Source organism: Actinoplanes cyaneus (assembly GCF_016862095.1).
In the GTDB taxonomy this organism is placed as follows: Bacteria; Actinomycetota; Actinomycetes; order Mycobacteriales; family Micromonosporaceae; genus Actinoplanes; species Actinoplanes cyaneus.
This window is the reverse complement of sequence record NZ_BOMH01000007.1, coordinates 57,672-288,357: the sequence shown is the minus strand read 5'-3', so window position 1 is coordinate 288,357 and position 230,686 is coordinate 57,672. Positions and strand designations below refer to the sequence as shown.

The following is a 230,686-nucleotide window of genomic DNA, read 5'->3' as shown; positions in this document are numbered from 1 at the left end:
GCGTCGAGCAGCACGTAGCTGAGGCCCCGGATCAGCAGAACCGGGTAGATCCACAGCGCGGACGGCGCGGCGAGCAGGGCCAGGATCGCGGCGCTGATCACCAGGTCGACGGTGATCACCAGCGGTCGCCGCGGGAGCCGGTCCACCACGGCGCCGAGCCACGGCGCGGCCAGCACCGGCAGGTAGGTGCCGAGCCCGGCGACGGCGGCCAGGCCCGCGGAACCGGTCAGGTCGAGGATCCAGAGACCGGCGGCGATCCCCATCGCGAAACTGCCGAACCCGGAGCACAGGGAGATCAGCACGAACAGGACGGCGTTCCGGCGCATGCGTCACCCCAGGATCGAGTATGGCGGGCTCACATCCTGTGCACTTGAGCGGACACGTGTCAACCCTGGCTTGCCGCCTCGAAACCGGCGCGCAGGCGGTCGACGGCGGCTCGCAACGTCGCCGGGAGGGGCACGCCGAGATCGGTGAGCGCCTGACCGACCAGGTCGTAAAGGGCGCCCGGCGGAGCGTCGGGCGTGGCGGCGAGAGTCTCCCGGACCAGGGCCGCGCGCGGGAACCGGCCGTCCCACCGGCGGTCGGCGCCGATCCGGCGGTGCAGCGCCAGGGCGGCTTCGCGCAGCAGGGGCGGCTTGTCGCCGTACGCCGCATCGATGCTGGAACGCCGCGGCCGCGCCTCGCTCTCGGCACCTCGGGCGAGGCGATGGCGGCGTTGTTCCGCCGCCTGGCGGCTGGCGAGGCCGAGAGCGGCGGCGATCGCCGGCCACGTCGCGCCGTCGCGCCGGGCCCGGTCGATCAGCGCCAGCTCCTCGGCGTCCAACCGGGCACGCCGGGCATGGATCTCGCGCAGCTCGCTCAGGTCCACCACGAGCAGACCCTATCGTTGTCAACGACTCGTTGACAACGATCGCTCAGGCCGGCTGCGGCCCGGGCTGATCCTCTCGGGCCGTGATGAGCAGCTCGATGCCGTCGAGCAGGCGAGCCAGGCCGATCTCGAAGCTGTTGTCCGGTTCGCCGCCCCCGAACTCACCGGCGGCGATCGCCTCGGCCAGCGCCGGGAAGCGGTCCGCGGTGACGAAACGCGCGAGCAGGGTGCCGTAGTCCTCGGTCACATCGGGAGGGCCGCTCAGCAGCACCGCGTTGATGTGCGCCTCGCCGCGGGCCAGGTACAGGGCGGCGAGCACGAGGTCACCGCGCTCACGGTGGCTGAGCGGGGTGTCCCGGAACGCCGACAGCCCCCGGTCGAGCCAGGCGAGCTGGCCCGGCTCCAGGGGCGGCCGGCCCGCCGTGGCCTGCAGGATCCACGGATGTGCGTAGAGCACGCCGCGCAACGCCCGCACCCACGTCACCAGGCCGTCACGCCACCCCGGCGGCAGCACGGGCGGCTCGCCCGGAGCGGTGTTCTGCATGAAGACGAGCAGCTCGTCCTTGTTCGCCACGTGCCGGTAGAGCGACATGGGGGCGCAACCGAGCCGCTCCGCGAGGCGGGCCATGGAGAGCGCCGCGAGGCCGTCCCGGTCCGCGATCTCGATCGCGGTGGCGACGATCCGGTCCAGGCTCAGCGTCGGCTGCGGGCCGCGGGCGGGTCGCTCCGCGACACCCCAGAGCACTTTCAACGTACGGGGCAGATCGCTGGCCATTGGCACATCGTAGGGGCTTGGCGGATTACTGCGTACGTCATACGCTCAGCTGCGTAGGACATACGCAGATGGGGGAACTGACATGGCCCGGTTCTGGCAACGCCCGTGGATCGTCCCGCTCGCCGCCGTCGTGGTGATCTTCGTGGCGTTCTCGATCCCGCCGTATCTCAGCTTCGACCCGGCACAGTCGCGCGTCCCGCAGCCCGCGTCGCTCGGCGTCGCGCACTTCTGGCTGCTCGTGCCGCACGTGCTGTTCGGCAGCGTCGCGCTGGTCACCGCCGTGCTGCAGATCTGGCCGTGGTTCCGGCAGCAGCACCCCGTCGCCCACCGGCGGATCGGCCGCGTCTACGTGTTCGGCGGGGTGCTGCCGGCCGGGTTGTGCGCGCTGACGATCGGGGCGTTCACGCCGTACGGTCCGGTGACCCGCACCAGCGACGTCATCCTCGCCGTCCTCTGGCTGGGCGTGACAGTGACCGGCTGGCGGGCCGCGCGCCACCGCCGCTTCGGCGAGCACCGCCGCTGGATGATCCGCAGCTTCGCCCTCACCGCGTCGATCATCACCAACCGCATCTGGGGCGCGGTGTTCGTGATCGGCCTGTCCCCGCAACTGGAGACCACGTTCCACGGGGACGAGGGGCTGCTCAGCTGGGTGGCCTCGGGCGCCTCGTCGTGGCTGGGCTGGACGGTGCCGTTCCTGATCGCCGAGTGGTGGCTGGAGCGGGGCCGCACCAAGGGCCGGCCCGCCATCCGCCCGGCGCCGCAGCCGGCGCGCGAGCCCGCGGTCCCCGCCCCCTGACAACCACTCGCCTCCGGCAGCCCGGCCGGCACTCACGGCTGCCACAGGCCGACCGGACAGCCATGAGCACCAGCTCCGACAGTCCAGCTGGCCGCCACGGCTGCAGCAAGGCGGGCCAAGAGCCGTGAGCACCAGCCTCGACAGCGCGGCTGGCATTCACGGTTGATGCGGCACGCCGGGCCGAGGTGTCACCGCTCCGCGGAGCAAGCGGCCACCGCAGGACGACCAGGTTCGGCCGGCGTCTCGACGAAAGGACTGCGCTGCTCGCCGTCGACCGCGGGCAGGGGCCGCTCGACGTCGACGGGAGGCAGTTCCTCGGCGGGGAGAGGGACTTCCGGGGCCGGTGGACGACGCAGGGCCGTGAGGACGATCAGCAGGGCGCCGACGATGAAGGCGCCCGCCGTGAGGAAGGCCAGGCTGTACCCGTCACGCAGCGCCACCGTCTCGGGGACGCCGGCGGCGAGCCGGGTGGACGTCCGGCCCGCGGACACGGCCGCCAGGACGGCCAGCCCGAGGGCGGCGCCGGCCTGCTGGGCGGTGTTGGTCAGGCCGGAGACCAGACCGGCGTCCTCGTCGGACGCGCCGGCCATGGCCAGCATCATGATCGCCGGGACGGTGAGGCCGACACCCAGCCCCATCACGATGATGGCGGGCAGCACGTCGACCGCGTAGGACGGGTTCGCCGGGATCCGCACCAGCAACAACAGGCCGCCCGCGAAGAGCGCGAGCCCGGCGAGCAGGACCCGCCGCGGTCCGAACCTCGACGTCAGCCGCGCGGTCACGAAGAGGGAGACCACGCCGATGACGATCGGGGTGGGGAGGAAGCCGAGTCCGGTACGGAGCGTGTCGAAGCCCATCACGCGCTGGAGGAACAGCGTGTTCACGAACTGGAAGCCCATCCCGGCGGCCAGGATCAGGATCATCGCGGCGTTCGCGGCGAGCAGCCACGGGCGGCGCAGCAGGCGCAGCGGGACGAGCGGCACGGGCGCGCGCCCCTGCCGTACGAGAAAAGCGATGACCAGTAGCAACGCGCCCACACCGAGCAGCCAGGCGGGCGCTGCCGCAGCCGGTTCGCCGGCCGCGACGATGGCGTAGACCCCGAGTGACAGGCCCGAGGTGACCAGCAGCGCCCCGAGAAGGTCGAGCCGGCGGCCGGCGGTGGCGGCCTCGACGCCGGCAACGGGGCCGGTCGCCGCGGCCGGGCCGGTGGCCGCAGCTGCGCCGGTCGCCGAGGCGGGGCCGGTCGCCGGGGCTGTGGCTGTGGTCGTGGGCGCGGCCGTGAGAGCGTGCGGGAGGAGACGGCGGCCGAGGAACCACGCCACCACGCCGACCGGGACGTTGATCAGGAAGATCGCCGGCCAGCCGGCCAGATCGGTGAGCACGCCGCCCACGACGAAGCCGATGGCGGCGCCCCCGGCCTGGGTGAAGCTGAAGATGCCCATGGCGCGGGCTTGCGGACCCGGCTCCGGGTAGAGGCGGACGATCATGCCGAGCACGACGGCGGAGGCCAGCGCGCCGCCCACACCCTGGACGAAACGGCCGGTGACCAGCAGACCCGCGCTCGGTGCGAGGCCGCAGAGCAGGCTGGCCGAGGTGAACACGAGCAGCCCGGCCAGGAAGATCCGGCGGGCGCCGAGGAGGTCACCTAGCCGGCCGGCGAGCAGCAGCAGGCCGGCGAAGGCGACGAGGTAGCCGTTGACGACCCAGGCCACCCCGGCCGGCGTGAAGCCGAGATCCCGCTGGATGGCCGGGATCGCCACGGCCACGATGGTGCTGTCCAGGACGATCATCAGCGCGACGGTGCAGAGCACGGTCAGTGTTGCCCCACGAGAAGGACTCATGGAGCGACCGTAACAGATAATCCGCTTCGAAACTATCTTGGAGCGGACGAGGCTCGGGCGCGGCGAACCGGCTGCGGGCCGGTGATCACGTCGTTGCCCAGTGCTTCCAGGATGCTCAGGAACGCCGCCCGGGAGTCCGGCGGGAAGGCGGCCAGCGCCTCGTCGTGCACCCGGTCGACGATCCGCTGCGCCTCGCCGGCGGCCAGCCGGCCCTTCTCGGTGACCGCGATGATCCGCGCCCGGCGGTCCGTGGCCGACGGGCGGCGCTCGGCCAGCCCCCGCCGCTCCAACTCGTCGACGGTGCTGACCATCGTCGTCTTGTCCAGGCGGGAGAGGGCGGCGATCTGGATCTGGGTGCGCTCCTCCTCCAGCGCGTGGAGCAGCACGCACTGCATGCGGGGAGTCAGGCCGACCTCGGCGAGCGCGGTGGCGAGCCGGTTGGTCAGCGCGTGCCCGGCCTCGTTGAGCAGGCCACTGACGTCGAGCACGGTGCGTTCAGGCGCGGACATGGAACAAGGCTAGCTCCGGATCCTCCGCAACCAGATGATCCGGAGCCGGCAGCAAAACAAGTCAGCCCCGAGCCGCCCGGGAAGAAACAGGGCGGGTAGAGGCGGCCGGCGAGTCCCCGTGTGCACCCGCCGGCCGCCGGTCATCAGGCGAAGGTCACCCAGGCCGGCGCGTACGGCGTCACGCGCAACGGCATCCGCGCCTCCGCGGGCGTCCGGTCACCCTTCCGGTTGTTGCAGCGACCGCAGGCCGCCACGGTGTTCAGCCATTCGTTCCCGCCGCCACGCGAGCGGGGCAGGATGTGGTCGATGGTGGTGGCCACGTCGCCGCAGTAACCGCAGACCTTCTTGTCCCGGGCGAGCACACCGGCTCGCGTCCAGCCCGGCCCGCGGCCCCGCCGCCAGCGCGTCACCACATAGCTGACCAGCCGCACCACGGTCGGCACCTGGTAGACGCCGATGGTCGCGTCCGGCTGCGCCTCGTGCACCACCGCCACCTGACGGAACAGCATCCGGATCGCGTGCCGGAGGCTGACCCGGTGCAGCGGCCCGCAGTCGGCGTTCAGAACCAGAACCGCGCTCATTCCGTTTCACCTCCGTCAAACCTATTCTCACCAAGAATCAGCAGCTCAGGGGCGTAACTGCTGAGGAAGAAAATAGGCGCGGCATCGACGCCGGACAACCGATTAAAGGTCAGCGCAGAGCACGGTGGACGACCACCGACAATTGCGTGAGCCCGGCGATCTGCAAAGCCGCCCAGAAGGCCGGTGGCAGCCAGGGCAGATCGACCACGGCGAGCGCGGCGAGGCCCAGGCCGGCGATGAGGGCGCGGGTGGGCCGCTCGGCCACGGTGACGACCCCGATCTCGGACATGCCGGCCGCGACGGCGCGGGCACGGACGTACTCGTGCAGCCAGCTCGCCGCCCCGGCCACGGCCACCAGCCAGCCGGGGGCGCCGGCCAACCAGAACGCGACGAGCCAGGCGGCCTCGCCGATCCGGTCGGCGACCGAGTCGTACACGAATCCGGTCCTGGTGACCCGCCCGGAGACCACCGCGACCGCGCCGTCCAGCCCGTCGGCCAGCGCCGCCACCAGCACCAGGGCGGCGGCGAGCAGCAGACTGAGCGGCACCGCGGCCGGCACGCCGAGACAGATCAGCAGGCCGCAGGTGGTCACCGTCATCGGCGACACCCGCTTACCGCTCAACCAGGATCCGATTCTGTACGCCGTGCGCACCCACCCACGAACGACCCGGGACCCTTTCCGCGGGTCGAATCCGCCGTGCAGCCCGGACCAGGCGACCGCGTACTCGTCCCAGGTCACCGCGAGTCCCGTACCAGCGAGACCAGCCGCCCGGAAAGCAGCCGCGCGGAAAGCAGCCGGGCAGGGAACAGCCGGGCAGGCCGCCGGGACGGCAGCGCAGACGCCCGGGCAGCGGGCGGCGGGGACGGGTGCACGGCGCGGGTCAGACGGCCGCGGCGACGTCCGACGGGGCGAGCCGCTGCCAGACCTCACGTGTGGCCGTCGACCGGTTCATGGTGATGAAGTGCACGCCCGGCACGCCCTCGTCGAGCAGCCGCGCGCACATCTCCGCGCATTTCTCGATGCCGAGCTCGCGCACCGCCGCGTCGTCGCCGGCGACCCGCTCGAACTCGCGCAGCAGTGCGGGCGGGAACGGCGCCCCGGAGAGCTGCGTGGACCGTTCGATCGTCGCCATCCGGGTGACCGGCATGACCCCGGCCACGATCGGCGTGTCGCAGCCACTCGCCGCGACCCGGTCACGCAGCCGCAGATAGTCGTCGGCGTCGAAGAACATCTGGGTGATCGCATAGTCGGCGCCGGCGCGGCACTTGCGGATGAAGTTGCGCGTGTCGCTCGCCACGTCGGCCGAGCGCGGATGTTTGTACGGGAAAGCGGCCACCCCGACACTGAAGTCGCCTGACTCGCGGATCAGCCGGACCAGGTCCTCCGCGTAGTCGATGCCCTCGGGGTGCTTCACCCACGTGCCCATCGGGTCGCCGGGCGGGTCGCCGCGCAGGGCGAGCACGTTACGGATCCCGGCGCCGGCCAGCCGCCCGATGACGTTGCGCAGCTCGGCGATCGAGTGGTCGACCGCGGTCAGGTGCGCGAGCGCCAGCAGGGTGGTCTCGGTGGCGACCCGCTCGGTGACGGCGACGGTCGTCTCCCGGGTGGTGCCGCCCGCGCCGTACGTGATCGAGACGAAGCTCGGCCGCAGCGACTCCAGCTCCCGGATCGCCTGCCAGAGCAGCCGCTCCCCGTCGGTGGTCTTCGGCGGGAAGAACTCGAACGAGAACGTCGGCGCCGCCCCGCGGATCAGCTCGCCGATCGACGGGGTGCCGGGCAGCTTGGAGGGAAGACCGAGAGACACACCGGGAACTGTACCGGGCCGGTTCGCCGGGCCGGATTCGTGAACCAGTAGCGTCGGGCCGTGACGACTTCCCCGCTCGAGTCGGCCGGTCTGCGGCCGCGTGTCGACAAGGCGCTGACCGCATTCCTGGCCGGGCAGCGTGACCGGCTGCTGTCGATCGACGCGGCGCTGGCCGAGGTGTCCGCCACGGTGACCGAGTTCGTGCTGGGTGGCGGCAAGCGGCTGCGGCCGGCGTTCGCCTACTGGGGCTTCCGCGGGGCGGGCGGCGCCGATTCGGACGCGGTGGTCGCGGCCGTCGCGTCGCTGGAGCTGGTGCAGGCCAGCGCGCTGATCCACGACGACCTGATGGACCGGTCGGACACCCGGCGCGGGGTGCCGGCCGTGCATCGCCGGTTCGAGAAGCTGCACGCCGGCGAGGGCTGGCGGGGCTCCCCGGCCGGGTTCGGTGACTGCGCCGCGGTGCTGCTCGGCGACCTGGCCCTGGTCTGGTCGGACGAGCTGCTGCACGGCTCCGGGCTGCCGCTCGCCGACCTGGCGCGGGCCCGGCCGGTCTTCGACGCGATGCGCACCGAGGTGACCGTCGGGCAGTACCTGGACGTGCTGACCCAGGCGACCGGTGACACCTCGCTGGAGCGGGCCGGCAAGGTCGCCCGGTACAAGTCCGCGAAGTACACGGTGGAGCGTCCGCTGCTGCTCGGCGCGGCGCTGGCCGGGGCCGGTCCGGAGGTGCACGCGGCGTACTCGGCGTTCGGCCTGCCGCTGGGCGAGGCGTTCCAGCTGCGCGACGACGTGCTGGGCGTCTTCGGTGACCCGGCGCAGACCGGCAAGCCGGCCGGCGACGACCTGCGCGAGGGCAAGCGGACCTATCTGGTGGCGTCTGCGTTCGGGGTGCTCGACGCGGCCGGGCGGGCCGAGCTCGACGCCGCGCTCGGCGACCAGGAGCTCGACGACGCCGGGGTGGAGCGGTTGCGCTCGGTGATCCGGGACAGCGGGGCTCTCGCCGCGACCGAGGCACGCATCGAGGAGCTGATGACCGCCTCGCTGACGGCGCTGGCCGCGGCGCCGATCGAGGAGGAGGGCCGCGACGTGCTGCGACAGCTCGCCGAGGCCGCTACCCGTCGTTCCGTCTGATCCACTTCCAGAGACTGCGACCCTCGCCCGCCGCAGGGTGGCGCTGGATGCCGCGACGGCCCAGCGTCACCCACAGTGACAGCGTGCTCAGCACCAGCGCGAACCCGAACAGCAGGTCCTCCACCGGCGCGTGGACGAGGCGCCAGCCGATGATCGCGTCCGGGTCGTACCTGACGATGTTCCGGCCGGTCAGGATGCCGTTCGAGATCAGCTGGAAACCGAAGATGATCGGATACGTCGCCCAGAAGACGACCCGGCGCACCAGCCTCGTGCGCAGGACCCAGAGATCAAGAGCCAGAGCTGCCAGTACGCCGAGGAACGCGGCCGTGGTGTAGGTCACTCGTCCCCCGCCGGGCGGCGCAGGACGGCCCGCACCGCCTCGAACCCGAGAATCGCGCAGACCGGCACGACCAGGAAGAACAACACCTCGTCGAGCGGCAGCCCACCGCCGAGGAAGACGCCGGTGATCTGCTCGGGGTCGAAGTGCCAGTGGCCGGCGGCGATCGCGCCCAGGTCCCACAGGACGAAGACGGCCGCCACCGGCACCACGGTCAGGAGCAGCCGGCGCCACCTGCGCAGGACGTTGACCCGCAGGAACGGCTCCAGCCAGAGCGCGCCGGCCAGGCAGCCGGCGAGCACCGCGACGTACGCGAAATGTCGCATTTGATGGTTGAAGGTCAGAAGCCGAGCGCCTGAGCACGGCGCTTGATCTCCCGGGCCAGGTCGCCGCCGAGTGCGATCGCGGCGTTGCCGCCGACCTCGGGATCCGGCGCGTAGAGCCACCGGAGGGCCTCTTCGTCGTTGTACCCGGCGTCGCGGAGCAAGTTCAGCACGCCGGGCAGGTGCTTCAGGACGGTGGCGTTGGCGATCAGCTCGGCCGGGACCAGACGCACGCCGTCGCGCCGGACGACGAGCAGGTCACCGTCCTTGACCATCTGGTTGACCTTGCTGATCGAGACGCCGAGCTTCTCGGAGACATCCGGCAGGTTGACCCAGCCGGACGGTTCGGTGGTGACGGGTTCGCTCACGCGTACAGCGTGCCAGACCAGATCGGAGAACAGTTGATGAGCCTGTGGCGAAGGATGCGCGGCGAGCTTGCCGGGGCCTGGCGCTCGGTGCGGTACGACCTGCGCGGGCGCCCGGACTCCGCGGATGTCACCTCGACCGGGCTGAGCACGTTCCCCGGCTCGCTGATGGAGTGGCGGACCGCGCCGCCGGAGACCGACGCCCGGCCGCCGCGGCGATTTGTCGCGGTGACGGCGTTGTGCCTGCTGGCGCTGGCCGGCGCGATCGGGTCGTATCTGCTGGTCACCCGTGGTCTCGCGGCCGCCGGCGACCAGCCGCTCGCGGCGCCCGCCGCCGAGATGCCCGCGAGCGCGCCGCGGACCGGCGCGCCCGGCGAGCCGGAGACCGGCGCGCCCGAGGAGCCGGACGACGCGATCGGGCCGCCGAGCCCCACCAGGACGACACCTCCGGTTCCGGGCACCACGCATGCGACGGGCGCCGCGGTGCCCGTCGCGACCGGAGCCGGCACCTCGGGGATCGGAACCCGGCGTCCCCCCGCGCGTCACCGTCCGGCGGCCACCCCGGAGTGTCACTGCGTCACTCCCCCGGTCCCCACACCCACCGCGCCGTCACCGAGCTCCGGCCGCACCCCCGGCCCGGCCGGATCCCCGTCCGGCAGCCCGGCGGCCACCCCCGGCGGATCGGCGGAACCGAGCGCGAGCCCGAGCGATCCTGGCGCCGACGCCGGCCACCGACGTGACCGGCGCCACTGGAAGAAACACGGCTAGGCGGTGTCTCGTAGTGCGGTCGCCGCGAATCGGCGCTGGTCACCGTGGTTCAGGTACCCGTTTGGACTCAGCTGTGACATCCTGGGTCACCCTCACCGGAAAGACACATACACTTCACGCCGATGGACACCACAGTCGCCGATACGTTGATCGGCACAACGATTGACGGGCGCTACCGGATCACCGGTCGCGTCGCCCGTGGTGGCATGGCGACCGTGTACCGGGCCACCGACGAGCGGCTCGGGCGCACCGTCGCGTTGAAGATCATCCACCCGTCGCAGGCCACGAACGTGCACTTCGTCGACCGGTTCACCGACGAGGCGAAGACGATCGCCCGGCTCACCCACCCGAACGTCGTGGCCGTCTACGACCAGGGCCGCCACCAGGGTCTGCCGTACCTGGTGATGGAGTTCGTGCAGGGCAAGACCCTGCGTGACCTGCTGGCCCAGCGGCGCAAGCTGACCGCGGTCGAGGCGCTGGCGATCCTCGAGCAGATGCTCGCCGCGATCGCCGCCGCGCACCGCGCCGGCCTGGTGCACCGCGACGTCAAGCCGGAGAACGTGCTGGTCGCCGAGGCGCCCAGCGGTGGCTCGGCCGATCTGGTGGACGCGGTGGTCAAGGTCGCCGACTTCGGTCTGGCGCGGGCCATCGAGGCGAGCACTGTCGACGAGTCCGGCCAGCTGATGGCGACCGTGGCATATGTGGCGCCCGAACTGGTCCAGGCCGGTCAGGCCGACGCGCGCACCGACGTCTACTCGGCCGGCATCGTGCTCTACGAGATGCTGACCGGCCAGGTGCCCTACGACGGCGCCGACCCGGTCGAGGTCGCCTGGCAGCACGTCGACAACGACGTCCCGCCCCCCTCCCGGACAGTTCCGGGCCTGCCGCGCGCGCTCGACGAGCTGGTCGCCCGGGCCACCAAGCGGAACCCGTCCGAGCGGCCGACCGACGCCGGCCGGCTGCTCACCGAGGTCCAGGCGGTCCGTGACGGCCTGGGCGGGATCAACCTGCAGACCGCGATGATGCCGCAGGTCCCGGGCCGGCCCGCGGACGCGACGACGATCGTCCCGGCCGTGCCGGCCATTGACGCGACCGCGCTGGTCCCGCCGGTGCCGGGCGGCTTCCACCAGCCGGGCGCCCAGCGCCCGCCCTGGGCCCGGCTGCCCGAGCAGGGCGGCGCCGCCCCGCGCCCGACGGCGTATGGGCGGGGCGCCGCCGACCCGCGCGGCCGCGAGGGCTTCTTCTCCGACCGTCGCCGGGTCACCCTGGTCTCGCTGCTCGCGGTGATCGTCCTGGTCGTGATCGGCAGCACCTGGTGGGTCACCTCCGGGCGGTACACGGACGCGCCCACCCTGGTCGGCCTGCCCAAGGCGAACGCCGAGGCGGCCGCGAAACAGGCCGGCTTCGGCGTCTTCTACGCCGACCCCGGGCAGTACAGCCCCACCGTCCCGAAGGACTCGGTGGTCAGCCAGAACCCGGGCCCCGGCGAGAAGGTGGTGAAGGGCGACACGCTCACCCTGATCCTGTCGCTCGGCCCCGAGGTGCACCCGGTGCCCGACGTGAGCGGGCAGGAGGCGGCCGCGGCGAAGGCCTCGATCGAGGAGCTCGGCCTGAAATACAAAGAGGTCAAGGGCGCCTACAGCGACACCGTCCCGGAGGGCGTGGTGATCTCCACGAACCCGAAGGTCGGCACCGAGCTGAAGCCCGGCGACACGGTCACCGTGACGCTGAGCAAGGGCCGCGCCCCGATCACCGTGCCGAACCTGGTCGGGCTGAACGTCAACGACGCCCGTGCCCAGCTGCAGAGGGCCGGCCTGACCGCGCTGGAGCGCACGAAGGACAGCAACGAGCCGGCCGACCAGGTTCTCGCGCAGACGCCGAAGGCGGGCACCGGCGTGGAGAAGAACGCCGAGATCACCCTCGACGTCAGCAAGGGCCCGCCGCTGGTGACCGTCCCGGACGTGAACAACCAGCCGTGCGGCCAGGCGGAGCAGACGCTGAAGGGCCTCGGGCTCCAGGTCCAGGTGAACAACCTGAACCCGCTGAACCCGAACGCCGGTGTCCACCAGCAGAACCCGGGACCGAACGCGCAGGTCCCGCCGGGCAGTGGAGCGCAGATCACGTGCTTCTAGACCGCCGGATCGGGTCACACACGAAGACGTCGGGCGGGCTGGCCAAGGCCGCCCTCCCGTACGCCGACGCCGCCGGGTCGGAGACGCTGCAGGTGTACGTCTCCAACTCGCGCGGCTGGGCGCTGCCGGCCGGCGACCCGAAGCAGGACACGCTGTTCCGCGACGGCATCGGCGAGCGGGAGCTGCCCGCGTACATCCACGCCTCCCTGCTGGTGAACCTCGGTTCGCCGACCGGGCTCACGGTGGAACGCTCGATCGCCACGCTGGAGCACGCCCTGCGGCGCGGCAAGGCGATCGGCGCGACCGCTGTCGTCTACCACGCCGGCAGCTCGGTCGACGAGGCGCACGCCGAGAAGGCCATGCATCAGCTCCACGAGCAGCTGCTGCCGCTGCTGGAGACGGCCGCGGCCGAGGGCCTGCCGAGACTGCTGGTCGAGCCGAGCGCCGGCGGAGGCCGCAGCCTCGCCTCGAAGGTGCAGGACCTGGAGGCCTACCTGGCGGCCGTCGAGGGGCACCCGTGGCTGGGCGTCTGCTTCGACACCTGCCACGCCTGGGCCGCCGGGCACGACCTGGCCACCCCGGGCGGCATGACCGAGACGCTGGACGCGCTGGTCGCCGCGGCCGGCGCGGGCCGGTTGCAGCTGATCCACGCGAACGACTCGAAGGACGCCTGCGGCTCGACCCGCGACCGGCACGAGACGATCGGCAAGGGCACGATCGGGACGGCGCCGTTCGCGGAGCTGTTCCGTCACCCGGCGACGGCCGGGGTGCCGGTCATCGTGGAGACGCCGACGGTCGAGCACGAGGGTCACGCTGCCGACATCGCACTGCTCAAGGGCCTGCGGGACGGGTGACCTCCGCGCGCAGGGGTGTACCGGCAGTACGTCGCCGGGGCGCGGCTGACGTCGTACCGTCGCAGGGGTGAACAACCGAGCCGAAGTGCACGACTTCCTCACCTCCCGCCGCGCCAGGATCACCCCGGAGCGGGCCGGGATTCCCGCCGCCGGGCAGCGCCGCGTGCCGGGATTGCGCCGCAGCGAGGTCGCGTCGCTGGCCGGGGTGAGCGTCGAGTACTACGCCAAGCTGGAGCGTGGCGCGCTGGCCGGGGTCTCCGCCGGGGTCCTCGAGGCGATCGCCCGCGCCCTGCAACTCGACGACGCCGAACGTGCCCACCTGATGCGCCTCGCGCAGGAGGCCAACGGCACCAGCGTGCTCATCCGGCCCAGCCGCCGGCCCCGGCAGTGGACCCTGCGGCCGAGCCTGCAGTGGGCGCTGGACGCGATCACCGCACCCGCTGCCCTGGTGAACAACCGGCAGGACCTGCTCGGGGTGAACCTGCTCGGCCGGGCCATGTACAGCGACCTCTACGCCACCGCGGGCGGCAGGGTGCCGAACTTCGGCCGGTTCACGTTCCTGGACGCGGCCGCGCACCGCTTCTACCCCGACTGGAACCTCGCGGCCGACATGCTCGTGGCGAACCTGCGCACCGCGGCCGGCAAGGACCCGCACGACAAGGGCCTGCACGACCTGGTCGGCGAGCTATCCACCCGCAGCGACGAGTTCCGGCGGCGGTGGGGCGCGCACAACGTGCGCCTGCACAGCACCGGCATCAAGACGTTCCACCATCACGTCGTGGGCGATCTCGAGCTCATCTACGAGACCATGGACCTGCGCGCCGAGGACGGGATCAACCTCACCATCTACACCGCCGAGCCCGGCTCGGCGACCGCCCAGGCCTTGGCGTTGCTCGCGTCCTGGGCGGCGACCAGCGAGAACACTCCCGCCTCGGCGGACCACTGACCCGTCCCGCCGACCGCCGGCCGCCTCCCGCCGACCGCCCGCCGGCCGCCGGCCGCCCGCGGAAGGTGTCAGGGCTTGCGGGCGACCGCGCCGAACTCGTCGACCTCGCGGAGGTCGTCGCCGGTGGCGTCCGGCGACGGGCGCCACCGCGAGCACGGGACCAGGCCCGGCTCGACGACCTCGAGGCCGTCGAGGAAACGGGCGATCTCCTCCGGGTGGCGCAGGTGGTAACCGAGCGGCGCGTTCGCGTTCCACACCGCGATCGCCTCCGTGAAGGCCGGCCCGTCGATCACGTCGGTGCCGTCGGCGGTGACCAGGTAGCTGCCCGGCGGCAGGGCCGCGAGCAGCTCGCTGACGATCGCGGCGGCCCGGTCGAGACCCGGCACGTGACCGAGGATGTTCATCAGGATCAGGCCGACGGGCTCGGTCAGATCCAGCGTCGCGCCGGCAGCCTCGATGATCGCGGCCGGCTGGTGCAGGTCGGCGTCGACATAGTCGGCCCGGCCCTCCGGCGTGCTGGTCAGCAGGGTCCGTGCGTGCGCGAGGACGAGCGGGTCGTTGTCGACGTAGACGACCCTCGCGTCGGCGGCCGCGGCCTGCGCCACCTGATGGGTGTGCTCCGCCGTCGGCATGCCGGTGCCCACGTCCAGGAACTGGCGGATGCCGGCCTCGGTGACCAGGAAGGTGACGGCCCGCCTCAGGAACGCCCGGGAATGCCGCGCGACGAGAGTGATGTCCGGGTAGAGCTTCGCGAAGTCGTCGCCGACCGCCCGGTCCACCGCGAAGTTGTCGGTGCCGCCCAGCCAGTAGTTCCACACCCGCGCCGAGTGCGGCACGCCGTTGTCCAGATCGTCGGTCATGCCCACGCCCCTTCACGGTCCGGGCCGAGCATATGTCCACATCAGACGCGCTTCAAGGCGCCAGCAGCGCGGCGAGGAGGCTCGCCGGCCCGGCCGGGTCCACGACGCCCGGGGCGCGCAGCAGCTCCACGCGGTGCACCAGGCGGGGCACGCCGAGCGGGATTGCGGCCAGATCGGCCCGGCCGGTGAGCAGCCACTCCGGCAGCACGGCCAGGCCGTGTCCGGCGGCGATCAGGCCGGTCAGGACCGTCGACTCGGCGCCGTCGTAGTGCAGGCCGGCCCTCAGCCCGTCGACCGGGAGCCGCCGGAAAGGAGTCACGCCGGGGGCGTCGATCCAGTAGGCGTCGGCGAGGTCGGCCAGGTCCACCGACGTACGCCGGGCCAGCGGATGCCCGGACGGGACGGCCACCACGGCAGGGCACTCGGCGACGCGTAGCGACCGCGGGTCACCCGGCTCGGGCAGGCGCAGCGGATCGCTCGGGGCGGTGAAGCCGTCGACGAGGCCGAGGTCCAGCGCGCCGGTGGCGGTCGCGGTGACGATCCGGTCCAGCGGCGCGACCAGCAGGCGGGTCGCGAGGCGGGCGGACTCGGCGCGGATCCGGGTCAGGGCCGCGGCGACCGGTGCCGACCAGGCGAGCGGGGTCAGGCCCAGGGTGAGCCGGCCGGGCGGGGCGGACGTGCGGGTGACGTCGGCGCGGGCGGCTTCGAGACGTACCAGCAAGATCTTGGCATGGCGCCGGAGGCGCTCACCCGCCTCGGTCAGGCGGACCGGGCGCCGCGTGAGCAGGGAGGTGCCGAGGTCGCTCTCCAGCGCGGCGATCTGCTGCGAGACGGCCGACTGGGTGAAGTTGAGGCGCTCGGCGGCAGCGGAGAACGAGCCGGTCTCGGCCACCTCGACGAAAGTGCGCAACAGGTGCGGGTCCACATCACGAACGCTAATGCCAGCTGTACGAACGATCGTTGGACCTGATGTCCCGACCAGGCCGACGATGGTCGCATGATGTCGATCGCTCTGGTCGGTGACCGGTCACCGACAGTTCGTGCGCACGCGCGCATTCCCCTGATCATGGACGCCCTGCGCGACAGCGAAGGGCTCGGCCTGGACGTCTACTGGGTGCCGACGCCTGCGGCGGAAGATCCGGCGGCCCTGCGGGGCTTCGACGGGATCTGGATGGTGCCGGGCAGCCCCTATCGCAGCGAGGCCGGCGCGATCAGTGCCGCGCGGACCGCCCGTACCGAAGGAATCCCGTTTCTCGGCACGTGCGGCGGGTTCCAGCACGCGATGCTGGAGTTCGCCCGGGATGTCTGCGGGCTGGACTCGGCACGGCACGCCGAGAACGACGCCGCAGGCGCCTCCACGGACGATCTCATCGTGGCGCTGTCCTGCTCGCTCGCCGGACACGAGGCCGCTGTGGATTTGACCGCCGGCTCGCTCGCGGAGCGGCTGCTCGGGGCGTCCCGGACGGTGGAGCGGTACCACTGCTCGTACGGGCTCTCGCCGGTCTTCCTCGATCTTCTGCGGGCCCACGGCATGCGCTTCACCGGCCACGACGAGTCCGGCGAGGTGCGGGTCGCCGAACTCGGCGATCACCCGTTCTTCCTGGCGACGCTCTTCCAGCCCGAACTGGCGAACGAAGCCCCGCATCCACTGATCCGGGGCTTCGCCCAAGCGGTCGCCGACTCAACCCGGATGCACGCCACAGGGCCTGTCCGTGCTGCCGGAGAAGCTGTTTGAACCGGAACCTACGCATTTCGCCCGCCGATGACGAGGGTGCCGGAAGCAACCAGCGCTCTCGTCATCGACTGCCCGAGAGGGTGAGAAGCTACTCGAGCGAAGCGAGGCAATCAGACTCAGTTGTCGGTGTAGCTGAACATCGCGGCCGCGGTGAAGCGGCTCGTCTTGCCGGTGCCCGAGGTGAAGCTGACCGCGACCGGCCCGCCCTGCGTCGCCGCCGGCACCGTGCACTGGAAGACCAGCGAGCTCCCGGAGCCCTGCTTGACGCAGACCGCCGCGTTGTCGCCGAACTTGAAGCCGGTGGACTCGGCGGCGTTCGCCCCGGCCACCCGGACGGCGACCCGGGCGCCCCCGGCGATCGTGTCGCTCTTCGCCGACAGGCTGGTGACGACCGGCGCGATGCTGACGTCGGCCGGCTCGCCGGCGATGGTGTCGTGGGTGACGGTGAGGGTGGCCGTGTCGGTGGTCATGGCGGGCATGACGACCTTCACGTGCTTCTCGTCGACCCAGCTGGTGCTGAGCGCCTTCTTGCCGGCGGACACCCCGATCCGCTCGGCGGTGAACTCCCTGGCGGTGCCGCCGACGGTGCCGCCGGTGATGGTGAGCAGCAGCGGCCCGCCGCTGGCCTTGGCGGTCGGCGTGCCGGTGGTGTCGATGCCGAGCGCGGCGCGGTAGTTCACCTTGCTGGACCCGTTGGCCTCGCTGACGCCGCCGGTGGACTTGACCTTGACGACGGCGGTGCCGTTCGTGCCGGCCGGGGCGACCACGGTGAGCTTGGTGGCCGACACGACGGTGACCGCTGTCGCGGCCGCGTCGCCGAACATGACCGCCTGCGGGTCGTCGGGGTCGACGCCGAGGAAGCCGGTGCCGTTGACGGTCACCAGGGTGCCGCCGACCGAGCTGAGCTTGGCCGGGGTCACCGAGACGATGCCGGGGTAGTACCCGATGGACGATGCCGACTCCGGCCCGGCCGTTCCGCGGCTGAACAGCTGCATGGTGACCGCGGTCGCCGCGGTGGTGGCCGGCGCGACCACCTTGAGGTGCGTCTCGTCGACGTAGGCGACCTGGGCGGACTTCCCGCCGACCCGGGCGGTGATCCGCATCGCGCTGAACGCCTGCGGCGTCGCGCCGACGGTGCCGCCGGTGACGGTCACCGGGATGACGGTGCCGCCGGTCGAGCGGGCCGGGATCCGGTCGGTGAACTCGGCTCCGAGTTCGACCGGGCCGGCCTGGGTGGAGGCGAACGCGGTGCTGGAGACGCCGGCCACCAGGAGGGTGGCCACGGTCGCGACGCCGGCCGCGGCACGGGATTTCTTCGAGTACGTCATTGCTGCCCTCCTGATCAGTCGAGGTCGGTGTAGCTGAACGCGGCGGCCGGGGTGAACTTGCTGGTCGCCCCGGTGCCGGAGGTGAAGGTGACCCAGGTCGGCCCGGCCTGGCCCGCGGCCGGGACGGTGCAGGTGTAGACCAGGCCGGAGCCGGTGCCGCTGACCGGGCAGACCGCGGGGTTGTCGCCGACCTTGAAGTCCGTGGCGGTCGCCGCCCCGGCGCCGGCCACCTTGACCTTGATGGTGGCGCCACCGGTGAGCGTGCTGGTGTTCATGGACAGGCTGGTCACGACGGGCGCGACGGGCACCGTGACCGGCGGGCCGGCGACGACGTCCTGCCGCACGACCAGGTCGAGGTTCTCGCTGTTCGACGGCGGGACGGTGACCTTCAGGTGGGTCGCGTCGACGTAGGTGGCGGCGAGCTTGGTCTTGCCCGTCCACACGGTGATGGCCGAGGCCGCGTACTCAGCGGCGTTCGCACCGAGTGTGCCGCCGCTGACGGTGAGCAGGTGCACACCGCCGCCGGCCCGCAGGTACTGTCCGCCGTCGATGACCAGCGGGCTGCGGTAGGCGACCTTCGGCCCGTCCGCGCTGCTGCCGCCGGCCGTGGTGACCTTCACCGCGGCGTTGCCGGCGGCGCCCTCCGGCACCACGGCGTCGATCTGGACGGCCGAGATGACCTGGAAGTACTTCGCGTTGAAGCCGCCGACCGTGACCGCGCCAGGGTCGGCCGGGTCCACCCCGCCGAACCCGGTTCCCATGATCTTGATGGTGTCGCCGCCGGTCACCGCGACCGAGCCGGGCGAGACCGTGGCGATCACCGGGTAGTAGTTGACCACCGAGGTGGACTCAGGCCCGCTGAAGCCTTCCTGCACCAGCTGGATCTTGGAGGGCGCCGCCTTGGTGACCGCGGGCAGTCCGATCTTGACGTGGTTCTCGTCCAGCCAGGTGACCTTGCTGGTGGCGATGCCGCCCACCTTCGCGGTGATCTTCAGGGCCGTGAACTGGGACGACGTGGCGCCGACGGTGCCGCCGGTGACCGTGGCGATCACCTCGCCGCCACCGGTGGCCTTCGCCGCCAGCGAGTCGAACTCGGCGCCCAGCTTCAACCGGTACCCGAAGATCGACGTGGTGTTCTTGCTGGTCCCGGCGGCGGTGACGACCTTGATCAGGGCGTTGCCGGCTCCGGCCGGGGACACCGCGACGAGCTTGGTGTCGGACGCGACCCGGACCTCGGTGGCCGGCTGGTCCCCGAAGAGCACCTGCGGCGGGTTGTCCGGGTCGGCGTTGAAGCCCGAGCCCCAGACGGTGACCGGCGTGCCGCCCGCGAGAACACCCATGAGCGGCGTGATGCTGGCGATGACCGGGCCCACGGTGGCGGCCCGGACCAGGCCCGGCGCGGAGTACGCGGCGGACGGTTCGGCGATGGCGACCGCGACGGTGCCGGCGACGGCAACCACGGCGGCGGTGAATGCGGTGGCCCTCCGGGCCCGGAATGTCTTCGTCATGGCGAAGACTTGTATCGGGCCCGGAGGGCCGGACCTGCGGAAAGCCCCGGTTGCCTGTCCGCAACCGAGCGGGTTACGCCAGCAACCCGCCGAGAACCGAGATCGCCTCGTCGATGCCGTCGTCGTCGACGTCCAGGTGGACCACGAGCCGGGCCAGCCTCGGCAGCATCGCCGCGATCAGGACACCGCGGCGTGCCGCCTCCGCGGCCAGCTCCGGCGCGTCCAGCGGTGCCTTGGTCAGATCCAGCGGGACCAGGTTCGTCCGCACCTTCTCCGGGTCCACCACACCGTGCGGGGCCAGGCCCTCGGCCAGCCGGCGGGCCCGCGCGTGGTCCCGGGCGAGGCGCTCGACGTGGTTGTCCAGCGCGTACTGCCCGGCCGCGGCGAGGATGCCGGCCTGCCGCATGCCGCCGCCCATCCGCTTGCGGATGACGCGCGCCCGGGCGATCCGCTCCCGGCTGCCCACGACGAGCGAGCCGACCGGGGCGCCGAGGCCCTTGGACAGGCACACCGAGAGCGTGTCGAAGAGCGCGCCGTAGGTGGCCAGCGGCACCCCGTCGGCGACGTGCGCGTGCCAGATCCGGGCGCCGTCGCAGTGCAGGGCGACCCCGGCGGCGTCGGCCACCGCGCGCAGGTCCTGCAGCGTGGCGAGCGGGGTCACGCCGCCGCCACCGAGGTTGTGGGTCTGCTCGACGGCGATCGCCGCGGTCGGCACCGACGGGAAGCCGGGCGGGCGGATCATCGTGGCGATCCGGTCGACGTTCAGGGCGGCGCCGGTCGCCGCCCAGGTGCGGGTCGAGATGCCGCCCAACAGGGCGGCGGCGCCCAGCTCGTACGTCACGACGTGCGCGTCCGCCCCGGCGAGAAGCTCCCCGCCGGGCGGGGTGACCAGCTGCAGCGCGATCTGGTTGGCCATCGTGCCGGACGGGGCGAACAGCGCCGCCTCGTGCCCGAACAGCTGCGCGACGTGCTGCTCCAGCGCGTTGACGGTCGGGTCGTCCCCGAACACGTCGTCGCCGACCACGGCGGTCGCCATGGCCTCCCGCATCCCGTCGGTGGGACGGGTCACGGTGTCCGACCGCAGGTCAACCACGGAGCATCTCCGCCACGAGGAAGGCCAGTTCCAAGCTCTGCTGGGTGTTCAGCCGCGGGTCGCACGCCGTCTCGTACCGATCGGGCAGGTCCAGGTCCTCGATGCCCTGTGCCCCGCCGAGGCACTCGGTGACGTCCTCACCGGTCAGCTCGATGTGGATGCCGCCGGGGTGGGTGCCCAGGCCGCGGTGCACCTCGAAGTAGCCCAGCACCTCGTCGACGATCCGGTCGAAGTGGCGGGTCTTGTAACCGTTCGACGACTCGTGGGTGTTGCCGTGCATCGGGTCGCACTGCCAGACCACCTTGGCGCCGGTGGCGTGCACCTTCTCCACGATCGGCGGGAGGGCGTCACGCACCTTGCCGTTGCCCATCCGGCTGATCAGGGTGAGCCGGCCCGGGATGTTCTCCGGGTTCAGCTTCTCGCACAGCTCGATCGCGGTCTCCGGGCTGGTGCCGGGGCCGATCTTGACGCCGATCGGGTTGGAGATCCGGCTGATGAAGTCGATGTGCGCGTGGTCGAGCTGCCGGGTGCGCTCGCCGATCCAGAGGAAGTGCCCGGAGAGCCCGTACGCCTTCCCGCCGGAGACCCGGGTCAGGGCGCGGTCGTACTCCAGGGCGAGGGCCTCGTGCGAGCAGTAGAGGCTGACCGTCCGCAGCGCCTCGTTGTCGGTCATGCCGCAGGCGCGGATGAAGTCGAGCGCGCGGTCGATCTCGCGGGCGATCGCCTCGTACCGCTCGCCGGCCGGGGAGGCGCGGACGAAGTCCTTGTTCCAGTCGTGCAGCCCGTGCAGGTCGGCCAGGCCACCGGCCAGGTACGCACGGAGCATGTTCATGGCGGCGGCCGAGTTCGCGTACGCCCGGATCATCCGCTGCGGGTCGGCGATCCGCGCCTTCTCGTCCGGGTCCAGTGCGTTGATCATGTCGCCCCGGTACGCCGGGAGGCCCAGCGAGTCGGTCAGCGACGACCGCGGCTTGGTGTACTGCCCGGCGACCCGTGCCACCTTCACGACCGGCATCGAGGCGCCGTACGTCAGGACGACCGCCATCTGCAGCAGCGTCCGCGCGTTGGCGAGCAGGTGGCTCTCGGTGTTGTCGGCGAACGTCTCCGCGCAGTCGCCGCCCTGGAGCAGGAACGCCTTGCCCTCGCACACCTCGGCGAGCCGCACCCGGAGCTGGTCGACCTCGTAGGGCGCGACGATCGACGGCACGTTCTCCAGGGTGTTGCAGACCGCGGCGACCTCGTCCATGTCCGGCCAGGGCGGCATCTGCACCCGGGGAAGGGACCGCCATCGGTCGAGGCCCAAGGCTTCGTCCTCGGCGGAGTCGGTGGACGGACGGGAGGTCGCGACTCCCGGGTGACTCAGTTGATGCCACTCACGGCGCATGAGGTAGAGCCTACGAAAACGGGGCACCGGGTCTGGACCCGGTGCCCCGCATTTCAACTAGTTGATCAGAGGTTGCCCTTGATCGAGGAGATCAGCTCACCGTTGCTGGTGTCGCCGGAGAACTCCCAGAAGAAGGCGCCGCCGAGACCCTGGTTCTTCACGTAGGTCATCTTGCCGGCGATCGTCGACGGGGTGTCGTAGCTCCACCAGTTGCTGCCGCACTTGGCGTACGCGGTGCCGGCCACCGTGCCGGTCACCGGGCAGCTGCCCTTGAGGACCTTGTAGTCCTCGATGCCGGCCTCGTAGGTGCCCGGGGCGGCGCCGGTCGCGCTGCCACCCGGAGCGGCCTGGGTGACCCCGGTCCAGCCGCGGCCGTAGAAGCCGATGCCGAGCAGGATCTTGCTGGCCGGAACGCCCTTGCTCTTCAGCTTCTGGATCGCGGCGTCCGAGTAGAAGCCCGCGGTCGGGATGCCGGTGTACGACGTCAGCGGCGAGTGCGGGGCGGTCGGGCCCTGCGCGGCGAACGCGCCGAAGTAGTCGTACGTCATCGGGAAGACCAGGTTCAGCTTCGAGATGCCGGAGGCGTAGTCGGCGACGTCGAGCTTGCCGCCGTTCGAGCCGTCCGCGGAGATCGCCGAGGTGATCAGGAAGCTCGAGCCGAACTTGTTCCGCAGCGCGGAGATCACCTTGTTGTACGAGTCCGGGCCGGACGCGTCGCAGCTCAGGCCACAGGCGTTCGGGTACTCCCAGTCCACGTCGATGCCGTCGAAGACGTCCGACCAGCGGGAGTCCTTGACGAGGTTGTAGCAGGAGTCGGCGAACGCGGCCGGGTTCGCGGCGGCCTGGGTGAAGCCGCCGGACCAGGTCCAGCCGCCGAACGACCAGATCACCTTGATGTTCGGGTACTGCTTCTTCAGCTTGCGCAGCTGGTTGAACGAGCCGCGCAGCGCGCCGGTGTCCCAGGTGTCGGCCACGCCGTCGACGCTCTCGGCCGCGGAGTAGGCGCGGTCGTAGTCGGCGTACGAGTCACCGATCGAGCACTGCCCGCCGGTGGTGTTGCCGAACGCGTACAGGATGTGGGTCAGCTTGGCGGCCGAGCCCGAGGTCACCAGGTTCTTCACGTGGTAGTTGCGGCCGTAGACGCCCCACTCGGCGAAGTAGCCGACGACGTTCTTGCCACTCGGGCCGCTCGTCGGCGGCGTCGTGCTCGGGCTGCTCGACGGCGAGGACGTCGCGCTCGGCGAAACTGTCGCGCTCGGCGAGGTGGTCGGGGACGAGGACGGAGGGGTCGTGCCGCCGCCGCAGGCGCCGTTGTCGACCCAGACGTCCCACTGGCCGCTGTGCGTGGCCGGCGACTCGTTCTGCGTCCACCACTTGGCGGTGTAGTTGTGGCCGCTCTGCGAGGCGACGTTGTCCTTGACGTAGGCGGCGGTGGCAGACCAGGCGGTGGCACACGCGGTCGCGGCGTTCGCCTGCACGAGCGGGACCGACGCCGAGGCGCCGATCACCACCGCACTGACGAGCAGCGCCCGGCGGAGGGTTTTGCCCACGGGGTCTCCTTTAATATTTAGGAAACTTTCCAGAGAGAGGATGAAGAGACCGTAGTCACATTGATTAACACGAGTCAAGCCTGGTGAAGACCTTTAAGGTCTGTTTAACGGAGACCGCAGGGCGAACACGGCGTGCGTTCAAGCCACTACACCGCGTAGGCTTTCGCCATGACCATCTTCGACGTCGACATCGACGCCCTCACCGGCGGTACGACCGATTTGGACCGCTACCGCGGATCGGTCCTGCTGGTGGTCAATGTGGCCTCGCGCTGCGGCCTGACCCCGCAGTACGACAAGTTGCAGCCGCTCTACGACGCCTACCGCGACCGGGGCCTGGTCGTGCTCGGCGTGCCCTGCGACCAGTTCGGCAACCAGGAGCCCGGCACCGCGTCGGAGATCGACGAGTTCTGCCGGACCACCTACGGCGTCACCTTCCCGATGACCGAGAAGGTCGAGGTGAACGGCGCCGGCCGGCACCCGCTCTACACCGGGCTGATCGGCGGCGGGCCGGACATCCGGTGGAACTTCGAGAAGTTCGTGGTCGGCCCCGACGGCACGGTCACCGCCCGGTTCGGCCCGCAGGTCGAGCCCGACGACCCCGAGGTCGTCGCCACCATCGAGAAGCTCCTGCCCCGCTGAGCGAGCTGGCGAGCGAATCCATGGGCACAGTCCGATGAGCATTCACGTGATGGGGGTCGACGCGTACGCGCTCGGCTGGGTCGGGGTCGAACTTCGCGACGGCGCCTTCGGGCGGGCCGTCCTCGCCTCGACGCTCTACGAGATCGTCGCGGGCAGCTCCGGCGCCGCGGTGATCGGCGTCGACATCCCGCTGGGCATGATGCCGGACCGCTGGCGCGCCGCCGACACCCTCGCCGCCGACCAGCTCGGCCCGCGCCGCAGCAGCGTCTTCCGCGTGCCGCCCCGCGCGGTCTGGGCAGAATCGGACTTCGCCGCCGCCAACCGCCGCTGCCGCGAGCTGACCGGCGCCGGCCTGAGCCGCCAGTCCTGGGCGTTGCGCCCCAAGCTGCTCGAGGCCAACGCGCTCTGGGAACGCCACCCCGGCCTGCTCTTCGAGGCCCACCCGGAGGTCAGCTTCCGGACCATGGCCGGTGAGCCGCTGCCCTGGGCCAAGAAGACCTGGACCGGACAGTCCCGCCGTCGCGACCTCCTCGCCCGCAACGGCATCACCCTCCCCGACCAGCTCGGCCCGGCCGGTCAGGCCCCGCCCGACGACATCCTCGACGCGGCGGCCGTCGCCTGGACCGCCCACCGGGTCGCCACCGGCGCCGCGTTGTCGTTCCCGTCCCCGCCCGAGGAGGACAACGGCTCCCGCATAGCCATCTGGTACTGAAAAGGCCCATCCCCGCGTACGACATTCTCGGCGCCCGCTCTCAGGCGACACGACCCAGCCCCGCCCGTGCCCTCGCGAGCACCCCCGTGGCCGGGCCACTGCCGCGACTCACCCCTCGGCTGGTCCTCACGGTCGTCATTCGTTCCTCATGACAACCGTGAGAACCAGCCCACGCGAGGCACCGGCCCACTCGCGGAAGCGGCGCGGGGTCACGGGCTTCGGCTGGTGCTCATGGGCGTTATGAGGCACGAATAACGCCCATGAGGACCAGCCGGGAGCGGGAGCCGCGGCGCCGGCCCAGCCACCCGGCCGCTCGCGCGGACACGGGCGGGACCGGGTCGTGTCGCCTGAGAGCGGGCGCCGAGAATGTCGTACGCGGGAGTGTTCTTACATGGCCTGAGCGGCGATCTCCCGGGCCCGGTCGCGCGCCGCCTCCAGGGCCGACAGCATGGCCGCGCGAACCCCGTGCTTCTCCAGCTCCCGGATCGCCGAGATGGTCGTGCCGGCCGGGGACGTCACGGCCTCGCGGAGCTTGACCGGGTGCTCGCCGGAGTCGCGGAGCATCGTGGCCGAGCCGAGGGCGGTCTGCACGATCAGCTCGTGGGCGACCTGGCGGGGCAGCCCGAGCAGGACGCCGGCGTCGATCATGGCCTCGACCAGCAGGTAGAAGTAGGCCGGGCCGGAACCGGAGAGCGCCGTGACCGCGTCCTGCTGCGACTCGGGGACCCGGACGGTGGAGCCGAGCGGCGTGAACATCGCCTCGGCGACGGCCAGGTGCTCCTCCGTGGCGTGCGCGCCCGCGGAGATCGCCGTCATCGCCTGGTCGACCAGGGCCGGGGTGTTGGTCATGACCCGGATCACCGGGGTGCCCTCGGGCAGCCGGGCGGCGAAGAAGCCGGTCGGCAAGCCGGCGCAGAGCGACACGACCAGCTTGCCGGACGGCAGTGACGGGCCGACCTGGTCGAGCAGGGTGCCCGCGTCCTGCGGTTTGGTGGCGATCGTGAGGATGCCGGCGCGTTCGACGGCTTCGGCGTTGGTGACGACGGCAACCCCGTACTTCTCGGTCAGCTCGGCGCCCCGGGCCGGACGCCGCGCGGTGACCAGGACCCGGTCGGCCGGCCAGCCGGACCGGAGCAGGCCGGCCAGGACGACCTCGCCCATCTTGCCGGTGCCGAGCATCGCGACGGTGTGCTTGGTCAACGTAGTGCTCCCGGGTGCGGAATGAATGAAGGCCGGCGTCAGGGACGCCGGCCTTCATCACAACACGATCAGTTACCGAAGAAGACCTCGGCCTCTTCGTACCGCGACAGCGGAACGGTCTTCAGCTCGCCGGTGCCCTCGATCAGCGGGACGCGGACGATGTCGGTGCCGCGCAGCGCCATCATCTTGCCGAAGTCGCCCTCGTGCACGGCGTCGATCGCCTGCAGGCCGAAGCGGGTGGAGAGCACCCGGTCGAACGCGGTCGGGGTGCCGCCGCGCTGGATGTGACCGAGGACGACCGTGCGGGCCTCCTTGCCGGTCTTCTCCTCCAGCTGCTGCGCCAGCCACTGGCCGATGCCGCCGAGGCGGACGTGGCCGAAGCTGTCCAGCTCCTGGCTGGCCAGCGCCATCTGGCCGTCGAGCGGCTGCGCGCCCTCGGCGACGACGACGATCGGCGCGTACTCCACCTGGAAGCGCTTGGTCACATACGTCGCGACCTGCTCGACGTCGAACTTGCGCTCCGGCAGCAGGATGACGTTGGCGCCACCGGCGAGACCGGCGTGCAGCGCGATCCAGCCCGCGTGGCGGCCCATGACCTCGACGACCAGGGTGCGGTGGTGCGACTCGGCGGTGGTGTGCAGCCGGTCGATGGCCTCCATCGCGATGTTCACCGCGGTGTCGAAACCGAAGGTGAAGTCGGTCGCGTTGAGGTCGTTGTCGATCGTCTTCGGCACGCCGACGACGTTGACGCCCAGGTCGTTGAGCTTGGTCGCGACGCCGAGGGTGTCCTCGCCGCCGATCGCGACGAGCGCGTCGACGCCCTGCTCGGCCAGGTTGGCCTTGATCTTCTCGACGCCACCCTCGATCTTGAAGGGGTTGGTGCGCGAGGAGCCCAGGATCGTGCCACCGCGCGGCAGGATGCCACGCACCTCCGCGATGCCGAGCGGCTTCGTCAGACCCTCCAGCGGGCCCTTCCAGCCGTCGCGGAAGCCGACGAACTCGTGACCGTAAGCGGTGACGCCCTTGCGCACCACGGCACGGATGACCGCGTTGAGACCGGGGCAGTCGCCGCCACCGGTGAGCACGCCGATACGCATGTTTCTCCTCGTCCTTCCCCTTGCGGGTAGCGAGATGCAGATAGCCCGTGAGAGCCCCCGGGAGCGTCTTGCACGGCAGCGTTGCCGGGCCCGGGGCGGGCCGCACGCCGAACTCTAGTCTCTGTCCCGGCAGCTGCTGAAAGCGGCCCTTTCACAGCAACGACTCGACCGCCCCGAGCGCTTCGGCCTCCACGCCGAGCCGGGCCCGGACCACTGTCAGGCCGGCCGCGGCGCTCGGCGCGCAGTGCCGCCGCAACGACTCGCGGATGCCCTCGATCACCTGGTCGCCGGGTTCGGTGAACCGCCCGCCGACCACGACGACGGCCGGGTTGAGCAGGTCGCAGACGACAGCGACGGTTCGCCCGATCAGGCGACCGGCGTCCAGCAGCGCCCGCCGGGCCGGCCCGTGGCCCTCCGCGGCCAGCGCGATCAGCCGCTCCTCGGTCGGTCTCTCCAGCAGCGCCCCGAAGTAGGACGGCATCAGGAACGCCCCGAGGCAGCCGCGCCGGCCGCAGACGCAGAGCGGTCCCATGTCCCGGACGGTGAGATGGCCGATCTCGCCGGCGTAGCCGATGCTGCCGCCGTACGAGCGGCCGCCGGCCACGATGCCGGCGCCGACGTACTGCGCGGCCTTGAGGTAAAGCACGTCACGTGCGCCGCGGGCCGCGCCCCGGCGGGTCTCGGCGAGGGCCGCGAGCTGGGCGTTGTTGCCGACGACGACCGGGCAGCCGAGCATCCCGGAGATCAGCTCGCCGGGTGAGAAGCCGGAGAACATCGGGAGAACACTGCGGGCGCCGAACTCGCCGGTGACCGGGTGGACCGGGGACGGGACGCTGAGCGCCACGGCTGGGTTGTCGTGACCGGCCAGCAGCTCGGCCGCGTACTCGGCGGCGGCCCGGATCACCACCCGCCCGTCGAGGCCGGGCGCGAGCGGGCGGAAGCCGTCGGCCAGGCGGTTCCCACCGCGGTCGGTGAGGATCGCGCGCAGGCCGTCCAGGTCCATGGACATGCCGAGGACGACTCCGGGCGGGGCGGCCATCCGGAACGACGGCGACGGCCGGCCGGACCGGGCCGGTGGCGGGCAGGACTCGATCACCCCGTCGCGGGTCAGCTCGGTGAGCGTCTCGGTGACCGCGGCCCGGGGCAGTCTGGTGATCCGGGCCAGGTCGCTGCGGGTGGTCGCGCCGCGGGCCCGCAGCAGATCGACGATCACCTCACGCCGGACGGCCCGCTCGTGCTGGCCGACCTTGACGTGGATCTCGCGCAACGTCCGGTCGCCGCGGGCCACCGGCGTCGCGCGCATCGCGAGCGTCACGGCGCCCAGCAGGCCGGCCCGCCCGGTCAGCCCCGTCATCCGGATCTCGGTCGTCGCCGCCACCTCGGGCTGGGCGTAGCGGCGCATCGCCTCCCGCACCCCGGCCAGGACCGGCCCGTCCTCCTCGATGAGCGGCCCGTCCAGCACCACCAGCTCCGGGTTCACCGTGTTGGCCAGGTCGGCGAGCACCCGCCCGAGCATCCGGCCGGCGTCGGCCAGCACCCGTTCGACGGCCGCGTCGGTGTGGGACAGCGCGACGGCCCGCGCTGCGGTCAGCGGCTCGCCATACGCCACCTCGAGCGACGACAGGATCTGCCGGGTCGACGCGATCGTCTCCAAACAGCCCCGGTTCCCGCAGCGGCAGAGCGCCCCGGTCTCGTCCACCTGCACGTGCCCGAGCTCGCCGGCCACCCCGGTGGCGCCCGGGTGCACGTGCCCGCCGAGCATCAGCCCGCACCCGATGCCGGTGGTGACCCGCAGGTAGCAGACGTCGCGCCGGCCGGCCGCCACGCCGTGCGCGGCTTCACCGATGACGCACAGGTCGGCGCCGTTGCGGACGGTGACCCGATGGCCGAGCCGTTCGGACAGCTCGCGGGCCGGGGCGCGACCGGCCCAGCCGGGCAGCACGGTGCCGGGCTGCACGACCCCGTCGAGGATCGCCGCGGAGAGCCCGACGACGGTGGCCCAGACCCGGTCACCGGCGTACGCGCTCAGCAGCTCGGCGAGCTCCGCCGGATCGTTGCCAGGGTGGTGCCGCTCGTCGAGGATCCGGCCGGCCAGGTCGGCGACCGCGATCCGGATGCCGTCGCCGCCGACGATCGCGCCGACCACCACACCGGCCTGCTCGCCGAGCGTGAGCAGGCGGGCGGGGCGTCCCGGGCGGCTGCCGTCCGGGGTGGCGTCGGTCTCGGCGAGCAGGCCGGCCTCGAGCAGCTCGGCGACCAGGCCGGTGACGGTCATCCGGGCCATGCCGGTGCGCTTGGCGAGGTCGGCGCGGCTGATCCGGCCGGCCTCGCGGACCGCCGCGAAGATCAGATCCCGGCGGACCAGGTGAACGCGACGACCGGCCACCACCCGAGACTACGCCGGGGTTTTGCCGAACTTGAGCGTAATAGGGCCGTCGCGGTGACCGCGATCACCTCGGGAAAGGCTCAAAAGCGACAGAGATAGTGCCGACAAAGGCAATTCACCGGCGTAAGCGAGCCTCGTGACCTCTAGTTCGGTGTTGTTCGCAGCGATACCTTTCGACAACAAGGCGTTAACAAACCGGAAGCCGGCCCGGTCCCCGCCTCCCCCGATAACTCGTGTCCCGAGGTGTGCGATGACCACTGTCGAATCCCGGCCGACGACGCCGTCAGTGCTGTCCGACCGGCCCAACGCCCCCACCAGGCTGATCGTCGCCATGGCGCTCGCCATGCTCGGCGCCTACCTGACGATCCTCACCCCGGTCATCGTCAGCATGTCGATCCGGGTCGCGCAGATCGCCCCGGACGACAAGTCCGCGGCCCTCGGCACGGTGCTCTCGGTCGGCGCGGTCCTCGCGCTGCTCGGCAACCCGTTCTTCGGCGCGATGTCCGACCGGACCACGTCGCGGCTCGGCCGCCGCCGCCCCTGGCTGCTCGGCGGCATGCTGGTCGGCACGGCCGGGCTGCTGATCGTCTCGCTCGGCGGCAACATCCCGACGCTGACCGCCGGCTGGGCGCTCGCGCAGCTCGGCATCAACGCGACCCTGGCCACGCTGACCGCGCTGCTGCCCGACCAGATCCCGCCCCAGCAGCGCGGCAAGGTGAGCGGCATCCTCGGCCTGATGACCTCGGTCGCGATCCTGCTCGGCAGCGCGCTCGCCGCGGCGCTCTCCGGCAACGCGCTGCTGATGTTCATGGTCCCGGCGCTGATCGGGATCGCCACGGTCGTGCTGCTCGTGACGATCCTCAAGGACCGCCCGGCGGAGAAGGGACACTTCGCGCCGTACGGCGTCAAGGAGTTCGCGCGGACCTTCTACATCAGCCCGCGGCGCCACCCGGACTTCGCCTGGAACATCCTCAGCCGGTTCCTGATCTGGATGGGGCTGGCCGCTGTCACCACGTACGAGAGTTACCTGCTGATCGACCGGTTCGGGTACACCACCGACAACGTCGCGACCGGGGTGCTGGTGGCCACCTTGATCACCACGGTCGGCCTGGTCGCCGGGTCGTCGTTCGGCGGGACGCTCTCCGACCGTACCGGCCGGCGCAGGCCCTTCGTGCTCGGCGCGGGCCTGGTCGTCGCCGCGTCGCTGGTGATCATCGCGTTCGCGCACAGCTTCCCGCTCTTCCTGGTCGCGGTCGGCCTCTTCGGCGTCGGCGAGGGCGTCTACCTCGCTGTCGACCTGGCGCTCGCCACCGACGTGCTGCCGAACCCGGACGACGCCGCCAAGGACATGGGCGTGCTGAACATCGCGAACGCGCTGCCGCAGTCGCTGGTGCCGATCCTGGCCGCGCCGATCCTCGCGGTCGGGTCCGGCGGCTCGAACTACACCCTGCTCTTCCTGCTCGGCGCGGTCGTCGCGGTGGCCGGCTCCCTGCTGGTCCAGATGGTCCGCGGCGCTCGCTGAAATCGTCAAGGAGCAAGACATGCACGACTACCAGAACCCTGAACTCCCCATCGAGGAGCGGGTCACCGATCTGCTCGGCCGGATGACCCTGGCCGAGAAGGCCGGACTGATGTTCCACACGATGGCCGCGATCAACCCGGACGGCACCCCCGCGGCCGGCGACGCGATGATCCCGGCCACCGAGGACCTGATCCGGAACGGCGGGCTGAACCACTTCAACATCCTGACCTTCGGCCCGGTCACGCCCCGGAAGATCGCCGAGTGGCACAACCGGATCCAGGAGATCGCCGCGGACACCCGGCTCGGCATCCCGGTCACGGTCGCCACGGACCCGCGCCACGGCGTGATCGACAACCCCGCCGCCTCGGCGTCCGCCGGCGGGTTCTCGGCCTGGCCCGAGCCGATCGGTCTGGGAGCGACCAAAGACCCCGAGTTGGTACGCCGTTTCGCCGACATCGCGCGGCAGGAGTACCTGGCGGCCGGCATCCGCGTCGCCCTGCACCCGATGGCCGACCTGGCCACCGAGCCGCGGTGGGCGCGCACCAGCGGCACGCTCGGCTCCGACGCCGACGTGGTGTCGGCGCTGATCACGGCGTACGTGCAAGGGTTCCAAGGTTCGTCGCTCGGCCCGGACAGCGTGGTCGCGATGGTCAAGCACTTCCCCGGCGCCGGCCCGCAGAAGGGCGGTGAGGACGCGCACTTCGCCTACGGGCGGGAGCAGGTCTACCCGGGCGGGATGTGGGACTACCACCTGAAGCCGTTCGAGGCGGCGTTCGCGGCCGGGGCGGCGCAGATCATGCCGTACTACGGGATGCCGGTCGACACCACCTATGAAGAGGTCGGCTTCGGCTTCAACCGGCAGGTGATCGAGGGGTTGCTGCGGCAGCGGTACGGCTTCGACGGCGTGGTCTGCACCGACTGGGGCCTGGTCACCGACGCGGAGATCATGGGCACGCCGATGCCGGCCCGCGCCTGGGGCGTCGAGCACCTCGACCGCCACGCCCGCGTCCTGAAGATCATCGAGGCGGGGGCGGACCAGCTCGGCGGCGAGCAGTGCCCGGAACTGATCATCGACCTGGTCGCCTCCGGCCGCCTGAGCGAGTCCCGCGTCGACGTCTCGGTCCGGCGGATCCTGCGCGACAAGTTCCGTCTGGGGCTGTTCGACGACCGTCGCTTCGTCGACCCGGCCGCCGCCGAGACGATCGCCGGCCGGCCTTCGTTCCGCGCCGAGGGACTGGAGGGGCAGCGCCGCTCGATCGTCGTCCTCACCGACCGCCCCTCCCCCGCAGACTCGCCCTCCGCCGCAGGCTCGGCTTCCGACGCAGGCTCGGCTTCCGCCGCGGGGCCGGTGCTGCCGCTGGGCGAAGGGATCACCGTCTACCTGGACGGGGTCGAGCCGGCGGTGGCGGCCGACTACGCCAAGGTCACCGACGACCCGGCCCTCGCCGACGTCGCGATCGTCCGGCGGGCCGCGCCCTACGAACCCCGCGGCGGCGGCTTCGAGGCGTTCTTCCACGCCGGCCGGCTCGCCTGGACGGACGAGGAACTCGCCCCGGTCCTCCAGCTCGCCGGCACCCTGCCGACCGTCGTCGACGTCTGGCTGGACCGCCCGGCCGTCCTCACCCCGCTCGCCGGGAAGGCCGCCGCGCTGGTGGGCACGTTCGGGGTGAGCGACGTGGCCCTGCTGGACGTGCTGTTCGGGCGGGCGCCCGCCACCGGCACGCTGCCGTTCGAGCTGCCGTCGTCGATGGCCGCGGTCGAGGCCTCCCGCGAGGACGTGCCGAACGACACGAAGGACCCGCTCTTCCCGTACGGCCATGGGCTCGTGATCTGACGGCACGTGAAGCACCGAACGCCCGGTCGCGCCTCGCGCGCGGCCGGGCGTCGTCCTTTCCCACCTGGACGATCAGGGCGAACAGCAGCGCCGCCACCGTCACCGCCGTCCGCGGCCGGATGCCAGAGGTGCACCCGCGAGTGGAAACACCCTTGCCGACCAGCCCCGGGCCGCCGGCTGGACCCCACGGGTCAAACCGCACGCGGAAGCACGCCTGGCGTCCAGCCGCAACCGCCGGCTGGACGCCAGGTGTCAATCAACACGCGGACACGCCCCTGAGGTCCAGCCGGGGACAGCGGGCTGGGCCTCAGGGGCGTGTCGATCAGTGCGGGGTCAGTGCGCCATCGCGGGCGGCGCGTCCGGGTCCACGTCGAGCGGCCCGGTGCGGAACAGCACCGCCGCCACCACCGCGGCCAGGACGAAGAAGCCGGCCGACCACCAGAACACCGTGTGGTAGCTCTCCAGCGCCGCCTGCGCCTGCACCATCGGCGTCGGCTGCTTGCCGGCGATGTAGTCGGTGGCCGCGCTGGCCGCGAACGAGCTGAGCAGCGCCGTGCCGATGGAGCCACCGATCTGCTGCACCGTGTTGATCATCGCGGAGGCCACGCCCGCGTCCCGGTGCTCGACGCCCGCGGTCGCGGCGTTCTGCGTCGGCGCGAAGACCAGGCCGAGTCCCAGACCGATGATGATCAGACCCGGGAGAACCCCACTCGCGTACGTCGAGTCCAGCTCGAGCCGGGTCAGGAAGACCATGCCGCCGGCCGCGACGAGCGCGCCGAGCGGGACCAGCGGGCGCGGCCCGATCTTCGGCGTGAGGATCGAGCCCGCGGTGGTCGCGGTCAGCATGATCGCGCCGAGCATCGGCAGGAACGCGAGGCCGGTCTTCACCGGGGTGAAGTGCAGGATCGACGACAGGTAGTAGGTGAGGAAGAGGAAGATGCCGAACATGCCGGCGCCGGCGATCGCGATCGACGCGTACGACCCGCCGCGGTTGCGGTCCAGGACGACGCGCAGCGGCAGCAGCGGGTGCTGCACCCGGAGCTCGATCAGCACGAAGACGATCAGGGCGACCACGCCGATCGCGATCGGGCCGAGCGTCCAGCCCGCGGTCCAGCCGTCGGTCTCCGCCTTGCCGAGACCGTAGACCAGGCCGACCAGGCCGACGACGGCGGCGATCGTGCCGGGGACGTCGATCCGGCCGTGCGCGGCGACCGGCTCGTCCTTCAGCTTGAGCAGCGCGCCGGCCACGGCGATCGCGGCGATCACCAGGTTGACGTAGAGGCACCAGCGCCACGACACGTACTCGGTGAGCACGCCGCCGAGCAGCAGGCCGATGCCGCCGCCGGCGCCGGAGATCGCGCCGAAGATGCCGAACGCCTTGCCGCGCTCGGCGGGCTCGGTGAACGTGGTGGAGAGCAGCGAGAGCGCGGCCGGGGCCAGCGCCGCGCCGAACGCGCCCTGCAGCGCGCGGGCCACGATCAGCATCTCGAGGCCGTTGGCCGCGCCACCGAGCGCCGAGGCCAGGGCGAAGCCGATCAGGCCGATCAGGAACATCTTCTTGCGGCCGACGAAGTCCGACAGGCGGCCGCCGAGCAGCAGCAGGCTGCCGAAGGCGAGCGCGTAACCGGTGACGACCCACTGGCGGTCGGCGTCGGAGAAGGCGAGGTCGGCCTGGGCGGTCGGCAACGCAATGTTCACGATCGTGGCATCAAGAACCACCATCAGCTGCGCTAAAGCTAGAACGACGAGCGCCCACCAGCGCCCGTTATCGGACGCGGCGCCGACCGGCGCCTCACGTCCGGCTCCCCGGGGTCGATCAGTAAGCGTGCTCATCGTTGCCTTTCCAGAAGTTGAGGTACGCCCTCCACTTCGGCAGGCTAGCAGCAGAAGTTGAGGAATCACCTCCACTTAGTTGTAGGCTTCGACACATGACCGAGACCGCCCGCCCGCTCCGCCGTGACGCGCAGCGCAACCGGGAGCGGATCCTTCTCGCCGCCCACGACGTGTTCGCCACCCGCGGGTTCGCCGCGACGCTGGACGATGTCGCGCACCACGCCGGCGTCGGCGTCGGCACCGTCTACCGGCGGTTCCCGACCAAGGAGGCGCTGATCGAGGCCCTCTTCGCCGACCGGCTGGAGGACCTGGTCTCCCTCGCCGAGGACGCGCTGGCCCTGCCCTCCGGGTGGGACGGGCTGACCATGCTGCTGCGCCGCTCGGTCGGGATGCACGCGGTCGACCGCGGCCTGCGTGACGCGGCGCTCTGCATCGGCATCGACAAGCACCACTTCGCCAAGGTCGGCGAGCACTTGTTGCCGCTGGTCCAGGACATCTTCGACCGCGCGCACGCGGAGGGCTCGCTGCGCGCCGACGTCGGCATCCACGACCTGCCGATCATCATGGCCACCGTCACCGACCTGGCCCGGCACACTCCCCCGGGCCGGCCGGAGATCTTCCGCCGCTTCCTCGAGGTGGTCATCGACGGCCTGCGCGCCTCCCCGGAGAACGGAGACCTCGGCCCGGCGATCACCCAGGAGGACGTCGAGGCGATCGTGCACGACTGCGTGCCACCGATCGAGCCCCGCCGCCGCACCTGACGATCAAGATCAAGGCCGCGTTTCCCGTACGCCGTGACTATGGACGTCGTCCGGACCCTCTCGGCACGTGCGTCAGGGCTGGGCTTTTTCGGACACGCCCAGCATCGTCTGCCAGCGGGCCAGGTTGTGCCGGGCGTCCACCAGCGCGTCGTGCCGCCCGGACATCTCGGGCAGCGCCGGGCGCCCCAGATCGTCCCACCGCTGGCGCAGGTCCTTCGTGAACCGGGGGATCTCCCGCGGCAGCGCCGGCATGGCGCCCCACAGCTGGGCCAGCGCGACGTGGTCATACGCCGCGTACCACGCCCAGAGTTCCATCTGCTCGTTGCGGCCGCGCAGCGGCTCCATCAGGAACTCGTAGAGGTCGTCGCGGATCCGCTCCCGGCTGCGCCAGGACTTGTCGGCCGGGGACGGGAGCTTGTCGAGGACGTTGCGGCGCACCCAGGGCACGGCGCGGCTGTCGTCGAACTCCGTGGACACCGCGTAGAACTCGCGGCCGAACTCGTCGACGACACCGATCGAGACGAGGTCGACCAGCCGGCCGTCCTCGATGAACTCGCAGTCGTAGAAATACCGATACACCATTGCGGTACATCCTCGCCCATCGTCATCCGGGCATGGACTCCAGGGCCTCCCTCGCCAACTCCAGGCCGGTCAGGCATCCCGCGCGCGCCGATCGGTCGGCCAGCACGGCCCAGCGCAACCGCAGCAGCACCGGCAGCGCCACCTCCAGCTCGTCGGCGGCGACCGGGCCGGCCGCGCGGTACCCGTCGAGGAACTCGGCCGCCCGCTCCGGGCCACCGGCGTAGAGCACCGCCGCCGCCACGTCGTAGACCAGCGGCCCGGTCCCGCACGCGCCACAGTGCATCAGGCCGGAGCGGCCGGTCGCGGCGTCCAGCACGAACGCGTCCGGTGCGGGGTCGCCGTGCAGGACGCCGTACGTCAGCCGGTCGGTGACCGTCAGCCGGATCGCCGCCGTGACCGCCGCCGTGACCGCGCCGCGCAGCCAGGGTTCCGCGTCCAGATGCGGCGCGTCCGGGTCGATCGGCTGCCACGGGCGCAGGCCGGGGTGCCGGAAGCCCTCCAGAGCCCGGTGCACGGCTCCCAGCCGCTCGCCCCACCACTGCTGGTCCACCGGGTCAGCGCCGTCCAGATGACGCCCGGGTGGCCGGCGCAGGACCGCGAGCGCGCCGTACGCCGTCTCCACGGTGAGCGCACCGCCCAGCGTCCGGACCGGCTCGCCGGCCTCCATGCGCACGCCGCGCAGGTGGATCGCGGCGGCCAGCCCGGCCTCGACCGGCAGTCGCGCGGCGCTCTCCGCGAGCCGGGCCACATAGCGGTCGCTCCCGGCCAGGACCTCCCAGCCGCGCGACATCACCGCCATCGGCAGCTCGGTGATCTCGGACGGAGACAGGTGCCACTCGTCGCGCAGCACCGTTCGCACAATCTCGTCTTCCGGCACGGCGGGATTATCGCGGCACACCACCCAAATCCGACGGACAGGCAGGGCGACAATCACAGAAGGCGATGGGGTGTTTACAGAAAGCGACCGAAGCGACATGATCGTGGGTGGCGAGCTTCGATGTCCGGAGTAGAAATGGCGTTCGGAGCGCGTCATGTGCTAAGAGTGATCGTTCGCGTCGTGGGGCCGGCGCTCGCCGGGTCGACGCGGTCCCCAATCGGGGGAGGGATAACGTCGTGGACCATCGCCTGCCGGATTCCGGCGACGCACTGACCGGCGTGGAGATGTTCGCCGGGCTTGAGCCGGATGTGCGACAGCGGGTCATCGCCACGGCGGTTCCTCGCCACTACCGGAAAGGGCAGATCCTCTTCGTCGAGCACGACCCCGGGGACTCCCTGATCATCATGAAACGGGGCGCGGTCGCGGTCTTCCGCACCGCGCCGACCGGTGAGCGCGCGGTCCTCACCGTCGTGCGACCACCCGACGTGCTGGGTGAGGTGTCGCTGCTCGACGCGTCCACCCGCAGTGCCTCCGCCGAGGCGATCGAGGACTCGCAGGCGCTCTCGCTGTCCCGCGCCGCGTTCATGGACCTCGTCCACTCGAACCCGCGCATCCTGGACGCCGTGATGCGCTCCGTCGGCGGCCTGATCCGCCGCCTCACCGAGCAGAACGCGGACCACGTCTTCCTCGACCTGCCCGGCCGCGTCGCCAAGACCCTGGTCCGCCTCTCCGGCGAGAGCCAGGCCCCGATGATCACCATCGAGCTGAACCAGAGCCAGCTCGCCGAGATGGCCGGTGGCTCGCGGCAGAGCGTCAACCAGGCGATCGGCTCGTTCGCCAACCGCGGCTGGCTGCGCACCGAGGGCCGCCGCATCGTGGTCACCGACGTCCAGGCGTTGAAGCGCCGGGCCGGCATGAACTAGCAACCCCTTCACGCGTACGGCGGACGGAGCCCACCATCGGGCCCCGTCCACCTCGTCGTGCCTTCCCACCCGTGATGCGGACTCCCGCCGACCCTCAATGCGGAGCGCTACCCGACGGCCGCCGGCCCGCCCGCCCGCGATACGGAGCACTCACGGGGCGCACGGCCGGGCAGCCCGGCCGTGCCGAGTCGCACGCGAGGCTCCGGCCCGGTCCGGCTCGTGGCGCGGGTCGCGGTCCCGGCTGGTGCTCACGGTTGTCATGAGGCACGAATGACAACCGTGAGCACCAGCCGGCAAGAGCGAGCCGCGCCGCCGGCCGAGCCGGGATCACCTCGCGGCACGGCTCGCACGGGGCGGCGGCGGGCCTGGGGCGCTGCTCACGACGTACGCGCGAAGGGGTCAGGGTCTAAGCGGGCTGGGGCTGGGGGTCCTTGAGCTTCGAGGCGTAGACGTCCACGTACTCGCGGCCGGAGAGGGCCATCAGCTCGAACATGATCTCGTCGGTGATGGCGCGTTCGACGAACCGGTCGCCCCGGGAGCTCGCGTAGCGGGAGAAGTCGAGCGGCTGGCCGATCCGCATGCGCACCCGCTTGACCGTGGGGATCAGCGTGCCGGTCGGCTGGATCTCGTCGGTGTTGAGCAGGGCCACCGGGACGACCACGGCGCCGCTCTCCAGGGCGAGCCGGGCGACGCCGGTCTTGCCGCGGTAGAGCCGGCCGTCCGGCGAGCGGGTGCCCTCCGGATAGATGCCGGCGATGTTGCCCTCGCGCAGCACCCGCAGGAGCGTGTCGAGCGCCGCCTGGGCGGCCTCACCGCCCGAACGGTCCACCGGGATCGTCCCCGCGCCGACGAAGAACATCCGCGAGAACCACCCCTTGATCCCCTTGCCGGTGAAGTATTCAGCTTTGGCGACGAAGGTCACTTTCCGCTTCATCACCAATGGGGTGAATATCGAGTCGGAGAACGAGAGATGGTTACAGGCCAGGATCACCGGGCCGGAGCGCGGCACGTTCTCCAGGCCCTCGACCTTGGGCCGGAAGACGAGCCTCAGCACGGGTCCGAGGACCACCAACTTGAGCAGCCAGTAGAACACTGCCGTCCTTTCAGCGGATGCCGCCGGCGTCCCGGGGCGCAAGAAGGGTACGAAGCGGGGGCGGCACGCCACAACGCACTCCCGCAACAGGCGCCCGCCGTGTCACCATTCAAGGCACGGTCGGCGAGGAGGGTGTGCATCGGTGACAGCGGGTGGCGCCCGTCGCGGGCGGCGGGACAACGGACTCGACGCGACTGACTACGCGGTCGCGGGCGACGTGGACCCACGCGTGGGTGAGCACCTGCTCGACGTGCTGGCCGCCGGTGGCATCGCGGCATACTTGCAGCCCACGGCGGATCTCAATCCGATCCTGCGGGCGACGACCCTGCCGGCCCGGCCGATCGACCGGCTCTACGTGGACCGGACCCATCTGCAGACCGCGCGGGATCACCTGCAGCAGGTGACCGGCGGCGCGCCGCCCACCCCGCCGGCCGAGCCCGTTCCGGCGCCCCGGCCGCAGGCCGAGGTGGACGCCGAGTGGGAGAAGATCATCGCCGGCTTCCACACCACTGTCGAGCCGGAGACGGCGTCCTGGCCCGAGGCCGAGGGCACCACGTCCGACACGAAGGCCCGGCCGGTCGGTGAGGACGGGCGCCCGGTCAACCGGCGGCGCACCGATCCCCCGCCGGAGCCGGTCTTCTACCCGGTCCTCGACCCGTTCGGCTTCCCCGACGTCGCGGAGGAGGACGAGCGGTATGTGCCGCCACCGCCCCCACCGCTGCCCAAGATTTCGAAGTACGCGGCGTTCGGCATCCTCGGCGTCCTCCTCGGGTTCGTGCTCTTCCTGTTCCCGACGCTGATCCCGATCGACTCGTTCTTCGTGATGCTCTTCGGTTTCGCGGCGATCGTGGGCGGGGCGGTCACGCTGGTGTGGCGTCTGCGGTCGGGCGACGACGACGACGAGTTCGACGACGGTGCCGTGGTCTGAATCGGTCACGTCGTCGCCATCCCACCCAGGGCATCGACAGAGTTGAGTTTCATGACGGTAACCTACGGTGATGCGTCAGAGTTCGCTCGTCGTCGTCGCCAACCGACTGCCCCTCGATGACAGCGCCGCCCGGGACGGCGCCTGCGAGTGGCGCCGCAGCCCCGGCGGGCTGAGCGGGGCGTTGCACGCGATCCTCCAGCAGACCCCGGCCACCTGGGTCGGCTGGGACGGCGAGGTGGGCCTGGCACCCCGGCTGCCCGACCTCGGGGCGGTCCGGCTGCGGCCCGTCGCGCTCACCGCCGCCGAGCAGGCCGGCTACTACGAGGGGTTCGCCAACTCGACGCTGTGGCCGCTCTACCACGACGCGGTCCAGCAGCCGGTGTTCCAGCGCGAGTGGTGGGAGACGTACCGGTCGGTCAACCAGCGCTTCGCCGAGGCGGCCGCCGAGGTGGCCGGCAAGCACGCCGCCGTGTGGGTGCAGGACTATCACCTGCAACTGGTGCCGCAGATGCTCCGGGAACTGCGACCCGACCTGCTGATCGGCTTCTTCATGCACGTGCCGTTCCCGCCGCCGGAACTGTTCATGCAGCTTCCCCGCCGGGTCGAGCTGATCCGCGGGATGCTCGGCGCGGACCTCGTCGGCTTCCAGCGCGAACAGGCCGCCCACAACCTCGCGCAACTGGCGCAGAAACTGCTCGGCGCCGAGGCGAGCGACGACGCGATCATCGTCGACGGGCGGACCGTGCGGACCGGCGCGTTCCCGGTCTCCATCGACGTCGCGGAGATGCGCGCCCTGGCCACCCGGCCGGACGTCGTCAAGCAGGTGGAACAACTCCGGCACGATCTCGGTGAGGCGAAGCGGGTGCTGGTCAGCGTGGACCGGCTGGACTACACCAAGGGGATCGAGCACCGGCTGACGGCGTACCGGGAGTTGCTGCGGGACGGTCACGTGAAGGTCCGGGACACCGTGCTGGTGCAGGTCGCGGTGCCCAGCCGGGAACGGGTCGAGAGCTACCGCGAGCTGCGCGACCGGATCGAGGGCGAGGTCGGGCGGATCAACGGGGAGTACGGACGGGTCGGCGAGCCGGCCATCCACTACCTGAACCAGCCGTTCACCCGGGCGCAGCTGGCGGCGCTCTACCAGACCGCCGACGTGATGGTGGTGACGCCGCTGCGAGACGGGATGAACCTGGTCGCCAAGGAGTTCGTGGCCGCCCGGGAGGACGGGGCGGGAGCGCTGGTCCTCAGCGAGTTCGCCGGGGCGGCGGCGGAACTGTCGCAGGCGTTCCTGGTGAACCCGCACGACGTGGATGATCTGAAACAGACACTGTTGCGGGCGCTGGAGGCGAGTCCCGAGGATCGGGCCGCGCGGATGGAGGCCATGCGGCGGCATCTCGCGGAGCACGACATCCTGGCGTGGGCCCGGGCGTATCTGACCGAGCTGGATCACACGGGGCGGCTCGCGCGTCGCTTCATCGGCCGCGCCTGACCTCACCCTGCGCAGCCGGCGCACGTCGCCCTCGAAGCGCCCGCCCCTCCCCCGGCCACGCCCAGCCACCCAGCCCGACCTGCCCCCAGCCCAGCGCGACCGCTCGCCCAGCCCGACGCGACCGGCAGCCCGCACCGGGCCACCGCGCGGCGCGCGGTCCCGGCTGGTTCTCATGGGCGTTATGAGGCACGAATAACGACCATGAGCACCAGCCGGGGGCGGGGGCGCGGCTGGGGCCTGAGCGGGGATCACCTCGCGGAGGCGTGTCGCGGTGCGGCATCGCGTGCGGACCCGCTTCGATCCCGCATGCGGACCCGCTTCGATCCCGCATGTGGACGGGGTGCCGTCGATCTCGGCGACCGCTTGCCGGGGTGCGAACCGGTCACGTCCGTGGACACCGACGGGGCTTTCTGCCCTGACCGCGACCACCCACGGAGATCGCCCTGGAGGGGTGAGCGTTCAGGGCGCGCCAGCGCCCTGCTCAGCCCGGAAGGGTCCCCGCGGGAGCGGCGGACCTCGACCACGGCGGACCCAGGACATGGGAATCTGTCATTTGATCTGTTTCGTCAGCCAGTCGAGGATCGCGTCGATCGGTTCGGCCCAGCTGGCCTCGAGCATCAGGTCGTGGCCCATGCCGGGGAACATCAGCGGCGCGCCGGAGTAGGCGGCGGCCGCGCGGTCGAGGGCCGGACGGGCGACGACGCGGTCGTCCGGGCTGCCGATGACCAGCACCGGGGCGTCGCCGACCGGGCGTGGCGGGGTGGCCCGGCGGAGGAGCTCGGCGCGGGGCTTCGGGTCGAGGCGGGACAGGTAGCCGGTGATCTGCTCCGCGGTCAGGGCAGGCGGGCCGGATTGGAAGAGCTGGCGCGCGGACAGGCTCAGCCGACCGCCGACCAGCGCGGGCAGCGTGCCGCCCGGGTTGGCGCGCAGGGCCGAGCCGAGCGCGGACCAGCCGCCGAGCACCGGCGCGGCCAGCACCGCGGCCCGTGCCGGGTAACGGCCCAGCGCCCGCGCGACCACGAGCGCGCCGACGCCGTGGCCGATCAGCACCGCCTGGCGGGGCAGGGACGCGGCGGTCTGCACCACGTCGTGGACCTGGGCGCGCAGGTCACCGCCGGGGCGCGGGGTGAGGGCGTGCGCCGGGAAACCGCGGCCGGCGGCGTGCGGGAGCCAGTGCTCGGCGAACGCCCAGGCGCCGTGGCCCAGGCCGGGGACGAACAGGAGCGGCGGGCGGCCGTCGTCCTCCTCCGGGAGCAGTGAGACGACCTCACGGTCGGCGGGCGGGACCGGGTTCGTCCAGTCCTCGAACCGGAGCAGATCAAAAGCGGTCATGCCGGTTCCATCTCGTTGAGCAGACTCTCCAGCGAGCGCAGATAGTCGAGGTGGTCGACCTCGAACCAGTGCCGCTCGGTCTTCACCACCCGCCGCTTCGACCAGGACGCCAGCGGCTTGGCCGACTCCTTCTGCTGGACCGCGGCGGCCCTCGCCGGGTCGGTGAGGCGCAGCCGCAGCCACCGCGCGGTCGCCACGCTCTGCCAGTGGGCGAGCGGAAACACCCCGGAGTCCGGCTGGACGAGGCCGATCACGGCGAGCGTCGGGTGCTTGCGGGCGAACGTGTGCAGGTGCAGGTCGGGGCGACCCTGCTCGTCGGCGTCGAGCAGCTCGGGGGCGAGGAACTCGAAGCGCGGACGGTAGCCGGTCGCGGTGATCACCAGGTCGGGCTCGATGCGGCGGCCGTCGGCGAGCTCGGCCGCGGAGCCGTCGAACGCGGTCACGTCCGGCACCGGGGTGATCCGGCCGTGGCCCAGGTAGTACGGGAGCTGGCTGTTGACGATCGGGTGACTCTCGTACGGCTGGTGGTCCGGCTCGGGCAGCCCGAAGCGGGTCAGGTCGCCGGTGGTCATCGCGACCGTGCGGCGGTAGAGCCACTGCCGCAGGCGCAACGGCAGCCGCCACTTCAGCAGGCGGTCGTTGACCTGGTCGGCGGGGCGGCCGAGCACGTACTTCGGGGCGTACCAGTACCCGCGCCGCGTCGAGTGCCACACCTGACGGGCCTGCTGGGCGGCTTCCACGGCGAGGTCGCAGCCGGTGTTGCCGCCGCCGATGACCAGCACCTTCCGGTCGCGCAGGACGGCCGGGTCCTTGTACGCCGACGAGTGCATCACCCGCCCCCGGAACTCCCCCGGGATGGTGGGCCGGCGCGGATCCCAGTTGTGGCCGTTCGCGACGACCAGCGCGGCGTAACGGGACGTACGGGACGAGCCGCCCCCGGTCGACTGCGTGGTCACCTCCCAGCCGCCGTCGCCGGTCGGGACCGCGGAGACCACCTCTGTCCCGAACCAGACGTGCTCGCCCAGCCGGAAGTGCGCGGCGTACCGCTCCAGGTAGCTCAGCACCTGACTGTGGTGCGGGTAGTCCGGCCAGGTGTCCGGCATCGGGAAATCCGGGAACTCGGTGAGCGGCCGCGACGAGATCAGGTGGGCGCCCGCATAGACCGGGCTGCGGTCGTGACGCCAGTTCCAGGCGCCGCCCACGGCGGTCTCCCGCTCGTAGCAGTCGACCTGGAAGCCCAGCTCGAGCAAGTTCTTGACGGCGGTCAGGCCGCTGGCGCCGGCGCCCACGACGCAGACGGCGTCGCGGCGGTCGCCCGGGTCCGGGGAGTCGTGCACCCGGCGATCCTGCCAGACGTGAGGCTCAGCCGGAAGGGAGTGAAAGGTCCGCGAGGACCGGTAGATGATCACTCGCGGCACGTGCCCGATCCGTCGCGATGATCTCGTAACGGTCGATGGTGATGTCCCGGCTGACGAAAAGCCCGTCGATGCGGCGGCTGGGCGCCGAGGCCGGGAACGTAGGCTCGTCGTCCTTCGTGGTGGCCAGCCCGTCCTCCACGGTGCGCCAGGCGCCGCCGCCGGGGCCCTCGTTCAGGTCGGCGGCCACGATCAGCGGCCCCTCCAGCCCACTCAGCTCCGCCTTCCAGAACGCGGCCTGGGCCGGCCGCTCGGCGGGATCGGTCGCCAGGTGCGAGCCCGAGACGGTGAACGACGCGCCGCGCACCCGGCCCCGGGCGAAGAACGCGCCCCGCAGGTGCCGGCCGGGAGTCAGCGGATAGCGCAGATTCCACGTCTCGCCGACCGCCACCCGCAGGCTGACCAGCAGCAGGTTGCCCAGCGCGGGCAGGCCACCGGCGCCGACCACCAGGCCGCACTCGTCGGCCAGGGCGGCGGACTTCTCCCGCCAGCGGAACCGGCGCGGGGCCTCCTGCACGATCAGGATGTCCGGGGCCAGCTCACGGACCAGGCCGGCGAGCGCGGCGCGGTCGTCCTTCAACCCGTGCACGTTCCAGCTGAGCACGCGCAGCGGCACCCCGGACATCCTCGGACCCTCCGCCCTTACGCGCGCCGGGCCAGGTCGGCAGCGCCGACCACGCCGGCCACGTTGCCCATCTGGGCGGCACGCACCTCGGCGACCGGGAAACGGTCACGCTGGGCGAGCTGGTCCCGGTACGTCCGCTCGGCGGGGCCCATCAGCAGCGGGCCGGCGTCGACCACGCCACCGCCGATCACCAGGATCTGCGGGTCGAGGCTCTGCGCGAGATCCGCCAGGGCCACGCCCAGCCAGTAACCGATCTGCGCGAACGCGTCCATCGCCACACCGTCGCCGCTCCGGGCCGCCTCGGTGATCTGCCGGCCGGTGATCGCCAGCGCGTCCCCGCCGGCCAGCTCCAGCAGCTTCGCGGCGCGCTCCGGCTCCTGCCGTGCGCCCGCCCGGGCGAAACGGACCAGGGCGTTACCGCTCGCATACTGCTCCAGGCAGCCCAGGCGGCCGCAGCCGCACGGATGCCCGTCCGGCACCGACTGGATGTGGCCCAGCTCGCCGGCGATGCCGTTCGCGCCGTGCCAGAGCTTGCCGTTCAGCACGATGCCGCCGCCGATGCCGGTGCCCACGGTGATCATCACCATCGAGTCGTCGGCCTGCTTGGCGACGCCGAACCGGAACTCGGCCCAGGCGGCGACGTTCGCGTCGTTCTCCAGCACGGTCGGCAGGCCGACCGCCTTCGACACGTAGTCCCGCAGCGGCTCGTCGCGCCAGGCCAGGTTCGGCGCGAACAGCACCGTCGAACCGGCGGCGTCGATCCAGGCGGCGGCGCCGATCCCGATCGCCGTCGCCTGCGGGTACTGCGCCGCCAGCTCGGCGGCCACCTCGGCGATCGTGTCCCGGGTGCCGGCCGGGTCCTCCGCCGGTGTCGGCCGGCGGGTCGACGCCAGCACGTTGCCGTGCTCGTCGACCACACCACCGGCCACCTTGGTGCCGCCGACGTCGATTCCGATGGTCAGCGTCACGCTGCCCGTCCCCTCTTCACACCGCGTCGTCGTCACGGGCGTCGTCGCCCGGTCGCACGCCACGATCCTCGGGCGCCTCGGCGCCCCGCTCATGATCCACGCTACGTCCCCCGGCCGCGTCGTCTGCGGCGGCCTCCGAGGTGACCACGGACCAGACATCGCCCCGCGGCCTCCGCCGGTCACCTCCAGCCTTGCGCACGGCGGGCCTTCCGGGCGCCGGGTCTGCTTTTTGGTCCGATTCGCCCTTTTCCGGTACGGCGGTGGGCGCGCCCGTGGCAGCGCTTCCGGTCCCGCCCGTCGCGGCAGGGCCCTCGCTCGTGCCCGACGTGGCAGGGGCGGCGGCACTGCCGGGCGCACCCGTCGCGGCCGTGCTCCCGGCTGCCGTGCGCCGGGCGTCGGCCACGGCCTGCGCCACTGCCTGCTCGGCCGCCCGTGCCCGGGCCCGCGCGGCGTCGGCCTCGCGGGCGCTCTCCGCCGTGGCCGCCGCCCACGGGTCCGCCTCCGGATCGGCCGCGGCCGGCGGGGCCGGGCTCGGAGTGGCGGTGCGGGTGGCGGCGGACCACGCCTGGTCGGCGCTCGGAGCGTGCCGGGCCGCTCCCCCACCGGATGCTCTCGGGGCGGGACGCTCGTTCAGCACCGAGCCGGCCAGCGCGGAGAAGCCACGGAGCATGCTGGCCGCGCCCGTGGCGATGTCACCGGCGCCGGTCGCGACCTTGAACACCGTCTCCGGGCTGGGGTTGCGAGCCGCCGCGATCGCCCGGCAGACGGGGCAGACGCAGCACTCCGCACTGCCGGTCGCCCAGCCACTGCCGGCGCCCGCGCCGGACCCGCCACCGCGAGCGACGTTGTTGAGGACGCCGAAGAAGCCGTCCACCACGGTGCCGACCGCCGTCGCGGCATCACCCACGGGTGAACCGGGACGGGACGCTCCCGAGGAATCAGCGCCTTCCGGTGGCACACCCCCGGAGCTGCGGGAATCGCCGAAACCGCGAGTCGCGGCAGCCGAAGCGGCCCTCGCGAGGATCGCGGCCACCAGGCGCTCGGCCTCATCACGTGCCGACCCGGCCATAACGCCTCCCCTTGAAGGCCCGCGGATCAGGCCGCGGGCAGGCTCTCCACGCGGCGCTTGAGCTCTTTCAGCGCCGTATCGATGATCATTTTCTCGGCTTTGCGGCGGAACATCCCCAGCATCCCGATCGCGAGGTCGACCGCCAGCGTGTACGTCACGGTGGTGCTGCCGTCGGCGTTCTCCACCAGGTCGTAGGAGCCCTCCTGGGACTTCTGCGTCTTGGAGGGCGCGACCAGGTGCCACTCGATGCGGGACAGGTCGTCGGCGTACGCATACTCCAACGTGTACTCGTCGGCCATCACGCCGGCGTCGATCCGGAAGGAGACCTGGGCGGCATACCCGTCCTCGTACTCCTCGACGACCGTGGCCTGCTTGATCGCCTCCGCCCACCCGGGATAGCTCGGGAAGTCGCAGATGACCGCGGCCACCCGGGCCATGGGGGCAGCGACCTGGATCGACTGGGTCGTGGTGTCCGCCATGCACGGCAGGCTACCCGCTGCGTACGACAAACCTCACGACCGCCCCGGCGCCGACAGGCCGTTTCCCGCCATCCCCGCTACCATCCGTCACGTGCCAGCCCTAACCAGCGGATCCACGCGCATCCGTCCGCTCGAAGCCGCGGCCCGCGTGATCATGCTCGCGCTGGTCGCCGCGCTGACCTTGATCGCCACCCACGACGCCCGGCAGCTCGGCTGGATCGCCCTGCTGGCGGTCGCGGCGCTGCCCGCCTTCGTGGCCCGCAACCATCCGATCCTCGCCCCGGCCGGCCGGGGCGCCGAGGTGATCGTGACCGGGGTGGCCGCAGGTTTCATCGCGCACGCCGCCACCGGCGTCGCCCAGGGCTTCGGCGCCGAGGCGATCCTGCCCTACCTGGCCGTGCCGCTGCTCACCGCCGCGCTGCGCCGCAAGCCGACCGAGGGCGCCGCCCTGCTCGGTGTCGCCGCCGTGGCGATCGTGCTGGGCGGCGCCCTGGCCGACCCGAAGACCGTGCTGGCCGGCACCGGCTATCTGGCGGCCGGCGGGCAGTGGCTGGTGCTCGGCGCGATCGTGACGTTCGCCGCCGAGGCGATGCGCCAGTTCCTGCAGCCGGCCGAGATCACCCCCCAGCCGTACGCGGAGGCCACCCGCCTGCTGACCCAGCTGCGCAGCGTGGCCCGGTCCCTGCCCGGCGCGACCCTGGACCCGGGCGGCATCTCCGAGCACCTGCTGGAGGAGCTGCGCGCGGTCGCCCCTGGCCATCGCGCCGCGGTGCTGTCGGCCAGCGGCGGCGGGCGCCTGGTGGTGCTCGCGCAGACCGGCGCCGAGCGGGTCGACTGGGAGACGACGCTGGACGCGGACTCGGCGATCGCCGACGCCTGGGCCACCCAGCAGCCGCACGTGGCGAGCCGGTCGCAGGCCCGCACGCACCGCGGTGGCGAGGTCTCCTCGCTGGTGATCCCGCTGGTCGCCGGCGTGCGGACGATCGGCCTGGTGATCCTGGAGACGGACGCCTCGGGGGCGTTCCCGCCGGCGGTGGTGCAGTCGGTGACCGAGGTGACCGATCCGGCCGCGCTGCGGCTGGAGGCGGCGCTGCTCTTCGACGACGTGCGGTCGCTGGCGACCAACGAGGAGCGCCAGCGCCTGGCCCGGGAGATCCACGACGGGGTCGCCCAGGAGCTGGTGATGGTCGGCTACGGCATCGACAACGCCCAGGCCACGCTGCCGGAGGGCGCCGAGGAGACGGCCGAGGAGCTGCGTGCGCTACGCGGCGAGGTGACCCGGGTGATCACCGAGCTGCGGCTCAGCCTGTTCGAGCTGCGCTCGGAGGTGGACCGCAACGGCGGGCTGGCCGCCGCGATCGCGGAGTACGCGCGGACGCTGGGCACGAGCGCCGGCCTGCGCGTGCACTTCACGTTCGACGAGTCGACCGCACGGCTGCCCGCCGCGACCGAGGCGGAGCTGCTGCGCATCGCCCAGGAGGCGATCACCAACGCGCGCAAGCACGCGGGGGCGGCGAACCTGTGGGTCACGTGCACCGTCGATCCGCCGTACGCGGAGATCGAAGTCTCTGACGACGGCAAGGGTTTCGCCGACAATCGACCCGACGGCCGGTACGGTCTGACCATCATGGCCGAACGGGCCGAGCGCATCCGGGGTCGTCTCAAGATCACCCCGAGACACCCCAGCGGGACAACCGTCGCCGTAGTGCTCGGAACTCCGCCTCGGCGCGATAGCGTGCGGGATAGCGTTTCCGCTCCAGAAGGGGAGTAACCCGAGCATGTCGACCAGTCCTGCGCCGACGACGCGCACCAAGGTCCTCCTTGTCGACGATCACGACTTGATCCGTAAGGGGCTGCGACACGCATTCGAGCGCGACCGGCAGTTCGAGGTCGTCGGCGAGGCGGCGACGGCGGCGGAGGCGGTGCGCCAGGCGGGCGCGCTGCAGCCGGATGTCGTGATCATGGATCTGCGGCTGCCCGACGGCAGCGGCCTGGAGGCCACCCGTGCCCTCCGGAAGAACAACGCCAACATGGGCATCGTGGTCCTGACCATGTATGCGGGCGACGACCAGCTCTTCGGCGCTCTCGAGGCCGGGGCCAGCGCGTTCGTGCCGAAAACCGCTCCGGCGGACGAGGTCGTGGCGGCCGCCCGGCACGCCGCCTCGGCGCCCAGCGCGTTCACCGCGGCGGACCTCGCCGAGGCGATGAAGCGCCGGCTCGCCCCGTCCGGCCCGCAGCTGTCCCCGCGGGAGGGTCAGGTGCTGCGGCTGCTCGCCGACGGCATGAGCGTCGCCGGGATCGCCAAGCAGCTCTTCGTCTCGGAGTCGACGGCGAAGACCCACATCTCGAAGCTCTACGAGAAGCTGGGCGCGGCGAACCGGGCCCAGGCTCTCATGACGGCGCTGCGCCTGGGGCTGCTCGAAGCTCCTGACGCTCCCAAGTTCTAGACACTCCTGACACTTTCGGCGTTTCTGCCTGTAAGCCTACGAATCCCCAGATAGGCCTCGCAGCCCAGGCACAGCCCGAAAGCAGCATTGAGGAACGCCGCGAGCAGCCCGAACGCCGCGGCGCCAAGCCCGAGCGTCTCCGCGCCCGTGAGGTATCCCCCCGCGGAGGTGCTCAGGAACACGAAGCCGACCAGTTGCGCGAAGCGCACCGGCGCGGCGGGCTCCCTCTCCCCGCTCGGCGTGAAGAGGCCGCGGTAGACGAGCGCGTAGGGACCCCATTTCGGGCGGTACGCGGTGATCGCGAAGACCACCGCCTGCGCCAGTGCCAGCCAGCCGGAGCCGGTGATCAGCACGAGCGCGATGACAACGCTGGTTATGGTCGCGGCGAAGCGCTGGCCGCGTGGATCGAGTTCCATTCACCCATTATTCCCCCAGGGAATGTAGGACTTTGCGCAGCAGCCCGTTGAGCTGCACCACCTCGTCGTACGAGAGCGCCTTGAGCGCGGCCTGATCGCGCGCCATGCCCTGGAAGATGTAGCTGTTCCACTTGTCGCGCCCGGCCGCCGTGGGCCGGATCAGCACCCGCCGCCGATCCTGGGCGTCGATCGTGCGCGTCACCAGGCCGGCCGACTCCAGCCGGTCCAGCCGGCTGGTCATCGCCGCGCGGGTCACGTTCGCCGCCTCGGCAAGCTGCGCCGGGGTCGCCTCGGTCGGCCAGGGCTGGATCATCAGCACGTGCAGGGTCTTGAAGTCCTGCAGGGTGAAGTCCTCCTCGATGCGCGCGAAGGCCGCCGCGTCGTCCCGCTCGATCCAGCGCAGGATGTGCTTCATCCGGACGAGAGCGCCCTCGACCTCGGGCGCGAACTTCGGCTCGTCCTTCCAGAAGGTCGCCCACCGGGCCACGTGCTGGTCCACACCGTCTTCCATGGGCCAATCCTGCCACGCTTCTGATTATTAGTTGCCTAATAGTTAGACGGTGAACTACTTTCTTGGCATGACACGCGACTTCCGGCTCCTCGCCACCGGGCAGACCCTGTCCTGGCTGGGCAACGGCTTCCAGACCGTGGCGCTCGCCGTCGCGGTGTACACCCACGGCGGTGGCGCCGACGACCTGGGCCTGGTCATGGCGGCCTCGATCCTCACCATGCTGGCCGGCACGCTCTTCGGCGGCGTCTGGGCCGACCGGCTCCAGCCCCGGCACGTCATGGTCGTCTCCGACCTGGTCCGGCTCGTCGCCACGGCCGGCATCGCGATCATGTTCGCCGGCGGTGGCTACCACCTGGCGCTGCTCTGCGCGCTCACCGTCGTCTCGGCCGGCGCCGGCGCGTTCTTCACCCCGGCGATGGGCTCACTCAAGCCGCTGCTCGTCCCGGCGCCGCAGCTCCAGCGGGCGAACGCGACGCTGAGCATGCTGCAGACCGGGTGCGGCATCGCCGGCCCCGCCCTCGGCGGCGTCACCGTCGCGGCCTTCGGCGCTCCGGCCGGCTTCGCGATCAATGCGCTCAGCTTCCTGCTGTCCGGGGTCGCTGCCGCTTTTCTGCGCGTACGGGCGGAGCGCGGCCCCCGCTCCCCCATGCTCCGTGATCTGGCCGCGGGATGGCGGGAGATCCGCGGGCGGGACTGGCTGATCGGCGGCCTGTTCGGAGCGACCGTCTACCACATCGCCAACGGGATGATCCTGGTGCTCGTCCCACTGATCGCCCTGGAACGCCTCGGCGGGCCACACGCGGTCGGCTGGATCTCGGCGGCCGAGGGGCTGGGCGGGCTGATCGGCTCGGGACTGGCGCTGCGCTTCCAGCCCCGGCGGCTGCTGCGGGCCGGGTGGCTCACGCTGCTGCTGATGCCGTTCTGGGCGTTGTCCTACGTGTGGCCGGGCATGCTCACCGCGGTGCTGGCCGGGGCGATCATCGGGTACGGCGGGCTGATGTTCTTCGGCGTCGCCTGGGAGACCGCCATCCAGGACCACGTGCCGCAGGACATGCTCGGCCGGGTCACCTCCTGGGACTACCTGACGTCGTTCCTGGCGATGCCGGTGGGCAACGCGCTGGCCGGCCCGCTGGCAGCGCACTTCGGGGTGGACCGGGTGCTGGTCGCGTGCGCGTTCGTCCTGTTCGCGTCGGCCGCCTCCCAGTTGCTGATCCCCGGCTCCCGCAACCTCACCCGCGCTCCCACCCACATCGCCACCCCCACTGCCGCCGCGGTCCCCGCCCCCGCCTGAACCCCCGCCCGCCGGAATACGCGACGCCCGGCACGGGGACGGCCCACGGCGCGGGTCCCGCTTGGCGGCTGGTGCTCACCGTGGTCGTTCGTGCCTCATAACCACGGTGGACGCCAGCCGGGAGCGTCACCCGCGCTGCGACCCGGTGCGGGCATCCCGGCCGGCGCGGGCCGTGCGGTCTGCGCTCGTCGTCGACCGTGAGCACCCGCCGGAGGGCGCGAGGTCCAGCCGGCTCGAGCAAGCGGCGCGGCTCGCGGGTCCGGCAGTCACGCAAGGCCGCGTCCGGGCAAGGACCAGCCGCGGCTCGCGGGTCCGGACTCCGGCGGGCGGGACCCTCCGGAGGGCTCGGGCCGCCCGCCGATCCGTCGCCGGACGCCGAGCGCCACGCCCTGGCGGCCCCCTTGGCCGAGCTCGCCCACGATCAGCCGGCTGGTGACCGGCTCTCTGCTCCCACGGACGTCGCCCTTGTGGGCCGAGCGCTCTGGGCGCACCGGCTTTCTGCTCTGACCGCGCCCACCCACGGACGTCGCCCTTTCGGGCTTTGCGTTCTGGGCGCGCCGGCGCCCTGCGAAGCCCGGAAGGGTCCCCGCGGGAGCGACGGTCCGGACCACAGCGGACGCAGGCAATGCAGAATTTGATCTTTATCGGTCAGGCGGGCAGCAGAGCGGCGAGGGCGGCGATCAGGTGCGGCTTCGTGGGGACTCCGGTGGCGCGGCGGGTGACGCGGCCGTCGGCGTCGAGGATCAGCAGGGTCGGCGTGCGCCAGATGTCGAGGGCGCGCACCTCGTCGAGGTGGCTCTCGGCGTCGACCTCGACGTGCCGGATCTCCGGGAGCAGCGCGGCGACCTCGCCGCTGACCCGGCGCACGGCCCGGCACGGCGCGCAGAACGCGGTGGAGAACTGCAGCAGCGTGACCCGGCCGGGCTCGACCCCGAGGCGCTCCAGCAGTGCCGGGTCCAGCTTGTCGATCTCGGCGGGTTCGCTCACGCCGTCAGTCTGCTCCGCGGTCACGCCCGGCGGCACCGTGCTCTGCGCCACGCGGAGGCGGCCGTCGGTGCGGCGGCGCCACAGACCCACCGCCGAGCCGGCCACCAAGACCACGCCCACCATCGCTATTCCCACTGGATCCATGGGACTACTGTGCCATTTGGTCAGGCTGATTGATAGGCGCTGGCCTGCAGAGTGAACAGCTGGGAGTAGAGGCCGCCGGTCGCCATCAGCGTGTCATGGCCGCCCTCCTCGACGACCACGCCGTGATCGAGCACGTAGATCCGGTCGGCCTCCCGCACGCTGGCCATGCGGTGCGTGATCAGGACCACGGTGCGGCCGGACGCCAGGTCCCGCAGCCGGCGATAGACCTCGTGCTCGGCCCGCGCGTCCAGGTTCGCGGTCGGCTCGTCGCAGATCAGCAGCGGCGCGTCGCGGTGGAAGGCACGGCTGACCGCGAGGCGCTGCCACTGGCCGCCGGACAGGTCGGCGCCGTCGGTGAAGTGACGGGACAGGATGGTGTCGTACGTGCGTGGAAGCTCCATCACGAACTCGTGCGCGTCGCCGGCCCGCGCCGACTCCTGCACCTCGGCCAGCGACGCCGGGCGATCGTGCCGGCCGATCGCGATGTTGGCGCGGGCCGACAGCGGCCAGCGGGTCGGTTCCTGCATCACCACCGCGACCCGTTCACGCAGCGTGTCCACCCGGTAATCGGTGACGTCCACCCCGTCCCAGGTGATCGTGCCCTGCTGCGGGCGGTACAACCCGGCCAGCACCGCGGCCAGCGTCGACTTGCCCGAGCCGTTCTCGCCGACCAGCGCGACGATCTCGCCGCGGCGCAGGGTCAGGCTCACCCCGTCGACGGCCGGGCGGTCGGCGTCCGGGTAGCGGAAGGTCACGTCCTGCACCCGCATCTCGGTGAACTCCGCCGGGGCGCTCCGGTCCGTGGCCGGCTCGGCGCGCGCCTCCGACAGCTCGCAGAAACCCTGGAAGTCGGCGAAGTACAGGCCGTACTCGTACACCCGGTTCGCCGAGAAGGCCAGCTCACGCAGTTTGCCGATGCCGATGTTGATGGCGTACGCGGCGGCGCCGCCCGCTGCCAGCTCCATCCGGCCCGTCCACAGCAGCCAGCAGAGCATCACGTACGCCAGGCCGGTGAAGAGCCCGCTCAGCGCCTGGCCGTACAAGGTGGTCCGGACCTGCCCGGTCACGACGCTGATCTCCTCCACCGTGGAGACCCGGAGCAGCCGGGCGACCTCGGCGAGCAGGAAGCGCCGCACCGTGAAGGCCCGCAACTCGGCGGCCGGCTCGCGCGCCGCCAGCAGGTAGGCCAGCATCCGCTGCCGCCGCCAGACCGCGATCAGCCGCAGCCGGCTGCGATAGCCGCTGCGGGCCGCGCGCACCGCCGCCCAGCCGGTCGGCACCACCGCCAGGATCAGCAGCGGCAGCAGCGCCGGATGCAGCACGGCCAGCACACCCGCCGCGGCGATCAGGCCGACCAGGTGGGTGAGCACCTCGATGCCGAAGTCGACCACCTGCTGAGCGGCGTCGATGCCACGGTCCCGGGCGCGTTCCATGGCGTCCCGCCAGTCCGGGTCGTCGAACGTGGCCAGGTCCACCCGGGTGGTCAGGTCCAGGAGCCGATTCTCGGCGGCCTCGTAGACGACCGGCGACAGGCGACCGTGCGCCGCCGTCGCTCCGGCGGCCAGCAGACCACGCACGGCAAGGGCCACCACCAGGAAGATCAGCGACGGTACGGCGGCACGCACGCGCTCGGGCGTCGGGCCCGCCTGCAGCAGCCCGTCGAAGACGCCGACCACGCTGATCAGTCCCAGAGCGCCGGCCACCCCGGCCGCGACCTGGAGGATCAGCACCGACACCGTGGTTCCCGGGCCGGCCCGCCAGCCGAGCAGCCAGGCATCCCGCAGGAGCCGTGGCAGCCGGCGCAACATCTGCAGGAACGTGGTGTCAGCCGCCTCCTGCGTGCTGGTCAGCCAGTAGGGCAGGGCCAGCTCGCCGTCGTCCTCGGCCTCCAGGACGTTCGCCTCGTCACCAGGGGGTCGATCGTCGTCGGCAGGGCGGGCATCGGCGGCGGGTCGGTTGTCGGCGGCGGGTCGGGCATCGTCGGGTCGGGCGGGGCTGGCGTCCGGCATCGGCGGCCTCCGGTCAGGGGTCCCTCGGTTCTGTTCCTACGCCGTCCGGGCCGTGCCTGTCCACGTCCATTCCCGCTCATTCACGCCGGCGGCCGGGCCGTCCCGTCGAGCAGCGACGTGAGGCGGGCCGCCTGGGTCTCCCAGCGCCACTCCCGCTCGACCCACGCCCGCCCCGCCTTGCCCATCGCGCGCGCCTGATCGGGATCGGACAGCAACCCCGCGATGCGGTCGGCGACGGCCGGGACGTCGGAGCCGCCGACCACGTAACCCGTCTCGCCCTCTCGGACCGCGTCCGGCGCGCCGCCCGAGTCGCCGCCGACCACCGGCAGGCCCGTGGCGGACGCCTCCAGGTAGACGATGCCGAGCCCCTCGACGTCCAGCCCGGCGGCCCTGGTCCGGCAGGGCATCGCGTAGACGTCGCCGGCCGCGTAGTGCTCGGGCAGCTCGGCCCACGGCACCGAGCCGGTGAACACCACATCCGCCTCGACGTCGTGGTCGCGGGCCAGCTTGGCCAGCGTTTTCCGGTACGGCCCGCCGCTGACCAGCAGCAACGCCGCGCCCGGGACCCGGCGGCGGATCTCCGGCAGGGCGCGGATCAGCATGTCCTGCCCCTTGCGCGGGACGAGCCGGGACACGCAGACCACCACCGGCCGATCGGACAGGCCGTGCCGCCGGCGGACCGCGGAACCGTCCACCCCGGGGTGGAACGTGTCCACGTCCACTCCGGGCGCGAGCCGCCGCAGGTCGGTCAGCCCGTGCAGGGCGCGGTCGAGCCGGACCCGCTGGAACTCCCCCAGGTACGTGATCACGTCGTTGCCCCGGGCGATCCGCCGCAGCAGCCCACGGGCCCCGGGCAGCGCCGCCCACCCGATCTCGTGCCCGTGCGTGATCCCGACCGCGCGGGTGATCCCGGCGTTCTTCCGCAGGCTGTGGGCGAGCAGGCCGAGCGGGGCGGCCGCGCCGAACAGCACGGTGTCGCACCCGTGCGAGCGCGCCAGCTCGGCAGCCCGCCTCGCGACCGCCGGGGTGGGCAGCAGGATCCCGGTGTCCTCGCGCACCACCTCGAACGGCTGCTCGGCGTCGAACGCGGCAGCGCCCCGCCAGGTCGACGAGTAGACGACGACCGAGCCGGCCGGCTGCCGCACGGCCAGGTTGTGCACGAACTGCTGGATGCCGCCGGGCCGGGGCGGGAAGTCGTTGGTGACCAGGAGCGTGCGGGCCATCAGCGCTCGCCCCGGCCGTAGGCACGGGCCGCGGCCATCCGCTGCACGGTGGACGGGTGCGAGGCGAACATCAGGAACTCCCACGTCGGCGGATCAGGATCGGACAGGTTGACCGATCCCAGGCGGCGCTGCATCGCCTCGAACGTCAGCGGATCACCGGTGAGGTCCAGCGCGTGCCGGTCGGCGCGTGCCTCGATGCGCCGGGACACGAACGCCTGCCCCGGCCCGGCGGCCAGCCCGGCGAGCGCGGCCACGGCCAGCAGCAGGGCGATCGCGCGGGGCTCGCCGATCGAGTCCACCCCGGCCAGTCTCAGCAGGCCCGTCCAGGCGCCCAGCAGGTAGATCGCGACGACCGCGAGCGCCGCCCCGAGCGCTCCCAGGATCGTGCCGGTGAGCACGTCACCGTCCTTGGCGTGACCCAGCTCGTGCGCGGCGACCGAGACGATCTCGTCCGGGGTGGCCTCGGTGAGCATGGTGTCGTAGACGACGATCCGGCGCGTCGGGCCCAGACCGGAGACGTACGCGTTGACCGCCCGCGTCCGTCGTGACGCGTCCGCCACCAGCACGTCCTTGACCGGCACGCCGTCGCGATCGGCCAGCGCGATCAACTCGGTGCGCAGCGGCCCGTCGGCCATCGGGGTGAACTTGTTGAAGATCGGCTCGACGACGACCGGGAGCACGAACGACAGCAGCACCACCAGCCCCGCCGCGCCGGCCGCCCCGAACGCCCACCACCAGCGCGGCGCGAAATGCGTGATCGCGAAGAAGCCGGCCAGCGCGAGCCCGCCGAGAACCACCGCGACGCCGAACGACTTCAGCAGGTCGGCGCCCCACCCGCCCCACGACTGGGTGGAGATCCCGTACCGCGCCACGATCGTGTGCCGCCACGCCGAGAACGGCAGCGTGAGCAGCTCACCGGCGAGCACCACGAGCAGCCCGCCGAGCACCGCACGGGCCAGCCAATGGTCGCCGAACGGCCGCCCGGCCAGCTCGACGAGCCGCGCCCCGATCGGCGTCAGGCCCAGCACCAGGGCCACGACAAGACCCAGGACCATGCTTGCGTACGTCGCGGGCCGCAACTCCGACCGGAACTGCCGCGCCTTGGCGACCTGGTCGGGCGGGAACTGGCCGAGCGCGGCCACCTGGTCGGCACGCGGCGCGGGCGCGCGGTGCCACGGGACGGTGAGCGCGGCGAAGACCACCAGCGCCACGAGAAGCACCCCGAACGTCACGAGGGCCCACAACCGGGGAGTCATGTCCGAAGATCCTAGGCGCTCCTCATGATCACGCCACGTGGCGGCGCAGCGGGACGATCGCCGGTGGCTCCGGCGTCTCCAGCAGCTCCACCTCGAAGCCGGCCAGCTCGAACGTCTCGATCGCCCGCAGCTCGCCGGGAGTCAGGTCGGCGATCCCGTCAGGTGTGTCGGCAAGCACGCTGACCAGGCACCCGGTGCACTCGTCAGTCCGCTCGACGCAACGACCACAATCGATGATCATTACCCCTCCTCGACCGGGAGGGCCAGCTCGCGCAACGGGCCGGTCACCTCAGGTGACCGTCACGCTATGCGAGGGGTACGACAGTTTCCCGGGCGCAAGGTCCCGGCTGGTGGTCAGGGGCGCTTCGAGGCCTTGAGACAACCCTGAGCACCAGCCGGACAGCGGGAGCCGCGGCTGGGCGCCTCCGGCAGCGGCCTGGCGGGCGCGCCGCGGCCGGGCGCCGCGGCCGGGCGTCTCCATGAGCGGCCCGGCGCGCGTACCTCAATAGGGTCCTCAGGATCGGGCGAGGCGACGCAGCAGCGAGTCGGCGCCCATCGGGTAGGCGCCGTGCCGGCGCACCCCGTCGGCGACCTCCCGGTCCGACGAGACGACCACCAGTGGGCGGCCCGCCGGCTCGGCCCGGACCAGCTGACGGATCAGCTCGTCGGCGGTCATCCCCTTGCGGGAGAAGAGCACCCGCACCCCGCGCGGCGCCGGCGGCAGCCCGTGCACCCGCTCGGCCCCGTCGAAGACGACCGTCACCTCGTCACCGGTCTGCGCGGCGATCCCGCCGAGACCGGTGATCAGGCGTTTGCGCTGCTGCTCCAGGGACATGTCGGCGAAGCCGCGCTTGGTCACGTTGTACCCGTCGACGATCAGGTGCGCCCGGGGCAGGGCGAGCAGCTGGTCGAGGCGACCGGGGTCGTCGGTGTCCTGCGCGCGGGCCCGGGACCGCTCCGGCGCACCGGGACGCTCGGCCGCGGCGTCCGCCACGAAGTCGGCGGGCAGCTTGTCGGCCGGGCCCAGCGCGAGCTCGCGGCGCAGCCCGGTGGCGGCCTGGCCGATGGTCTCGAGCAGCAGCCAGAGCCGCGCGTCGTCGACCGACCGGGCCTCCTTGGCCGCCTGTTTGCCGGTGGCCGCGGCGGTCTCGGCGTCGGCGAGGCGGGACTTCAGCCGGCGCACCTCGGTCTCGTGGTCCGCGGCGACCCGCGCCGCGCGCCCCTTCTCGGTGGCGAGCAGGTCGGCGGCGCGTTTCTGGGCGGCCTGCGCCTCGCGCAGCGCCTTCGCCGTGGTGCGGGCCTCCTCGCGGAGCTGGCCGAGCTCCTCACGGACGCGGGCCAACTCGTCGCGGAGCTTGTCGGCCTCGACGCGGGCCACCGTCCGGTCGTGGTCGGCGCGGGTGGCGCGCTGCTCGGCGGCGCGGATCCGGTCGGCGAGGGCGGCGCTGTCGGCGTCGGCGCGGACGACGTCGCCGGCCGCCTCGATCAGCTCACGCCAGCCGTCCGGCCGGGCCAGGTAGGCCAGCGCGGCGACCTCGACCGGGTCGGCCGCGGCCGGGGCGACGCCGCCGGTCACCGCGGCGCCCAGGTCACCGGCCTCGGTCACGATCCGGGCGCCGATCCGCTGGCGGAACAGCGGGTCGGCGGTGAGCTGGGCGGCGATCTCCCGGCCGCCGAGGCGGGCGCGGCGGTTCGGCGCGAAGCGGGCGACCCGGCGCAGCACCACCGGGATCTCGTCACCGGGCAGGCCGGGCAGCGCCGCGGCGGCGAGGGTCATAATCCGTTGGCGGACCGGCTCCGGAAGGATCGGTTCGGGCATTGCGGTCGCGGCCTCCGCAGCATCCGTCGCCGCCTCCTCTACGGGGCGGTCATCGGGCTCGAGCGGCGCGGACATCTACCCATTCTCACACCGTGGCCCGCGAAAACGCTTGCTGAGGCAAGTGATCTTTTCCAGGTGGGCTCGGTTTATGTCGTACCCCCGCTCTAGTGTTGCCCGCCGTGGCACAACCGGCTTACGTGCAGGGCACTCTGGACACGCTGCTGGCCGCCGACGGCTCGGTCGATCCGGCCGCGGTGTCGCTGGCCGACACGACGTTCGTCGTGCTCGACCTGGAGACCACCGGCGGCGCTCCGGACGGTGGCGGCATCACCGAGATCGGCGCGGTCAAGGTGCGCGGCGGCGCGACCCTGGGCGAGTTCGGGACGCTGGTCAATCCCGGTGAGCCGCTGCCGCCGTTCATCACCGTCCTGACCGGCATCACCGAGGCGATGCTGCGCCCGGCGCCGCCGATCGAGACGGTGCTGCCCACGCTGCTGGAGTTCCTGCGCGGCGCGGTCCTGGTGGCCCACAACGCGCCCTATGACGTGGGCTTCCTCAAGGCCGCCTGCGCCCGCCACGGATATGTGTGGCCGTCCCCGCGGGTGCTGGACACCGCGGCCCTGGCCCGCCGGGCGCTGACCCGCGACGAGGTGCCCAACCGCAAGCTCGGCACCCTGGCGCGCTTCTTCCGGTCGGCCGTCGAGCCGAACCATCGCGCGCTCGACGACGCGAAGGCGACGGTCGACGTGCTGCACGGGCTGATCGAGCGGCTCGGCAGCTTCCGGATCCACACGCTGGGCGACGCGATCGAGTTCGCCAAGGCGATCACCCCGGCCCAGCGCAGCCGGCGCCACCTGGCCGACAACCTGCCGCACACCGCCGGGGTCTACATCTTCCGGGCCGCTGACGACCGGCCGCTCTACGTCGGTAAGTCCAAGGACATCGCGACCCGGGTGAAGACGTACTTCACCGCCAGCGAGAAGCGGTCCCGGATTTCCTCCGAGATGCTCACCGCGGCAACCCGGGTCGAGGCCGTGGAGTGTGCGCACGCGCTGGAGGCCGAGGTGCGGGAGTTGCGGCTGATCGCGGCGCACTCACCGCCGTACAACCGGAGGTCCAAGTTTCCCGAGAAGGTGGTCTGGCTGAAGTTGACGGCGGAGGCGTTCCCCCGGTTGTCGGTGGTCCGGCGCAACGCCGACGACGGCGCAACCTATCTCGGCCCGTTCTCGTCGCGCCGCACTGCCGAGCTCGCCGCCGCCGGGGTCTACGACGCCGTCCCGCTGCGCCAGTGCAACCACAAGCTCTCGCTGCGCACCCGCACCCCGGCGTGCGCCCTGGCCGAGCTGGGCCGCTGCCCGGCGCCGTGCGAGCACGAGATCACCCCGGAGGACTACGACGTGCGCGCCGCCCTCCCGTTCCGCACCGCCACCTCGGGTGACCCCGGCCCGGTGATCGAGGCGGTCGTCGCGCGGATCGAGGCGCTCAGCGACAAGCAGCGGTACGAGGAGGCCGCCACCGTCCGGTCGCGCCTGATCGCGCTGCTCCGCGCCCTGATCCGGATGCAGCGGCTGGACGCGCTGACCCGGCTGCCGGAGATCGTCGCCGCCCGGCGGGACGACCAGGGCGGCTGGGAGATCGCGGTGATCCGGTACGGCCGGCTGGCCGCCGCCGCCACCTCGCCGCCGCGCGCGCATCCTCGGCCCACGCTGGACGCGGCAAGGCTGACCGCCGAGACGGTCCTCCCAGGACCGGGGCCGGTTCCGGCCGCCACCGCCGAGGAGACCGAGCGGATCCTGGCGTGGCTGGAGCGGGTGGACACCCGCTTGGTGGAAACCTCCGGCGACTGGGTGTCACCGGCTCGTGGCGCGGCGCGTTTCTCCACGCTGCTCACCAGGGCCGAATCGGCCGCATCAGTCCAAGACTCGACCGTTCGCCTATCGGTAACTGACCGTTCGGATGACGCCCGCTCGCTTAGGCTGTAGGGCACGCGGGGACTTGTGGTGATTCCGGTTCAAGTCGGAGTTCAGCCACCACCGGTCCACGTGCCATGCTTCGTCGAGAAGGATGGACGATCGGTGAGGGGGTGTCCGGGTGGACGTCGACGCCGGCCACGGCGCCGCTCTCGGTCGTGCCCTGCCGGCCGCCACGTCGTCCCCGAGCCCGCTCAGCTTCACCCGGCGGCTCCGGTCGCTGCTGAGCTTCCAGGGCAACGACGACGATCCGGTCTCGACGCTGGCCAGGACGCATCGCACCATCCACCCGTCGGCCGACGTGGCCCTGCTGCGCCGCAGCTATGCGATCGCCGAGCAGCAGCACCGCGGCCAGTTCCGCAAGTCCGGCGACCCGTACATCACGCATCCGCTCGCCGTCGCGCAGATCTGCGCCGAGCTCGGCATGGACACGACCACCCTGGTCGCCTCGCTGCTGCACGACACGGTGGAGGACACCAGCTACACGCTGGAGGCTCTCGAGGGTGACTTCGGCCCCGAGGTGACCCACCTGGTCGACGGCGTGACCAAGTTCGACAAGGCGTTCTACGGCAAGGCCGCCGAGGGCGAGACGATCCGCAAGATGATCGTCGCCGCCGGCAAGGACGTCCGGGTGCTGGTGATCAAGCTGGCCGACCGGCTGCACAACATGCGCACGCTGGACGCCCGCTCCCCCGCCTCCCGCGCCCGGATCGCGAACGCCACGCTGGACGTGCTGGTCCCGCTCTGCGACCGGCTCGGCATCCAGGCACTCAAGCGCGACCTCGACGACGTGGTGCTCTTCCACCTGGAGCCGGACGCGTTCGCGCGGATCGACGAGCACGTGCAGAACCGTCCCGGCTGGAACGAGTACCTGGCCGACGTCTCCGGCAAGGCACGCGCCGCGCTGCGCCGCTCCCGGGTCGACGCCGAGGTCACCCCGCGTCCCCGGCACTACTACTCGATCTGGAAGGACACCGTCGCCGGCGGCCACACCGTGCCGCTCGACCTGCCCCGGCTCGCGGTGATCGTCGACGGGCCGGAAACCGACTGTTACGCCGCGCTCGGCGCGATCCACGGCCGATGGCGACCGGTGGCCGGCCGGTTCAAGGATTTCATCGCCTCGCCGAAGAACAACCTGTACCGCTCGCTGCACACCACCGTGGTCGGCCCCGAGGGGCGCCTGGTCGAGGTCCTGATCCGCACCCAGACCATGCACCGATACTCGGAGTACGGGGTCGCCACCAGCTATCGATATCCCAAGGTGTCCGACGAGCCACCCGGCGCCGACCAGCTGACCTGGCTGAAACGAGTGCTCGACTGGCAGCAGGACACCACCGACGCGGCCCAGTTCCTCGACTCGCTCCGATGTGACCTGGCCGAGGCGCAGATCACGGTCTTCGCCCACGGCAACGCATATGAACTGCCCAGCGGCTCCACCCCGGTCGACCTGGCATATGAGTTGGGCCCCTCGAAGGGTGACCAGTGTCTCGCCGCGACCATCAACGGACGTCTCGCCCCCCTGAGCTCCCCACTGCGTGACGGTGACGTCGTCGAGATCTTCTCGGAGAACGACGGGCACGTCGAGGCCGAGGCGAACGCGCCGCGCGGCCCCCGCCGGGAGTGGCTCGGCTTCGTCAAGTCCAGCCAGGCGCAGATGCAGATCAACCGCTACTTCGACGAGCGGAACGCGCCCGGCATCAGCATCGCCGACAAGGTCCGGCTGGGCCGCGCGACCATCGGGCTGACCCTGCGCAAGCACGACCGCGGCCTGGCCAGCGAGGTGCCGTTGCGCCGGCTCGCCGAGGACATGGGCTACCCCGATCTGGAGACGCTGCTGGTCGCGGTCTGCGAGCGCACCGTCGAGCCGGACAACGTGGTCGAGCAGCTCATCGCCATGGTCGACCACCCGGACTAGGTGGGAGGCGAGGTCCAGGTGGTGAGTGGCGTCGGGCGATCGGCAGGACCCGGGCCGACAGGCAACTTTCAGCGCGCCCCGCTAGCCTTACGCGCGTGAACATTCATCGGCAGCTGCGTGGCCTCGCGTACCAGGTTTTCTACGGCCTCCCTCTGCCGGTGCGCCGCCGCGTGGCCCGGGCCGTGTCCCCCAAGTTCCTGGTCGGCGCGGTCACCGTGATCCGTGACTCGGAGGCTCCCGAGCCGGGCCGCGTCCTGCTGCTGCGCCAGCCGTCGAGCCGGGGCTGGGGCCTGCCGGCCGGCCTGCTCAAGAAGGGCGAGATGCCGGCCGTGGGCGCCGCCCGCGAGCTGTTCGAGGAGGCGGGCGTCCGGATCGAGCCGGGTGACCTGCGCCCCGGCAACCCGAACGCGATCCTCCAGCCGACCGCGGCCAACGTCGACATGGTGTGGTTCGGCTGGGTGCCGTCCTCCACCACCCCGCTCGTGGTCGACGGGGGCGAGGTTCTGGAGGCCCGCTGGTGGCCGCTCGACGAGCTGCCCAAGCTGACCTGGCCGACCGCTCGTCTGCTCGGCATCTACGGCCTCGGGCCGCGGGCGGGTGAGCTGCCGCCTTCGGTCGCGCTCTCCGACGCCGCGCCGAGCCGGCCCGCCTCCACATCGTGACCACCACCGTCGTTGCCGGCGCCGCCGCTTCATGACCGACCGCTGCCAGCACTGTCGTGGCCCGCTCTGCCGCTTCATGATCGTTCCTGCCATCACTGTCGTTGCCCGCTTCGCCTTTGGGAGAGCTTCGTGACCACCCCGGAGATCTGCGGCGTCGTGCTCGCCGCCGGTGAGGGCCGGCGTCTGCGCCCGCTCACCGAGACCGTGCCCAAGGCGCTCTGCCCGGTCGGCAACCTGCCGCTGCTCGACCACGCGCTGCGCCGCCTCGCCGGGCTCGGCCTGACCGGCCCCGGCCAGGTCGCCGTCAACGCGGCCTATCTGGCCGACCAGGTGGTCGCGCACGCCACCGGCCGCGCACACCTCTCCGTCGAGCTGGACGGCCCGCTCGGCACCTCCGGCGGCGTCGCCCGGCTGAAGGCGTGGATCGACGGCCGAGGCGTGCTGGTCGGCAACGCCGACGCCTACCTCACCGATCCGTTCCGCGAGCCCGGCAAGGACATCGCGGCGCTGCTGGCCGGCTGGTCCGGTGACACGGTGCGGATGCTGACCAAACCCTGCCGCCCGGGCGAGACCGGTGGGTTCAGCGGGAACCGCTTCGCCGGCTTCTCCCTGATCCCGTGGCGCTTCGTCGCCGATCTCGACGATCAGAATCACGACCTGGTGCGTACGGTGTGGCGCCCGGCCGAGGCGGAGAACGCGCTCGAACTGGTCGGCTACGAGGGCCTCTACCTGGACACCGGCACGCCCGCCCTCTACCTGGAGGCGAACCTGCACGCCGCCGGCGCGGGCCTGATCGACCCGGCGGCCGAGGTCACCGGCACCGCCGTGGAATCGGTCATCGGGGCCGGCGCCCGGGTGGCCGGCGCCGTGACCCGCTGCGTGATCTGGCCCGGCGCGACCGTCGCGTCGCACGAGACGCTCACCGACGTGATCCGCGCTCCGGGTGGGCTCACCGTCCCGGGAGTCTGATCTACCCGAGGCTGTCAGGCGGCGGTGTGGATAGCATGGTCGCGGAATGTTCGGCCGCATGGGTGAGGAGACCTCAGGTGAATACCGCGATCGTCCACATCGACTGCGCCACCGACTCGATTCCTGAGGTCGCGGAAGCGCTGGCCGCCCTCGACGGGGTCAGCGAGGTGTATTCGGTGGCCGGCAACGTCGATCTGATCGCGATCGTGCGGGTGCCGCGGTTCGACGACATCGCCGAGGTCATCGCCGGGCGCATCTCCAAGACACCTGGCGTGATCAACACCGAGTCGCACATCGCGTTCCGGGCGTATTCGAAGCATGACCTGGAGGACGCGTTCGCCATCGGCCTCCCCGACGCCGACTGAGAGCCGCTCCCCGCTCGACGGGCGCTCCCACCTCCGCGACTACACCCTGAGTGCCAGTCCGCGCCCCGGCTGGCACTCACGGCTGCCCACAGCCCCCGACACAACCCTGAACGCCAGCCCACACACCCGGCTGGCACTCACGGCTGCCCACAGCCCCCGAGACAACCCTCAGCGCCAGCCCACACAGTCGGCTGGCACTCACGGCTGCTCACAGCGCCTCGGACCAGCCCTGAGCGCCAGCCCGCACACCCGGCTGGCGCTCAGGGCTGGTCGCACGACACGGCGACAGTCCACCCACGCGACGGCCCGGACTACGCGACGGCGGCGCGGCCGCTTCCGGCTGTGAGCGGGCGGGCGCGAGCGGGCCGGCGGGCGTGCGCGAGCGGGCGCGGGCAAGCGAGCGGGCGCGGGCAAGCGAGCGGGCGGGCGCGGGCGGGCCTGCGAGCGGGCGCGGGCGGGCGAGCGCGGGCGGGCCTGCGAGCGGGCGCGGGCGGGCGAGCGCGGGCGAGCGGGCGAGCGGGCGGACGGACGGGCGGGCGGGCGGGCGGGCGGGGCCATGGTCGTACCACCGCATCGGCGGCATGGGGCACGGCGGACCGTGAGGAAAAGCGAAGCGGCCCGCCGGCAAAGCCGACGGGCCGCACTCGTGAACCGCACTCAGCGCTTGGAGCCGATTTCCTCGCGCTTGGAGCTGGTGATCGGGGCAGGCGAGACCGGAGCCTCGGCCGGCTTCTCGACCGGGAAGAAGAAGCCCTTCACGGCCGGCGCCAGCGCACCGATCTTGTTCATCTTCTTCGGCACGACCCAGCCGCGGTACTCCAGCGGGATCGGGTGGCCGTGGTCGTCCACCGGGCCGAGCGGCTGGTGGATCTCGACGAACTTCCCGTTCGGCAGACGCTTGATGATGCCCGTCTCCACGCCGTGGGCGAGGACCTCGCGGTCGTGCTGCTGCAGGCCGAGGCAGATCCGGACCGACAGGTAGTACGCGATCGGCGGAACGATCAGCAGGCCGATGCGGCCGGCCCAGGTCATCGCGTTCAGGCTGATGTGGAACTTGTCGGCGATCACGTCGTTGGCACCGGAGAGGGTCGCGACGGTGAAGAACGACAGGGCCATCATGCCGATGCCGACGCGCTCCGGATTGTCCCGGGGACGCTGCAGCAGGTGATGCGACTTGGTGTCCTTCAGCTTCCGCGCTTCCAGCCACGGGTAGGCCATCGGCAGCGTGAACAGCGCGCCGAGGCCGACGACGGCCGGCCAGAACAGCGGCGGCAGGCTGTACGGCCCGAAGTAGATCTGCCAGTTCGGCATCAGCCGGACCAGGCCGTCCATGAACATGACGTACCAGTCGGGCTGGGACGCGGAGGAGACCTCGGCGGCCCGGTACGGCCCGAAGTTCCAGATCGGGTTGATCTGGAAGAGACCGGCCATCAGCGCGATGACACCGAAGACGGCCATGAAGAAGCCGCCCTGCTTCATCGCGTACCTCGGGAACATCCGCTCGCCGACGACGTTCTCGTTGGTCCGCATCGGGCCCGGCCACTGGGTGTGCTTCTGCTTGAACACGATGCCCAGGTGGACGCTGATCAGCGCGAGCAGGATGCCCGGGATGAGCAGCACGTGCGCGATGTAGAACCGGCCGATGATCAGCTCGCCCGGGTACTCCCCGCCGAAGATCGCGGCGGACAGCCAGGTGCCGATGACCGGGAGGGACAGCATGATCGCGGAGGCGATGCGGAGACCGGTGCCGGAGAGGCCGTCGTCCGGCAGCGAGTAACCGGTGAAGCCGGCGAAGAACCCGAGCAGGAACAGCAGGACGCCGATCACCCAGTTGATCTCACGCGGCTTCCGGAATGCGCCGGTGAAGAAAACACGCGCCATGTGCACGATGATCGACGCCATGAACAGCAGCGCCGCCCAGTGGTGCATCTGGCGCATGAACAGACCACCGCGCACCTCGAACGAGAGGTGCAGGGAGGACGCGTACGCCGAGGACATCTCGGTGCCGCGCAGCGCCAGGTACGACCCGTCATACGCGACCTCTTGCATCGACGGGTCGAAGAAGAGGGTCAGGAAGACGCCACTGAGCAGGAGCACGATGAACGAGAACAGCGCGATCTCGCCCAGCAGGAACGACCAGTGGTCAGGGAAGACCTTGTTCAGCAGACCACGGAGCGGGGTGGCCGCCTGGAAGCGGTCATCGGCGCCCTTGGCGAAGTTGGCTGTTGCCTCGGCTGGATCGAGCTTTCGGCGTTTCACGGCCGCTCCCAGAAGTCGGGTCCGACAGTGTCCTTGAAGTCAGACGTTGCCACAAAGAAACCTTCATCGTCCACCGACAGCGGCAGCATCGGCAGACGCCGGGTAGCCGGACCGAAGATCGGCTGCGCGTTGTCGACGATGTCGAACTGCGACTGGTGGCACGGGCAGAGCAGGCGGTTGGTCTGCTGCTCGTACAGGCTGGCGGGGCAGCCGGCGTGGGTGCAGATCTTCGAGTAGGCGACGTAGTTGCCCCACATCGAACCCTTGTTGCGCCCGTTCTTGTCACCGTCGGCCGCCGCGCGCGCGGTCGCCGCGTCGTCGGCACGCAGGTGGATCAGCAGGGTCGGCGAGTCCGCGTACTTGTTCGTCGCGCCGCCCGGGATGGCCGGGTAGACGGTCAGCTGACCGCCGGCGCTGACGTCCTCGGGGCGGATCGGCGAGCCGTCCTCGCGGGACAGCCGGACCGGCTTGTTCCCGTTCGGCACGGGGTCGAAGCCGGTGCGGTACATCATCGGCTCGGGGTCGCCGTGCGGGTTCTTGATCAGACCGCCGACCAGCGGGGCCGCCGCGGCCAGCCCCAGCGGGGCCATGCCGAGCGCGATCGCGCCCTTGAGCAGCGGGCGCCGCTGCACGCCGAGCTCGTCCGCGACGTACATCGCGGTCTGGCCCGTGATCAGCCGGTCCTCGTCGCTGGACGGGTCGCCGTGGCGCTGCTGGATCGAGAGCTCGTGCGGCAGCAGCTTCTTCGCCCAGGCGAGGATCGCGATGCCGAGCGCGAACAGCGAGATGCCGAGGGTCACGCCCAGGATCGGGGTGTAGTAGTCGCTGCGGGTGTGACCCATCTCGAACTTCCAGGGCCACACGATGTAGAACACCAGGAAGGCGAGCGCGAACAGGCCGGCGATCAGGAACAGCAGGCTGATGCTGCGGACCATCCGCTTCTCGGCCTTGGAGTTCGGCCCCTGGAACTGCGACTCGTACGTGACGATCTCGATGTCGTCGCGCCGCAGGCCCTCCTTCACGATGTCGAAGCGGGTGAGCTTCGGATCGTGCACGTCGACCGGAGTGCCGGTCCCGCCGTGGTGCGCCGTGGTCATGACTTCCCCGCAATCCAGAGCGACGTGAAGACCAGGATGGTGATGCCGACCAGGAAGATCGCCACGCCCTCGGTCGCCGGACCGTAACCACCCAGGTTGAAGATGCCGCCCGGGTCCTTGTTCTCCTGCAACTGCTTCGTGATGTACGTGATGATCTCGCGCTTCTCGTCCGGCGAGATCTGGTTGTCACCGAAGACCGGCATGTTCTGCGGGCCCGTCAGCATCGCCTCGTAGATGTGCTCGGCGGTGACGTCGTGCAGGCTCGGGGCGAACTTCCCGGACGACAGAGCGCCGCCGGCACCGGTGAAGCTGTGGCAGGAGGTGCAGTTGACCCGGAAGAGCTCGCCGCCCCGGGCCAGCGCCTCGGGGTTCTCCTTCAGGTCCACGGTCAGGTCACCGGCCGGAAGCTCCGGGCCGCCGCCGATCTCCTGGATGTACTGCGCGAGCTGCTTGGTCTCGTCCGGAGTGAACTGCGGCTTCTTCTCCTCGGCCTGAGCCTCCTGGCGGGTCATCGGCATACGGCCGGTGCCGACCTGGAACTCGACCGAGGCGGAGCCGACGCCGATCAGGCTGGGGCCACGATCGGTGACACCCTGCCCGTCCCGCCCGTGGCAGGTGATGCAGCTTTGGTCGAACAGTTCCTTGCCCTGCTGCGCGGCAGTGGAGAGCTGGGTGTTGTCCTCGGCGAACGCACCGGGCGCGAAGGCGGTGTAGACGCCGCCGGCGAGCGCGAGCGCCGCGAGCATGCGCACCGCCGCGCCGATCCGCCGGCGTGCCCGGCTGGGCGCGCCGCGGCGCCGGGAGAACACCCGGGCGCGCCTGCGGGCGGGGGTGTCAGAAGTCATGGGCTTATGTCCCTCTGGTTTGAACCTGAAGCTCAGCGGATTGCGGCGTTCACTTAAGCCAATAGATCATGGCGTACAGCGCGATCCAGACCACATCCACGAAGTGCCAGTAGTAGGACACGACGATCGCGGACGTCGCCTGGGCCGGGGTGAAGCGCCCCATGGTCGTACGGATCATGTAGACGATGAAGGCGACGAGACCGCCCGTCACGTGCAGACCGTGGAACCCGGTGGTCAGGTAGAACATCGAGCCGTACCCGTCACCGTTGAGCTTCACGCCCTCGTGGACCAGGTTGCGGTACTCGTTCGCCTGGCCGAGCACGAAGATCAGGCCCATCACGAAGGTGATCGTGAACCAGCGCCGCAGCGCGAACACGTCACCCTTCTCCGCCGCGAAGACGCCCAGCTGGCAGGTCACCGAGGAGAGCACCAGGATCGTCGTGAACGTCGTGGCGTACGGGATGTTGAGCTCTTTGGTGTGCTCAGCCCACATCTCGGGCGCCGCCGCGCGAATGGAGAAGTACATGGCGAACAACGCCGCGAAGAACATGAGCTCGCTGGAGAGCCACACGATCGTCCCGACGCTGACCATGTTCGGCCGAGTGAGCGAGTGGATCCGGCTCTTGTCGATGGCTGCCGCTGTCACGGGCTCATTATTCCCCCGCGGTAGCTCCAAGGTCAGGCGGGGTCCCTAATCCGGCACTGTGTGCAGCCCGGAATCTTCGGTGACCAGCCGGTAGGTCTAGCTTCGAGGGGTGCAGTCAGTCGAAATGCCCCCGCTGGCGGACGCCGCCGGGGATACTGAACTTCCGCCGTTCACGGCGGCCGCGATCTTCACGCACTTCCACCTGGTCAGCCTGATCGCCGTGGGACTGCTGGTGTCGGCGGCGCTGTACCTGTACGGGGTGCAGCGCCTGCGGCAGCGCGGTGACGAGTGGCCGGCCGGGCGGACCGTCGCGTTCCTCGCGGGTGGACTCGGTTCGATCGCGGCGGTGTCGGTGACCGGCATCGAGGCGTACGACACCACGCTGATCTCCGTGCACATGGTCCAGCACATGGTGCTGTCCATGGTGGGGCCGATCTTCCTGGCCCTGGGCGCGCCGACCACTCTGGCCCTGCGCGTCCTGCACGGTCAGCCGCGCAAGGTGCTGCTGGCAGTGGTCCACAGCCGGTACGTGCGGGTGCTGACGTTCCCGCTGGTCGCGTTCGGACTCTTCATCGCGAACCCGTTCGTGCTCTACTTCACGCCGTTGTACCGGCAGACCTTGGAGCACGCGTGGCTCCACGAGTTCATCCACATCCACTTCCTGATCACCGGATGTCTGTTCTTCTGGCCGCTGCTCGGGCTCGACCCGCTGCCGAACCGCTGGCCCTACCCGGGGCGAGCGTTGCTGATGGTGCTGTCGGTGCCGTTCCACACCGTGCTCGGGCTGACGATCATGCAAGCCACGGACCTGCTGGGCGGCGACTGGTACCCGAACCTGCACCTGAGCTGGATGGACCCGCACAGCGACCAGGTCACGGCGGGCGGCATCCTCTGGGCCGGCGGCGAGATCGTCAGCGTCACCATGCTCGGCATCCTGGTGGTCCAGTGGATCCGCCAGTCGGAGCGGGAGGCCCGGCGGATCGACCGTGCGCTGGACCGGCAGGAGATGCAGGACGCGGCCGCCGCCACGGCCGGAGAGAAAGCCCCCCGACCGGACCCGGACGCCGGATAACAGATCCGATACGATCCGTGGGACCTCCGAGGTGAAGTGGGGCACAAAGATGAGCGACACAGGCGCTACTCAGTTCACGGTTCTGCTATACAGCGACGACGCCGCGGTCCGCGACCGGATCCGGCTGGCCATCGGCCCGCGTCCGGCGGCCGACCTCTCCATCGAGTTCACCGACGCCTCCTCGTGGGAGGAGTGTCGGCGGCTGCTCGACGACTACGAGATCGACCTGATGGTGCTCGACGGTGAGGCGACCCCCGCCGGCGGGCTCGGCATCGCCCGTCAGACCAAGGACGAGTATCAGGACCCGCCGGCCACCTGCGTCGTGATCGCCCGCGCGGCGGACCGCTGGCTGGCGGCGTTCTCGCAGGTCGACGCGACCCTGCTCGCCCCGCTCGACCCGGTCACCGCCGGTCAGACGGTGGCGCGACTGCTCCGCGACCGCAAGGCGGGCGCGGTGCCGCTGGGCGCCCTGCCCCGCACCTGACCGCTCTGCACTGACACCCCCCGACGGAGGCCCCGCCATGGGCGCACGCACCTGGCCCAATCTGACCATGTCCCTGCTCCGCGGCGAGGAGCTCGCCACCACGGACACGGCGTGGGCGATGGGCGAGATCATGGCGGGCAACGCCACGCCGGCCCAGATCGCCGGTTTCGCCGTGGCCCTGCGGGCCAAGGGCGAGACGCCGGCCGAGCTGGCCGGCCTGGTCCAGGCGATGCTCGCCAACGCCACCCTGGTGGAACTGCCCGCCGAGGTCCGCACCTCGGCGGTCGACGTGGTCGGCACCGGGGGCGACCGGGCCAACACGGTGAACATCTCCACCATGGCGGCGATCGTCACCGCCTCCGCCGGGGTCATCGTCGTCAAGCACGGCAACCGGTCGGCGTCGTCCACCACGGGCACCGCCGACCTGCTGGAGCACTTCGGGATCCCGCTTGACCTGGGCCCCGCCGGGGTGAACCGGACGGTCGCGGAGGCCGGCATCGGGTTCTGCTTCGCCGCCCGCTACCACCCCGGCATGCGGCACGCCGCGGTGACCCGGCGCGAGCTGGGCGTTCCCACGTTCTTCAACATGCTCGGCCCGCTGACCAACCCGGCCCGGCCCACCGCCGCCGCGGTCGGCTGCTTCGAGCCGCGGATGGCGCCGGTGATGGCCGAGGTGTTCGCCCTGCGCGGCGACTCCGCCCTGGTCATGCGCGGTGAGGACGGGCTGGACGAGTTCACCACCGCGGCGCCGACCCGGGTCTGGATCGCCCGCGACGGCAAGGTCGAGGAGCTTCTCGTCGACGCGACCGAGGTCGGCCTGGCCCGCAGCCAGCCGTCCGACCTGCGCGGCGGCGACGTGGCCTTCAACGCGGACGTCGCCCGGCGCGTGTTCGCCGGCGAGCACGGGCCGGTCCGCGACGCCGTGCTGGTCAACGCGGCCGCGGCGTTCGCGGCTCGCAGCGGCTTCCCCGGCGACTTCCGGGACACTCTGCGGGCCGGCATCGCGCGGGCCGCCGAGGCGATCGACTCGGGGGCGACGACCGCGCTGCTGGAGCGGTGGGTCGCTGCCGCGCAGGCCGCCAAGAAAGCCGAATAGACCCCATTTGGCGTACGCGGGCGGCGCCGCCCGTCCGCACCCGCCCGTCACCCCGGGTCCAGCCGCGCCCGGCACTCCCTGACCGCCGGACGGCCCCGGGGATCACGGGTTTCAGCCGGCGCTCACGGCCGCTCCCGCGACACACCCCTGGTCCACCATCCGCTGGCGCTCAGAGCCGCCTTCACGGCCCGGACACACCCCTCAGCACCAGCCGCCAGGTCTCGGCTGGCACTCAGGGGTGCCACGACGGCCCGGACACATCCCCGCGACATCAGCCGCAGGGTGGGATTGCGGGGAGTGACTGGGGCACTACCTGCTGAAAAATCCTGAAAAAGACCGCAACACGCCGCCGGTGATGCTCGGCATCCGCCGGTGGACGTGACAGCGTTTGAAGGACATTCGGGTAATCCCACCTTCCGAACGAAGGAGAAGCCCGTGCACGAACGCGAACAGCGCTGCGTCATCTGCGACGGCGACATGCTCTTCGAGACGCCGCCCTGCGAGGACGGTCACGACGACTGCCCCGAACTGGTCTGCACCCGCTGCGGCGCGGCCGAGGTGGTGGCCCCGATCGTCGTGCACCTGTGGATGGAGCCCAAGGACCGTCCGCGCCGGATCGCCCCTCAGCAGCGCACCGCCGCCGCCTGACCCAGCCCCGCCCGACCCGGCCCCGCCGATCCGCAGGGCTCAGGTGCCGACGCCACTCAGCCGCGCCCGCAAGGCTGGCCCCACTCCAGGCCCGGCGCCACTCAGCCGCGCCCGCAAGGCTCGCCCCCACTCCAGGCCCGGCCGCGGCTCACGGTCTTCAGCTGGTGCTCATGGCTGTTATTCGTGCCTCATAACAGCCATGAGCACCAGCCGGGGCCGTGAGCGCGTCGCTGCCGTGCCCATCGGCCTCGTCGCGGGCTTGTCCGGGCGGGACTGTGCGGGAGGGCCTGGCCGTGGGCGGGTTTGCTGCTCTGACCGGGACCAGCCACGGAGATCGCCCTGGAGGGCTTTGCGTTCTGGCCGCGCCAGCGGCCTGCGAAGCCCGCAAGGGTCCCCGCGGGAGCAGCGCAGAAGGACCACAGCGGACGTAGGCAAGAAAGCATGTGATCTTCGTCGTGGCGGTGGGGACGCAGGGGCCCGCGGAAAGGGACGAAGCCCGCGTCTCCGGGTGGAGGCGCGGGCTTCGCGGTGAAGCTGAGGGTCAGTGCTCGGCGGGCTGCCGGGTGCTGGAGTAGTACTCGAAGAGCATGCCGCACGCCGTGAAGATCACCGCGACCAGGCCGAAGGCGAGCAGCCACCACATCCAGAAGACCAGGCCCAGGCCGGCGACCGCGGCCGAGAGCGCGATGCCGAACGGCCAGTACGACCCGGGGCTGAAGAAGCCCAGCTCGCCGGCGCCCTCGGCGATCTCGCCGTCCTCACGGTCCTCCGGGCGCAGGTCGATGCGGCGGGCGACGAACCAGAAGAAGCCGCCACACATCGAGCAGAGCAGACCGGAAAGGATCAGCGCGACAGTGCCGACCCACTCGACGCCGCCCTCGAAGCTGGCGTTGATGCTCTCGCCGCCGTCGCCGCCGGTGGGAGCGGTCGCGCCGGTGTAGATGCCGTAGACCGCGGCCGCGCCGAAGAGGAACAGGGCGACACCCAGGAAGATCTTGTATTCGGTACGCATGTCAGTCCCCTACTTCCCCGCGGCGACGTTCGAGTCGCCCTGGTTCCAGCTGTGCGTGCCGCGGCGGGTGTCGAACGGCTGGGTCTTCGTCGAGTACGGCTGCTCGCCGATGGCGGTCAGCGCGTCCTGAGTCGACTTGCCGGCCTTCTTCGCGGCGAGGAACTGGTCGAACTTCTCCGGCGTCGTCGCGACCATCTCGAAGTTCATGAACGCGTGGTACGTCCCGCAGAGCTCCGCGCACCGGCCGACGTACCGGCCCTCCTTGTCGAGGGTCACCTCGAAGACGTTCCGGATCTTGCCCGGCATGACGTCCCGCTTGAACAGCAGCTCCGGCACCCAGAACGAGTGGATGACGTCGGCGCTGGTCTCCTCGAAACGGATCTTCTCGTGGGTCGGGACGACCAGGATCGGGATCACGTCCGACGAGCCGATGGTGGACGCGACAGTGTTCGCGTCCTTACCCATGCCGTCGCGGTAGTTGAACTGCCAGTTCCACTTGAACGCCTTGATCTCGACGATCTGATCAGGGTTCCTCGACAGCTTGTCCACGTCGGTCTGCACGATCGCCGTGTAGTAGAAGAGCACCGCGACGATCAGCACCGGCGTGACCGTGTAGAGGACCTCCATCGGCATGTTGAACCGGGTCTGCACGGGCAGCTCTTCGCCGCGCTTGCGATACCGGATGATGCACCAGAAGATCAGGCCCCAGACGCCCACGCCGACGATCAGCGCGGCGATCACCGAGGCGATCCACAGGTCGTACATCTTGTGCGCCTGAAGGCTCACACCCGGGCCGGGCCATCCGAAGTGGCCGAACTTGCTCCCGACGTCCTCCACCGAGCACCCGGCGAGCATCGCCAGCAGCAGCGCGCCACCGAGACCCAGCCCGGCCGCCCGGCCAATCGCCCGCGGCCGTGTGGCCGAACTCCTTGCGCCCACCTGCTTCTGCCTCCTTAGCAGCGCCGCCCGCCCTGCCGAAACCGGACACCTGGCGGCAAGGCTCACCGACGGTCGCACACTACTCGACCAGGAGCGGGCTACCCGCCACCGGGGGGCTCACGCCAAGGTCCTCGAAGAAACACCGGTCAACCGGACGATACCGTTCCCTGTGTGGATTACACAGGCGATCCGGCGGTCTACATGGACGCGGCCAGCGCCGCGCCGCTGCATCCGGTGGCCCGGGAGGCCCTGCTCGCGGCGCTCGCCGACGGCTGGGCCGACCCGTCCCGCCTCTACGCGGCCGGCCGGCGGGCCCAGCAGCTGCGCGAGGCAGCCTCCGCGGTGGTCGCCGAGATCCTGGGGGTCCGGACGGACGAGCTCTCCTTCTGGCCCTCCGGCACCGCCGCGGCGCAGGCAGCGGTGCTCGGCGGCCTGGCCGGGCGCAAGCGCGCGGGCCGTGTCCTGGTCCATTCGGCGATCGAGCACTCCACAGTGCTGCACGCCGCCGGGACGGCTGAGGCCCGTGAGGTGGGTGTGGACCGGCTGGGCCGCCTCGACCTGGACGCCTGGTCCACCGCGGTCGCCGGTCCCGGGGTCGCGCTGGCGAGCCTGATCAGCGCCAGTCACGAGGTCGGCACGATCCAGCCGGTGGCCGCCGCCGCGGAATACTGCGCGGAATCCGGGGTGCCGCTGTTCGTCGACGCCGCCCAGTCGGTCGGCCGGGTCCCGGTGCCGCCCGGCTGGTCGTTGCTGAGCGCGAGCGCGCACAAGTGGGGCGGGCCGCCCGGCGTGGGCGTGCTGGTGGTGCGCAAAGGGGTGCGATGGATCTCACCGTCCCCGCAGGATGATCTTTATCGCCCCGGCGCGCAGGGCGCGGCCGACCTGCCGGCGATCGTGGCGGCGGCGGCGAGCCTGCGGGCGGTGACCGCCGGGGCGCAGGCCGAGGCGGTACGCCTGAGCGCGCTCGTCGACCGCATCCGCGAGCGGGTCGCGGCCACCGTGGAGGACGTCGAGATCGTCGGGGACCCGGTCGGCCGGCTCCCCCACCTGGTGACCTTCAGCTGCCTCTACGTGGACGGTGAGGCGCTGCTGCACGCGCTGGACCGGCACGGGTTCGCGGTCTCGTCCGGCTCGTCGTGCACGTCGTCGACGCTGCGGCCGAGTCACGTGCTGGAGGCGATGGGCGTGCTCAGCCACGGCAACGTGCGGGTCTCGCTGCACTCCGGGGTCACCGAGGCGGAGGTGGAGCGCTTCCTGGCGGTGCTGCCCGCCCTGGTCGCGGAGATCCGGAAGGAGGCCGGGCTCTGATCACGCTGGACTGCCTCGGGCAGAAGTGTCCGCTTCCGATCATCAAGCTGGCCCGGGCGATGCCGGGGGTGGCGATCGGCGGGGTCGTGCGGGTGCTCGCTGACGATCCGGCCGCGGCCAACGACATTCCCGCCTGGTGCCGGATGAAGGGGCAGGAGTTCGTCGCCGGCCACGGCCACACGTTCGACGTGCGCCGGGTCAGCTGAGGTAGCTGACCACCTGGGGGATCGGATCCTTGGCCAGGTACGTGTCGACGACCAGGCGCGGCCCCAGATACGGCTCGTACTCCGACTGGCGCTCCAGCACGCGCACCCAGTCCGGGACCCCGTCGTGGTCCCGGGTCTCGTAGCGGGCCTCGACCCGGCGCCGGTGCTCGGTGTCGTCGCCGCAGACGACCTCGACCACGCGCAACGGCACCGCCATCCGCTCGGCGAGATCGACCCACAGCTCGCGGGCCGCCTTGACCGGGTTCACCGCGTCGATGATCACGTGGTGGCCGATCCTGAGCTGCTCCTCGGCGAGGGCGGCGACCACCCCGTACGCCGCGTGGCCCGGCCGGGACTCCTGCACGCCGTACCGCTGGAGGGTGAAGTCGACGATGTCGACGGCGAGCACGGCGGCCGGCAGCTCGGTCGCGACAGCGCCGGCCAGCGTGCTCTTGCCGACCCCGGGCAGGCCGGCAAAAACGGCTAGAACCATGGTTGGAGTTTCTACCCTCAGGCCGGCAGATGCGGGGTGATCTCGGCGGCGGCCGCTTCCCCGTACGCCGCGGTGAACCGCTTGACGAACTCGGAGGGCCGGACGTCGTACTCCTGGGTTCCGACGGTCTCCAGGACCAGCGCGGCGACCAGCGAGCCGACCTGGGCGGAGCGCTCCAGCCCGAGACCCCAGGACAGGCCGGAGAAGAAGCCGGCCCGGAAGCCGTCGCCGACACCGGTCGGGTCCTCGCCGAGCACGTCCGGGACGACCGGCACGTGGATGCGCTCGATGCCCTTGCCGGTGATCTCCACGCCGTCCTTGCCGAGCGTGGTGACCCGGATCTTGACCTCGTCGAGCACCTGGTCCGAGGTGAGGCCGGACTTGGACTCCAGCAGGGAGCGCTCGTACTCGTTGCAGAGCAGGTACTCCGCGCCGCGGATCAGGCTCAGCACGTCCGACCCGTCGACCCGGGCCAGCTGCTGCGACGGGTCGGCGGCGAACTTGTAGCCCCGGGTGCGGCACTCCTGCGAGTGACGGATCATGGCGGCCGGGTCGTTGGCGCTGATCAGGACCAGGTCGATGCCGCCGAGACGCTCGACGACCGGGGCCAGCTCGATGTTGCGGGCCTCGGACATCGCGCCGGCGTAGAACGAGGCGATCTGGTTCAGGTCGTCGTCGGTGGTGCAGACGAACCGGGCGGTGTGCGCCACGTCGCTCACGTGCACCGAGTCGCAGTCCACCCCGTGCCGCTCGAGCCAGGACCGGTAGTCGGCGAAGTCGGCGCCGACCGCGCCCACCAGGATCGGCCGCAGACCGAGCTTGCCCATCCCGAACGCGATGTTGGGGGCGATGCCGCCCCGGCGCACGACCAGGTCGTCGACGAGGAACGAGAGCGAGACCTTGTGCAGTTGGTCGGCGATGAGCTGGTCGGCGAACCGGCCCGGGAAGTGCATCAGGTGGTCGGTGGCGATCGAGCCGGTGACGGCGATCTTCATGGCGGCCCTCAAAGTTGGGGAATCAGGGGTCGTTACGGCTAGAGCCTACCGGGCGGTTACATGGAACAGGCCGCCCCGTGAACGGGACGGCCTGTTACCGAGAAATGCTGGATCAGTGGAACGAGTCACCACAGGCGCAGGAGTTCTGCGCGTTCGGGTTGTCGATCGTGAAGCCCTGCGCGTCGATCCGGTCCGCGAAGTCGATGGTGGCGCCCGCCAGGTACGGCGAGGACATCCGGTCCACCACGACCTCGACCCCGTCGAAGTCGCTCACGACGTCGCCGTCGAGCGAACGCTCGTCGAAGAAGAGCTGGTAGCGCAGGCCGGAGCAGCCACCGGGCTGTACGGCAATACGCAGGCGCAGGTCGTCGCGCCCTTCCTGCTCGATCAGGGCCTTGACCTTCACAGCCGCGACGTCGGTCAAGATGACGCCGGTCGGGGCGGTCGCCTCGGTCGACTCGGTGTGCGCTTCAGTGGTCACTAGGTATCTCCCTGCCAGGTGCGGTCATGTGCCGTACCAGGCAACGCTAACCCCATTCCGGGAGATTCCCAATCTCGGCGGGTCACAGATCACCTCGACCACTGGCGCGCGATCCGCTCGGAGAGTTCCCGCAGGCCGCGTGCGGGTTCGGCCATCGCCTGATCGACCGAGCCGAAATGCTCCACGAGCGTGTGCGTCTCGGTCACCCCGGCCGCCGACGCCTCCCGGTGCCCGGTCTCGTTGCGCCCGGCCAGCACCACGCACGGCAGGCCACGGTCGCGCGCGCCGGCGGCGATCCCGGCCACCACCTTCCCGCGCAGCGACTGGTGGTCGAAACTGCCCTCGCCGGTGATCACCAGATCCGCCGCGTCCAGCTCGCGGTCCAGCCCGATCAGGTTGCCGACCAGGCCGATCCCCGAGGCCACCTGCGCTCCGAGCGCGATCAGGGCGGCCCCGAGACCGCCGGCCGCGCCCGCACCGGGCCGCGCCGCGAGATCTTCGACACCGAAAGCCTTCTCCAGTACGCCGGAGAAGTGCTCCAGCGCGGCGTCCAGCCGGAGCACGTCGTCGCGGGTCGCGCCCTTCTGCGGGCCGAAGACGTTGCTGGCGCCGTGCAGGCCGGTCAGCGGGTTGTCCACGTCGGTGGCCGCGACCAGGGTGACCTGACGCAGTTGCGGGACGCCGCCGAGCGCCGCCGCGGTGATCAGCGGGGCGCCGCCGTAGGGAAGCGCGTACCCCGCCGCGTCGACGGGGGCGGCACCCAGCGCGGCGAGCATGCCGGCGCCCGCGTCGTTCACGGCCGAGCCGCCCAGGCCGACCACCACCTGCGAGGCCCCGGTCTCGACCGCCGCGGCCAGGAGCAGGCCCAGGCCGTACGAGGTGGTCGTGTTGGGGTTGCGCTCCTCGGTCGTCAGCAGGTGCAGGCCGCAGGCCTGAGCGCTCTCGACGTAGGCGACCCCGCCGGCGTGCAGGATCTCCCCGAGCGCCGGCCGACCGAGCGGGTCGACGGTCCGCACCGGGATCCGGCTGCCCGGCAGCGCGGTGGCGAGCACCTCGACGAAGCCGGGGCCGCCGTCCGCGAGCGGGCGCAGCACCAGCTCGTCGGCAGGGACGGACCACCCATCGGCGACGGCTCGGGCGACTTCGGGGGCAGACAGGGTACCGGCGAACTTGTCCGGACAGATCAGTACGCGCACTCCAGGAGTGTGGCAGCACACAGCAGCCTTCTCAGCCCCTGTGCAACGATGAATCTCGTGACGTCGACCTGGACCGAACCCGGAAACACCCCCGTTGCCCTGCTGCTTCTCGGCAAGGGCACCGACCCGGCGAGCGAGCGGGGCGTGGACTGCCCCGGCGATCTGCCGGCCCCCAGCGACCCCGATCTGGTCGCCCGCGCGACGGCGGCCAAGGCCGCGCTCGGCGACCGGGTGTTCGTGCTGGGGCATCACTACCAGCGTGACGAGGTGATCCAGTTCGCCGATGTCACCGGTGACTCGTTCAAGCTGGCCCAGCAGGCCGCGGCCCGCCCGGAGGCGGAGTTCATCGTCTTCTGCGGCGTGCACTTCATGGCCGAGAGCGCGGACATCCTGACCAAGCCCGAGCAGCAGGTGATCCTGCCCGACCTGGCGGCCGGCTGCTCGATGGCGGACATGGCCGTGCTGGGCCAGGTGGAGACCGCCTGGGAGCACTTCCAGGACCTGGGCATCGCGAACGACATCGTGCCGGTGACCTACATGAACTCGTCGGCCGACATCAAGGGTTTCGTCGGCCGCAACAAGGGCGTGGTCTGCACCTCGTCGAACGCCAACCGCGCGCTGACCTGGTCGTTCGAGCAGGGCTCCAAGGTCTTCTTCCTGCCCGACCAGCACCTGGGCCGCAACACCGCGGTGCTGGAGATGGGCTTCGACCTGGACGACTGCGTGCTCTACGACCCGCACAAGCCGAACGGCGGCCTCACCGGCGAGCAGCTGCGGAACGCGCGGATGATCCTGTGGCGCGGGCACTGCTCGGTGCACGGCCGGTTCACCATCGACAGCGTCCGTGAGGTCCGTGAGCGGGTGCCGGGCGTGAACGTGCTGGTCCACCCGGAGTGCCGGCACGACGTGGTGCGCGCGGCGGACTACGTCGGCTCGACGGAGTACATCATCAAGGCGCTCGACGCCGCGCCCGCCGGCTCGGCCTGGGCGGTCGGCACCGAGCTGAACCTGGTGCGCCGGATGGCCCTGGCCCACCCGGACAAGCAGATCATGTTCCTCGACCGGACGGTCTGCTACTGCTCGACGATGAACCGGATCGACCTCCCCCATCTGGTGTGGACCTTGGAGGAACTGGTCGCCGGTCGCGTGCCGAACGTGATCAAGGTCGACGAGAAGACCGCGCACGAGGCCCGTGTCGCGCTTGATCAGATGCTCGCCTTGCCGTAACGCTCCGTAGCCGGGCAATACCCGTACCGTTGGGTAATTGCCCGGCTACTTCGTTTCTCCGCCACGCCAGGACTGGCGAACTTGTCACTCAGCGCTATGCTTCCCCGGTTGCAGAAACGGGTACCCCCGCCCGAGTTCCTGCCCCTCGATCACCGGGCGCTGAGCGCCCGCCGGCTGGAGGTTACGTTGACCGACGATGTCCTGATCGTGCACGGCGGCACGCCGTTGCAAGGACAGATCCGGGTCCGTGGCGCCAAGAACCTCGTCTCCAAGGCGATGGTCGCCGCCCTGCTCGGCGAAACGCCGAGCCGGTTGTTCGACGTCCCGCGCATCCGCGACGTCGAGGTCGTCCGCGGCCTGCTCGAACTGCACGGCGTCAAGGTCAGTGACGGCGCCGAGGACGGCGAGCTGGTCATGGACCCCACGAACGTGGAGAGCGCCAGCACCGACGAGATCAACGTGCACGCCGGCTCCAGCCGGATCCCGATCCTGCTCTGCGGCCCGCTGCTGCACCGGCTCGGCCACGCGTTCATCCCGGACCTCGGTGGCTGCCACATCGGCCCGCGGCCGATCGACTTCCACATCAAGGCGCTGCGCGAGTTCGGCGCGGTCGTCGACAAGACGCCCGAGGGCATGCACCTGAGCGCCCCGAACGGGTTGCACGGCGCCAAGCTGGAGCTGCCCTACCCGAGCGTCGGCGCCACCGAGCAGGTGCTGCTCACCGCGGTCCGCGCGGAGGGCGTCACCGAGCTGCGCAACGCCGCGATCGAGCCGGAGATCATCGACCTGATCTGCATCCTGCAGAAGATGGGCGCGATCATCACGGTGCACACCGACCGGATGATCGAGATCCAAGGCGTGCCCCGTCTGTACGGCTACGAGCACAAGCCGATCCCGGACCGGATCGAGGCCGCCAGCTGGGCCGCCGCCGCGCTCGCCACCCGTGGCGAGATCGAGGTGATCGGCGCCCGGCAGGCCGACATGATGACGTTCCTGAACGTCTACCGGAACATCGGCGGCGAGCTGAAGATCACTGACGACCGCGTCGCGCGGCCGGGCGTGTCCGGCGCCGAGGGCGGCATCAAGTTCTGGCACCCCGGCACCGAACTCAAGGCCGTGGCGCTGGAGACCGACGTGCACCCGGGCTTCATGACCGACTGGCAGCAGCCCCTGGTCGTCGCCCTGACCCAGGCGCGCGGCATCTCGATCGTGCACGAGACGGTGTACGAGCAGCGGCTCGGCTACACCGAGGCGCTCAACTCGATGGGCGCGACCATCCAGGTCTACCGGGACTGCCTCGGCGGCACCCCGTGCCGGTTCGGCCGCCGCAACTTCATGCACTCCGCGGTCATCGCCGGCCCGTCCAAGCTGCACGCGGCCGACCTGGTCATCCCCGACCTGCGGGCCGGCTTCGCGCACCTGATCGCGGCGCTGGCCGCCGAGGGCACGTCGCGGGTCTACGGCGTGAACCTGATCAAGCGGGGCTACGAGGACTTCGAGCAGAAGCTGGCCGCCCTGGGCGCTCACGTCGAGCGTCCCTGAGCTGCGATTACGTCTCGATCAACGGCGCGGTGTGTGACACACCGCGCCGTTTGGCTACGCTCGTGTCGTGTCCCCGCTGTTTCGCCGCAAGGCTGCCGACCTCGTCGAAGACGCCACCTCCTCGGTAACCGAGGAGACGTCGGCCGACAACCGCCGCAAGAACTACACGCCCAGCAAGAAAGAGCTGGGTGTGGTCACACCGAAGCGCGCCCCGCAGGGCCGCCGGGTGGAGGCGGTGCCGGCCGACCGCAAAGAGGCGGCCAAGCTGATGCGCGAGAGGCAGCGCACCGAGCGGGCGCAGGCCTCCGAGGGCATGCGCAACGGTGACGAGCGTTACCTGCTGGCCCGCGACCGCGGCCCGGAGCGCTCGCTGGTCCGCGACATCGTCGACTCACGGCGCACCGTCGGGTCGTTCTTCATCGCCGGCGCGGTGATCGTGATGGTCGGGTCGGTGGTCCGGCTCCAGGCCGTCCAGCTCGCCAGCAACGTGCTGTGGGCGCTGCTCGCGCTGGCCGTGGTGGTGGACAGCATCTTCATCTCGCAGCGGATCAAGAAGGTCGTGAAGGCCCGCTTCCCGGAGACCGGTCAGCGGATGGGGTCGCTCTACCTCTACGGGATCATGCGGGCGCTGACGTTCCGCCGGATGCGCGTCCCGAAGCCGAAGGTCGAGCTCGGCGCGAAGATCTGAACCAGAGCTTTCCCGAAGCCCCGGCGCCCTGCGTGCCGGGGCTTCACCCTTTTCAAGACCCTGCTCCGGTACGTCGTGAGCAGGCCCCGCCACGGGCCGCGGCGCACCGCAGACCCGGCCGGCACGTGGCAGGCCCGGCTGGCACTCAGGGTTGTATCCCGGCCCGGAAACAACCCTCAGCGCCAGCCGGCACCAGGCGTGGCAAGCCGGCTGGTGCTCGCGGGTGCATCCCGGCCCAGAAGCACCCCTGAGGGCCAGCTGGGGACGGTGGGCGGGGGGTCAGCCGGCGTAGAGGCGGGCTACGACGTCCTCGATGTCGGGCTCGACCACGGACAGGTCCCGGATGGGGACGGCCGCCACCAGGTCGGCGACCGCGGCGCCCGCGGTCACGCCGTCCAGCGCGAACGTGACGCGGTGCCGGTCGGCCTCGACGCCGATCAGCGTGGCGCCGGGCAGCTCGAAACCGGGCGGGAGCGGGGACGAGAGGTCGGCCACCAGGCTGCGGCGGGAACCGTAACGGGCGTGCAGCGCCTCGATCGTCCCGTCGTGCACCACCCGGCCGTGGTCGATCACGACGAGGCGCTCGCAGAGGCGCTCGATGTCGGCCAGGTCGTGCGTGGTCAGGACGAGCGTGACGTCGCCGGTCGCGCCGAGCTCGGCCAGGAACGAGCGGACCGCCTGCTTGCTGACCACGTCCAGGCCGATCGTGGGCTCGTCCAGGAACAGGACCCGCGGGCCGTGCAGCAGCGCCGCCGTGAGCTCCCCGCGCATCCGCTGACCGAGGGAGAGCTGGCGGACCGGGGTGTCCAGGAAGTCGTCGAGATCGAGCAGCTCACGGCAGCGGCGCAGCCGTTCCCGGTGCTCCGCGGCCGGCACCCGGTAGATGTGGCGGAGCAGGGCGAACGACTCGTGCAGCGGCAGGTCCCACCAGAGTTGGGAGCGCTGCCCGAACACCACGCCGATGCGCAGGGCCAGCTTCGTGCGCTGCGGAACCGGGCGCAGGCCGCACACCTCCACCTCGCCGCCGGACGGGGAGAGCACGCCGGTCAGCATCTTCAGGGTGGTGGACTTCCCGGCGCCGTTCGGCCCGATGTAGCCGACCATCTCGCCGGCCCCGATGCTCAGCGAGACTCCGGCGACCGCCTCGACGACGCGTTTCTCCCTGCGGAAACGGCCGCTCTTGACCCGTACGGCGAAGTCTTTTCTCAGGTCCTTGGTCTTGATCATGAACCGGTGCTCCTGTATTGACGGATGCCGACGCGCCACATGATCGCGGCGATGGTGGCCGCGCCGAGCGCGACCAGTGGCGAGGCGAACCCGGCCCAGGCCGGGAGACCGAGCGGATCGGCGTGGCCGAGAAGGGCCAGGGCCGGCTGATAGGAGACGAAGGCGAAACCGAGCGCGTACGCGAAAAGGCCGCGGAACGCCGGGCCGTAGACGGTGATCGGATAGGACGCGAAGTCGCGCCCGCCATAGGTGAACGCGCTCCCGATCTCCCCCGACTCGACCCACCAGAACGCGAGGCTCGCGCTGATCACGAAGATGGCGCTCATGAACACGGCACAGGACAGCGGCGCGAGGGTGATCAACACCACTCGGGACGGGGTCCAGTCGATGTCGTTGAGGCCGAGCGCGACGCCGAGCATGGTCAGGCCGAAGATCACCCGCAGCACCTTGCGCATCGGCAGGTCCATGAGCAGCAGCTGCGGCAGCACGCCGAGCGGGCGGACCAGCACCGCGTCCAGGGTTCCGGCGCGGACGTACGTCTTGAGCCGGTCCACGTTCCCGACGACGAAGTCGGCCAGCGAGAACCCGGCCGACGTCAGGCTGGTCACCAGCAGCGCCTCCGGCAACGCGAAACCGCCGATCCGGTCCGTCGCGCGGAACAGCACGAGCACGGAGAGCACGTCGAAGAAGGTCGCGCCGACGTTGACGACCATCTCGATCAGGAACGACACCCGGTAGGAGAACGCCGACCGCGCCTGGGCGCCGGCGAGCGCCACGTACGCCCGGAACTCACCCACCCTGCACCACCAGGCGGCGCTCGGCACGTTTCTGCACGAACCAGGCCAGGGCCAGAAGCGCGACCGCCCAGACGGCTTGGAGCGCGACCAGCCCCGCCTGCAGGGCGAGCCCGTCCCGCTCGGCGGCCACGTCCAGCGGCGTCTGCAGGATGCTCGGCATCGGCGTGGCCAGCCACAACGTCAGCGCCAGCTCGTGCGGCAGCAGCCGCAGCGGGAAGTAGAGGCCGCCCAGCACCCCGGCGCCGAGCACCCACAGCAGGATCGGGCCGCGCGCGTCGTGCAGCCAGTAGGCCGTCGCATTCACCAGATAGCGGCAACCGAAGCTGACCACGACCGCGAGCAGCACCGACACCAGGAACAACGGGACCGTCGTCCAGCGCTGCGGCAGATGTAGCGGGAAGCACAGGGCGCCGACCACGACCGGCACGACGAACCGGGTGAGCATCGCGTGCGCGGCACGGCCCAGGTCAGCGGCCAGATAGGCGGTCAGCGGGGACACCGGACGTAACAGATCGGCAGCGACGTCGCCCGTCCGGATACGTTCGGCGAGCTCCGCCCAGCCCCACAGCAGGACCACGCTGAGTAGTCCTTGACCGAACCACACGTACGTGGCGAGTTGCTCCGCGTCGTAGCCACCCGGCCGGCCGCCGAGCGCGCTCGCCGCCACCGCGAGCAGCACATAGCACCGCAGGTAGCCGAAGACCACATTGGTGAACGTTCCGGCTATGGTGGCCTGACGATAGGTGGTGTACCGCCGGAAACCCGACCCGGCCAGTGCACCGAAAGTAGTAATCCAGCCGCGCAACGGACCATCCGGAGAGATCGTGAGCACGCTGGCGTCCTTCCCGGCCACGCAGCTACTCTCCTTTCCACCAACCCGCAGTGAGCCGGGAGACTGTACCCGGGTCACCGGTCGGCGACGGCTCGATTTCTTGACACCCTGGAGTTCGCCGTGACGGAGCGTTGCCAATCGCCGGGCCGGGTCGCCCGATGAACGGTTGGAGCTCCCGCCCGGGCGGCGAAGGCTGGGACGACGAACCCGCGTGGGTCTACGAGATCACTTGGGAGTGGGAACCGCTCCCCGGTCAGCGCTATCCGGGCGACCCCGGGCGCCGCAAGGCCGTGCACACCCCGGTCTACGAGGCGTCCCGCGGCGATCGGCCCGGACCCGCGCCGGTCAGCTCGACTCCGGCAGGCGGCGCGCCCCAAGGTCGCGGCCGGGTTCCGGCCGAGGATCCGCAGCGGTACGGTGGTGCGCCGCGCGACTCCCGCGACGACCCGTCCTGGAACCGTCCCTACGGGGATCAGCAGCGCCGTGGGGGTGCGCCCGTCTACGGGCGCGGAAACCCGTCTCCGGCGTCGGCCACACCGGGATGGGCGCCCGGGTCGCCGGCTCCCGGCTCACCGGGGCGTCCGTCGTCCGGGCCGGTCTCGCCGGGACGTCCGTCGTCCGGGGCGGCCCGGGTGCCGCAGTCGCCACCCGGCCAGCGTCAGCAGGAGAACTGGGGTGGGCGACCACCGCAGTCGCAGCAGCCTCAGCAACCACAGCAGCCTCCGCAGTGGCATCGGGACGGGTACGAAGGGCAGGCCGCGCCGGGGCGTGGCGGGTTCGGGGCCGGGCAGGCTCCGGCGGCTCGGGGTGGGGCTCAGATTCCGCCCGGGCAGCAGCGTGGGCCGGTTGCCCCTGGCCAAGTTCCGCCTGGCCAGATGCAGCCCGGTCAAGTTCCGCCCGGCCAGATGCAGCAGGGCCAAGTTTCGCCTGGGCAGATGCAGCAGCCCGGCCACATGCAGCCTGGTCCGACGCAGCCTGGTCAGAGGCAGCCGGGCCAGATGCAGCCCGGTCAGATGCCGGCTGGTTCGCAGCAGCGGTTCGTGGAGCAGCCCGGGTTCCAAGGGCGGCCACCTCAGCATGGGCCTCGACCCGAGCAGGGCCGGCCTGACGCGACCGGTGGGCCGGCCTACGGTGGCGCGCGGCCCGCTCCGCCGGAAGCGTTCCCGACGCGAGGCGGGCGCGACGGGCGTACGCCCGAATCGCCGTTCGATCTCCGGCCCGCTCCGCAGGATCGCAACAGCCCGGCGCCGTCGCGGCCCGCGGCCCAGCCGACCCGGATGACACCTCAGCAGCCGGCCGTGCCGCCGGCGGCGATGTACCCGGGTGGGGCTGGGCATCCCGGGCAGGCGCCCTATCGGCGGGACGACTACGGGTGGGCCGCCGATCAGCCGGTTTCCGGGATTGCCTCGGCGCCGGTTTCCGGGATTGCCTCGGCGCCCGTTTCCGGAGTTGCTTCGGCGCCTGTCTCTGGGGTCGCTGGTCCTGGGATCGCGCCTGTGTCCGGGGTTGCCGGTCCTGGGATTGCGCCCGTGTCAGGGATCGCCGGTCCCGGGATCGCCGGTCCCCGGGTTGCGCCCGTGTCCGGCGTTGCCGGTCCTGGGATCGCGCCCGTCTCCGGGGTCGCGGGTCCTGGGATCGCGCCCGTCTCCGGGATCGCGGGTCCTGGGATCGCGCAGGGGGGCGAACCGCGGCGGGTGGACCTGGGTTCGCCCGGGGGGCCGCTGCCGCGGCGTGGCGGGGTGCCGTTCCCGTCCCAGGAGCAGACTCAGGCGATCGACCCTCGGCGGGTCGGGCGTGGCGAGCCGTTCACCGGTGGGGTTCAGGGGCCGGCCGGCGTTCCGGGGCAGCGGCCCGGGGACGAGGCGGTGGCCGGGGTCGGCGGGACGTCCTACTCGGAGGCGCCGTTCACGGAAACTGCTCCGCAGCCGTTCCCGGAAGCCTCGGCGCAGACCGTCGCTCCGGCACCGCAAACCGCGTCGGCACCGCCAGCAGCCTCGGCACCGCAAGCCGCGTCGGCACCGCAAGCCGCGTCGGCACCGCCAGCAGCCTCGGGATCGGCGCCCGCCTCAGCGGCACCGGCCGCCGACGCTCCCTTTGCCGTCCCGACACCGCCGGCCTCCCCGGCGCCATCGGCCGCTTCCGTCGAACCGGCAACTGAGGAGCCGCGCGGGCTCGGCTGGCTGCTGTCGATGAGCGGGCTCGGGGCGGAGACACCCGTGCCCGACACCTCGCCGCTGGCGCCCGAGCCCGTGGTCGAGGAGGAGATCGTCAAGCCGGCCGGTTGGTTCGCGGCCGAGGAGGACTCGGAGGACGAGGCAACGCAGGAACCGGCCGCCGCCGAGGCGACCGTTGTGGACGCCGAGATCACCCAGACGCGCCTGACCACCGACGCGGCCGAGCCGGAGATCACCCAGACGCGCCCGGCCACAGACGCGGCCGAGCTGGAGATCACCCAGGCGCGCCTGGCCACGGACGCGGTTGAGAGCACAGCTACGCGCTTGACGGCCGACGCAGCCCGGACCGAGATCACGCCGGCGCGCGTGGGCTCGGACAGCGCTGAGGTGAGCGAGGCCGAGATCACTCAGGCCCGGTTGACTCTGGAGGATGTTCCGGAGGCGGCTGCGGTCGCTGAGGCTCACCGCGGGCACTCGCGGGATGAGGACGAGCCGGCCGGGGACGTTCCGGAGTGGATTGCCGCGGTGCAGGCGCGGTACGGGCGGCACGAGCGGTCCGACGCCGACGAACGGCCGGGACGTCACGAGCAGCCCGCGGCCGAGCCCCTAGTCGCCGCGCACCTCGCCGCTGAGGGTGTCGCGCCGGATCTGGTCGAGGCCGAGGAGCCGCTCCGCACCGCTGAGGAGCCGGTCCCGACTGCCGCCGAACCGGTCGCCGCTGCCGTCGAGCCGATCCTCACGCCTGTCGAGCCGGTCCTCACCGCGGAGGAGCCGGTCCACGCGGCTGAGGAACTGGCCCCCACCGCGGAGGAGCCGGTCAACGCGGCTGACGAACCGGCCCTCACTGCGGAGGAGCCGGCCCGCGCGGCTGACGAACCGGTCCTCACCGAAGAGGAGCCGGTCTTCACCGTTGTCACCGATCTTGCGGAGGCGGTGGCCGAGGACCTGGTCAGCCCAGCACCTGGCTTCGCGGACCAGCCGGTCAGCGCAGCGCCGGTCCATGCCGACGAACCGGTGGGCGTGGACGAGCCGGTGGATTCCGGGGTTGACCTCACCGGCGTGGAGCGGCCGGTCAGCGCTGTTCCTGCCGGGGTCGAGGCAGACGCGCCGGTGGGGCCGGGCATTCCGGTCTGGCCGCCGATCAAGGCGGTTACGGTGGCCCTCGCGGAGGCTGAGCCGGTCGCGGCGGTGACGCCCACGAGCGAGCCGGTAGCGGTGGCCGCGCCGGTGAGCGAACCTGAGCCGGTCGCTGCGGCTCCTTCCGTGACGGAGCCTGAGCCGGTCGCCGCGGTGGAGACCCTGGCGGACGGGGGCTTCGAGAGCCTGGGTGGGGAGCGAGACGGCGGCGCCTCGGCCGACGCGGTGAGTGCTGGTGCGGGACCGGCATCCGGGGACGCCCACGACACATCCGAACCGGGATCGACCGTCGAGCACCACCACGACGGGACCGGGCCGGCCTTCGCACTCACCGACGACACTGCGACCGAGACGTCCGCCGCCGTCCCGGCCATCGTGGCGGTGCCGGCGGACGGCGGGACGGACAGCGGGTCCGCGACCGTCGATGCCGTCGCGGAGTTCGCGGCCGCCGAGGGCACCGGGACTCCGGCTTCCGACGCCGCTGAGACTCCGGCCGTTGACGCCGCTGAGGTCGCTGAGACTCCGGCCGTCGACACCCCAGAGGTCGCTGAGACTCCGGCCGTTGAGACGGCAGAGATCGGTGAAACACCGGCCGCCGAGACCGCAGAGGTCGTCGCGTCTCCGGCTGTCGAGACGGCAGAGATGGCCGGGGCTCCGGCGGGCGATGCCGGCGAGGCGGGTGCGGAGGTGGCGAGCGCCGGCCCGGGTGCCGAGGCGGTCGCGGCCGGTGCGGGGAACGGTGCTGACGACGTACGTACGCGTGCTTCTGGATCTGAGCGGGAGAAAAGCCGCAACCTCGACCCGGAGGAGGTCGTCGCGCCGATCCGGCAGCGGCGGGACCAGCGCGCGCCGGCGGACCGGCGGCGGGCCGACCCGGAGCAGATCCTCGCGGCGTACCCGTGGATGTTCGATCCGGAGACGCTGCGGGAGCAGGTCGACGAGCCGGACCGGCTGTGGGATCTCGTGGACCGGCTGTCCGACCGGCTGGAGTTCGCCGAGCGCGACACTGTCCGGGCCGGGCTGCTCACCCTGCGCGCGGTCGTGTCGCGGGTGCTCGGGGAGCTGGACGACGCGCTGGCCGACGGGCGGGAAGGGCTGCGGCACGCCGAGTCCGCGGGTGAGGCCCGGATGATCTCGGTGGCGCAGGCGCGGCTCGCGCACGTGCTGCAGTGGCGGGGCGAGTTCGAGGAGGCGGACCGGCTCTATGCCCGGGCCGACTCGCCGGAGCTGCCCGCTCGCCTGCGGGCGGAGATCTACGAGCTGGCCGGGCGCTCGGCGTACGAGCAGGGGCGGTTCCTGGAGGCGGTGAACCGCTTCGAGCGGGCCCTGGACCTGTGCCAGGACCGTGACCCGGAGCTGGTGGAACGCATCGAGCTGGCGCTGGACGTGATCGCCCGGCGGTCCGGCGACGGCTGGGGTCCCTACCCGCGGCGGCGCGAGGAGTTGCTGGAGCTGCCGGCCGCGCCGATGCTGCTGCCGGACGAGGGCGCGGGACTGTGGGGCTACGCGGCGGCGGTCGAGCCGAAGTATGCCCAGGCGCAGGCGTTCGCCGAGGGGGTCGCGTGGGTGCGCCGCCCGGACTCGCCGGCGTGGGAGCTGATCGACCCGTCCGGCGCCGTGGTGATCGGCGCCGACTCGGGTTACCTGGCCGCCGACCGGTTCTCCGAGGGGCTGGCCTGGGTGACCCGGGAAGCCGACGGCGGCTGGTCCGCGATCGACCGGGAGAACCGGCTCATCGTGCCGGGCGGCTTCGAGGACGTCCGGCCGTTCCGTCGTGGCCTGGCGCTGTTCCGGCGCGCCGGTGGCTGGGGCGCGGTCGACCGGCACGGCCGGATCGTGGTGCAGCCGAAATGGCGGCAGGTCGCGACCGTGCTCAGCACCGGCGGCCCGATCGACGGCTTCAGCGACGAGGGTTTCCTGGTCGTCGACGGCGGCACCGGGTTCGGCGTGATCGACCAGAACGGGCAGCAGGTGATCCCGCCGGTGCACAAGGCCGTGGTGATCCACCCGTCGGCGTTCCTGATCGCCGACGAGGCGGGCCGCTGGGGCGCGGTGGACCGGCAGGGGCAGCCGCTGGTGGAGACCAGGTACACCGAGCGCGCGGAGGCGATCGAGGAGGTCGTCCGGCTTCGGCCTGACGCACGGCCGGTTCTCTAGTGACTCGATAGGGTTCGAGATATGAAGTTCCGTCATCTCGGCCGTTCCGGCCTGCTGGTCAGCGAGATCGCCTACGGCAACTGGATCACCCACGGGTCCCAGGTGGAGGAGGAGGCCGCGCTCGCGTGTGTGCGCGCGGCCCTCGAGTCCGGGATCACCACGTTCGACACCGCCGACGTCTACGCCGGCACCCGCGCTGAGGAGGTGCTGGGGCGGGCGCTGAAGGACGAGCGTCGCGACGGCCTGGAGATCCTCACCAAGGTCTACTGGCGGACCGGGCCGGGCGCCAACGACAGCGGCCTGTCCCGCAAGCACATCATGACGTCGATCGACGGGTCGCTGCGCCGGCTCGGCACCGACTACGTCGACCTCTATCAGGCCCATCGGTACGACCACACGACGCCGCTCGAGGAGACCATGGAGGCGTTCGCCGACGTGGTGCGCTCGGGCAAGGCGCACTACATCGGCGTGTCCGAGTGGGATGCCTCGCAGATCCGCGCGGCGAAGGTTCTCGCGGACGAGCTGAAGATCCGCCTGGTGTCGAACCAGCCGCAGTACTCGATGCTGTGGCGGGTCATAGAGGCCGAGGTGGTGCCCGCCTCGCAGGAGTCGGGTCTCGGCCAGATCGTCTGGTCGCCGCTCGCCCAGGGTGTGCTGACCGGGAAGTACAAGGCGGGTCAGCAGCCGCCGGCCGGGTCACGGGCCACCGACGAGAAGTCCGGGGCGGGGTTCATCGCCCGCTGGCTCGAGGACGACGTGCTGAACACCGTCGCCCGGCTGCAGCCGCTCGCCGACCAGGCGGGGCTGACCATGGGGCAGCTCGCGATCGCCTGGGTGCTCAGCAACCCGAACGTCTCGGCGGCGATCATCGGCGCGTCCCGGCCCGAGCAGGTGCGGGACAACGTCAAGGCGTCCGGGGTGGAACTGGACGAGGGCCTGCTGAAGGCGATCAACGAGATCGTCGACCCGATCGTCACCCGGGACCCGAAGCTGACGACCAGCCCGGCCGAGCGGCCGTGAACATCGAGGCCGGCCCGTTGCCGGGCCGGCCTCGCCTCACGCCTGTTGCCGGGACAGCCTCGCCCCAAGCCCGTTGCCGAGTCGGCCACACCTCAGACCCGTTGCCGAGTCGGCCTCGGCTCAGCTCCAGAATCGCATCAGGTCGAAGCCCCGCGCGATCAGGTCGGGATAGAGCTGGAGCCACTCGGCGATCCAGGTGACCAGCCGGGAGAAGTAGTCGCCGAGGCTGGTCTGCCAGAGCGCCACGAACAGCAGCAGGAAGCCGAACGGGGCGAACGTGTCCCAGGCGCGCCGGTAGGCCGGGCTCAGCCACGGCCGCAGGATGCTGCCACCGTCCAGCCCCGGGATCGGCAGCAGGTTCAGCACACTCGCGGTGATCTGCAGGAACGCGACCACGGAGAGCGCCTGCCAGAACTCCGGGTGGTCGGTCAGGACGAACGCCCGGGTCCCGGTCTCCACGATGTCCGGCCCCAGGCCCACTATGAACGGCAGGGCCGCCACCACCGCCAGGATGACGTTGGTGAGCGGCCCGCTCGCGCTGATCAGGGAATCCTTCAGCTTGCTGTTGATGTAGCGGTGATCGATCCAGACCGCGCCACCGGGCAGGCCGATGCCGCCCAGGATCACCACGATGACCGGCAGCACGATGGACAGCAGCGGACTCGTGTACTTCAACGGGTTGAGCCGCAGGTAACCCCGGTCGGCGACGGTCAGGTCGCCGGAGAAGTACGCCGCGACAGCGTGCGCGTACTCGTGCAGGCAGAGCGAGACCAGCCAGCCCGACACGATGAACAGGAACGCGTCGAACCCGACGTTGCCGTACTTCGTCCAGAGCAGCACGCCGCTCACCGCGAAGATCGCGACGATGCCGACGAAGACCGGACTCGGGACGAACGCGTTCCGCGGGGTGCGCGTGTAGACCGGTTCGTAGGTCACGTCACTCCGCCGGCTGCAGGCTCATCTGATAGTCCACCCGGTCGTCCTCGATCAGCGTGACCGTGCTGACCCCGGTGGCCTGCAGCTGCCGCCACTCCTGGCCGATCCAGGACTCGGCATCCGCCTGACTGCTGAACGTCTCGGCCGGTCCGTCGACCGATTTGCCGTCGACGTCTTCGTACCGCCAACTCCACGGCATTGAGCCGCCCCCTCATGTCGTACGTCGGTGGCCTTCCACCCTACGGCGTGCGCGTGTGCGACCCGGCTCTAAGGTACGGGGCATGTCCGAAGATCGGTGGAACACGGTCCTGGTGCTCGGCGGGATCCGCTCCGGCAAATCCGCGTTCGCCGAATCGCTGGTGGCGGACGCGCCCGCGGTGCGGTACGTCGCCACCGCGGTCGGCGGCGAGGACGACCCGGAGTGGCGGGCCCGGATCGAGGAGCATCAACGGCGCAGGCCGCAGTCCTGGTCGACCGAGGAGACCGCGGCCGACCCGTCCCGGCTCACCGAGCTGCTGACCGAGGCGAAGCCGGACGACACGCTGCTCGTCGACGACCTCGGCGGCTGGGTGGCCGCGGTGCTCGACCCGGCCCGCCAGCCCAACGACGACGAGGCCGACGTGGCGGCCCTGGCCGCGGCGGTGCGGGCCTGCCGCGCGCGGGTGGTGCTGGTCAGCCCGGAGGTGGGGCTGTCGCTGGTGCCGGTCACGCCGGTGGGGCGGGCCTTCGCCGACGCTCTCGGGACCACGAACCAGGCGCTGGCCGAGGCCTGCGACGGCGTGGTGCTGGTGGTGGCCGGGCAGCCGAGCTGGCTGAAGCGCACGCCGGAGCTCACCGCCGCGGTGGCCGCCGTTCCCGCTCCGACCGCCGCGTCGGGGCCACGACCGATCCCGGCCACTGCCACGGGCACCGCCACCGCGACACCCGCGCCGCCCCCGCCGCCGGCCTCCGTCACGCCGCAGCCGGCTTCCGTCACGCCATCGTCGGCCTCGGTGACGCCGCCACCGGCCGATCCGGTCTTCGTGACTCCCCCGGCCGACCCGGCGTTCGTCGCGGCGCCCGTGGAGGCGACCGTCGTCGCGCCGCCGCCGGCCGTCGACCCGGCGCCCCCGGTCGCCGACGCGCTCGGCGGCATGACGATGAGCCTTCCGCTGGTCGCCTCCGGCCTCACCAAGATCCAGCCGGGCATGGACCTGCCGCTGCCGGACAGCGACGCCGGCCCGGACGCGCGGGAACGCCTGGGCACGATCGATCTGCCCGGCGCCGGGCTGGGCATGGTCGCCGAGGCGGTCGAGTTCGCCGCCGCCACCCAGGAGACCACCAGCCCGCAGCCGTGGTCCTCGGTCCGGGTCGTGGTGATCTCCGGCCGGCACGGCGGCGGGGCCGCGGCCGGCGCCGACCCGCTCGACGTCGAGCGCCGGGTCGCCGAGACCGAGCGCGGCCTCGGCCTGCTGGGCCGGCTCGCGGGGCAGGCCGGGGCGGACATCGCCGTTCTGCGCGTACGGTCCGCCGGCGCGATGGAGGACGGCCCGGTCACCGAGGCGCACGCCGTCGAAGCCGCGCTGCGGCAGGGCTGGCAGCTCGCCGACGAGGCCGCCGACGCGGGCCGGGACGCGCTGCTGCTGGCCGGGATCGGGGTCGGCGTCGAGGCGATGGCCACCGCGGTGCTCGCCGCGTCCACCGGGGCCGAGGCGGCCGCGACCCTGCCGCGGGTGCTGCAGCCCGGCGGGCGGTTCGACGACCACGCCTGGATGGTGCGCTGCGCCGCGGTCCGCGACGCGCTGCACCGCATCCGGCAGGAGCCGCGCGGGGCGCACGACATCCTGCGCGAGATCGGCGGGCTGGACCTCGCCGTGGCCACGGGCGTGCTGCTCGGGGCGACCGCGCGGCGGCTCCCGGTGCTGCTGGACGGGCCGCTGGGCATCGCGGCCGGACTGGTCGCGCGGGACCTGGCCGGGCAGACCCGGCACTGGTGCCTGCTGCCCGAGGCCGGGACGCTGGCGCTGGTCAAGCAGGGGGCCGACGTCCTCGGCCTGACGCCCGTCCTGGAGCTCGGCCTGGATCTCGGCGAGGGAGCGAACGCGCTGGCGGCGCTGCCGCTGCTGCGCACCGTGCTGGGGCTGGCGGCGGCGCTGCCGGTGCATCCGGCGCTGCTCGCCGAGCAGGGTGACGGGGGCCTCTCCGACGACCTCGACGAGTCGGACGACGGGCTCGGGATCGACGACAGCTACGACGACGGGATCGACGAGGAAGAGCCGACGACGGTGCTCCCGACCGGCTTCGGCAACCCGGCCGGCACCTCCACCGGCGCGGGCCCGGCCGGCATGGGCACGGCCGGCGCCAACGGCGTGGGCACGGCCGGCAGCTCTGCGGGCACGGGTACGGACGGCGTCGAGGACGGCGCGGCCGGCCGCTCGTGACGGGGCGGCCCGCGGGCCGGGTGACGGACGGCTTCCGGCTGGCGGTCACCACCCTGACCGTGCTGCCGGTGCGCGGCGGCCGGGTGGACCGGTCCGTCGCGGCCGTGGCCATGGGCGTGGCGCCGCTGGTCGGGGCGTTGCTCGGGCTGGTGCTGGCGGGTCTGTCCGAGGGGCTGGGAGCGCTGGGCGCACCCGGCCTCGTCGCCGGTGCGGTGACGGTGGCCGCCGGCGCGTTGCTGACCCGGGGACTGCACCTGGACGGGCTGGCGGACACGGTGGACGCGCTGGGCTCCTACCGGTCCGGCCCGGCCGCCCTGGAAATCATGAAGAAGCCGGACATCGGCCCGTTCGGGGTGGTGGCGCTGGCGGCGACCGTGCTCGTGCAGGCCGCCTCGATCGCTGCCGTTCCCTGGTGGGCGATCGTCATGGCCTGGACCACCGGGCGCCTGGCGATCTCGCTGGCCTGCCGCCGGGGTGTCCCGCCGGCCCGCCCGGAAGGGCTGGGCGCGATGGTCGCCTCCACGGTCCCCTCCCCCGTCGTCGTGCTCGCCGCGATCCTCGTGGCGGCCGCCGCCGTCCCCGCGATCCCCGGCCGCCCGTGGCAGGGCCCGCTGGCCGTGATCGTCGCGCTCGGGGCCGTTCTGCTGCTGCTCCGCCACTGTGTCCGGCGGCTCGGCGGCATCACCGGGGACGTGCTCGGCGGCTGCGCCGAACTGGCCACCACCCTCACCCTCCTGACGCTCACCCTCAGCTGAACGCCGGAAGGCCCCGGCTGGCTCTCAGGGCTGCATCAGGGCCCCGACACAGCCGTCAGCACCAGCCGACGGAGTTCGGCTGGTGCTGACGGCTGTCATCAGGCTCGGAGACGACCGTGAGCACCAGCCGGGTGGGGTGAGGCGCGTGGCGGACTGGAGCGGGCCGGGACCTCGCGGACGTTGTCACGGCGAGGGCTGCCATGGGCGTACGGGAAAAGGGTCCTCAAGGGTTGTCAGCGGACCGAGGGCTGAACGAAAGGCGGCTTGACCAGGCGGGCCTCGGTGCGGCGCCCCCGGATGTCGATCTGGACGAGGTCGCCGTCGGCAAGGCCCGGCGCGGTGTCGATCAGGCCCAGGGCGATGCCGGCCTTCTTCGTCGGGGAGAAGGTGCCGCTGGTGGTCTCGCCGACCTGGTCGTCGCCCGAGAAGATCGGCATGTGGCCGCGCGGGATGCCGCGACCGGTCAGTTCCAGGCCGCGAAGGGTGCGGCGCGGGCCGGCGGCCTTCTCGGCGAGGAGCGCGTCGCGGCCCCAGAACGCCGGCTTGGACCAGCCGACCGCCCAGCCGGAACGGGCCTGGACCGGGCTGATGTCCAGCGTCAGCTCCTGACCGTGCAGCGGGTAGCCCATCTCGGTGCGCAGCGTGTCGCGGGCGCCGAGGCCGCACGGGCGGACGCCGGCTCCGATCAGCGCGTCCCACACGGTGGCCGCGGCGTCCCACGGCACGACCAGCTCGTAGCCGTGCTCGCCGGTGTACCCGGTGCGGCAGACGACGAGCGGCACGCCGCTGAGCGTGGCGTCGGTGAACGACATGTAGTCGTGGTCGGCCGGCAGCCCCAGCGCGGCGAGGGCCGAGGCGGAGGACGGGCCCTGGACGGCGAGGATCGCGAAGTCGCGGTGCAGGTCGGTGACGTGGATCCCGGCGGGCGCGGCGGCTGCCAGGCGGCGGACGACCTCGGTGGTGTTCGCGGCGTTCGGGATCAGGAAGACGTCGTCGGGACCGTAGAGGTACGCGATCAGGTCGTCGACGACCCCACCGGAGGAGTCGCAGCAGAGTGTGTACTGCGCCTTGCCGGGGGCGATCCGGCCCAGGTCGTTGGTGAGGCACGAGTTCACGAAGTCCGCCGCGCCGACCCCGAGGACCCGCGCCTTGCCCAGGTGGGACACGTCGAAGACGCCGGCCGCCCCGCGCACCGCGGCGTGCTCCTTGAGGACGCCTCCACCCGCGTACTCCAGGGGCATCTCCCAGCCCCCGAACGGGGCGAGCTTCGCCCCCAGCGCGACGTGGCGTTCGTGCAGCGGGGAGCGGAACAACTCGGCAGACATGAGACTCAACTTACCGGTGACCTTGGCGCTGGTTAGAGTCGCGGTGAACACCAAGTGTTTCCCACCAGCCGGGAGACCGCCCACCGGCGGGACCGGCCCAGAACGTCGCGGAGAGTCCGAGTGACCCAGCCCAGCCTGAGCCTGGTCGATACCGACCCGGCCGAATTGGCGGTCGATGCCATCGTCATCGGCCTGCACAGCCAGCCCGACCAGGACGGCGCCCTGCTTCCGGCGCCGGGGGCGGAGAGCATCACCGCCGCGTTCGACGGAAAGCTGACCGCGACGCTCGCCCTGCTCGGCGCGACCGGCGCGCCGGGTGAGGTGACCAAGCTGGCCACGCTCGGCACGATCACCGCGCCGCTGGTGGTCGCGGTGGGCCTCGGCGACGAGCCGTCCGGCGCGTCGCCGGAGCTGGAGACGTTGCGGCGGGGCACCGGCGCCGCGGTCCGGTCCCTGGCCGGCAGCGCCACCGTGGCGCTGGCGCTGCCGCTGCCCGACGACGAGGACGCGCCGCGGGTGCTGCGGGCGATCCTGGAGGGCGCGCTGCTCGGTGGCTACCGGTTCGCCGGTTACAAGACCAAGCCGCAGAAGGGCCGCCGCGAGCCGGTGACCGCGCTGCAGGTGCACGTGCCGGACGCCGCCGACGAGGCCGCCGCGGCCGAGCTGGTCCGCGCCGAGGCCGTCGGGCGCGCGGTGCGCCAGGCGCGCGACTGGGTGAACATGGCGCCGAACCTGCTGCAGCCGGCGCCCTTCGCCGACCTGGTGCAGGCCGCCGCCACCGAGGCCGGGCTGGCCGTCGAGGTGCTCGACTTCGAGCAGCTCAAGGCCGGTGGGTACGGCGGGATCGTGGCGGTCGGCCAGGGCTCCGAGGCGCCGCCGCGGCTGGTGAAGCTGACCTACACGCCGGAGGGTGTGACCGACCCGAAGCGGGTCGCGCTGGTCGGCAAGGGCATCACGTTCGACACCGGCGGTGTGAGTATCAAGCCGTCCGCCGGCATGTGGGAGATGAAGTCGGACATGGCCGGCGCCGCCGCGGTCGGGGCCACGATGCTGGCGATCGCCGCGGTCAAGCCGGGGGTGGCCGTCTCCGGTTACCTGGCGATCGCGGAGAACATGCCGTCCGGGTCGGCGTACCGGCCGGGCGACGTGATCACCATGTACAACGGCAAGCGGGTCGAGGTCTTCAACACCGACGCCGAGGGGCGCATGGTGCTCGGCGACGCGATGGCCCGGGCCTGCGAGGACGGCACCGACTACCTGTTCGAGACGTCCACGCTGACCGGCGGCCAGGTGATCTCGCTGGGCAAGCGGATCGCCGGCCTGATGGGCTCCGAGGAGGCGACCACGCTGGTCAAGACGGCCGGCGACGCGGTCGGCGAGCCGGCCTGGCCGATGCCGCTGCCGGACGACGTGCGCAAGGGCATGGAGTCGGAGATCGCCGACATCTGCCAGACGAACGCGAACCTGGACCGGGCCGGGCACATGCTGCAGGGCGGCGTGTTCCTGCGCGAGTTCGTCGAGCCGGGCGTGGAGTGGGCGCACATCGACATCGCCGGGCCGGGTTACCACTCGGGCGAGGCCACCGGCTATTGGACCAAGGGCGGGACCGGCGTGCCGATCCGCACCCTGTTGCACCTGGTCGAGACGCTCTAATCAGGCGTACGCCGTCCGGCCCCGATCAGGCCGGGCGGCGTTCTTGCCGGGCGTTGCGGGTCAGGCCGGGCGGCGTTCCTACCGGGCGTTGCGGGTCAGGCCGGGCGGCGTTCCTACCGCGGCATAGTCGATCAGGCCGGGCGGCGTTTCTGGCGGGCGTTGTAATCGCGCATGCGCTGCGGATAGCCGAGCAGCCGGACGTCGTAGATCGGCAGGGAGAGCTGTTGTGCGAAGCGGCGCGCGATCTCCGGCGACTCGATGCGCCGCCGGGTCCACTCGCCGTCGTGTGCCACGAGCAACACGGTGGTCTCGGTCACCGTGGTGCGGGGCTCGACGAACGCCTCGACACCCCGCCGCGAGCGGACGAATTGCGTGAGATGCTCCAGATCAGCCTGATCCACCCGTCGTCCGCCGGGCCCACCCGTACGAGGACGACGTCGAAACCAAGCCACTGCTCCTCCTCACGCTGAATGCCGCAAGGGTACGACGAGCCGACGTGTCTTGGGGCACCTGGCTGCATTGAGCGGGTCCTCAAGTGACAAGATGTCCGAGACGGGACTGTGACCGTTTCCATTGTGTGACCCACATGGCGACGACTCGACTACTGGAGTCAACGTGAGCCAGCCGAACGGCGGAACCTTCGACATCGTCATCCTCGGCGCAGGCAGCGGCGGGTACGCGGCCGCGTTGCGCGCCGCCGAGCTTGATCTCTCCGTGGCACTGATCGACAAGGCCGAGGTCGGCGGCACCTGCCTGCACCGGGGCTGCATCCCGACCAAGGCGCTGCTGCACGCGGCGGAGATCGCCGACCAGACGCGCGAGAGCGAGCAGTTCGGCGTCAAGGCCGACCTGGTCGGGATCGACATGGCCGGGGTGAACTCGTACAAGGACGGCGTCGTCGGCCGTCTCTACAAGGGCCTGCAGGGTCTGCTCGGGCACAACAAGAACATCACGCTCGTCGCCGGCGCCGGCAAGCTGGTCAGCAAGGACACCGTCGAGGTGGACGGGCAGCGCTACACCGGCCGCAACGTCATTCTGGCGACCGGCTCCTACTCGCGGACGCTGCCGGGCCTGGAGCTCGACGGCACCCGGGTGATCGCCAGCGAGCACGCGCTGAAGCTGGACCGCGTGCCGAGCTCCGCGATCGTGCTGGGCGGCGGCGTGATCGGCGTCGAGTTCGCCAGCGTGTGGAAGTCGTTCGGCGCCGACGTGACCATCATCGAGGCCCTTCCCCGCCTGGTCGCCGCGGAGGACGAGGAGATCTCGAAGACCGTCGAGCGCGCCTTCCGCAAGCGGAAGATCAACTTCAAGGTCGGCAAGCCGTTCGAGAAGGTCGAGAAGACCGCCGACGGCGTGAAGGTCACCATCTCCGGCGGCGAGACGCTCGAGGCGGAGGTCCTGCTGGTCGCGGTCGGCCGCGGGCCGACAACCGCCAACCTGGGGTACGAGGAGCAGGGCATCACCCTGGACCGCGGCTTCGTGATCACCAACGAGCGCCTGCACACCGGGGTCGGCAACATCTACGCCGTCGGCGACATCGTGCCCGGCCTGCAGCTCGCGCACCGCGGCTTCCAGCAGGGCATCTTCGTCGCCGAGGAGATCGCGGGCAAGAACCCGGCGGTCATCGACGAGGCGGGCATCCCGCGGGTCACCTACTCCGACCCCGAGGTCGCGTCGGTCGGCCTGACCGAGGCCAAGGCCAAGGAGAAGTACGGCGCCGACAAGGTCACGTCGTACAACTACAACCTGGGCGGCAACGGCAAGAGCCAGATCCTCAAGACCGCCGGCTTCGTCAAGCTGGTCCGCGTCGAGGACGGCCCCGTGGTCGGCGTCCACATGGTCGGCGCCCGGATGGGTGAGCTCGTCGGCGAAGCCCAGCTGATCTACAACTGGGAGGCCTTCCCGGAGGAGGTCGCCCAGCTCGTACACGCCCACCCGACGCAGAACGAGGCGCTGGGCGAGGCTTTCCTCGCGCTCGCGGGCAAGCCCCTGCACGCGCACAGCTGATATTCATCGCTTCGAGAAGCGTTAAGGAGTTTGGGGAAAAATGCCGACATCGGTAACCATGCCGCGGCTGGGCGAGAGTGTCACCGAGGGCACCGTCACGCGCTGGCTCAAGCAGGAGGGCGAGCGCGTCGAGGTCGACGAGCCGCTGCTCGAGGTCTCCACCGACAAGGTCGACACGGAGATCCCGTCGCCCGCCGCGGGTGTGCTGACCCGGATCGTGGTCGCTGAGGACGAGACCGCGGAGGTCGGCAGCGAGCTGGCCGTCATCGCCGGCGAGGGCGAGGACGCCCCGGCCGCCGCCGAGCCCGAGCTGGCCCAGGCCGACACCACGCCGTCGACCGAGAAGCCGGTCGAGCAGGAGGCGTCCGCGCCGCAGGCCGAGCCCGCTCCGGCTGCTCCGGCCGCCACCGGCTCCGCCGAGGGCACCGAGGTGAAGCTGCCGGCGCTCGGCGAGAGCGTCACCGAGGGCACCGTCACCCGCTGGCTCAAGGCCGTCGGCGACACCGTCGAGGTGGACGAGCCGCTGGTCGAGGTCTCCACCGACAAGGTGGACACCGAGATCCCGTCGCCGGTCGCCGGCACGCTGCTGGAGATCCGGGTCGGCGAGGACGAGACCGCCGAGGTCGGCGGCGTCCTGGCGGTCGTCGGTTCCGGCTCCGCCGCGCCCGCCGCCGCACCCGCGCCGGCCCCCGCGCCGGAGCAGCCGAAGGCCGAGCCCAAGCCGGAGCCGAAGGCCGAGGCGCCGATCATCGAGTCGAAGCCGGCCCCGTCGGTTCCCGCGCAGCCGGTCGGCGAGTCCTACGCGACGCCGTCCCCCGCCGAGGAGAGCAAGCAGCCGTCCGCTCCCTCCACCCCGGCGGCTCCCGCCGCCCCGGCCGCCGAGACGGTCAAGGCGAACGGCGCCGGCGACGCCGGTTACGTGACGCCGCTCGTCCGCAAGCTGGCGGCCGAGAAGGGCGTGGACCTGTCCTCGCTGACGGGGACCGGCGTCGGAGGCCGGATCCGCAAGCAGGACGTGCTCGACGCCGCCGAGAAGGCCGCTGCCGCCAAGGCCGCGCCGGCTCCGGCCGCCGCTGCCCCGGCCGCCGCCGAGGCCCCCGCTCCCAAGGGAGCGGCCAAGCCCGAGCCGAGCCCGCTGCGGGGCCGCACCGAGAAGCTGACCCGCATCCGGGCCACCATCGCCCGGCGCATGGTCGAGTCGCTGCAGGTCTCGGCGCAGCTCACCACGGTCGTCGAGGTGGACGTCACCAAGATCGCGACGCTGCGGAACAAGGCGAAGGCCGACTTCCAGGCCAAGCACGGCGTGAAGCTGACCTTCCTGCCGTTCTTCGCGCTGGCCACGGTCGAGGCGCTGCAGCAGCACCCGGTCGTCAACTCCTCGATCGACGTCGAGGCGGGCACTGTCACCTACCACGGCGCCGAGCACCTGGGCATCGCGGTGGACGCGCCGAAGGGCCTGGTCGTCCCGGTCATCAAGGACGCCGGCGACCTGAACCTGGCCGGCCTGGCCAAGCGGATCGCGGACCTGGCGGACCGCACCCGCAACAACAAGATCGGGCCGGACGAGATTGGTGGCGGCACGTTCACGCTGACCAACACGGGCAGCAGGGGCGCGCTCTTCGACACGCCGATCATCAACCAGCCGCAGGTCGGCATCCTCGGTCTCGGCGCGGTCGTCAAGCGCCCGGTGATCGTGAACGACCCGAACCTCGGCGAGATCATCGCGCCGCGGTCGATGGTCTACCTGGCGCTGAGCTACGACCACCGGATCGTGGACGGCGCGGACGCCGCCCGCTTCCTGATGACCCTCAAGGAGCGTCTGGAGGCCGGGCACTTCGAGGCCGACCTCGGGCTGTGACATGGCCTCGCTTCGCTCGGCGGCATCGCGCCCCGGGAAGTCGATGTCGAGTGCACCGGAAACGCCCAGTCGTTTCCGGCACCCTCGACATCGACGGGCGCGATGCGCTGCTGGGCGAGGGTGGGACTGAAGTGAACTGAACGACATCGGGGGTGCGCCGTCACGGCGTACCCCCGATGTCGTTTTGATTCGGATCTTCTTCGGGCAAGACTGGGGGCATGCGGATCGTCATGGCCGGCGCGTCCGGCTTCCTGGGTGCCCGTCTCGCCGGAAGGTTGCGCCAGAGCGGCCACGACGTGGATCGGCTGGTCCGGCGGCCGGCTGCCGGCTCGAACGAGATCACCTGGACCCCGTCGCAGGGGCGGCTGGACCCGGCGGCGCTGGCCGGCGCGGACGCGGTGATCAACCTGGCGGGGGCGAACATCGGCGGGCGCCGCTGGACCGCGAGCTACAAGAACGTGCTGCGGGCCAGCCGGCTGGACACCACCGACACGATCGCCCGGGCGCTGGCGAAGCTGCCGGCCGCCGATCGCCCGCGCACGTTGCTGCAGTCGTCGGCGGTCGGGTGGTACGGCGACACCGGCGACCGCGAGGCGAGCGAGGAGTCCCCGGCCGGCAGCACGTTCCTGGCCGACCTCTGCCGGGTCTGGGAGGCGGCCGCCCGGCCGGCCGAGGATTCCGGCGTCCGGGTGGTTCTGCTGCGCACCGCGCCCGTCCTGGATCGGCAGGGTTCCCCGCTCAAGCAGTTGCTGCCGGTCTTCAAGCTGGGTGGCGGAGCGCGGTTTGGCGGCGGCCGCCAGTGGATGGCGTGGATCGCCGTGGCCGACTGGCTGGGCGCGGCCGAGTTCCTGCTGGAGCGCGAGGATCTGGCCGGGCCGGTCAACCTGGTCTCCGCCGCGCAGTGCACGAATCTCGACTTCACCCGGGCGCTGGCCCGTCAGGTGCGCCGCCCGGCACTGCTGACCGTGCCCGGTCCGGTGCTCGATCTGATGCTCGGTGAGCTGGCCGGTGAGGCACAGCGGAGTCAGCGGGTGATACCCGGCGTTCTGCGCAATGCCGGGTTCTCCTGGACGTACCCGGACATCGAGACCGCTCTCGGCGCCGCTCTGCAACCGCAACCGGGGATGACCCACTGAACTTCAGGCGGCGCTGCTAACCTGCGCGTGATGTCCGTCGCCGCCCCCGCCCCCGCCTCGTCCGCCGATCCCCCCTCGGAGACCTCCGCCACGCCCGGCACCAAGCCGCGCGAGTGGCCCGTGCACCTGAGCTTCGCCGTCGTGGCGCTCTCGTTCGCGGTGTACGTCACGAGTGGCCTCTGGCGGGACCCTTTCACGCACGTTCTCTCCGACAACGTCGGTGACCAGGCCTTCTTCGAGTGGCTCATGGGGTACGGGTACTACACCGTCACCCAGGGCTCGGATCCGTTCTTCGCCCAGCTGCTGAACGCGCCGCTCGGCGTGAACCTGGCCGCCAACACGTCGATCACCGTCTACACGGTGCTGATGACGCCGGTGACCCACTTCGCCGGGCCGCAGATCAGCTTCGTGACGGTGCTGACGCTCAACCTGGCCGGCTCCGCCTTCGTGTGGTACCTGTTCCTGCGCCGCTGGCTGGTCAAGAATGCGGTCGCGGCCGCCGTCGCCGGGTTGTTCTGCGGGTTCGCCCCCGGCTTCATCTCGCACGCGAACGGGCACCTGAACTGGACCGCCGGCTGGGTCGCCCCGGTCGTCGTCTGGCAGGTGCTGAAGCTGCGGGAGGAGGGCCGGCTGCGCTGGCTGCGCAACGGCGTCGTGCTCGGGCTGCTGCTCGCGGTCGGCTTCTCGATCGCCGCCGAGGGGCTGTTCTTCACCGCCCTGGGCAGCGGCGTGTTCGTGCTCGCCTGGTCGCTCTCCAAGGCGGTCCACGAGGAGGCCCGGGCGGCGCTGCCCCGGGTCGCGGCGGCGCTGGGCGTGACCGCGGTGGTCGCCGGCTCGCTCCTGGCGTACCCGTTGTACATGCACTTCGCCGGCCCGCAGACGTTCTCCGGGACCGGCTTCAACCAGGACTACTTCGCCGAGGACGCCGCGGCGTACCTGTCGTACGCGAACCGCTCGCTGGGCGGGCTCTTCGGCTGGCACGCCGACGTGGCGCCGAACCGGACCGAGGAGACGTCGTTCTTCGGCGTGCCGCTGGTGCTCCTGATGATCGTCGCGTTCGTGCTGCTCTGGCGGCGGTCGGATCCGGGACGCCGGGCGACGCTGCGCGCCGTCGGGATCGTCGGCCTGTTCTACCTGGTGCTCTCGCTCGGCCCGGTGCTGCACGTGAACAAGCACTTCTTCAACGGCTTCCCGATGCCGTACAAGGCCTTGAAGGAGCTGCCGCTCTTCGACTCGGCACTGCCGAGCCGCTTCGCACTCGGCGTGGTCGGTGTCTTCGGCATCCTGCTCGCGCTGCTGATCGACCAGTTGCTGGCCAAGCGGCCCTCCGGCGGCCTGCTGAACACGGCGCTCGCCGCGGCGATCGTGGTGAGCCTGCTGCCGGTCGTTCCGCTGCCGCTGCGGATCCAGCACCGCGCCCCCGAGCCGGCGTTCATCGCCGACGGGTTGTGGAAGAACTACGTGACCGAGGGCGGTTCGCTCTCCAGCCTGCCGTTCGCCATGAACGTGACCGCGGACGGGCAGCGCTGGCAGGCGTACACGATGGCCCGGGGCGGTCAGCAGTTCAAGATCCCGGACGGCTACTTCCTCGGCCCGCAGACCACCGGCGAGGAGGGCAAGAAGCAGGCCGGCCGGATCGGCTCGGTGCCGCTGGCCACCGACTGGCTGTTCCTGCGCGCCGCCTGGTACGGGTACGTCGCCAGCCTGAGCAACGCCGATCGCGCGCAGGCCCGGGCCGACTTCGAGTACTGGGGGCTGGACGCGGTCTTCCTCGCGCCGGAGATCACCGGCTCGGACCACCAGCCGCTGAACCGTGCGGCGGTCGAGGAGACCGCCCGGGATCTGCTCGGTGAGCCGGAACAGGTCGGCGGCGTGCTGGTGTGGCGCATCCGGCGGGGAGTCGACCCCGTCGACCGATGAGGGCAGGGCGCGTGATGCGCCGGACAGAAACGTGATACCGGTGAGTACGGAGTTAGGCTGGCCGTCGTGACAGCATCCGTACTCACCGTTCTGCGTCCCGGGCTGGTCGATTACCGCGACGCGTGGGACGAGCAGAAGCGACTGCACGAGGCCGTGGCCGACGGCACCCGGCCGGACACGATCCTCCTGCTGGAACACCCCAGCGTCTTCACCGCCGGCAAGCGCACCGAGCCCGCCGACCGTCCGTGGGACGGCACCCCCGTCGTCGACGTCGACCGCGGCGGCAAGATCACCTGGCACGGGCCGGGCCAGCTGGTCGGTTACCCGATCCTGAAGCTGCCCGACCCGGTCGACGTGGTGGCCTACGTGCGGCGCGTCGAGCAGATGCTGATCGATGTCTGCGCCGAGTTCGGCGTGGCCACCGAGCGCGTCGAGGGCCGCAGTGGCGCCTGGGTGCGGGCCACCGACGGCGGGCTCGACCGCAAGATCGCCCAGATCGGGATCCGGGTGGCCCGTGGCGTGACCCAGCACGGTTTCGCGCTGAACTGCGACTGCGACCTGACGGCGTTCGACCGGTTCGTCCCGTGCGGGATCCGGGACGCCGGAGTGACGTCGCTCAGCGCCGAGCTGGGCCGCCCGGTGACCGTCGCCGAGGTGATGCCGGTCGTCGAGCGGCACCTCACGACGCTGTTCTGATGATCCGCCAGACCGTGACCCCGCCGGACTTGCGGCAGGCCAGGAACTCTCCGGCTGCCGTGCAGCCGTAAGGGACGACGTCGGGCAACGTGCCGTAGAGGCGGCCGGTGCGCAGGTCCGTGACCTGCGTCCGGTCGCCGTCGAGGCGCAGCATCAGGTCCCCGGCGACCCGGCCCGGCCCGAGGTGGCGGACGACGGTGCCGGTCTCCGGGTCGAGGACGGCGTTGCGCCCGTCGGACCGCTGGGCGACACCGCCGGAGAGTCCCACCCAGCCGGGCGCGGTCCAGCGCAGCGCCCCGGTCGCCGGGTCGAGGGCGCTGATCCCCGACTGCCCCCGCACGCAGAGCACGGCACCGCAGGGCACGACCTCGGTCGGGTGCATCACCAGGGGCCGCGCGGTCCACACGGTGGTCAGGTCGGTCAGGCGCAGCGCGGTGACGGTGGACGCGCCGAGCAGGTACACCCGGTCGCCGGCCAGCACCGGGATGCTCTCCTCCAGCGCCTCCCCCATGGCGCGGCGCGCGAGCAGCCGCCCGTCCGCCGCCGAGCGCACCTGAACGGTCAGGTCCGTGCCGATCAGGAACAGGTAACGCCCGCTCGCGTCCGCATGGGCCTCGATCACGTCGGTCCGCTGCCGCCACCGGACCGTGCCGGTCTCCACGTCGGCGAACCGCACCTCGCCGTCGTCGTCACGGATCAGCACCCCGTCCCCGAGGACCAGCGCCGTCGCGTCCCCGGCCGACCAGCGGTCCCGGCCGGTGGCGACGTCGAGGATCTTCACGGTCACCTCGTCCTGGACGACCAGCACCGACCCGATCCGGGACAGGGACAGACTGTCGGCCGCCAGCAGCGGCGCCTCGACCTGCCAGGACGGGCCGCCCGCGACCAGCGGCTGGGCGACGACCTCCACGCTGTCGTCACCCGTGGCGTCGAACACCGTGTAGAGCGCCTCCGGAGTGACCAGGCTGTCCGAGACCGACCGGCCACCGGTGCCGGCGACCTCCGGGAACACCACCTGGCGCGGGGCCACGGTCGCGCCGCCGAGCAGGAGCAGCACGGCGGCCGCGACCGCGACCCTGATCGGACGCCACGGCGGCCGGCGGCTCCGCGGGGGAACCGGCGGCGGCGCGACGTCCAGATCGATCAGCACCCGGCCAACCTACGGCTACGGCGCCACCCGGCGAGGGTCGCGGGGGAAGGCCGTGACCTCGCGGACGTTCGCCGCGCCGATCAGCCGGGCCACCAGGCGCTCCAGGCCGATCGCCCAGCCGCCGTGCGGTGGCATGCCGTACCGGAAAGCGTCCAGATAGCCCTGATGAGCCGCGAGTGGCTCGCCGGCCGCGCTCAGCGCCGCGACATAGTCGGCGTGCCGATGCAGCCGCTGACCTCCCGTGACGATCTCCAGACCCCGGAAGAGCAGATCGAATCCATTGGCGTACGAGGGGTCGGCCGGGTCCGGATGGGTGTAGAACGGGCGCTTGCGCATCGGGTAACCGGTCACGTAGACGAACTCCGAACCGTGCTCCCGCCGAGCCCACTCACCCAGCGCCCGCTCGTGCGCCGGCGCCAGGTCGGGCTCGTCGGCCGGCGCCCCGGCGATCCGCAACGCCTCGGTGAAGTGCACCGCGGGGATCTCCGGCGGGACGGCCGGGGTGTCGTACCCGGTCCGCTCCCGCACCTCCTCGACCATGCCGGCGATCGTGCCGGTCAGCGTCGCCATCACGTCGCGGTGGTCGGCGATGAAGCCCATCTCCGCGTCGAGCGACGTGTACTGCGTCAGGTGCCGCGCGGTGTCGCTGTTCTCGGCGCGGAACACCGGCCCGACCTCGAAGACCCGCTCCAGGACGCCGACCATCATCTGCTTGTAGAACTGCGGCGACTGCGCCAGATAGGCGGGACGCCCGAAGTAGTCGAGCCGGAAGACGTCGGCGCCGGACTCAGTCGCCGACCCGACGATCTTCGGCGTGTGGATCTCGACGAACCGCCGGGCCTCCAGCGCCCTGCGGAAGCCGGCGGTCGCGGCCGCGGAGATCCGTGCCACGGCCCGGCGCGACGGATGCCGCAGCGCCAGGGCCGCGTGGTCCAGCTGGGCGGGCAGGCCCGCCGTCAGCTCCGGCCGATGCAGCTCGAACGGCAGCGGCGTGTCCACTGCGGAGAGGACCCGGATCACCGGCCCGGTCAGCTCCACGCCGCCCGGCGCCTGCGTGTTCGGGGTGACCGTGGCCTCGACCGAGACGACGCTCTCCTCGGAGACGGTGATCGTCGCGGGATCGGTGACCACCACCTGGGCCAGGCCGGCGGCGTCGCGGACGATCAGGAAGCTCACCGCCTTGAGCCGGCGGATCCGGTGGACCCAGCCCTCGACCCGGACCCTCTCGTACGGGTGGGCGGCCAGTTCGGTGGAGAGGATGCGTTGCACGGCTTCGTACCTCCTCGGGTTGCTGCAACGCGGCCCCAGGGAGGTGCGGGCGAGCGGGATCCTCGCGGTACCACCGCACCTTCGCGCCCGCTCTCGCCGGCGCCTCTTGCACTGCCCGGCTCCGGGGTGTCTTCGCGCCCCGGCGCTCGGGCCACCCTCACAGCTGCCGTCGGGTCCCCGCCGCCCGGTTTCCCGGGCCGGCGGATCCTCGGCTGGTGGCTCTCTCGGCCGGCGGATCGGGGCGTTACTCGGTCCCATCACTGCCGTTGACCCGGGACGTTAATCTCACGATCGGGGAGTGTTCAACGGCTTTTCCGCGCTGCATTTCCCAGGCGGGCATCATCGGTGACAGCGGTCACAGGTAAGGTCACGTGAGCCTCGTCGCCCCTCCGCCGCGACAGGCCGTCGCGGGCGTATCTTCGGGGTGTGACTATTGCTCCCGAGGGCCGCCGCATGCTGCGCATCGAGGCGCGCAACGCCGAAACTCCCATCGAGCGGAAGCCGCCGTGGATCAAAGTCAAGGCGAAGATGGGTCCTGAATACACCCAGATGCGCGGGCTGGTCCAGAAAGAGGGCCTGCACACGGTCTGTCAGGAAGCCGGTTGCCCCAACATCTACGAGTGCTGGGAAGACCGGGAGGCGACCTTCCTCATCGGTGGTGATCAGTGCACCCGCCGCTGCGACTTCTGCCAGATCGACACCGGCAAGCCGGCCGAGTTCGACGCCGACGAGCCCCGTCGCGTCGGTGAGTCCGTCGCCACCATGGGCCTGCGCTACGCGACCGTCACCGGCGTGGCCCGCGACGACCTGCCCGACGGCGGCGCCTGGCTCTACGCGGAGACCGTCCGCCAGATCCACAAGCTGCAGCCCGGCTGCGGCGTCGAGCTGCTGATCCCGGACTTCAACGCCGACCCGGCCCAACTCGCCGAGGTCTTCGGCGCGACGCCCGAGGTGCTCGCGCACAACGTCGAGACCGTCCCGCGGATCTTCAAGCGGATCCGTCCCGGCTTCCGTTACGAGCGCTCCCTCGACGTGATCACCCAGGCCCGGGCCGCCGGCCTGGTCACCAAGAGCAACCTGATCCTCGGCATGGGCGAGGAGCGGTCGGAGATCTCCGCCGCCCTGCGCGACCTGCATGCGGCCGGGTGCGAGCTGATCACCATCACGCAGTACCTGCGGCCCACCCCGCGGCACCACCCGGTCGAGCGCTGGGTCAAGCCGGAAGAGTTCGTCTCGCTGCGCGAGGAGGCCGAGGCGATCGGCTTCGCCGGGGTGATGAGTGGGCCGCTGGTCCGCTCCTCGTACCGGGCCGGTCGTCTGTACAAGCAGGCGCTCGACGCGCGCGGCTGATCCCGCGCGCCCCCCGCTCCACCGCGCAGCCCGCTCCACCGCGCAGCCCGTTTCACCGCGCAGCCCGTTTCACCGCGCAGCCCGTTTCATCGCGCAGCCCGTTTCATCGCGCAGCCCGTTTCACCGCCCCGGCCCCGGTCTTCTGACCGGGGCCGGGGCGTTTCGCTGCCGGTCCCGGCTGGTTCTCATGGGCGTTATCCGGGCCGGATAACGCCCATGAGAACCAGCCGGGACCTGGGCCGCGGCCGCAACTTCGACCCGGGATCAGCCCGCGCCCGGGTGATCGCGGGCCTCGGGCTCGGCAGGGGCTCCGGCGGGCCGGGGACCGCACGGGCGCGGGCTCCGGCCCGGCGAAGGGTCCGGCCCCGGCGAGGGCTCCGGCGGGCGGTCACTTCTTCGCCTTCTTGCCCTTCTTGCCCTTGTCCTTGGCTTTGCCCTTGTCGCTGTCCTTGCCACGGTCGTCGCGTTCCCGGCGGAACTCGGCAAGACGGCGCTCCGTTTCCGCCTCGGCCGCGGCGGCCTCGGGGAACATCACCGGATACATCATCCTGGCGACGACGACGAAGATCGGCGCGAGCCAGGCCCACCACGGTATTCCGGAGTCCGGCCCGAACAACGCCTCGACCGTCCGATAGGCCATGTCAACGGTGTCATTCATCATCGGCCCCCGAGGGACGAACGGAACTTGTCGTGCATGACTGCTCCCTAGGCTGTTTGACGGCCACCCCTATCGGGCACCCGCCGGGCCGGATTAGCCTTCGTCGGCCCGGCCCGGGCCGGCCACGGCCGGACAAGCGCTGAGCTGCCGTTTTCGCCACCGGGCGGCAACTCCGCACACCCGCCCGGCAACCAGGGGCTCGGCCACCGGAACCGGGTCGCCGCGCTCGCCCCGGCTCGGCTCCGGGCCGTCGCCACCCTGCTCCGGGCGTGCCCGGCCGCCCGGGACCGCCCTGCTTCGGCGCGTCGCAGTGCCCGGCGCGGCCCCGCTTCGGGCGTGCCGAGTGCCCGGAACCGCTCTGCTCCGGCGTGTCCGAGTGCCCGGCGCCGCGCTGCTTCGGGCGTGGCCGGGTGCCCGGGACGCCGCAAGGTACCTGAGGCTGACTACACTTTCCGGCTATGGCAAAACCCCAGGAGAAGGTGTCGTTCTTCGAGCGCCTGAAGCAGATCGGCCAGGTGTTCAGTTTCACCGCGAAACAGGACAAGTGGTTCGTGCCGCTGGTCATCGCGGCGGTGCTGATCCCGGTCGCGCTGACCGTGGTCGCGGCACTGAACCTGGGCTGGCTCTGGATTCCGGTCGGTGTGCTCGTCACGCTGCTGGCCGTGCTGATCGTGCTGAATCTGCGGTCGAACACCGCGATGATGAACGTGGCCGAGGGCCAGCCCGGCGCGGCGGCCTCGCTGATGGAGAACATGCGCGGTGACTGGCGGGTCCGCGCGGCGGCCAGCTCGACCACGCAGTTCGACATGGTGCACGTGGTGATCGGCCGGCCCGGCGTGATCCTGCTGGCCGAGGGCAACCCGCAGCGGGTCAAGGCCCTGCTCGGCCAGGAGCGCAAGCGCCTGTCGAAGGTGATCGGCAACGCGCCCCTCTACGACTACGTGATCGGCAGCGAGGAGGGCCAGCTCCCGGTCAAGAAGCTGCGCACCACGATGCTGCGGCTGCCCCGCAACCTCACCGGCAAGGATGTCAACGCGCTGGACAAGCGGCTCGGCGCGCTGATGGCCCGCCCGCAGATGCCGAAGGGCGCGATCCCGAAGAACATGCGCCCGAGCAAGGGCGCGTTCCGGCAGCAGCGTCCGCGCTAGGCCCTGCCCCGCGGGAGTCGCGAGACCGGTCCCGGGCTCGCGTTCCCCGCACCGGTGGCTCCCCCGCCACCGGGTCGCGAACTGAAGACGGAGACGAGATGCCCACCGCTGGCTCTTACCGCCTGGAGCATCAGCTGTCGACCTGCACGGTTGGCGACGTCTGGTCGAGCGTCGACGCGCAGGGGCGGCCGGTGACGGTCGCCCGGCTCAACGAGCTGGCGTCGGCTGACGACCGCTGGCGGCAGGCCTTCGCGGCGGCCGCCGAGACGCTTGCCGCGTCCGAGACCGATCAGCTGGTCGTGACCGATGCGGATCTGTCCGGCGAGCGCCCCTGGGTCGCCTCCGACGGTGCCGCCGGGGAGATCTTCTCGCTGCTCGGGCAGAACCTGACCCCGGTGGGCGCGGTGCCGGCTTCGCTGTCGGCCGCCGGCGACGCGACCCACCAGACTTCGGATGCGGTACGTACGGAGTCCGCCCCGGCCACGGAAACCGATCCGCCCACCCTGCCGTTCCAGCCGGTGCTGACCGATTCTGCCCGGCCGGTGCCCGCAGTGCCGGTCTCCGCTCAGCCGGCGTCCGGGTTGCCCGCCTTCGACCGGCCCGTGTCGGCCGTGCCGGTCTCCGGGGCTCCCACGCCGTACCGGGGAATGGGCAGCCCGGAGCGACCCGGCCGCCTCCTGGTGGTGATCGTCGGCCTGGTGTCGCTGCTCGTCGGCGCCGCGGGTGGCGCGGCGATCGTGGCGGCCGCGGACGGTGACGACGAGCCGGCGCCGGTGGTGAGCACCGCGCCGGTCGCCTTCACCGACGCCCAGCTGCTGCTGCCCGGCACCCCGCCGGCCGCGCCCGGGCTGCCGCCGGAACCGGACGAGTGGCCCGACAACACCTGGCCGACCTTCGGTGACGAAGCGGCCGGCGCCACCGAGATCACCGGGCTGGAGGGTCTCGGCTTCAACTTCCTGGCGCCGGAGGGCTGGAAGTGCACGCTCGCCGAGAAGGCCGACGCCGCGGTGCACTACCGCTGCGGGGCCTTCGAGGGTGACACGCTGACCGTCGGCGGCGACATCGTCGTCCGCGCCTGTGCCCCGATCTGCGACAACACCACCCGTGTGGCCCTGCGCGCCCGCGAGGAGGCCTGGGGTCTACGGTGGACCGGCGGCACCACGGTGCAGTCCTGGGTGGAGAACCCCTCGGTGAACGGCAAGCCGGAGTATGGGCTGGTCTACGTCGGTTTCACCCGCACCGCCGTGGAGCAGGTGCTGAGCCGGGAGGTCGTCCTCCGGATGACCGCGCCCTCCGCCCGGGCCGATGACGTGAAGAAAGTCGCCGCCAGCGTCCTCGACCGCACGTACGCGCAGTAAGGAGCATTTCCGTGGCCAGCACCCTGGCGGTCCCCGGCACCTATCCGACGATCCGCGACGCGCTGGAGGTGGCCCCGGACGACGCGATCATCAGCATCGCGCCCGGCACCTATCGGGAACGGATCGAGCTGGCCGGGCGGCGGCTCACGCTGCGCGGCACCGGGGAGGAGGGCACCGTCGTCGTCGACGCCTCCGCGCTGGAGGGCCCGGCCCTGGCCGTGCTCAGTGGCGAGGTGAGCGTCGAGGGGCTGGACCTGACCGCCGGGGACTATCCGGCGATCGCGGCGACGAGCGCGCGGCTGACCGTACGCAAATGTCGTCTTTCCGCGGGTTATGGGGCCGGCCTGCAGGCCACCGACCTGTCCACGGTGGAGGCCTCCGAGATCCGCGTGCTCAAGGGGCAGAACGGCCTGGTCTTCTCGGACGCCGGCGGCACCGTCGACTCGTGCGAGGTGCGCGGGGTGAACGACGACGGCATCATCGTGCGGCTCGGCGCCGACCCGGTGATCCGGAACACCACCGTCGCCGAGTGTGGCTACCGGGGGATCTACGTCTACCAGTCCGGCCGCCCGGTGATCGAGCGCTGCGACGTCTCCGGCACCGGCGACGCCGGGATCGTGGTCGCCAACAGCAGCTCCCCCACGATCCGGGAGACCTGGGTGCACCAGACCAGGGGTTCCGGCATCGTGTTCGGGGCGGGCTGCTCCGGGGCGGTCGAGCAGTGCCGGGTCGAGGGCACCGCCGAGCCGAAGGTCTCCGTCGACCCGCGCGCCCAGGTGACCGTGTCGCTCTCCGAGGGCGGGCCGGCGCCCCGGGCCGGCATCAGCGACTCCGGCGGAGGCGGGCAGGACGCCGCCGAGGTTGACCGGCTGCTCACCGAGCTCGACTCGATGATCGGCCTGGCCGGGGTGAAGGACGAGGTCCGCGCCCTGATCGACGAGATCCAGGTGAACGAGTGGCGGCGCAGCGCCGGGCTGTCGGTCGGCGCGGCCAGTCACCACCTGATCTTCACGGGCGCCCCGGGTACCGGTAAGACGACGGTGGCCCGCATCTACGGCCAGTTGCTCAAGGCGCTCGCCGTGCTGCCGAACGGGCGGTTCCGCGAGGTGTCCCGGCGCGACCTGGTCGGGCAGTACATCGGGCACACCGCGGAGAAGACCACCTCGGTGTTCGAGGAGGCGATGGGCGGCGTGCTGTTCATCGACGAGGCGTACACGCTGTCCCGGGCCGGTGGCGCCAGCGCCGACTTCGGCCAGGAGGCGATCGACACCCTGGTCAAGCTCATGGAGGACCACCGCGACCAGGTCGCCGTGATCGTCGCCGGTTACACCCAGGAGATGCTCGACTTCCTGGACGCGAACTCCGGTCTCGCCTCCCGGTTCGCCAAGACCCTCGAATTCGAGAACTACGGTCCCGACGAGCTCGTCATGATCGCCGGCCGGATCGCGAAGAACGACGACTACACGTTCGCGCCAGGGCTGGCCGAGGCGCTCTACGAGCACTTCTCGCAGATCGAGCGGGACCGGAACTTCGGTAACGCGCGTGAGGCCCGCAAGCTGCTCGAGGGCATGCGCAAGGCGCAGTCCGGCCGGCTGCGGTCGCTGGGCCGCATGCCGAGCCGTGACGACCTCACCACGCTGGTCCTCGACGACCTGCTCACGGCCATCCGCTGACGCATAGAATGGGCTCGCTATCGGGGGAGGTAACGCGGTGAATCCAGGTGACGGCTACCCGGGGCAGGCGTTCGGCGCCGCCGCGCCGCCACCGGCCGCGCCCCCCGCGGTCCAGCAGCTCCCCGCACCGCCCGCGGTCAGCGCGCCCCCGCAGGCGCACGCCGCCGCGGCGGCCACTCCCCTGCGCCGGGCCGGCACCCAGGCCCGGGGCAGCGTCCCGGTGCCCGCCTCCGGTGTGCCGCAACCGGCCGGCGTCGCGCGGCGCCCGGTCACCGTGCCCGGCCCCGCCGACGCGACCGCCGACGCCGGGGTCCGGGCGATCCCGCGCCGCGGCCAGGTCGGCCCGGTCAGCCTCACCCAGATCGTCGTCGCCGAGCTCGCCGTCCTCGCCACCGTCACCGCCGCCGTCCAGGGGCTGCTCCCCGGGCTGATCGCCGGTGTGCTCGGCCTGGTCCTGGTCGTGATCTTCTTCGCCCGGCAGCGCGGGCGCTGGTGGCTGGAACACCGCCAGATCGCCCGCAACCACGCGCGCCGGCGCGCCGCGACGCTGGAGACCGCCGCCGGCCCGGTGCTCGCCGCGCTGCGCACCATCGCCCCCGGCCTGGCCGTGCGGGACATGACCGCGCAGGACGGCGCGCGCGCCGGGGTCGCCAAGGACGAGGCCGGCTGGTTCAGCGTCGTCGCGCTCACCCCGGCCGCGCCGGTCCACCACGACGCCGCCCCGATCCCGCTGGACGCGCTGGTCAGTGTGCTTGCCGCGACCGAGCAGCCGGGCGTGGTGCTGGAGCTGGTCACGCACACCGTGCCCGCGCCCAGCCCGGACGTGCACGCGTCGTCGCCGGCCGGGTCGTCGTACCGGCAGCTGGTCGAGTCGCTGAGCCCCGAGCCGGTCCCCGCGCACCGGGAGTCGACGATCAGCGTCCGGGTCGACGCCCGGGTGCTGGCCGAGGCCCTGCACGACCACACCGCCGACCTGGAGGCGGCCGCCGCCCTGGTCGCCGGCCTGGGGCGGAAGGTGGCGACCAGCCTCCGCCGGATCGGCATCGGCTGCCGCGTGCTCGACGCCGAGGAGCTGCTCGCGGTCCTGGCCCGGTCCTGTGACGTCGAGGCCGGGTCGCTGGCCGAGGGCTCCGCGATCGACGAGGAGTGGACACACTGGCGGTCGGCCCGGCTCGTCCACCGGACGTACTGGTTGAAGACCTGGCCCACGTCGGCCGGTGAGATCGGCTCGCTGTTCGCCTGGGCGGCCACCGCGCCGGCCGCGCAGACCAACGTGGCGCTGGTCCTGAACGCGGCGGCCGACGGCGACGACGTGGCGGTGCGGGCCTTCATCAGGTTCGCCACCCGTCCCGACGCCGATCTCGGGGCACTCGACCGGGTGCTGGTCGACGGAGTCCGGCGGGTCGGCGCCGAGTTGGCGCCGCTGGACGGGGAGCACGGGCCGGCCGCTTACGCGACGGCACCGACGGGAGGGGGCGCGGGATGACGCATCCTGATCGTGAGGGGTCCTGGCGGCCCTATCCGCCGCCCGCCGAGGAACAGCCCTCGCCGCAACAGCCCACGCCGGAGCAGCTCTCGCAGCAGCAGTCCTCGCCGGAGTTGCCGCCTCCGCCGGTCTTTCCGCCGCCCGCGGTGGCTCGGGCGCAGGTGCGGCCGCCGCAGTTGCCTGCGCCCCCGCAGTACCCGCAGGCACAGGCTGCTTATCCGCAGGCTTCGTACTTGCCAGCACAGAATCCGCAGGCTTCCTACCCGCAGGAGCAGGACCCGCAGGCTTCCTACCAGCAAGCGCAGTACCCGCAGGCTCAGTACGCGCAGGTGGCGCCGGTGCAACCCGCGCCGCAGGCCGTGCCGGTCGCACCGCGGCAGCAGACCCAGCACCAGCAGGTCGCCGACGCGACCGGGCGCGGGCTGGCCGCTCCGCAGCTCACCTCCGCGCCGCTGGCCGGGCCGCAGGGCCGGGCGCTGGCCGCCGCGCAGGCCGCCCAGGGGCAGAACGAGAATCCGCCCGACGAGCCCTCCGACGGCGACGACGAGGCGCGCACCGGGCCGTCCGGGAAGACGTCGCCGCTGCACATCGGCTGGCACGCGATCTCACGCAAGACGCTGCGCCGGGTGACCGTCGCGCCGTCCGCCGGGGCCGGGCTGGTCCTCGGGCGTGACCGGCAGCACGCGCCCGTGCCACTGCACCTCTTCGCACCCGAGCCGGTGCGGATCGCCCTGGTCGGCGGGGTGTGGGCGGCCCAGTTGCTGATCTTCCGGGCGTTCGCGCTGGGTGCCCGGGTCGTCGTGGTGACCACCGAGCCGCGCGCCTGGGCCGGGTTCGGCGAGCGCGCGACCGGGCAGTACAACAGGCTCACCGTGCACAGCAGTGACCAGGGTGCGGCGTTGACCGGCAGTGCGCAGATGCCGACGCTGGTCGTCTACGACCTGGGCATGACCGGGCCGGCCACGACGCCGCCGCTCGGCCCGTGGAGCACCCAGCTGACCATTCTGCGCCAGCTCGACCGGCCCGGGCTGGCCGCGCTCCAGGAGTCCCAGCTGGCGCTGCTCCAGCGGCTCGGCGGGGACGAGGCGGCGCTGGCGGCCTCGGCGTTGAAGCTGCGGCCGCACAGCAGCCAGTTCCTGCAGTTCATGGCGGACGACATGCTCGCGCTGATCGGCGACGGGACGGACCGCTACCTGTTCCTCGGCCAGACCCAGACCGAGCAGCAGTTCGTCGGCCTCCCCCGCCGCTGACCCACCCGGGGTGCTCACGGTGGTCATGCGCGTCGCATGACCACCGTGAGCACCAGCCAAGACCGTGACGCGCGCCGCGCGCCGGTGCGGCAACCCAGCTGGCGCTGAGGGCTGTTCTCGAGCCCGGACACGACCGTGAGCACCAGCCGGGGGCGCGAGCCCCGGCCGGGCCGGGCCAGCGGCGCGGCTCGGGCTTGTCAGCTGGTGCTCATGGGCGTTATGAGGCACGAATAACGACCATGAGCACCAGCCGGAAGAGCGAGCCGCGCCGCTTCCGGGCCCGAAGCGGACGTCGCGTCCGGGGTAACCGCGCCCACCCACGGAGATCGCCCTTGTGGGTTTCGCGTTCTGGGCCGGCCACGGCCCTGCGAAGCCCGCAAGGGTCCCCGCGGGAGCGACGGCCCGGACCACGGCGGACGTAGGACCGGAAGCTCTTGAGAAATCAGCGGACCGGAGGCGTCCAGGCGAGCTGGACCAGCCGGGCGCCATGTCTGCGAGTGATCATCCAGGCGCGGCCCGGCGGCAGGACCTGCGGTTTGATCGTGCCGAACAGCGGGCCTTCCTCGCGCGGGCCGGACATCATGATGCCCGGCGAGGCGAGTTCCCGGATGCGGCCGATGACCGGGTCGAACATGGCGCGCGCGGCGCCGCCGATCCGGCGGGTGATCACCAGGTGCAGGCCGATGTCGCGGGCCTGCGGGAGGAACTCCAGCAGGGGCAGCAGCGGGTTCTGCGAGGCGGCGGCGACGAGGTCGTAGTCGTCGACGAGCACGTAGAGCTGGGGGCCCTTCCACCAGCTGCGGTTCGCCAGCATCTCGGGGGTGACGTCGGGGCCGGGGAGGCGTTCCCGCATGGCGACCGCGATCTGGTTGATCAGATCCGCGGTGACCTGGTGCGACGTGCCGTAGCCGATGGTGTTCTCCTGCGGGACGACGCCGAGCAGGCTGCGGCGCAGGTCGACCAGGAGGAGGCGGGCCTCGGAGGGGCTGTTGCCGGCCACGATCGACTTCGCGAGGCTGCGCAGGAACGAGCTCTTGCCGCTCTCGATGTCGCCGAAGAGCAGCGCGTGCGGCTCGGCGTCGAAGTCGAGCCAGACCGGCTGCAGGTCGTTCTCGGCGATGCCGATCGGGACGAGCGGGCCGCGGGACGGCGGCAGCGCCTCGAACGGCAGCTCGGCGGGCAGCAGCCGGACCCGCGGCGCGGGCGGCCCGGTCCAGTGCTCGGTGGCGTGTTTGACCAGCTCGGCGACGGCCTCGGCAAGGTCGTCGGCGCGCTGCTCGCGGTCGATGCGGGGCAGCGCGGCGAGGAAGTGGTGACCGTCCGGGGTGAGGCCGTGGCCGGGTGACTGGTCGGGGACGTTGACGGCCTCCCGACGGTTGATCACGGAGTCGGAGGGCTCACCGAGGCGCAGCTCGACGCGGGTGCCGAAGACGTCGCGGATCTGCGGGCGGACGTCCATCCAGCGGTTCGTCGCGGCCACCACGTGAATGCCGAAGCCGAGGCCGCGGTTGGCCAGCTCGTTGACGGTGGGCTCGAGGTCCTCGAACTCGGCGCGCAGCGTCGACCAGCCGTCGATGACCAGGAAGACGTCGCCGAACGGGTCCTCGGTGAAGCGGCCCTGCTGCTTGGCCCGCCGGTACGCCGCCATGCCCTCCACGTTCTGCTGGGCGAACAGGTCCTCCCGGCCGCGCATCAGGCCGTGCACCTCGGCGATCGTGCGCCGGACCCGGTCCACGTCACGGCGGGTGGCGATGCCGCCGACGTGCGGCAGGTCGGTGAGACCGGAGAGTGGGCCGCCGCCGAAGTCCAGCCCGTAGAACTGCACCTCACGGGGCGTGTGGGTGAGGGCGAGGCTGGTGATCAGCGTACGCAAAAGGTTGGATTTGCCGGATTGTGAGCCGCCGACCACGAGCAGGTTGCCGGCGGCGCCGGAGAGGTCCAGCCACATCGGGTCGCGGCGCTGGTCGAACGGCTTGTCGATGATGCCCACCAGCGCGTGCAGGCCGGCGAAGCGCTCCGCGGCGTCGACCTGGAGCCCGCGCTCCGGCATCGAGATGACCGGCGGCAGCATCTGACCGAGCGTCGGCGCCTTGTCCAGCGGGGGCAGCCACACCTCGTGCGCGGGGGTGCCGCGGCCCTCCATCTGGCGGGCGAGCACGTCCATCAGGGTGTCGCCCTGGACCTTCTCCTCCACCTCCTGGCTCGCCGCCTCCGGCTCGGGCCGCTCCTCCTGCAGGGGCGCCGCGTAGTACGTGCTGAACTCGCGGATCGGGCTGCCCGCGCGGGTCGCGCCCGCGGCGACGATGCCCTCGCGGCGGACGGCGCCGGACACGTAGGCCGCCTTGAGCCGCACCAGCCCGTCGGTGCCGGCGCGCAGATAGCCGTGGCCGGGGTGGTGGGGCAGCTCGTAGGCGTCCGGCACCCCGAGGACGGCCCGGCTCTCCATCGAGGAGAAGGTGCGCAGACCGATCCGGTACGACAGGTGCGACTCCAGCCCCCGCAGGCGTCCCTCCTCCAGTTTCTGCGAGGCGAGCAGTAGGTGGATGCCGAGCGACCGGCCGACCCGGCCGATCTGGACGAACATGTCGATGAAGTCGGGCCGGTCGGCGAGCAGCTCGGAGAACTCGTCGACGATCAGGATCAGGCTGGGCAGCGGCGCGAGGGGCACCCCGGCCGCACGGGCCCGCTCGTAGTCCCGCGCGGACGCGTAGTTGCCGGCCTTGCGCAGCAGCTCCTGCCGCCGGGTCAGCTCACCCGAGATGGCGCCGAGCATGCGGTCGACCAGTGACTGCTCGTCCTGCAGGTTGGTGATCATCGCGGCGGTGTGCGGCAGCCGGTCCAGCGAGGCGAAGGTCGCGCCGCCCTTGTAGTCGACCAGCACGAAGTTGAGGATCTCCGGGTCGTGGGTCATCGCCAGCGCCACCACGAGCGTGCGCAGCAGCTCCGACTTGCCGGAGCCGGTCGCGCCGATCAGCAGGCCGTGCGGGCCCATCCCGTCCTGCGCGGACTCCTTGAGGTCGAGCTCGACCGGCCGGCCGTCGACCCCGATGCCGATCGGCACCCGCAGCCGGTCCCGGTTCGGCCGGTTCGCCCACATGTCGGCCAATTCGATCTGGTACGGATCGTCCACCTCGAGCAGCTCGGCGAGCCCCATGTCCTGCGAGATCGCGGGCTGGTCGCCGTAGGTCGCCGCGGACAGCCGCAGCGGCGCCAGCTCCCGCGCGAGCACCTCGATCTCCGCCTGCCCGAGCGTGTCGGCCCGCCCCACCTCGGTCGAGCCGTCCATCGTGGTGCCGGTGATCGTCCCGTCCGCGGCGATCTCCAGGACCACCGAGCTGTCGTCGAGCAGCCGGGGCGGCGGCACCGACAGGTCGAGGATGGTGACGCCGGCGACCCCGCCCTCGGTCATCAGGTGGTCGGAGCCGGCCGTCGAACCGCCGTCGATGATCACCACCACGTGCGGGCCGGCCGGCGCCACCGCCATCGGGTCGAACCGGGGCCGGTTGACCAGCACGTCGTCGAGCATCGCCTCGAGCGCGGGCACGCTCGGCGCGACCAGCCGCACCGGGCCGGCCGCGTCGGTCTTGTCCGGGTGCTGGGCGTGCGGCAGCCATTTCGCCCACTCCCAGCGACCACGCCGGTGATCGGGCACGCAGACGCCGAGGCGCAGATCGTCCGGCGCGTGGAAGGTGGCGATCTGCGCGGTCAGCGCACGGCAGAAGCCCTGCACGGCCTCCTCCGCCCCGCGCACGTAGATGTGCGAGAAGTCGCGCAGCGCCACCGAGACCGGCAGATCGGGCACGACCGAGTACGTGTTGACGAACTTGCGCAGCGCCATCGCGCAGAGCGGCTCCAGCTCGTCCACCGGCTTGGTCTGCGGCGGGACGAGACGGGTCGCCACCTCCTGCACACCGACCGCGATCCGGACGACGGTGAAGTCGGCGTCGTTGCGGCGGCGCTCCCAGAGGCGGCCGCTGTCCGCGAACGTCCACAGGGTGGCCGGGTCGGGATTGCGGTAGTAGAGCGCCTCGCGCTGCTGACGGATCGTGTTGCGCAGCTGGGCACGCAGCTGGGACAGGTGCCGCAGGTACTGCCGGCGGGACTCGATCATCTCGCGCTTGCCCGGGCCGCCCGTGTTGCTCGCCATCATCGCGATCATGCCGAGGATGGAGACGCCGTACATCGCGCCGGCGACGTAGGTCAGCGGGCCGCCCTTCTGGACGCCCATCATCAAGCCCATCGCGGCGGCGCCGGCGCCCATCGGCAGCACCATGAGCATCCGCGTCCAGCCCTTGCCGGCCGGCGGCGGCACCTCCGGCGGCGGGTCGAGCAGCACCTCCCCCGAGGGCATCACCGGGGCGGGCCGCCGCGGGGGGCGCTTGACGATGCTGACGGTCACGCTTCGCATCCTAGCCAGCCATTCGCCGGGGCGAATCCGCACCGATGCCGCCTGCTAGTTTGTGGGCACAGAAGGCTGAGCTGGAGGTGACCGTGACCGCACCGGGTGGCCCGAGTCTGGCCCGGGTGACGATCGCCGCGCCGACCCGCCGGATGGACATCGCCCTGCCGGACAACATGCTCGTCGGCGAGCTGCTGCCGCACCTGCTGCGGCACGCCGAGGGCGCGCTGGGCGAGCCGGCCGAGCGGCACGGCGGCTGGGTGCTGCGGCGGGCCACCGGCTCCGCGCTCGAGCCCGGCCGCAACCTGGCCGCGCAGGGCGTGCGCGACGGCGAGCTGCTGCATCTGAAACCCGCCCGGGAGGACTGGCCCGAGCTGGCCTACGACGACGTGGTCGAGGTCATCGCGAGCGGCGCGCGCCGCGCCGGCCGATCCTGGGGCGCCGCCGCCACCCGCCGCGCCGGCCTGACCGTCTTCGCCGTGGCCCTGCTGGTCGGCCTCTTCGGGCTGGCCGCCGGCGGCCCGTCCCGGCAGGCCTCGGCGATCATCGCGCTCGGCGTGGCGATCGGCCTGTCGGTGGTCGGCATCCTGCTGTCCCGCGCGTTCACCGACTCCGGCGCGGGCGCCGTGGTGGCCGCGAGCGGCCTGCCCTACGCGTTCCTCGGCGGCGCCTGGCTGATCGCCGACTCCGGCTCCCGGTTCCTCGGCATCGGCGCCCCCGCGCTGCTGCTCGGCTCAGCGGTGCTGCTGGTCGTCAGCATGATCGGGCACGCCGCGGTGGCCGGGCTGCCCCGGCTCTTCGTGGCCGGCATCGCGATCGCCGTGACCGGCCTGCTCGCCGCGCTGCTCACGCTCGCCGGGGTGCCCGCGAGCGGCGGCGCCGCGGTGGCCCTGACCGCCGCGATCGGCCTGCTCCCCGGTTACCCGGTGCTGGCCAGCTGGATCGGCCGGCTGCCGTTCCCGGAGCTGCCCAGCCGCGCCGAGGAGATCCTCAAGGACAAGCCGATGCCCCGCCGGGCGGACGTGTTCGCCGCCGTGGTCCGGGCCGACGAGGTGCTCTCCGGCCTGCTGCTCGCGGCCGCGTTCAGCAGCATCGTCGCGATCCTCTACCTGGCCTGGTCCGGCCCCGGCACGGCAGCGGTCCTGCTGATCGTCGCCGCGGTGACCGCCCTGCTGCTGCGCGCCCGGCTGCTGGCCACCCCGCAGCAGCGCGGCCCGCTGCTCGTCGCCGGCGTCGCCGGCCTGGCCGTGCTGGGCATCGGCGCGGTCGCCACCGACGCCGTCCCGGGCCTGCTGGTGCTGGCCGGCGCGGTGATCGCCGGCGGGGTCGCCCTGCCGGCCGCGGTGATCTACAGCCAGCGGCAGCCCTCGCCCTACCTGGGCCGCGCCGCCGACCTGCTGGACGTCATCGCGATCATGGCGCTGATCCCGCTGGCATGCGCGGTGATGGGCGTCTTCGACGACATCCGCGGGCTGTTCTCCTCGATCGGCGCGTGACATGGCCTCCCGTCGCGACCAGCTCCAGTCGTACCAGTTCCTGAACCAGCGGGTGATCTCCGCGTTCGTGATGCGCGAGACCGACCCGGCGCAGTCCCCCCTGCGGCGCGGCATCGGCGCGCTGTTCGGCGGCCTGATGGTGGCGGTGCTGATCGGCGCCGGGTTCGGGGTCTACGGCATCCTCACCAAGGTCGGCACCGACGCGTGGAAGAGCGACGGCTCGGTGGTGGTCGAACGGGAGTCCGGCGCCAGCTTCGTCTACCTGCAGGGGCGGCTCAACCCGGCGCTGAACTTCACCTCGGCCAGGCTGGCGGCCGGCCGGCCGAATCCGACGGTCTACCGGATCGCGGCCAAGGCCCTTGCCGGTACGCCTCGCGGGGTCACCATCGGCATCCCGAACGCGCCTGCTTCGCTGCCCGAGGCTGCTCAGCAGGTCGGTCTGCCCTGGGCCATGTGCATGGTGCCGGGGGAGAACCCGGCCGCCGCGCTGCTGGTCGGCCAGACCGGACCGGCCGGCACCGACCTGGCCGACCGGGGGCTGCTGGTCAGCGACGGCAACACCAACCTCCAGCTGGTCTGGCACGGCTTCAAGCACAAGATTCAGGACGCCCAGACCACCCTCCCCGGGCTGTACGGTGCGGTCGACCCGGTCGTGGTCAGCACCGCGTGGCTCAACGCGCTGCCGGCCGGCGGCGACATCGCAGCCATCCCGGTGAAGAACCGGGGCGCCGCGTCCAAGCGGGTGCCGGCGCTGACCAACGGCACCGTGCTGGCGGTCACCGTCGGCGTCGACGCCACGCAGTTCTACCTGGTGCTCGACGACGGCATCCTGCCCATCACCGCGCTGCAGAAAGCGGTGCTGAACGCGAGCTTCCCGGCCGAGCCGAAGAACGTGCCCATCACCGTGGTCACGGGAGGCGGCACGCCGCAGCTCAAACCGGAGACCGGCAACCCCGACGCGCAGCCGCCGGCCAGCCCTCCGACGCTGGCCACGGTGGCGGCCGGCACCACAGCCTGTGCGATCACCCGGTCGGCGGCCAAAGCGCCGTCGATCGTCGTGGGCGGGCCGGTCTCCGCGCTCTCCTCGGCGGTGCCGACCGCCGGGGCGTCCGGCGGGCGCGCGCTGGCCGACGCGGTGGGTGTCCCGGCCGGCCGGTTCGCGCTGGTCCGGGTGCCGGGTTCGGCCGGCTACCAGCTGGTGACCGATCTGGGCCTGCGGCATCCGGTGCCGGACGCGGACGCGCTGGGGCGCCTCGGCTACTCCCCCGATGCGGCGACCGCGATCCCGACCGCGCTGATCAGCAGCATCCCGGCCGGGGTGACTCTGGACCCGGCCGCCGCGGTCAAACCGGCCGCGAGTCAACGCCGCTGATCGGCGGACTCCTCGAGGAGCATGACCGGCGGGCCGGGCTCGATCGGCTCCTCGTGCTCCACCGGCGGCGGTGCCATGGCCGGCCGCCAGTGCTGCCGCCGGCTGCGCCGGACGGCCGCGGTCACCATCAGCACCGCCACCACCGCGACAGCCGCGATCGTCGCCCCGATGAACGCCACCGTCCGCCGCTGGTTCTCAGCCCCGGTGCGGGCGGCAGCAGCAGGTTCCAGGGCCGGCAGTGCTTTCGGCTTCTCGGCGGTGAGCCGCCCGGTGACGGCCGCGTAGGGATTCACCACGCCGGCCCCGAACCCGTCGCCGGTCATCGTCGGGCTGGCCGACGCGGTCAGCAGCTCGGTCAGGTCGGCGATCGGCATCTTCCCGGAGCGGCTGCGCACCAGTGCGGCGGCCGCCCCCACATACCCGGCGGCCAGCGCTGTCCCGTCCGCCTCGACCAGCCCCTGGGCCGACGCGTCGCCGCCCTGCAGGGTGGGCACCGCCACCCCCGGCGCGACGAGGTCCACATAGGCCCCGCGCTGCGACTTGCCGTACGTCTTCCCGTCCTCATCGATCGCGCCGACCCCGATCACATCCGGATAGGACGCCGGGAAGGGGGCCGGATTGCCGTCCTGCGCCGAGCCGAGATCACCGGCCGCGGCGATCACCGGCACGTCCTTCTGGACGGCGGACGCCACGGCTTGCCGCAGCGCGGCGGTGTCCTGGTACGCCGGGACGGCCACCACGATCACGTCGGCGCCGCCCTGCACGGCGAAGTCGATGCCACGGGCCAGTTGCGCGGGGTCGGCGGCACTCTGCGTGGAGCCGGTGTCCGGCACCACGCGTACCGGCAGAACGGTGGTCTGCGGGGCGAGACCGGTGACCGGCCCGTTCGCCGTGGCGGCGGCCGCGATCACGCCGGCGACCTGGGTGCCGGTGCCGGTGCAGTCGGTGTCGGCCGCACCGTTGCCCGTGACCGCGTCCCGGCCGCTCAGCACCCGGCCGGCGAGCTGGCGGTGACCGGCCCGTACGCCGGTGGACAGCACCGCGACCTCGACGCCGTCGCCCCGGCTGAACGCGGTGACCGAGTCGATCGACAGCATCGCGCGGGCCCACGACGTGTCCGTGCTGAGCCGCCCGGGCGTGGCACAGTCGGCGGCGAGCGCCGGGGCGGACCCGAGCACGACCGGTGTCGCGACGCCGAGCAGCACGCCCGCGAACACGGACGCGGTCGCGCGCCTCAGGATCGGTAGCACCCGCCGATGATATGCCCGCCGAGGTGAGGGGCAGGTACCCTGTGGCGTCCCCACCCAGCCGGCATCGGGAGTGATTGATGCGTAAATGGGTCTACGGCGCGGTCGCCCTCGTGCTCGCCGGCCTCTTCTGGTACTCGACCGGCAACGTCGGGAAGAACGACCACGAGGCCGCGTACAAGGAGCTGTCCAAGGTTCGGGAGAAGCTGGAGAAGGCCGGCACCGCGCGGGTCGACTTCACCGCGTCGCTGACCGGCGGTAAGCCGTTCGGCGAGTGGCAGGGCACCAGCGTGGTGCGGTTCACGGAGCCGAGCTGGGACACCTCGTACACGCGCATGGCCGGCACCGGCACGGACGGCATCACCGCGCGCCGCGTGCACGTCGGCAACGCCGACTACTACACCTCGACCGATCTGATCGCACCGGACGGGCGTCCCTGGTGGGACGCGAGCCGGACCGCGCAGGTCTGGGGCGACCAGCTCTCCAACCCGCAGCTGAACGTCGCCGACATCACCACCTGGCTGCCGTTCTTCGGTGGCCTCGACGTCTACCTCGCCGACAGCGCCAAGCAGAGCGACCACAAGTACCGGCTGGAGTGCATGAGCGGCCGCAGCGTCTGCCCGCCGCCGTTCGGCACCCGGCTCGACGATCACTTCGACCAGACGTCCCCGCCGATCCTCACCGCCCAGCTGGACGACGACGGCCGCCTGGTGAAGCTCGATGTCGAGTGTGTCCTGACCAACTCCGACAAGGTCGAGCCGGGCGACGTGTCGCTGCGCCCGAAGGCGACCTACTACGTGAAGGCAAGCTTCGAGCTCAGTGGCTTCGGCGACGACGCGCAGATCCAGGCGCCGGCCGACGCCGAGATCACGGCCTCGAATCGGGTGGTTCCGAAGGGGCGAAGCTGAACAGCCAGGGCACCTGGTCGGAGCCGAACTCCAGCGGGTTCGCGTCGTCCGGGTCGATCGACATCGCGTAGCCCTCCGGCCAGCAGGCCACCACGAAGGAGAAGTTCACTTCGACGTACGGCGTCGGCTCGGCGTGACTGGCGGCCAGGGACTCCGCGCTGGTGAACACCTCGATGGTCTGCTCCGGCGCGTACCGCCACGGGAAGCCGGGCTCGGCGATCTCCTCGAGCTCGGCGGGCCGGGTGGTGGGCACCAGCACCTGCGCGTCCAGCAGGCGCTCCATGAAGCCGTACACGTCACCGGCCTGGGCCGCGGCGGTCATCGCGGCGACGGGATCCTCGTCCGGGTAGTCGCCGGCCGCCTGCACCGCTCGCAGCTGCGCCTCCTCGGCCTCGTCCGCGGTGGCCTCGGCGACCAGCTCCTCCATCGTCGGGATGGTCACGTCCCCGACCGCGGCGTCGGCCAGCGTCTCCACCGGCACGTACGCGTCGATCGGCGTGCCCGGATTGATCGCGAGCCGCCACTCCGGGTCCGGCCACTTGCGCCGCAGCTCCGCGTAGTTGGTCACGGTGTAGCCGTCGATCACGTGCCCGAACGTCCGGGCCAGCGCCGGCACCGAGGTGAAGACCGGCAGGAACACGTGGTCGAAGGCGTGCACGGTGAGGAATCGCTGTTGTTCCGACGGGTCGCCGGTGAGCTGCGGCAGGAACAGGTCGGCGACCGCCGCCAGCTGGAAGTAGGTGTGCCGCTCATCGGCCAGGGCGGCCAGGGCCATCGCGTGCTCGACCTCGTTGGCCGGGAGCCACTCGGGCGCCGGCTCGGTCACGTCGTCCTCCGGTGCGATCCGGGCAGCAGGCTTCCGAGGCCGTCCGGCTGGACGGCCTCCGCCCCCGCCGCTGCGGTGACCGCCAACTCCTCCAGATCAGCCGGTACGGGCCGGAGAGCCAGCCAGAACGACGCGAAGTCCCCGGCCAGCCGGTACATCAGCCGCTCGCACACGTCCTCGGCGGTGAAGTGGTCCCGATCGCGGGGGTCGTCGTCGTCGAGGTAGCCGACCGCGCCCGCGTCGTCGCCGCGGACCCGCAGCGCGAGCAGCCCGCCCTGCACCAGCCCGATGGCCAGCCAGTCGGTGGTGAGCCGGTCGGTGAAGAACGCGTTCAGGTAGCCCAGGTCGTGGGTGCGGTCCTCACGGAACCCGAGGAGCGGCTGGTCCAGCACGAACCCGTGGCCCGGGTGGACGGCCGGGAAGCTGGGGGCGCCACCGTTGGTGCGGCCCAGAAAATCCCGGTAGTGCGGCGGAAGCCGTACGCCGAATCGATCGTCGGCGGCGTCCAGCGCGGCCGCCGAGAGCCGTTCGGTGACCAGGATGCCCGGGGGTTCCTCGTCGCCCGCGGCGAGACCGTGCCCGGCCAGCGCCCGCGCCCCGACGCTGACCCCGCCCAGATGACGGAAGCTCGCGTGCAGCTCGGCCGGGACCAGCGCGAGATGCCTGGTCCGCGCGGTGTGCGCCCACGTCCAGCCGCTCGGTGTGCCGACCGTGCCGGACCAGAGCGGGTCACCGGCGGCGCGCGCCACCCGGTCGGCGGCCCGCACGTCGACGACGCGCGACTCCTCGACGGTGAGATCGGCGATCGCCGGGGGCAGCGCGACCAGGACGCGGGCGTAGGGAGTCCAGTCCGGGAAGCCCCACGGGTCGACCGGCACGCCGTGCCGATACCGCACCCGGAGCATCGGGCTGGCCGGATGCGCGGCCCGGAACGCGTACCGGGCGCCGGCTATCCGTTCTTTCACCCGTGTCACTCTACCGATCCGCGGGCTGCGGCCCGGACCCGTGCTTTCGTACCATGCCGGGATGCTGATTCGCTGGACCGGTCTGGGGTTCCTGGCCTTCCTGATCACCTGCGGGGCCGTCCCGGCCGCGTACTACGTCACGCAGGCGACGTACCGCCTGACCGGAAGCCACAACGTTCAGCTGGCCGAGCTCGCCGTGGCCGTCCTCATGCTGCCGATCGCCGCCCTGATGTGGGGCGTCGGCCGGTGGCTGAACTCCGAGGACGAGGAACGCCACACGGTCATGGACCAGCCGATGGAGTACGTCGCCGGCCTCTTCCTGTTCCTCGCCTGGCTGCTGCCCTGCGTCGCGCTCGGACAGGTCACCTCCACCTGGCTGGGCTGGGTGGCGTTCTTCGGCGTGCTCCCGGCCGTGGCGATCGGCTACTTCCTGCTCCAGCTGGTGAAAGCCTGGCCCGCGGCCAGGGCCGAGGCGCTCGCGAAGCGAGCCGGGAGCGACACCCCACCGGCCCCACCGGCCTGAGCCGATAGGATGGCCCGGTGACCGAACCGGAGGCGGAACGCGATCCCGCCCAGCATCTGATGCTGTGGACGGACATCCGGCGGCAGCCCGACGGCAGCCAGCGACGCATCCCGATCCCCCTGGACGATGCCGCCGCCCAGTTCGCCGCGATGATCGCCGCGGGCCGCGCCACCGAGTCGCGTCTCGACCGTGACGATCCGGACGACGCGGTCGCCTTCTCACGCAACCGCGGCCGGGTCATCGCCACCCTGCTGAACGAGCTGTCCCTGCGGCTGGCGCCCGGCCAGGGCGTCGGCGCCATCCGGAGCGACGGTTCGATGAGCGAGCTCGCCGCCACCGTCGCCGCCTATCTGCGCGCCGGATACTGAGCGGAGGAGCCGCCGTGACCCCGCCCGATCTCACCCTGCCGCAGCCCGAGCGCGACCCGGCCCGGCACTGGTTGCTCTACGCCGCGGCCGAGCGCAACCCGGACAGGTTCCGTCCGATCCCGCTGGACGAGGCGGCCACCCGGCTCGGCCCGGCCGCCGCCGGTGGCGAGGTCGACCGGCGCACCCCCGGCGACCGGAGTCTGGTGGTGATCTCCCGGCAGCGCGCCACCGCCATCGCGGACCTGCTGGACGAGCTCGCCCTACGCCTGGCGCCGGGCGTCGAGGTCCCGGCCGTCCAGTCGGACGGGTCACTCAGCCGGCTCGCCAAGGAGCTGGCCGACGACATGCTGCGCCGCAGCGCCTGACCTCGGGCGCCGTCAGAGGTCGGTGCGCTCGCCGGTCTCCGGGTCCAGTCCCATGATCTCGCGGGCCCGGGCGGTGTACTCCCGCTCGGCCTCCGGCGACGCCTCGACGTCGACGTAGTTCGCGGCGTAGTCCGGGTCACCGGGGTGGTTCTCCGGCCGGAACGGGGTGCTCGGCGCATGCTTCGCGGTCCACTCGGCATGCCAGGCGCTCAACGCCCGCTGCCGCTCCTCCCGCGTCGGCGGGGGCTCCCGACCAGGCACGTTCGCCTCCCGCACCCGTCCGTCCGGCGCCGCGGCCATCGCCAGCAGCGCTCGCGCCCGCTCGATCACGCTCGGCGCGACCTCCCCCGGGAACAGGAAGGCGCGCGCCCGGATGTGGTAGAAGAACTCGTCCTCGGGCGGCTCACCGGTCTCCAGTACCTGCTGGGCGATCGTTTCCGGCCAAACCCACATTCCGTCCGTACGGACATTGCCCTGTTCCCCCGAAGCGACCAGTGGCGCCCTGCGCAGGAACCGCGCGGTCTCGGCCCGCGCCTCGTCGTCGAGCCGCTCGTACGCCGAGCCGGTGCCGGGCACCGCCAGCCGCAGCGTGAACTCGCCCGCCTGCTGGCGCTCGATCGTCCGCCACGCCGCGTGGAACCGCCGCTGCACGAGCGTGACCAGCACACCCGGCAGCACCGGGCCCAGCGGCTCCAACGTTCCCGGCAGCTCACCGCGTTCGGCCCGGGCCAGCATGTCCGAGCGGCGCCACCGCCCGTCCCGTCCCAGGATCTCGTCGCCGGTGCTCGTCCGGCGCAACACCCAGGACGGGTCGGAGATCGCATCCCCCGCCCGCAGCCGTCCGAAGTAGACTGCGCCGTCGCCGGCCGGTGTGCTCATACCGCCTCCACGAAGTCGCCGGTCACCGGGTCCTGCCCGGCTGCCTCCCGCGCGGCCCGGACCATCGCCCAGGCCGACTCGGCCGGGGGCAGCCGATCGTCCGGGATCGTGAACACGTCGTCGTCGATGTCCCAGACGGCGCATCCGGTCTCGGCGCACCATCGGGCCCGGACGCCCTCGGCCGCCGCCGTCCGTCGGTCCCGCTCGTCCGACCCTTGCGGAAATTCGCGACGAATCGCTAGAAGGATCGAGTCGAACGCGCTGAGCGCGCTCTGGGCGCCGTGCATGCTCGCCCCGGTCGCCACGTCCAGCCCGAGCAGCGCCCGCTCGGCGCGCCGCAGTTCCAGCCGCTGCGCCTCGGTCGACTGACGGTCGTCGTAGATGTCGGTGATCCCGTGCCGCTCGGCCCACTCCTGTCGCAGGCGCGCCAGACGCTGCCGGTACTCCGCGTCCTCGGGCGTCTCCCACCTCAGCGCCTCGTCGGACCGCGAGCCGGTCTGCCTGAGCCGGGCCTCGTACCGGCTACGCAGGTCAGCCAGATCGTCACGATGGAATTGGTCCCGAGCGGTCGCGAACAGCTCCCGCCCCTGGACCGACCAGAACGCCGACTCCGGCATCTCGTCCGACTCGTCGGTCAAGAATCGCTCCGCCTCGAACACCGCCGAGACCGCCGCGTTCAACCGGGTGCGCGCAATCCGCCGCTCGTCCCCGGTCAGGCCGGTGGCTGGATCCGGCACCAGAGCCGCATACCGCGCCGCCGTCGCGACCCACTGTCCCGCGTCGATCAGCTCCGACCGCACGAGGCTGCCGTAGGTCACCCGGTCCGGCTGCTGCTCCACCTCGAACTCCGGCAGCCGGAACTCGAACACCCGCGACCGGCCGCACGACGGGCACACACCGCTGTACCGGACGCCGAGCGTGCCGTCCGGGAGCGTGATCGTCGTGCTGGACCGGGGCAGCCGCGACTCGCCGCAGTCACACGGCGTGATGTCGATGAAAAGGTGCGCCTCCAAGCTGCTGCGCGCGAGCGGAACAGTCATGCCCGGTACCCTTCCCCACCGTCGACGCCGGCCACCGCGGCCCGCGCCGCCCGAACCATCTCCCAGACCGTGGCCGCCGCGGGCGCCGCATCGCGCGGCACCTGCCACACCCGGTCGTTCCAGAGCTCATCACGCCAGCCGTCGTCGGAGATCCCGGCCGCGACCAGCCACGTGTGACAGGCCGCCCGCGCCAGCGCGATCCGCAGGTCACGCCCGGCGATGTCGTTCGCCCAGCGACTCTCCACCTCGCCGATCAGCTGCCGGAACGCGGCCAGCCCGGCCAGCGGATCGGCCAGCGACAATCCGGTCACCACGTCCTGCCCGGCGGCCTCACGCAACGCCCGGGTCAGCTCGGCCCTCTGCTCGGCGGTCGGCGAGCGCCGGTCCGCGCCGGTCGCGCCGCCCTCGACCCATTCCTCGTCGTCGATGCCGTACCGCTCCGCCCACGCCCGCCGGATCCGGTTCTCTCCCGCCACCCGAGCGGCCCGCGCACCGCTCATCCGCGCCGGCGCCTCGCCCCGCATCGCCCGTAGCCGCCGTTCGTAGCCCCGGCGCAGCTCAGCCAGCCGGCCGGTCTGGAAGGCGTACGGCTCCCGCTCGTACCACGCCCGCCCAGGCCCGGTCCAGAACGCCTCCGGCGGGATCCCGTCCCTCCCCCGGAACTTCTCGACCTCGCCGATCGCCGCCACGGCCGCCATCAGCCACCCGCGCGCCGTGACACGGTCTTTTTCCGGCAAAGAATCAATTTCCGCCGGTACGGCCGCAGCGTACCTCTCCGCCGCCCACAACCACTGCGCCGGATCGAGCAGCTCCGAGGCCCGCTCGCCCAGCCCGTAGACCACCCGGTCCCGGCCCGACGCGTCCTGCGCGATCGCCGGCCCCCGGAAGACGAACTCCCGATCCCGCCCGCAGGCCTCGCACCGCCCGGCATACCGCCACCCGGCCGTCCCGTCCTCGAACCGGACCGCCTCACCCCACGCCCTGAGCCCCAGTCCCCCGCACTCACACGACACCAGGTCGAGGTAGAGCTGCGCTTCCCGCCGGGTTCGCGCCAGCCTCATGACCGCGGCTCGATGACCCAGGTCGCGCCCGGCTCGTCCGGCGCCCGGTACCGCGGCGAGTCCACGATGAAGGTGACCGCTCCCGACTCGGCGAAGACGCTCAGCCGGAACTCGCCGCGGGCCGCTTCCACCCGCAGTTTGTCCGGACTTCCCTCGGCAGCCCCGGCCGTCCAGCCCCGGCGCTGCAGAACCGGCACGACCGCCCTCACCTCGTCGGGCGGCGGCACGTCGTCCCCCGCCCCGGGAAAGACCATGACGTTGATGCGGAAGCCCCACAGCTCCTCGTGCTTGTACACCGAGGCGGGCGAGAACCGTCTCGGCCCGTCGAGCGAGTTCACCTGCGTCGGAGCGCCAGGGAAAGCCTCCCCGAAGATGTCCTCCAGCTCGGCCAGCGTGGCCCGCCCCACTCGCAGGATCTCCGCCCTCATGGCGTCCCAGCCCGGCGGGTCCTCCTGCCCCGGCGGCACGGGCCGCACCGGCAGCGGAGCTCCCTCGACGAAATGCCGCTGCCGGAACTGCTCCCACGTGGGCAATCCGCCGAACGAGGAGTCGGCCGAACCCTCGAATCCGGTGAGCGACGAGATGAACCCGCGTTCGGCAAGAGCCGCGGACGCCTCCGAGTGCGCCGCCTCAGCCAGCCACGGCCGCGAATACGACCGGTCGGCGATGCAGAACACCGGGCGCACGGCATCCGGGGCCTCACCGATGCGGTACACCGTCACCCAGTCCGGCATCGCTGCCCGGAACGAACTGTCCCACCACCAGTGCGACACCGGTACGAACGCCGGCACCTCCTCAGCGTCGGCGGGACCGTACTGCTCCAGCTTCGCCCTGACCGCCTCGTCGGCGTCGGCGAGGGTCTCCGCCTCGACCATCCCGGCCACCGCCGTGCCGGCGAAATCGTCATTCACGTACTGAAGTGCCGATCGGGCTCGCAGCGCGTCCTCGTGCCGATCCCACCCCGCCTGTTCGATCGCATCCACCAGGTACTCCGCGGCGATCCCCGCGTCACGCCGCAGCCGGTTCAATTCCGCGACAACGGTGAGGACGAAGTCACCGGCGGGAAGACCACCGCCAGGGGTCAAGGCATGCAGATCGACCAGGTAGTCGAAGAACTCCGAAAGATGCGTGTCCGCCCGCGGCGTGCCCGGCTCGGCACTCTGAAGAGTGCGCACCGCGAACCTGGTCAGCTCCTCCACCGTGAATTGACGGCTCGCCATCTCAGACCTCTTCCTTCCCGTAGGTGGCGACGACGAATGAGCCATCAACGTCACGATATGCCCGCACCAACGCCACATACTTACTGTCCGGAATCGGCCTGGTGTAGGTGATTGCCGCCCGGCCACCGGGGAGTGGCTCAACGGTGACCTCACCGAGGAGCATCGTCTTCACGAGGCTACGGCTGTAGACATCGATCGGGTGTCCGTCGAATTGATCTTCGGGCGGGATGTCGTTCAGATGTTTGTGCGCGTGGTAAGCCTCCGCCTCGGGCATCTCCCACGGTGGGTAGCCGATCTCAGAGATTCGCGCGTCGACCAACTCCGGATGGACGGCTCCCGGAAGCTCGGTCATGTGCAAGTGGCTCTTGGCGTATCGGACATCGGCGTCCAGCTCGGCGCTCAGCCGGGAAAGACCCTCAGCGGAGGACAACGTCTCAGCCGCGAGCTTCTGCGAGGTCTTCTTAGGCAGCCCCGTCGCCGGCGCCCCATTTCCCTCTTGAGGATTCCCACCCGCGGCCGGCCTCTGGTAAGCCTTGGCCGTGTCCTTCAGCTTCTGAACGGCGAACTCGACATCGTTAGCGAAACGGCGAGCGTTGCCGTCAGCGCTGCCGATGGCCCAGTCGATGATCCGCGTCCGCTGTTCCGCGGCCACACCTCCCGGCCAGTTGTTCAACGCGGTGACGATTTTCCCCTTGGTCGGACCATCGAGGCCGGAGAACATCGGGTAATTCTGCAGAGCGTCCTTCGCAAGGGCGCCCTCGAATGCCTGCTCCCCCTTTTCCTGTCGAGCGTCTCGCTTCTTCTGTTGCTCGGCAGCGTCGGCAGCCGCGCGGGTTTTCACGTCAGCGATGGTCTCGGCGCGGGACTCCAGCTGGTCGAGGGCGGCAGCCTCCCGGGCCATCTGGTCGGCCAGGCGGGTCTGCCCCTGCGGTGCCCTATCGTCGAACACGGACCGGAGGTCGGCGGCGACCGCCGCCCGCTCGGTCATCAGCCGCAACTCGTAGGTGTGCGAGAGTCCCCCGGCCTCGACCTTGACGATGAGCGAGATCGCCCGCTCGGCCGGTGCGCGAAGACCGGGCCGCGGCTCGGCGTACGTGTTGTCGACACGCAGGATGCGGCCGCCGTCACCGGCGCCGAACCGTTCCTGAACATGGTCGTAGACGGTGCGCAGCGTCGCCATGTCCGGCGCGGTGACGTGTATCCGGACCGCGTCGTGAACATCGCCGACCCGCGCGTCGGGGCGCTTCGGCTCCGCCCAACTGCCCTCGGCGATCCGCTTGACCTCGGCGTGCAGGGAGGCGGCATCGCGTGTATCGAACGACAACCGCACGCGCTCGCCGGTCCGCCGGACCACTTCACCGGCGATGTCCCGTGCCTCTTGCCGGGCCACCGGAAGGACGTCGCGTCCCAACCGGGCGGCATAGCCGTCCACCGCAGCACGCTGCGCTGCGTCGGGTCGGACACCGACGTCGCGGGCCGGGTCCTCACCCCGTACCGCGTCGGCGAACTCACGCGTCCGGAGCTCCCCGTCGCGGCCGTGGTTGACCTCGGGGTCCAACCGCCGGAACAGCTCGCCCTCGCCCGGGTTGATCTGGTTGAACTTCTCCAGCCAGCCCTTGCTGGGGCCGAGCGCTTCGCCGGCCGCGAGCTCGGCCAGCACCGCGCCGGTCCGATCGACCGCCTCGGGAGTGTTCAGCAACCGGCCGAGATCGGTGCCGGCGGGATCATCGGCGAGGCGGCCGATGCTGTCGGCGAGGTCGTCGCCGAGACGGGACCGCAGGCGATCGGCGATCTCCGGGCCGGAGAGGCGAGTCGGGGCGTCGCCGCGGGCATGTTGCGGGCCGGTGTCGGTGATCGGTTTGACGCCGGTCCACTCCTGGCCGTGCAGAGTCTCCTTGCCCAGCCAGATGTCGTGTCCGTCGCGGGCGCCGGCCGTCGCGATGTCGTCCGGGGTCGGGTAGTCGGCAGTGCCGAAGCCGGCTTCGGCCCGGTTCAGGATGTTCTGGCCGGCGTCGCGCTCGTGGCGCATGTTGGCGACGACCTCCTGGGGGGTCTCGCCGCCGAAGCGGGCCCCGAGCTCGCCGAGATCGGCCGTGCCGTCGTGGAGCCGGTCGAGCGCCTGATCGATGCCTTCGACCCGGACGCGCAGCTCGCTGAGGATCGGTTCGACGTGGTCGGAGCCGCTGTCCGGGTGCCAGTCGTAGCCGGCGCGAGCCTGGACGTACGCGTCCCGGCCGACCGCATGGACCTCGATCTGGCTGACTCCGGACTCGTGGTACCAGTCCTCCATGTGCCGGTTGAACTCGGGCGCGAAGCCGGGCGCCTCGGTGTGCAGGTCCAGGGCTGTGTGGCGGACGATCAGGCGGCCGTCCTCCTCGCGGATGAACTGACGTTCCACGCTGCCGGCCGGGTTGCCCTCGGCGTCGTGGATTCGCAGCCGGACGACCACCTCGCCGCGGTGCGCGCTGATCGCGGTGCCCGACTCGTCCAGCCGGACCCGCAGGCCGCCGAAGTCGCGTCCCTCGAGGTTGCGGGCGAACTCGTCGTGGATGGCGCCCGACCAGCGACCGGCCTCGGTGTCGGTCTCGGGGATGAGCTCGTCGAACGACGGGCGGCGACCCTCCTGCTCCCAGCGGCGCTCGGTCCAGTGCGCGTCCCGGCCCGGATCGCCGGGCTCCGGCGCGACCCCGGAGTCATGGCCACCGTCCACCGGAGGCACGTCCGACCCCGAGGCCGAGTCATGGCCACTGCCGGCCGGCGGGACGTCCGGCCCCGGGTTCTGGTGCGCGCCGTCGGAGGACGGAGCTTCGCCGGAGCCGGCCGGGGCGTGCGGCGGCTCGTCCGCGGGCGGGCGCGGAGGTTCGGGTCGCGGGGCGGGCGGGTCCTCCGGCCGTACCGTGATCGGATTCTGGGCCTCGGCGACCACCCGGGCCGGCGCGGCGGCCTCGTCCACAGCGGACCTGGCGGCCTCCGGACCGTGCAGCGTCCGGCCGATCGGGGCCTCCGGCAGGGGCTCGCCCCGCAGGATCTGCAGGACACCGCGGGCCGCGCTGCCGACCTCGAAGCGCCGGTGCAGGTGGTCGCGGAGCGCCGCGGCCCGGTCGTGCTGCTGGTCGAGGCCGTCGAGGACCGTGCGCAGGTGGCCCAGCCAGGCGTCCCGGCGCGCTCCGTCGACCCCGGTCAGAATCTCCTTGACCTGCTCGCGGTTGATCGTGTCGGCGTCACCGACCTTGGCGTGCACCGCGTCGAGCAGCGCCTGAACGGTGTTGTGATCGCGGACCGTGGCGAGCCCGCCCAGCTCGTGCGGCACGTAGTGAGGATCGCCGAAGAACATGCCGGCGCCGGTGCCCTCGCCCGCGACGACCGGGATCCCGGCCCGGGCCGCCTCGCTGGCGACCAGGCCGAAACCGTCCTGGATGGACGGCATCATCACCAGGTCGGCGTGGTGCAGGTCGTTGAGCAGCTCGGCCTTGCCCTCGGGGGTGCCGGACTTGACGAACGGCCGCACCTCGACCGGGTGCCCGGCGATCTTGGACAGCCGGTCCGTCATGCCCGCCAGCTCGGCCTCCTTGGCGCCGCGCACCACGAGGCGTACGTCGTGACCCTCCGCCCGCAAGTCGTGGACCACCCCGGCGGCGAACTCGACACCCTTGATCGGGTCGCCGGCCCGGCCCTGCACGTAGACGGTGTACCCGTCCCGGGGGCCGCGCACCGGCGGATCGCCCGGCATGCGCGGCATGTCGGAGATGATGGTGTGCGCCGGCGGGTGGCCGGGCTGCCCGGAGCCGGCCAGTCGCGCCGCCTCCGCGCCGAGCAGCGGGCCGATGCCGGTGACCAGGTCGGCGCCCTCCATCAGGGCACGCTCGGTGTCGGCGTGAGCGCGGCCCTCGGCCGGGTTGCCGCGGACCGCGTCCAGCACCTCGGGTGAGGTGTGCAGCACGTGCACGTACGCGGCGTCGGGATAGATGTGCTGCTGCAGGATCCGGGCCGCGCCGCCGCCGAACCGCGAGTTGCCGACGAGCACGTCGACGTGCGGCGGCAGGTTCTCCAGCAGCATCGACATGGCGCGGGTGTCCGGCCCGCCCTTGTGGTCGGTGACGCCCCAGACCTCGGTCACACCCCGGACGTGGATGCCCTCGGCCGTCTCCGCCCGGGTCAGGGCGAAGTCGCCCTCGTCGACCCGGGTGACCCGGCCGTACACGTCGGCGCCGGCCGCGGCAAAGCTCTCGCTCAGCTCGCGGTTCGCGGTGATCACGCCACCGGCGGTCGAGTTGTACTCGGTGCAGACCGTCATCACCGTGGTGACGCCCTCGGCCGGTGGTACGCCGTCGTTGTTACGCAGCACCACCTCGCGCGGATCCAGGGTGCGGTTCCAGGTGGCGTCGTCGACCCGGGCCACCCGGTCACCCAGCCCGCTGATCGCGTCGTGCACCGCGTGGGCCGCGGTCTCCGCGTTGTACTGCCCGATCAGGTCGAGGCGCAGGCTCGCGGCGCGGTCGCGGGCGGCGGGCAGATCATCGATCGTACGGCGCAGATGGTCGGCGAAGCCGCCGCGGTCGGTGACCGATCCTGATCCGTCGGTCGCCCGCAGCGGATCGGACAGCAGACGCCCGGCGCCGCTCTCCGCGTGCACCACCACCGGCACGCCGTGCCCGGCCGCGGACGTCACCGCCGGGTCGAGCGCCTCGGTGCCGCGCGGATCGAGGAGCACGTCGGCGCCGTGCCACAACTCGCGCCGACCAGCCGGATCGTCCGGCAGGCGCACGATATCCACCTCGGCCCCGGCGATGTCGGACAGCGCCAGCCGGTGCCAGGTGGCAGCGGTGTCATCGGCGTCGCGCATGGCGATCCGCAGCCGGGCGTCGACACCCTGGTTCCGCAGCTCGCGGACGGCCTCGGCAGCCTCGGCGTGCGCACCGAAGTCGTCGTTGGCGACCAGCACCCGGTAGCCGCCCGAGCCCGGGTCGCGGACCGGCGGGGGCGGGCCACCGTCGATCGGCGGGATCACCTCGTGCACCGGCGGGACCGGCTGCCGGCCGTGCGACTCCAGCGCGGTCCGCAGTCCGTGCGCGACCTCCGGGCCCATCGCGATCACCACGTCGGCCTTCGCGATCACGTCCAGGTGCGCCCGGTCGACCGGCATCGTGTCGAGGATCTGCACCACCCGGGCGTCCGGGAAGGCGTCCCGTCGAGCTTCCGCGACACCGGCCGTCTGTCCGTAACCGATCAGCACGTCGGTGTCCGCGGGCAGGTGATCGGGACGCAGCAGAGGGCTGATCCGGCCGGTGATGCCGGGGATCGGGTCGGCCGGGATGCCCCGCACGCCCGGGCTCAGCTCACCGCCCTCGATCCCGGGGATCCGCAGCCCGACGTGGTCGCCGGAAGCGCCGAGCGCGGCCGCCAGCTGCCGCAGTGTGCCGTGCTGCATCGGGCCGCCCGCGGTGTCGTCGAAGGCCAGCAGGTGCAGCGGCGTGGTGTCCCGTGGCCGCGCCGTTCCCGGGCGGGCATCACCGATCAGCTCCCGCCGCGCGGCCGAGCCCGGATCGTCGCCGGCCAGTCCGAGATGCCGGTCGAGGGCGTCGAGCTCACTTCGCGCGTACGCCGCGTGCTCCGGATCCCGCGCCAGCTCCGACAGGTAGTCACGTTCGGCGAGACGGCCCAGGTCGTGCGGGCTGAGCTCGCGCCCGGGAACGTGCTCGCCGGGGCGCAACGTGTCGGGCCCGCTCAGGTCGAGGCCGTCGCGGGCGCGCTGCTCGATCGCGCCGAGCTCGGACACCTCGTGGGAGATCGCGCGGGGCACGGCGAGGTCGCTCGCCCGGTCCGACACCTCGATCCGGTAGCCGCCGTCGGACGGTGGCAGGTGCCCGTCCGGCAGATCCCGGCCCGCGGCGTCGACCGGCACCGAGCGGGCCACCGCACCGTCCGGCAGGCTGTCGGCCGGCACCACGTCGACGGTGTAGCGGGCGTCGATCGGCATCCGCGCCTCGAGCGCGGGCTCGGCCAGGGCACGGACGGTCTCCGGGTCGGCGACGTCCCGGGCATGGCCGTGGAAGTCACCGTCCACTGCGGACGCCGTGATCGGCCCGCGGAGCACCTTCGATCCATGCCAGTCGCCGCCGTTGAGCAGCGCGTCCTTGCCCACCCAGTGCGCATCCGGGCCACGCTGACCGTTGAAACCGACATAGCGGACCTCTTGCGCGCTCGGGTAGTCCCGCGCCGGCAGGATTCCCGCCTTGACCCCGGCCGCGCGGTTGACCAGGGCCGAGGCCTCCTGGCGCTGATCCGCCATCTGCTGAGCGAGCTGGTCGCGGGAGTTTCCGCCGAACTTCTCGTAGAGCGGCTGGAGCGCGTCCTCGCCGAGGCTGTTCAGTCTCGACAGGTGGCGGTCGATCTCGGCCATCTGGCCGCGGAGGGCCGTCATCACCTCGCCGCCGCCGTGTACAGCCCAGGAGTAGCCGTCGCGCGCCCAGGCGTAGGCGCCCTTTCGCACGGCGTGCAGTTCGATCGTGATGTGGGGCGCGTCGGACTGCCGGTACCAGTCCTCCATGAAGCGGTTGAGGTCGCTGGCGACACCGTGCCCCTGAGCGTGCTTGTCCAGGAACAGGGCGTCGTTCGTGACCTTCAGGCCGCCGTCGGCGGCACGCTCGAACACCCAGGATCCGTGCCCCGCGATGCTGCCGTCGTGCGACTTCACCATGAACTTGACCGTCACCCGGTTCGGCTCGGTCCACACCGCGCCGCGGTCGAGGTCGAAGTTGCGGTGCCGGGAGTCCATCAGCTCGATCCGCATGTCGCCGCGGCCGAACAGCTTGCCGTCGAACTTCGCGGTGAACGCGTCGCCGATCGCGGAGTTCCAAGCCGCCGCGTGCTCGGCGTTGTGCGGAATCATCTCGGTGACGTTCGGCGTCTCCCCCGGTAGCCAGGGAGCGTGGTGCTCCCGTGCCGGAGGCACCTCCGGATCGCGCGCCGCGTCCCACTCCTCGCGGGCGTCCCGAGCCTCCTGCTCGAATCGCTCCCGCAGGGTGTCGGCGTGCTCCCGGGCCTCGCGCTCCCGCTGCTGGTGCTCCGCCCACTCCCGGTCCCGGGCCTCCTGTTCCCGCTGCCACTGCTCGCGCTCGTGAACGGTCGGCTCGTGCGCCGTCCGGGCCGGCTCGTGGCTCCCGGGGTTCAGCACGCTGAGAGCGTCTTCGCTGGCGGCCTGGACATCGCGCTCCCAGGGATCCGCCTCGGTTTCCTCGCGCGACGGCCGGAAGGTCTCCCCCAGGCGCTCGTCCAGCGCTCGCCGCTCGACGTCGCGGTAACCCTCGTACGGCCGATGCCCCGGCGCCGCCTCGTTCCGCGACTCGTGCGCGTCTCCCGGCCGATCGTGTGCGACATCGTCCTGCGGGTTCAGCGCTTCGTCGAACCTGTTGCGCGGCGCATCGTCCCGCGGCGTCGCCGCGTCCTCGAACCGATTCTGCGGTACGTCCGGGCGTGCGGATTCCGTCTCGGGACGCACGGCCGGCTCGTCGCCGAACGGGCCGAAAGCCTCCCGGAACCGCGCCTCCATCGCGCGCTGCTGCTCGTCGGTGAACGGCTCGTCCGGCCGCGCCGGCTGCTCGGAACGCGGGGGCTCCTCGTGCCGGATCGGCTCGTCGGGACGCCGAGGCTCGCCGTACGGTGGCGGCCCGTCCGGCTCTCGATGATCCCGGATCGGTTCGGCCGGACGCGCCTCCGGTTCGACGTGGACCGGCGGCTTCGGCTCCCCGCGCAGCGGGGCCTCCGGGTGGAACTCCGGCGCCCTCGACCCGTGCCAGCCCGCGCCCAGCATCGCCCGTTTGCCGACCCAGGTCGCCCCGCGCCCGGTCTGATCGGTGCGCCCGACCTGGCTGATCTCCTGGGGCGTCGGAAAACCTTCGCTTCGGTACGGCCTGGTCCGCGCCCGGTCGATCAGCGAGTTCGCCTCGTCCAGCTGATGCCGCATGCCCTCGATCGCCGAGGCCGCATCCGAGTATCCGTGCTTCGCGACGAGGTAGTCGACGGTCTCCGGCTGATCGTGGACGGTCGCGTTGATCAGCGAGCTGAGGTCCCGGTCGAGCAGCCGGACCTCTTTGCCGAGCCGGCCGATCACCTCCCGGGCCTGGTAGTCGGACGTGAGGTGCCAGTCGTAACCGGCACGCGCCCAGGCGTAGCCGCCCACTGACTTGCCGGCCTGGACGAGGATCCGGTCCACACCGGACTCGACGTACCAGCCTTCCATGTGACCGTTGAACGCCCTGCTGAACCCGTTGTTCTGGTAATCCGCGTGAAGGTCGAAGTTCAGGTGCTGAACCTCGAAGGTCCCGTCCAGGCTGAACCGGCGGGTGATGTCACCGACCTTCTCGCCACTGGCCGGATCGATGACCGACAGGTCGACCTCGAGCCCGCGGCTGCCCGCGCTGACCTTGTCGACGCGCAGGTCCAGTCCGGCGAAGTCGCGCCCGGCGAACTCCCGGACGAACTCCCGCTGCACGGCCTCGTTGAACTGCGGACTCGCCTCGGCTTCGGGGGAGAAGAAGTGCCGCAACGACGTCCGGGGCTCCCCCGGCTGCCGCGGCGCATCCGGATCACGCGGCGGTCCACCGTCGTGCGGGGCGCGGGGCTCGTCATGCCCGGCGGAGTCGTGATCCCGGGCCGCGGCTTCCTCGGCCCGAGCCCGGTCCTCCGCCTCAGCGCGCTCCCGAGCCTCCCGTTCCCGCGCCTCCTGCCGTTCCCGCGCTTCTTGCCGCTCCCGCGCCTCCTGACGCTCCCGAGCCTCCTGACGCTCGCGCGCTTCACGCTCACGAGCCTCTTCCCGTTCACGTGCTTCCCGCTCCCGGGCTTCCTGCTGCTCACGGGCTTCGTGTTCGCGCCGTGTCTCGTCCCGCGCGGCGTCCTCGCGTCCGCCGCGTTCCGGCGTGGGCCGCTGCGGATCCCGCTCCGGACGGCCCGGCTCGTGGCCGCCGCCCCGCGGCGCGCGCGGCTCGCCGACCGGCTGTTGAACCTGCTCCAGCGCCTGGTCGGCGAGGTGGTCCACGGTCCGGACGATCTCCGCCGGCGACTTCGGCCGCAACCCGCCGGACCCGGTGTGCTCGGCCAGATGGTGGGCGGCCCAGTCGCCGTACTGCTCAGGCCCGGTCCTGGCCCGCAACTGCGAGGCGACCCGATCCTGGTTCAGTCCCTCGGCCGGCGGATGCCCGGTCCGCGTGGACGGATGCCTGTCGACCACGTCGGCCGGGTGCTCCGGAACGCCCTCGCCCCGCAGGATCTCCCGAACCCGCAACACCTCGGGCGCCACCGGCTCGTCGTACCGCGCCAGACCATGATCATCGGCCGGAACGGAGTCGTGGGCCGGGCCGGAGTCATGGGCCGGGCTGGAGTCGTAAGGCAGACCGGAGTCGTGAGCGCCCCCGGGCGGGATCCTCCGATCCGACTCGCCCTGCTCGCCACCGTTCTCCCCGCTCTTGGCCAGCGGACCCTCGGCCGCCGTCCCGTCGCGTCCGGCCGTATGCCCCGGCAGGTCATGGGCCTGCGCCGTGGGCGTCTCGCCGCGCAGCCCGGCCGCGATCGCGTCGACCTGGTCGCGCAGCGCGGGGATGTCCGGGAAATGTGCGCCGGCGAACTCCGCCTTGTTGCTGTGCGGCTTGCGCTCGACTTGGAACCGGTACTCCGAGGCGTACTCGCTCAGGCCCTTGATGTGCTCCTCGAGGATCGGCCGGTCCACGCCGTTCTCCGCGAGCCGGACGACCTCTTGCAGCCGCACGTGGTACTCGACGATGGGCATCCGCGGGCCGATGATCATCGGCTTGCCGCCCACCTGGACGTACCTGCCCGGCGCGATTTCCTTCTCGGCGTTGGTGCCCCAGGTCGGCCCGTCCGGGAAGCGGCCGCGGTCCTCCATCTGCCGGACGTGCCCGACCTCGTGCTCGAAGTCGAGGAAGCGCATGTTCTCGATGACCCGCATACGCTTGTCGATCCGGACGAACTGTTTGCCCTTGGCGTCGTAGACGTGCCGGTACTCGGTCTCCGGGTGCGGGCCGTCCGTCTCGTAGACCTCGAAGCCGGCGTCCTCCAGCTCGCGCATGAGCCGCGGGAACTCGGGGTGCTCGCGGAACCGGACGGTGCCCTGCCGGATCGAGTCCGGGGACGGGTCGACGCCGGTCTCGTGTCCGTTCGAGGCCATCCGGTCGTCGCCGGGGTGTTCCGGGGTCGGGTCGTGCGGCGGCCCGTCCGGTGGCGTGCCGTCGTCGTGGGCCCGGTCGCCGCCGTCGAGTTCCCGCCCGGATCGCGGCTCCTCTGTGGAACGCGCCGGATGATCGCCGCCGGCACGCCCGTCCCGGACCGCGGGCGACTCCTCGCGCGGCCGCGCCCCGTCCACCCCGTGCCGGGCCGCCGTCTCGCCCAATCGGCCGAACGGCGCCGCCTCCACCTCTCGCCGATCCGACCCGGCCCGATCCTGAGGCTGCCGATCCGACGCGGCATGCTCGGATCCGGGACGGTCGGTCGCCGGCCGATCGGACACCAGCCGGTCGGTCGCCGGCCGATCGGACAACGGCCGATCAGAGGTCAGATGGTCTGATCCGGGCCGCTCGGTGACCATCCGGTCCCCGCCGGGGCGATGCGACGATCCGTCGGTCAGCGCACGGTCACCGGAGACTCCCCGATCCGCGAGATGACGATCACGACCGTTTTCCCGTACGCCGTCATGCCCGGCATCGGTCCGATCCCCGGCCCCGCCGCGATCTCCGGTGAGGTCGTCCCGCGCGCCGCCGGCCGCTCCCCGATCGCCGGCTCCGTCGTGCGCCCCCGCACCCGAACGATCCCCTGATGAGCCACGTTCGCCGGCAGTCCCGTGATCACCGGCGCCGACACGATCCACAGTGGCCGCACCGTCCGGTCCGTCGCCACCGCCGTCGCGGGAGACGGGCGGGGCTTCGTCCGTACGGGAAAGGGAATCGTCCCCACGAGCGGACCTGTCGCCCGCGCCGTCCACCGCGTGCCGGTCGCTGGTCGCGTGATCCGGCGCAGCCGGTGTGTGATCGCCGGGAGGCGGCCCGTCGCCACCGTCGACCGCGACCCGGTGCTGGGCCGGCGTGCCGGACCGGTTCCCGCCGGTCTCCGGCTGCCGGGCACCGTTGTCGGATCGGTCCGGGATGTCGGTGCGGGGCGTCGGCGTGTCGGTACGTGGGCCGGCGGCGGTGGTCGTGCCGGACGACGCGGCCGCCGGGGTCAGCTGCTCCGGCCGGCCGCCGAACGCGGCCGAGTCGTTGAAGTTCGCGCTCTCGCGGAAGATGCCGCCCTTGCGGTCGCTGTTGAAGGAGAACTGGCCGTCGCTGGTGAGCGTGAGGTTCTCGTTGTGCCGCGAGCGCGCCGACTCGACGGTGAACGTGCCCTCCTTGGCGCCCGGCAGGACGTGCACGGTCTCGCCGATCTTCAGGCCGCCGAGGTTCATGTGGCCGCGCGCGCCCTCGAGGTGGGTCTGCCCGCTGAAGATGATGCCCGCCTTGGCACCTTCGGCCGCGCCGTGTTCGACGTTGTGCCAGTTGATGCCGTCCTGGCCGTGGGCGACCTGGTAGATCTCGGTGCCGAAGGCCATGCTGCCGCCGGCCAGCGCGCCGCCGACCGCGTGGCCGACCGGGCCGCCGAACATGCCGGCGCCGAAGACCGCGCCTTGCAGGGCGCTGTTGCCGATGTGGGCCAGGTCGAAGTCGCCGCGGTTGCCGGACATGGCCTGCAGGGTCTGCCCGAGCATGTCGGTGCCGCCCATGAACATGCCGCCGAAGGCGACGCGGGTGCCGACGTACTTGCCGAACTCGGCGCTGAGGCCTTTCTTGGCCGCGGCCTGGGTGGCCATCTGCCGGATCTCTTTCGCCGACAGGTTCCCGACGCTCTTGAGCGCGCTCTTCTCGAGTGCCTCGGCCGCGCCTTTCCGGCCCCAGTTCTTGAGGAGCTGCCCGCGGATCTCCTTGGACAGCTCCTTCTGCAGCAGGCGCCGGGTCCGCCTGTTCAGGGTATTCCTGAGCTCTTTACGGGCGAGACCGCGCAGCTCCCTGGCCGCCAGCTTCTCGGCGACGCCCCGGGAGATCCCCCGGGCGATCAACTGACGCGGCGTCAGGTTCCGCAGCCCTTTCCAGGCGGCTTTGGCCAGCACTTTGGGGGCGAGCTTCTTGGCCGCCGGGGCGAGCAGCTTGGGGAAGGCCTTGCGCCCGGCCCCGATCACCTTGGGCAGGGCTTTCGGCAGTTCGTGGGCCAGCGCTCCGGGCAGCCGCCTGAAGAGCTGGCCCATCGACTTCAGCATGATCTTGAGCGAGATCGCGGCGATCTTCGACATGGCCGTCGACGCGGCTTTGAGCAGAGCCGTGCGGCAGGCCGCGTAGAGCGGCGGCACGCCGGCGAGCGCACCACCGAACGTCCCGAACGCCGCGATGATCAGCTGGACGAGCCCGACCGCCAGCATGATCAGGTTGACCGCGGCGATGAACTTCATCAGTTCGACTTCGAGGCCGTACTTCTGCACGCCGTTCTGCATCTGGCCGGCGCCCTCGGTGACCTGGCGCAGGCCTGACACATACTCGAACCACTGCTGGGAGAACTGGGTGGCGGCCTCGTCGCCGGACCAGTTCTCCAGGATGCCGTTCGCCGACCGGGCGATGTCCTCGTACGCGTCGTTCAGCGTCTGGGCCAGCTCGCCCCACTGGTCGGCGAGGTCGTAGATGTGGTTGGCGCTGCCCTTGGGGATCGGGCCGAGAATGATCTCGCCGACCTTGCTCCGGGCTCCCGGAATGTGCTCCTCGATGGAGGAGAACCAGTCGAGGATGGTGGTCAGGACCTCGTGGTCGTCACCCTCGGACACAGCACACTCCCGAGCCGGCCGGCCCGCCACTCGTCGTCACTGCATCTACCCGGCTTGACCCGCTTTGGCGATGTCTGTGCCGCCCTGCTGGTCGGTGGCGTCGTAGGACGCCATCGCGGTGGCGACGTAGTCGCCGATGGTCTTCAACTGCGTGCCGCAGAACACCGCGGCCGCCCGCAGCGCCAGGTTCGCGGTGGAGCCGGCGCCGGTGACGTCGGTGGTGGCGCCGTGGTACTGCGGCTCGAACTGGTTGCTGAACTCGTCGTCGGCGGGGAAGACGTCGCCGCGTTTCTCCCGGGCCGCGATGTCGGTGTCGTGCCGCTTGGCCGCCTGCTCGAGCGCCTCGCCCTTGTCCCGCAGGGAACGGGCGATGTTGATGATCTCGGCCGGTGAGGTCCGGATCTCGACGAACTCACCCACGGTCGTCCTCCAGCCGCTTGCGCACGTCGGCGTCGTGGCTGCCGACGAAGTCCCGGGTGGCCGATGACCCCAGCGCCCGCAGGTCACTGGGCAGCGCCTCGTCCATCACCTCGGTGCTCTGCCGACCGGCGTCCTCGATCGCGGTGCGCACGGTCTGCACGATGCTCGCCGACAGCGCCTTCGAGTTCGGCTGGCGCAGCACGCGTGGATCGATCTCCAGCTCCAGCAGGTGACCGCGCGGACCGACCACGGCCTTGATCATGCGATCCGGCGACCAGGCGGTGCCGGTCACGGCGAGCATGCGTTTCTGGATGTCGGGCAGCTGGGCGGTCGCCTTGTTGAGGTCGGCGATCATGCCGCGCAAAGCGCTCCAGTCGGGACGTCCCGGCACATCCGCCATCGGCGCTCACCCCTCTCTCTCGCGAAGACCCGGTCTGACATGATCGCGCACCGGCCGCCGGTGGTCACCGGCGGCCGGTGCGAATCACATCCCGGCCGCGATCTGCTGGTCGATCTGCTGCATCCGCTCGGCCGAGGCGCCGAGCTTGACGCCGACCGACTGGAGAGCGGCCTTGATCTCGTTGGCGCCCTGGTTCCACTTCTGCCGGGCCTGGTCGCAGGCCTCGCCCGCGGAACCGGTCCAGTCCTGCGCGAACAGCCGCGTGAACTCCCCGTAGAGGTCGTTCAGCTGCTGGTCCATCTGGCCCTCGTAGGTGCCGATGGCCTGCGCGACGTCGTTGATCTGCCCGAAGTTGTAGGTGATGCTCATGATCCGGTCTCCGATCTCCGCTACGCGCTCAGCCGCGCAGGATGCTGATGACAGAGCTGTCGCCCGTGGAGGCGGCCGCGGAACGGATCTCCTGAGCGGCGTCCTCGTCGTGCTGGCCGTACTGCTTGGAGGCGTTGCTCATCTTGCCGGCCAGCTCGTCGAGCGCGTTGATGATCTTCGTCAGACCGTCGTTGAGCTGAACGGAGACGTCCTGCAGCGCGTTGTTCGCGGTGCCCTGGAAGCCGGCGCCACCGAGGGACTGAATCCGGTCGAGCAAGTGGGCCATGCCCCGCGCGATGCTCTGGCCGGTGTCCTCGCACCGCTGCGCCATCGCGTTCAGCTGCTCCTGAGTGGCATGGACCTGACCCATACCCGGAGTTCCTGACAAGGTGGTTCACCCCGATTCTGATAGTCGGCGCACGCTGGGAGCGACCCCGAAACACCCGTGATGTCCCGAAGGTAACCAGGATCGGCTTCCCCGGCCACCCCGCTCGGCACGCTGTCGGTTCTATGCCATCACGTACACCGGCGACCCGCGAACGGTTCGAACCCGTGCCGAGACGGCGGCGTACTCTATACCGTCACCCGCTCAGCGCTCGGGCGCGATACCGTCCGAGGGCGAGCTGCACGGCCCGATCCGGGGGAGGCGCGATGAGCGGCAACGACCCGTACGTGAACCCATATTCCGGCGAGACGAACCTCCATCCGGACGTCACCGCGAAGAACACTGGCGACGTCAAGTGGCTCGACGGCGGGCCGCCGCTGAAGGTCGATCTCGAGGGCCTGCGGGCGTACGCGAAGCACATGGTCGACCAGGAGAACGACATCTCCACGCGCTCCATGCACCTGTCCCACCTGCAGTCCATGCCGGGCAAGGCGTGGAGCGGGGACACGCTGGGCGAGGCCGCCGCCGCGCAGGCACGGGTCACGGGCAACGCCGCGGAGTTCTTCGCCTACCTCGGCACGCTCGGCCAGATGCTGCACAACGTGGGCATGGCGGCACAGACCGTCGCCGACTCGTACGAGGCGAACGACGCCATGTCCGCGGCCTCGCTGAACAGCGTGCTCTTCGCGTTCGGCGAGGACGTCCCCCGGCCGGCCGGGCTGCCCAAGGGCATCGGCCAGACGTACTTCGAGCAGTTGGCGAAGGAGAAGGAGAAGCCGCTGCAGGACCCGGGCAGCGCGCTGTGGGAAGACGGCGAGACAAAGCAGGTGGGGCCGTATCAGACGGTGCAGACGTCGACCGGGCCGCACGGCGAGCGCCGTGAAGTGATCACCACCACCGTCAACGGCGGCGGCAAGACCGTCACCACCGTCGTCTACGACAAGAACAACAAGATCACGTCGCAGTCCTCGGTGCACACCACGGTCACCTTCGACGATCGGACCCACACGCAGGTCACGACCACACAGTCGTACGACGCCAAGGGCAAGCCGACCGGCAGCACCAAGGAGACCACGGCTTACCAGACGATCTGCTCGCCGGATGGCGGCACCGTGAACAGGGACGTAAGTCACCAGCTGGTAGAGACCCGTGACGCCAAGGGCAATGTGACCAACACGCGCACCACCAGCGTGGACCAGGACGGGGTCACCACGGAGAAGGCCGAGAAGGTGACCACGACCAAGGACGCCAAGTCCGGTGAGACGCGCATCACCACCACCGAGACCGACAAGGTCGTGGTCGGCAAGCAGACCCAGGGCCAGCTCGGCGTCACCACCGACATCGCGTCGGAGTACGACCCGCTCACCAAAGAGATGACGGGCTGATCATGTCCGGTTACTTCGACGCCACGGCCAACCCGAACTACGGCTGGAGCCCGTACGCCCAGTACCCGTCGTACACGAATCCGGACTTCCCGACCACGCAGTTCACGGACCCCGCCGGCGAGAGCAACTCGCTGACCTTCGAGGACGTCCAGCGCAAGGTCTACAACATGCACCCGGAGGACATGGACGCGCTGGCCGACCAGTGGGACAACGCGGTCACCTTCCTGGAGAACATCAAGTACTTCGTCCTGGCCCGCAGCACGGAGCTGCAGGAACAGTGGAAGTCGCCGAAGGCCGCCGCGGAGTTCCTCAAGCGCGGGCCGGGTGAGACGCTCGCCTATCTCGATCTGTGGATCGAGGCCGCCCAGATCAACCGGAACACCCTCCGGCACGCGGCGCACATCTCGCAGAACGCGCGCGACGAGATGGACAAGCTGACCGCGGATTACCGCCGGGACCTGGACACGGCCAGCCAGATCGGCTTCTGGGAGGGTGTCGGCGCCTTCTTCACCCACGGCGACTGGCTTCCCCCGACCCCCGGTCAGGCCGTCAAGGAAGAAGCCCACGAGGACATCGAGGTAGTCAAGAACGACTACCGGACCAAGGCCCAGGAACTCGCTTTCAAGTACGGCAATCAGTACTACGACATGCTGACCTACTTCTCCCAGGGCGCCGGTCCGCCGATCAAGCCGATGAACGCGGTGGTGAACGAACCCGGCATGCCGCCGCTGGGGGCTCCGCCCAGCCTGGGCGGGGCGCCCCCGCCGCCCGCGGCACCCCCGGCGCTCCCGCCCGCGGCTCCGCCGGCCGCCCCACCGGCGAACCCGCCGCTCCCGACCCAGCCGACGTTCAACAACCCCGCGCCGGGGCTGACCGAGCCGCCGGGCAACACCCCCGCGCCGGTGCCGGGCGCCGGGAACCAGCCGGGCCTGCCGCCCGGCTTGCCGCCGGGACTTCCGCCCGGGCTTCCGGCCGTCGTTCCGGGTCAGCTGCCGCTGGCTCCGGGCCTCCTCAAGCCCGGGGTCCAGCCGCCGGCCCTGCCACCCGGCGCCGGCCGGAAGACACCCGGGCTACCGCCCGGCACCACCTCGCCGAATCCCGGCCAGCTCGGGCGCAACGCGTTCAGCCGTGGCCCCGGGCAGCCGCCCGGCCTCGGCCAGCCACCGGGTCGCACGCTGCGCCGCGGCGGCGGCACCCCGGGCAGTACGCCCAATCTGCCCGGCCGCGGCGACCGGCGGCGCAACGATGAGTCGAGCACCCGGCCCCACCTGCCCGGTGACGGCGAGGAGACGTTCGGCCGTCCGCCGGGCAGCACGATGCCTCCGGTGCTCAAGAACCCGGCCGGGAACCGCGACAGGCGGCGGCCCGGCAGCACCGAGGAACTGCGCCCGGGCGCCACGGCGGGCAGCGGCGACGCGTTCCGTCCGGAGGGCGCCGCCCCGCCGGTGCTGAACCGGCCGAGCACACCCGCCACCCCGCCGCCGGGCCGGCGCCGGGACGAGACCGAGCGTGACCGACAGCGGCGTACCACCGCGTGGGCCGACTACTTCGGCACCGAGGAAGCCCGGGCCGAGGCCGGCACCGGCACGCTGTCGGCGCCGGGCGTCCCGCCCACCGGCTCCCGGGTCTCCGGGCTCGAGGAGATCCCCCGCGGACTGCGCAGCCACGCCGCGAACCGGGCGCACGAGGCCGCCCGGCCGGACGCCGACGCGCCCGAGCTCACCAAGCGCCGGACCGTCAGCGACCCGGCGCTCGCGCAGCACCGGGTGGACGACGAGTCCACCATCGTCACCGACGAGCAGGCGTTCGAGGTGCAGACCCCAGGCGGCGGCGTGGTGACCAGCAAGCGCGACGAGCCGGTCTACGAGCCGGAGATCCGCCGCGTGCTCGGCGGCCAGTGAGATGGTGAAGTTCGGGACACCGGCGAACTACTACGTCCGCGTACGGTTCGCCGGCTGGGAGGACGAGCCGGAGAGGTCCGCGCTGTATCGCGGGGTCTACACGGTCACCCTCAACATGCTCCCGGAGTTCACCTTCGTCGACGACCTCAGCCGACTCGGGCCCCCGTGGCTGGAGTCGTCGCTCCCGCCCGAGGAGGACGGCGACCTCACCGACCCGGAGATGGTCCGCCTGGCGTTGTTGCTGCACTCGTGGTACACCGTGACCCCGAACGTGGCGCTGGCCGGCCGGACCGAACGTTTCATCAGGCCCTGGGCGTGGGAGGATCAGCAGCAGGCGGTGGTGTTCTACGTCAGCCCGGCCGAGTTCGCGGTGCTTCTCGACGACCTGGCGGCGCTCGCCGACACCGAGGCGGGCAATGTCCACTCCGTGGTCCGGCGCGACAAGGTGCTGGATCACCCGGTCATCCGCTTCATCGAGGACCGGGTGCTCACCTCGCCGTTGCTCGACCCTCGTGACCTGCGGAGCGCCGGGCGCACCGAGGCTTCGAAACACCCGGAGGACCTGTAGTCGTGGTGAAGATCGGCAGTCCGTCCAACTACACGGTCCAGGTGTATCCGGACGAGTGGGAGTACGACTCGCCCCGCGACCGGACGCTGCACGAGAACATCTTCTCGGTGGCACTCAACCTGCACGGGCTCGTCAAGGTCGTGCCGGCGGTGCCGGCCGAGCCGCCGCCGCTGGCCGCCGAGCGCCCACCCCGGGAACACGAGTTCACCACCGCCGACGAGGTCCGCTGGTGCGAGTTGCTGCACTCGCCCTACTCGGTCACACCCGACGACGCCCGCGCCGGGACGATTCGTGAGGTCGGTGTGCCCGACGAGCCGGCCACCGTCTTCTACGTGACCGGGGAACAGTTCGCCACGTTCACCGGCGAGCTGTGGGAACTGGCCGAGATCGCGTCGGGCTCGAATCCACGGGTACGCCGCAACGACGTACTGGACAGGTCGGTCTTTCAATTCGTCGAGGAGCACATCCTGTCCTCCGGCCGTTTCCGTCCCGGGGATGCGACAAGTCTGGGCCGGTCAGCGCGCTGACGGGGAGCGGACCACGATCGAGCCGGCGGCGCGGTCGTGCAGCCCACGTCCCTCACCGTCGGCGATCAGCGCCGGAATCAGCAGCGCCAGCAGCACCGCCCGGTACAGCCCGCGCAGCACCCCGATCGCGCCCCCGTCGGCATAGGAGACGCACCGCAGCCGGGTCAGTCGCATGCCGGGCGTCTGCGCGAACACTCCGATGAAGACCGTGTTGACCACGATCAGCAGGACGACCGGCGGCCACGAAGCACGGTACGGGCTGGCGTAGAGACTGGCCACCAGCAGGCAGAGAATCCAGTCGATGAGCAGCGCAATCAGCCGTTGCCCGCCACCGGCGGGTTCCGGGCGTGCCGGGGCCTGCGGTACGTCGTTCGCGGAAGCTGCCACGACGGCCGAGCCTACGCGATAGGGTCCGGAGGTCGGCCGCTGCGCTCATGACGTGCCTGATCATCCGGTTACGTAACACGACGGAAACAATAGGGATACGCCAGGGCAACTCCGGGCCCCTAACGTCGCGACAAGCCTTGCCAGGTGGCGGCCCATGCCGCCCGGTATCGGAAAACTGTGCCAGGAGGACGTGTGTTCGCCAATCCCGAGGAACTCCTGCGATACCTCAAAGACGAGGACGTCAAGTTCGTCGACGTACGGTTCTGTGACCTGCCCGGTGTGATGCAGCACTTCAACATCCCGGTCGAGTCGTTCGACGACAGCGTGGCAACCGACGGTCTCGCCTTCGACGGATCCTCGATCCGCGGGTTCCAGGCCATCCACGAGTCCGACATGATGCTCCTGCCGGACGTCGCGACCGCCTTCGTCGACCCGTTCCGGATCCAGAAGACCCTCGCGCTGAACTTCTTCATCCACGACCCGTTCACCCGCGAGGCGTACTCGCGCGACCCGCGGAACGTGGCGAAGAAGGCCGAGGCGTACCTCGCCGCCAGTGGCATCGCCGACACCGCCTACTTCGGCGCCGAGGCCGAGTTCTACATCTTCGACTCGATCCGCCACGAGACCTCCGCCAACCAGGCGTTCTACTACATCGACTCGATCGAGGGCGCCTGGAACTCCGGCCGTGAGGAGGAGGGCGGCAACCGCGGTTACAAGACCGCGTACAAGGGCGGCTACTTCCCGGTCTCCCCGGTCGACCACTACGCCGACCTGCGCGACGCCATGGTGCGCCGCCTGGTCGACACCGGCTTCACCGTCGAGCGCTCGCACCACGAGGTCGGCACCGCCGGCCAGGGCGAGATCAACTACAAGTTCTCGACGCTGCTGCACGCCGGCGACCAGATGCAGCTGTTCAAGTACATCATCAAGAACACCGCCTGGGAGCACGGCAAGACGGCGACGTTCATGCCGAAGCCGCTCTTCGGTGACAACGGCTCCGGCATGCACACCCACCAGAGCCTCTGGCTCGGCGGCGAGCCGCTGTTCTACGACGAGACCGGGTACGCCGGGCTGTCCGACACCGCGCGCTGGTACATCGGCGGCCTGCTGCACCACGCGCCGTCGCTGCTCGCGTTCACCAACCCGACCGTCAACTCGTACCGGCGCCTGGTGCCCGGTTACGAGGCGCCGGTCAACCTGGTCTACTCGCAGCGCAACCGCTCCGCCTGCACCCGCATCCCGGTGACCGGCAGCAACCCGAAGGCCAAGCGCGTCGAGTTCCGCGTGCCGGACCCGTCGTCGAACCCGTACCTGGCGTTCTCGGCCCAGATGATGGCCGGCCTCGACGGCATCAAGAACAAGATCGAGCCCCCGGCCCCGATCGACAAGGACCTGTACGACCTGCCGCCGGAGGAGTGGGGCAGCGTCAAGCAGGTGCCGGGCTCGCTGGACGCCGTGCTCACCTCCCTGGAGAACGACCACGAGTTCCTCACGGCCGGCGGCGTCTTCACCGACGACCTGATCTCCACCTGGATCGACTACAAGCGGACCAACGAGATCGACCCGGTCCGCCTGCGCCCGACCCCGCACGAGTTCGAGATGTACTACAACGTCTGATCCGCATCGGCGGTGACGTCCAGAACGGCGGTCGCGCCCGGCTCTCAGCCGGTGCCGGCCGCCGTTCTGCCGCTTCCGGGAACGGCTCCGCCGAAGATCGACCCCAAGGACCTTTTCCCGTACGGCGTGAGCCGCGCCCCGGTCGATGCGGCTCCCGCTCCCGCGCGCGTCGCATGGCGACCACGAGCACCAGCTGAGACCGGGACAACCGCACCTTGCGCGGGCGGGCAGAATCGACCGCGTGGAGATTGCGGTGCTGGGGCCGGTGGAGGTGCGTTCCGGGTCCGGCCGGGTCGTGCCGATCGCCGGCGCCCGCCTGCGTACCCTCCTGGTCCTGCTCGCCCTGGAGGCGGGCCGCAACGTCTCGGCGGACCGGCTGATCGACGGGGTCTGGGGTGAGTCCCCGCCGGCCGCGGCGGCGAACGCGTTGCAGGCGCTGGTGTCGCGGCTGCGCCGGGCCGCCCCGGAGTTGCGCGTCGAGGCGACCCCGACGGGCTATCGGCTGCTGACCAGCCCGGACGACGTCGACGTCAACCGCTTCCTCCGGCTGGCCACGAGCGACCCCGGGGCCGCGTTGCGGCTCTGGCGCGGCGACCCGGAGCTGCCCGAGGCCGACCTGATCCGCCTCGGCAGGACTCGCCTGCAGGCGCAGAAGGCGTGGCTCACGACCGAGATGGCCCACCGGGATGTGACGCCGGAGCTGGAGGCGCTGGTCGAGGCGCATCCGCTCGACGAGCCGCTCGCGGCGCTCCTGATCAGGGCGTTGCGCAGGATCGGCAGCCCGGGCCGCGCCCTGGAGGTCTTCGAGCGGACCCGCCGCCGGCTGGCCGGCCGCCTCGGCGCCGACCCCTCCCCCGAGCTGGCCCGGCTGCACCTCGACCTGCTGCGGGAGCAGCCGGGCACGCCGCGGGGCAACCTGCCGGCCGAGCTCAGCAGCTTCGTCGGCCGGGCCGCCGACCTCCACGCGGTCCGTGCCCTGATCGGGGCACATCGCCTGGTCACGCTCACCGGCCCGGGCGGCAGCGGGAAGACCAGGCTGTCGGTCGAGGTCGCTGCCCGGCTGCCGGGTGCGCTGTGGCGGGCAGAGCTTGCTCCCGTACGGGATCCGGCCGAGCTCCCCCAGGCGATCCTGACCGCTCTTGATCTGCGCGAGCAGGTGCTCCTGGGCACCGGGCGGGAAACCCTGGCGCGTCTGCGTGACGCGGTGGCGACCCGCGAGATGGTGCTGGTGCTGGACAACTGCGAGCACCTGATCGAGGCCGCCGCCGAGGTCGCGGATGTGCTGCTGCGGGCGGCGCCGGGGCTGCGCCTGCTCGCGACGAGCCGGGAGCCGCTGGGCCTGCCGGGTGAGGCGTTGTTCCCGGTCGAGCCGCTGGCGCTGCCGCCGCCGGGGGTGGACGCGGCCACCGCGGGCGGTTTCCCGGCGGTGCGGCTGCTGCTGGACCGGGCGGCCGGGTTCACGCTCACCGACGCGAACGTCACGCCGGTGGTGCGGATCTGCCGCGCGCTGGACGGGATGCCGCTGGCGATCGAGCTGGCCGCGGCCCGTTTGCGTACGCTCCCGGCCGGGATTCTCGCTGATCGTCTCGCCGACCGTTTCCGCCTGCTCACCGGGGGCAGCCGGGCCGCGCTGCCCCGCCATCAGACGCTGCGCGCGGTGGTCGACTGGAGCTGGGATCTGCTGTCCGGTGAGGAGCGGCGGCTGTGGCGGCGGCTGGCCGCGTTCCCCGGCGGCGCCGACGTGACCGCTGTCGAGCGGGTCTGCGAGGCCGATCTGGGCCTGCTCGGCGCGCTGGTCGACAAGTCGTTGCTGGTCCTCGGCCCGGACGGGCGCTACCGGATGCTGGAGACGATCCGGGAGTACGGTTTGGAGCGTCTCGCCGAGGCGGGCGAGGCCGAGTCGTTGCGCCGGTCGATCGCCGCCCACCTGCTGGCCCTGGCCCGGGAGGCGGAGCCGCACCTGCGCCGCGCCGAGCAGCTGGACTGGATGGCCCGGCTGCGGGAGGAACACGACAACCTGCACGCCTCGCTGCGGGCCGCGCTCGCCGCCGGTGACCGGCTCACCGCGGTCGCGCTGGTCGCGAACCTGGGCTGGTACTGGTGGCTGTGCGGGCACCGGTCGGAGGGCGCGGCGTTGTGCGCCGAGGCGCTCGCCCTGGACGGGCCGGTGGACCGGCAGGAGCTGGCGCTGGCCTACACCCTCGCTGCGCTCAACGGCGTCGAGGGGCCGATGGACTTCACCGAGGTGAGGGACTCCTTCAACCGGGCACTGGAGATCGCGGAGCCGCACCGGGACGGGCACCCGGGCCTGCGGATGCTGAGCCTGGTGTCGGCGCTCTACCAGACCCGTAAGGCCGACGCGGAGCGGGCCGCCGCCGCGATCGCCGAGGATCCGGATCCCTGGCTGCGCGCGATCGCCAAGATGATCATCGGGCAGGTCCGGCTGAACTTCGGGGAGCCGGCCGAGGTGGCCGAGGTGGACCTGCGCGTGGCGCTGGACGGGTTCCGGGCGGTCGGCGACCGCTGGGGCATCGGGTTCACCCTGAGCGCGCTGGCCGACCTGACCGCGGCCCGCGGCGACTTCGCCCAGGCCGTGGGCTGGCAGCGGGAGGCGATCGCGCTGCTCGACGAAGTCGGCATCCGGGAGGAGGTGCCGCAGATGAAGGCGAAGCTGGCCGTGCAGCTCTGGCTCGGCGGCGAGCGGGAACAGGCGCACCTGGCGCTCGAGGATGCCCGGCGGTACGCCCTCGAGCAGGGTATTCCGGAGATCATGGCGTCGGTGCACCACGCGCACGCGACGATCGCCCGGGCGGAGGGCCGGCTGGACGAGGCCCGGGCGCACGTGGAGCGGACCGCCGAGCTGATCGCGGATTCGACGCTGGCGCCGCAGTTCCGGGCGATGACGCACAGCACGCGGGGGCTGATCGAGGCGGCCGCCGGGAACGCAGACGCCTCGCGCGCGCATCACGAGGCGGCGCTGCGGACCGCTGTGGACACGCGGGACTCCCCGGTGATCGCGCAGGTGCTGGCCGGCTGGGCGGATCTCGCGCTGCGCCGGGGCGACCCGGAGCACGCGGCGTTCCTGCTGGGCGCCGCGGACTCGGTGCGAGGGTCGGCCGACCGTACCGTCACCGAGGGTGTGATCGTCGAAGGCGAGGCCCGCGCCGCTCTGGGCGACGCGGGCTTCGACGTCGCGTTCGGCCGCGGCGACGGGGTCACCATGGAAACGGCGCTCGCAGCGGCGGGGTTGGATGACGCGGCCGGCTCAGAACCGGCAGGGTTGGACGCGCCCAACTCCGAGCCGGCCGGCTCAGACCCGGCGGCGGAAGGCGCGGACCGAGAGCGGGGCGAAGACCGCGGTTAGCGCCACGGCCCAGATCAACGAGTGGATCACCGGGCCGGCCACCGGGCCGCCGGTGAGCAGGCCGCGGGTCGCGTCGGCGAGCACGCTGGTCGGGTTGGCCTCGGCGAACGCCCGCAACCAGCCCGGCATGGTGGACGGGCGCACGAACGCACTGCTCGCGAACGTCAGCGGGAAGATCAGCACGAAGCCGAAGATCTGCACCTTGTCCGGCTCGTCGACCAGCATCGCGACCAGCACCGAGATCCACGAGGCGGCCACCGCGAACGTGAGCAGCAGCGCGAACGCGCCCAGGGCCTCCAGCGGGCCGGTGCCGATCCGGAAGCCGAGCAGCGCGCCGACGGCCAGCAGCAGGAGCAGCGCCCAGGCCTGTTTGATCACGTCGGCCACGATCCGGCCGGCCAGCGGCGAGAAGCGGGCGATCGGCAGTGATCGCAATCGGTCGAAGACGCCCTTGTTGATGTCGGTGTTCAGGCCGACGCCGGTGTTCATGGTCGCGAAGAGCAGGTTCTGCACAATGATCCCGGGCAGCGCGAACGCCAGGTACTCCTTCGGCGAGCCGGCCAGCTGACCGCCGAAGACGTACGTGAAGAGCAGCAGGAACATCACCGGCTGGATACTGAAGTCCATCAGCTCGAACGGGTTGTGCTTGATCTGCACCAGCGTCCGCCAGGCCAGCGTGCCGGTGTTCCGAAACGCCATCGTGCTCATGATGTGCTCCCGTTCGCGTGCTCTCCCGGCCCTTGCTCAGCTGCGGTGCAGTCGATCACGCGGGACCTCCGGTCAGGCTCAGGAAGACCTCGTCGAGGCTGGGGCGGCGCAGGGACAGCTCGGCGACCACCAGCCCCGCGTCGTCGAGGCGCCGGACCAGAGCGGTCAGCGCGGCAGGCCCGGCCACCGGCGCGACCACCAGGTCACCGCCGACGTCGACCGGCCCGGAGGCGACCCGGCGGACCTCCGCCGCCACCTTCTCGAGATCGTCGGAGGAGCCGGGGCGTACGGACACGGTCTGCGCGCCGGTCCGGGCCTTGAGCTGCTCGGCCGTGCCGGTGGCGATCACCCGCCCGTGGTCGATCACCACGATCTCGTCGGCCAGCTGGTCGGCCTCGTCCAGGTACTGCGTGGTGAGCAGCACGGTGACCCCGTCGGCGACCAGGCCGCGGACGATGTCCCACACCTCGTTGCGGCTGCGCGGGTCGAGGCCGGTGGTGGGCTCGTCGAGGTAGAGCAGGCGGGGTTCGCCGACCAGGCTGGCGGCGAGGTCGAGGCGGCGCCGCATGCCGCCGGAGTACTTCCCGGCCGCGCGGCCGGCGGCGTCGACGAGGTCGAATCGGGCCAGCAGCGAGCGTGCCCGGTCCCGGGCGGCGCGGCGGGACAAGCCCAGCAACCGGCCGATCATGAGCAGGTTCTCGGTGCCGGTGAGCTGCTCGTCGACCGAGGCGTACTGGCCGGTCAGCCCGATCAGCCGGCGCACCTCGTGCGCCTGGCGGACCACGTCGAAGCCGCCGACCGTGGCGTGCCCGGCGTCCGGCTGGATCAGCGTGGCCAGGATGCGGACCGCTGTGGTCTTGCCCGCGCCGTTCGGCCCGAGCAGCCCGAGAACGGTGCCGGGGCGGACCGTGAGGTCCACCCCGGCCAGAGCAGTGGTGTCGCCGTAGCGTTTCACCAGCCCCTCGACATGGACGGCGTTGGTGTCATCTCCCATGCCGACACCGTGCCGGTGACCGCTGACAGGGCGCTGACATGCCCTGACGTACGGGTCAGGGCACGTCAGCCGAGGCCGGCTGCGCCAGGACCTTCTCGGGTTCAGGGGCGGGATCCGGCTTCCGGACGCCGACCGGTGTCACGATCAGCAGAGCAACGCTCAAGATGACATAGATGTTGCTGCCCAGGATCTGCACCGGCGGGAACGGCGGGTTCTCCCAGAGCCACGTGAGGTGCGAGGTCATCAGCAGGTACGAGCCGATCGCCAGGAACAGGGGCACCCGGCTCGCCCCCCGCCAGCCCAGCTCCACGCAGCGGATCAGCGCCGGGATCAGCCACACGCAGTGGTGGATCCAGGTGACCGGGCTGATCAGGCAGCCCAGGATGCCGGTCAGCGCCAGCCCGCCGACCACGTCGTCCCGCGTCCGGTAGCAGCGCAGACCCCACCAGACCAGGGTGGCCAGCACGAGGACCAGCCAGATCTTGGATTCCAGCTCGTCCCAGGGCAGCCGGGCGACCGTGCCGCGCAGGGACTGGTTGGAGAGGAAGTCCAGCGCGCCGACCCGGTTGGTGTCCCACAGCGCCGACGTCCAGAACTCGCGCGACGCGTCCGGGAAGAGCGCACCGGCCAGCACTGTCGCCCCGGTCGCGGCGCCGATCGCGGTGCCGGCCTCCTTCCAGCGCCGGGTGACCAGCAGGTACAGGATGAACACGCCCGGGGTCAGCTTGATCGCGGTGGCCAGCCCGATGCCGATGCCACCCCACCAGCGGCCCTTCGACACGCCGAACAGCATGTCCGCGGCGACCAGGGTCAGCAGCAGCATGTTGACCTGACCGAAGCTGAACGTCTCCCGGACCGGCTCGAACGCCAGCACCAGGAAGAACGCGACCCCGTAAGTGAGCCAGAGCGGGTACTTCAGGGTCCGCAGGAACGGCCCGGCCAGCCAGTGGACCAGCACGCCGGCGGTGATCACCGTGCCGGCCGAGGCGAGCACCACGACGATCGGGAACGGCAGCACCGACATCGGTGACATCACCAGCCCCGCGAACGGCGGGTAGGTGAAGCCGTACGGCGACTGCGGCTTCAGCCAGTCGTAGACCATCCCGCCGTCGCGGAACCAGTACTGCACCGCACCGTAATAGACCTCGGAATCGAAGAAATTATTACGATTCCAGGCCATGAACATCAGCGCCACCGCGGCCAGCGCCGACACGACCAGGACCAAAATTCGCTTCATGCAGCACTTTCCACATTAGATATCCGGCGAGCACAGTCATGCCGACGGCGCCCGGCGCCTTGGTGGCGAGAGCAAGGTTGTATCCGTCCGGCAGGCAGAGCGCGGCCGCCACCGCGACCGGGACGATAAGCCATCGGGTGTCCCGGCGCATCGTCGCGGCCAGAAGAACAAGGGGCCAGATCGCATACCACGGATGAAAGACCGGCGCGAGCAGCACCGTTGCTGCCATCGCCAGCGCGGCGTGCCAGAGCGCGTCGCCACCCCGCCAGGCCCGGCGGAACAGCCACAGCAACACCCCGGCCAGCACGACGATGCCGAGAGCCCGGGTCACCGCGACGGCGTGCGGCACCCCGATCAGCTCCAGCGTCATCCCGGCCGCGGTCGGCGGTGAGGTCCACTGCACCGAGACGCCGCTGTCGGCCAGCGCGCCGACCCAGCCCAGGCCGAGCCCGGACGCGAGCGAGACCGCCGCCAGGGCGCCCGCCGCTCCGCCGGCCAGCTCCAGCCCGGCCCGCCACCGGGACACCGGGATCAGGAAGATCGCGAACGGCAGCGCCACGATCGCGGTCGCCTTCACACCGACCGCGAGCCCGAACAACACGCCGGCCGGCCAGCCGCGACCGCTGGCGGCCACGGCGAGGCCGCCGGTCAGCAGCGCCACCATCACCGCGTCATTGTGCGTCCCGGACACCAGGTGGATGAGCAGAAGCGGACAAGCCAGCACCAGCCACACCGCCCGACCGGCCGGGACGCCGGCCCGCCGGGCCAGCACCGGCAGGCACGCGCCGATCGCCGCGACGCCCAGCACCGCGATCAGCCGCAGCAACGCGAGGGTTCCGGTCAGCGAGCCACCCAGTTTCGCCGCGCCCGCCGCGAGGACCAGGAAGACCGGACCGTAGGGGGCCGGGGCGGACCGCCAGGTCGGTGCCACGGCGTCGGCCCAGGGACAACCCAGAAGATCGACACCGCCCGCGTACGGATTCAGGCCCGCCGCCTGCTGCCAGCCCTGACACGCGTACGAGTAGGCGTCGTAGCTCCCCAGCGGCAGGAACGGCAGCAGTGGCAACGCCCACAGCCCGGCCGTCACGTAGGCCCACCGCACCGACGGCACCGACCGCCGCCCGGCCACCCACGCGCCGATCAGCAACGTGACGCCGAACACCCAGCAGAGCGGCAGCAGCACACCGTTCTGCCCGCGGAAGACCGTGAGCGGAGTCACAGTCGGCTCCCACGGCTGATGGGCACCACCCCGATAGGCCGCGACCCCCAATAGGGCGCCACCTGCGAGCCCCGTGTATCGGACGAGGGACGGACGGGACATGGCGACGACCCTACCGTGACAGGCAGCGACGTACGGGGCAGCCGGTACTGTCGGCGCGATGAGGGCTGTGCACCGCGAGGTTTGGCTGGTCACCGTCGTGGCAGCGGCCCTCGGCGGCGGATACCTGGCCGCGCCCCGGATGGGCTCCGACCTGGCCGCCCAGGTGGCGCGCGCCGAGTTCTTCGCCGCGCACGGTTTCACCCCGATCGACCTGCGGTGGTACGGCGGGGTCGACCAGCTCGGCTACAGCCTGGTGTCGCAACCGGTGATGGCGCTGCTCGGCGTGCGGGTCACCGGGGTGCTCGCGATGGTCCTCGGCTCGGTGCTGCTCGTCGCGCTGCTGCGGCGCGGCGGTGGCGCACGATTGTGGGCGGCCGGGCTGCTGGGCGTCGCCGGCCTCGCCGGGAACCTGGTGAGCGGGCGGGTGACGTACGGCCTCGGGGTCTGTCTCGGTCTCGGCGCTCTCCTCGCGCTCACCTTCCTGCCCCGTCGCGCCGCCGCGGCCGCCGCGGTGATCCTGGCCGCGCTCGCCTCCGCGACCAGTCCCGTCGTCGCCCTGTTCCTCGGCCTGGCCGGCGCCGCGCTCCTGCTCACCGGTGCGCTCGTCCCCCGAAGCACCCGCACGGCCCAGCCGCACGGTTCCGGCTGGCTCTCCGGGGTGCTTCAAGCCCGCCGAAGCACCCCGGACGACCAGCCACGCGGCCCGGGCTGGCGCTCAGAGGTGCCTTCAACACCTAGAGACACCTCTGAACGCCGGCCGGGCTCGGGGCCGGGGGCCGGCGGGACGGCTTCGGGCGGGCGGGGGCTGCTCGTGGCGGTGCCGGCGGCCGCGGTGATCGGGGTGAACGCGCAGTTCCTCTCCGACGGCGGGTGGATGAACATCAGCCGGGACGACACGGTGCACGCCGTGGTGACCGGACTGGTCGTGGCGCTGCTCGTGCCGGCACGGCCGATCCGGATCGGGGCGTTGCTCTCGTCGGTGGGAGTGCTGGCGGCGGCGTCGATCCACACCCCGGTGGGGCTGAACGCGACCCGGCTGGCGGTGATGTTCGCACTGCCGGTGCTGATCGCGTACGCCCGAATGCCCGCTCTCCCGCGACAGACACGCACCGTGGCGCTGGTCGCGATCGTGGCCCTGACCGCCTGGTGGCAGCCCCCGGTGGTCTCGGCCGACCTGCGGGACCGGGGGAACCCGACAGCGGACGCCGGGTACTTCCGGCCGCTGACCGCGCTGCTGGGCACCTTGCCGCTGACCGGCCGGGTGGAGATCCCGCCGACCCGTGACTACTGGGAGGCCGCGCACCTGGGCGACGTTCCGCTCGCGCGTGGCTGGCTCCGTCAGGCCGACATCGATCGGAACCCGCTGTTCTTCACCACGGTCCCCGGCGCCTCCGGAACGGGTGTGGCGCTGACCGCGGACAGCTACCGCTCATGGCTGGGCGAGCAGGCCGTCCAGTACGTCGCGGTGCCCGACGCCGAACTGGCCTGGCCCGGCCGCGCCGAGGCTGAGCTGGTCACGGCCGGGTTGCCATACCTCGTGATCGTCGCCGTCCTGCCCCACTGGCACCTGTACGCGGTCGCCGATCCGCAACCGATCGTCACCGCCCCGGCGACACTCGTCCGGCACACCGCGGCCGCGATCACCCTGGACGATCCCGACGCCGGGGACGTGCGGGTGCGGATTCGCTGGCACCCCCGGCTGACCGTGTCAGGCAGCGCCAGGGTGATCAGAGACGGACGTTGGACGATCTTGCGGGTGCCCGTGCCGGGGCGCTACACGCTGTCCAGCTAGCTCCCGCCCACGCCCGGCCGCACCGGCGCCCAGACGATACGACCACCCGCCGAGCGGGGCCGGCCCGCTGCTTGCGGCCCTGCGCCGGCGGCGGCTTCCGGCTGGTCCTCATGGGCGTTATTCGTGCCTCATAACGCCCATGAGGACCAGCCGGGGCCGGGAGCGCGCTGCTGCCGGGACCGACCGCCTACGTCGCGGACTCCGACGGGCGGCAACTTCCACCCGGCACGGCCCGACGACCGGGCTCTCTGCTCTGACCGTGCCCCGCCACGGACGTCGCCCTTGTGGGTTTCGCGTTCTGGGCCGGCCACGGCCCTGCGAAGCCCGCAAGGGTCCCCGCGGGAGCGACGGTCTGTACCCCCGCGGAGGCAGGCAATGCAGAAGTTGATCTAAGAGCGCGCAGCGCGCTTGCGTTCCCGCTGCTCACGCGTGAACTGCTTGCGGCGCTCGAGGTCCGCTTTCCAGCCCTCGCGGGCGAACTCGTCGCAGCCCTGCACCGCGCCCTTGGTCTGCGCGGGGCCGATCATCGAGCGGAACCACATGTCGTCGAAGGTCTCGTGGAACCACTGGGCGAATCGATCCTGGAACTTGGCCACGACGCTCTCCTCAGGCGGTCGGCGAACAACGGTTTGTGTGTTAACTGTTGGTGCCCCAACTATTGGTAGACTAACTCACGACCTGAGGAGAACCCCAAGTGAGTGATGAAGACCCCCTGGCTCTGGAGCGGCAGGTCTGCTTCGCCCTCTCGGTGGCCGCACGCAGTGTCGTGGCGATCTACCGCCCGCTGCTGGAGCCGATGGGCCTGACCCACCCGCAGTACTTGGTGATGCTCGCCCTCTGGGGTGAGTCGCCGCTCACCGTGCGGCGGCTCAGCGAGCTGCTCGCACTCGACCCGGGCACCCTGTCGCCGCTGCTCAAGCGCCTGGAGGCGATCGGGTACCTGCGCCGCGAGCGGGACCGGGCGGACGAGCGCAGCCTCGCGATCACGCTGACCGGGACCGGTCAGGCGCTGCGCGAGGAGGCGCTGAAGATCCCGCCCGCGGTCGTCGCCAAGCTCGGCATGCCGATCGAGGACCTGCAGAAGCTGCACGCCTCCCTGACCAGCGTCATAGCGGCCGCGTCATAGCGGCGGCGCTATGAGAAGACCCGCTCCATAGCGGCCCGCGACCGCCGCGTCGTCCGCAGATAACGGTCCACGAACTCGCCGGGATCACCGCCGCCGAGCAGCAGCACCGTCCCGGCCAGCTCCACCCCGTGCTGCGGCAGCTGATCGGTCGGCCGGCCCTTGACGAGCGTCAGCGCGTTCCGCACCTGCGCCGCGAGGGTCCACCCGGCCGCCATCTCCTCGGCGTCGCCGGGCGTGACCAGGCCCGCCTCGCACGCGGCGGTGAGCGCTTCCAGGGTCTTCGTGCGGCGCAGGCCCGGAACCTCGTACGCGTGCCGCAGCTGCAACAACTGCACGGCCCACTCCACGTCGGCGAGCCCGCCCCGGCCCAGCTTGGTGTGCGTGTTCGGATCGGCGCCGCGGGGCAGCCGCTCGGTCTCCACGCGCGCCTTGATCCGCCGGATCTCCACGACCTGCTCGCGGCTGAGCCCGTCGCCCGGGTACCGCTTCGTGTCGGCGAGAGCCTCGAACGCCCGGCCCAGCTCCTCCGAGCCGCAGACGAACCGGGCCCGCAGCAGCGCCTGCGCCTCCCACAGCTTGGACCAGCGGTCGTAGTACTGCTGGTACGCCTGCAGGCTGCGCACCAGCGGACCCTGCCGCCCCTCGGGACGCAGGTCGGCGTCGATGCCCAGGGCCGGGTCGGGCGCCGGTGCGTTGAGCAGCCGCCGCATCTCCTCCGCGATGGCGTGCGCGTCAGACTCGGTCCCGCCGTCGAAGACGAAGAGCACGTCGGCGTCCGAGGGGTAGCTCATCTCATACCCGCCGAGCCGGCCCATGCCGATCACGGCGAACCGCATCCCGGGCGGGCCGGGCCTGGCGCGGGAGGCGACGAGCAGCGCGGCGTTCAGCGTCGCGTCGGTGACCGCCGACAGCGCCTCGCCCAGCTCGTGCACGTCGATCGGGTGGGCCGGGGCCAGGTCACCGCCGTGGCTGAGAATGTCCGCGCAGGCCAGCCGGAACAGCTCCCGGCGGCGCAGCGCGCGGACCGCGCCGATCGCCTTGACCGGGTCCCCCGCGTGCCGCTCGGCCGCCGCGGCGAACCCCTCGATCAGCTTCTCCCGGGAGCGGGGCCGCAGCTCCGGGTCGTCGGCGAGCAGCCGCAGCGCCTCCGGGTCACGGGTGAGCAGGTCGGTCGCGTACCGGGAGAGGCCGATCACGCGGGCCAGCCGCCGGGCGACCGGGCCGCCGTCGCGCAGCAGCCGCAGGTACCACGGGGTGCTGCCGAGTTTGTCCGACACCTGGCGGTAGCTGAGCAGCCCACGGTCCGGTTCCGGCGCGTCGGCGAAGTCCTGCAGCAGCATCGGCAGCAGGGTGCGCTGGATGGCCGAGGTGCGGGTCACGCCGCCGGTCAGCGCCTCCAGGTGCCGCAGAGCGCCGGCCGGGTCGGCGAAGCCGAGGATTTCCAGCCGTTTACGGGCCGACGCCGGGGTCATCCGCAACGCCTCGGCCGGCACCCGGGCCACCGCCTCGAGCAGCGGCTGGTAGAGCAGCTTGACGTGCAGCCGCCGGACGTTGGCGGCGTGCCCGACCCAGTCGGAGCGGAACGCCTCGACCGCGTCCTGCCCGGGCAGCGCGGTGTAACCGAGTGCCGCGGCGAGCCAGCGCACGCCGGCCGGATCCTCCGGGACGGTGTGCGTGCGTTTCAGGTGCTGCAACTGCAGCCGGTGCTCGACGGCGCGCAGGAACCGGTACCCCCGGAGCAGCGTCTCGCCGTCCTGCCGGCCCACGTATCCCCCGGCGACCAGCGCGCGCAGCGCCGGCAGGGTGCCCGGCAGCCGCAGCGTCTCGTCGACCCGGCCGTGCACGAGCTGCAGCAGTTGCACCGCGAACTCGATGTCCCGCAGCCCGCCGGGGCCGCGCTTGATCTCCCGGTCCAGCTCCTTGGCCGGCACGTTGTCGATGATCCGGCGGCGCATGTCCCGCACGTCGGCGACCGCCTCGGGCCGCTCGGCGGCGTGCCAGACCAGCGGCGCCAGATCGGCCAGCCACTCGCTCGCGAGGGCCAGGTCACCGGCGGCCGGGCGGGCCTTGAGCAGCGCCTGGAACTCCCAGGTGCGCGCCCACCGCCGGTAGTACGCCTGATGGCTGGCGAGCGTCCGGACCAGCGGCCCGCGGCTGCCCTCGGGTCGCAGCGCGGCGTCCACCGGCCACGCCACCTGCCCGCAGATCTCCATCAGCCGCGCCGCGACAGTGGTGCCGGCCTGCAGGTCCTCGTCGCCGGCGGCCACGAAGATCACGTCGACGTCGGAGACGTAGTTCAGCTCGTTGCCGCCGCACTTGCCCATCGCCACCACCGCGAGACGCGGCTCGGGAGTGCCCCCGGGGAGGTCGGTGAGCGCGATCGCGTACGCCGCCGACAGCGTCTCGTCGGCGAGCGTGGAGAGCGCCGCCATCGTCGGCTCCAGGCCGCGCCCGCCGGTCAGGTCGGCCGCGGCGATCCGCAACAGGGCGATCCGGTACGCCCGTCGCAGCGCCGGCACGGTCGGCGCGTCCAGGTCGAGGTGGCCCTCCGGGTCGGGTGGCAGGCCGCTCTTCGTCGTCGCCAGGGCGCGCCACTCCTGCTCGTTGGCGACCAGGTGATCGCCGAGCGTCGACGACGCGCCGAGCACCGCGACCAGCCGCCGCCGCAGCCCGTGGTCCCGGTGGAGCTCGTCGATCAGCTCCCGCATCGCCGCGTTCTCGGTGAGGTCGCCGGTGGGGCCGGTGGGCCGCCCGCCGTTGGCCCGCTCGGCGGCCCGTGAGACGGAGTCGGCCAGCCGGTGGAGCTGGCGCAGCGCCAGGTTCGGGTCGGCGGCCCGGGACAGCGCGTGGATCAGCTCGGCCGCGTCGGTCCCGGCCGGGCCGTCGGCGTCCCACAGCCGCAGGCCGCGCGGGCCGAGCAGCTCGGCGCCGTTGTCGGCGAAGCCGTACCGCGCCAGACGGGTGGGCCGGGCCACCTCAGTGCCCCAGCAGCGGCAACGTCTTGGCCGGGATGTCCGCGTCCGGCAGGGTGCCCAGCGCCAGCGCGGCGAAGCGGGCCGCGAACGGCTGCCACACCTCCTCCACGTCCGGCAGGATGTCGGCGACCGCCATCACCACGGCCTCCGGGTCATAGCCCAGCTCATCCAGATCGGCGGCGCCCGTGCGGGTCCAGTCGGCCATCATCTCGGCGTCACACTCGATGTGGAACTGCAGGCCCCAGGCCCGGTCGCCGATCCGGAACGCCTGGTGCGGGTACCGGCTGGAGGCGGCCAGCAGCGTCGCGTTCAGCGGCAGCTCGGTGATCTCGTCGCGGTGCCACTGGATCACGTCGGGCAGCAGCGGCACCCACTTGAACAGCGGGTCGGTGTCGGCCGCGTCGCGTTTGCCGACCAGCCCGGGGCCGATCTCCGGGCCGGACGGGCTGCGCTCCACCTGCCCACCGTGCGCCCGGGCCAGCAGTTGCCCGCCGAGGCAGACGCCGAGCGTCGGCACCCGGTGCCGGACCGCCTTGCGCAGCAGCCCCTCCAGCGCCGGGAACCACGGCGCGCCGGGCGTGCCCGCCGGGTCGGGAGAGGCGCTCTGATCCCCGCCGAGCACGACCAGCGCCGCGAACGCCTCCAGGCCGTCGGGCAGCTCGTCACCCGCGTGCGGGCGGAGCACGGTGACCCCGAGCCCGGCCTCGGTGAGCCAGTCGCCGAGTCGGCGGAGGTCGTCGGTCGGATCGTTCTCGATGACAAGCGCTGTGCTCACCCGTCGAGGCTAACCCGGCAAACACCGACAGGACGTTGTCGGGGCCACCCCGCAGAGTCCCTCCTGACAACTTTCTTCGAGTTCCGTCAAGGGAGAGCACCATGAGCATCGGATGGATCGAAGTCGGCGCGGACCGCCCGGAGGAGTCCGAGCGCTTCTACGGCGACGTCTTCGGGTGGACGTTCACTGACGACGACGACTCGATCGGCCCCGACGGCAAGCCGTACCGGATCGTCACCGGCCCGGACGGCGGCGCCCCGCTGGGCGGCTTCTACGGCACCGGCGGCAAGATCCCCCAGCAGGCGATCTTCCTGGTTCTGGTGGCCGACACCGAGGCCGCCTGCCGACAGGCCGAGGCCCGCGGCGGCAAGGTCCTCCTCGGCCCGCAGCGCGAGCCCAGCGGCCTGACCTTCGCCCGCCTCAGCGACCCCGCCGGCAACCTGTTCGGCGTCTTCACCCCACCGTCCCGGCCGTAAAAGATCAACTTCTTCATTGCCTGCGTCCGCTGTGGTCCGGATCGTCGCTCCCGCGGGGACCCTTCCGGGCCGAGCAGGGCGCTGGCGCGCCCAGAACGCTCACCCCGAAAGGGCGATCTCCGTGGATGGGCACGGTCAGAAGGACCCCCGCGAACTCCGCCGGTGGCCCGGGCGGCCGCGCGGCTCGCCGCCGCCGGCTGGTGCTCACGGTTGTCATTCGTGCCTCAGAACAACCATGAGCACCAGCGCTAGGGAGTCCAGCGGGCGACGACCTCGTCGTCCTCCCGCTCGCCGGTCTCCACGAAGCCCATCGACAGGTAGAGAGCCCGCGCGCCGGTGTTCGCCGGCTGATAGCTGAGCGCCACGTTCGGCGTTCCGGGCTCGGCGATCAGCCGCTCCCGCAGTTGCCGGACCAGTTCGCGCCCGATCCCCTGGCGCTGGTGCCGGGCGTCGACGACGAGGCCGCCGATCCACCGGCTGCCGTCGTCGTCGGCCGCCCGGATCGCGAAGCCGACCACCTCGTCCCCACGGTAGGCGGCGACCGGCTGCCAGGTGTCCCCGTAAGCACACATGCACAGGTAGTAGCTCACCTCGGCGACGAAAGCCCGCTGTTCCTCATGGACGGTGAGCGCCGCACAGTCCCGCCAGTTCGCCGCGGTGACCGGCTCCAGCCGGATCGTCTCGGACATCATCCGGCGATCTTGGCAAACAGGGACAACCGCTCGCGCTTGGCGTGCGGGATGTCCAGCTCGTCCTCCGGGAACCTCCGTGGCGGGGCCGGCTCCCGGGTCGGGATCACGGTGGTGATCCGGTCGGTCCGGAAGATCCGCGCCGCCTGACGCAGCCGGCACCAGGCGATCAGATACCACTGGTCACGAACCCCGACATAGCCCAGCGGCTCGATGTCCCGGGTCGTCACGGCGCCCTCGCGGTCCGCATAGCCGATCCGCAGCACCCGGCCGACCGGCAGCGCGCCGACCGCGGCCCGCGGCATCGACGCCGGCGCCGCCCCGTCGACCAGGTGGATCCGGCCGGCGAGGGCCTGCGCCGCGGCCGCGTCGTCGGCCCGCATCGCCGCCACCAGCTTGCGCAGCGCGCTTGCCGCGGCCTGCCGGAACGGCGTCCCCTCCAGCCGGCGCAGGGCGAGGGCCATCGCGACCGCCTCCTCCGGCGTGAGGTTGACCGGCGGCAGCGTGTGCGCGGTGTCCAAGCAGAAGCCCCCGGTGCGGCCCGGCTCGGCGTAGACCGGCGTGCCCGACTGCTGCAGCGCGGAGATGTCCCGCTCCACCGTGCGGACGCTCACCTCGAAGCGCGCGGCCAGCCAGCGAGCGCTGCGGGGCCGGGGTGCCACCGCCCGCAACTCCTCGACAAGGGCATACAACCGGTCGGTACGGTTCACGCGGGGCACCTTAGACCGGGGGTACGACATCGTCTCCCGGCCATGACGCAGGAGTCGCCCGCCATCCGGGCGTCCACACCAGGCCGACGGTGACAGCAACTCCGAGCACGTGCCGGCCGACGCCGAAGGTGACCGCAGCTGCGAGCACGTACCGACCGGCGCCGACGGTGACAGCACGTGCCGGCCGGGCGTCGATGACCCGGCGCCCGCGAGGTTCACCCGTGGCCGGGCCGCTGCGCGCCGCACGCTGTCGGCTGGTTCTCACGGTCGTTATGCGGGCCGCATAACGACCGTGAGAACCAGCCGGGACCCCCAGCCGCGGCCGGGACCGCAACCACGCCGGGCCTCGCGTGGGAGTGCCACGGGACCGTGCTCACGCCGTACGCGGGGAAGGGTTTCAGGCGATGCAGGCGCAGACGATCACGGCGGCGCCGAAGTGGGAGGCCGCGCTGACCAGGGCTCCGCCGTGGAAGGTGTCGGTGCAGATGACCTCACCGAGCTTGCCCGGGGTCATCCAGTCGAGGACCTTGAAGGCCAGCCCCATGATCACGATGCCGAGCAGGCCGAACAGCAGCGTCGACGCGAGGCCCTGGCCGAACGAGTCGTAGGTCGTCCAGATCGCGGTGAACACGATCGCGGCGATGCCGAGCTGGTTCGCGGCGAGCAGCAGCGACGCGTTCGGGTTGCGCTCGACCCAGATCAGGTCGCGCAGTTTGCCCGGGGTGAGCATGTCGATCAGCACGAAACCGACGGCCATCAGACCGATCCCGATCAGGCCGAAAACTATGCTCCGTCCAGCCCCGTCCAGCAGATCCTGCAGCACAGCCCACTCCCCCTTGTCGCATGACGTCAGAGGAGACCGTACCCCGTGGCGCAAAACTTCGGGTCACGGCGCTGTAGCAATAAGGCCTGGCTGGCTGAAAGCGGTCAGGCGGCGGCGGTCCTCACGGGCCGTCGCCGCCCGGCGTCGGATCAGCGGATCAGAGCGCGCCGAGGTACCGCTGGCGCTCGTAGGGGGTGACCTCGCGGCGGAACTGCTCCCACTCGGCCCGCTTGTTGCGCAGGAAGAAGTCGAAGACGTGCTCGCCGAGCACCTCGGCCACCAGCTCGGACCCGGCCATCACGTCGATCGCCTCGGACAGGTTCTCCGGCAGCGCCTCGTAGCCCGCGGCCTTGCGCTCGGCCGGCGACAGCGACCACACGTCGTCCTCGGCGCCCATGGGCAACTCGTAGCCCTCCTCGATGCCCTTGAGGCCGGCGCCGAGCATGACCGCGAAGGCCAGGTACGGGTTCGTCGCGGAGTCGAGCGAGCGCACCTCGACGCGGGCCGAGTTCGCCTTCCCGAACGCGGGGACCCGGACCAGGGCGGACCGGTTCAGGTGGCCCCAGCTGACGAACGCCGGCGACTCGGTGATCCGGTCCGGCAGCTGCATCGGGAAGAGCCGCTTGTACGAGTTGACCCACTGGTTCGTGACCGCCGTGTACTCCCGGGCGTGCACGAGCAGACCGGCGATGAACGCGCGCGCCGTCTTCGACAGCTTCTGCGGGTCCTCGCTGTCGTAGAACGCGTTGCGCTCGCCCTCGAACAGCGACAGGTGGGTGTGCATGCCGGAGCCCGGCTGGTCGGTGTACGGCTTGGGCATGAAGGTGGCCTTCACCCCCTGGGAGAGCGCCACCTCCTTGACCACGTGCCGGAACGTCATGATGTTGTCGGCCGTGGTCAGCGCGTCCGCATACCGCAGGTCGATCTCCTGCTGGCCGGGGGCGACCTCGTGGTGGCTGAACTCGACCGAGATGCCGATCCGCTCCAAAGCGAGCACGGCCTGGCGGCGGAAGTCGCGCGCGACCGCGTGCGTGGTGTGGTCGAAGTAGCCGCCGGTGTCGACCGGGATCGGCGCGGAGCCGTCGTTCTCCTGATCCTGGATCAGGAAGAACTCCACCTCGGGGTGGGTGTAGAAGGTGAAGCCCTTCTCGGCGGCGCGGGCCAGCGCCCGGCGCAGCACGTGGCGCGGGTCGGCCCAGGCGGGGCTGCCGTCGGGCAGCAGGATGTCGCAGAACATCCGGGCGCTCTCGCCGCTGCCGCCGCCCTCGAACGGGAAGACCTGGAACGTGGTCGGGTCGGGCATGGCGACCATGTCGGACTCGAAGACCCGCGCGAAGCCCTCGATCGCCGAGCCGTCGATGCCGATGCCCTCCTCGAAGGCGGACTCCAGCTCGGCCGGGGCCACCGACACGCTCTTGAGCGTGCCGAGCACATCGGTGAACCAGAGACGGACAAAACGGATGTCGCGCTCCTCGAGCGTACGAAGCACGAACTCCTGCTGTCGGTCCACTTCCACCCCTTGTCCCGCTGTCGATCCTTGAGCCGAGACTACGCTGACCATGGCCTGTGACGTCGGCCCGGGTCGGGATCGCGAAGACGTGTTCTGGGGAACAATGAGGGCATGCCCACGCTGCGCATCGCCCTCGCCCAGGTGAATTCGACGGTCGGCGACCTCGCCGGCAACGCGGCATCCGTGCGCCGCTGGTCGCGAGCCGCCGCGGATTCCGGCGCGCACCTGGTCGCCTTCCCCGAGATGATGCTGACCGGCTATCCGATCGAGGATCTGGTCTTCCGGGACTCGTTCGTGGAGGCCTCGCGGCGCGCGCTGACGTCGCTCGCCGCCGGCCTGGCCGCGGACGGGCTCGGTGAGCTCGCCGTCGTGGTCGGCTACGTGGACGCCGACGGCCCGGCCCGGATCAGCTCGGACGCCACGCCCGGCGCCGGCCGCCGTGACGCCTCCGCGCTGCTGCACCGGGGTGAGGTCGTCGCGACGTACTTCAAGCACCATCTGCCGAACTACGGCGTCTTCGACGAGGACCGTTACTTCCGGCCCGGCGACTCGCTGACCGTGGTCCGGCTCGGCGGGGTCGACGTGGCGCTCACCGTCTGCGAGGACATCTGGCAGGCCGGCGGGCCGTTCACGGCGGCGCGCCGGGCCGGGGTGGGCCTCGTCGTCAACATCAACGCCTCGCCGTACGAGTTGAACAAGGACGACGTCCGGCTGCCGCTCGTGCAGCGCCGGGCGGCGGAGGCGGGCGCGACAGTGGCGTACGTGAACATGATCGGCGGCCAGGACGAGCTGGTCTTCGACGGCGACTCGATGATCGTCGGGCCGGACGGGGAGCTGCTGGCCCGGGCGGGGCAGTTCACCGAGGAGCTGCTCGTGCACGATCTCGAGCTGCCGGGCGCCGACGCCGTACCGAACGACTCCGGGTCGACCGATGCGGCGAAGCCGCGAGTCGAGCAGGAGATCCCGCAGGACATGGCGATCGACCGCAGCGCGGTGGCCGGTGACCTGGCTCCGCTGACCGACCGTCGCGACGGCGGGGTGGCCGACCGCGTCTCCGACGAGGCAGAGGTCTGGTCCGCCCTGGTGATGGGCCTGCGGGACTACGTCGACAAGAACGGCTTCCGCTCGGTGGTCCTCGGCCTCTCCGGCGGCATCGACTCCGCCGTGGTCGCCGCGATCGCCGTCGACGCCCTCGGGCCGGAACGCGTCACCGGTGTCTCCCTGCCCAGCGGCTACTCCTCCGAGCACTCCAAGGACGACGCCGCCGACATGGCCAAACGCACGGGCCTGACCTTCCGCGTCGAGCCGATCCAGCCGATGGTCGACGCGTTCCTGGCGAACATGACCCTCTCCGGAGTCGCGGTGGAGAACCTGCAGGCCCGCGTCCGCGGCGTGATCCTGATGGCGCTCTCCAACCAGGACGGGCACCTCGTGCTCACCACCGGCAACAAGAGCGAGCTCGCGGTCGGTTACTCCACGCTCTACGGCGACTCGGTGGGCGGCTTCAACCCGCTCAAGGACGTGCCGAAGTCGATGGTCTGGCAGCTCGCCCGCTGGCGGAACACGCAGGGCGACCCGCCGATCCCGGAGAACTCGATCACCAAGGCGCCCAGCGCCGAGCTGCGGCCGGACCAGAAGGACTCGGACTCGCTGCCCGACTACTCGGTGCTCGACCCGATCATCAAGGGGTATGTGGATCACGACCTCGGCCGGGACGAGCTGGTCGCGGCCGGCAACGACCCGGCGCTGGTCGACCGGGTGCTGCGGATGGTCGACCTCGCGGAGTACAAGCGGCGCCAGTCGGCCCCCGGCACCAAGATCTCCGGCAAGGCGTTCGGCCGCGATCGTCGCCTGCCGATCACCAACCGGTTCCGCGAGGGCGGAGCCTCGTAGTTCGTTTCCCAGGGTGGCTGGCCGGGTGTGAAAACCTCCACTCACCCCTGACCGCGGCGCGGTCTCCGGTGCGACGATTCTGACGACACCCGGGGACCGCATCAGGCGGCCTCGAGGGAGGAGAGTGACGAGATGTCGGAAATCCCGACCCTGTACGGAGGGCCGGCCACCCGCCGCGTCCGCACCCGCGACCTGGTGAACGCCAAGGCCCGCGGCGACCGCTGGCCGATGCTCACGTCCTACGACCAGTACACGGCCTCGATCTTCGACCAGTCCGGCGTGCCGGTGCTGCTCGTCGGCGACTCGGCGGCCAACAACGTCTACGGCTACGAGACCACCGTCCAGGTCACCGTCGACGAGCTGCTGCCGCTGGTCAAAGCCGTCGTCCGGGCCACCAAGACCGCGCTGATCGTCGGCGACCTGCCGTTCGGCAGCTACGAGGAGAGCCCCGCGCAGGCGCTGCGCACCGCCGTCCGCTTCATGAAGGAGGGCGGCTGCCACGCGGTCAAGCTCGAGGGCGGCCGCCGGATGGCCCCGCAGATCGAGGCGATCACCGGCGCCGGCATCCCGGTGATGGCGCACATCGGCTTCACCCCGCAGCGCGAGCACACCATCGGCGGCTACCGCGTCCAGGGCCGGGAGAACGAGGGCGCCGAGGTGATCTCGGACGCCCGCGCGGTCGCCGACGCGGGCGCGTTCGCCGTCGTCCTGGAGATGGTCCCCGGCGAGGTCTCCAAGCAGATCACCAAGGAGCTGCAGATCCCGACCGTGGGCATCGGCGCCGGGCCGGACACCGACGCGCAGGTGCTCGTCTGGCAGGACATGGCCGGGCTGCGCACCGGGAAGGCGCCCCGCTTCGTCAAGCGTTACGCCGACCTCGCGGGGGCGCTGACCGAGGCGACGAGGCAGTTCGCGGCAGAGGTCCGCAGCGGCGAGTTCCCGGCCGCGGAGCACACCTTCTAGACAAACCCGATTTCCCGGTACGTCGTGAGCAGGGTCCCGTGGCATTCGCGCGCGGGGCCCTGCTCGCTTTCCGGCCGGGAGCCGACGATCAGACGCGCTCGAAACGGACGGTCCGGGTGGCCGGATCGGCGGCCGTGAGACGCACCCGGACACGGGTGCCCAGCGGTAGGTCACCCACGCAGCGGGCGCGCACCGCGGGGTCGTCGAGGGCGACCGTGCCACCGGCGGGACGTTTCGCCGTCGCCTCGTCCCGGTCCAGCACCGCCGCGTCGAACTCCGCACCGACCCGGTCCTGCAACAGCACCGCCTCGGCCAGGTCGATCGCGCCACGGTCGGCGGCTCCGGCGAGCCGGTCCGTGGTACTCATCTGCTTCGGCAGGCGCGGCAGGGCGTCGAGGACCCACGGCGGGACGGGACGATCCTCGTACAGGGAAAGGCAGACCTCCGTGACATAACGGTCGGCCAGCCTTCGCAGCGGGGCGGTGACATGCGCGTACGGCGCGCCCACCCCGCCGTGCCCGGCATCCTCCGGCGGCGGGCCGGCCTCACCCCCGAAAACGGTGTACCCCGCACCGCGCAGCAGCTCCGCCGCCTGATCCAGGAACGCCGCGCCCCGCGGGCTGCCCGGATCCACCGAGGCGACCACCGCGCCGACGGTCGCCCCCTCCGGCCAGGCCACGCCGAGCGGCTCCGCGGCGGCTCGCAGCTTCGCGATCGCCTCCGGCTTCGGCGCGGGCATCGTCCGCAGCATCCCGATCCCGCCGTCCAGCATGATCCGGGCCGCGGCCATCCCGGTGAGCAGCGAAATCTGCGCGTTGTGCTCCTCCACCGGCAGCGGCGCGGCCAGCACCAGCCGCCAGCCGTCGCCGTCACGCTCCACCTCCTGCGCCGGCAGCGGCAGATTCACCGCGCCGCGCCCGGCCGCCCGGCGCGCCAGCAGCGTCCCGATCTCGGCGAGCAACACGACCGGCTCCGACGGACTCCCGCCGTCCAGCTCGCGTTGCACACTCGGATAGTCCAGCTTGGCGCGGCTGCGCACCCGGGCCCGTTCCAGGCTCACGCCGGTCGTCGCGCCGTCCGCGTCCAGGTCGATCGTCCACACCACGGCGGCCCGCTCGACATCCGCGAACAGGCTCACCGCGCCCTCGCTGAGCACCGGCGGGTGCAGCGGGATCCGCCCGTCCGGCAGGTAGACGGTCTGCCCGCGCGCCCAGCTCTCCGCCTCGACCGACCCACCCGGGCGTACGAACGTGGCGACGTCGGCAATCGCATACCGCACCCGGTAACCACCACCGTCACGGCGACTCAGGTGCATGGCCTGATCGAGGTCCTGCGACCCGGCCGGATCGATCGTCACGAACGGCACATCGGTACGGTCCGGGCCGCCCAGCGGCGTACCCGCTGACTCTTCCGCCTCGGCGAGCACCGCGGCCGGGAACTCGTCCGGCAGCCCCAGCTCTCGCCGCAGCACGGAGAAGTCGATCTGCGGGGCCCACACTCTTTTGATCGGCACCGCCCATTCCTACCGCACGCAACGGGCCGCGCCGTCATGGCGCGGCCCGTTGCGTGCGGATCGGTGATACGGCTACCGGCTGCGGCGGGCGCCGGACGGTGCCCGGACAGCGCTCGCCCGTGCCGCCGATGGGGCCTTGGCCGCACTCCGCGCCCCGCGGGTCCCACCCGTGGCGCCGCCGTTCGTGCCCGAGGTGCGGCCGGCCTTGGTCGCCTTGGCCCCGTTCCCGGCACCCTTGCCAGCGTTCCCGGCACCCTTCCCCGCGTTGGCAGAGCCCTTTCCCGCGTTAGCAGCGGCCTTCCCCGCGTTAGCAGCGGCCTTCCCCGCGTTGGCGGCGCCCTTGCCCGCGTTCCCGGCGGTCGGCTTGTTCGCGGGCGCCTTCGTCGCCGGAGTGCCCGCGTTCGCTGCGGAGGCCGCCCGTGCCGCCGGCGTCCGAGCGCCGGCCTTCGTCGCCTTCGCGGCGGACTTGGTCGCGCCCTTGGCCGCGGCGGAACGTCCCGCGGGCTCCGCCGCTGCCTTGGAGCCGGCAGCCCGGCCCGCCGGCCGCGTCGCGGCCTTGGCAGCGCCGGCACGGCCCGCTGACCTGGACGGACGTTCCTCGGTTACCGTGTCGGCGACCTGAGCGGCCTTGGTTGCCGCCGCCTTCGCGGTCTTGGCAGCCTTCGCGGCCGCGGTCCGCGTGGTCGCGGCGCTCTTGGCGGCCTTGCGAGCAGCGGCCTTGGCCGCCGTGGCGGACACCGCCGCCACGCTCGCGGTAGCCATCGCCTCTTCTGCCCGGGCTGCCGCAAGCTCGGTAGCCGCCGCCTCGGCAGCGGCCGCCTCGGCAACCATCGCCTCCGCCGCAGCAGCCGCCCGCGCCGAAACGCCCCGGCCCGGCGCCGCCTTCCTGCCCGACGCCTTGGCCGCGTTTGCCCTGTTCCCGGTAGCCTTCGCCCCGCTCGCCCGGCTTCCGGCTGCTGTGGCCCCGGCCGCCTTCGACCCGACGGCCTTGCCTCCAGTCGCCTTATTACCTGTCGCCTTACTGCCCGTCGCCTTCGTGGCGGTCGACTTCGCGGCGGTCGCCTTCGTTCCTGCGACCTTGGTCGCCGCAGTCCTGGTTGCGCCCGCCTTGGCCGGCGCGGACTTCGCCGTCGCCTTCGCAGCGGTGGCCTTCGTCCCGGCCGCCTTACTGGCCGCAGCCTTCACCGCCGTGGCCTTAACCCCAGTGGCCTTAGCCCCAGTGGACTTGGTCCCCGCCGCCTTACTCGCGGTCGCCTTGGCCGCAGTCACCTTGGCCGCAGTCGCCTTGGTTCCCGTGGCCCGCGAACCACTCGCTTTGCTGGGCGCCGCCTTAGCCGTGGCGGCCTTGGATCCGCCTGCTCTGCCAGGCGCGACCTTGGTCCCCGTGGCCCGTGTCCCGCTCGCCTTGGAAGGCGCAGCCTTCGCCGCGGCGCCCTTGGTCGCGGTTGCCTTCGTTGCACTGGCCTTGGCCGGAGCGACCTTGCTCGCCGCGGCCTTGGTCCCGGTCGCCTTGCTCGCCGTGGCCTTGCTCGCCGTGGCCTTGCTCGCCGTGGCCTTGCTCGCCGTGGCCTTGCTCGCCGTAGCCTTGGCCGGGCTCGCCTTGCTGGGCGCCGCCTTGGTCGCCTTCGACGCGCTGGCCTTGCTGGGCGCCGCCTTTGTCGCAGCGGCCTTCGTCGCAGCAGCCTTGGAAGCGGTAGCCCTGGCCCCGGTCGCCTTGGCCACGGTCGCCTTGGCACCCGCCGCCTTGGTTCCGGTTGCCTTCGAAGCGGACGCCCCAGCCTTGGTGGCCTTATCCGCAGCCCGGGCCCCCGTCGATTTGGCCGCAGCCGCCTGGGTCGCGGTCGCCTTCGCTGCGGTTGCTTTGGTCGCCGTTGCCTTGGTCGCGGTCGTCTTAGCGGCGGTGGCCTTGGTCCCAGCCTTGGCCGCGGTCACCTTGGTCGCAGTCTTACTTGCGGTCGCCTTCGTCCCGGTCGCCTTCGTCCCGGTCGCCTTCGTCCCCGCAGCCTTGCTCCCCGCAGCCTGGGCCGCGCTACGCGTCCCGGTTGCCTTCCTGGCCGGTGCCGCACCGGTGGCCTTGCTCGCCGCCCGGCTTCCGGTCGCTTTGGCGCGCTTCCGGCCCTGCGCTTCCGCAGCAGCCGCTTCCTCGGCCGCAACCGCGGCCCGATCGGCCGCGGCAGCCGCCTTACCCGGGGCAGCCCGGCCTCCGACGGCCTTGACCGGCCCTGCCGCCCGGCCCCGGGCCGCTTTGGAGCCCACCGTCTTCACCGGAGCCGAGGCCCGGCCACCGGCCTTGGATCCGACGGCTTTGACCGGTCCACGAGCCTGCTCGGTCACCGCGGTGATCGCTGCCTCATCCGCGAGTTCGGCGGCCTGTGCCGCGGCCTCGGCCGCTTCTGCAGCCTTGGCGGCGGCACCGCGCGCGGCTCCGATCGTCCGGCGTGCCGATTCGTCGAAGTCCGCGGCCGGCTGCGAGTCCCAGTCCTCGTCGTCAGTGCCGGTTCCCGGCCGGCTGGTCGCAGCCCGGTCCGCCGCCCGCCGTGCCGCCGCTTCGCGCCGGGTCATCCGTGACGGCGCCGGTTCCGCGCTGGCCGCGGCCTCCTGCGCCGATCCCGGCTCGACCGTCGACCGCCCGATGTCCCCGGCTTCGGCCGACGGTACGGCCACCAGCCCGCTCACCCCGGACCCGCTCACCCCGGACCCGCTCGTTCCGATCCTGCTCGCCCTGGACCCGCTCGTTCCGATCCTGCTCGCCCCGGACCCGCTCGTTCCGATCCCGCTCGCCCCGGACCCGCTCGTTCCGATCCCGCCCGCCCCGGACCCGCTCGTCCCGGCGATCGACGGCAGCGCACCGCCACCGACCGCGACCTGGGCGGCCGGTGGTTCCGGCTGGTCCGGCGCGATCTGCCCGACCGCCGCGGTCCCGGCCTGCGCCGCGCGGGTAGCCGCCGTCTCGGCCTGTGCCGCTCGGACGGCCGCCGCCTCGGAGGGTTCGGATTCGCCACGTTTGCGCACCGGCTTGCTCCGGATCACCCCGTCGTCCTCGACGACAACTTCGTCGTCGGGCGACAGGAAGAGCTGCCCGCGAGCCCGCGCGTTCCTGGCGAACTCTGCCATCTGCGCCGACACCACGTCGGGGCTCTCGTCCCCGTCGTCCTTGGTCTCCGTCTCGGGGGTGCCGAGCGCTTCCAGGTCGGGCCGGTCAGCGCCCCACTGGTCCGATTCCCGCTCCGGGGTCGGCGAGTCACGCGGCGGCGCGAACCATCCGCCCAGGAACGGCCGGTCGGTCAGCTCGCTGGGCGAGACGTCCGCGTCGCCGGGCCGCACGCCTTCGGACTCCGGATCGGGCCGGCCCGACTCCATCCGGTCCCAGTCTGTGCCGGCGTCGGCGGAGACCGTCACCTGCGTCTTGTTGGGCACACTGCTGCTGGCCGCCGCGACGCGCCGACCGCTCCGGGTCGCTGCCGCGCCACCGCTTCGCTGCTGCGAGACGACACCCTTCCCGGGTACGGTCACAGCCCGCGCCGCCGGCACCTTGCCGCGACCGCTCGCACCCCGTCCGGCAGCGGTCTTCACCGCGCCGGATGCCACCTTGCCCGCAGCCCGCCCCGAGGTCGTCTTCACCGCGGCCGCCTTGGCAGCCACCGGCTTCACCGCCGCACCCGTGGTCTTGGTACCAGCCGCCTTGGCAGCAGCCGCCTTCGCAGCAGCAGTCTTCACAGCAGCGGTCTTGGTCGCAGCGGTCTTGGTCGCAGCGGTCTTGGTCGCAGCGGTCTTGGCAGTGCTGGCCTTGGCAGTGCTGGCCTTCGCCGTGCTTGTCTTGGCAATGCTGGTCTTGGTGGCAGTCGTCCTCGCGGCCACCGACTTGGCGGTCACCGGCACCCGCCCGGTCACCGACTTGGCCGGGCCACTCTTGACCGAACTCCGAGCCGCCGCAACCGCCTTGCTCGTCGCACCGCGAGCCGCCGACTTGCTCGTCGCACCGCGAGCGGCCGGCACCGCCGCACCCGCCCGCTTGCTCCCGGCAACCCGGCCGGCCGAAACCTTGGCAGCCGAGGCTGCAGTCCGCGCAGCCGGCACCTTCTTCCCCGCCGCCGGGCTCGCGACAGCCTTCGCCGCGGTCCTGGTGGAGGCCTTGGCCGCGGCCACCTTCGGAGCAGCGGTCTTGGCTGCGACCGTCTTGACCGCCGCCGTCTTGGCTCCGGCCGCCTTAGCCCCGGCCGTCTTCACGGCGGACTTGGCAGCAACAGGCTTCACCGCAACCGTCTTGGCACCGGCCACCTTCCCCGCGGCCGGCTTCACGGCGGACGTCTTCGCGACCGTCGTTTTCACTGCGGACGTTTTCGCGGCCGTCGTTTTCGCGGCCATCGGCTTAGCGGCCGTCGGCTTAGCGGCCGTCGGCTTAGCGGCCGTCGGCTTAGCGGCCGGTTTCGCCGGGACCGCCTTGGCGGCAACCTTCTTGCCCGCGCCGGAAACCCGCGCCGTCACACCCGACGGAACCTTCGACCTGGCACCCACCGCGACTCCACTCCCCACCTTCGCGGCGGCACGTCCCACCGCTGCCGTTGTCGACCCGCTCACCCGCGGCGCGGGCGTTCGCCCGGTCGCGCTCCTGCCCGCTGCCGCCCCGGCCGCGGTCACCGCTTTCCCGTTCCTGCTGCCGCCTGCGGCGCCCGCCGCCCCGGTCGCCTTCCGTGCGTCCGCCGCGGACCGGCCGCCTGCTCCATTCCGGCCGGTCGGCGAGCCGGGCGCCGCGGACCGGGCGTTCACACCGGTGCGGGGCGCGCTCACGGCCGCGCTTTTCGCCGTACGGGAAACAGGTTTTGATCCCGCGCCGGAGGCGGCGGGTCTGATCGGAGTTTTCTTGGCAGGGGGCATCGGGGTGTTTCCTCCTTGCGAATGACTGCGGGCACGACGGCGCCGGGGAAGGTCGGACATGGAGTGGGGCGACGGTCTAACTGCTCTCCCCGGTCCAGCGGACGTCCTCGGCTTCCCAATCGGCATTGCGCTTCTCGACCGTTTCGAGGGCCCGCGTCGCTTCGTCAGCCGTGGCGAACGGGCCGAGCCGGTATTGGGCGGGACACACGTCGTCGCCGCTCTCGACCCGGTGGTGTCGGAGGCACCAGAAGTAGCCCGCCCCGCCGAGCCCACTGTCGTTCATTCCATCACTCTGCAACTAAAAACGACCATGCGCTACCGATTCGGGCAAAATGCCCCAGATTTCCATTGTGGAGCCGAGAGGATTGACCGTCATACCTCATCGGAACGAGCCACTCGGTCAATTCGCCCGGCTTCCGCCTCGCATTCACACTTCAGAGACCCTCGATGACCGCCGCCCTGCACGCCGGGCTCCGCGCAAGACAAAGCCGCCCCGGCCGCAGTACGCGGCCGGGGCGGCAGTGAAGAAGGACGGATCAGCTCAGCTCGGCGGCGACCAGCTCGGCGATCTGCACCGCGTTCAGGGCAGCGCCCTTGCGCAGGTTGTCGTTCGAGATGAAGAACGCCAGACCGTTCTCCGCGGTCGGGTCGACGCGGAACCGGCCCACGTAGGACGGGTCACGGCCGGCCGCCTGCAGCGGGGTCGGCACGTCGGACAGCTCCACGCCGGGCGCCGACGCGAGCAGCTCCTGCGCGCGGGCCGGCGACAGCGGCCGGGAGAAGCGCGCGTTCACCTGGATCGAGTGCCCGGTGAAGACCGGCACGCGCACGCACGTCCCGGAGACGAGCAGGTCGGGCAGGCCGAGGATCTTCCGGCTCTCGTTGCGGAGCTTCTGCTCCTCGTCGGTCTCGAAGCTGCCGTCGTCGACGAACGAGCCGGCCTGCGGGATCACGTTGAACGCGATCGGCTTCGGGAAGACCTTGGACTCCGGGAACTCCACCGCGGACCCGTCGTGGACCAGCTCGAGAGCCCGGTCGGCGACCTTCTTGACCTGCTCGTCGAGCTCGGCCGCACCGGCCAGCCCGGCCCCGCCGACGGCCTGATAGGTGGTGGCGACGAAGGAGACCAGCCCGGCCTCGTCGTGCAGCGGCCGGAGCACCGGCATCGCGGCCATGGTCGTGCAGTTCGGGTTGGCGATGATGCCCTTGGGGCGGACCTTCGCCGCGTCCGGGTTCACCTCGGCGACGACGAGCGGGACGTCCGGGTCCATCCGCCAGGCCGACGAGTTGTCGACGATGACGGCGCCGGCCTCGGCGACGCGCGGCGCGTAATCCTTCGAGCCGCCCTTGCCGGCCGAGAAGAGCACGATGTCCAGGCCGTTGTAGTCCGCGGTCGCCGCGTCCTCGACGGTCACCTCGCCACTGCCCCACGGCAGGGTGCGGCCCGCGGAGCGCGCGGAAGCGAAGAGCCGGAGCTCACTAACCGGGAAGGCGCGCTCGGCCAGGATGCGGCGCATGACGCCACCGACCTGTCCCGTCGCGCCGACGATGCCGATCCTCATGACGACCAAAATACGGCCTGAACTGCGTACCAAGAAATCGGCTTGCTCATAATGTGGGATCACTGTCTCACATTCGAGGACGACAGGTCTAGCTTCGAGGGCATGGCGACGTACACCCACGGGCACCACGAGTCGGTCTTGCGCTCACACCGCTGGCGCACCGCAGAGAATTCGGCGGCGTACCTGCTGCCGCATCTTTCCTCCGGATTCACGCTGCTGGACGTCGGATGCGGCCCCGGCACCATCACGGCCAACCTGGCGACGCAGGTCACACACGTCACGGCGCTGGAACGTACTGACGCCGCACTGGATCTGGCCCGCGCCGAGGTCGCGCGTCAGGGCCTGACCAACGTCGGCTTCGCGGTCGGCGACGTGCACGCCCTCGACTTCCCGGACGACAGCTTCGACGTCGTGCACGCCCACCAGGTGCTCCAGCACGTGACCGACCCGGTCGCCGCGCTGCGCGAGATGCGCCGGGTCACCAGGCCCGGCGGGGTGGTCGCGGCGCGCGACAGCGACTACGCGGGCTTCACCTGGTTCCCGCTGATGCCCGAGCTGGACGAGTGGCTCGCCCTTTACCAGCGGATCGCGCGCGGCAACGGCGGTGAGCCCGACGCGGGGCGGCGCATGCTCTCCTGGGCGCGGGCCGCCGGTTTCACCGACATCACCGCGACCGCCTCGGTCTGGTGCTTCGCCGACGACGCCGATCGTCAGTGGTGGGGCGGCATGTGGGCCGACCGCATCCTCGAGTCCGACATGGCGGCGACGGCGCTGCGGACCGGCGCGGCGTCGCGGGAGGACCTGGAGCGGCTGTCGGCCGGCTGGCGTGCGTGGTCGCAGTCCCCGGACGGCTGGTTCACCATCCCGCACGGCGAGATCCTCTGCCGCGTCTGACCGGCCGATCGCGGTCCCCCAGGGCGGCTCACCCACCGCCCGGACCGTGACGGGCGCGAGGCGATCCCGGGTCGAGGCCCGGCCGCGCCCACGGTCCCGGCTGGTTCTCATGGACGTTATTCGTGCCTTATAACGTCCATGAGAACCAGCCGGAACGCCGCGGCGCGATGCGGCCCGGACCAGCAGCGAGCTCACGTGAGCCCGACGCCGGAGACGGCGCGATGCGGCCCGGACCAGCAGCGGGCTCGCGTGAGCCCGACGTCGAAGGCGGCGCGCGGCGGGCTGGGCCGGCGGCGGGCTCGCGGGCGGCCACTCGGGTGGCGGCCGGAGGCTCGAGGCGGGGCTGCTCCGGACGTACCGGCGCAAGGGGTCAGGTGTTGGGGCGGAACGCCCAGTGCCAGCTCTCCCGCTTGACGTTCTCGACGAAGCCGTAACGGTCGGCGTTCTTGCGCATCCAGGCGAGCGCTTCCGGGTTCAGATCCAGGTCGGTCGCCATGCCCCAGCCGTGTTCGCTGGTGCCGGGCTTGGCGGCGAGCCCGCCCTGCGAGTAGAGGCCCTTGCGCCGGGCCAGGTCGACCTGCTCCTCGTAGGGCCGGTACGAGTCGGTGATGCCGATCTTCACGCCGTCCTGCTGCGCGTCGGCGATCATCTGGGTGAGTTTCTGCGCGGCCGGCGCCCACAGTTTGTGGCGGGTGCCGCCGACCTGTCCGAGCGCGTTCGCCGGGATCTTGCCGTTGCCGTAGGCGACGAGATCCTCCGGGATGCCCTTGGCGTTGAGTTTGTACGTCCGGCCGGCGTCGGGCGTGTTCTGCGCCGCCATCGCGCCGCGCAACTGGCTGGCGAACGTGGCGCTGCTACTGCTTCCCGACTCCGATGTCCGGGCCGCGGTCGTTGCTGTGGTTGCCTGCTGGGTCTGCAGCGCGATGATCCGGCTCTGGATGTTCGCGATGCGTGCGTTCACTCCCTCGATTCCCACGTTCTACTGGTTCGGCGTGGCCACGGAAATCTGAGTTGCTCCGCGAAATTGACCCGGCGGGAACCCCTTCGAGACGCACGGTCAGGTCGAGATCGACCTCCGAGGTGCTGTCCTTCCGGTTCGGCAGGACATTCGTGATCAGGACCAGAAGACAACCGATTGCCGCGTACGCCGTGAGCACCCACAGGTGCGGGCCGATCGGCGCATCCGGGAAGTAGAGGTCGTCGCGTACCGCCTGCACGCCGGCGCCCGTCGGCAGGTTCTCGCCGAGGTGCTGCCCGAACGCGGGAAGGAACTCGGGCAGGATGCTGGCCCCGGAGATCACCGTGCCGATCGTGAAGTAGAACGCGCCCACCGCGGCGCCCGCCGGGCCGACCAGCGCGACCGCGCCGGCCGTGGAACCGGTCACGGCGAGCGAGATCAGCGAGAAGATGCCGAGCATCTCCCACCGGTTGGCGTCGCTGCCGACCCCGAACCAGCTCATCGACATCAGGACCGCGGCCGCCGAGCCGACGGCGTAGAGGATCAGCGTCGAGAGGTGCGCGACGCCGCGGCGCCAGCTCCGGCGGGTCCGGGGAAGCAGCCGCCCCAGCCCCATGGACGCGATCGTCCCGCCCAGCGACAGCGCCTGGGTGAGGAAGCCCAGCGACACCCCGTTCACGTCGTCGGCCGGCAACGGCACCACATCCGTCACCTGCGGCGGCGTGATCAGCTGCTCGACCGTCGCGACGCCGATCTCGTCGCTCGTGGCGGCCAGCTCGGTCACCTGCTCGGCGGTGCGTTGCTGCAGCACCGACGTGTACGTGCCGCGCAGCAGCGTCGCGGCGGCCGGGCCGGCGGCGCTCGCCACGTAGAGGTGCGGGGCTGCGCCACTGAGGTCGACCCCGCCGTACACCTCGCGTCTTCTGATCGCGGTGGTCAGCTCGCCGGCCGAATCGAAGTCGCCCACCTCGAACCGGCCGCCGGCGGAGAGCATCGCGATGACCTCGGCGCGCTGCCCGGCGTCCGCGACCAGCCCGACGGGCAGGTGGTGGGGTGCCGCCTTGTGACCCATGCCCAGGTAGTACGCGGTCAGGCCGAGCTGGATGACCACGCCGATCGCGCAGACGGCGAGGGCGAAGCGCCGGAACTGGCGTACTGACTGGATCTCGTCGGCCACATCCCTGAGCCTGCCCTGTTCTCCGGCGTGATCAGCCCAGATCGGCGGGATTGGTGTTGGCGCCGCAGAGCAGGACGGTGACGCGTTCGCCGGGAGCGGGCCGGTAGACGCCCGAGGTCAGGGCGGCGTAGGCGGCCGCGGTGCCGTGCTCGACGACGATGCGGTAGTCGTCCCAGAGCTTGCGGCGGGCGTGGATGATCGCGTCGTCGTCGACCAGGATGGAGTCGATCCCGGCGGCGGTGGCGAGCTCGAAGGCGATGTCGCCGACTCGTCGCGCCCCGAGCGAGTCGGCGGCGATGCCGGAGACCGGGACATCCACCGGTCTTCCCGCTTTCATCGCCGTGTGGAGGGCTTGCGAGGTGGCCGGCTCCACCGCGACGATGCGGGCGCGGTCCCGGAGGGCGGCGATGACGCCGGCGACCAGTCCGCCGCCACCCACGGCGACCAGCACCGTGTCCGAGACGTCGGCGATCTCCAGACCGAGCGTGCCGTTTCCGGCGACCATCGCCGGGTCGTCGTAGGCGTGGAAGAACAGTGCGCCGGTCCGCTCCATCGCGGCCGCATACGCCTCCGCGTACTCGTTGCCGACCTGCACCACCTTCGCGCCCAGCTTGCCGAGCTTGGCGACCTTGACGGCCGGCGCGGTCACCGGCACGAACACCTCGGCCGGCACGCCGAGCTCCCGGGCCGCGTACGCCGCCGCGAGCCCCGCGTTGCCGCCGGAGGCCGCGACGATGCCCGCCGCCGGCACCGTGCTGCTGAGGATCTTGTTCATCATGCCGCGGGTCTTGAACGAGCCCGCATGCTGCAGGTACTCCAGCTTGAACCACCGGCCGGGCTCGGCCTCGATCAGCGGGGTGCGCCGCACCCGGCCGTCGATGCGCCGCGCGGCGGCCTCCACGTCCCCAAGGTTGATCACGCCGTCGAATCTAGACGGCGCTCCAGCTGGCGTGTCCGGACGGAACCGGTAACCGTTCGCCGATCAGCCGGGCGAGGTCGAGTAAACGGTTCGAGAAACCCCACTCGTTGTCGAACCAGCCGCGCACCTTCACGCCGCCGTCCGCGGTGGTCTGCGTGCCGGACGGGTCGAACAGGCACGACGCCGGATTGTTCTTGACGTCGATGGAGACGGTGGGGTCCGGATCGTACGCCAGGATGCCGCGCAGCGGCCCGGCCGCGGCCTCCGCCATGGCCCGGTTCACCTCCTCGACCGAGACCGGGCGAGCGGTCTGCCCGGAGAGCTCGGCGAGCGACCCGATCGGCGTCGGCACGCAGTAGTAGCTGTAGCGCATCTCGCCGATCTCCGGCAGTGCGACGCGCACCAGGTCACCGACCACGTGGTTGTGCGGGATGATGCTCTCCCCGGTCGCCCGGCCCAGCCGCGGATCGTCGCGGGAGGCGCCGATCAGCGAGTCCTGCACCCGGCCCCAGCCCTGGGCGGCCAGCATCACCGACGTGTTCACCGAGCCCAGCCCGAACCGGTCGAGCAGCACCTTGGCCATCACCGTCAGCGCGTTCACCCCGCAGGAGGCCGGTGAGACCACGTCGTGCGCCTCCCGGTCGTAGCTGGTGTGGTTGGCACCCATCACCAGGAACGCGTCCGGGTTGTCGGCGGAGGCGCTGATCACCACCTTGCGGGCGCCGCCGTGGCTGATGTGGCTGCGGGCCGTGCCGCCGGCCCGGAACCGGCCGGTCGCCTCGATCACCACCTCCACCCCCTGGTCGGCCCACGGGATGCGCTCCGGCCGCTCCTGCCGGTAGGCGCGGATGGCGTGGTCGTTGACCACCAGGTGGTCGCCGCGGGCGGTCACCGTGCCCGGGAACGAGCCCCGGATGCTGTCGCGGCGCAAGCCGTACGCCAGTTTCTCGGTGGACGCGATGTCATTCACCGCGACGATCGAGACGCCTGGATTCGGCGCGGCCGCAACAATTCTGGTCAAACTGCGACCGATGCGCCCGAGTCCGTTGATCCCGATCGCGACAGTCATCGAGCGCTCCTCGACTCCGTTGCTGTTATGTGCTCCCCGTCCGCCAAGGACACCCCTGTTTTACACAAGGGTCCACTCGGCGTTACGGGTTCGACACTAAGAGTTGTGCAACTTGCACGTCAACGGATGACAATGTCACACCATCCGAGTGATGTCCGTCGACGCCGGGCGCCCACTGTGGAATACCCTGCGTCATGCTGGAGACGTGCCCGTACTCGTCTCCTACGCCCCCGCGGACGCCGTCTGGGCACAGTGGATCAACGGATCGCTGCAGGCCGCGGGCCATACCGTGGAACTGGCTCCGGCCGGGTTCGACTTCGCGGACCGGCTAGCCGTCGCGCTTTCCGGCCCAGATCGAGTGATCGTTCTCGTCTCGGCGGAGCACCGCGCCTCCGCATCGGACTGGTCCCGGGTGCCGATCACGCCCGCTCTCACGGTGCTTCGCCTGGATTCTGTTCCGGTGCCGGCGCCCCTGCGTGCCGCAAACTGCAAAAGCCTGCATGACCTCGACGAAGAGGAGGCCATGGAGGTTCTGATGTCGACGATTCAAAGCCCGCAAAACCCCTTTTCGCGTACGTCGTGATTGCGGGCCCGTTTGATTCCCCGGCACAGCGGGTAGCGAAGAAGTCGATCTCGTCGCCGACCGATTTCGGACGATTCCCGCGTTGGCTGGCGAATGCCCGGGCCCTTCCCGGTCGGCTGGACGAGCACCCGGACGCTTCCCGGGTCGGCTAGGCAGCGCCCGGACGTTTCCCGGGTCGGCTAGGCGAACGCCCGGTAGAGCAGGATCAGGCCGATCGCCGTCCCGAACGTGACGATGAGGTACTTCAGCACCTTCGCCGGCAGCCGCCGTGCCACCCTCGCGCCCACGTAACCGCCGACGACAGTGGCCGGCGCCAGCGTCGCCACCGCGGCCCAGTCCACGTCCGCGAAGAACGCGAACACCACCACCGTCACCAGGCCCACGGTCGCCGACAGCACGTTCTTCAGCGCGTTGATCCGCTTCAGGGGCTCGTCCAGGATCAGGGCGAGGGCCGCGACATACATCACGCCGAGGGCCGCCCCGAAGTACCCGCCGTACACCGCCCCGACGAACACCACCAGCTGCAAGGTGACCGCCGCCCGGCGCGGCGCCATGCTCCGGGGATGCCCCACCAGGCCGCGCAACCGCTCCTGGAACGCCAGCGTCGCCGCCGCCCCGAGCACCAGGAACGGCACGATCACCTCGAACACCCGCCCCGGCGTGGCCAGCAGCAGCGCACACCCGCCGACGGTGCCGACCAGCGCGGCCGGCAGCACGGCCCGGACGCGTCTCCCCTGCCCGGCCAGGTCCGCCCGGCTCCCGGCGACGCTCGACACGTACCCCGGGAAGACGGAGACGGAATTCGTCACGTTCGCGTCCACGGACGGCAGTCCGGTAGCGATCAGAGTCGGGAACGTGATCAGCGATCCCCCGCCGGCGATCGCGTTGACCCCGCCGGCCGCGATCCCGGCCACCACCAGCAACAAAATGTGTGACAGATCCATGATGCGAGCGACCTTACGGGCTCACGCGCTCCCGGTCCCGCAGCCCCACCGAGATCACCACCGGGTCCGAGCCGGCGCTCGGCAGCTGACAGGCCCGCCTGACGCCGGCACCAGCCGAACGCCGCCAGCCGGCCCACACCGTCCCCACCACACCCCCATAACAACCGTCAGCACCAGCCGAAGGCGGCCAGCTGGTGCTGACGGTCATGATCGGGGCATCGTGACGACCGTGAGCGCCAGCCGGGACGGCGGAAGATCGAATCCTGCCCCGGGCCCGCGGCCCCGCAACGGCCAGGACGTACTATTGCGGCGCGACGGACGAGTCGGCTGGGCGGCCGCGTCGGTGCTTGCGGGCACCGCCGAGGAACGTCCGGACTCCGCAGAGCAGGGTGGTTGTTAACGGCAACCCGGGGCGACCCGCGGGAAAGTGCCACAGAGAACAGACCGCCGGCGCGAGCCGGTAAGGGTGAAACGGTGAGGTAAGAGCTCACCAGCACCCCGGGTGACCGGGGTGGCTCGGTAAACCCCACCCGGAGCAAGGCCAAGCAAGGTCGCGACCGCGAGGTCACGGCCGGCGCAGGGTTCGAGGGCTGCTCGCCTGATCCTGCGGGTAGGCCGCATGAGCCTGTCGGCAACGGCAGGCCGAGATGGATGGCCGCCACCGGGGCTCACGCCCCGGCCACAGAATCCGGCGTACAGGCCGGCTCGTCCGCCGCCCTCAGGTCGTCACCGGGGCGCCCACCGGAGGCGAGGCGTCAGGCGGCCGCGGCGCTCTCCGCCTCGGGGTTTCGTGGCGCGGGCGGGGTGTCGGCGCTCAACGGTTCGGCGCTCTCCGGGCTGTCGAGCTGCACCGGGAAGACCTCACGGCACGGCAGGAAGATCTCGTGCCGGTCACCGAGCGCATCCTTGACGCCCAGCCGCAGGTCGAGCATCTCGAGCCGGAGCATGGCGGCCGTGGTGATGGTCAGGAGCAGGACGTCCCGGGAATTGGCGGCGCTGAGCGGGAGACCGGGCCCGGCCCGGTGCAGCCGGAAGTCCTTCCACTCGGTGAGGCCGGCCGCCTTGATCGCCTGACGTGCGTCGCCGTAGGCCAGCCAACGGAACTCCTCGCTGCTCACCGCGTGGACCGGCGCGATCCGGTACTCGATCGACTCGACGGTGACGATCGACGAGCCGCCGTTGGTCATCTCCAGCTTCCACTGGGCGCTGTGCAGATCCGTCTGGTTCAGTTCCTCGAAGATGCCCTCGGTCAGGGTGATCATGAACCGGATCGACGGGCGAACCGCCTGGGCGTACTGCATCCGGGTCAGGGTGAGCGCGGCCACCACGGTGACGACGGTCGCCCCGGATTCCAGATCGAGCAGTTGGAGCCGCCACGGCCACTGCGCCCGCACGGCCTCCGGAAGGTTCTGCCGGACGATCTCCCAGATCAGCATCACCCCGGCCACCCCGAGGGCCAGCCAGGGAAGAACGCTCAGAGTCCAGTTGCGTTTGACGATCCGCTGGGTTCGCCCCAGAGGGGCGTTACTGCCGCGACCGCCGGATACCCGCTCTGCCATATCGTCGATCGTCGAACTCGGTGTCAAACCGCGAGCGACACGTCACGCGGAGTGCGCCCGCGCGCCGCGGGTCACTGCCGGACCCGGACCTGCTGGGTCACCTCGGGATAGCCCTGCTGCTGGGTGAAGAAGCCCTCCAGCTCAGCCTGCTCCAGCACATCCTTCGCGGCGCGCACGCGGGCCCGTTCGGCGGCCTTGGCCCCTCGCGACCGGGCGGCCTCCTCGGCCGACTTCGCCGCTTGATTGGCGCGCCGGGTGAGGGCTGCCTTCGCCGCTCGCTGGCGGGCGACCTCGGGATCGAGGCGCCGCGCCGGGCGGATCTCGGCGGTCGCCTCCACCTCGCGGGCCTCGATCGCGGCGAAGTCCGGGCGGATCTTGGCGGCGACCCATTCGACGCCGGCGACCAAGCCCACCACCAGGGAGAAGATGATCCGCAAGCCGAGCGGGCCGGGCGCCGCGAAGTTGACCGCCGCGGAGATGGTGACGACCACGACGAGGACTTTGAGGGCGGCCTTGCGCGCGTCCTGGGCCATGCCCGCGGTCTGGCTGATCGTCAGCATGGAGAGCATGGCCAGATCGAAAACGGCCGGGACGATCCACGCGAAGAGCCCGGCGCCGAGGCTCACCAGGTAGTGCCCCTGGTGCAGATAACTGGCGGCGAGCGCGCCGGCGAGGATGCCGTTGTTGGCGCGTTTGATGGTCCGGATCGCCTTCAGCATGCCCGGGACAGCGCCCTTGGCGTACTCGGCGGCGAACTGTTGCGTCAGCGTCATCTGCGCCGGCACGCGGACCTCCCCAGCGATGTCAGATGCGAGGAACCCTCGGAGAACAGGGCAGACGCTACCGAAGAAGGGGCAGACGGGGGCAAGGTTCGCAACGGACCGCAAGGTCCGCAATCAAAAGCAAACTCCGATCGGCGTACGCGATGAGCACGCCCGCCGGACTCGAGGCGGGCGTGCTCATCGCCGTACGGGAGAATCGTGGTGGAAATCGGTCAGGTCGAGGAGACCGTCCCGACCGTGGTGCTCGTCTCCCGCTCGATCCTCGGGTCGCCCTCGTCGGCGAAGTAGTCGCTCGGCGCCGTCCCGTCCGCGCCCGGGGCGACCTTCATCACCCGCAGCCAGAACGTTGCCAGCACCGCGACGATCAGGTTGACCAGCACCGCCACGAACCCGACGTAGATCGTCTTCTTGGTGTCGAGCCCGAACTCGGAGAGCGCGAACGCCGAGCCGCCGAAGTGCCGGCGACCGGTGGCGGCGTTCGGGATCTGCCAGAGCATCCAGAACGCCAGGATCATGCCGGCCGCCCAGCCGGCGATCAGCGCCCCGCGGTGCAGCCACCGGCCGTAGAGGCCGAGGATCACCGACGGCGCGGTCTGCAGGATGATCACACCGCCGATGAGCTGCAGGTCGATCGAGAACTGCGGGTCCAGGAAGACGATGAACGCCACCGCGCCGACCTTGACGACCAACGAGGTGATCTTGGCGACGCTCGCCTCCTGCGCGGGGGTGGCGTCCCGCTTGAAGTACTCCTTGTAGATGTTGCGGGTGAAGAGGTTCGCCGCGGCGATCGACATGATCGCGGCCGGCACCAGCGCGCCGATCCCGATCGCGGCGAACGCCACCCCGGCGAACCAGGCCGGGAAGTGCAGGTCGAAGAGCAGCGGCACGACCGTGTTGCTGTCCACGCTGCCGGCCTTCGCGCCGGGCAGCGGCTTCACCCCGGCCGCGATCGCCATGTAGCCGAGCAGCGCGATCAGGCCGAGCAGGAAGCTGTACGCCGGCAGCGCCGACATGTTCCGCTTGATCACGTTGCGGTTCTTACTGGCCAGCACCCCGGTGATGCTGTGCGGGTAGAGGAAGAGCGCCAGCGCCGAGCCGAGTGCCAGTGTGAAGTACTGCACCTGGTTGTTGGCGTTCAGCAGGATCCCGTCACCGGGCGCGGCCGACGCCTGGAACTTCTTGTCCGCGGCGTCGAAGATCGCACCCCATCCCCCGAGTTTGTACGGCAGGTAGAGCACCGCCACCGCGATCACGATGTAGATCAGGGTGTCCTTGACGAACGCGATCAGCGCCGGCGCCCGCAGCCCGGACTGATAGGTGTATGCCGCCAGGATCGCGAACGCGATGATGATCGGCAGATGCCGGGCGATCGCGCTGTCCCCGGTCACGCCCATCGTCTTGAGCACCGACTCGATCCCGACGAGTTGCAGGGCGATGTACGGCATGGTCGCCACGATGCCGGTGATCGCGATCAGCAGGGCGAGCGTCGGGGAGTCGTACCGCGTCCGCACGAAGTCGGCCGGCGTGACGAAACCGTGCCGGTGCGACACCGACCAGAGCCGGATCAGGACCAGGAAGAAGAGCGGATAGATCACGACGGTGTACGGCACGGCGAAGAACCCGGCCGCACCGGCGCCGAAGATCAGCGCGGGAACGGCGACGAACGTGTACGCCGTGTACAGGTCACCGCCGACGAGGAACCAGGTGATCCAGCCGCCGAAGCTGCGCCCACCCAGCCCCCACTCGTCCAGATGCGCCATGTCCTGCGGCGCCCGCCACCGCGCCGCCACGAAACCCATCCCGCTGACCAGCAGGAACAGAACCGAGAAGACGACGATCTCAGTGATGTGCGAGCTCATGGCCGGCCCCGCTTCTTGGTCATCTGGTAAACCAGCGAGGTGGTGCCGACGCCGAGCAGGATGAAGGCGAACTGCAGCCAGTAGAAGAGCGGGAAGCCGCCGAGTCGCGGCTCGTCATAGTTGTACAGAAACGTCAGCAGCGGCACCACGATCGGCACCAGCAGCAACCAGTTCCAGGGACTGCTATCGGTACGTGGTGGGGATTCCGGCTCCGCCATGATCCGCCTCCCTCAACAGCGTGTACGGTTTCCGTCACGCTAACGAGGCAGCCGGTCCAAAGGCGATCAACATGCGCCGAGCGGGCCGGGCCGTGCGCCGAACGGCTCAGGCCTGATCGAGGCCAGGCGGGCGGGGCGGCGGACGAGCGCCCCGTACGCCGGATCCTGCGGTTCGGGCGGGAAGCCACCAGCGGAGTTCGGGCATGACCGGCGGCTGCTCGCCGTAACGCCGCCCGGCACCCACCTGAGGGGCCGGGCGGCGGCACGGATCAGCGGAGGCCGAGGGCGATCGTGCGGGTGAGAGTGGCGTTCTCGTCGTCGCCGTCGAGGGACCACATCATGGCGCCGCCCAGGCCGCGCGTGCGGATGTAGAGCGTCTTCTGCAGCAGGACGGCCGGATCGTCGTACGTCCAGAAGGTGGTGCCGTCGAAGAGCCAGGCGTGACCGTTCCGCAGGTCCCGGTGCACGGTGTAGCCCTGCGCCGGAAGGGCCTTGAGCGTTTTCCAGTCCTCGGTGCCGGGTGCGAAGACGCCGGGCGCCGGGCCGGTGGCGGGCTGGAAGAGGCCGTTGCCGGTGCCGGTGACGCCGGTCCAGCCCTGGCCGTAGTACGGCACGCCGAGGACGAGTTTCCGGCGCGGGGCGCCGCCGGCGAGCCAGGCCTCGACCGTGTTCTCGACGGAGAAGTCGGGGTTGTCCGGGGCGCCGGCCGGGACGCGCAGGGCCGACTGCTGGTTGGTCCGGGCTTCCCAGGTGCCGTGGTAGTCGTAGCCCTGGAGGGTGCCGAAGTCGAGATACTTGAAGATCTTGGCGACTTCGAAGCCCGCGGCGATCTTCGCCGGGGCGGCCGGGAGGAACGCGGTCAGGTCGTAGTGCCGGCGGTCGGCCCGGCCGAGCCGGTCGAGCTGGGCGCGGAACTCGGCGGCGAGCAGAGTGAAGTTCTGCTTGTCCTCGGGGCGGATCACGTTGCCGGCGTTGCCCTCCGAGCCGGGCCACTCCCAGTCCAGGTCGACGCCGTCGAAGATGCCGGCGGCCACGCCCGCGGTGAGGCCGGGCAGGTTGCCCTTGAGCCACAGGTCCACGCAGGACGAGACGAGTCGCTTGCGGGTCTCGTCGGTCCGGGCCGCGTCCGAGAAGTACGCCGAGCCGCTCCAGCCGCCGAGGGAGATCAGCACCCGCAGCTTCGGGTTCTTCTTCTTGAGTTCGGCGAGCTGGTTGAGGTTGCCGGCGATCGGCTGACCGGCGGCGTCACCGACGCCGTCGACGCTGTTCGCGTCGGTGAACGGGGTCTGCCAGTCGGCCCACGGGTCGGCGGAGGCGCAGACGCCGTCCGCGGTGACCGGGCCGAACGCGTAGTTGAGGTGGGTGAGCCGGGCGGCGGCGCCGGACTTCTGCACCTTGGCCAGCTGGAAGTCGCGGCCGTAGATGCCCCACTGCGTGAAGTATCCGACTTTGACGAAACCGCTGGACGTGGATGCGGACGCGGGTGCGGGCGCGCCCGCCACGACGGCCGTCACGGCCGCGGCAGCCGCGACCAGACCACTGGTGAAACCCTTCATGAGCCCCCCAAGGGCGAAACGGTTAAGAACGTTTCCTGATCGAGGAAACTAAACGTCCCGCACCAGGGGGGTCAATGCTTCTATCGAAGATGGGCAGTCTCGTTCACGGACCGGACCGCGATGTTCCCGTCCGGCCAGATGTCCATGGTGGAGACGCCCGCCGCGTCCAGGAAGAGCCGGTGCAGGAACGCGTCCCCGGCCGCGAGCGCGTCGCGAAGGATCAGTTTGATCGGCGAGACGTGCGAGACGACGACGACAACCTGACCCGGGTACGCCGACACGATCTTCGCCATCGCCCCGCGCACCCGCTTGCCGACCGCCTGGAACGACTCGCCCTGCGGAGGCGCCACGGCGGTCGACTCCAGCCACGCCGTCATCTCGCGGGGCCAGCCCTCCTGCACCTCGGCGAAGGTCTTGCCCTCCCAGAGCCCGAAGTCGCACTCGATCAGGTCGTCCATGACCGTCACCGGCACGCCGCCGACCTCGGCGGCGATCAGCTCGGCGGTCCGCACGCAGCGGCCCAGCGGCGAGGTCAGCACCGCGCCCACGTCGCGGGACAGCCCGGCCACGCGACCGGCCGCCGCCATCGCCTGGGCCTCCCCCTCGTCGGTGAGCGGCACGTCGCCGCGGCCCGAGTAACGGCCCTGCGCGGTCATCGCGGTCGCGCCGTGCCGGACCAGGATCAGCCGGGTCGCGTTCTCCAGCGACGGCGGCGCCCAGGAGCGCGGCGTGGCCACCGCGGTCTCCGGCGGCGCAGCGTCCCTCGGGATCTTGCCGGCGGCCTCGTCCATGGCCCGGTTCGCCAGGGCGTCGGCGGCGGTGTTGCGTTCCCGCGGGATCCAGTCGAAGGTGACCGCCCGGAACTTCGCGACCAGGCCGGCCGCCTCGGCCGCGAGCGGGCGCAGGCCCGGGTTCTTGATCTGCCAGCGGCCGGACATCTGCTCGACGACCAGCTTGGAGTCCATCCGGACGTCGACGCGGGTGGCGTTCAGCTCGGCGGCGGCGCGCAGGCCGGCGATCAGCCCGGAGTACTCCGCGACGTTGTTCGTGGTCGTGCCCAGGGCGGCGTAGCGCTCCAGCAGGACCTCGCCGTCGGTGTTCAGCACCACCGCGCCGTACCCCGCCGGGCCGGGGTTGCCCCGCGAGCCGCCGTCCGCCTCGACGACGACCCGCAGGTCACCGGTCATAGACCCGACTCCGACGTACGGACCATGATCCGCCGGCACTCCTCGCAGCGCACCACCTCGTCGGCGGGGGCGGCCTTCACGCGGTTGAGGTCGGCGCCGTACAGCTCGATCCGGCACGCTCCGCAGCGACCGGCGTAGACCAGCGCGGCACCCATGCCGGAGTCGGTGCGGATCTTGTCGTACAGGGTGACCAGGTCGGCCGGCAGATCCGCGGCGAGCGGGCCGCGCGACTGCGACTTGAACTCCTGCTCCTTGATCAACTCCGCGGACGTCTCGTCACGGCGGCGCTCGGCGTCGGCGCGTCGCTCGACCGCCGCGCTGATCCGGCTCTGCACGTCGGCCAGGGCCGCGGACGCGCTCTCCCGCTGCTCCATCAGCTCGAGCTCGGCGTCCTCCAGCTCGGACTGGCGGCGGTTGAGCGTGGCCAGCTCGTGCTGCAGACCCTCGACCTGCTTCAGCGAACCACCCGCGTCCAGCTGCTGCTGGTCCTTCGCCTTGCGCTGACGGACCTGGTCGATGTCCTTCTCGAACCGGGAGATGTCCCGGTCCAGGTCGTCGACCGCGACCTGGGCGCGCACCCGCTCGTCCTCCAGCGCGGAGATCTCCCGGGCCGCCGCCTCGATCTCGGCGATCTCGGGCAGATTCTTCCGGCGGTGCGCGAGCTGGGCCAGCGCGGTGTCGACGGCCTGCAGGTCGAGCAGGCGGCGCTGGGCTTCCGGGGCGGCCTTCACGAGTGGATCTCCTTTTGCGCGGACGCGGATTGAGGCGCGGATGCGGAATGAACGGTCCAAGGGTCCGTGTCCAGGTCGGACACCACCACCTCGACGGGGAACTGCGCACGCAGCCAGGCCGCCACCTCGTCGAGCCAGGGTCGCTCGGTCGCCCAGTGCGCGGCGTCGAGCAGCGCCGGGCCGTCGTTGGCGAGGTGCTCGCCGGCTGGGTGGTGACGCAGGTCGGCGCAGAGATACGCGTCGACCCCGGCACGGGCGGCGTCGGGCAGGAACGAGTCGCCGGCACCGCCGCAGACCGCCACCGTACGGATGACGCGGCCGGGATCTCCGGCGGCGCGCACCCCGGCGGAGGTGGCGGGCAGCCTCGCAGCAACGAAAGCGGCAAGATCGCGCAGGGTGAGCGGCCCGGCGAGCTCACCGATGCGACCCGCGCCACGGCCCTCGCCGGCGGCCGCACCCTCGGCCGGCGCCAGCGGGCGCAGCCCGGTCAGGCCGAGCCGTGCGGCGAGCGCGTCGGAGACACCGGGGTTCGCGACGTCCGCGTTCGTGTGCGCGGTGTAGAGAGCCACCTCGGCGCGGATCAGCCGGTGCGCGATGCGCCCCTTGAACGTGTCCGGGGCGAGCGAGGACACCGGCTTGAGCAGCAGCGGGTGGTGGGCGACGATCAGGTCGGCGCCGACGGCGAGAGCCTCGTCGGCGGTTTCCGGGACGCAGTCCACGACGCAGAGGATGCGGGAGACGGCGTGCTCGAACTCGCCGAGCACCAGGCCGACCCGGTCCCAGGACTCCGCCCAGCTGCGCGGGTAACGCGCGTCGAGCGCGTCGACCACCTGACGAACGGTAGGCACAGCGGCAGGGTCCACGAGCGGAAACTCTATACGGCTAGGAAACCGCCCCAGGCTCGACTCGGCTCGCGGCCGTGATCGGGTTGCTCACCGCCTGCAGCGCGCGACGCCATGGGAACTGCCCGCGGAACCGGTCGGTCTGCCCCGGGCCGCCCAGCCGGCACACATCCTCGCCGTAGAGGACGTGGACGCCCCAGTCCCGGAGCTTGGCGAGACTCTCGTGCAGCGCCGGGTGCAGGGCCATGACCCGATTCGTGTACGGGACGACAGCGGTGGGCACGCCGTACCCGTAGCCCTCGACCAGCAGACCCAGCACCAGCGTGTCGGTGATCCCGGCGGCCCACTTGTTGACGGTGTTGACGGTGGCCGGCGCGACGATCATCGCGTCCGCGGGCGGCAGCACGTCAGGGTCGCCGGGACTCTTGTAATCCGTACGGACGAGATGTCCGGTCTGTGCCTGAAGGGCCGCCACGTCGACGAACTTGCGGCCGTCCGGGGTCGTGATCACGCAGACCTCCCAGCCGTCCCGCTGAGCGAGGTCGACCAGGATCCCGACATCCCGGGCCATCGGTGAGCCGCACACGAGGATGTACAGCACACCGGGTGAGGGGTTACCCGTCATCACGCGCAGACCCACCTCATACGCCGACTCCCATCTGTTCGGCCAGCTCCGCGATAGGAGCCGGCGGCGTGCCCCGCGTCCGGCGCAGCACGTCGGAAAGGACTTCGTGGGCGAGCGGGCGGCAGCGGATCTCCGAGGGGGCGAGCCGGTCGCCCTCCAGCAGCATCTCGCCGGCCTTCTCCACGTCGCCGATCTGTGTGTAGCCGCGGGCGATGTCCAGGTAGTGGTGCGCGCGCCGCTCCGGCAGCAGGGCGTGGAACCCCGCCTTCTCCATGCGGTCGTGCACCTCCACCGCCGTACGGCCGTCGCCCAGTTCGACCGCGGTGGCACAGCGATGCAGCTGCACGTTGGTCGGCCCGAACGAGGTCCAGTAGTGGTTGAAGTCGCCACCCAGTTCGAGGGCGGCCTGCTCGGCGCCGCTGAGCAGGTCGCGCACGGTGGCGCTGTCCCCGATCCGGGAGGCCGACATCGCGCCGTTGAGCAGCAGCATCCCGTACACCGAGAGCTGTTCCGCCTCGGGGCGGTTCGGGCCGGGCGCCAGGCGGTTCGCTATGTTGACGTTGACCTCGAGCGACGGGCGGACCCGGCCCAGAGCCAGCAGCGCGCTGCCCACGCGGTAACTGGCCAGCCCGGCGAGCAGCTGGTCGCCGGCCCGCTGGGAGACCGCGATCGATCGGTCCGCGGCGAGCCAGGAGAGCTCGTGCTCGCCCACCTTCCGCAGCGCCGACGAGGCGATCTGGTAGACCTGCCCGAGCAGGTGCGCGGCGCGCTTGGCCTGCTCGCTGTCACCGTTGGCGTGCGCGCTGTCCGCCGCCTGCGCGTCGCGCAGCAGCTTGGGCAGGGCTCGGGCGAGCGCGCCGTACTTCGCGTGCTGATAGGTCAGCCACGCGTGACTGACCGCTTTGTGCATCTCCGCGAGTGGCGGCGATTGCGGCACAGCCTGGAAGAACGCGCTCATCTGGTCATATCGCTCCAGAGCCGCGCGAATCTCCTCGACCTCCACCTGGTCGATGCAGTTCTGCGTCTCCGGCTTGCGCTCCACCTCCTTGCCCAGCAGGAGCTGGACATCGACCTGGAGAACGTCGGCGATGTCGTACACAACGGAGAACTTGTCGAGTCGGCGGACCCCGCGCTCCACCTTGTCGACCCAGCTCTTGCTCTTGCCCAGCCGGTCCGCGAAGACCTGCTGGGACATCTTGCGCCTGCCTCGCCAGTAGGCGACGCGGCGGCCGATCGGCAGCTCGTCCACGGTGCCTCCCCCACTCATCCGGCGGCCTTTCCGCCGGTGAGCCATCCGGTGACCTGCAGTGTGAACCGCTCACGTGCGCACAGATCGCACAGCGTGTGTGATCGCCTGCTCACCGATGCTCGTAGTTTTTCTTGCAACTTGCAAAGGGTGGATCTGACCGGCCCAACGACATTCGTCTCGCTGGGATACGGCCGGGCCTCTCGATTCCGGGGGAGTTGGGCTATGCAGTGGAGCAGCCGTCAGCCGTTCGTCCCACCGTCGTTCGTCGATCGACTCGACCGGATCCGCCTGCGCCGGGCCGCGCAGGCCTTCGCCGGGCACGGCTGGGCCGTGGCGCCCGGCGCCTTCCTCACCGGCGCGCGCTTCGACTGCGGGCGCCCCGGGTGCCCGATCACCGGGTGCCACCCGGCCGTCGACTCCCTCGCCGAGGCGGCCACCACCGATCCCGCCCGGCTGGCCGGATGGTGGCGGCATCGACCGCACAACGTGTTGCTCACCACCGGCGACGCCTTCGACGTGCTGGAGGTGCCGGCCGTGCTGGGCCGGCCTGCCGCGGACCGGGACGCGGGCCTGGCCGGGCCGGTCGCGGTCACCGCGGCCGGACGCTGGATGTTCCTGGTCCGGCCCGGCTGCCCACTCCGGGCCGAGCTCGACCTGCGCATGGACGTGGTGCGTCACGCGCAGGGGTCGTGGATCCCGGCGCCACCGAGCCGGATGGCCGAAGGGCCGGTCCGCTGGGTGATCACGCCGGGACAGGTGGACTGGACCCTGCCCGACCCGGAGAAGGTGCAGGAGGTGCTCGCGCGGTCGGCGAGCCGGGCCGCCCGGACACCGGCCGTGCCCCGTCAGCTCTCCACGCTGCGCCGCGCCGCCTGAAGCCACGCCGCCTGAATCGGACAGCCACTCGCGGCCGGCCGCCTCGTCACTGCCGGCGGCCGGTTGCCGGGTGTGGGCACGGGAACACATGTCATCCGACAAGGTATCCCGGACCCCGGCACAGGGCGAGTCACCTGAACGGATGACGCGAATGAGTGAAATTTTGGGGCTTGCCCGTGCGGATCACGCGACACTCGGCGTGATCCGCGGCAACCCCTAGAGACCGAGTTCCCGGTACGCGGTGATCACCGCTCGGGTCCGGTCGGCCAGCTCCGGCCCGCTCTCCGCGATCGGGGCGCCCCCGACCCGCGCCAGCGCCCGCTCGGCGTGCCGTGCGGTCGCCGCCACCTGCTGCTCCCGGATGAAGCTCTCCCCGGCCCGCGCCGCGGCGTCGACCGCCCGCAGGATCCGGTTCGCCGCCGCGCCGGTCTCTTGCCACAGCTCGTCCGCCCGCTCCCACTGCGTGTCCGCGGCCAGCCGTGCGGGGCTGTCCGCCGGGATGTCCGCGTCGTGCGTCGACTCCAGACCGGCCCGCACCCGGCGCAGCTCCTGACGCCGGGCCAGCAGCGTGGCCAGCTCGTCCAGGGCCCGCGTCAGCGAGTGGTCGGCGAGCCGCGGGTCGACCATGCCACCCAGCGCCGGCCATGTCTTGCGGACCCGGTGCGACGAGGCGAGAGCTCGCGCGAACGCGTCACGCTCCGGCTCCGTCCACAGCACCCGGGACTGCGGGTCGCGGGGCACGGCCAGCGCGGCGGGCTGGGCGGCGCGGGCCTGCCGGCGCCACGACCGGACGAGCACTCCGGCGCTCACGGCCGCCGGGAGCCACCAGGTCAGGCCGATGGAGGCAAGGACCGCCGAGGCGAGAAGAAGCCCGAGGGCGAGGCGGCTCACCGACGCCAGACGCGCCTCGCGACCGCGGCCGGACGGCAGCCGGGGCACGGCCTCGATCAACGATCCGGTACGACGGTGGCGGACGCGCCCGGTCCGGGTGCGCACCGGCTGTGCGGCGACGACGACCTTCTCCGCGTCGGCGCCGATGTAGAGGTCCGTGCTCACGCGTCTCCCCGTCGTGCCTGTTCCGCCGGGGCGGGCCCGAACCGCCGAGGGGACACCGGCCGGACCCGCCCACCGCGGGGGTTCTCCCCGCGAGCAACAGTTGATTCGGTGAACGGCGGGGCCAGTTGAGCCGCGCCCGGTTGCGTCGCCGTTGCGTCCTCGTCGCAGCCCGGGACCCGGCTCCACCCGGTTGCGTCGCCGTTGCTTCCACGTCGCAGCCCGGGACCCCGCCCCACCCGGTTGCGCCCACGTCGCAGCCCGGGACCCGCCGCGCCCGGTTGCGTCCTCGTCGCGGGCCGGGGCCGGTCCGCGTGCGGGGTCGCGCTAGCGTCAGGGTGTGGACGTGGTCGACCTGGTGTTGCGCAAGTACGACGGCCGGCCGCACCGCCGGGTCACCGGGCGGCTCCTCGGCGAGGACGAGTTCGGCACCTGGATCGGCACCCCGCGCGGCACGATGGTGCGCTACAGCTACGGCCTGCGGCGGGTCTCCTGGACAAAATCGGACTCGGTCCGGCTGGTGCCCAGGGACGCGTGGTGGATGGCGATGTTCTCGGCCGAGCCGAGCCGGTCGGAGATCTACTGTGACGTGATCACGCCGGCCCGCCGTACCGGGGAATCCGAACTCACCGTGATCGACCTGGACATCGACGTGATCCGGATGCGCGCCGGTGGCCGGGTGGTGATCGACGACGAGGACGAGTTCGCCGAGCACCGGGTCCGCTTCGGTTACCCGGACGACGTGGTGGCCGCGGCCACCGGAGCCGCCGCCGACCTGCACGCGGCACTCAGCGGCGGCGCCGAGCCCTTCGCCGGAGAATATCGGGAGTGGCTGGCCCGGGCCGCTGGGCCGGCCCAGCGGTGGCCCCGGCGCCGCTGAAACTGTCAGAGGGTGGCCCTAGGTTCGCCCCATGACCGACACAGCACTCCGGGACTCCCCGATCACCCTCGACCGCCGCCTCCTGCTCAGCGGCACCGATTACCAGGTCACCGTCTTCCCCACCGAGGATCAGCGGCTCGACCTGTGCATCGTGAGCAGCGACGGCGACGGCCACGTGGTGAGCGAGATCAGCGGCAGCCTCGCCCCGGGCGACCTGACCGGCCTCACCGAGGTGCTCGCCTCCACCCTGGCCGGCCTGATCGCGATGACCGGCCCCGGCGGCCCCGGCCCCGCGCAGCCACCCGACCAGCGTGGCCGCGCACCCAACCGCGGCGCCCGCTGGGCCCCTGCCGACGACGAGCTGCTCCGCGAGCGCTATCGGGCGGGCGCCGGCCAGACCGAGCTGGCGGCCGAGCTCGGCCGGACCGCCGGTGGGATCCGCGCCCGGCTGGAGCACCTCGGCGAAATCCCGCCCGGCGGCCGATGGCGGCCACCCCCGGCCGCCCCACCCGTGGCCACCTGACCTGCGGCGACCCGCACGGCAGGCGCCGGTGCGCCCCGGTCCACGAGGTCGCCGCCGACACGCGCCGGAAGTCCCGGCCGCACCGTCGACGCCGCCACCTACGGAAAGGCCCGGGCCGCACCGCCGACACGGGAAAGCCCGGGCCGCACCGCCGACACGGAAAGGCCCGGGCCGCACCGGCAGACGCGGAAAGGCCCGGGCCGCACCGGCAGACGCGGAAAGGCCCGGGCCGCACCGCCGACACCGGCACACATGGAAAAGCCCCGGCTCGCGCTGACGCGGGCCGGGGCCGATGTTCCGGTGGGCGCGGTAGGTTTCGAACCTACGACCCCCCGCTTGTAAGGCGGGTGCTCTCCCACTGAGCTACGCGCCCGGGCTGAGCCGGAGTCGTCATCCTACCCTGCTCCCGATCAGGCCCGAATGCGCCGCAGATCACAGCCGGAACGCGGGCGCCGTGGCGGCGGTCTCAGCGGGCGAAGACGAGGACCGGCCAGCGGGCGATCAACAAACGCACCGGCTGGCGGGCAGGGCCGACCAGCGGCGCGGGCCGGCCAGCGGGCGCGAGCCGAGGGCTGGAGCGAGATGGCAGGTGAGGACGAGGGGTCAGGGGGTGAGGGTGGCTAGGGCGGAACGCCATGCGGACTGGTCGCGGGTCTCGCCCGGGCCGGTCATCTCGGCGAAGCGAATCACCCCGTCGGAGGAGATCAGGAACGTGCCGCGGTTCGCGAAGCCGGTCTCCTCGTTGAAGACACCGTAGGCGCGCGCCACCGCCCCGTGCGGCCAGAAGTCGGCGAGCAGGGGGAAGTCGAAGCCTTCCTGCTCGGCCCAGACCTTGTGGCTGTAGATCGAGTCGACGCTGACGGTCAGGACCTGTACCCGGTCGTTGACGTAGTCGGTGAGGTGCTCCTGGATCTCGGTCAGCTCACCGTGGCAGCGGCGGCTGAACGCGAGGGGGTAGAAAACCAGCAGGACCGCCTTGCGCCCGTGCAGGTCGCTGAGACGTACGTCCTGATTGTTCTGGTCCTTGAGCAGGAAATCCGGCGCCGGCGCGCCCACCTGGATCGGCACCCGGCCAAGACTAGGTCATGGCAAGCCGGAACCGGCGGCACGGCCCGCGTAGGTGACGGCAGAGCCGGAACCAGCGGCCGGAGCCGCGTGAGTCATGGCAGAGCCGGAACCGGCGGCGAGGCCCGGGTAGCAAGCCGGAACGCGGCATGGCCCCGTCGGCGGCCGATCATGCCGAAGGGCCGGCGTCCGCCGGGGGACGCCGACCTGGGCGGGGATGGCGGCGAGCTACTTCTTCTTGGCGCCCCGAGGGGAGACGAGCCGAGCCCCGGTCCAGTCCTTGCCGGCGTTCACCGTCGAGGTCTGCTGCAGGCCGGCGGTCGGCGCCGACTCGCTGATCTCGCTCGGCTCGACGTGCCCGTCGCGGCCGGCTTTCGGGGTCAGCAGCCACACCACGCCGTTGTCGGCGAGGGGGCCAAGTGCATCGGTGAGCAGCTCGAACAGATCACCGTCGCCGTCGCGGTACCACAACAGCACCGCATCGACGACCTCGTCGGTGTCCTCGTCGACCAAATCACCGACGCGTTCGGTCAGGGCGTCACGGAGCTCCTCGTCGACATCGTCGTCGTAGCCCATCTCCATGACCACCATGCTCGGCTCGAAGCCGAACCGGTCCGCCAGGCTGCGTACGCCGTCGGCCTGACCCGCGGTCGCGCTCACTGTCCAAATCCTCCTAGCCGTCGAAAAGCCTTGAAATTGCGCCGGAACTTTGGGGGTAGTCCACACACTCCGGGCTCCCGGCGCAAGTGGCGCACCGAGTGTGTGGCAATTTACCGCGCCAGCAGTGCCTGGGCACCCTCTGTGATGGCATCCTCTCCCACCAGCACGTGCTGAGCGGCCGGTCCCAGCGGAACGGGTGCGTCGGCCGCGGCGACCCGGCGTGCCGAGCCGACGAACGCGCCGTCGACCAGCGCCGCCAGCACGCCCTCGCCGACGCCGCCGGAGCGACGGGTCTCGTCGACGATCAGCACCCGGCCGGTCGCCAGGGACTCGCGCACCAGGTCAGCGACGGGCAACGGGCTCAGCCAGCGTAGATCGACCACCCTGGTGCCGTATCCGTCGGCGGCCAGTCGGGCCGCCACTCGCAGGGACATCCGCACCCCGCCACCGTACGTGACGATCGTCAGGTCCTGCGCCGTGCCCAGGGTGTAGATGCGCGCGCGGCCGATCGGGGCGTGCTGACCGGCCCATTGTTCGGGGGCCGGATAAGGCGCCAGCCACTCGTTGTCACCTTGCTGATAGAGGTCCCTCGTCTGATACAGCGCGGCCGGCTCGAGGAAGACGCAGACGCTCCCGTCGACCTCGGCGGCGGCCAGGCAGGTGCGCAGCATCGGCGCGGCGTCCTGTGCCCGGGCCGGCGCGGCGACGACGAGCCCGGGGATGTCGCGGAGCACGGCGAGGGAGTTGTCGTTGGCGAGCGGGCCGCCGATGCCGTACGGGTCGGCGAGCGCCGGGATGCGCAGCACCAGCGGGTTGCGGTAGGCGCCGGAGGACAGGAACGACATGGTCGCCGCCTCCACCCGCACCTGGTTCTCGCCGTTGTGCAGGTCGGCCAGGCCGGTCAGCTCGGGGACCGGGAGCAGGCCGGCCAGCCCGGCGCCGAGCGCGAGCCCGATCACGCTGGTCGCGTCCGGCAGGGTGTCGAAGACCCGGTCGCCGCCGCGCTCGCGCAGCCCGGCGGTGACCCCGTGACGGCCGCCCCGGGTGGTGCCGGGGCCGAAGATACGCAGGTGCGGGCGGGTGGCGAGGGCGTCGGTGAGACCCGCGTTGATGGTCTGCGCCAGGGTCATGGGGCCGGCCTGCTCGGGCAGCCGCCCGCCGAAGATCCGGGATCGGCTCGCGGCGCCCGGCCCGGCGGCCCGGCTCGCGGCGTCGGTGATGGCGTGCGCGACCCGCAGCGGGCGGCGCGGCGCCAGCGAGGCGACGATCTCGCCGACGGTGGCCAGTTTCGGCTCGCCGAGCACCTCCTCGGCGGCCTTGCGGACCTGCCAGCCGACCTCGTCGTACCGGGTGATCACCTCGTCCGGCTCGAACAGGCCCGCCTCGATCAGCAGCCGGGCGGTCCCGACCAGCGGGTCCCGTTCCAGGTCGGGCTCGGGATCGCCGGGGTCGCCGAGCAGGCGCACGGTGCTCAGGTGCAGCACCGCGGGGCGGCGTTCGCGGCGCACGTACTCCGCCGCCTCGGCCGCGGCGTCGAAGGTCGCGGCCAGATCACATCCATCCGCGTACGTGTACCGCACCCCCGGCCGTCCGCGCAGCACCGCGGCGACCCAGCCGTCCGGGGCCGCACCGCCGGACGCGTCGTCCTCGCAGACCAGCAGCAGGGGGATCCGCTGCTCGGCCAGGTCGTGCCAGCCGGCGGCGTGCAGGGCCGCGATCGCCCCGGGCTGGTCGACGCCGTCGTCGCCGAAGGTGGCCGCGACGATCGCGTCGGCGGGCCAGCGCGGGTCGGGCGAGCGGCTCAACCCGTACGCCAATCCGACTGCCCGGGGGAGATGACCCGCCGGCGTCGAGATCACCGGGACCAGATGGAGTTCGGCATTGCCGAAGACCTTGTCGCGGCCGCCGCTGATCGGGTCACGGACCGACGCGACCACGCCGCGCAGGATGTCGCGCGCGGCCTCCTCGAGCCGCTGGACGCGGTTCTCCCGGGCCGAGTGCGCGGCGCGGGCGCAGTAGAACGCCGCGGCCCGGTCGTGCGGCAGCGCCGGATCGTCGCCGCGCAGCGCCGCGGCCACTGCGGCATTGCCCTCGTGGCCGGCCGAGCCGACCGTGTGGAAACCCTCGTTGAAGCTGTGCAGCCAGCGCGCGGCGAGGTCGAGGTGACGGCTGGTGAGCTGGGCGTCGAACAGTTCGAGGGCACGGGCGCCGGTCAGCGTGACGCCGTCGCGGACCGGGTCGCCCGGCGCGCGCCGGCGCTCCGGGGGTCGCAGGGCCGAAACCGCGTCACGGAACCGCTCGTCGAGGCTTTGCGGGGTGGTCACGAAATCAGCATCGCGGACCGGGGCGAGGGCTGCCACCCGCCGCCTCCCGATCACCTGTGTCGATCTTCCGGCGGGACCGCCCGTACCGGTGATCCAATGTCTTGATGATCATGCCCCGGCCGGCGCTCTGGGCTGCCTGGCCGGTGCTCACCGCGGCCGTGTTTCTGGTGCTGGACCTCTACACATAGTCTCGCCGGATGCGCACCGAAGTGATCACCGTACGGACCGGGGACTCCCCCGTCGTCGTCGACATCACCCGCGAGGCCGAACGATTCGTGGCCTCCGAGAAGGACGGCCTGCTGCACGTCTTCGTGCCGCACGCGACAGCCGGCCTGGCCATCATCGAGACCGGCGCGGGCTCCGACGACGATCTGCTGACCGCGATCGACGACCTGCTGCCGGCCGAGGACAAGTGGCGGCACCGGCACGGCTCCCGGGGGCACGGGCGCGATCACGTGCTGCCGGCCTGGATCCCGCCGTACGCCAGCCTGCCGGTGATCGACGGCCGGATCGCGCTGGGCACCTGGCAGTCGATCTGCCTGGTGGACCCGAACGGCGACAACCCGGATCGGAAGGTGCGGTTCTCGTTTCTCGCGGGATGAGATCTTAGAAGTTACTGATCAGTACATGTGTCGCGTATCGCTGCGCCGACCGTTAGGCGTGACGATGCCCACCGTTAAGGGGCAGGATGGAGACCTCCGGGCGATACGCCACCTGGATCGCACCGGTTCCGACACTCAACCAAGAGGATTGCCTGTGGCCACGGAGCGCAAGCGCCCGGTGATCAGCGATGGCCTGCCAAGCCAGCTTCCGGACATCGACCCTTCGGAAACAAACGAATGGATCGAGTCCCTCGACGGAGTCATCGACGAGCGGGGCGCAAAACGAGCCCGGTATGTCATGTTGCGCCTGCTGGAGCGCGCGCGGGAACGACAGGTCGGCGTTCCGCCACTGACGTCCACCGATTACATCAACACGATCACGCCGGAGCAGGAGCCGTGGTTCCCCGGTGACGAGTTCGTGGAGCGGCGCATCCGGGCCTATGTCCGGTGGAACGCCGCCATGCTGGTGCACCGCGCGCAGCGACCGGAGATCGGCGTCGGAGGCCACATCTCCTCGTACGCGTCCAGCGCCAGCCTCTACGAGGTGGGCATGAACCACTTCTTCCGGGGCAAGGATCACCCCGGCGGCGGCGACCAGATCTTCTTCCAGGGTCACGCCTCGCCCGGCATGTACGCGCGCGCGTACCTCGAGGGCCGGCTCACCACCGACCAGCTCGACGGCTTCCGCCAGGAGCTGTCGCACGCGCCGAACAGCCTCCCGTCGTACCCGCACCCCCGGCTGATGCCGAACTTCTGGGAGTTCCCCACCGTCAGCATGGGCCTCGGCCCGATGAACGCGATCTATCAGGCGCGGTACAACCGCTACCTGCACAACCGCGGCATCAAGGACACCAGCCAGCAGCACGTCTGGGCGTTCCTCGGCGACGGCGAGATGGACGAGGTCGAGTCGCTCGGCGCGATCGGCGTGGCCGCCCGCGAGGAGCTGGACAACCTGACCTTCGTGGTCAACTGCAACCTCCAGCGACTCGACGGCCCGGTGCGCGGCAACGGCAAGGTCATCCAGGAGCTGGAGTCGTTCTTCCGCGGCGCCGGGTGGAACGTGATCAAGGTCGTCTGGGGCCGCGAGTGGGACTCGCTGCTCGCCGCTGACACCGACGGCGCGCTGGTCAACCTGATGAACGTGACGCCTGACGGTGACTACCAGACGTACAAGGGCGAGTCCGGGGCGTACGTGCGGGAGCACTTCTTCGGCCGTGACCCGCGCACCCGCAAGCTGGTCGAGAACATGACCGACGACGAGGTGTGGAACCTCAAGCGGGGCGGTCACGACTACCGCAAGCTCTACGCGGCCTACAAGGCGGCGACCGAGCACACCGGTCAGCCGACGGTGATCCTGGCCAAGACCATCAAGGGCTGGACGCTGGGCTCGCACTTCGAGGCCCGCAACGCCACGCACCAGATGAAGAAGCTGACCCTGCAGGACCTCAAGGGCTTCCGGGACCGGCTCTACCTCGACATCAGCGACAAGCAGCTCGAGGACAACCCGTACCTCCCGCCGTACTACCACCCCGGCGAGAAGTCCGACGAGTACCAGTACATGCAGGAGCGTCGCCGTGACCTCGGCGGTTACGTGCCGTCCCGGCGCACCAAGGCGAAGTCGCTCGCCATCCCGGACTCGTCCGCCTTCAGCGGCGTCAAGAGCGGCAGCGGCAAGCAGAAGGTCGCCACCACGATGGCCTTCGTCCGCCTGCTCAAGGACCTGATGAAGGACAAGGAGTTCGGGGCCCGGTGGGTGCCGATCATCCCGGACGAGGCCCGCACGTTCGGCATGGACTCGCTCTTCCCGACCAAGAAGATCTACTCGCCGCACGGCCAGACGTACACCTCGGTGGACCGGGAGCTCTTCCTGTCCTACAAGGAGGCGACGAACGGCCAGATCCTGCACGAGGGGATCAACGAGGCCGGTTCGACCGCGAGCTTCATCGCGGCCGGCACGTCGTACGCGACACACGACGAGCCGATGATCCCGCTGTACATCTTCTACTCGATGTTCGGCTTCCAGCGCACCGCCGACGAGCTGTGGGCCGCGGCCGACCAGATGACCCGGGGCTTCCTGCTCGGGGCCACCGCCGGCCGCACCACGCTCAACGGTGAGGGCCTGCAGCACGAGGACGGGCACTCGCTGCTGATCGCGGCGACGAACCCGGCCGTCGTGGCGTACGACCCGGCGTTCGCGTACGAGATCGCGCACATCATGGAGAACGGCCTGCACCGGATGTACGGGGAGCAGCAGGAGAACATCTTCTACTACCTCACCATCTACAACGAGCCGGCGATCCAGCCCGCCGAGCCCGCCGGGGTGGACGTGGAGGGCCTGCTCAAGGGCATCTACCGGTACGCCGAGGGCCCGTCGACCAGCGGCCCGAAGGCGCAGCTGCTGGCGTCCGGCACCGGCATGCGCTGGGCGCTGAAGGCGCAGGAGCTGCTGGCGCAGGACTGGGGAGTCAGCGCCGACGTCTGGTCGGTCACCTCGTGGGGCGAGCTGCGCCGCGACGCGATCGAGGCGGAGGAGCACAACCTGCTCCACCCGAGCGACCAGCCTCGCAAGCCCTTCATCCAGCAGAAGCTGGAGGGCACCGAGGGCCCGTCGGTGGCGGTCAGCGACTGGATGCGGGCGGTGCCCGACCTGATCGCCCGCTGGGTGCCGAACGGTTACACGTCCCTCGGCACCGACGGCTTCGGCATGAGCGACACCCGGCACGCACTGCGCCGCCACTTCCACGTGGACGGCGAGTCGGTGGCCGTCGCCACGCTGCGCGAGCTCGCGCTGCGCGGCAAGATCCCGGCGCACGTGCCCGGCGAGGCCGCGAAGAAGTATGCGATCGACGACGTCAACGCGGCTCCGGTCGGGGAGACCGGCGGCGACAGCTGATCGTCTGACCATTCGGGGGCCCGTCGTGAAACGCGACGGGCCCCCGTTCTGTCCGCAAGACTGAGTTCGTGCGGCTACGTATCAGTCACAAGCTGATGATCCTCGGTCTCGGCAGTGTCCTGGTCACCGCACTGGTGCTCGTGCTGGTCGGCGCGTGGCAGAGCGGCCGGTTCGCGGACAGCACCGAGAGCGCCGTGACCCAGTCGAACCAGGCCGACCTGGACCGGGCCACCGCCGATGTCAGCACACTGGTGTCGTCGGTCGGCAACGAGGTCCAGCGCGAGGTTGACCAGGGCATGCACAGCGCGGACGGTCTGCTCGCCCAGCACGGCGGCATGAAGCTGGACCCGGCAACCGTCACCTGGACCGCGACGAACCAGGTGGACCAGTCGAAGCGGCAGGTCACGCTGCCCCGGGTGACGGTGGACGGCGCCTGGCTCGGGCAGAACGCCGACTTCAGGAAGGTCACCCCGTTCGTCGACGACACCGCGGATCTGGTCGGTGGGTCGGTGACGTTCTTCCAGCGCATGAACACGGCCGGTGACCTGCTGCGGGTGGCCACCACGGTGAAGTCGAAGACCGGGGCGCGGGCGATCGGCACGTACATCCCGGCGGTCGGGGCGGACGGCAAACCGAACGCGGTGGCGGCGGCGATCAGCGCGGGCAAGGGATACCGCGGGGTGGCACAGGTGGTGGACACGCCGTACATCTCCGCCTATGACCCGATCAAGAACAGCGCCGGGAAGGTGATCGGGGCGCTCTACGTCGGCGTGCCGCAGAGCGAGGCGCTGACGAACCTGACCACGGCGATCGCCGCGTCGAGGATCCGGGAGAACGGCTGGGTCACCGTCTACAGCACCTCCTCGACGGACCGTGGCCGGGTGGTGGCCTCCAGCCTGAAGGACGCGTCCGGTGACCTGACCGCGACCGACGCGAACGGCACCAAGTACGTCGAGGAGATCGTCACCCGGGCGCCGCAGCTCACCGGCGGCGGGACCTGGCGGACCACCTACCGGCTGCCCGGTGCCTCCGGGGCGCCGGCGGCCGGCACCACGACGACGGTCGCGTACTTCCAGCCGTACCAGTGGGCGATCGCGGTCGGCGGGTACGACGCCGACGCCGCCGAGGCGACCACCGTGGTCCGTTCCGGCCGGAGCACCATGCTGACCGCCTTCGTCATCGCCGCGGTGCTCCTGGCGCTGCTCGGGGCGGCAGCCGCGTACCTCCAGGCGTCCAGGATCGCCGGTCGCCTGGCCGCGCTCACCGGCGCGCTGAAGCGGCTCGCCGCCCGGGACCTCACGGTGACCGTGGCCGACCGCGGCCGCGACGAGATCGGCCAGGCCTCCGAGGCGCTGAACACCGCGGCCGCCGAGCTGCGCGCGGTGATGGCCGAGGTGACCACGGCCTCGGCCGAGGTGGCCGGCACCGCCCAGCGGGTGGCCGGCGCGGGCGCCGAGCTCTCCTCGGCCGCCGAGACCGCGGCGAGCCGGGCCGGGCAGGTGACCGGCTCGGCCTCGACCGTGTCGCAGGTGGTGCAGACGGTCGCGGCCGGCGCCGAGCAGATGGGCGCGTCGATCACCGAGATCTCGCACAACGCCCAGGAGGCAGCGCAGGCCGGGCGGGACGGGGTGGGCCTGACCTCGGCGGCCGCCGGGGTCGTCGCCGAGCTGCGGGAGTCCACGACGAAGATCACCGACGTGGTGCGGCTGATCGCCACGATCGCCGAGCAGACGAACCTGCTGGCACTGAACGCGACGATCGAGGCGGCCCGGGCCGGCGAGACCGGCAAGGGCTTCACCGTGGTCGCGAACGAGGTCAAGGAGCTGGCGCAGGAGACCGCCCGGGCGACCGAGGACGTCACCGCGCGGGTCGGCGCGATCGAGGCCGACACGGCGCGCGCGGTCAGCTCGATCGACGCCATCTCGACCCGGATCGCGCAGGTGAACGACTTCCAGACGGCGATCGCCGCGGCGGTCGAGGAGCAGGCCGCCACGACCGCCGAGATGGCCCGCAACATCGCCGAGGCGGCGGGCGGGAGCCGGGAGATCGCGGACGGGATCAGCTCGGTCAGCGGGGCGATGGACGGCACCCGGGACTCGGTCGACGCCGCGCACCGGGCCGCCGACGAGCTGAACGCCACCGCGCAGCGGCTCACCGGGCTGGTCGGTCGTTTCACGCTTTAGGCGCGGTGTCTCGCAGTGCGAAACACCGCCTAGGCAGGCACGTAGGTGACGACCTCGACGCCGGTCGTGGTCTTCCAGCTGCTCGCCAGCGACAGAGCGATCTTGGTCCCGTCGTCCCAGAGCTTGCGGCCCTCACCCTGCACGACCGGGAAGATCATGATGCGGTACTCGTCGATCAGGTTGCGCCTGGTCAGGTAGTTCACCAGCGTCGCGCTGCCGTTGATCAGCAGGGTGCCGGACCCGGCCCGCAACTTGGCGACCTCGTCGGCGACCTCGCCCCGCAGGAACGTCGCGTTCCACTCCGGCGTCTCCAGGGTGGTGGTGGCCACGTGCTTGGGCATCGTGTTCATCCGCACGCCGAAGTCGCCGGTCTGCGCCTCCATCTGCGGCCACGCGGCCTTGAAGCCCTCATACGTCCGCCGGCCCAGCAGCAGCGCGTCGGCCTCCGCCAGGTTCTCCGCCTGCCAGCCGCTCAGCTCCTCGTTGAAGTAGGGCCCGCTCCAGGACGGCTCCTCGAAGACACCGTCGAGCGTGACGTACTCCACCGCGACAACCTTGCCCATCGTCCCCAGCTCCCTATTTAACGTCCGCGTTAATTAACTGATCTGTAAAGTACGCCGCTCCCCACCGCATGTCAAATACCCTTCCCTCACCTCGGTAGGCTGGGTGCGTGACTGTTCGCGTACGTTTCGCCCCGTCTCCCACCGGCATGTTCCACGTCGGCGGCGCCCGCTCGGCGCTGCAGAACTGGATCTACGCCCAGCAGCACAGTGGTGTCTTCGTGCTCCGGATCGAGGACACCGACGCAGCCCGCAACAAGCCCGAGTGGACCGAGGGCATCATCTCGGCACTGGACTGGATCGGCATCGAACGCGGGACGTACGAGGGGCCCTACTACCAGTCCGCCTACGCCGCCGACCACACCGCCGCCGCCACCCGGCTCTACGGCGAGGGCAAGGCGTATTACTGCGACTGCAAGCGTGAGGACGTGGTCGCCCGCTCCGGCAACACCCACACCGGCTACGACGGCTTCTGCCGCGAGCGCGCCCTGGGCCCGGGCGAGGGCCGCGCGCTGCGCTTCCGCACTCCGGACGAGGGCGAGACCGTCGTCGTCGACCTGGTGCGCGGCAAGCCCACGTTCGAGAACAAGCTGATCGAGGACTTCGTCATCGCCCGCAGCGACGGCTCGGCCGTGTTCCTGCTGGCCAACGTCGTCGACGACATGAGCATGGGGATCACCCACGTCTTCCGCGCCGAGGAGCACCTGCCGAACACGCCGAAGCAGCAGCTGCTCTGGGAGGCGCTCGGCGTCACTCCCCCGGTCTGGGGCCACGTCCCGGTGATCGTCAACGAGAAGCGGCAGAAGCTGTCGAAGCGCCGCGACAAGGTCGCGCTCGAGTCGTACCGGGACGAGGGCTACCTCGCCGCCGCGATGCGCAACTACCTGATGCTGCTCGGCTGGGCGCCCACCGGTGACCGGGAGATCGTCCCGTGGTCGGTCGTCGAGGAGGAGTACCGGATCGAGGACGTCAACCACGCCCCGGCCTTCTTCGACGTCAAGAAGCTGCGCGCCTTCAACGGGGAGTACATCCGGGCCCTCACCCCGAGCGAGTTCACCCAGGTCTGCGCGCCGTGGCTGACCGGCACCGACACCATCCCGGCGCCGGCGTGGCAGCCGGAGAAGTTCGACGCCGAGGTCTTCGCCACGATCGCCCCGCTCGCCCAGACCCGGATCGCGGTGCTCTCCGAGATCGTCGAGAACGTGGACTTCCTCTTCCTCGACGAGCCGGTCACCGACGAGGCGTCGTGGGCGAAAGCGATGAAGGAGGGCGCCGCCGACATCCTGGACGCCGCCGCCACCGCGTTCTCCGGTCTCACCGAGTGGACCGCCGAGGCGTTGAAGACCGCCCTGGAGCAGGTCGGCGAGGCCCGCGGCCTGAAGCTCGGCAAGACCCAGGCCCCGGTCCGGGTCGCCATCACCGGCCGTACTGTCGGATTGCCGCTCTTCGAGTCGATCGAGCTGCTCGGCCGGGAGCGGTCGCTGGCGCGCATCACCGCCGCCCGGGCACGCCTTTCCGCCTGATCGGCCCTCTTTTACCGCATTCGGCGGGCCGCGACCATAGCGGTTCGTCGAATGCGGTGATGCGGTCCGCTACTTGGGTGGCCGCCACCCCCACGACTTGCGGGGACTGGGTAATATTCGGCCGCTGATCAACGGCTTTACCGTCCTCCCCCCATATAGCTCCAATTCACCCTGCCGCGAGATGCGAACAGGGCGGCGCTCGGGAAGGCTGGTGGTGGACGCCACGAGCAGCGTCCACGTAACCATGTCATCCACGGGCGGGGGAGGTCGGATGGTGGTTCGACGAGCAATGAAACGGTTGGCCGTGGCGGCCGGTGCGCTGGCGATCGCCGCGGCGATGACGGTGGGCCCGACCCCGGCGACGGCGCAGGCCGCGCCGTCCGGGCAGACCGGCGCCACCGCGGCACCCAAGGCGGCGCCGAAACCGAAGCCCACGCCGGACGCGATCACGATCACCGGCGGTGAGCTGCCGGAGACCGGGATCAAGGTCCTGCAGGCCGAGGACCCGAAGCTGTTCCGCATGCTGCTGGAAGAGGTCAGCTGGATCGCCTCGGCCACGCCGCAGACAGCGACGCCGGCCAAGGACAAACTGGGCACGAAGTACACGGTCCAGGTCCTGATCCAGGAGAAGGCGACGCAGCTCTACGAGCTGTACCCGATGGCCAACGGCGGCCCGCGGGCGCACCGGCCGGCCGACCAGCCGTCCGGGAAGAAGGCCGACGGCTGGTTCTACGGCCGCCTGTCGATGTCCGAGTCGCTGCGCCTGAGCGGCGTCCCGCTGAAGGCGAAGCCCGACGTGGTCAACGGCGGCATCGGCGGCGGCGTCGGCGAGAACCTGAAGGCCGATGACGATCCGGTCGAGGGCGCCAACGAGATGATCGGCCAGTTCCGCCGTCTGTTCCTGCTCAACGGCGCGCTCCTGCTGATCATTCTGACCGGTCTGGCCGGGATGGCGTTCCTGATCCGCCGCCGCGTCTAGCAAGGCCTCGACGAAACCGCCCCGGTCCGCTCCTGGATCCGGGGCGGTTTCTCGTTCACCCCCACGATCACCTTCAAGATCTTCATGTCCCAGGTCCGCTGTGGTCGCCCTCCGCAGCTCCCGCGGGGACCCTTGCGGGCCGGGCAGGGCGCTGGCGCGCCCAGAACGCCCGACCCTCCAGGGCGACGTCCGCGGGTGGTCACGGTCAGGGCACAAAACCCGCCCACGGCGACAACCCGCCAAGACCGCCACACCGCACGAAGACCCCATGCCGCGCACCCCGAAACCCGATACGGCGCGGCGCGAGACCCGATACGGCGTTCCGTGCGTCCGGCGCGCGAGGCCGCTGCTGCTTCCGCCCGCGGCGCGGTGCAGGTCCCGGCTGGTTCTCATGGGCGTTATTCGTGCCTCATAACGCCCATGAGAACCAGCCAGACCGCGCGACGCGGCCGGGACAGCGCGCATGAGCTGCGCCTCGCGACCGGCCCCGGGGCGCAGCCGCAGCCGCAGCCGGCGGCGCAACCGCTGCGGGACGGACTGCTGAGCGAAACGAAACGGTGCGCGGGACGGAACGGTGCGCGGGACGGACCGCTGCGGGCAGGGGTGGCGGACGACGGTCAAGAGCGCTCGCGGGCGGGGTGGCGGGCGGCATGAGCGACGAGGCCGATCAGATCTCCCAGATCGGCGTCGAACTCTGCCTCCCGGGCCGCCGCGTCCTCGGCGAGGGAAACGGCCTCCGGACCCGGCTCGGCGGCGTCGGGGTCCGGGCCGGCAGCGTGGAGGTCCGGGTCTGCGGCGTGGAGGTCCGGGTCTGCGGCGTGGGGATCAGGGCCGGCGGCGTCGGCGCCCGGGCTGGCGGCGTCGGCGGCGTCGGCGTCCGGGTCGGCCGCGTCCGGGTTCGCACCGGGCGGGGGGACGCGGGGCAGGCCGCCGGTGACCTCACCGGTGGTGTAGCCCAGCAGGAAGGCGCAGATCATGCGGGCGAGGCGGGGAATCTCGGAGACCGGAACCCCCGCGTCGTGCAGGATGCCGCGCAGCGCCGCCGTCAGCCAGGAGGCCGAGGCCCCGGCCGCCGAGCGGTTCAGCAGGAGCGGGAAGGCGCTCGGATGCGCGTGTGCCAGCGACCGCACCGCCCGGCCCAGCGCCCGCAGCCGCTCCCGCCAGCCGATGTCCGCGAGATCGTCGCCGACCGACGTGCCCAGTTCCAGGTGCAGCAGGTCGACGAGGCCGTCGAGCAGGGCGTCCTTGCCACCGACGTACGGGTAGAGCGCCATGGAGGTCAATCCGACCCGCTCGGCGACCGCGCGCATCGACATGGCGGCCAGTCCTCGCTCGTCCACCAGTGCGAGCGCCTGGTCCAGGATCAGCCGTCTCTTGTCGTCCACCCGTTCACCTGACCAGCGTCGGCGCTCCGGTCACCGGAACGCGCCCGGAGCAACGTGACGCACTCACCCGACGGGGTGAAGGTGACGTACGGGAAAAGCGCGAAGCGTCAGCGGAGCCCCAGCCGCCCGGCGAAGCGTGCCCTCAGCACCAGCGACCCGGGGGCCGGCCGCGACCGGCTGCCCGGCGGCGTGGACGAACCGCGCCGTGCAGGTGGGCGCCCGCCCAGCCGCGCAGATCGGTGCGGCAGCCGACCCGGCCGGGCTCCGACACGATGATCGGCTCCTCGTCGGCGACCGGTGGCAGGTCCTCAAGGGCAGGATCGATCTCGGCACGCATGTCGTCCCGGTCCATCGTCTCCCCTCCTCGATCCTCGGTATCGGCTGTCGGTCGGTTCTTCGGCACCGTGTCCTCATCGGCATGTGCGGGCCCGGGTGAAGGGTCCGGCACGGGTGACACGATGCCAGGTCACCGACCGGAATTGCGGGAGAGGCGCACCGCTACACCGGACAAATGTAATAGAAATGATGAATCAGGCGTGGTTCGCGCCGGTCCGAGGCGGCGTGACACGCTGGGCGCGTGGCGGAGAGCCGAAGCACCGAATCCGCGCCGGAGGCCCCGGCGAACCCGCTTCAACCAGCGACTCTGCGCCGGATCGAGCGGCACGCGGGGGCCCTGGCGAGTTCCGCGGTGGCCCGGATGGACGAAACGCTGCCGTGGTTCCGGGCGCTGCCGGCCGATCAACGGTCCTGGGTGATGCTTGTCGCACAAGCCGGTGTCCGGTCGCTCGTCGAGTGGCTGCGGTCCGGCGCCACCGTGGCGGCCAGCACCCAGGAGATCTCCGACGAGGTGTTCGCCGCCGCGCCGCGCGCGCTGGCCCGGGCGATCACGCTGACCCAGACCGTGCAGCTGATCAAGGTGACGATCGACGTCGCCGAGGTGGAGGTGCCGGGGTTCGCCGGGAAGGGCGAGACCGCCCTGCTGCTCCAGGCGATCCTGCGGTTCTCCCGGGAGATCGCATTCTCGGCGGCGCGGGTCTACGCGCGGGCCGCCGAGTCCCGCGGCGCCTGGGATGCCCGGCTGCAGGCGATGCTGGTCGACGCGCTGCTCCGCGGCGACTCGTCGGACGTGCTGGCCAGCCGGGCGGCCGCCCTGGGCTGGGTGGACTCGCCGCCGGTCGCCGTCGTGGTGGGCCGCTCCCCCGGTGGCGACATCACGGCGGTGCTGCACGCGCTCTACCGGGCGGCCCGGCGCGCGCGCCTCGAGGTGATCGGCGGCCTGCACGGCGATCGGCTGGTGGCGGTCGTCGGCGGGGCGACCGACCCGGTGGTGACGGCCGCATCCCTGAGCTCCGGCTTCGGGGAGGGGCCGATCGTGGTCGGGCCCGCCGTGCCGACCTTGGAGCAGGCCACCGAGTCGGCCCGGGCCGCGCTGGCCGGGTTCCGGGCCGCGCCTGCCTGGCCGGGAGCACCCACCCCGGTGGCCGCGGACGACCTGCTGCCGGAGCGCGCATTGGCCGGCGATCTGGACGCGCGCCGCAAACTTCGCAACGACGTGTACGGGGCCCTCGCCCGCGCCGGGGGTGGCCTGCTGGAGACGCTGGACGCGTTCTTCGCCGCGGGCGGGGTGCTGGAGAGCGCGGCCCGGGAGCTGTATGTGCATCCGAACACGGTGCGGTACCGGCTGCGGCGGGTGGCGGAGGTCTGCGCGTTGTCGCCGCTGGACGGGCGGGACGGCTTCGCCTTGCGGATGGCGTTGAGCATCGGGCGGTTGGACCCGTCGAGCTGACCCAGGAGGCCCGCGACCGAAAGCGACATAAGCCCCATGGCGTCGGACAGTCGGCTCCGGCGGGAAGATCCAGTGCCCAGTGTCACAGCGGTCAACCACTAACGACCCGCGCCCCGAATCGACCTTAACCGGGTCAACTTGACCCCCTTTTTGTAGAGAACCTACAACGTCTGTCGTAGGGTTTCGTCGCGCCCGGCAACCCCGGAACGCCTCCCGATCCGGAAGAGTCGAGGACGTGCTCGCCGTACTCTCGCCCGGCCAGGGCTCCCAGAAGCCCGGCTTCCTGAGCCCCTGGCTCGAACTTCCCGGCGCCCGTGACCGCCTGACCTCCTGGTCAGCGCTCGCCGGCGTCGATCTGGTGCACCTCGGGACCGATGCGGACGCCGAGGAGATCAAGGACACCGCCCGCACCCAGCCGCTGCTGGTCGCCGCCGCTCTGCTGGCCGCCGGGGAGCTCCCGCTGGACCGGGTGGACGTGGTCGCCGGCCACAGCGTCGGCGAGCTCGGTGCCGCCGCGGCCGCCGGGGTGCTGACCCCGGAGGACGCGATCGCCCTTGCCGGCGTCCGCGGCCGGGAGATGGCCGCCGCCTGCGCGCTCGAGCCGACCGGGATGTCGGCAGTGCTCGGCGGCGACCCGGACGAGGTGATCGCCACGATCGAGAAGCACGGGCTGCACGCCGCCAACCGCAACGGCGCCGGCCAGGTCGTCGCGGCCGGCGCGCGGGACGCGCTCGCCGAGTTCGCGGCCGCTCCGCCGGCGAAGGCCCGGGTCATCTCGCTCGCGGTCGCCGGGGCGTTCCACACGCCGTTCATGGCGCCCGCCGAGACGGCGCTCGCCGCCGTTGCGAAGAACACAGCCGTCACCGACCCGGCCCGCACACTGTTGTCGAACCTGGACGGCTCGGCAGTGGCGAGCGGGCGCGAGATGCTCGACCGCCTGGTCCGCCAGATCACCGCCGGCGTCCGGTGGGACCTGTGCATGGGCACGCTCAAGGATCTCGGCGTCACCGCGGTGATCGAGCTGCCCCCGGCCGGCACGCTGGCCGGCCTGGTCAAGCGCGAGTTGAAGGGTGCCGGGGCTCCGGAGATCGTCACCCTGAACACGCCGGACGACCTGCCCGCCGCGCGCGATCTGATCGCCCGGCACGCCACGCCACAGCACTGACGCGCGCAGTCGCGACTGAAGGAGGAACAGATGGTTGCGGGTTCCCGCATCGTCGCGATGGGTCACTACCAGCCCTCGCGCGTGGTCACCAACGAAGATCTGACGAAGACCCTGGACACCAACGACGAGTGGATCCGGAGCCGGGTCGGGATCGCGGAGCGGCGCATCGCCGACACCGAGACGGTCGCCGACATGGCCGGGTTCGCCGCCGAGAAGGCGCTCGCCGCGTCCGGGCTGACCGCCGCCGACATCGACCTGGTCATCGTCGCGACGTGCTCGTCGATCGACCGCTGCCCGAACGTCGCCACCCGGGTGGCGAACAAGCTGGGCATCGCCGCCCCGGCGGCATACGACCTGAACACGGCGTGCTCCGGCTTCTCGTACGCGGTCGGCAGCGCGGACCACGCGATCCGCGCCGGCGCCGCCCGCAACGCGATCGTGATCGGCGCGGAGAAGCTCTCCGACGTCACCGACTGGTCGGACCGCAAGACCGCGGTCCTGTTCGGTGACGGCGCGGGCGCCGCGGTGATGACCGGGGTGCCGGACGGCGAGGAGCCCGGGGTCGGCCCGGTGCTCTGGGGTTCCGCTCCGGACAAGGGCGACGTCCTGCGGATCGAGGGCTGGCGCCCGTACATCGAGCAGGAGGGCCAGATTGTCTTCCGCTGGGCCACCACCGAGCTGGCGCCGTTCGCGATCGAGGCGTGCAGGCGTGCCGGTGTCGACCCGTCGGAGCTGGCCGCGTTCGTGCCGCACCAGGCGAACACCCGGATCATCGACGGCATCGTGAAGCGGCTCGGCCTGAGCGAGAACGCGATCGTCGCGAAGGACCTGGTCGAGTCCGGCAACACCTCCGCGGCGAGTGTGCCGCTGGCCCTGTCCAAGCTGATCGAGCGGCGCGAGGTGCCCTCGGGCGCCCCGGTGCTGCTGTTCGGCTTCGGCGGCGGTCTGACCTACGCCGGTCAGGTTGTCCGCTGCCCGTAAGCTCATCCAGCACAAACCGTAAGAAATCGAGAGGAAAAGAACAAAAATGGCTACTCGTGAAGAGATCACCTCCGGCCTCGCCGAGATCCTCGAGGAGGTCGCCGGGGTGAACCAGGACGACGTCGCCGAGGGCAAGTCGTTCACCGACGACCTGGACGTCGACTCGCTGTCGATGGTCGAGGTCGTGGTGGCGGCCGAGGAGAAGTTCGGGGTCAAGATCCCGGACAACGAGGTCCAGAACCTCAAGACCGTCGGCGACGCCGTCACCTACATCGAGGCGAACGCCTGACATGAGCACTGTCGACGTCGTCGTCACCGGGCTCGGCGCGACGACCCCGCTGGGCGGGGACGTCGCGTCCACCTGGGACGCCATGCTCGCCGGCCGCTCCGGGGTGAGTTCACTCACCCAGGAGTGGGCCGGGCAGTTGTCCGTCCGCATCGCCGCGCAGATCGCCGTCGACCCGTCGGAGGTCATCGAACGCGTACGGATGCGGCGGCTGGACCGCAGTGAGGCGATGGCCATCGTCGCCGCCAAGCAGGCTTGGGCCGATGCCGGCCTCGCGGGCACCGGGCTCGACCCGGAGCGTCTCGCGGTCAGCTTCGGCAGCGGCATCGGTGGCGCGATCACACTGCTCGACCAGGACGACATCCTGGAAAAGTCGGGTCCGCGGCGGGTCAGCCCGCACACGGTGCCGATGCTCATGCCGAACGGCCCGGCGGCGTACGTCGGGCTCGAGGTCGGCGCCCGGGCCGGGGTCCGTGCGATGGCCAGCGCGTGCGCCACCGGCGCCGAGGCGGTCGCCCTGGGTCTCGACCTGATCCGCGCCGGTCGTGCGGACGTGGTGGTGGCCGGCAGCACCGAGGCCGTGATCCACCCGCTGCCGATCGCCGGTTTCGCCTCGATGCGCGCCATGTCGACGCGTAACGACGAGCCGGAGCGGGCGTCCCGCCCCTGGGACAAGAACCGGGACGGTTTCGTCCTCGGTGAGGGTGCCGGCGCGCTGATCCTCGAGCGTGCCGACCACGCGGCTGCCCGTGGCGCCACGGTGTACGCCCGGCTCGCCGGCGCGGGCATCACCTCGGACGGCTACGACATCGTCCAGCCCGACCCGGAGTGCAAGGGCGGGATCCGGGCGATGTCCATGGCGGTCCGCGACGCCGGTCTCACCGGCGCCGACATCAAGCACGTCAACGCCCACGCGACCTCGACCCCGGCCGGTGACATGGGCGAGGTGCTCGGGATCCGCACGGCCGTGGGTGACCACCCGGTGATCACGTCGACGAAGTCGATGACCGGGCACCTGCTGGGCGCGGCCGGCGCGCTGGAGTCGATCGCCACGATCCTGGCGATCCGCGACAGTGTGGTTCCCCCCACGATCAACCTCGACGACCCGGACGACCGCCTGGACCTCGACGTGGCGGCGTTCAAGGCCCGCCCGCTCGACATCCCGGCGGCCATGAACAACTCGTTCGGCTTCGGCGGCCACAACGTGGCTCTGGTCTTCGCGCGTCCCTGACGCCACGACCAGGGGAAACGCGTCCCTGAGGCCACGGCCAGGGGGAACGCGTCCCTGACACGACCAGGGGAAACAGAGGAGGAGCCGTGATCCGCGACCCGGGATCACGGCTTCTCTCCCTTTTCGACCAAGACACGATGCGCCCGCTCGCGCCGCCCGGCGACTCGGGTGTGCTGCACGCCCGGGGCTCGGTCGACGGCACGCCCGTGATCGCGTTCGCCACCGACTCAGGGCTGCCAAGAGCCCAGAAAACAACCCTCAGCACCAGCCGGACACCCGCAGCACCCTGGCTGGCGTTCAACGGCTGCCAGGGACTCGGGAAACAACCCTCAGCGCCAGCCGGACACCGCTGGGGTGGCGCCGGGCCGGTCAGCAAGCGCCGCCGGGCCGCGGCTACTTGGCGCAGGCGCTTCGCGGGAGGCCGGCGACGGCGATCGGGGACTTGCCCGGCGCGGCCGCCTTCCCGGCGATCACGGCGGCGAGCGCCGTCATCGACAGCCTGCTCGACGAATACGTGGCGAGCAGCGTCGGCGACTTCGCATAGGCGAGCAACCCGGGCAGGTCCATCATCACGGTCACCGCGGCGTCCGGTGACAGGTCGATCGGCTTGTCGCCGTACCCCACGAGCCGGATCTCCGCCCCACCGGCGGCCCGCACCTCGACGCCGTTCGCCTGCAACGCCTTGACCAGCGTCGACCGGGCGAGCTCGCGCGACGCCGGCGCGGTCACCGTGACCGGCCCGTTGACCAGCGGCCCGCCGCACTGCCCGCGCAGCACCGTGACCGACGCGGCGTCCAGCGCGGCGACGGCCTGCTGATGAGTGTCCGCCTCGAGCACCGACAGGGCGGGCTGGGCGGTCGCCGCGGTCCGGAACTTCAGCGTGAGGATCCGGGTGACCGCCTCGATCAGGCGTTCCCGCTTGAGCGTGCCGTTCTTGAGCCCGGCCACGATCCCGTCCCGCGCTGCGCCGATGTCCGGCGGCATGAGCAGCATGTCGTTGCCCGCGTTGAGGGCACGGACCGCGGCCTCGCCGGGCGCCCACTTCTTGGCCGGTTCCATGTTCATCGCGTCGGTGATCGCCACCCCGGTGAACTTCAGCTCACCGCGCAGCACGTCGGTCATCACCTTGTGCGAGAACGTCGCGGCCACGCCCTTGTCGATCGCCTGCAGGTCGAGGTGACCGGACATCACCACGCCCGCCCCGGCGTCCACGCCCGACTTGAAGGGCGGCAGGTCCTGAGCCCGCCACTGGGCAGCGGTCTCCTTGATCACCGGCAGCACCTCGTGGCTGTCGCCGGTGGTGTGCCCGTGGCCCGGGAAGTGCTTGAGGCCGGCGGACACCCCGGCGCCCTGCAGCCCGCGGACCGCGGCCGCCACCTGGTCGGCGTTGGCCTTCGGGTCCGAGCCGAACGACCGTGACCCGATCACTGAGCTCCCGGCCGGCCCGAGGGTGTCGGCGACCGGGGCGAAGTCGACGGTGATGCCCATCGCGGCCAGTTCCTCGCCGGCCCCGTGCCAGGCCGCCTCGGTCAGGTCGGGTCGTCCCGCGGCGCCGGCCGCGAACGCCGACGGGAGCGCGGTGACCCCTTCGGTGATTCTGGTCACCACGCCGTACTCCTGGTCGGTGCCGATCAACAGCGGCGCCGCGGCCGGCAGCTGTTTCGCGGCCGCCTGCAGGCCGTCGGTGAGCGCGCGAACCTGCTTCGGGTTCTCCACGTTCGATGTGGGGTTGGTCCTGCCGGTCGGGTCCTGCTGCGTGAAGGAGACCAGGATCAGGCCGCCCAGCCGGTACTTGGCAATCATCTGGGCGGGGGTGTCCACCCCGGCCAGGGTCCGGTTGCCGGCCGCCGAGCCGGCGTCGACCTGGGTGGCCGAGCTGCCGTACGCGTACGGGATCAGCACCTGCCCTGCCAGGTCCTCGTCGCTGAGCCGGGCCACCGTCTCGGCCGCCCGGACCAGCGGGTCCGCGGCCGGCGCGGAGGCCGACTCGGAGACCGGGCCGGACGGGGCGGACGCGACCGGCCCCGCGTCGGGCGGGGCGGTGGGAGCCTTCGCGTCGTTCCCGCACGCTCCGGCGAGCAGAAGCAACGGTGCGACAAATGCGACACGGGAGAGCTTTTTCACGAACGCCATCGAATCAGGTCGCGGAAAGCGCCGCCACGCGAACCCCGTCTCCGGTCCCGTGGATCGCGCGGAAGCCGGACCTCCGGGTGACGGCTGTGACACCGGGCGCACCCGAGGCCACACCGGGACCGGCACCCACGGCGCGACCGCCGGACGCCGCCGGTCCGCACGGAACTCTGACGGCACCGGGCGCCGCCGGCCCGCACGGAACTTCGACGGCACCGATCGCCGCCGGTGCGCGGGGAACGCTGACGGCGCCGGTCGCAGCCTGGGCAGGCACGATCGGCCGGGCCACGATCCGTGGGACCGGGACCGGCTCACCCGACCCGGGTCAGGAGCGTGACCGGCGCGCCGTCGCCCGCGTACCGGTAGGGCTCGAGCTCCGCGTCCCACGCGGTGCCGAGAGCCTTTTCCAGGGCATGCGCCAGCGCTTCGGGAGCCCGGGCGGACGCCATGATGGCGCGCAGCCGGTCCTCGCCGATCTGGATGTCGCCCGAGGCGCCCATCGTGCCGTGGAACAACCCGCGGCCGGGGACGTGCATGAACCGCTCGCCGTCCAGCCCTGGGCTCGGCTCTTCGGTCACCTCGAAACGAATCATGGGCCACTGCCGGAGGGCAGCAGCCAGCTCGGCGCCAGTTCCCGCGCGTCCGGTCCAGCTGCACTCGGCACGGCGCATGCTGGGGTCGACCTGCTGCACGGTCCAATGAAGATTGACCGGCGCAGTCAGGACGCGCGCTATGGCCCATTCGACGTGCTGGCACACGGCGAGCGGGGTTGAGTGGACGTATACGACGCCACACGTTGGCACGGTGACCTCCCGGAGACCGAGGTGCGTCTTCCCCTACGACCTCGACCGCGGTTGATCGTGTCCCATGATGCCGGTTGGTACGGATGGTGCGCCAGAGAATCCGCAACATCGACTGCGGGACCAGTCGTAGTGGCACATCCGGTCCAACGCCTGTACCTGCTCCGACGGTGCGGTTCACCTGGGGTCGTGTAGAGTTGCTTCGGCCATTTTTATCTGCTCGAGCTTTTCCTCAAGGAGTACCGCCGTGGCGAGCAACACCTCAAAGACCGCCCGCGCATCAGTCCGCGCCGGCCAGAGCACCGGTGGCGCCCTCAGCGTGCTCGGTGAGTACAAATACCTCATCCCGCTCGCCAACGGCCGTTTCGCGTACGTGCGCAACCTGACCAACGGCAAGACCACGCACCTCAAGACCGACTCGGACGCCTTCGTGGAGGAGATCCGGGTGCTGGCCGCGGCCGGCCACGGCGCCAAGATCCGCGCCGAGCTGCAGGCGCTGAACTCGGTGAGCCCGGAGCACGGCTGGGACGCCGCTGAGCAGCGTCTCGTCGACGCCGGCGTCTTCGAGGGCTGAGCAAGCCTCACGCACGGAAAAGGCACCTCCCGGCTTCTGCCCGGAGGTGCCTTTTCGCGTTTCCTGAAGATCAGCCCAAACAGATCGTCAGCGCTCAGCCCGTCAGTCCGACGACCAAAACACCCAATTCCTTGCCGGCGTACGGGTCGTCAGCCGCCCGTCCGTCCCCCAGCGCCCCGCCTCGCGGGAACGCGAGCCTCACCCGGCACCGGTCCGCAGCGCGCGTCACCGTCCGGGCTGGCTCCCACCGTGGTTACGCACACCCGACAACTACGGTGAGCACCAGCCTGGGCCGGGAGCCGGGCCGGGAGCCGGCGGTCAGGCGTGGTCGAGGAACTCCACCCACCCGGTGTCCAGGTCGTAGATCGCGCCCACCACGTCCACCGTCCCGGCGGCGATCGCCGCGGACAGCTCCGGCGTGGCCCGTAGCTGCTCCACGGTCCGCTCGACGTGCACGCGGATCACCCGTTCCGCCGCTTCCGGGTCGTCCAGGTCGACGCCGTCGGCGGCCGGCGCGATCGCCTCCACCAGGTAGCCCACGTCACCGTCAGGGCGCTCGCCGGAGCGCACCGCGCCGACCGTGGCGGTCACCGCGCCGCACCGCTTGTGCCCCACCACGAGGGCGAGCGAGACGCCGAGCGCCGACACCGCGAACTCCACCGAGCCGGTCAGCGAGCGGTCCAGCACGTGCGCGCCGGAGCGGGCCACGCAGATCGCGCCGAACGGCTGGTCGAAGACGGCCTCGAGGGGCACGCGGGAGTCGATGCAGCCGAGCACGACCGAGTGCGGCTGCTGACCACCGGCGGTCGCGGCCGCCTGGGTGACGCTGTGCCCGTATTGCGGTTTCCCGTACACGAAACGCTTGTTGCCCGTGATGAGCTCACCCAGAGCAGTGCTGGGCGTGATGGCCTGGGCAGCGCGAGTGGCTGTCATGACGTCGATTCTCGCCGTCCGGACGGCCAAGAAAAGTAATTGGGAGGCAGCTCACGGTCACCGTGGCGGACAGTACCGATTCGGGTGATCGCGAGTGATGATTATTACCCGTGGGTACGACGGGAGGCGTGACAAGCGCGGAGGTGCCCATGCTCGAGCGAACCGAGATCGTGATGCCCGACGGTGTGCGGCTGCACGCCGAGGTCTCCGGGCCGGACGATGCCCCGGTGACCGTGGTCCTGCTGCACGGGTGGTGCCTGGACCGGCGCACCTGGCGGCGGCAGGTCGAGGCGCTCGCGGGGCTGGGCCGGCGCGCGCCCCGGGTGATCACCTACGACATCCGGGGCCACGGCCGCTCCTCGCCGACCCGGCGCAGCTCGGCCACCCTGGATCAGCTCGGCGACGACCTGGCCGAGGTGCTGCGCCGGCTGGCTCCGACCGGGCCCGTGGTGCTCGGCGGGCACTCGATGGGCGGCATGACGATCATGGAGTTCG

The 230,686-nt window shown here is 71.7% G+C and carries 196 protein-coding genes, 1 tRNA gene and 1 other RNA gene (2 of these 198 only partly in view); 84 read left to right on the top strand and 114 right to left on the bottom strand.

Annotated features, from left to right (window positions below; all coding sequences use genetic code 11):
* The 3 genes in view from Acy02nite_RS05670 to Acy02nite_RS05660 are tightly spaced (at most 59 nt apart) and all read right to left on the bottom strand, a layout consistent with a single transcriptional unit that may run on beyond the window.
* Positions 1-326, bottom strand: the start of a protein-coding gene (locus tag Acy02nite_RS05670) for an MFS transporter (protein WP_203738715.1). The gene continues 913 nt to the left of window position 1, outside the view; the window shows 326 of its 1,239 coding nt (coding positions 1-326); it begins with the start codon at positions 324-326; its stop codon lies off the left edge, out of view.
* A gap of 59 nt (positions 327-385) precedes the next feature.
* Positions 386-871 carry a hypothetical protein gene (locus Acy02nite_RS05665; protein ID WP_203738714.1) on the bottom strand — a complete coding sequence of 162 codons (486 nt, stop codon included), beginning with the start codon at positions 869-871 and terminating at the stop codon, positions 386-388.
* A gap of 43 nt (positions 872-914) precedes the next feature.
* Complete coding sequence (locus tag Acy02nite_RS05660) at positions 915-1,643, bottom strand: TetR/AcrR family transcriptional regulator (protein WP_203738713.1); 729 nt, start codon at positions 1,641-1,643, stop codon at positions 915-917.
* A gap of 82 nt (positions 1,644-1,725) precedes the next feature.
* Between Acy02nite_RS05660 and Acy02nite_RS05655 the strand changes: the two genes are divergently transcribed.
* On the top strand, positions 1,726-2,439 hold the full coding sequence (locus Acy02nite_RS05655; protein WP_203738712.1) for a DUF2306 domain-containing protein: 714 nt from the start codon (positions 1,726-1,728) through the stop codon (positions 2,437-2,439).
* A gap of 188 nt (positions 2,440-2,627) precedes the next feature.
* Here the strand turns inward: Acy02nite_RS05655 and Acy02nite_RS05650 are convergent, their stop codons facing one another.
* The 5 genes from Acy02nite_RS05650 to metF form a co-directional block, all read right to left on the bottom strand.
* Positions 2,628-4,280, bottom strand: coding sequence for an MFS transporter (locus Acy02nite_RS05650; RefSeq protein ID WP_203738711.1), 1,653 nt, complete (start codon positions 4,278-4,280; stop codon positions 2,628-2,630).
* A gap of 32 nt (positions 4,281-4,312) precedes the next feature.
* Positions 4,313-4,789, bottom strand: a complete 477-nt coding sequence (locus Acy02nite_RS05645; protein WP_203738710.1) for a MarR family winged helix-turn-helix transcriptional regulator — start codon at positions 4,787-4,789, stop codon at positions 4,313-4,315.
* Positions 4,790-4,932: 143 nt separating this feature from the next.
* Complete coding sequence (locus tag Acy02nite_RS05640; protein WP_203738709.1) at positions 4,933-5,370, bottom strand: HNH endonuclease; 438 nt, start codon at positions 5,368-5,370, stop codon at positions 4,933-4,935.
* 109 nt (positions 5,371-5,479) lie between these two features.
* Positions 5,480-6,109 (bottom strand): CDP-alcohol phosphatidyltransferase family protein, encoded by a 630-nt coding sequence (locus Acy02nite_RS05635; protein WP_203738708.1) that lies wholly within the window; start codon positions 6,107-6,109, stop codon positions 5,480-5,482.
* A gap of 142 nt (positions 6,110-6,251) precedes the next feature.
* A complete protein-coding gene (gene metF, locus Acy02nite_RS05630) occupies positions 6,252-7,175 on the bottom strand; it encodes a methylenetetrahydrofolate reductase [NAD(P)H] (protein WP_203738707.1) in 924 nt (307 codons plus the stop codon).
* A gap of 60 nt (positions 7,176-7,235) precedes the next feature.
* On the opposite strand from metF, the gene Acy02nite_RS05625 reads away from it, so the two are divergent.
* Positions 7,236-8,306 carry a polyprenyl synthetase family protein gene (locus tag Acy02nite_RS05625; RefSeq protein WP_203738706.1) on the top strand — a complete coding sequence of 357 codons (1,071 nt, stop codon included), beginning with the start codon at positions 7,236-7,238 and terminating at the stop codon, positions 8,304-8,306.
* On the opposite strand, the gene Acy02nite_RS05620 is transcribed toward Acy02nite_RS05625, so the two are convergent.
* The 3 genes from Acy02nite_RS05620 to Acy02nite_RS05610 are packed head-to-tail and all read right to left on the bottom strand — an operon-like array spanning position 8,287 to position 9,334.
* Positions 8,287-8,646, bottom strand: coding sequence for a lycopene cyclase domain-containing protein (locus Acy02nite_RS05620; RefSeq protein ID WP_203738705.1), 360 nt, complete (start codon positions 8,644-8,646; stop codon positions 8,287-8,289). The two genes, Acy02nite_RS05625 and Acy02nite_RS05620, sit on opposite strands and share 20 nt — an antisense overlap.
* Positions 8,643-8,969: a lycopene cyclase domain-containing protein gene (locus tag Acy02nite_RS05615; RefSeq protein ID WP_203738704.1), complete on the bottom strand. Its 327-nt coding sequence runs from the start codon at positions 8,967-8,969 to the stop codon at positions 8,643-8,645. The genes Acy02nite_RS05620 and Acy02nite_RS05615 overlap by 4 nt, the downstream gene beginning before the upstream one ends.
* Positions 8,970-8,983: 14 nt before the next feature.
* Complete coding sequence (locus tag Acy02nite_RS05610; protein ID WP_203738703.1) at positions 8,984-9,334, bottom strand: Rv2175c family DNA-binding protein; 351 nt, start codon at positions 9,332-9,334, stop codon at positions 8,984-8,986.
* 36 nt (positions 9,335-9,370) lie between these two features.
* Here Acy02nite_RS05610 and Acy02nite_RS05605 point away from each other — a divergent pair, with 36 nt between their 5' ends.
* From Acy02nite_RS05605 to Acy02nite_RS05590, 4 genes are all read left to right on the top strand, one after another.
* Entirely contained in the window at positions 9,371-10,099 is a 729-nt protein-coding gene (locus Acy02nite_RS05605) for a hypothetical protein (protein ID WP_203738702.1), read from the top strand.
* Between the two features lie 122 nt (positions 10,100-10,221).
* The gene (gene pknB / locus Acy02nite_RS05600; protein WP_203738701.1) at positions 10,222-12,231 is read left to right on the top strand and encodes a Stk1 family PASTA domain-containing Ser/Thr kinase; all 2,010 of its coding nucleotides are present in this window, start codon (positions 10,222-10,224) and stop codon (positions 12,229-12,231) included.
* A complete protein-coding gene (locus tag Acy02nite_RS05595) occupies positions 12,222-13,085 on the top strand; it encodes a deoxyribonuclease IV (RefSeq protein ID WP_203738700.1) in 864 nt (287 codons plus the stop codon). Before pknB ends, Acy02nite_RS05595 begins: the two co-directional genes overlap by 10 nt.
* 67 nt (positions 13,086-13,152) lie before the next feature.
* On the top strand, positions 13,153-14,031 hold the full coding sequence (locus tag Acy02nite_RS05590) for a helix-turn-helix transcriptional regulator (RefSeq protein WP_203738699.1): 879 nt from the start codon (positions 13,153-13,155) through the stop codon (positions 14,029-14,031).
* Positions 14,032-14,099: 68 nt separating this feature from the next.
* Here Acy02nite_RS05590 and Acy02nite_RS05585 read toward each other — a convergent pair whose 3' ends face one another.
* Positions 14,100-14,891, bottom strand: coding sequence for an SAM-dependent methyltransferase (locus Acy02nite_RS05585; RefSeq protein ID WP_203738698.1), 792 nt, complete (start codon positions 14,889-14,891; stop codon positions 14,100-14,102).
* 52 nt (positions 14,892-14,943) lie between these two features.
* The gene (locus tag Acy02nite_RS05580; protein WP_203738697.1) at positions 14,944-15,816 is read right to left on the bottom strand and encodes a LysR family transcriptional regulator; all 873 of its coding nucleotides are present in this window, start codon (positions 15,814-15,816) and stop codon (positions 14,944-14,946) included.
* A gap of 72 nt (positions 15,817-15,888) precedes the next feature.
* On the opposite strand from Acy02nite_RS05580, the gene Acy02nite_RS05575 reads away from it, so the two are divergent.
* Positions 15,889-16,626, top strand: a complete 738-nt coding sequence (locus Acy02nite_RS05575; RefSeq protein ID WP_203738696.1) for a CTP synthase C-terminal region-related (seleno)protein — start codon at positions 15,889-15,891, stop codon at positions 16,624-16,626.
* A gap of 116 nt (positions 16,627-16,742) precedes the next feature.
* Here Acy02nite_RS05575 and Acy02nite_RS05570 read toward each other — a convergent pair whose 3' ends face one another.
* The 5 genes from Acy02nite_RS05570 to Acy02nite_RS05550 all read right to left on the bottom strand — a co-directional run bounded on the left by Acy02nite_RS05570 (position 16,743) and on the right by Acy02nite_RS05550 (position 23,489).
* The gene (locus Acy02nite_RS05570) at positions 16,743-17,954 is read right to left on the bottom strand and encodes an IPT/TIG domain-containing protein (RefSeq protein ID WP_203738695.1); all 1,212 of its coding nucleotides are present in this window, start codon (positions 17,952-17,954) and stop codon (positions 16,743-16,745) included.
* 14 nt (positions 17,955-17,968) lie between these two features.
* Positions 17,969-19,462: an IPT/TIG domain-containing protein gene (locus Acy02nite_RS05565; RefSeq protein WP_203738694.1), complete on the bottom strand. Its 1,494-nt coding sequence runs from the start codon at positions 19,460-19,462 to the stop codon at positions 17,969-17,971.
* Between the two features lie 73 nt (positions 19,463-19,535).
* Positions 19,536-20,555 carry a threonine aldolase family protein gene (locus Acy02nite_RS05560; RefSeq protein ID WP_203738693.1) on the bottom strand — a complete coding sequence of 340 codons (1,020 nt, stop codon included), beginning with the start codon at positions 20,553-20,555 and terminating at the stop codon, positions 19,536-19,538.
* A complete protein-coding gene (locus Acy02nite_RS05555) occupies positions 20,548-21,939 on the bottom strand; it encodes a class II 3-deoxy-7-phosphoheptulonate synthase (RefSeq protein WP_203738692.1) in 1,392 nt (463 codons plus the stop codon). The genes Acy02nite_RS05560 and Acy02nite_RS05555 overlap by 8 nt, the downstream gene beginning before the upstream one ends.
* Before the next feature lie 65 nt (positions 21,940-22,004).
* Complete coding sequence (locus tag Acy02nite_RS05550) at positions 22,005-23,489, bottom strand: glycosyl hydrolase family 18 protein (protein ID WP_203738691.1); 1,485 nt, start codon at positions 23,487-23,489, stop codon at positions 22,005-22,007.
* Positions 23,490-23,657: 168 nt separating this feature from the next.
* Between Acy02nite_RS05550 and Acy02nite_RS05545 the strand changes: the two genes are divergently transcribed.
* Both Acy02nite_RS05545 and Acy02nite_RS05540 read left to right on the top strand, forming a co-directional pair.
* Complete coding sequence (locus tag Acy02nite_RS05545) at positions 23,658-24,128, top strand: glutathione peroxidase (RefSeq protein ID WP_203738690.1); 471 nt, start codon at positions 23,658-23,660, stop codon at positions 24,126-24,128.
* 34 nt (positions 24,129-24,162) lie between these two features.
* Positions 24,163-24,840: a DUF429 domain-containing protein gene (locus Acy02nite_RS05540; protein ID WP_203738689.1), complete on the top strand. Its 678-nt coding sequence runs from the start codon at positions 24,163-24,165 to the stop codon at positions 24,838-24,840.
* A 387-nt stretch (positions 24,841-25,227) separates the two neighbouring features.
* Here Acy02nite_RS05540 and proC read toward each other — a convergent pair whose 3' ends face one another.
* The 3 genes from proC to Acy02nite_RS05525 all read right to left on the bottom strand — a co-directional run bounded on the left by proC (position 25,228) and on the right by Acy02nite_RS05525 (position 29,523).
* A complete protein-coding gene (proC, locus tag Acy02nite_RS05535) occupies positions 25,228-26,019 on the bottom strand; it encodes a pyrroline-5-carboxylate reductase (RefSeq protein WP_203738859.1) in 792 nt (263 codons plus the stop codon).
* 89 nt (positions 26,020-26,108) lie between these two features.
* Positions 26,109-27,137, bottom strand: a complete 1,029-nt coding sequence (locus Acy02nite_RS05530; RefSeq protein WP_203738688.1) for a 6-phosphofructokinase — start codon at positions 27,135-27,137, stop codon at positions 26,109-26,111.
* Positions 27,138-27,288: 151 nt separating this feature from the next.
* Positions 27,289-29,523 (bottom strand): ROK family protein, encoded by a 2,235-nt coding sequence (locus Acy02nite_RS05525; RefSeq protein WP_203738687.1) that lies wholly within the window; start codon positions 29,521-29,523, stop codon positions 27,289-27,291.
* Between the two features lie 250 nt (positions 29,524-29,773).
* On the opposite strand from Acy02nite_RS05525, the gene Acy02nite_RS05520 reads away from it, so the two are divergent.
* Positions 29,774-31,045 (top strand): MFS transporter, encoded by a 1,272-nt coding sequence (locus Acy02nite_RS05520; RefSeq protein WP_203738686.1) that lies wholly within the window; start codon positions 29,774-29,776, stop codon positions 31,043-31,045.
* Between the two features lie 19 nt (positions 31,046-31,064).
* On the top strand, positions 31,065-32,879 hold the full coding sequence (locus tag Acy02nite_RS05515) for a glycoside hydrolase family 3 protein (RefSeq protein ID WP_203738685.1): 1,815 nt from the start codon (positions 31,065-31,067) through the stop codon (positions 32,877-32,879).
* Positions 32,880-33,212: 333 nt separating this feature from the next.
* Here Acy02nite_RS05515 and Acy02nite_RS05510 read toward each other — a convergent pair whose 3' ends face one another.
* Positions 33,213-34,712 carry a DHA2 family efflux MFS transporter permease subunit gene (locus tag Acy02nite_RS05510; RefSeq protein WP_203738684.1) on the bottom strand — a complete coding sequence of 500 codons (1,500 nt, stop codon included), beginning with the start codon at positions 34,710-34,712 and terminating at the stop codon, positions 33,213-33,215.
* A 95-nt stretch (positions 34,713-34,807) separates the two neighbouring features.
* Between Acy02nite_RS05510 and Acy02nite_RS05505 the strand changes: the two genes are divergently transcribed.
* A complete protein-coding gene (locus Acy02nite_RS05505; protein ID WP_203738683.1) occupies positions 34,808-35,473 on the top strand; it encodes a TetR/AcrR family transcriptional regulator in 666 nt (221 codons plus the stop codon).
* Positions 35,474-35,545: 72 nt separating this feature from the next.
* On the opposite strand, the gene Acy02nite_RS05500 is transcribed toward Acy02nite_RS05505, so the two are convergent.
* Both Acy02nite_RS05500 and Acy02nite_RS05495 read right to left on the bottom strand, forming a co-directional pair.
* A complete protein-coding gene (locus tag Acy02nite_RS05500; protein ID WP_203738682.1) occupies positions 35,546-36,055 on the bottom strand; it encodes a polyadenylate-specific 3'-exoribonuclease AS in 510 nt (169 codons plus the stop codon).
* Positions 36,056-36,077: 22 nt separating this feature from the next.
* The gene (locus Acy02nite_RS05495) at positions 36,078-36,932 is read right to left on the bottom strand and encodes a phosphotransferase enzyme family protein (RefSeq protein ID WP_239174253.1); all 855 of its coding nucleotides are present in this window, start codon (positions 36,930-36,932) and stop codon (positions 36,078-36,080) included.
* Between the two features lie 236 nt (positions 36,933-37,168).
* On the opposite strand from Acy02nite_RS05495, the gene Acy02nite_RS05490 reads away from it, so the two are divergent.
* Positions 37,169-37,855: a Crp/Fnr family transcriptional regulator gene (locus Acy02nite_RS05490; RefSeq protein WP_014441566.1), complete on the top strand. Its 687-nt coding sequence runs from the start codon at positions 37,169-37,171 to the stop codon at positions 37,853-37,855.
* A gap of 406 nt (positions 37,856-38,261) precedes the next feature.
* Here the strand turns inward: Acy02nite_RS05490 and Acy02nite_RS05485 are convergent, their stop codons facing one another.
* The gene (locus Acy02nite_RS05485; RefSeq protein ID WP_203738681.1) at positions 38,262-38,948 is read right to left on the bottom strand and encodes a lysophospholipid acyltransferase family protein; all 687 of its coding nucleotides are present in this window, start codon (positions 38,946-38,948) and stop codon (positions 38,262-38,264) included.
* A 142-nt stretch (positions 38,949-39,090) separates the two neighbouring features.
* Between Acy02nite_RS05485 and Acy02nite_RS05480 the strand changes: the two genes are divergently transcribed.
* Both Acy02nite_RS05480 and Acy02nite_RS05475 read left to right on the top strand, forming a co-directional pair.
* The gene (locus Acy02nite_RS05480) at positions 39,091-39,876 is read left to right on the top strand and encodes a DUF308 domain-containing protein (protein ID WP_203738680.1); all 786 of its coding nucleotides are present in this window, start codon (positions 39,091-39,093) and stop codon (positions 39,874-39,876) included.
* A gap of 70 nt (positions 39,877-39,946) precedes the next feature.
* The gene (locus Acy02nite_RS05475; RefSeq protein ID WP_203738679.1) at positions 39,947-41,365 is read left to right on the top strand and encodes an alpha,alpha-trehalose-phosphate synthase (UDP-forming); all 1,419 of its coding nucleotides are present in this window, start codon (positions 39,947-39,949) and stop codon (positions 41,363-41,365) included.
* A gap of 549 nt (positions 41,366-41,914) precedes the next feature.
* Here Acy02nite_RS05475 and Acy02nite_RS05470 read toward each other — a convergent pair.
* The 6 genes from Acy02nite_RS05470 to Acy02nite_RS05445 all read right to left on the bottom strand — a co-directional run bounded on the left by Acy02nite_RS05470 (position 41,915) and on the right by Acy02nite_RS05445 (position 47,253).
* Complete coding sequence (locus Acy02nite_RS05470; protein WP_203738678.1) at positions 41,915-42,697, bottom strand: alpha/beta hydrolase; 783 nt, start codon at positions 42,695-42,697, stop codon at positions 41,915-41,917.
* Entirely contained in the window at positions 42,694-44,034 is a 1,341-nt protein-coding gene (locus Acy02nite_RS05465; protein WP_203738677.1) for a flavin-containing monooxygenase, read from the bottom strand. Before Acy02nite_RS05465 ends, Acy02nite_RS05470 begins: the two co-directional genes overlap by 4 nt.
* 25 nt (positions 44,035-44,059) lie before the next feature.
* Positions 44,060-44,737: an endonuclease/exonuclease/phosphatase family protein gene (locus tag Acy02nite_RS05460; RefSeq protein WP_203738676.1), complete on the bottom strand. Its 678-nt coding sequence runs from the start codon at positions 44,735-44,737 to the stop codon at positions 44,060-44,062.
* 17 nt (positions 44,738-44,754) lie between these two features.
* Positions 44,755-45,705, bottom strand: coding sequence for an ROK family glucokinase (locus tag Acy02nite_RS05455; protein ID WP_203738675.1), 951 nt, complete (start codon positions 45,703-45,705; stop codon positions 44,755-44,757).
* 16 nt (positions 45,706-45,721) lie between these two features.
* A complete protein-coding gene (locus Acy02nite_RS05450; RefSeq protein ID WP_203738674.1) occupies positions 45,722-46,612 on the bottom strand; it encodes a hypothetical protein in 891 nt (296 codons plus the stop codon).
* A 188-nt stretch (positions 46,613-46,800) separates the two neighbouring features.
* On the bottom strand, positions 46,801-47,253 hold the full coding sequence (locus Acy02nite_RS05445) for an SRPBCC family protein (RefSeq protein WP_203738673.1): 453 nt from the start codon (positions 47,251-47,253) through the stop codon (positions 46,801-46,803).
* 91 nt (positions 47,254-47,344) lie between these two features.
* Between Acy02nite_RS05445 and Acy02nite_RS05440 the strand changes: the two genes are divergently transcribed.
* On the top strand, positions 47,345-49,024 hold the full coding sequence (locus Acy02nite_RS05440) for a sensor histidine kinase (RefSeq protein WP_203738672.1): 1,680 nt from the start codon (positions 47,345-47,347) through the stop codon (positions 49,022-49,024).
* A gap of 7 nt (positions 49,025-49,031) precedes the next feature.
* On the top strand, positions 49,032-49,700 hold the full coding sequence (locus Acy02nite_RS05435; protein ID WP_014688640.1) for a response regulator transcription factor: 669 nt from the start codon (positions 49,032-49,034) through the stop codon (positions 49,698-49,700).
* Here the strand turns inward: Acy02nite_RS05435 and Acy02nite_RS05430 are convergent.
* Positions 49,697-50,116, bottom strand: coding sequence for a DUF4395 domain-containing protein (locus Acy02nite_RS05430; protein ID WP_203738671.1), 420 nt, complete (start codon positions 50,114-50,116; stop codon positions 49,697-49,699). The two genes, Acy02nite_RS05435 and Acy02nite_RS05430, sit on opposite strands and share 4 nt — an antisense overlap.
* A gap of 7 nt (positions 50,117-50,123) precedes the next feature.
* Entirely contained in the window at positions 50,124-50,627 is a 504-nt protein-coding gene (locus tag Acy02nite_RS05425; RefSeq protein WP_203738670.1) for a MarR family winged helix-turn-helix transcriptional regulator, read from the bottom strand.
* Positions 50,628-50,694: 67 nt separating this feature from the next.
* Between Acy02nite_RS05425 and Acy02nite_RS05420 the strand changes: the two genes are divergently transcribed.
* Positions 50,695-51,918, top strand: a complete 1,224-nt coding sequence (locus Acy02nite_RS05420; protein WP_203738669.1) for an MFS transporter — start codon at positions 50,695-50,697, stop codon at positions 51,916-51,918.
* Between the two features lie 648 nt (positions 51,919-52,566).
* On the opposite strand, the gene Acy02nite_RS05415 is transcribed toward Acy02nite_RS05420, so the two are convergent.
* From Acy02nite_RS05415 to Acy02nite_RS05390, 6 genes are all read right to left on the bottom strand, one after another.
* Positions 52,567-53,049: a TlpA family protein disulfide reductase gene (locus Acy02nite_RS05415; protein ID WP_203738668.1), complete on the bottom strand. Its 483-nt coding sequence runs from the start codon at positions 53,047-53,049 to the stop codon at positions 52,567-52,569.
* Positions 53,050-53,069: 20 nt separating this feature from the next.
* Positions 53,070-55,058, bottom strand: a complete 1,989-nt coding sequence (locus Acy02nite_RS05410; RefSeq protein WP_239174251.1) for an ABC transporter ATP-binding protein — start codon at positions 55,056-55,058, stop codon at positions 53,070-53,072.
* Between the two features lie 80 nt (positions 55,059-55,138).
* Positions 55,139-56,281 carry a glycosyltransferase family 4 protein gene (locus tag Acy02nite_RS05405; RefSeq protein ID WP_203738667.1) on the bottom strand — a complete coding sequence of 381 codons (1,143 nt, stop codon included), beginning with the start codon at positions 56,279-56,281 and terminating at the stop codon, positions 55,139-55,141.
* Positions 56,281-57,537 carry a M48 family metallopeptidase gene (locus tag Acy02nite_RS05400; RefSeq protein ID WP_203738666.1) on the bottom strand — a complete coding sequence of 419 codons (1,257 nt, stop codon included), beginning with the start codon at positions 57,535-57,537 and terminating at the stop codon, positions 56,281-56,283. The genes Acy02nite_RS05405 and Acy02nite_RS05400 overlap by 1 nt, the downstream gene beginning before the upstream one ends.
* Positions 57,538-57,565: 28 nt before the next feature.
* Positions 57,566-57,778, bottom strand: coding sequence for a hypothetical protein (locus Acy02nite_RS05395; protein ID WP_203738665.1), 213 nt, complete (start codon positions 57,776-57,778; stop codon positions 57,566-57,568).
* Between the two features lie 273 nt (positions 57,779-58,051).
* Positions 58,052-59,356 (bottom strand): NYN domain-containing protein, encoded by a 1,305-nt coding sequence (locus Acy02nite_RS05390; protein ID WP_239174302.1) that lies wholly within the window; start codon positions 59,354-59,356, stop codon positions 58,052-58,054.
* A gap of 179 nt (positions 59,357-59,535) precedes the next feature.
* On the opposite strand from Acy02nite_RS05390, the gene Acy02nite_RS05385 reads away from it, so the two are divergent.
* The 5 genes from Acy02nite_RS05385 to Acy02nite_RS05365 all read left to right on the top strand — a co-directional run bounded on the left by Acy02nite_RS05385 (position 59,536) and on the right by Acy02nite_RS05365 (position 65,237).
* Positions 59,536-61,338 (top strand): DEDD exonuclease domain-containing protein, encoded by a 1,803-nt coding sequence (locus Acy02nite_RS05385; RefSeq protein WP_203738663.1) that lies wholly within the window; start codon positions 59,536-59,538, stop codon positions 61,336-61,338.
* Positions 61,339-61,447: 109 nt separating this feature from the next.
* The gene (locus Acy02nite_RS05380) at positions 61,448-63,241 is read left to right on the top strand and encodes a RelA/SpoT family protein (protein WP_203738662.1); all 1,794 of its coding nucleotides are present in this window, start codon (positions 61,448-61,450) and stop codon (positions 63,239-63,241) included.
* 95 nt (positions 63,242-63,336) lie between these two features.
* Positions 63,337-63,903 (top strand): NUDIX hydrolase, encoded by a 567-nt coding sequence (locus Acy02nite_RS05375; protein ID WP_203738661.1) that lies wholly within the window; start codon positions 63,337-63,339, stop codon positions 63,901-63,903.
* Between the two features lie 129 nt (positions 63,904-64,032).
* Positions 64,033-64,872: a nucleotidyltransferase family protein gene (locus Acy02nite_RS05370; RefSeq protein ID WP_203738660.1), complete on the top strand. Its 840-nt coding sequence runs from the start codon at positions 64,033-64,035 to the stop codon at positions 64,870-64,872.
* Between the two features lie 77 nt (positions 64,873-64,949).
* The gene (locus Acy02nite_RS05365; RefSeq protein ID WP_185040226.1) at positions 64,950-65,237 is read left to right on the top strand and encodes an Lrp/AsnC family transcriptional regulator; all 288 of its coding nucleotides are present in this window, start codon (positions 64,950-64,952) and stop codon (positions 65,235-65,237) included.
* A gap of 657 nt (positions 65,238-65,894) precedes the next feature.
* Here Acy02nite_RS05365 and qcrB read toward each other — a convergent pair.
* From qcrB to ctaE, 4 genes are read right to left on the bottom strand one after another with little or no spacing between them, the layout of a single operon-like run.
* Positions 65,895-67,496, bottom strand: a complete 1,602-nt coding sequence (gene qcrB, locus Acy02nite_RS05360) for a cytochrome bc1 complex cytochrome b subunit (RefSeq protein WP_203738659.1) — start codon at positions 67,494-67,496, stop codon at positions 65,895-65,897.
* A complete protein-coding gene (gene qcrA / locus Acy02nite_RS05355) occupies positions 67,493-68,593 on the bottom strand; it encodes a cytochrome bc1 complex Rieske iron-sulfur subunit (RefSeq protein ID WP_203738658.1) in 1,101 nt (366 codons plus the stop codon). Before qcrA ends, qcrB begins: the two co-directional genes overlap by 4 nt.
* Entirely contained in the window at positions 68,590-69,438 is an 849-nt protein-coding gene (gene qcrC / locus Acy02nite_RS05350; protein WP_203738657.1) for a cytochrome bc1 complex diheme cytochrome c subunit, read from the bottom strand. Before qcrC ends, qcrA begins: the two co-directional genes overlap by 4 nt.
* A gap of 49 nt (positions 69,439-69,487) precedes the next feature.
* Complete coding sequence (ctaE, locus tag Acy02nite_RS05345; protein ID WP_203738656.1) at positions 69,488-70,084, bottom strand: aa3-type cytochrome oxidase subunit III; 597 nt, start codon at positions 70,082-70,084, stop codon at positions 69,488-69,490.
* Positions 70,085-70,208: 124 nt separating this feature from the next.
* Between ctaE and Acy02nite_RS05340 the strand changes: the two genes are divergently transcribed.
* The 4 genes from Acy02nite_RS05340 (at position 70,209) to Acy02nite_RS05325 (ending at position 73,384) form a co-directional block, all read left to right on the top strand.
* A complete protein-coding gene (locus Acy02nite_RS05340; RefSeq protein WP_203738856.1) occupies positions 70,209-71,156 on the top strand; it encodes a cytochrome c oxidase assembly protein in 948 nt (315 codons plus the stop codon).
* A gap of 49 nt (positions 71,157-71,205) precedes the next feature.
* Positions 71,206-71,640 carry a DNA-binding transcriptional response regulator gene (locus Acy02nite_RS05335; protein ID WP_203738655.1) on the top strand — a complete coding sequence of 145 codons (435 nt, stop codon included), beginning with the start codon at positions 71,206-71,208 and terminating at the stop codon, positions 71,638-71,640.
* A gap of 37 nt (positions 71,641-71,677) precedes the next feature.
* A complete protein-coding gene (trpD, locus tag Acy02nite_RS05330) occupies positions 71,678-72,736 on the top strand; it encodes an anthranilate phosphoribosyltransferase (protein WP_203738654.1) in 1,059 nt (352 codons plus the stop codon).
* A gap of 435 nt (positions 72,737-73,171) precedes the next feature.
* Positions 73,172-73,384: a hypothetical protein gene (locus Acy02nite_RS05325; protein WP_203738653.1), complete on the top strand. Its 213-nt coding sequence runs from the start codon at positions 73,172-73,174 to the stop codon at positions 73,382-73,384.
* Between the two features lie 541 nt (positions 73,385-73,925).
* Here Acy02nite_RS05325 and Acy02nite_RS05320 read toward each other — a convergent pair.
* On the bottom strand, positions 73,926-74,396 hold the full coding sequence (locus Acy02nite_RS05320) for a cytochrome c oxidase subunit 4 (protein ID WP_203738652.1): 471 nt from the start codon (positions 74,394-74,396) through the stop codon (positions 73,926-73,928).
* A gap of 9 nt (positions 74,397-74,405) precedes the next feature.
* A complete protein-coding gene (gene ctaC, locus Acy02nite_RS05315) occupies positions 74,406-75,335 on the bottom strand; it encodes an aa3-type cytochrome oxidase subunit II (protein ID WP_438820861.1) in 930 nt (309 codons plus the stop codon).
* 201 nt (positions 75,336-75,536) lie between these two features.
* Between ctaC and Acy02nite_RS05310 the strand changes: the two genes are divergently transcribed.
* Together Acy02nite_RS05310 and Acy02nite_RS05305 are read left to right on the top strand one after the other, a co-directional pair.
* Entirely contained in the window at positions 75,537-76,643 is a 1,107-nt protein-coding gene (locus Acy02nite_RS05310; protein WP_203738854.1) for a cysteine desulfurase family protein, read from the top strand.
* A complete protein-coding gene (locus Acy02nite_RS05305) occupies positions 76,640-76,849 on the top strand; it encodes a sulfurtransferase TusA family protein (protein ID WP_203738853.1) in 210 nt (69 codons plus the stop codon). The genes Acy02nite_RS05310 and Acy02nite_RS05305 overlap by 4 nt, the downstream gene beginning before the upstream one ends.
* Here Acy02nite_RS05305 and Acy02nite_RS05300 read toward each other — a convergent pair.
* The 4 genes from Acy02nite_RS05300 to Acy02nite_RS05285 form a co-directional block, all read right to left on the bottom strand.
* Positions 76,842-77,342 carry a P-loop nucleotide/nucleoside kinase family protein gene (locus Acy02nite_RS05300; RefSeq protein ID WP_203738651.1) on the bottom strand — a complete coding sequence of 167 codons (501 nt, stop codon included), beginning with the start codon at positions 77,340-77,342 and terminating at the stop codon, positions 76,842-76,844. The genes Acy02nite_RS05305 and Acy02nite_RS05300 overlap by 8 nt on opposite strands.
* 17 nt (positions 77,343-77,359) lie before the next feature.
* Entirely contained in the window at positions 77,360-78,337 is a 978-nt protein-coding gene (locus tag Acy02nite_RS05295; RefSeq protein WP_203738650.1) for a carbohydrate kinase family protein, read from the bottom strand.
* Positions 78,338-78,449: 112 nt separating this feature from the next.
* The gene (gene erpA / locus Acy02nite_RS05290) at positions 78,450-78,818 is read right to left on the bottom strand and encodes an iron-sulfur cluster insertion protein ErpA (protein ID WP_203738649.1); all 369 of its coding nucleotides are present in this window, start codon (positions 78,816-78,818) and stop codon (positions 78,450-78,452) included.
* An 89-nt stretch (positions 78,819-78,907) separates the two neighbouring features.
* On the bottom strand, positions 78,908-80,014 hold the full coding sequence (locus Acy02nite_RS05285) for a glycerate kinase family protein (protein WP_203738648.1): 1,107 nt from the start codon (positions 80,012-80,014) through the stop codon (positions 78,908-78,910).
* A 57-nt stretch (positions 80,015-80,071) separates the two neighbouring features.
* Between Acy02nite_RS05285 and nadA the strand changes: the two genes are divergently transcribed.
* The 3 genes from nadA to Acy02nite_RS05270 all read left to right on the top strand — a co-directional run bounded on the left by nadA (position 80,072) and on the right by Acy02nite_RS05270 (position 83,471).
* The gene (gene nadA / locus Acy02nite_RS05280) at positions 80,072-81,241 is read left to right on the top strand and encodes a quinolinate synthase NadA (RefSeq protein WP_203738647.1); all 1,170 of its coding nucleotides are present in this window, start codon (positions 80,072-80,074) and stop codon (positions 81,239-81,241) included.
* Positions 81,242-81,379: 138 nt separating this feature from the next.
* Positions 81,380-82,783, top strand: a complete 1,404-nt coding sequence (gene murA, locus Acy02nite_RS05275; RefSeq protein ID WP_425548252.1) for a UDP-N-acetylglucosamine 1-carboxyvinyltransferase — start codon at positions 81,380-81,382, stop codon at positions 82,781-82,783.
* 67 nt (positions 82,784-82,850) lie between these two features.
* On the top strand, positions 82,851-83,471 hold the full coding sequence (locus tag Acy02nite_RS05270; protein WP_203738646.1) for a DUF3043 domain-containing protein: 621 nt from the start codon (positions 82,851-82,853) through the stop codon (positions 83,469-83,471).
* Positions 83,472-83,750: 279 nt separating this feature from the next.
* Here Acy02nite_RS05270 and Acy02nite_RS05265 read toward each other — a convergent pair whose 3' ends face one another.
* From Acy02nite_RS05265 to Acy02nite_RS05255, 3 genes are read right to left on the bottom strand one after another with little or no spacing between them, the layout of a single operon-like run.
* Positions 83,751-84,698 (bottom strand): ABC transporter ATP-binding protein, encoded by a 948-nt coding sequence (locus Acy02nite_RS05265; protein WP_203738645.1) that lies wholly within the window; start codon positions 84,696-84,698, stop codon positions 83,751-83,753.
* Entirely contained in the window at positions 84,695-85,495 is an 801-nt protein-coding gene (locus Acy02nite_RS05260) for an ABC transporter permease (RefSeq protein WP_203738644.1), read from the bottom strand. Before Acy02nite_RS05260 ends, Acy02nite_RS05265 begins: the two co-directional genes overlap by 4 nt.
* A complete protein-coding gene (locus Acy02nite_RS05255; protein ID WP_203738643.1) occupies positions 85,488-86,348 on the bottom strand; it encodes an ABC transporter permease in 861 nt (286 codons plus the stop codon). The genes Acy02nite_RS05260 and Acy02nite_RS05255 overlap by 8 nt, the downstream gene beginning before the upstream one ends.
* A 2,195-nt stretch (positions 86,349-88,543) precedes the next feature.
* On the opposite strand from Acy02nite_RS05255, the gene Acy02nite_RS05250 reads away from it, so the two are divergent.
* Positions 88,544-91,795 carry a WG repeat-containing protein gene (locus tag Acy02nite_RS05250; protein ID WP_203738642.1) on the top strand — a complete coding sequence of 1,084 codons (3,252 nt, stop codon included), beginning with the start codon at positions 88,544-88,546 and terminating at the stop codon, positions 91,793-91,795.
* A gap of 21 nt (positions 91,796-91,816) precedes the next feature.
* A complete protein-coding gene (locus Acy02nite_RS05245; RefSeq protein WP_203738641.1) occupies positions 91,817-92,815 on the top strand; it encodes an aldo/keto reductase family protein in 999 nt (332 codons plus the stop codon).
* Between the two features lie 120 nt (positions 92,816-92,935).
* On the opposite strand, the gene Acy02nite_RS05240 is transcribed toward Acy02nite_RS05245, so the two are convergent.
* Both Acy02nite_RS05240 and Acy02nite_RS05235 read right to left on the bottom strand, forming a co-directional pair.
* Positions 92,936-93,751: a site-2 protease family protein gene (locus tag Acy02nite_RS05240; RefSeq protein ID WP_203738640.1), complete on the bottom strand. Its 816-nt coding sequence runs from the start codon at positions 93,749-93,751 to the stop codon at positions 92,936-92,938.
* Position 93,752: 1 nt separating this feature from the next.
* Positions 93,753-93,950, bottom strand: a complete 198-nt coding sequence (locus Acy02nite_RS05235; protein WP_203738639.1) for a hypothetical protein — start codon at positions 93,948-93,950, stop codon at positions 93,753-93,755.
* An 82-nt stretch (positions 93,951-94,032) separates the two neighbouring features.
* Between Acy02nite_RS05235 and cobU the strand changes: the two genes are divergently transcribed.
* Positions 94,033-96,171 carry a bifunctional adenosylcobinamide kinase/adenosylcobinamide-phosphate guanylyltransferase gene (gene cobU / locus Acy02nite_RS05230; RefSeq protein ID WP_239174249.1) on the top strand — a complete coding sequence of 713 codons (2,139 nt, stop codon included), beginning with the start codon at positions 94,033-94,035 and terminating at the stop codon, positions 96,169-96,171.
* 20 nt (positions 96,172-96,191) lie between these two features.
* Positions 96,192-96,926 carry an adenosylcobinamide-GDP ribazoletransferase gene (locus Acy02nite_RS05225; protein ID WP_203738638.1) on the top strand — a complete coding sequence of 245 codons (735 nt, stop codon included), beginning with the start codon at positions 96,192-96,194 and terminating at the stop codon, positions 96,924-96,926.
* A gap of 233 nt (positions 96,927-97,159) precedes the next feature.
* Here Acy02nite_RS05225 and gcvT read toward each other — a convergent pair whose 3' ends face one another.
* On the bottom strand, positions 97,160-98,251 hold the full coding sequence (gcvT, locus tag Acy02nite_RS05220; protein WP_203738637.1) for a glycine cleavage system aminomethyltransferase GcvT: 1,092 nt from the start codon (positions 98,249-98,251) through the stop codon (positions 97,160-97,162).
* 120 nt (positions 98,252-98,371) lie between these two features.
* Here gcvT and Acy02nite_RS05215 point away from each other — a divergent pair, with 120 nt between their 5' ends.
* Positions 98,372-99,904, top strand: coding sequence for a leucyl aminopeptidase (locus Acy02nite_RS05215; protein WP_203738636.1), 1,533 nt, complete (start codon positions 98,372-98,374; stop codon positions 99,902-99,904).
* Between the two features lie 131 nt (positions 99,905-100,035).
* Here the strand turns inward: Acy02nite_RS05215 and Acy02nite_RS05210 are convergent, their stop codons facing one another.
* Positions 100,036-100,356: a hypothetical protein gene (locus Acy02nite_RS05210; protein ID WP_203738635.1), complete on the bottom strand. Its 321-nt coding sequence runs from the start codon at positions 100,354-100,356 to the stop codon at positions 100,036-100,038.
* Between the two features lie 163 nt (positions 100,357-100,519).
* Here Acy02nite_RS05210 and lpdA point away from each other — a divergent pair, with 163 nt between their 5' ends.
* The 5 genes from lpdA (at position 100,520) to lipB (ending at position 107,521) form a co-directional block, all read left to right on the top strand.
* A complete protein-coding gene (lpdA, locus tag Acy02nite_RS05205; RefSeq protein ID WP_203738634.1) occupies positions 100,520-101,911 on the top strand; it encodes a dihydrolipoyl dehydrogenase in 1,392 nt (463 codons plus the stop codon).
* Positions 101,912-101,951: 40 nt separating this feature from the next.
* On the top strand, positions 101,952-103,769 hold the full coding sequence (gene sucB / locus Acy02nite_RS05200; protein WP_203738633.1) for a 2-oxoglutarate dehydrogenase, E2 component, dihydrolipoamide succinyltransferase: 1,818 nt from the start codon (positions 101,952-101,954) through the stop codon (positions 103,767-103,769).
* Between the two features lie 218 nt (positions 103,770-103,987).
* The gene (locus Acy02nite_RS05195; protein WP_203738632.1) at positions 103,988-104,905 is read left to right on the top strand and encodes a TIGR01777 family oxidoreductase; all 918 of its coding nucleotides are present in this window, start codon (positions 103,988-103,990) and stop codon (positions 104,903-104,905) included.
* A 30-nt stretch (positions 104,906-104,935) separates the two neighbouring features.
* A complete protein-coding gene (locus Acy02nite_RS05190; RefSeq protein WP_203738631.1) occupies positions 104,936-106,825 on the top strand; it encodes a DUF6311 domain-containing protein in 1,890 nt (629 codons plus the stop codon).
* 66 nt (positions 106,826-106,891) lie between these two features.
* Positions 106,892-107,521: a lipoyl(octanoyl) transferase LipB gene (gene lipB, locus Acy02nite_RS05185; protein ID WP_203738630.1), complete on the top strand. Its 630-nt coding sequence runs from the start codon at positions 106,892-106,894 to the stop codon at positions 107,519-107,521.
* Here the strand turns inward: lipB and Acy02nite_RS05180 are convergent.
* Together Acy02nite_RS05180 and aspS are read right to left on the bottom strand one after the other, a co-directional pair.
* Positions 107,505-108,671 (bottom strand): outer membrane protein assembly factor BamB family protein, encoded by a 1,167-nt coding sequence (locus tag Acy02nite_RS05180; protein ID WP_203738629.1) that lies wholly within the window; start codon positions 108,669-108,671, stop codon positions 107,505-107,507. The two genes, lipB and Acy02nite_RS05180, sit on opposite strands and share 17 nt — an antisense overlap.
* 15 nt (positions 108,672-108,686) lie before the next feature.
* Complete coding sequence (gene aspS, locus Acy02nite_RS05175; RefSeq protein ID WP_203738628.1) at positions 108,687-109,940, bottom strand: aspartate--tRNA(Asn) ligase; 1,254 nt, start codon at positions 109,938-109,940, stop codon at positions 108,687-108,689.
* Positions 109,941-110,393: 453 nt separating this feature from the next.
* Here aspS and lipA point away from each other — a divergent pair, with 453 nt between their 5' ends.
* On the top strand, positions 110,394-111,290 hold the full coding sequence (gene lipA, locus Acy02nite_RS05170; protein ID WP_203738851.1) for a lipoyl synthase: 897 nt from the start codon (positions 110,394-110,396) through the stop codon (positions 111,288-111,290).
* A gap of 388 nt (positions 111,291-111,678) precedes the next feature.
* On the opposite strand, the gene Acy02nite_RS05165 is transcribed toward lipA, so the two are convergent.
* Positions 111,679-111,948, bottom strand: a complete 270-nt coding sequence (locus Acy02nite_RS05165) for a hypothetical protein (RefSeq protein WP_203738627.1) — start codon at positions 111,946-111,948, stop codon at positions 111,679-111,681.
* 458 nt (positions 111,949-112,406) lie between these two features.
* Here Acy02nite_RS05165 and Acy02nite_RS05160 point away from each other — a divergent pair, with 458 nt between their 5' ends.
* From Acy02nite_RS05160 to Acy02nite_RS46335, 5 genes are all read left to right on the top strand, one after another.
* The gene (locus tag Acy02nite_RS05160) at positions 112,407-113,096 is read left to right on the top strand and encodes a DUF4191 domain-containing protein (protein WP_203738626.1); all 690 of its coding nucleotides are present in this window, start codon (positions 112,407-112,409) and stop codon (positions 113,094-113,096) included.
* A 98-nt stretch (positions 113,097-113,194) separates the two neighbouring features.
* Positions 113,195-114,454: a hypothetical protein gene (locus tag Acy02nite_RS05155; protein ID WP_203738625.1), complete on the top strand. Its 1,260-nt coding sequence runs from the start codon at positions 113,195-113,197 to the stop codon at positions 114,452-114,454.
* An 11-nt stretch (positions 114,455-114,465) separates the two neighbouring features.
* Positions 114,466-116,127: a right-handed parallel beta-helix repeat-containing protein gene (locus Acy02nite_RS05150; protein WP_203738624.1), complete on the top strand. Its 1,662-nt coding sequence runs from the start codon at positions 114,466-114,468 to the stop codon at positions 116,125-116,127.
* Between the two features lie 37 nt (positions 116,128-116,164).
* A complete protein-coding gene (locus tag Acy02nite_RS05145) occupies positions 116,165-117,613 on the top strand; it encodes a type VII secretion protein EccE (protein WP_203738623.1) in 1,449 nt (482 codons plus the stop codon).
* Positions 117,610-118,863, top strand: coding sequence for a hypothetical protein (locus Acy02nite_RS46335; protein ID WP_239174244.1), 1,254 nt, complete (start codon positions 117,610-117,612; stop codon positions 118,861-118,863). The genes Acy02nite_RS05145 and Acy02nite_RS46335 overlap by 4 nt, the downstream gene beginning before the upstream one ends.
* Before the next feature lie 442 nt (positions 118,864-119,305).
* Here Acy02nite_RS46335 and eccCa read toward each other — a convergent pair whose 3' ends face one another.
* A complete protein-coding gene (eccCa, locus tag Acy02nite_RS05135; protein WP_203738622.1) occupies positions 119,306-123,262 on the bottom strand; it encodes a type VII secretion protein EccCa in 3,957 nt (1,318 codons plus the stop codon).
* Positions 123,263-123,354: 92 nt separating this feature from the next.
* Here eccCa and eccD point away from each other — a divergent pair, with 92 nt between their 5' ends.
* Positions 123,355-124,758: a type VII secretion integral membrane protein EccD gene (gene eccD / locus Acy02nite_RS05130; RefSeq protein ID WP_203738621.1), complete on the top strand. Its 1,404-nt coding sequence runs from the start codon at positions 123,355-123,357 to the stop codon at positions 124,756-124,758.
* 1 nt (position 124,759) lies between these two features.
* Positions 124,760-126,130: a type VII secretion protein EccB gene (gene eccB / locus Acy02nite_RS05125; protein WP_203738620.1), complete on the top strand. Its 1,371-nt coding sequence runs from the start codon at positions 124,760-124,762 to the stop codon at positions 126,128-126,130.
* Here eccB and Acy02nite_RS05120 read toward each other — a convergent pair.
* On the bottom strand, positions 126,118-127,380 hold the full coding sequence (locus Acy02nite_RS05120; protein ID WP_203738619.1) for a S8 family serine peptidase: 1,263 nt from the start codon (positions 127,378-127,380) through the stop codon (positions 126,118-126,120). The two genes, eccB and Acy02nite_RS05120, sit on opposite strands and share 13 nt — an antisense overlap.
* A gap of 77 nt (positions 127,381-127,457) precedes the next feature.
* Here Acy02nite_RS05120 and Acy02nite_RS05115 point away from each other — a divergent pair, with 77 nt between their 5' ends.
* A complete protein-coding gene (locus Acy02nite_RS05115) occupies positions 127,458-128,285 on the top strand; it encodes a hypothetical protein (protein ID WP_203738618.1) in 828 nt (275 codons plus the stop codon).
* Here Acy02nite_RS05115 and Acy02nite_RS05110 read toward each other — a convergent pair.
* Together Acy02nite_RS05110 and Acy02nite_RS05105 are read right to left on the bottom strand one after the other, a co-directional pair.
* A complete protein-coding gene (locus Acy02nite_RS05110; protein ID WP_203738617.1) occupies positions 128,245-129,111 on the bottom strand; it encodes an SseB family protein in 867 nt (288 codons plus the stop codon). The two genes, Acy02nite_RS05115 and Acy02nite_RS05110, sit on opposite strands and share 41 nt — an antisense overlap.
* Complete coding sequence (locus Acy02nite_RS05105) at positions 129,108-130,076, bottom strand: SMI1/KNR4 family protein (protein ID WP_203738616.1); 969 nt, start codon at positions 130,074-130,076, stop codon at positions 129,108-129,110. The genes Acy02nite_RS05110 and Acy02nite_RS05105 overlap by 4 nt, the downstream gene beginning before the upstream one ends.
* Before the next feature lie 61 nt (positions 130,077-130,137).
* On the opposite strand from Acy02nite_RS05105, the gene Acy02nite_RS05100 reads away from it, so the two are divergent.
* From Acy02nite_RS05100 to Acy02nite_RS05090, 3 genes are read left to right on the top strand one after another with little or no spacing between them, the layout of a single operon-like run.
* Positions 130,138-130,599 (top strand): hypothetical protein, encoded by a 462-nt coding sequence (locus Acy02nite_RS05100; protein WP_203738615.1) that lies wholly within the window; start codon positions 130,138-130,140, stop codon positions 130,597-130,599.
* Positions 130,600-130,616: 17 nt separating this feature from the next.
* Positions 130,617-130,967, top strand: coding sequence for a hypothetical protein (locus tag Acy02nite_RS05095; protein ID WP_203738614.1), 351 nt, complete (start codon positions 130,617-130,619; stop codon positions 130,965-130,967).
* Between the two features lie 14 nt (positions 130,968-130,981).
* A complete protein-coding gene (locus Acy02nite_RS05090) occupies positions 130,982-131,332 on the top strand; it encodes a hypothetical protein (protein ID WP_203738613.1) in 351 nt (116 codons plus the stop codon).
* A gap of 12 nt (positions 131,333-131,344) precedes the next feature.
* Here Acy02nite_RS05090 and Acy02nite_RS05085 read toward each other — a convergent pair whose 3' ends face one another.
* From Acy02nite_RS05085 to Acy02nite_RS05045, 9 genes are all read right to left on the bottom strand, one after another.
* Positions 131,345-132,211 carry a hypothetical protein gene (locus Acy02nite_RS05085; RefSeq protein WP_203738612.1) on the bottom strand — a complete coding sequence of 289 codons (867 nt, stop codon included), beginning with the start codon at positions 132,209-132,211 and terminating at the stop codon, positions 131,345-131,347.
* Positions 132,208-133,251, bottom strand: coding sequence for a hypothetical protein (locus Acy02nite_RS05080; RefSeq protein ID WP_203738611.1), 1,044 nt, complete (start codon positions 133,249-133,251; stop codon positions 132,208-132,210). Before Acy02nite_RS05080 ends, Acy02nite_RS05085 begins: the two co-directional genes overlap by 4 nt.
* Positions 133,248-134,312 carry a hypothetical protein gene (locus Acy02nite_RS05075; RefSeq protein WP_203738610.1) on the bottom strand — a complete coding sequence of 355 codons (1,065 nt, stop codon included), beginning with the start codon at positions 134,310-134,312 and terminating at the stop codon, positions 133,248-133,250. The genes Acy02nite_RS05080 and Acy02nite_RS05075 overlap by 4 nt, the downstream gene beginning before the upstream one ends.
* Complete coding sequence (locus tag Acy02nite_RS05070; RefSeq protein ID WP_203738609.1) at positions 134,309-135,532, bottom strand: hypothetical protein; 1,224 nt, start codon at positions 135,530-135,532, stop codon at positions 134,309-134,311. The genes Acy02nite_RS05075 and Acy02nite_RS05070 overlap by 4 nt, the downstream gene beginning before the upstream one ends.
* Before the next feature lies 1 nt (position 135,533).
* Complete coding sequence (locus Acy02nite_RS05065) at positions 135,534-148,382, bottom strand: WXG100-like domain-containing protein (RefSeq protein WP_203738608.1); 12,849 nt, start codon at positions 148,380-148,382, stop codon at positions 135,534-135,536.
* A gap of 45 nt (positions 148,383-148,427) precedes the next feature.
* The gene (locus Acy02nite_RS05060; protein WP_203738607.1) at positions 148,428-148,802 is read right to left on the bottom strand and encodes a hypothetical protein; all 375 of its coding nucleotides are present in this window, start codon (positions 148,800-148,802) and stop codon (positions 148,428-148,430) included.
* Entirely contained in the window at positions 148,795-149,202 is a 408-nt protein-coding gene (locus tag Acy02nite_RS05055) for a YbaB/EbfC family nucleoid-associated protein (RefSeq protein ID WP_203738606.1), read from the bottom strand. Before Acy02nite_RS05055 ends, Acy02nite_RS05060 begins: the two co-directional genes overlap by 8 nt.
* Before the next feature lie 84 nt (positions 149,203-149,286).
* The gene (locus Acy02nite_RS05050) at positions 149,287-149,571 is read right to left on the bottom strand and encodes a WXG100 family type VII secretion target (RefSeq protein WP_203738605.1); all 285 of its coding nucleotides are present in this window, start codon (positions 149,569-149,571) and stop codon (positions 149,287-149,289) included.
* A 28-nt stretch (positions 149,572-149,599) separates the two neighbouring features.
* The gene (locus tag Acy02nite_RS05045) at positions 149,600-149,941 is read right to left on the bottom strand and encodes a WXG100 family type VII secretion target (RefSeq protein ID WP_203738604.1); all 342 of its coding nucleotides are present in this window, start codon (positions 149,939-149,941) and stop codon (positions 149,600-149,602) included.
* A gap of 281 nt (positions 149,942-150,222) precedes the next feature.
* Here Acy02nite_RS05045 and Acy02nite_RS05040 point away from each other — a divergent pair, with 281 nt between their 5' ends.
* From Acy02nite_RS05040 to Acy02nite_RS05025, 4 genes are read left to right on the top strand one after another with little or no spacing between them, the layout of a single operon-like run.
* On the top strand, positions 150,223-151,341 hold the full coding sequence (locus tag Acy02nite_RS05040; RefSeq protein WP_203738603.1) for a WXG100 family type VII secretion target: 1,119 nt from the start codon (positions 150,223-150,225) through the stop codon (positions 151,339-151,341).
* A 2-nt stretch (positions 151,342-151,343) separates the two neighbouring features.
* Complete coding sequence (locus tag Acy02nite_RS05035) at positions 151,344-153,242, top strand: hypothetical protein (RefSeq protein ID WP_203738602.1); 1,899 nt, start codon at positions 151,344-151,346, stop codon at positions 153,240-153,242.
* A gap of 1 nt (position 153,243) precedes the next feature.
* On the top strand, positions 153,244-153,810 hold the full coding sequence (locus Acy02nite_RS05030; protein ID WP_203738601.1) for a hypothetical protein: 567 nt from the start codon (positions 153,244-153,246) through the stop codon (positions 153,808-153,810).
* Between the two features lie 5 nt (positions 153,811-153,815).
* Positions 153,816-154,337 (top strand): hypothetical protein, encoded by a 522-nt coding sequence (locus Acy02nite_RS05025; protein ID WP_203738600.1) that lies wholly within the window; start codon positions 153,816-153,818, stop codon positions 154,335-154,337.
* Here the strand turns inward: Acy02nite_RS05025 and Acy02nite_RS05020 are convergent.
* Positions 154,326-154,724 (bottom strand): RDD family protein, encoded by a 399-nt coding sequence (locus Acy02nite_RS05020; RefSeq protein WP_203738599.1) that lies wholly within the window; start codon positions 154,722-154,724, stop codon positions 154,326-154,328. The genes Acy02nite_RS05025 and Acy02nite_RS05020 overlap by 12 nt on opposite strands.
* Before the next feature lie 192 nt (positions 154,725-154,916).
* Between Acy02nite_RS05020 and glnA (Acy02nite_RS05015) the strand changes: the two genes are divergently transcribed.
* Positions 154,917-156,341 (top strand): type I glutamate--ammonia ligase, encoded by a 1,425-nt coding sequence (gene glnA / locus Acy02nite_RS05015; RefSeq protein WP_203738598.1) that lies wholly within the window; start codon positions 154,917-154,919, stop codon positions 156,339-156,341.
* Between the two features lie 241 nt (positions 156,342-156,582).
* Positions 156,583-159,705: an ATP-binding protein gene (locus Acy02nite_RS05010; protein ID WP_203738597.1), complete on the top strand. Its 3,123-nt coding sequence runs from the start codon at positions 156,583-156,585 to the stop codon at positions 159,703-159,705.
* Here Acy02nite_RS05010 and Acy02nite_RS05005 read toward each other — a convergent pair.
* The 4 genes from Acy02nite_RS05005 to mptB all read right to left on the bottom strand — a co-directional run bounded on the left by Acy02nite_RS05005 (position 159,652) and on the right by mptB (position 163,965).
* Positions 159,652-160,404, bottom strand: coding sequence for an ABC transporter permease (locus Acy02nite_RS05005; protein WP_239174242.1), 753 nt, complete (start codon positions 160,402-160,404; stop codon positions 159,652-159,654). The two genes, Acy02nite_RS05010 and Acy02nite_RS05005, sit on opposite strands and share 54 nt — an antisense overlap.
* Positions 160,405-160,468: 64 nt before the next feature.
* Positions 160,469-161,407, bottom strand: coding sequence for an ATP-binding cassette domain-containing protein (locus Acy02nite_RS05000; RefSeq protein WP_203738595.1), 939 nt, complete (start codon positions 161,405-161,407; stop codon positions 160,469-160,471).
* 55 nt (positions 161,408-161,462) lie between these two features.
* Positions 161,463-162,644 (bottom strand): glycosyltransferase 87 family protein, encoded by a 1,182-nt coding sequence (locus Acy02nite_RS04995; RefSeq protein ID WP_203738594.1) that lies wholly within the window; start codon positions 162,642-162,644, stop codon positions 161,463-161,465.
* Positions 162,571-163,965: a polyprenol phosphomannose-dependent alpha 1,6 mannosyltransferase MptB gene (mptB, locus tag Acy02nite_RS04990; RefSeq protein WP_203738593.1), complete on the bottom strand. Its 1,395-nt coding sequence runs from the start codon at positions 163,963-163,965 to the stop codon at positions 162,571-162,573. The genes Acy02nite_RS04995 and mptB overlap by 74 nt, the downstream gene beginning before the upstream one ends.
* Positions 163,966-164,023: 58 nt before the next feature.
* Between mptB and Acy02nite_RS04985 the strand changes: the two genes are divergently transcribed.
* Positions 164,024-165,757 (top strand): hypothetical protein, encoded by a 1,734-nt coding sequence (locus Acy02nite_RS04985; RefSeq protein ID WP_203738592.1) that lies wholly within the window; start codon positions 164,024-164,026, stop codon positions 165,755-165,757.
* Positions 165,758-166,146: 389 nt separating this feature from the next.
* Here the strand turns inward: Acy02nite_RS04985 and Acy02nite_RS04980 are convergent, their stop codons facing one another.
* A complete protein-coding gene (locus Acy02nite_RS04980; RefSeq protein ID WP_203738880.1) occupies positions 166,147-166,353 on the bottom strand; it encodes a hypothetical protein in 207 nt (68 codons plus the stop codon).
* 98 nt (positions 166,354-166,451) lie between these two features.
* Here Acy02nite_RS04980 and Acy02nite_RS04975 point away from each other — a divergent pair, with 98 nt between their 5' ends.
* Positions 166,452-166,883 (top strand): MarR family winged helix-turn-helix transcriptional regulator, encoded by a 432-nt coding sequence (locus Acy02nite_RS04975; RefSeq protein ID WP_203738591.1) that lies wholly within the window; start codon positions 166,452-166,454, stop codon positions 166,881-166,883.
* Between the two features lie 8 nt (positions 166,884-166,891).
* On the opposite strand, the gene Acy02nite_RS04970 is transcribed toward Acy02nite_RS04975, so the two are convergent.
* The gene (locus Acy02nite_RS04970) at positions 166,892-169,858 is read right to left on the bottom strand and encodes a bifunctional [glutamine synthetase] adenylyltransferase/[glutamine synthetase]-adenylyl-L-tyrosine phosphorylase (protein ID WP_203738590.1); all 2,967 of its coding nucleotides are present in this window, start codon (positions 169,856-169,858) and stop codon (positions 166,892-166,894) included.
* Between the two features lies 1 nt (position 169,859).
* The gene (locus tag Acy02nite_RS04965) at positions 169,860-170,633 is read right to left on the bottom strand and encodes a type 1 glutamine amidotransferase (RefSeq protein WP_203738589.1); all 774 of its coding nucleotides are present in this window, start codon (positions 170,631-170,633) and stop codon (positions 169,860-169,862) included.
* Positions 170,634-170,734: 101 nt separating this feature from the next.
* Here Acy02nite_RS04965 and Acy02nite_RS04960 point away from each other — a divergent pair, with 101 nt between their 5' ends.
* The gene (locus Acy02nite_RS04960) at positions 170,735-171,109 is read left to right on the top strand and encodes a VOC family protein (RefSeq protein ID WP_203738588.1); all 375 of its coding nucleotides are present in this window, start codon (positions 170,735-170,737) and stop codon (positions 171,107-171,109) included.
* A gap of 248 nt (positions 171,110-171,357) precedes the next feature.
* On the opposite strand, the gene Acy02nite_RS04955 is transcribed toward Acy02nite_RS04960, so the two are convergent.
* From Acy02nite_RS04955 to glnA (Acy02nite_RS04940), 4 genes are all read right to left on the bottom strand, one after another.
* Entirely contained in the window at positions 171,358-171,801 is a 444-nt protein-coding gene (locus tag Acy02nite_RS04955) for a GNAT family N-acetyltransferase (RefSeq protein ID WP_239174240.1), read from the bottom strand.
* On the bottom strand, positions 171,798-172,508 hold the full coding sequence (locus Acy02nite_RS04950; RefSeq protein WP_203738587.1) for a helix-turn-helix transcriptional regulator: 711 nt from the start codon (positions 172,506-172,508) through the stop codon (positions 171,798-171,800). The genes Acy02nite_RS04955 and Acy02nite_RS04950 overlap by 4 nt, the downstream gene beginning before the upstream one ends.
* Positions 172,509-172,905: 397 nt before the next feature.
* Complete coding sequence (locus Acy02nite_RS04945) at positions 172,906-173,331, bottom strand: DUF350 domain-containing protein (protein ID WP_203738586.1); 426 nt, start codon at positions 173,329-173,331, stop codon at positions 172,906-172,908.
* Positions 173,332-173,488: 157 nt separating this feature from the next.
* Positions 173,489-174,841: a type I glutamate--ammonia ligase gene (gene glnA / locus Acy02nite_RS04940; RefSeq protein WP_203738585.1), complete on the bottom strand. Its 1,353-nt coding sequence runs from the start codon at positions 174,839-174,841 to the stop codon at positions 173,489-173,491.
* Positions 174,842-174,952: 111 nt separating this feature from the next.
* On the opposite strand from glnA (Acy02nite_RS04940), the gene Acy02nite_RS04935 reads away from it, so the two are divergent.
* Complete coding sequence (locus tag Acy02nite_RS04935; protein ID WP_203738584.1) at positions 174,953-176,734, top strand: NAD+ synthase; 1,782 nt, start codon at positions 174,953-174,955, stop codon at positions 176,732-176,734.
* 132 nt (positions 176,735-176,866) lie between these two features.
* A complete protein-coding gene (gene panB / locus Acy02nite_RS04930; protein WP_203738583.1) occupies positions 176,867-177,697 on the top strand; it encodes a 3-methyl-2-oxobutanoate hydroxymethyltransferase in 831 nt (276 codons plus the stop codon).
* A gap of 88 nt (positions 177,698-177,785) precedes the next feature.
* On the opposite strand, the gene Acy02nite_RS04925 is transcribed toward panB, so the two are convergent.
* The gene (locus Acy02nite_RS04925; RefSeq protein ID WP_203738582.1) at positions 177,786-179,210 is read right to left on the bottom strand and encodes an RNB domain-containing ribonuclease; all 1,425 of its coding nucleotides are present in this window, start codon (positions 179,208-179,210) and stop codon (positions 177,786-177,788) included.
* A 72-nt stretch (positions 179,211-179,282) separates the two neighbouring features.
* Positions 179,283-183,083: a hypothetical protein gene (locus Acy02nite_RS04920; protein WP_203738581.1), complete on the bottom strand. Its 3,801-nt coding sequence runs from the start codon at positions 183,081-183,083 to the stop codon at positions 179,283-179,285.
* Here Acy02nite_RS04920 and Acy02nite_RS04915 point away from each other — a divergent pair.
* The gene (locus Acy02nite_RS04915) at positions 183,046-184,110 is read left to right on the top strand and encodes a hypothetical protein (protein ID WP_203738580.1); all 1,065 of its coding nucleotides are present in this window, start codon (positions 183,046-183,048) and stop codon (positions 184,108-184,110) included. The two genes, Acy02nite_RS04920 and Acy02nite_RS04915, sit on opposite strands and share 38 nt — an antisense overlap.
* 51 nt (positions 184,111-184,161) lie before the next feature.
* On the opposite strand, the gene Acy02nite_RS04910 is transcribed toward Acy02nite_RS04915, so the two are convergent.
* Both Acy02nite_RS04910 and Acy02nite_RS04905 read right to left on the bottom strand, forming a co-directional pair.
* A complete protein-coding gene (locus tag Acy02nite_RS04910; protein WP_203738579.1) occupies positions 184,162-184,368 on the bottom strand; it encodes a hypothetical protein in 207 nt (68 codons plus the stop codon).
* A gap of 253 nt (positions 184,369-184,621) precedes the next feature.
* Positions 184,622-185,647: an aspartate-semialdehyde dehydrogenase gene (locus tag Acy02nite_RS04905; RefSeq protein ID WP_203738578.1), complete on the bottom strand. Its 1,026-nt coding sequence runs from the start codon at positions 185,645-185,647 to the stop codon at positions 184,622-184,624.
* 102 nt (positions 185,648-185,749) lie between these two features.
* Between Acy02nite_RS04905 and Acy02nite_RS04900 the strand changes: the two genes are divergently transcribed.
* A complete protein-coding gene (locus tag Acy02nite_RS04900) occupies positions 185,750-186,541 on the top strand; it encodes a class I SAM-dependent methyltransferase (protein ID WP_203738577.1) in 792 nt (263 codons plus the stop codon).
* Positions 186,542-186,911: 370 nt separating this feature from the next.
* Here Acy02nite_RS04900 and Acy02nite_RS04895 read toward each other — a convergent pair whose 3' ends face one another.
* The 4 genes from Acy02nite_RS04895 to Acy02nite_RS04885 are packed head-to-tail and all read right to left on the bottom strand — an operon-like array spanning position 186,912 to position 190,664.
* Positions 186,912-187,361: a M15 family metallopeptidase gene (locus Acy02nite_RS04895; RefSeq protein ID WP_239174238.1), complete on the bottom strand. Its 450-nt coding sequence runs from the start codon at positions 187,359-187,361 to the stop codon at positions 186,912-186,914.
* A 34-nt stretch (positions 187,362-187,395) separates the two neighbouring features.
* Entirely contained in the window at positions 187,396-188,676 is a 1,281-nt protein-coding gene (locus Acy02nite_RS46330; protein WP_239174236.1) for an ABC transporter permease, read from the bottom strand.
* 31 nt (positions 188,677-188,707) lie between these two features.
* On the bottom strand, positions 188,708-189,595 hold the full coding sequence (locus Acy02nite_RS04890) for a serine/threonine dehydratase (protein WP_203738575.1): 888 nt from the start codon (positions 189,593-189,595) through the stop codon (positions 188,708-188,710).
* Positions 189,596-189,605: 10 nt separating this feature from the next.
* Entirely contained in the window at positions 189,606-190,664 is a 1,059-nt protein-coding gene (locus tag Acy02nite_RS04885; RefSeq protein ID WP_203738574.1) for a type I glyceraldehyde-3-phosphate dehydrogenase, read from the bottom strand.
* 151 nt (positions 190,665-190,815) lie between these two features.
* On the opposite strand from Acy02nite_RS04885, the gene Acy02nite_RS04880 reads away from it, so the two are divergent.
* The gene (locus Acy02nite_RS04880; RefSeq protein ID WP_203738573.1) at positions 190,816-191,247 is read left to right on the top strand and encodes a toll/interleukin-1 receptor domain-containing protein; all 432 of its coding nucleotides are present in this window, start codon (positions 190,816-190,818) and stop codon (positions 191,245-191,247) included.
* A 179-nt stretch (positions 191,248-191,426) separates the two neighbouring features.
* On the opposite strand, the gene Acy02nite_RS04875 is transcribed toward Acy02nite_RS04880, so the two are convergent.
* Positions 191,427-192,191 carry a sulfite exporter TauE/SafE family protein gene (locus Acy02nite_RS04875; protein WP_203738572.1) on the bottom strand — a complete coding sequence of 255 codons (765 nt, stop codon included), beginning with the start codon at positions 192,189-192,191 and terminating at the stop codon, positions 191,427-191,429.
* Between the two features lie 319 nt (positions 192,192-192,510).
* On the opposite strand from Acy02nite_RS04875, the gene rnpB reads away from it, so the two are divergent.
* Positions 192,511-192,903, top strand: an RNA gene (gene rnpB, locus Acy02nite_RS04870) — RNase P RNA component class A.
* A 43-nt stretch (positions 192,904-192,946) separates the two neighbouring features.
* Here rnpB and Acy02nite_RS04865 read toward each other — a convergent pair.
* The 10 genes from Acy02nite_RS04865 to Acy02nite_RS04820 form a co-directional block, all read right to left on the bottom strand.
* Complete coding sequence (locus Acy02nite_RS04865) at positions 192,947-193,750, bottom strand: hypothetical protein (protein WP_203738571.1); 804 nt, start codon at positions 193,748-193,750, stop codon at positions 192,947-192,949.
* A gap of 71 nt (positions 193,751-193,821) precedes the next feature.
* Entirely contained in the window at positions 193,822-194,535 is a 714-nt protein-coding gene (locus tag Acy02nite_RS04860) for a hypothetical protein (protein WP_239174234.1), read from the bottom strand.
* A gap of 209 nt (positions 194,536-194,744) precedes the next feature.
* Complete coding sequence (mctP, locus tag Acy02nite_RS04855) at positions 194,745-196,391, bottom strand: monocarboxylate uptake permease MctP (RefSeq protein WP_203738570.1); 1,647 nt, start codon at positions 196,389-196,391, stop codon at positions 194,745-194,747.
* The gene (locus Acy02nite_RS04850; protein ID WP_203738569.1) at positions 196,388-196,609 is read right to left on the bottom strand and encodes a DUF3311 domain-containing protein; all 222 of its coding nucleotides are present in this window, start codon (positions 196,607-196,609) and stop codon (positions 196,388-196,390) included. The genes mctP and Acy02nite_RS04850 overlap by 4 nt, the downstream gene beginning before the upstream one ends.
* 269 nt (positions 196,610-196,878) lie before the next feature.
* On the bottom strand, positions 196,879-198,165 hold the full coding sequence (locus tag Acy02nite_RS04845) for a glycoside hydrolase family 18 protein (protein ID WP_203738568.1): 1,287 nt from the start codon (positions 198,163-198,165) through the stop codon (positions 196,879-196,881).
* Between the two features lie 80 nt (positions 198,166-198,245).
* Positions 198,246-199,352, bottom strand: coding sequence for a bifunctional RNase H/acid phosphatase (locus Acy02nite_RS04840; protein ID WP_203738567.1), 1,107 nt, complete (start codon positions 199,350-199,352; stop codon positions 198,246-198,248).
* Positions 199,349-200,083 carry a zinc ribbon domain-containing protein gene (locus tag Acy02nite_RS04835; protein WP_203738566.1) on the bottom strand — a complete coding sequence of 245 codons (735 nt, stop codon included), beginning with the start codon at positions 200,081-200,083 and terminating at the stop codon, positions 199,349-199,351. The genes Acy02nite_RS04840 and Acy02nite_RS04835 overlap by 4 nt, the downstream gene beginning before the upstream one ends.
* The gene (locus Acy02nite_RS04830; protein WP_239174232.1) at positions 200,080-200,931 is read right to left on the bottom strand and encodes a Nif3-like dinuclear metal center hexameric protein; all 852 of its coding nucleotides are present in this window, start codon (positions 200,929-200,931) and stop codon (positions 200,080-200,082) included. Before Acy02nite_RS04830 ends, Acy02nite_RS04835 begins: the two co-directional genes overlap by 4 nt.
* A gap of 34 nt (positions 200,932-200,965) precedes the next feature.
* Positions 200,966-201,550, bottom strand: a complete 585-nt coding sequence (locus tag Acy02nite_RS04825; protein ID WP_203738847.1) for a flavoprotein — start codon at positions 201,548-201,550, stop codon at positions 200,966-200,968.
* Between the two features lie 16 nt (positions 201,551-201,566).
* Positions 201,567-202,799: a helix-turn-helix domain-containing protein gene (locus tag Acy02nite_RS04820; RefSeq protein ID WP_203738564.1), complete on the bottom strand. Its 1,233-nt coding sequence runs from the start codon at positions 202,797-202,799 to the stop codon at positions 201,567-201,569.
* A gap of 222 nt (positions 202,800-203,021) precedes the next feature.
* On the opposite strand from Acy02nite_RS04820, the gene Acy02nite_RS04815 reads away from it, so the two are divergent.
* Positions 203,022-203,675, top strand: coding sequence for a bifunctional DNA primase/polymerase (locus tag Acy02nite_RS04815; RefSeq protein ID WP_203738563.1), 654 nt, complete (start codon positions 203,022-203,024; stop codon positions 203,673-203,675).
* 216 nt (positions 203,676-203,891) lie between these two features.
* Here Acy02nite_RS04815 and Acy02nite_RS04810 read toward each other — a convergent pair whose 3' ends face one another.
* Positions 203,892-204,731 (bottom strand): hypothetical protein, encoded by an 840-nt coding sequence (locus tag Acy02nite_RS04810; protein ID WP_203738562.1) that lies wholly within the window; start codon positions 204,729-204,731, stop codon positions 203,892-203,894.
* A 337-nt stretch (positions 204,732-205,068) separates the two neighbouring features.
* Between Acy02nite_RS04810 and Acy02nite_RS04805 the strand changes: the two genes are divergently transcribed.
* On the top strand, positions 205,069-205,608 hold the full coding sequence (locus Acy02nite_RS04805; protein WP_203738561.1) for a ribonuclease FAU-1 family protein: 540 nt from the start codon (positions 205,069-205,071) through the stop codon (positions 205,606-205,608).
* Between the two features lie 31 nt (positions 205,609-205,639).
* Positions 205,640-206,131, top strand: a complete 492-nt coding sequence (locus tag Acy02nite_RS04800; protein WP_203738560.1) for a hypothetical protein — start codon at positions 205,640-205,642, stop codon at positions 206,129-206,131.
* Between the two features lie 301 nt (positions 206,132-206,432).
* On the opposite strand, the gene Acy02nite_RS04795 is transcribed toward Acy02nite_RS04800, so the two are convergent.
* The 4 genes from Acy02nite_RS04795 to Acy02nite_RS04780 form a co-directional block, all read right to left on the bottom strand.
* Positions 206,433-206,504: transfer RNA gene (locus tag Acy02nite_RS04795), tRNA-Val, on the bottom strand.
* 230 nt (positions 206,505-206,734) lie between these two features.
* Complete coding sequence (locus tag Acy02nite_RS04790) at positions 206,735-207,199, bottom strand: peroxiredoxin (protein WP_203738559.1); 465 nt, start codon at positions 207,197-207,199, stop codon at positions 206,735-206,737.
* Between the two features lie 225 nt (positions 207,200-207,424).
* Positions 207,425-207,856, bottom strand: a complete 432-nt coding sequence (locus Acy02nite_RS04785) for a DUF3052 domain-containing protein (protein WP_203738558.1) — start codon at positions 207,854-207,856, stop codon at positions 207,425-207,427.
* A gap of 110 nt (positions 207,857-207,966) precedes the next feature.
* The gene (locus Acy02nite_RS04780; RefSeq protein ID WP_425548149.1) at positions 207,967-210,180 is read right to left on the bottom strand and encodes a transketolase C-terminal domain-containing protein; all 2,214 of its coding nucleotides are present in this window, start codon (positions 210,178-210,180) and stop codon (positions 207,967-207,969) included.
* 197 nt (positions 210,181-210,377) lie between these two features.
* On the opposite strand from Acy02nite_RS04780, the gene Acy02nite_RS04775 reads away from it, so the two are divergent.
* The 3 genes from Acy02nite_RS04775 to Acy02nite_RS04765 all read left to right on the top strand — a co-directional run bounded on the left by Acy02nite_RS04775 (position 210,378) and on the right by Acy02nite_RS04765 (position 215,858).
* Complete coding sequence (locus tag Acy02nite_RS04775) at positions 210,378-210,782, top strand: YjbQ family protein (protein WP_203738556.1); 405 nt, start codon at positions 210,378-210,380, stop codon at positions 210,780-210,782.
* 154 nt (positions 210,783-210,936) lie between these two features.
* Positions 210,937-213,675: a pyruvate dehydrogenase (acetyl-transferring), homodimeric type gene (gene aceE / locus Acy02nite_RS04770; RefSeq protein ID WP_203738555.1), complete on the top strand. Its 2,739-nt coding sequence runs from the start codon at positions 210,937-210,939 to the stop codon at positions 213,673-213,675.
* 68 nt (positions 213,676-213,743) lie between these two features.
* A complete protein-coding gene (locus tag Acy02nite_RS04765) occupies positions 213,744-215,858 on the top strand; it encodes a methyl-accepting chemotaxis protein (protein ID WP_203738554.1) in 2,115 nt (704 codons plus the stop codon).
* Positions 215,859-215,887: 29 nt separating this feature from the next.
* Here the strand turns inward: Acy02nite_RS04765 and Acy02nite_RS04760 are convergent, their stop codons facing one another.
* The gene (locus tag Acy02nite_RS04760; RefSeq protein ID WP_203738553.1) at positions 215,888-216,421 is read right to left on the bottom strand and encodes a dihydrofolate reductase family protein; all 534 of its coding nucleotides are present in this window, start codon (positions 216,419-216,421) and stop codon (positions 215,888-215,890) included.
* Positions 216,422-216,528: 107 nt separating this feature from the next.
* On the opposite strand from Acy02nite_RS04760, the gene gltX reads away from it, so the two are divergent.
* Positions 216,529-217,941, top strand: coding sequence for a glutamate--tRNA ligase (gltX, locus tag Acy02nite_RS04755; RefSeq protein WP_203738552.1), 1,413 nt, complete (start codon positions 216,529-216,531; stop codon positions 217,939-217,941).
* Between the two features lie 289 nt (positions 217,942-218,230).
* Entirely contained in the window at positions 218,231-218,920 is a 690-nt protein-coding gene (locus Acy02nite_RS04750) for a hypothetical protein (RefSeq protein ID WP_239174230.1), read from the top strand.
* Positions 218,921-219,537: 617 nt separating this feature from the next.
* On the opposite strand, the gene Acy02nite_RS04745 is transcribed toward Acy02nite_RS04750, so the two are convergent.
* Together Acy02nite_RS04745 and Acy02nite_RS04740 are read right to left on the bottom strand one after the other, a co-directional pair.
* A complete protein-coding gene (locus Acy02nite_RS04745) occupies positions 219,538-220,305 on the bottom strand; it encodes a TetR/AcrR family transcriptional regulator (RefSeq protein ID WP_239174227.1) in 768 nt (255 codons plus the stop codon).
* 142 nt (positions 220,306-220,447) lie between these two features.
* Positions 220,448-220,657 carry a hypothetical protein gene (locus Acy02nite_RS04740; protein WP_203738550.1) on the bottom strand — a complete coding sequence of 70 codons (210 nt, stop codon included), beginning with the start codon at positions 220,655-220,657 and terminating at the stop codon, positions 220,448-220,450.
* 225 nt (positions 220,658-220,882) lie between these two features.
* Between Acy02nite_RS04740 and Acy02nite_RS04735 the strand changes: the two genes are divergently transcribed.
* The 5 genes from Acy02nite_RS04735 (at position 220,883) to fabF (ending at position 225,754) form a co-directional block, all read left to right on the top strand.
* Positions 220,883-222,091, top strand: coding sequence for a PucR family transcriptional regulator (locus Acy02nite_RS04735; RefSeq protein WP_203738549.1), 1,209 nt, complete (start codon positions 220,883-220,885; stop codon positions 222,089-222,091).
* A gap of 235 nt (positions 222,092-222,326) precedes the next feature.
* Complete coding sequence (locus tag Acy02nite_RS04730; protein WP_203738548.1) at positions 222,327-223,256, top strand: ACP S-malonyltransferase; 930 nt, start codon at positions 222,327-222,329, stop codon at positions 223,254-223,256.
* A 30-nt stretch (positions 223,257-223,286) separates the two neighbouring features.
* On the top strand, positions 223,287-224,237 hold the full coding sequence (locus Acy02nite_RS04725; protein ID WP_203738547.1) for a beta-ketoacyl-ACP synthase III: 951 nt from the start codon (positions 223,287-223,289) through the stop codon (positions 224,235-224,237).
* Positions 224,238-224,283: 46 nt separating this feature from the next.
* The gene (locus Acy02nite_RS04720; RefSeq protein WP_203738546.1) at positions 224,284-224,526 is read left to right on the top strand and encodes an acyl carrier protein; all 243 of its coding nucleotides are present in this window, start codon (positions 224,284-224,286) and stop codon (positions 224,524-224,526) included.
* A 1-nt stretch (position 224,527) separates the two neighbouring features.
* A complete protein-coding gene (gene fabF, locus Acy02nite_RS04715) occupies positions 224,528-225,754 on the top strand; it encodes a beta-ketoacyl-ACP synthase II (RefSeq protein WP_203738545.1) in 1,227 nt (408 codons plus the stop codon).
* 393 nt (positions 225,755-226,147) lie between these two features.
* Here fabF and Acy02nite_RS04710 read toward each other — a convergent pair whose 3' ends face one another.
* Both Acy02nite_RS04710 and Acy02nite_RS04705 read right to left on the bottom strand, forming a co-directional pair.
* A complete protein-coding gene (locus tag Acy02nite_RS04710; RefSeq protein ID WP_203738544.1) occupies positions 226,148-227,887 on the bottom strand; it encodes a glycoside hydrolase family 3 protein in 1,740 nt (579 codons plus the stop codon).
* A gap of 308 nt (positions 227,888-228,195) precedes the next feature.
* On the bottom strand, positions 228,196-228,687 hold the full coding sequence (locus Acy02nite_RS04705; protein WP_203738543.1) for a DUF3145 domain-containing protein: 492 nt from the start codon (positions 228,685-228,687) through the stop codon (positions 228,196-228,198).
* Positions 228,688-228,931: 244 nt separating this feature from the next.
* Between Acy02nite_RS04705 and Acy02nite_RS04700 the strand changes: the two genes are divergently transcribed.
* On the top strand, positions 228,932-229,258 hold the full coding sequence (locus tag Acy02nite_RS04700; RefSeq protein WP_203738542.1) for a hypothetical protein: 327 nt from the start codon (positions 228,932-228,934) through the stop codon (positions 229,256-229,258).
* Positions 229,259-229,576: 318 nt separating this feature from the next.
* On the opposite strand, the gene Acy02nite_RS04695 is transcribed toward Acy02nite_RS04700, so the two are convergent.
* Positions 229,577-230,191, bottom strand: a complete 615-nt coding sequence (locus Acy02nite_RS04695; protein ID WP_203738541.1) for a carbonic anhydrase — start codon at positions 230,189-230,191, stop codon at positions 229,577-229,579.
* Positions 230,192-230,340: 149 nt separating this feature from the next.
* On the opposite strand from Acy02nite_RS04695, the gene Acy02nite_RS04690 reads away from it, so the two are divergent.
* A protein-coding gene (locus Acy02nite_RS04690; protein ID WP_203738540.1) for an alpha/beta fold hydrolase crosses the window boundary here: on the top strand, positions 230,341-230,686 show its 5' end (the start). The gene runs 596 nt beyond the window's last position; the window shows 346 of its 942 coding nt (coding positions 1-346); the start codon lies at positions 230,341-230,343; its stop codon lies off the right edge, out of view.

What these genes read in the sequence shown, in the direction of transcription:
- Acy02nite_RS05575 (WP_203738696.1), top strand. Translation starts at nt 15,889, where the DNA reads ATGATGTCGATCGCTCTGGTCGGTGACCGGTCACCGACAGTTCGTGCG.
- Acy02nite_RS05100 (WP_203738615.1), top strand. Translation starts at nt 130,138, where the DNA reads ATGCTGATTCGCTGGACCGGTCTGGGGTTCCTGGCCTTCCTGATCACC.
- eccB (WP_203738620.1), top strand. Translation starts at nt 124,760, where the DNA reads ATGGCCTCCCGTCGCGACCAGCTCCAGTCGTACCAGTTCCTGAACCAG.
- proC (WP_203738859.1), bottom strand. Translation starts at nt 26,019, where the DNA reads ATGCTCGGCACCGGCAAGATGGGCGAGGTCGTCCTGGCCGGCCTGCTC.
- Acy02nite_RS04720 (WP_203738546.1), top strand. Translation starts at nt 224,284, where the DNA reads ATGGCTACTCGTGAAGAGATCACCTCCGGCCTCGCCGAGATCCTCGAG.
- Acy02nite_RS05640 (WP_203738709.1), bottom strand. Translation starts at nt 5,370, where the DNA reads ATGAGCGCGGTTCTGGTTCTGAACGCCGACTGCGGGCCGCTGCACCGG.
- Acy02nite_RS05340 (WP_203738856.1), top strand. Translation starts at nt 70,209, where the DNA reads ATGCCCCCGCTGGCGGACGCCGCCGGGGATACTGAACTTCCGCCGTTC.
- cobU (WP_239174249.1), top strand. Translation starts at nt 94,033, where the DNA reads ATGTCCGAAGATCGGTGGAACACGGTCCTGGTGCTCGGCGGGATCCGC.
- Acy02nite_RS04760 (WP_203738553.1), bottom strand. Translation starts at nt 216,421, where the DNA reads ATGGGCAAGGTTGTCGCGGTGGAGTACGTCACGCTCGACGGTGTCTTC.
- Acy02nite_RS05545 (WP_203738690.1), top strand. Translation starts at nt 23,658, where the DNA reads ATGACCATCTTCGACGTCGACATCGACGCCCTCACCGGCGGTACGACC.
- Acy02nite_RS05570 (WP_203738695.1), bottom strand. Translation starts at nt 17,954, where the DNA reads ATGACGTACTCGAAGAAATCCCGTGCCGCGGCCGGCGTCGCGACCGTG.
- Acy02nite_RS05000 (WP_203738595.1), bottom strand. Translation starts at nt 161,407, where the DNA reads ATGGGAGATGACACCAACGCCGTCCATGTCGAGGGGCTGGTGAAACGC.
- Acy02nite_RS05615 (WP_203738704.1), bottom strand. Translation starts at nt 8,969, where the DNA reads ATGCGACATTTCGCGTACGTCGCGGTGCTCGCCGGCTGCCTGGCCGGC.
- Acy02nite_RS04985 (WP_203738592.1), top strand. Translation starts at nt 164,024, where the DNA reads ATGAGGGCTGTGCACCGCGAGGTTTGGCTGGTCACCGTCGTGGCAGCG.
- Acy02nite_RS04725 (WP_203738547.1), top strand. Translation starts at nt 223,287, where the DNA reads ATGGTTGCGGGTTCCCGCATCGTCGCGATGGGTCACTACCAGCCCTCG.
- Acy02nite_RS04935 (WP_203738584.1), top strand. Translation starts at nt 174,953, where the DNA reads ATGCCCACGCTGCGCATCGCCCTCGCCCAGGTGAATTCGACGGTCGGC.
- Acy02nite_RS05520 (WP_203738686.1), top strand. Translation starts at nt 29,774, where the DNA reads ATGACCACTGTCGAATCCCGGCCGACGACGCCGTCAGTGCTGTCCGAC.
- Acy02nite_RS05585 (WP_203738698.1), bottom strand. Translation starts at nt 14,891, where the DNA reads ATGACCGACGATCTGGACAACGGCGTGCCGCACTCGGCGCGGGTGTGG.
- Acy02nite_RS04740 (WP_203738550.1), bottom strand. Translation starts at nt 220,657, where the DNA reads ATGGACCGGGACGACATGCGTGCCGAGATCGATCCTGCCCTTGAGGAC.
- Acy02nite_RS05430 (WP_203738671.1), bottom strand. Translation starts at nt 50,116, where the DNA reads ATGGAACTCGATCCACGCGGCCAGCGCTTCGCCGCGACCATAACCAGC.
- Acy02nite_RS05655 (WP_203738712.1), top strand. Translation starts at nt 1,726, where the DNA reads ATGGCCCGGTTCTGGCAACGCCCGTGGATCGTCCCGCTCGCCGCCGTC.
- Acy02nite_RS05445 (WP_203738673.1), bottom strand. Translation starts at nt 47,253, where the DNA reads ATGGCGGACACCACGACCCAGTCGATCCAGGTCGCTGCCCCCATGGCC.
- Acy02nite_RS05300 (WP_203738651.1), bottom strand. Translation starts at nt 77,342, where the DNA reads ATGGTTCTAGCCGTTTTTGCCGGCCTGCCCGGGGTCGGCAAGAGCACG.
- Acy02nite_RS04905 (WP_203738578.1), bottom strand. Translation starts at nt 185,647, where the DNA reads ATGAGGATCGGCATCGTCGGCGCGACGGGACAGGTCGGTGGCGTCATG.
- Acy02nite_RS04710 (WP_203738544.1), bottom strand. Translation starts at nt 227,887, where the DNA reads ATGGCGTTCGTGAAAAAGCTCTCCCGTGTCGCATTTGTCGCACCGTTG.
- mctP (WP_203738570.1), bottom strand. Translation starts at nt 196,391, where the DNA reads ATGAGCTCGCACATCACTGAGATCGTCGTCTTCTCGGTTCTGTTCCTG.
- Acy02nite_RS46335 (WP_239174244.1), top strand. Translation starts at nt 117,610, where the DNA reads ATGACGCATCCTGATCGTGAGGGGTCCTGGCGGCCCTATCCGCCGCCC.
- Acy02nite_RS05165 (WP_203738627.1), bottom strand. Translation starts at nt 111,948, where the DNA reads ATGAATGACACCGTTGACATGGCCTATCGGACGGTCGAGGCGTTGTTC.
- Acy02nite_RS05420 (WP_203738669.1), top strand. Translation starts at nt 50,695, where the DNA reads ATGACACGCGACTTCCGGCTCCTCGCCACCGGGCAGACCCTGTCCTGG.
- Acy02nite_RS05555 (WP_203738692.1), bottom strand. Translation starts at nt 21,939, where the DNA reads ATGCGCCGTGAGTGGCATCAACTGAGTCACCCGGGAGTCGCGACCTCC.
- Acy02nite_RS05040 (WP_203738603.1), top strand. Translation starts at nt 150,223, where the DNA reads ATGAGCGGCAACGACCCGTACGTGAACCCATATTCCGGCGAGACGAAC.
- Acy02nite_RS05075 (WP_203738610.1), bottom strand. Translation starts at nt 134,312, where the DNA reads ATGAGGCTGGCGCGAACCCGGCGGGAAGCGCAGCTCTACCTCGACCTG.
- Acy02nite_RS05155 (WP_203738625.1), top strand. Translation starts at nt 113,195, where the DNA reads ATGCCCACCGCTGGCTCTTACCGCCTGGAGCATCAGCTGTCGACCTGC.
- Acy02nite_RS05510 (WP_203738684.1), bottom strand. Translation starts at nt 34,712, where the DNA reads ATGAGCACGCTTACTGATCGACCCCGGGGAGCCGGACGTGAGGCGCCG.
- Acy02nite_RS04880 (WP_203738573.1), top strand. Translation starts at nt 190,816, where the DNA reads ATGTCCGTCGACGCCGGGCGCCCACTGTGGAATACCCTGCGTCATGCT.
- Acy02nite_RS04825 (WP_203738847.1), bottom strand. Translation starts at nt 201,550, where the DNA reads ATGACGGGTAACCCCTCACCCGGTGTGCTGTACATCCTCGTGTGCGGC.
- Acy02nite_RS04895 (WP_239174238.1), bottom strand. Translation starts at nt 187,361, where the DNA reads ATGGCGGCGCAGAACACGCCCGACGCCGGCCGGACGTACAAACTCAAC.
- Acy02nite_RS05005 (WP_239174242.1), bottom strand. Translation starts at nt 160,404, where the DNA reads ATGGCGTTTCGGAACACCGGCACGCTGGCCTGGCGGACGCTGGTGCAG.
- Acy02nite_RS05295 (WP_203738650.1), bottom strand. Translation starts at nt 78,337, where the DNA reads ATGAAGATCGCCGTCACCGGCTCGATCGCCACCGACCACCTGATGCAC.
- Acy02nite_RS04875 (WP_203738572.1), bottom strand. Translation starts at nt 192,191, where the DNA reads ATGGATCTGTCACACATTTTGTTGCTGGTGGTGGCCGGGATCGCGGCC.
- Acy02nite_RS04775 (WP_203738556.1), top strand. Translation starts at nt 210,378, where the DNA reads ATGCGCACCGAAGTGATCACCGTACGGACCGGGGACTCCCCCGTCGTC.
- Acy02nite_RS05500 (WP_203738682.1), bottom strand. Translation starts at nt 36,055, where the DNA reads ATGGTGTATCGGTATTTCTACGACTGCGAGTTCATCGAGGACGGCCGG.
- Acy02nite_RS05395 (WP_203738665.1), bottom strand. Translation starts at nt 57,778, where the DNA reads ATGATCATCGATTGTGGTCGTTGCGTCGAGCGGACTGACGAGTGCACC.
- mptB (WP_203738593.1), bottom strand. Translation starts at nt 163,965, where the DNA reads ATGTCCCGTCCGTCCCTCGTCCGATACACGGGGCTCGCAGGTGGCGCC.
- Acy02nite_RS05080 (WP_203738611.1), bottom strand. Translation starts at nt 133,251, where the DNA reads ATGACTGTTCCGCTCGCGCGCAGCAGCTTGGAGGCGCACCTTTTCATC.
- Acy02nite_RS05085 (WP_203738612.1), bottom strand. Translation starts at nt 132,211, where the DNA reads ATGAGCACACCGGCCGGCGACGGCGCAGTCTACTTCGGACGGCTGCGG.
- Acy02nite_RS05160 (WP_203738626.1), top strand. Translation starts at nt 112,407, where the DNA reads ATGGCAAAACCCCAGGAGAAGGTGTCGTTCTTCGAGCGCCTGAAGCAG.
- Acy02nite_RS04995 (WP_203738594.1), bottom strand. Translation starts at nt 162,644, where the DNA reads ATGAAGCGAATTTTGGTCCTGGTCGTGTCGGCGCTGGCCGCGGTGGCG.
- Acy02nite_RS05320 (WP_203738652.1), bottom strand. Translation starts at nt 74,396, where the DNA reads ATGCGTACCGAATACAAGATCTTCCTGGGTGTCGCCCTGTTCCTCTTC.
- Acy02nite_RS04865 (WP_203738571.1), bottom strand. Translation starts at nt 193,750, where the DNA reads ATGGCAGAGCGGGTATCCGGCGGTCGCGGCAGTAACGCCCCTCTGGGG.
- panB (WP_203738583.1), top strand. Translation starts at nt 176,867, where the DNA reads ATGTCGGAAATCCCGACCCTGTACGGAGGGCCGGCCACCCGCCGCGTC.
- Acy02nite_RS05475 (WP_203738679.1), top strand. Translation starts at nt 39,947, where the DNA reads ATGCGTCAGAGTTCGCTCGTCGTCGTCGCCAACCGACTGCCCCTCGAT.
- Acy02nite_RS05435 (WP_014688640.1), top strand. Translation starts at nt 49,032, where the DNA reads ATGTCGACCAGTCCTGCGCCGACGACGCGCACCAAGGTCCTCCTTGTC.
- trpD (WP_203738654.1), top strand. Translation starts at nt 71,678, where the DNA reads ATGGGCGCACGCACCTGGCCCAATCTGACCATGTCCCTGCTCCGCGGC.
- Acy02nite_RS05530 (WP_203738688.1), bottom strand. Translation starts at nt 27,137, where the DNA reads ATGCGTATCGGCGTGCTCACCGGTGGCGGCGACTGCCCCGGTCTCAAC.
- Acy02nite_RS05055 (WP_203738606.1), bottom strand. Translation starts at nt 149,202, where the DNA reads ATGGCGGATGTGCCGGGACGTCCCGACTGGAGCGCTTTGCGCGGCATG.
- Acy02nite_RS05070 (WP_203738609.1), bottom strand. Translation starts at nt 135,532, where the DNA reads ATGGCGAGCCGTCAATTCACGGTGGAGGAGCTGACCAGGTTCGCGGTG.
- Acy02nite_RS05400 (WP_203738666.1), bottom strand. Translation starts at nt 57,537, where the DNA reads ATGACTCCCCGGTTGTGGGCCCTCGTGACGTTCGGGGTGCTTCTCGTG.
- Acy02nite_RS05565 (WP_203738694.1), bottom strand. Translation starts at nt 19,462, where the DNA reads ATGACGAAGACATTCCGGGCCCGGAGGGCCACCGCATTCACCGCCGCC.
- Acy02nite_RS04800 (WP_203738560.1), top strand. Translation starts at nt 205,640, where the DNA reads ATGACCGACACAGCACTCCGGGACTCCCCGATCACCCTCGACCGCCGC.
- Acy02nite_RS05035 (WP_203738602.1), top strand. Translation starts at nt 151,344, where the DNA reads ATGTCCGGTTACTTCGACGCCACGGCCAACCCGAACTACGGCTGGAGC.
- Acy02nite_RS05050 (WP_203738605.1), bottom strand. Translation starts at nt 149,571, where the DNA reads ATGAGCATCACCTACAACTTCGGGCAGATCAACGACGTCGCGCAGGCC.
- Acy02nite_RS04750 (WP_239174230.1), top strand. Translation starts at nt 218,231, where the DNA reads ATGAAACGGTTGGCCGTGGCGGCCGGTGCGCTGGCGATCGCCGCGGCG.
- Acy02nite_RS05645 (WP_203738710.1), bottom strand. Translation starts at nt 4,789, where the DNA reads ATGTCCGCGCCTGAACGCACCGTGCTCGACGTCAGTGGCCTGCTCAAC.
- lipA (WP_203738851.1), top strand. Translation starts at nt 110,394, where the DNA reads ATGCTGCGCATCGAGGCGCGCAACGCCGAAACTCCCATCGAGCGGAAG.
- Acy02nite_RS05650 (WP_203738711.1), bottom strand. Translation starts at nt 4,280, where the DNA reads ATGAGTCCTTCTCGTGGGGCAACACTGACCGTGCTCTGCACCGTCGCG.
- Acy02nite_RS05245 (WP_203738641.1), top strand. Translation starts at nt 91,817, where the DNA reads ATGAAGTTCCGTCATCTCGGCCGTTCCGGCCTGCTGGTCAGCGAGATC.
- Acy02nite_RS04885 (WP_203738574.1), bottom strand. Translation starts at nt 190,664, where the DNA reads ATGACTGTCGCGATCGGGATCAACGGACTCGGGCGCATCGGTCGCAGT.
- Acy02nite_RS04955 (WP_239174240.1), bottom strand. Translation starts at nt 171,801, where the DNA reads ATGATGTCCGAGACGATCCGGCTGGAGCCGGTCACCGCGGCGAACTGG.
- Acy02nite_RS05605 (WP_203738702.1), top strand. Translation starts at nt 9,371, where the DNA reads ATGAGCCTGTGGCGAAGGATGCGCGGCGAGCTTGCCGGGGCCTGGCGC.
- Acy02nite_RS04960 (WP_203738588.1), top strand. Translation starts at nt 170,735, where the DNA reads ATGAGCATCGGATGGATCGAAGTCGGCGCGGACCGCCCGGAGGAGTCC.
- qcrA (WP_203738658.1), bottom strand. Translation starts at nt 68,593, where the DNA reads ATGACCACGGCGCACCACGGCGGGACCGGCACTCCGGTCGACGTGCAC.
- gcvT (WP_203738637.1), bottom strand. Translation starts at nt 98,251, where the DNA reads ATGTCTGCCGAGTTGTTCCGCTCCCCGCTGCACGAACGCCACGTCGCG.
- Acy02nite_RS04815 (WP_203738563.1), top strand. Translation starts at nt 203,022, where the DNA reads ATGCAGTGGAGCAGCCGTCAGCCGTTCGTCCCACCGTCGTTCGTCGAT.
- Acy02nite_RS04900 (WP_203738577.1), top strand. Translation starts at nt 185,750, where the DNA reads ATGGCGACGTACACCCACGGGCACCACGAGTCGGTCTTGCGCTCACAC.
- fabF (WP_203738545.1), top strand. Translation starts at nt 224,528, where the DNA reads ATGAGCACTGTCGACGTCGTCGTCACCGGGCTCGGCGCGACGACCCCG.
- Acy02nite_RS05190 (WP_203738631.1), top strand. Translation starts at nt 104,936, where the DNA reads ATGTCCGTCGCCGCCCCCGCCCCCGCCTCGTCCGCCGATCCCCCCTCG.
- Acy02nite_RS05515 (WP_203738685.1), top strand. Translation starts at nt 31,065, where the DNA reads ATGCACGACTACCAGAACCCTGAACTCCCCATCGAGGAGCGGGTCACC.
- sucB (WP_203738633.1), top strand. Translation starts at nt 101,952, where the DNA reads ATGCCGACATCGGTAACCATGCCGCGGCTGGGCGAGAGTGTCACCGAG.
- Acy02nite_RS05415 (WP_203738668.1), bottom strand. Translation starts at nt 53,049, where the DNA reads ATGGATCCAGTGGGAATAGCGATGGTGGGCGTGGTCTTGGTGGCCGGC.
- Acy02nite_RS04695 (WP_203738541.1), bottom strand. Translation starts at nt 230,191, where the DNA reads ATGACAGCCACTCGCGCTGCCCAGGCCATCACGCCCAGCACTGCTCTG.
- Acy02nite_RS05235 (WP_203738639.1), bottom strand. Translation starts at nt 93,950, where the DNA reads ATGCCGTGGAGTTGGCGGTACGAAGACGTCGACGGCAAATCGGTCGAC.
- Acy02nite_RS05195 (WP_203738632.1), top strand. Translation starts at nt 103,988, where the DNA reads ATGCGGATCGTCATGGCCGGCGCGTCCGGCTTCCTGGGTGCCCGTCTC.
- Acy02nite_RS05540 (WP_203738689.1), top strand. Translation starts at nt 24,163, where the DNA reads ATGAGCATTCACGTGATGGGGGTCGACGCGTACGCGCTCGGCTGGGTC.
- Acy02nite_RS05310 (WP_203738854.1), top strand. Translation starts at nt 75,537, where the DNA reads ATGGACGCGGCCAGCGCCGCGCCGCTGCATCCGGTGGCCCGGGAGGCC.
- Acy02nite_RS05390 (WP_239174302.1), bottom strand. Translation starts at nt 59,356, where the DNA reads ATGCCCGAACCGATCCTTCCGGAGCCGGTCCGCCAACGGATTATGACC.
- Acy02nite_RS05410 (WP_239174251.1), bottom strand. Translation starts at nt 55,058, where the DNA reads ATGCCGGACGCCAGCCCCGCCCGACCCGACGATGCCCGACCCGCCGCC.
- pknB (WP_203738701.1), top strand. Translation starts at nt 10,222, where the DNA reads ATGGACACCACAGTCGCCGATACGTTGATCGGCACAACGATTGACGGG.
- Acy02nite_RS05265 (WP_203738645.1), bottom strand. Translation starts at nt 84,698, where the DNA reads ATGATCAAGACCAAGGACCTGAGAAAAGACTTCGCCGTACGGGTCAAG.
- Acy02nite_RS04840 (WP_203738567.1), bottom strand. Translation starts at nt 199,352, where the DNA reads ATGACCGGTGACCTGCGGGTCGTCGTCGAGGCGGACGGCGGCTCGCGG.
- Acy02nite_RS04910 (WP_203738579.1), bottom strand. Translation starts at nt 184,368, where the DNA reads ATGAACGACAGTGGGCTCGGCGGGGCGGGCTACTTCTGGTGCCTCCGA.
- Acy02nite_RS05335 (WP_203738655.1), top strand. Translation starts at nt 71,206, where the DNA reads ATGAGCGACACAGGCGCTACTCAGTTCACGGTTCTGCTATACAGCGAC.
- Acy02nite_RS05030 (WP_203738601.1), top strand. Translation starts at nt 153,244, where the DNA reads ATGGTGAAGTTCGGGACACCGGCGAACTACTACGTCCGCGTACGGTTC.
- Acy02nite_RS04845 (WP_203738568.1), bottom strand. Translation starts at nt 198,165, where the DNA reads ATGAAGGGTTTCACCAGTGGTCTGGTCGCGGCTGCCGCGGCCGTGACG.
- Acy02nite_RS05470 (WP_203738678.1), bottom strand. Translation starts at nt 42,697, where the DNA reads ATGACCGCTTTTGATCTGCTCCGGTTCGAGGACTGGACGAACCCGGTC.
- Acy02nite_RS05460 (WP_203738676.1), bottom strand. Translation starts at nt 44,737, where the DNA reads ATGTCCGGGGTGCCGCTGCGCGTGCTCAGCTGGAACGTGCACGGGTTG.
- Acy02nite_RS05660 (WP_203738713.1), bottom strand. Translation starts at nt 1,643, where the DNA reads ATGGCCAGCGATCTGCCCCGTACGTTGAAAGTGCTCTGGGGTGTCGCG.
- qcrC (WP_203738657.1), bottom strand. Translation starts at nt 69,438, where the DNA reads ATGACTTCTGACACCCCCGCCCGCAGGCGCGCCCGGGTGTTCTCCCGG.
- Acy02nite_RS05505 (WP_203738683.1), top strand. Translation starts at nt 34,808, where the DNA reads ATGACCGAGACCGCCCGCCCGCTCCGCCGTGACGCGCAGCGCAACCGG.
- Acy02nite_RS04850 (WP_203738569.1), bottom strand. Translation starts at nt 196,609, where the DNA reads ATGGCGGAGCCGGAATCCCCACCACGTACCGATAGCAGTCCCTGGAAC.
- Acy02nite_RS05405 (WP_203738667.1), bottom strand. Translation starts at nt 56,281, where the DNA reads ATGGCCCGCACGCTCCTGGTCACCAACGACTTCCCGCCCCGGCCCGGC.
- Acy02nite_RS05425 (WP_203738670.1), bottom strand. Translation starts at nt 50,627, where the DNA reads ATGGAAGACGGTGTGGACCAGCACGTGGCCCGGTGGGCGACCTTCTGG.
- Acy02nite_RS05045 (WP_203738604.1), bottom strand. Translation starts at nt 149,941, where the DNA reads ATGGGTCAGGTCCATGCCACTCAGGAGCAGCTGAACGCGATGGCGCAG.
- Acy02nite_RS05115 (WP_203738618.1), top strand. Translation starts at nt 127,458, where the DNA reads ATGCGTAAATGGGTCTACGGCGCGGTCGCCCTCGTGCTCGCCGGCCTC.